This is a genomic window from beta proteobacterium MWH-UniP1 (genome assembly GCA_036362785.1).
GTDB lineage: Bacteria > Pseudomonadota > Gammaproteobacteria > Burkholderiales > Burkholderiaceae_A > Lacustribacter.
On the sequence record CP143625.1, the window covers coordinates 1,089,058 to 1,319,743 of the forward strand.

The 230,686-nt window shown below is 55.7% G+C and carries 203 protein-coding genes, 7 tRNA genes, 2 pseudogenes and 1 riboswitch (2 of these 213 running past the window's edge); of the genes and pseudogenes, 74 read left to right on the forward strand and 138 right to left on the reverse strand.

Translation table 11 applies throughout. The annotated features are described in order from the left end of the window. Window positions 1-335 carry the 3' portion of a L,D-transpeptidase gene (locus AOB54_05315; protein ID WVN40936.1) on the forward strand. 199 nt of this gene lie to the left of the window's left edge, so 335 of the gene's 534 nt are visible here — the last part of the coding sequence; its start codon lies beyond the left edge, outside the window; the stop codon is at window positions 333-335. Here the strand turns inward: AOB54_05315 and AOB54_05320 are convergent. From AOB54_05320 to AOB54_05340, 5 genes are read right to left on the reverse strand one after another with little or no spacing between them, the layout of a single operon-like run. After that, on the reverse strand, window positions 328-1,107 hold the full coding sequence (locus tag AOB54_05320; protein WVN40937.1) for a peptidylprolyl isomerase: 780 nt from the start codon (window positions 1,105-1,107) through the stop codon (window positions 328-330). The genes AOB54_05315 and AOB54_05320 overlap by 8 nt on opposite strands. Next, entirely contained in the window at window positions 1,104-1,385 is a 282-nt protein-coding gene (locus tag AOB54_05325; protein WVN40938.1) for a BolA family protein, read from the reverse strand. Before AOB54_05325 ends, AOB54_05320 begins: the two co-directional genes overlap by 4 nt. Continuing rightward, a complete protein-coding gene (locus AOB54_05330; GenBank protein WVN40939.1) occupies window positions 1,382-1,942 on the reverse strand; it encodes a septation protein A in 561 nt (186 codons plus the stop codon). The genes AOB54_05325 and AOB54_05330 overlap by 4 nt, the downstream gene beginning before the upstream one ends. A gap of 30 nt (window positions 1,943-1,972) precedes the next feature. Then, a complete protein-coding gene (gene msrB, locus AOB54_05335) occupies window positions 1,973-2,356 on the reverse strand; it encodes a peptide-methionine (R)-S-oxide reductase MsrB (protein WVN40940.1) in 384 nt (127 codons plus the stop codon). After that, complete coding sequence (locus AOB54_05340; GenBank protein WVN40941.1) at window positions 2,353-3,975, reverse strand: YdiU family protein; 1,623 nt, start codon at window positions 3,973-3,975, stop codon at window positions 2,353-2,355. The genes msrB and AOB54_05340 overlap by 4 nt, the downstream gene beginning before the upstream one ends. Window positions 3,976-3,983: 8 nt before the next feature. Here AOB54_05340 and AOB54_05345 point away from each other — a divergent pair, with 8 nt between their 5' ends. Next, entirely contained in the window at window positions 3,984-4,433 is a 450-nt protein-coding gene (locus tag AOB54_05345; GenBank protein WVN40942.1) for a PaaI family thioesterase, read from the forward strand. On the opposite strand, the gene AOB54_05350 is transcribed toward AOB54_05345, so the two are convergent. After that, on the reverse strand, window positions 4,434-5,483 hold the full coding sequence (locus tag AOB54_05350; GenBank protein ID WVN40943.1) for a folate-binding protein: 1,050 nt from the start codon (window positions 5,481-5,483) through the stop codon (window positions 4,434-4,436). It lies immediately after the preceding gene. A 130-nt stretch (window positions 5,484-5,613) separates the two neighbouring features. Here AOB54_05350 and mltG point away from each other — a divergent pair, with 130 nt between their 5' ends. The 5 genes from mltG (at window position 5,614) to AOB54_05375 (ending at window position 9,949) form a co-directional block, all read left to right on the forward strand. Then, window positions 5,614-6,609: an endolytic transglycosylase MltG gene (gene mltG, locus AOB54_05355; protein ID WVN40944.1), complete on the forward strand. Its 996-nt coding sequence runs from the start codon at window positions 5,614-5,616 to the stop codon at window positions 6,607-6,609. Then, window positions 6,606-7,217, forward strand: a complete 612-nt coding sequence (gene tmk / locus AOB54_05360) for a dTMP kinase (protein ID WVN40945.1) — start codon at window positions 6,606-6,608, stop codon at window positions 7,215-7,217. Before mltG ends, tmk begins: the two co-directional genes overlap by 4 nt. Continuing rightward, a complete protein-coding gene (locus tag AOB54_05365; protein ID WVN40946.1) occupies window positions 7,214-8,179 on the forward strand; it encodes a hypothetical protein in 966 nt (321 codons plus the stop codon). The genes tmk and AOB54_05365 overlap by 4 nt, the downstream gene beginning before the upstream one ends. 89 nt (window positions 8,180-8,268) lie before the next feature. Beyond that, window positions 8,269-9,063 carry a TatD family hydrolase gene (locus AOB54_05370; protein ID WVN40947.1) on the forward strand — a complete coding sequence of 265 codons (795 nt, stop codon included), beginning with the start codon at window positions 8,269-8,271 and terminating at the stop codon, window positions 9,061-9,063. 16 nt (window positions 9,064-9,079) lie between these two features. Beyond that, on the forward strand, window positions 9,080-9,949 hold the full coding sequence (locus AOB54_05375) for an ankyrin repeat domain-containing protein (protein WVN40948.1): 870 nt from the start codon (window positions 9,080-9,082) through the stop codon (window positions 9,947-9,949). A gap of 24 nt (window positions 9,950-9,973) precedes the next feature. On the opposite strand, the gene AOB54_05380 is transcribed toward AOB54_05375, so the two are convergent. The 20 genes from AOB54_05380 to AOB54_05475 form a co-directional block, all read right to left on the reverse strand. Next, a complete protein-coding gene (locus tag AOB54_05380; protein ID WVN40949.1) occupies window positions 9,974-10,327 on the reverse strand; it encodes a hypothetical protein in 354 nt (117 codons plus the stop codon). 240 nt (window positions 10,328-10,567) lie between these two features. Continuing rightward, window positions 10,568-10,975, reverse strand: a complete 408-nt coding sequence (locus AOB54_05385; GenBank protein WVN40950.1) for a biopolymer transporter ExbD — start codon at window positions 10,973-10,975, stop codon at window positions 10,568-10,570. 62 nt (window positions 10,976-11,037) lie between these two features. Further along, entirely contained in the window at window positions 11,038-11,679 is a 642-nt protein-coding gene (locus tag AOB54_05390) for a MotA/TolQ/ExbB proton channel family protein (protein ID WVN40951.1), read from the reverse strand. A gap of 16 nt (window positions 11,680-11,695) precedes the next feature. After that, window positions 11,696-12,433, reverse strand: a complete 738-nt coding sequence (locus tag AOB54_05395) for an energy transducer TonB (protein ID WVN40952.1) — start codon at window positions 12,431-12,433, stop codon at window positions 11,696-11,698. A 37-nt stretch (window positions 12,434-12,470) separates the two neighbouring features. After that, complete coding sequence (locus AOB54_05400; GenBank protein ID WVN40953.1) at window positions 12,471-13,388, reverse strand: SapC family protein; 918 nt, start codon at window positions 13,386-13,388, stop codon at window positions 12,471-12,473. Window positions 13,389-13,410: 22 nt separating this feature from the next. Further along, window positions 13,411-15,084, reverse strand: a complete 1,674-nt coding sequence (locus AOB54_05405) for a ShlB/FhaC/HecB family hemolysin secretion/activation protein (GenBank protein ID WVN40954.1) — start codon at window positions 15,082-15,084, stop codon at window positions 13,411-13,413. Between the two features lie 2 nt (window positions 15,085-15,086). Continuing rightward, window positions 15,087-15,908, reverse strand: a complete 822-nt coding sequence (locus tag AOB54_05410) for a peptidylprolyl isomerase (protein WVN40955.1) — start codon at window positions 15,906-15,908, stop codon at window positions 15,087-15,089. 43 nt (window positions 15,909-15,951) lie between these two features. Beyond that, complete coding sequence (locus AOB54_05415) at window positions 15,952-21,228, reverse strand: MBG domain-containing protein (protein WVN40956.1); 5,277 nt, start codon at window positions 21,226-21,228, stop codon at window positions 15,952-15,954. Further along, the gene (locus AOB54_05420) at window positions 21,225-32,684 is read right to left on the reverse strand and encodes an MBG domain-containing protein (protein ID WVN40957.1); all 11,460 of its coding nucleotides are present in this window, start codon (window positions 32,682-32,684) and stop codon (window positions 21,225-21,227) included. The genes AOB54_05415 and AOB54_05420 overlap by 4 nt, the downstream gene beginning before the upstream one ends. An 80-nt stretch (window positions 32,685-32,764) precedes the next feature. Further along, window positions 32,765-33,457: a response regulator transcription factor gene (locus AOB54_05425; protein WVN40958.1), complete on the reverse strand. Its 693-nt coding sequence runs from the start codon at window positions 33,455-33,457 to the stop codon at window positions 32,765-32,767. Next, a complete protein-coding gene (locus tag AOB54_05430; GenBank protein ID WVN40959.1) occupies window positions 33,442-35,424 on the reverse strand; it encodes a 7TM-DISM domain-containing protein in 1,983 nt (660 codons plus the stop codon). Before AOB54_05430 ends, AOB54_05425 begins: the two co-directional genes overlap by 16 nt. Further along, the gene (locus tag AOB54_05435; GenBank protein ID WVN40960.1) at window positions 35,400-36,086 is read right to left on the reverse strand and encodes a response regulator transcription factor; all 687 of its coding nucleotides are present in this window, start codon (window positions 36,084-36,086) and stop codon (window positions 35,400-35,402) included. Before AOB54_05435 ends, AOB54_05430 begins: the two co-directional genes overlap by 25 nt. Then, window positions 36,062-37,972 (reverse strand): 7TM-DISM domain-containing protein, encoded by a 1,911-nt coding sequence (locus AOB54_05440; GenBank protein ID WVN40961.1) that lies wholly within the window; start codon window positions 37,970-37,972, stop codon window positions 36,062-36,064. The genes AOB54_05435 and AOB54_05440 overlap by 25 nt, the downstream gene beginning before the upstream one ends. Window positions 37,973-37,999: 27 nt before the next feature. Beyond that, entirely contained in the window at window positions 38,000-39,181 is a 1,182-nt protein-coding gene (locus AOB54_05445) for an acetyl-CoA C-acyltransferase family protein (GenBank protein WVN40962.1), read from the reverse strand. Next, window positions 39,178-40,536 carry a 30S ribosomal protein S12 methylthiotransferase RimO gene (gene rimO / locus AOB54_05450; GenBank protein ID WVN40963.1) on the reverse strand — a complete coding sequence of 453 codons (1,359 nt, stop codon included), beginning with the start codon at window positions 40,534-40,536 and terminating at the stop codon, window positions 39,178-39,180. Before rimO ends, AOB54_05445 begins: the two co-directional genes overlap by 4 nt. 27 nt (window positions 40,537-40,563) lie before the next feature. Further along, on the reverse strand, window positions 40,564-41,130 hold the full coding sequence (gene phaR / locus AOB54_05455) for a polyhydroxyalkanoate synthesis repressor PhaR (GenBank protein ID WVN40964.1): 567 nt from the start codon (window positions 41,128-41,130) through the stop codon (window positions 40,564-40,566). A 38-nt stretch (window positions 41,131-41,168) separates the two neighbouring features. After that, window positions 41,169-41,906, reverse strand: coding sequence for an acetoacetyl-CoA reductase (phbB, locus tag AOB54_05460; GenBank protein ID WVN40965.1), 738 nt, complete (start codon window positions 41,904-41,906; stop codon window positions 41,169-41,171). Window positions 41,907-41,928: 22 nt separating this feature from the next. Further along, the gene (gene phaC / locus AOB54_05465) at window positions 41,929-43,608 is read right to left on the reverse strand and encodes a class I poly(R)-hydroxyalkanoic acid synthase (GenBank protein ID WVN40966.1); all 1,680 of its coding nucleotides are present in this window, start codon (window positions 43,606-43,608) and stop codon (window positions 41,929-41,931) included. A 61-nt stretch (window positions 43,609-43,669) separates the two neighbouring features. Then, the gene (locus AOB54_05470) at window positions 43,670-44,584 is read right to left on the reverse strand and encodes a laccase domain-containing protein (protein WVN40967.1); all 915 of its coding nucleotides are present in this window, start codon (window positions 44,582-44,584) and stop codon (window positions 43,670-43,672) included. 29 nt (window positions 44,585-44,613) lie between these two features. After that, a complete protein-coding gene (locus tag AOB54_05475) occupies window positions 44,614-45,702 on the reverse strand; it encodes an RluA family pseudouridine synthase (protein WVN40968.1) in 1,089 nt (362 codons plus the stop codon). Here AOB54_05475 and AOB54_05480 point away from each other — a divergent pair. Beyond that, window positions 45,685-46,569: an outer membrane protein assembly factor BamD gene (locus AOB54_05480; protein ID WVN40969.1), complete on the forward strand. Its 885-nt coding sequence runs from the start codon at window positions 45,685-45,687 to the stop codon at window positions 46,567-46,569. The two genes, AOB54_05475 and AOB54_05480, sit on opposite strands and share 18 nt — an antisense overlap. A 29-nt stretch (window positions 46,570-46,598) precedes the next feature. Here AOB54_05480 and AOB54_05485 read toward each other — a convergent pair whose 3' ends face one another. From AOB54_05485 to AOB54_05495, 3 genes are read right to left on the reverse strand one after another with little or no spacing between them, the layout of a single operon-like run. After that, window positions 46,599-48,566, reverse strand: a complete 1,968-nt coding sequence (locus tag AOB54_05485) for an ATP-dependent DNA helicase (GenBank protein ID WVN40970.1) — start codon at window positions 48,564-48,566, stop codon at window positions 46,599-46,601. Then, on the reverse strand, window positions 48,553-48,765 hold the full coding sequence (locus tag AOB54_05490; protein ID WVN40971.1) for a YdcH family protein: 213 nt from the start codon (window positions 48,763-48,765) through the stop codon (window positions 48,553-48,555). The genes AOB54_05485 and AOB54_05490 overlap by 14 nt, the downstream gene beginning before the upstream one ends. Continuing rightward, a complete protein-coding gene (locus tag AOB54_05495; GenBank protein ID WVN40972.1) occupies window positions 48,765-49,127 on the reverse strand; it encodes a hypothetical protein in 363 nt (120 codons plus the stop codon). The genes AOB54_05490 and AOB54_05495 overlap by 1 nt, the downstream gene beginning before the upstream one ends. Window positions 49,128-49,185: 58 nt before the next feature. Between AOB54_05495 and AOB54_05500 the strand changes: the two genes are divergently transcribed. Continuing rightward, the gene (locus tag AOB54_05500; GenBank protein ID WVN40973.1) at window positions 49,186-49,938 is read left to right on the forward strand and encodes a 3'(2'),5'-bisphosphate nucleotidase CysQ; all 753 of its coding nucleotides are present in this window, start codon (window positions 49,186-49,188) and stop codon (window positions 49,936-49,938) included. Here the strand turns inward: AOB54_05500 and zapE are convergent. The 10 genes from zapE to sdhC all read right to left on the reverse strand — a co-directional run bounded on the left by zapE (window position 49,898) and on the right by sdhC (window position 61,984). After that, window positions 49,898-51,049, reverse strand: coding sequence for a cell division protein ZapE (zapE, locus tag AOB54_05505; GenBank protein ID WVN40974.1), 1,152 nt, complete (start codon window positions 51,047-51,049; stop codon window positions 49,898-49,900). The two genes, AOB54_05500 and zapE, sit on opposite strands and share 41 nt — an antisense overlap. Before the next feature lie 96 nt (window positions 51,050-51,145). After that, on the reverse strand, window positions 51,146-52,573 hold the full coding sequence (gene lpdA / locus AOB54_05510) for a dihydrolipoyl dehydrogenase (protein ID WVN40975.1): 1,428 nt from the start codon (window positions 52,571-52,573) through the stop codon (window positions 51,146-51,148). 18 nt (window positions 52,574-52,591) lie between these two features. Continuing rightward, on the reverse strand, window positions 52,592-53,881 hold the full coding sequence (gene odhB, locus AOB54_05515; protein ID WVN40976.1) for a 2-oxoglutarate dehydrogenase complex dihydrolipoyllysine-residue succinyltransferase: 1,290 nt from the start codon (window positions 53,879-53,881) through the stop codon (window positions 52,592-52,594). 58 nt (window positions 53,882-53,939) lie between these two features. Further along, the gene (locus AOB54_05520; protein ID WVN40977.1) at window positions 53,940-56,798 is read right to left on the reverse strand and encodes a 2-oxoglutarate dehydrogenase E1 component; all 2,859 of its coding nucleotides are present in this window, start codon (window positions 56,796-56,798) and stop codon (window positions 53,940-53,942) included. A gap of 241 nt (window positions 56,799-57,039) precedes the next feature. Continuing rightward, entirely contained in the window at window positions 57,040-58,347 is a 1,308-nt protein-coding gene (gene gltA / locus AOB54_05525) for a citrate synthase (GenBank protein ID WVN40978.1), read from the reverse strand. Window positions 58,348-58,376: 29 nt separating this feature from the next. After that, window positions 58,377-58,679 (reverse strand): succinate dehydrogenase assembly factor 2, encoded by a 303-nt coding sequence (locus AOB54_05530; GenBank protein WVN40979.1) that lies wholly within the window; start codon window positions 58,677-58,679, stop codon window positions 58,377-58,379. A gap of 17 nt (window positions 58,680-58,696) precedes the next feature. Then, a complete protein-coding gene (locus AOB54_05535) occupies window positions 58,697-59,413 on the reverse strand; it encodes a succinate dehydrogenase iron-sulfur subunit (GenBank protein WVN42772.1) in 717 nt (238 codons plus the stop codon). Then, entirely contained in the window at window positions 59,410-61,188 is a 1,779-nt protein-coding gene (sdhA, locus tag AOB54_05540) for a succinate dehydrogenase flavoprotein subunit (protein WVN42773.1), read from the reverse strand. Before sdhA ends, AOB54_05535 begins: the two co-directional genes overlap by 4 nt. Before the next feature lie 14 nt (window positions 61,189-61,202). Next, on the reverse strand, window positions 61,203-61,571 hold the full coding sequence (gene sdhD, locus AOB54_05545; protein WVN40980.1) for a succinate dehydrogenase, hydrophobic membrane anchor protein: 369 nt from the start codon (window positions 61,569-61,571) through the stop codon (window positions 61,203-61,205). A 2-nt stretch (window positions 61,572-61,573) separates the two neighbouring features. Continuing rightward, window positions 61,574-61,984 (reverse strand): succinate dehydrogenase, cytochrome b556 subunit, encoded by a 411-nt coding sequence (gene sdhC / locus AOB54_05550; protein WVN40981.1) that lies wholly within the window; start codon window positions 61,982-61,984, stop codon window positions 61,574-61,576. Between the two features lie 145 nt (window positions 61,985-62,129). On the opposite strand from sdhC, the gene AOB54_05555 reads away from it, so the two are divergent. From AOB54_05555 to AOB54_05595, 9 genes are all read left to right on the forward strand, one after another. Continuing rightward, window positions 62,130-63,104: a malate dehydrogenase gene (locus tag AOB54_05555; GenBank protein ID WVN42774.1), complete on the forward strand. Its 975-nt coding sequence runs from the start codon at window positions 62,130-62,132 to the stop codon at window positions 63,102-63,104. 13 nt (window positions 63,105-63,117) lie between these two features. Then, window positions 63,118-64,116 carry an aldolase/citrate lyase family protein gene (locus AOB54_05560; protein WVN40982.1) on the forward strand — a complete coding sequence of 333 codons (999 nt, stop codon included), beginning with the start codon at window positions 63,118-63,120 and terminating at the stop codon, window positions 64,114-64,116. Between the two features lie 51 nt (window positions 64,117-64,167). Continuing rightward, window positions 64,168-66,861, forward strand: a complete 2,694-nt coding sequence (gene acnA / locus AOB54_05565; GenBank protein ID WVN40983.1) for an aconitate hydratase AcnA — start codon at window positions 64,168-64,170, stop codon at window positions 66,859-66,861. A 14-nt stretch (window positions 66,862-66,875) separates the two neighbouring features. Then, a complete protein-coding gene (locus tag AOB54_05570; GenBank protein ID WVN40984.1) occupies window positions 66,876-67,382 on the forward strand; it encodes a hypothetical protein in 507 nt (168 codons plus the stop codon). 75 nt (window positions 67,383-67,457) lie between these two features. Beyond that, a complete protein-coding gene (locus tag AOB54_05575) occupies window positions 67,458-68,522 on the forward strand; it encodes a hypothetical protein (protein ID WVN40985.1) in 1,065 nt (354 codons plus the stop codon). Next, a complete protein-coding gene (locus AOB54_05580; protein ID WVN40986.1) occupies window positions 68,510-69,934 on the forward strand; it encodes a copper oxidase in 1,425 nt (474 codons plus the stop codon). The genes AOB54_05575 and AOB54_05580 overlap by 13 nt, the downstream gene beginning before the upstream one ends. Window positions 69,935-70,021: 87 nt before the next feature. Beyond that, window positions 70,022-70,522 (forward strand): cupredoxin family protein, encoded by a 501-nt coding sequence (locus AOB54_05585; GenBank protein ID WVN40987.1) that lies wholly within the window; start codon window positions 70,022-70,024, stop codon window positions 70,520-70,522. Between the two features lie 122 nt (window positions 70,523-70,644). Continuing rightward, on the forward strand, window positions 70,645-71,052 hold the full coding sequence (locus tag AOB54_05590) for a DUF411 domain-containing protein (protein ID WVN42775.1): 408 nt from the start codon (window positions 70,645-70,647) through the stop codon (window positions 71,050-71,052). Between the two features lie 15 nt (window positions 71,053-71,067). Continuing rightward, window positions 71,068-71,382 carry a copper-binding protein gene (locus AOB54_05595; GenBank protein WVN40988.1) on the forward strand — a complete coding sequence of 105 codons (315 nt, stop codon included), beginning with the start codon at window positions 71,068-71,070 and terminating at the stop codon, window positions 71,380-71,382. On the opposite strand, the gene AOB54_05600 is transcribed toward AOB54_05595, so the two are convergent. Continuing rightward, complete coding sequence (locus AOB54_05600) at window positions 71,379-72,302, reverse strand: DMT family transporter (GenBank protein ID WVN40989.1); 924 nt, start codon at window positions 72,300-72,302, stop codon at window positions 71,379-71,381. The two genes, AOB54_05595 and AOB54_05600, sit on opposite strands and share 4 nt — an antisense overlap. Window positions 72,303-72,479: 177 nt before the next feature. Between AOB54_05600 and AOB54_05605 the strand changes: the two genes are divergently transcribed. Further along, complete coding sequence (locus AOB54_05605) at window positions 72,480-73,649, forward strand: DUF2863 family protein (GenBank protein WVN40990.1); 1,170 nt, start codon at window positions 72,480-72,482, stop codon at window positions 73,647-73,649. 389 nt (window positions 73,650-74,038) lie between these two features. Here AOB54_05605 and AOB54_05610 read toward each other — a convergent pair whose 3' ends face one another. The 17 genes from AOB54_05610 to ppx all read right to left on the reverse strand — a co-directional run bounded on the left by AOB54_05610 (window position 74,039) and on the right by ppx (window position 90,088). Beyond that, complete coding sequence (locus AOB54_05610) at window positions 74,039-75,928, reverse strand: TonB-dependent receptor (GenBank protein ID WVN40991.1); 1,890 nt, start codon at window positions 75,926-75,928, stop codon at window positions 74,039-74,041. A 38-nt stretch (window positions 75,929-75,966) separates the two neighbouring features. Further along, a riboswitch (cobalamin riboswitch) is annotated at window positions 75,967-76,202 on the reverse strand. Between the two features lie 92 nt (window positions 76,203-76,294). Next, on the reverse strand, window positions 76,295-76,708 hold the full coding sequence (locus tag AOB54_05615) for a VOC family protein (GenBank protein WVN40992.1): 414 nt from the start codon (window positions 76,706-76,708) through the stop codon (window positions 76,295-76,297). 33 nt (window positions 76,709-76,741) lie between these two features. Continuing rightward, window positions 76,742-77,665: an alpha/beta hydrolase gene (locus tag AOB54_05620; GenBank protein ID WVN40993.1), complete on the reverse strand. Its 924-nt coding sequence runs from the start codon at window positions 77,663-77,665 to the stop codon at window positions 76,742-76,744. 118 nt (window positions 77,666-77,783) lie between these two features. Next, complete coding sequence (locus tag AOB54_05625) at window positions 77,784-78,485, reverse strand: response regulator transcription factor (protein ID WVN40994.1); 702 nt, start codon at window positions 78,483-78,485, stop codon at window positions 77,784-77,786. 53 nt (window positions 78,486-78,538) lie between these two features. Continuing rightward, window positions 78,539-80,437, reverse strand: a complete 1,899-nt coding sequence (locus AOB54_05630; GenBank protein ID WVN40995.1) for a sensor histidine kinase — start codon at window positions 80,435-80,437, stop codon at window positions 78,539-78,541. A 77-nt stretch (window positions 80,438-80,514) separates the two neighbouring features. Beyond that, the gene (locus tag AOB54_05635; protein WVN40996.1) at window positions 80,515-80,664 is read right to left on the reverse strand and encodes a hypothetical protein; all 150 of its coding nucleotides are present in this window, start codon (window positions 80,662-80,664) and stop codon (window positions 80,515-80,517) included. A 76-nt stretch (window positions 80,665-80,740) separates the two neighbouring features. Beyond that, a tRNA-Pro gene (locus tag AOB54_05640) sits at window positions 80,741-80,817 on the reverse strand. 14 nt (window positions 80,818-80,831) lie between these two features. After that, on the reverse strand, window positions 80,832-81,293 hold the full coding sequence (locus AOB54_05645; GenBank protein WVN40997.1) for a MerR family transcriptional regulator: 462 nt from the start codon (window positions 81,291-81,293) through the stop codon (window positions 80,832-80,834). A 32-nt stretch (window positions 81,294-81,325) separates the two neighbouring features. Continuing rightward, complete coding sequence (locus tag AOB54_05650) at window positions 81,326-81,685, reverse strand: integration host factor subunit alpha (protein WVN42776.1); 360 nt, start codon at window positions 81,683-81,685, stop codon at window positions 81,326-81,328. 88 nt (window positions 81,686-81,773) lie between these two features. Next, entirely contained in the window at window positions 81,774-84,200 is a 2,427-nt protein-coding gene (gene pheT, locus AOB54_05655) for a phenylalanine--tRNA ligase subunit beta (GenBank protein ID WVN40998.1), read from the reverse strand. 12 nt (window positions 84,201-84,212) lie between these two features. Beyond that, window positions 84,213-85,229 (reverse strand): phenylalanine--tRNA ligase subunit alpha, encoded by a 1,017-nt coding sequence (gene pheS / locus AOB54_05660; protein ID WVN40999.1) that lies wholly within the window; start codon window positions 85,227-85,229, stop codon window positions 84,213-84,215. Window positions 85,230-85,259: 30 nt separating this feature from the next. Next, a complete protein-coding gene (rplT, locus tag AOB54_05665) occupies window positions 85,260-85,619 on the reverse strand; it encodes a 50S ribosomal protein L20 (protein WVN41000.1) in 360 nt (119 codons plus the stop codon). Between the two features lie 13 nt (window positions 85,620-85,632). Further along, window positions 85,633-85,830 carry a 50S ribosomal protein L35 gene (rpmI, locus tag AOB54_05670; protein WVN41001.1) on the reverse strand — a complete coding sequence of 66 codons (198 nt, stop codon included), beginning with the start codon at window positions 85,828-85,830 and terminating at the stop codon, window positions 85,633-85,635. 156 nt (window positions 85,831-85,986) lie between these two features. Next, window positions 85,987-86,523, reverse strand: coding sequence for a translation initiation factor IF-3 (gene infC, locus AOB54_05675; protein ID WVN42777.1), 537 nt, complete (start codon window positions 86,521-86,523; stop codon window positions 85,987-85,989). A gap of 25 nt (window positions 86,524-86,548) precedes the next feature. Next, a complete protein-coding gene (gene thrS, locus AOB54_05680; protein ID WVN41002.1) occupies window positions 86,549-88,456 on the reverse strand; it encodes a threonine--tRNA ligase in 1,908 nt (635 codons plus the stop codon). Between the two features lie 23 nt (window positions 88,457-88,479). After that, window positions 88,480-88,556 (reverse strand) — tRNA-Val (locus AOB54_05685). Next, on the reverse strand, window positions 88,547-90,088 hold the full coding sequence (gene ppx / locus AOB54_05690) for an exopolyphosphatase (protein WVN41003.1): 1,542 nt from the start codon (window positions 90,086-90,088) through the stop codon (window positions 88,547-88,549). Before ppx ends, AOB54_05685 begins: the two co-directional genes overlap by 10 nt. A 107-nt stretch (window positions 90,089-90,195) precedes the next feature. Here ppx and ppk1 point away from each other — a divergent pair, with 107 nt between their 5' ends. Further along, a complete protein-coding gene (gene ppk1, locus AOB54_05695; protein WVN41004.1) occupies window positions 90,196-92,259 on the forward strand; it encodes a polyphosphate kinase 1 in 2,064 nt (687 codons plus the stop codon). Here the strand turns inward: ppk1 and AOB54_05700 are convergent. Then, window positions 92,239-93,849: an iron ABC transporter permease gene (locus tag AOB54_05700; protein WVN41005.1), complete on the reverse strand. Its 1,611-nt coding sequence runs from the start codon at window positions 93,847-93,849 to the stop codon at window positions 92,239-92,241. The two genes, ppk1 and AOB54_05700, sit on opposite strands and share 21 nt — an antisense overlap. A gap of 51 nt (window positions 93,850-93,900) precedes the next feature. Between AOB54_05700 and AOB54_05705 the strand changes: the two genes are divergently transcribed. The 3 genes from AOB54_05705 to AOB54_05715 all read left to right on the forward strand — a co-directional run bounded on the left by AOB54_05705 (window position 93,901) and on the right by AOB54_05715 (window position 98,539). Further along, on the forward strand, window positions 93,901-94,995 hold the full coding sequence (locus AOB54_05705) for an ABC transporter ATP-binding protein (protein ID WVN41006.1): 1,095 nt from the start codon (window positions 93,901-93,903) through the stop codon (window positions 94,993-94,995). A gap of 119 nt (window positions 94,996-95,114) precedes the next feature. Further along, window positions 95,115-97,688, forward strand: a complete 2,574-nt coding sequence (locus AOB54_05710) for a GNAT family N-acetyltransferase (GenBank protein ID WVN41007.1) — start codon at window positions 95,115-95,117, stop codon at window positions 97,686-97,688. Beyond that, on the forward strand, window positions 97,688-98,539 hold the full coding sequence (locus tag AOB54_05715; GenBank protein WVN41008.1) for an alpha/beta hydrolase: 852 nt from the start codon (window positions 97,688-97,690) through the stop codon (window positions 98,537-98,539). Before AOB54_05710 ends, AOB54_05715 begins: the two co-directional genes overlap by 1 nt. Before the next feature lie 92 nt (window positions 98,540-98,631). Here AOB54_05715 and AOB54_05720 read toward each other — a convergent pair whose 3' ends face one another. Next, window positions 98,632-99,177: a phasin family protein gene (locus tag AOB54_05720; GenBank protein ID WVN41009.1), complete on the reverse strand. Its 546-nt coding sequence runs from the start codon at window positions 99,175-99,177 to the stop codon at window positions 98,632-98,634. A 191-nt stretch (window positions 99,178-99,368) separates the two neighbouring features. After that, on the reverse strand, window positions 99,369-99,872 hold the full coding sequence (locus AOB54_05725) for a phage holin family protein (protein ID WVN41010.1): 504 nt from the start codon (window positions 99,870-99,872) through the stop codon (window positions 99,369-99,371). A gap of 264 nt (window positions 99,873-100,136) precedes the next feature. On the opposite strand from AOB54_05725, the gene AOB54_05730 reads away from it, so the two are divergent. Further along, window positions 100,137-101,687, forward strand: coding sequence for a DEAD/DEAH box helicase (locus AOB54_05730; GenBank protein WVN41011.1), 1,551 nt, complete (start codon window positions 100,137-100,139; stop codon window positions 101,685-101,687). 97 nt (window positions 101,688-101,784) lie between these two features. Here AOB54_05730 and AOB54_05735 read toward each other — a convergent pair whose 3' ends face one another. Beyond that, window positions 101,785-102,897 (reverse strand): invasion associated locus B family protein, encoded by a 1,113-nt coding sequence (locus tag AOB54_05735; GenBank protein WVN41012.1) that lies wholly within the window; start codon window positions 102,895-102,897, stop codon window positions 101,785-101,787. Window positions 102,898-102,951: 54 nt separating this feature from the next. Then, on the reverse strand, window positions 102,952-103,422 hold the full coding sequence (pal, locus tag AOB54_05740; protein WVN41013.1) for a peptidoglycan-associated lipoprotein Pal: 471 nt from the start codon (window positions 103,420-103,422) through the stop codon (window positions 102,952-102,954). A 188-nt stretch (window positions 103,423-103,610) separates the two neighbouring features. On the opposite strand from pal, the gene AOB54_05745 reads away from it, so the two are divergent. Next, window positions 103,611-103,826 carry a DUF1289 domain-containing protein gene (locus AOB54_05745; GenBank protein ID WVN41014.1) on the forward strand — a complete coding sequence of 72 codons (216 nt, stop codon included), beginning with the start codon at window positions 103,611-103,613 and terminating at the stop codon, window positions 103,824-103,826. A 171-nt stretch (window positions 103,827-103,997) separates the two neighbouring features. Here AOB54_05745 and AOB54_05750 read toward each other — a convergent pair whose 3' ends face one another. After that, window positions 103,998-104,153: a HepT-like ribonuclease domain-containing protein gene (locus tag AOB54_05750; GenBank protein WVN41015.1), complete on the reverse strand. Its 156-nt coding sequence runs from the start codon at window positions 104,151-104,153 to the stop codon at window positions 103,998-104,000. A 392-nt stretch (window positions 104,154-104,545) separates the two neighbouring features. On the opposite strand from AOB54_05750, the gene AOB54_05755 reads away from it, so the two are divergent. Together AOB54_05755 and AOB54_05760 are read left to right on the forward strand one after the other, a co-directional pair. Further along, complete coding sequence (locus AOB54_05755) at window positions 104,546-104,806, forward strand: type II toxin-antitoxin system HicA family toxin (protein ID WVN41016.1); 261 nt, start codon at window positions 104,546-104,548, stop codon at window positions 104,804-104,806. Then, the gene (locus AOB54_05760) at window positions 104,803-105,138 is read left to right on the forward strand and encodes a type II toxin-antitoxin system HicB family antitoxin (GenBank protein ID WVN41017.1); all 336 of its coding nucleotides are present in this window, start codon (window positions 104,803-104,805) and stop codon (window positions 105,136-105,138) included. The genes AOB54_05755 and AOB54_05760 overlap by 4 nt, the downstream gene beginning before the upstream one ends. A gap of 21 nt (window positions 105,139-105,159) precedes the next feature. Here the strand turns inward: AOB54_05760 and AOB54_05765 are convergent. Together AOB54_05765 and AOB54_05770 are read right to left on the reverse strand one after the other, a co-directional pair. Beyond that, window positions 105,160-105,249 (reverse strand) — tRNA-Ser (locus tag AOB54_05765). 58 nt (window positions 105,250-105,307) lie between these two features. Beyond that, a complete protein-coding gene (locus tag AOB54_05770; GenBank protein WVN41018.1) occupies window positions 105,308-106,243 on the reverse strand; it encodes a LysR family transcriptional regulator in 936 nt (311 codons plus the stop codon). A gap of 200 nt (window positions 106,244-106,443) precedes the next feature. On the opposite strand from AOB54_05770, the gene AOB54_05775 reads away from it, so the two are divergent. From AOB54_05775 to AOB54_05785, 3 genes are all read left to right on the forward strand, one after another. Next, window positions 106,444-107,382, forward strand: a complete 939-nt coding sequence (locus tag AOB54_05775; protein ID WVN42778.1) for a tripartite tricarboxylate transporter substrate binding protein — start codon at window positions 106,444-106,446, stop codon at window positions 107,380-107,382. Window positions 107,383-107,471: 89 nt separating this feature from the next. Next, entirely contained in the window at window positions 107,472-109,214 is a 1,743-nt protein-coding gene (locus tag AOB54_05780) for an IlvD/Edd family dehydratase (protein WVN41019.1), read from the forward strand. A 41-nt stretch (window positions 109,215-109,255) separates the two neighbouring features. After that, window positions 109,256-110,176: a dihydrodipicolinate synthase family protein gene (locus AOB54_05785; GenBank protein ID WVN41020.1), complete on the forward strand. Its 921-nt coding sequence runs from the start codon at window positions 109,256-109,258 to the stop codon at window positions 110,174-110,176. A 10-nt stretch (window positions 110,177-110,186) separates the two neighbouring features. Here AOB54_05785 and AOB54_05790 read toward each other — a convergent pair whose 3' ends face one another. Continuing rightward, window positions 110,187-111,113 carry a 3-hydroxyacyl-CoA dehydrogenase NAD-binding domain-containing protein gene (locus AOB54_05790; GenBank protein ID WVN41021.1) on the reverse strand — a complete coding sequence of 309 codons (927 nt, stop codon included), beginning with the start codon at window positions 111,111-111,113 and terminating at the stop codon, window positions 110,187-110,189. Between the two features lie 240 nt (window positions 111,114-111,353). Between AOB54_05790 and AOB54_05795 the strand changes: the two genes are divergently transcribed. Together AOB54_05795 and AOB54_05800 are read left to right on the forward strand one after the other, a co-directional pair. Further along, window positions 111,354-112,304 carry a TAXI family TRAP transporter solute-binding subunit gene (locus AOB54_05795; GenBank protein WVN41022.1) on the forward strand — a complete coding sequence of 317 codons (951 nt, stop codon included), beginning with the start codon at window positions 111,354-111,356 and terminating at the stop codon, window positions 112,302-112,304. Window positions 112,305-112,409: 105 nt separating this feature from the next. Continuing rightward, the gene (locus AOB54_05800; GenBank protein WVN41023.1) at window positions 112,410-114,452 is read left to right on the forward strand and encodes a TRAP transporter fused permease subunit; all 2,043 of its coding nucleotides are present in this window, start codon (window positions 112,410-112,412) and stop codon (window positions 114,450-114,452) included. Here AOB54_05800 and AOB54_05805 read toward each other — a convergent pair. The 29 genes from AOB54_05805 to AOB54_05945 all read right to left on the reverse strand — a co-directional run bounded on the left by AOB54_05805 (window position 114,421) and on the right by AOB54_05945 (window position 143,003). Then, the gene (locus AOB54_05805; protein ID WVN41024.1) at window positions 114,421-115,545 is read right to left on the reverse strand and encodes an NAD(P)/FAD-dependent oxidoreductase; all 1,125 of its coding nucleotides are present in this window, start codon (window positions 115,543-115,545) and stop codon (window positions 114,421-114,423) included. The two genes, AOB54_05800 and AOB54_05805, sit on opposite strands and share 32 nt — an antisense overlap. Before the next feature lie 106 nt (window positions 115,546-115,651). Further along, on the reverse strand, window positions 115,652-116,836 hold the full coding sequence (locus AOB54_05810) for an acyl-CoA dehydrogenase (GenBank protein ID WVN41025.1): 1,185 nt from the start codon (window positions 116,834-116,836) through the stop codon (window positions 115,652-115,654). 51 nt (window positions 116,837-116,887) lie between these two features. Next, window positions 116,888-117,505: an NUDIX hydrolase gene (locus AOB54_05815; protein WVN41026.1), complete on the reverse strand. Its 618-nt coding sequence runs from the start codon at window positions 117,503-117,505 to the stop codon at window positions 116,888-116,890. Continuing rightward, window positions 117,502-117,816 carry a DUF2818 family protein gene (locus tag AOB54_05820; GenBank protein ID WVN41027.1) on the reverse strand — a complete coding sequence of 105 codons (315 nt, stop codon included), beginning with the start codon at window positions 117,814-117,816 and terminating at the stop codon, window positions 117,502-117,504. The genes AOB54_05815 and AOB54_05820 overlap by 4 nt, the downstream gene beginning before the upstream one ends. Then, window positions 117,813-119,291, reverse strand: a complete 1,479-nt coding sequence (gene nuoN, locus AOB54_05825; protein ID WVN41028.1) for an NADH-quinone oxidoreductase subunit NuoN — start codon at window positions 119,289-119,291, stop codon at window positions 117,813-117,815. Before nuoN ends, AOB54_05820 begins: the two co-directional genes overlap by 4 nt. 41 nt (window positions 119,292-119,332) lie before the next feature. Further along, window positions 119,333-120,853 carry an NADH-quinone oxidoreductase subunit M gene (locus AOB54_05830; GenBank protein WVN41029.1) on the reverse strand — a complete coding sequence of 507 codons (1,521 nt, stop codon included), beginning with the start codon at window positions 120,851-120,853 and terminating at the stop codon, window positions 119,333-119,335. Next, on the reverse strand, window positions 120,853-122,883 hold the full coding sequence (gene nuoL, locus AOB54_05835) for an NADH-quinone oxidoreductase subunit L (protein ID WVN41030.1): 2,031 nt from the start codon (window positions 122,881-122,883) through the stop codon (window positions 120,853-120,855). Before nuoL ends, AOB54_05830 begins: the two co-directional genes overlap by 1 nt. A gap of 6 nt (window positions 122,884-122,889) precedes the next feature. Further along, window positions 122,890-123,195 carry an NADH-quinone oxidoreductase subunit NuoK gene (nuoK, locus tag AOB54_05840; protein ID WVN41031.1) on the reverse strand — a complete coding sequence of 102 codons (306 nt, stop codon included), beginning with the start codon at window positions 123,193-123,195 and terminating at the stop codon, window positions 122,890-122,892. Window positions 123,196-123,200: 5 nt separating this feature from the next. Then, entirely contained in the window at window positions 123,201-123,839 is a 639-nt protein-coding gene (locus tag AOB54_05845; protein ID WVN41032.1) for an NADH-quinone oxidoreductase subunit J, read from the reverse strand. A gap of 15 nt (window positions 123,840-123,854) precedes the next feature. Further along, a complete protein-coding gene (nuoI, locus tag AOB54_05850; protein ID WVN41033.1) occupies window positions 123,855-124,343 on the reverse strand; it encodes an NADH-quinone oxidoreductase subunit NuoI in 489 nt (162 codons plus the stop codon). A gap of 10 nt (window positions 124,344-124,353) precedes the next feature. Then, window positions 124,354-125,421, reverse strand: a complete 1,068-nt coding sequence (gene nuoH / locus AOB54_05855) for an NADH-quinone oxidoreductase subunit NuoH (protein WVN41034.1) — start codon at window positions 125,419-125,421, stop codon at window positions 124,354-124,356. Window position 125,422: 1 nt separating this feature from the next. Continuing rightward, the gene (gene nuoG, locus AOB54_05860; GenBank protein ID WVN41035.1) at window positions 125,423-127,786 is read right to left on the reverse strand and encodes an NADH-quinone oxidoreductase subunit NuoG; all 2,364 of its coding nucleotides are present in this window, start codon (window positions 127,784-127,786) and stop codon (window positions 125,423-125,425) included. Between the two features lie 29 nt (window positions 127,787-127,815). After that, window positions 127,816-129,138: an NADH-quinone oxidoreductase subunit NuoF gene (gene nuoF / locus AOB54_05865; protein ID WVN41036.1), complete on the reverse strand. Its 1,323-nt coding sequence runs from the start codon at window positions 129,136-129,138 to the stop codon at window positions 127,816-127,818. Further along, window positions 129,138-129,647 (reverse strand): NADH-quinone oxidoreductase subunit NuoE, encoded by a 510-nt coding sequence (gene nuoE / locus AOB54_05870; protein ID WVN42779.1) that lies wholly within the window; start codon window positions 129,645-129,647, stop codon window positions 129,138-129,140. The genes nuoF and nuoE overlap by 1 nt, the downstream gene beginning before the upstream one ends. A gap of 38 nt (window positions 129,648-129,685) precedes the next feature. Continuing rightward, window positions 129,686-130,939, reverse strand: a complete 1,254-nt coding sequence (locus tag AOB54_05875) for an NADH-quinone oxidoreductase subunit D (protein WVN41037.1) — start codon at window positions 130,937-130,939, stop codon at window positions 129,686-129,688. Between the two features lie 27 nt (window positions 130,940-130,966). Next, the gene (locus AOB54_05880; protein ID WVN41038.1) at window positions 130,967-131,560 is read right to left on the reverse strand and encodes an NADH-quinone oxidoreductase subunit C; all 594 of its coding nucleotides are present in this window, start codon (window positions 131,558-131,560) and stop codon (window positions 130,967-130,969) included. Window positions 131,561-131,565: 5 nt separating this feature from the next. Beyond that, complete coding sequence (locus AOB54_05885; GenBank protein WVN41039.1) at window positions 131,566-132,045, reverse strand: NADH-quinone oxidoreductase subunit B family protein; 480 nt, start codon at window positions 132,043-132,045, stop codon at window positions 131,566-131,568. A gap of 21 nt (window positions 132,046-132,066) precedes the next feature. Further along, window positions 132,067-132,426, reverse strand: a complete 360-nt coding sequence (locus tag AOB54_05890) for an NADH-quinone oxidoreductase subunit A (GenBank protein ID WVN41040.1) — start codon at window positions 132,424-132,426, stop codon at window positions 132,067-132,069. Window positions 132,427-132,453: 27 nt separating this feature from the next. Next, window positions 132,454-132,538 (reverse strand) — tRNA-Leu (locus AOB54_05895). A gap of 79 nt (window positions 132,539-132,617) precedes the next feature. After that, entirely contained in the window at window positions 132,618-133,001 is a 384-nt protein-coding gene (secG, locus tag AOB54_05900; protein ID WVN41041.1) for a preprotein translocase subunit SecG, read from the reverse strand. Between the two features lie 25 nt (window positions 133,002-133,026). After that, window positions 133,027-133,818: a triose-phosphate isomerase gene (gene tpiA / locus AOB54_05905; protein ID WVN41042.1), complete on the reverse strand. Its 792-nt coding sequence runs from the start codon at window positions 133,816-133,818 to the stop codon at window positions 133,027-133,029. Beyond that, window positions 133,818-135,953: a polyribonucleotide nucleotidyltransferase gene (gene pnp / locus AOB54_05910; protein ID WVN41043.1), complete on the reverse strand. Its 2,136-nt coding sequence runs from the start codon at window positions 135,951-135,953 to the stop codon at window positions 133,818-133,820. Before pnp ends, tpiA begins: the two co-directional genes overlap by 1 nt. Before the next feature lie 141 nt (window positions 135,954-136,094). After that, window positions 136,095-136,364: a 30S ribosomal protein S15 gene (rpsO, locus tag AOB54_05915; protein WVN41044.1), complete on the reverse strand. Its 270-nt coding sequence runs from the start codon at window positions 136,362-136,364 to the stop codon at window positions 136,095-136,097. A gap of 109 nt (window positions 136,365-136,473) precedes the next feature. Further along, window positions 136,474-138,012, reverse strand: coding sequence for a 2-isopropylmalate synthase (locus AOB54_05920; protein ID WVN41045.1), 1,539 nt, complete (start codon window positions 138,010-138,012; stop codon window positions 136,474-136,476). A 228-nt stretch (window positions 138,013-138,240) separates the two neighbouring features. Continuing rightward, entirely contained in the window at window positions 138,241-139,020 is a 780-nt protein-coding gene (gene pssA / locus AOB54_05925) for a CDP-diacylglycerol--serine O-phosphatidyltransferase (protein ID WVN41046.1), read from the reverse strand. A 46-nt stretch (window positions 139,021-139,066) separates the two neighbouring features. After that, complete coding sequence (locus AOB54_05930) at window positions 139,067-139,723, reverse strand: phosphatidylserine decarboxylase (protein ID WVN41047.1); 657 nt, start codon at window positions 139,721-139,723, stop codon at window positions 139,067-139,069. Window positions 139,724-139,738: 15 nt separating this feature from the next. Then, the gene (ilvC, locus tag AOB54_05935) at window positions 139,739-140,755 is read right to left on the reverse strand and encodes a ketol-acid reductoisomerase (protein ID WVN41048.1); all 1,017 of its coding nucleotides are present in this window, start codon (window positions 140,753-140,755) and stop codon (window positions 139,739-139,741) included. Window positions 140,756-140,780: 25 nt separating this feature from the next. Then, window positions 140,781-141,272: an acetolactate synthase small subunit gene (ilvN, locus tag AOB54_05940; GenBank protein WVN41049.1), complete on the reverse strand. Its 492-nt coding sequence runs from the start codon at window positions 141,270-141,272 to the stop codon at window positions 140,781-140,783. Window positions 141,273-141,284: 12 nt separating this feature from the next. Then, window positions 141,285-143,003, reverse strand: coding sequence for an acetolactate synthase 3 catalytic subunit (locus AOB54_05945; protein WVN41050.1), 1,719 nt, complete (start codon window positions 143,001-143,003; stop codon window positions 141,285-141,287). A 172-nt stretch (window positions 143,004-143,175) separates the two neighbouring features. Here AOB54_05945 and AOB54_05950 point away from each other — a divergent pair, with 172 nt between their 5' ends. The 3 genes from AOB54_05950 (at window position 143,176) to AOB54_05960 (ending at window position 145,207) form a co-directional block, all read left to right on the forward strand. Further along, window positions 143,176-143,739, forward strand: a complete 564-nt coding sequence (locus tag AOB54_05950) for an RNA polymerase sigma factor (protein WVN41051.1) — start codon at window positions 143,176-143,178, stop codon at window positions 143,737-143,739. Between the two features lie 13 nt (window positions 143,740-143,752). Further along, window positions 143,753-144,712 carry a DUF3619 family protein gene (locus AOB54_05955; GenBank protein ID WVN41052.1) on the forward strand — a complete coding sequence of 320 codons (960 nt, stop codon included), beginning with the start codon at window positions 143,753-143,755 and terminating at the stop codon, window positions 144,710-144,712. Window positions 144,713-144,784: 72 nt separating this feature from the next. Beyond that, window positions 144,785-145,207 (forward strand): RDD family protein, encoded by a 423-nt coding sequence (locus AOB54_05960; protein WVN42780.1) that lies wholly within the window; start codon window positions 144,785-144,787, stop codon window positions 145,205-145,207. Between the two features lie 96 nt (window positions 145,208-145,303). On the opposite strand, the gene clpB is transcribed toward AOB54_05960, so the two are convergent. The 9 genes from clpB to alaC all read right to left on the reverse strand — a co-directional run bounded on the left by clpB (window position 145,304) and on the right by alaC (window position 155,523). Continuing rightward, window positions 145,304-147,907 carry an ATP-dependent chaperone ClpB gene (gene clpB / locus AOB54_05965; GenBank protein ID WVN41053.1) on the reverse strand — a complete coding sequence of 868 codons (2,604 nt, stop codon included), beginning with the start codon at window positions 147,905-147,907 and terminating at the stop codon, window positions 145,304-145,306. A 73-nt stretch (window positions 147,908-147,980) separates the two neighbouring features. Further along, window positions 147,981-148,139: a hypothetical protein gene (locus AOB54_05970; GenBank protein ID WVN41054.1), complete on the reverse strand. Its 159-nt coding sequence runs from the start codon at window positions 148,137-148,139 to the stop codon at window positions 147,981-147,983. Between the two features lie 172 nt (window positions 148,140-148,311). Next, window positions 148,312-149,508 (reverse strand): GNAT family N-acetyltransferase, encoded by a 1,197-nt coding sequence (locus AOB54_05975; GenBank protein WVN41055.1) that lies wholly within the window; start codon window positions 149,506-149,508, stop codon window positions 148,312-148,314. Between the two features lie 64 nt (window positions 149,509-149,572). After that, complete coding sequence (moaE, locus tag AOB54_05980; GenBank protein WVN41056.1) at window positions 149,573-150,037, reverse strand: molybdopterin synthase catalytic subunit MoaE; 465 nt, start codon at window positions 150,035-150,037, stop codon at window positions 149,573-149,575. A 1-nt stretch (window position 150,038) separates the two neighbouring features. Further along, window positions 150,039-150,296 carry a molybdopterin converting factor subunit 1 gene (moaD, locus tag AOB54_05985; GenBank protein ID WVN41057.1) on the reverse strand — a complete coding sequence of 86 codons (258 nt, stop codon included), beginning with the start codon at window positions 150,294-150,296 and terminating at the stop codon, window positions 150,039-150,041. Between the two features lie 45 nt (window positions 150,297-150,341). Continuing rightward, window positions 150,342-151,538 carry a gephyrin-like molybdotransferase Glp gene (glp, locus tag AOB54_05990; protein ID WVN41058.1) on the reverse strand — a complete coding sequence of 399 codons (1,197 nt, stop codon included), beginning with the start codon at window positions 151,536-151,538 and terminating at the stop codon, window positions 150,342-150,344. A gap of 3 nt (window positions 151,539-151,541) precedes the next feature. Further along, complete coding sequence (thrC, locus tag AOB54_05995; protein WVN42781.1) at window positions 151,542-152,987, reverse strand: threonine synthase; 1,446 nt, start codon at window positions 152,985-152,987, stop codon at window positions 151,542-151,544. Window positions 152,988-152,989: 2 nt separating this feature from the next. Next, on the reverse strand, window positions 152,990-154,306 hold the full coding sequence (locus AOB54_06000) for a homoserine dehydrogenase (GenBank protein ID WVN41059.1): 1,317 nt from the start codon (window positions 154,304-154,306) through the stop codon (window positions 152,990-152,992). After that, the gene (alaC, locus tag AOB54_06005) at window positions 154,303-155,523 is read right to left on the reverse strand and encodes an alanine transaminase (protein WVN42782.1); all 1,221 of its coding nucleotides are present in this window, start codon (window positions 155,521-155,523) and stop codon (window positions 154,303-154,305) included. The genes AOB54_06000 and alaC overlap by 4 nt, the downstream gene beginning before the upstream one ends. A gap of 140 nt (window positions 155,524-155,663) precedes the next feature. Here alaC and AOB54_06010 point away from each other — a divergent pair, with 140 nt between their 5' ends. The 7 genes from AOB54_06010 to AOB54_06040 all read left to right on the forward strand — a co-directional run bounded on the left by AOB54_06010 (window position 155,664) and on the right by AOB54_06040 (window position 163,605). Then, a complete protein-coding gene (locus tag AOB54_06010) occupies window positions 155,664-156,068 on the forward strand; it encodes an MTH938/NDUFAF3 family protein (protein WVN41060.1) in 405 nt (134 codons plus the stop codon). A 37-nt stretch (window positions 156,069-156,105) separates the two neighbouring features. Continuing rightward, window positions 156,106-157,824: a PhoH family protein gene (locus AOB54_06015; protein WVN41061.1), complete on the forward strand. Its 1,719-nt coding sequence runs from the start codon at window positions 156,106-156,108 to the stop codon at window positions 157,822-157,824. A 46-nt stretch (window positions 157,825-157,870) separates the two neighbouring features. Continuing rightward, the gene (locus tag AOB54_06020) at window positions 157,871-158,872 is read left to right on the forward strand and encodes a lipid A deacylase LpxR family protein (GenBank protein ID WVN41062.1); all 1,002 of its coding nucleotides are present in this window, start codon (window positions 157,871-157,873) and stop codon (window positions 158,870-158,872) included. Window positions 158,873-158,899: 27 nt separating this feature from the next. Further along, a complete protein-coding gene (locus AOB54_06025; GenBank protein ID WVN41063.1) occupies window positions 158,900-159,844 on the forward strand; it encodes a LysR substrate-binding domain-containing protein in 945 nt (314 codons plus the stop codon). 138 nt (window positions 159,845-159,982) lie between these two features. Further along, a complete protein-coding gene (gene tcuA / locus AOB54_06030) occupies window positions 159,983-161,398 on the forward strand; it encodes an FAD-dependent tricarballylate dehydrogenase TcuA (protein WVN41064.1) in 1,416 nt (471 codons plus the stop codon). Then, window positions 161,385-162,578: a tricarballylate utilization 4Fe-4S protein TcuB gene (gene tcuB / locus AOB54_06035; protein ID WVN41065.1), complete on the forward strand. Its 1,194-nt coding sequence runs from the start codon at window positions 161,385-161,387 to the stop codon at window positions 162,576-162,578. Before tcuA ends, tcuB begins: the two co-directional genes overlap by 14 nt. Window positions 162,579-162,627: 49 nt before the next feature. Further along, window positions 162,628-163,605 (forward strand): tripartite tricarboxylate transporter substrate binding protein, encoded by a 978-nt coding sequence (locus AOB54_06040; GenBank protein ID WVN41066.1) that lies wholly within the window; start codon window positions 162,628-162,630, stop codon window positions 163,603-163,605. Window positions 163,606-163,688: 83 nt separating this feature from the next. On the opposite strand, the gene AOB54_06045 is transcribed toward AOB54_06040, so the two are convergent. From AOB54_06045 to AOB54_06055, 3 genes are all read right to left on the reverse strand, one after another. Continuing rightward, entirely contained in the window at window positions 163,689-164,015 is a 327-nt protein-coding gene (locus tag AOB54_06045; GenBank protein ID WVN42783.1) for an XRE family transcriptional regulator, read from the reverse strand. A 396-nt stretch (window positions 164,016-164,411) separates the two neighbouring features. Then, on the reverse strand, window positions 164,412-164,681 hold the full coding sequence (locus AOB54_06050) for a BrnA antitoxin family protein (protein WVN41067.1): 270 nt from the start codon (window positions 164,679-164,681) through the stop codon (window positions 164,412-164,414). Further along, on the reverse strand, window positions 164,647-164,985 hold the full coding sequence (locus AOB54_06055; GenBank protein WVN41068.1) for a BrnT family toxin: 339 nt from the start codon (window positions 164,983-164,985) through the stop codon (window positions 164,647-164,649). The genes AOB54_06050 and AOB54_06055 overlap by 35 nt, the downstream gene beginning before the upstream one ends. Before the next feature lie 89 nt (window positions 164,986-165,074). On the opposite strand from AOB54_06055, the pseudogene AOB54_06060 reads away from it, so the two are divergent. Further along, window positions 165,075-165,236, forward strand: a pseudogene (locus AOB54_06060) (VapC toxin family PIN domain ribonuclease). A gap of 40 nt (window positions 165,237-165,276) precedes the next feature. On the opposite strand, the gene AOB54_06065 reads toward AOB54_06060, so the two are convergent. The 3 genes from AOB54_06065 to AOB54_06075 form a co-directional block, all read right to left on the reverse strand. Continuing rightward, window positions 165,277-165,825, reverse strand: a complete 549-nt coding sequence (locus AOB54_06065) for a nucleotidyltransferase domain-containing protein (protein WVN41069.1) — start codon at window positions 165,823-165,825, stop codon at window positions 165,277-165,279. A gap of 285 nt (window positions 165,826-166,110) precedes the next feature. Beyond that, window positions 166,111-166,186, reverse strand: a tRNA-Glu gene (locus AOB54_06070). Window positions 166,187-166,251: 65 nt separating this feature from the next. Beyond that, window positions 166,252-166,327 (reverse strand) — tRNA-Ala (locus tag AOB54_06075). A 145-nt stretch (window positions 166,328-166,472) separates the two neighbouring features. Here AOB54_06075 and folD point away from each other — a divergent pair. The 13 genes from folD (at window position 166,473) to AOB54_06140 (ending at window position 179,513) form a co-directional block, all read left to right on the forward strand. Beyond that, complete coding sequence (gene folD, locus AOB54_06080; protein ID WVN41070.1) at window positions 166,473-167,330, forward strand: bifunctional methylenetetrahydrofolate dehydrogenase/methenyltetrahydrofolate cyclohydrolase FolD; 858 nt, start codon at window positions 166,473-166,475, stop codon at window positions 167,328-167,330. A gap of 1 nt (window position 167,331) precedes the next feature. Then, the gene (locus AOB54_06085; protein ID WVN41071.1) at window positions 167,332-169,422 is read left to right on the forward strand and encodes a M3 family metallopeptidase; all 2,091 of its coding nucleotides are present in this window, start codon (window positions 167,332-167,334) and stop codon (window positions 169,420-169,422) included. Between the two features lie 14 nt (window positions 169,423-169,436). Further along, window positions 169,437-170,252 (forward strand): exodeoxyribonuclease III, encoded by an 816-nt coding sequence (gene xth, locus AOB54_06090; protein ID WVN42784.1) that lies wholly within the window; start codon window positions 169,437-169,439, stop codon window positions 170,250-170,252. A 26-nt stretch (window positions 170,253-170,278) separates the two neighbouring features. Further along, window positions 170,279-171,031, forward strand: coding sequence for a sulfite exporter TauE/SafE family protein (locus AOB54_06095; GenBank protein ID WVN41072.1), 753 nt, complete (start codon window positions 170,279-170,281; stop codon window positions 171,029-171,031). Between the two features lie 12 nt (window positions 171,032-171,043). Next, entirely contained in the window at window positions 171,044-173,497 is a 2,454-nt protein-coding gene (locus AOB54_06100; protein ID WVN41073.1) for a heavy metal translocating P-type ATPase, read from the forward strand. A 10-nt stretch (window positions 173,498-173,507) separates the two neighbouring features. After that, a complete protein-coding gene (ccoS, locus tag AOB54_06105) occupies window positions 173,508-173,699 on the forward strand; it encodes a cbb3-type cytochrome oxidase assembly protein CcoS (GenBank protein ID WVN41074.1) in 192 nt (63 codons plus the stop codon). A gap of 254 nt (window positions 173,700-173,953) precedes the next feature. Continuing rightward, on the forward strand, window positions 173,954-175,381 hold the full coding sequence (gene ccoN, locus AOB54_06110; GenBank protein WVN41075.1) for a cytochrome-c oxidase, cbb3-type subunit I: 1,428 nt from the start codon (window positions 173,954-173,956) through the stop codon (window positions 175,379-175,381). Window positions 175,382-175,409: 28 nt separating this feature from the next. Further along, complete coding sequence (gene ccoO / locus AOB54_06115; protein ID WVN41076.1) at window positions 175,410-176,021, forward strand: cytochrome-c oxidase, cbb3-type subunit II; 612 nt, start codon at window positions 175,410-175,412, stop codon at window positions 176,019-176,021. Window positions 176,022-176,061: 40 nt separating this feature from the next. Next, complete coding sequence (locus AOB54_06120; protein ID WVN41077.1) at window positions 176,062-176,223, forward strand: CcoQ/FixQ family Cbb3-type cytochrome c oxidase assembly chaperone; 162 nt, start codon at window positions 176,062-176,064, stop codon at window positions 176,221-176,223. 28 nt (window positions 176,224-176,251) lie between these two features. After that, entirely contained in the window at window positions 176,252-177,157 is a 906-nt protein-coding gene (gene ccoP, locus AOB54_06125) for a cytochrome-c oxidase, cbb3-type subunit III (protein ID WVN41078.1), read from the forward strand. 39 nt (window positions 177,158-177,196) lie between these two features. After that, the gene (gene ccoG / locus AOB54_06130) at window positions 177,197-178,618 is read left to right on the forward strand and encodes a cytochrome c oxidase accessory protein CcoG (protein ID WVN41079.1); all 1,422 of its coding nucleotides are present in this window, start codon (window positions 177,197-177,199) and stop codon (window positions 178,616-178,618) included. Window positions 178,619-178,664: 46 nt separating this feature from the next. Further along, window positions 178,665-179,183 carry a FixH family protein gene (locus AOB54_06135; GenBank protein ID WVN41080.1) on the forward strand — a complete coding sequence of 173 codons (519 nt, stop codon included), beginning with the start codon at window positions 178,665-178,667 and terminating at the stop codon, window positions 179,181-179,183. 21 nt (window positions 179,184-179,204) lie between these two features. Then, window positions 179,205-179,513 (forward strand): hypothetical protein, encoded by a 309-nt coding sequence (locus AOB54_06140; GenBank protein ID WVN41081.1) that lies wholly within the window; start codon window positions 179,205-179,207, stop codon window positions 179,511-179,513. A gap of 1 nt (window position 179,514) precedes the next feature. Here AOB54_06140 and fnr read toward each other — a convergent pair whose 3' ends face one another. From fnr to rph, 7 genes are all read right to left on the reverse strand, one after another. Then, the gene (gene fnr, locus AOB54_06145; GenBank protein WVN41082.1) at window positions 179,515-180,261 is read right to left on the reverse strand and encodes a fumarate/nitrate reduction transcriptional regulator Fnr; all 747 of its coding nucleotides are present in this window, start codon (window positions 180,259-180,261) and stop codon (window positions 179,515-179,517) included. Window positions 180,262-180,319: 58 nt separating this feature from the next. Further along, window positions 180,320-181,819: a nitrogen regulation protein NR(I) gene (ntrC, locus tag AOB54_06150; GenBank protein ID WVN41083.1), complete on the reverse strand. Its 1,500-nt coding sequence runs from the start codon at window positions 181,817-181,819 to the stop codon at window positions 180,320-180,322. Next, window positions 181,816-182,880 (reverse strand): nitrogen regulation protein NR(II), encoded by a 1,065-nt coding sequence (gene glnL, locus AOB54_06155; GenBank protein WVN41084.1) that lies wholly within the window; start codon window positions 182,878-182,880, stop codon window positions 181,816-181,818. The genes ntrC and glnL overlap by 4 nt, the downstream gene beginning before the upstream one ends. A gap of 35 nt (window positions 182,881-182,915) precedes the next feature. Next, complete coding sequence (glnA, locus tag AOB54_06160) at window positions 182,916-184,328, reverse strand: type I glutamate--ammonia ligase (GenBank protein WVN41085.1); 1,413 nt, start codon at window positions 184,326-184,328, stop codon at window positions 182,916-182,918. Window positions 184,329-184,585: 257 nt separating this feature from the next. Beyond that, complete coding sequence (gene hemW, locus AOB54_06165; protein ID WVN41086.1) at window positions 184,586-185,797, reverse strand: radical SAM family heme chaperone HemW; 1,212 nt, start codon at window positions 185,795-185,797, stop codon at window positions 184,586-184,588. Window positions 185,798-185,810: 13 nt separating this feature from the next. Beyond that, window positions 185,811-186,497 (reverse strand): RdgB/HAM1 family non-canonical purine NTP pyrophosphatase, encoded by a 687-nt coding sequence (rdgB, locus tag AOB54_06170; protein WVN41087.1) that lies wholly within the window; start codon window positions 186,495-186,497, stop codon window positions 185,811-185,813. A 5-nt stretch (window positions 186,498-186,502) separates the two neighbouring features. Then, on the reverse strand, window positions 186,503-187,285 hold the full coding sequence (gene rph / locus AOB54_06175; protein WVN41088.1) for a ribonuclease PH: 783 nt from the start codon (window positions 187,283-187,285) through the stop codon (window positions 186,503-186,505). A gap of 66 nt (window positions 187,286-187,351) precedes the next feature. On the opposite strand from rph, the gene AOB54_06180 reads away from it, so the two are divergent. The 4 genes from AOB54_06180 to AOB54_06195 are packed head-to-tail and all read left to right on the forward strand — an operon-like array spanning window position 187,352 to window position 191,334. Then, window positions 187,352-188,329 (forward strand): DUF1732 domain-containing protein, encoded by a 978-nt coding sequence (locus AOB54_06180; protein ID WVN41089.1) that lies wholly within the window; start codon window positions 187,352-187,354, stop codon window positions 188,327-188,329. Next, a complete protein-coding gene (gene gmk / locus AOB54_06185) occupies window positions 188,322-188,891 on the forward strand; it encodes a guanylate kinase (GenBank protein ID WVN41090.1) in 570 nt (189 codons plus the stop codon). Before AOB54_06180 ends, gmk begins: the two co-directional genes overlap by 8 nt. Window positions 188,892-188,913: 22 nt before the next feature. Beyond that, window positions 188,914-189,117 carry a DNA-directed RNA polymerase subunit omega gene (gene rpoZ / locus AOB54_06190; GenBank protein WVN41091.1) on the forward strand — a complete coding sequence of 68 codons (204 nt, stop codon included), beginning with the start codon at window positions 188,914-188,916 and terminating at the stop codon, window positions 189,115-189,117. Beyond that, window positions 189,118-191,334, forward strand: coding sequence for a bifunctional (p)ppGpp synthetase/guanosine-3',5'-bis(diphosphate) 3'-pyrophosphohydrolase (locus AOB54_06195; GenBank protein ID WVN41092.1), 2,217 nt, complete (start codon window positions 189,118-189,120; stop codon window positions 191,332-191,334). Here AOB54_06195 and pmbA read toward each other — a convergent pair. Next, entirely contained in the window at window positions 191,331-192,701 is a 1,371-nt protein-coding gene (gene pmbA / locus AOB54_06200) for a metalloprotease PmbA (protein ID WVN41093.1), read from the reverse strand. The genes AOB54_06195 and pmbA overlap by 4 nt on opposite strands. A gap of 73 nt (window positions 192,702-192,774) precedes the next feature. On the opposite strand from pmbA, the gene mog reads away from it, so the two are divergent. From mog to AOB54_06220, 4 genes are all read left to right on the forward strand, one after another. Next, the gene (gene mog / locus AOB54_06205) at window positions 192,775-193,365 is read left to right on the forward strand and encodes a molybdopterin adenylyltransferase (GenBank protein ID WVN41094.1); all 591 of its coding nucleotides are present in this window, start codon (window positions 192,775-192,777) and stop codon (window positions 193,363-193,365) included. After that, the gene (locus tag AOB54_06210; GenBank protein ID WVN41095.1) at window positions 193,365-194,144 is read left to right on the forward strand and encodes a DNA/RNA non-specific endonuclease; all 780 of its coding nucleotides are present in this window, start codon (window positions 193,365-193,367) and stop codon (window positions 194,142-194,144) included. The genes mog and AOB54_06210 overlap by 1 nt, the downstream gene beginning before the upstream one ends. 86 nt (window positions 194,145-194,230) lie before the next feature. Next, window positions 194,231-194,902, forward strand: a complete 672-nt coding sequence (locus AOB54_06215) for a site-2 protease family protein (GenBank protein ID WVN41096.1) — start codon at window positions 194,231-194,233, stop codon at window positions 194,900-194,902. A gap of 34 nt (window positions 194,903-194,936) precedes the next feature. Next, window positions 194,937-195,359, forward strand: coding sequence for a thioesterase family protein (locus tag AOB54_06220; protein WVN41097.1), 423 nt, complete (start codon window positions 194,937-194,939; stop codon window positions 195,357-195,359). A 13-nt stretch (window positions 195,360-195,372) separates the two neighbouring features. Here the strand turns inward: AOB54_06220 and AOB54_06225 are convergent, their stop codons facing one another. Continuing rightward, entirely contained in the window at window positions 195,373-195,981 is a 609-nt protein-coding gene (locus AOB54_06225; GenBank protein ID WVN41098.1) for a hypothetical protein, read from the reverse strand. A 132-nt stretch (window positions 195,982-196,113) separates the two neighbouring features. On the opposite strand from AOB54_06225, the gene AOB54_06230 reads away from it, so the two are divergent. Together AOB54_06230 and AOB54_06235 are read left to right on the forward strand one after the other, a co-directional pair. Next, window positions 196,114-197,370 (forward strand): nitronate monooxygenase family protein, encoded by a 1,257-nt coding sequence (locus AOB54_06230; protein ID WVN41099.1) that lies wholly within the window; start codon window positions 196,114-196,116, stop codon window positions 197,368-197,370. 28 nt (window positions 197,371-197,398) lie between these two features. Further along, a complete protein-coding gene (locus tag AOB54_06235) occupies window positions 197,399-199,840 on the forward strand; it encodes an adenosylcobalamin-dependent ribonucleoside-diphosphate reductase (protein ID WVN41100.1) in 2,442 nt (813 codons plus the stop codon). Here the strand turns inward: AOB54_06235 and AOB54_06240 are convergent. The 12 genes and pseudogenes from AOB54_06240 to acs all read right to left on the reverse strand — a co-directional run bounded on the left by AOB54_06240 (window position 199,837) and on the right by acs (window position 214,851). After that, complete coding sequence (locus AOB54_06240) at window positions 199,837-201,879, reverse strand: HD domain-containing protein (protein WVN41101.1); 2,043 nt, start codon at window positions 201,877-201,879, stop codon at window positions 199,837-199,839. The genes AOB54_06235 and AOB54_06240 overlap by 4 nt on opposite strands. Further along, window positions 201,846-202,421 carry a D-sedoheptulose 7-phosphate isomerase gene (locus AOB54_06245; GenBank protein ID WVN41102.1) on the reverse strand — a complete coding sequence of 192 codons (576 nt, stop codon included), beginning with the start codon at window positions 202,419-202,421 and terminating at the stop codon, window positions 201,846-201,848. Before AOB54_06245 ends, AOB54_06240 begins: the two co-directional genes overlap by 34 nt. Continuing rightward, the gene (gene typA / locus AOB54_06250; protein WVN41103.1) at window positions 202,421-204,241 is read right to left on the reverse strand and encodes a translational GTPase TypA; all 1,821 of its coding nucleotides are present in this window, start codon (window positions 204,239-204,241) and stop codon (window positions 202,421-202,423) included. The genes AOB54_06245 and typA overlap by 1 nt, the downstream gene beginning before the upstream one ends. Before the next feature lie 9 nt (window positions 204,242-204,250). Further along, on the reverse strand, window positions 204,251-205,204 hold the full coding sequence (truB, locus tag AOB54_06255) for a tRNA pseudouridine(55) synthase TruB (GenBank protein ID WVN41104.1): 954 nt from the start codon (window positions 205,202-205,204) through the stop codon (window positions 204,251-204,253). Window positions 205,205-205,223: 19 nt separating this feature from the next. Beyond that, window positions 205,224-205,604, reverse strand: a complete 381-nt coding sequence (gene rbfA / locus AOB54_06260) for a 30S ribosome-binding factor RbfA (protein ID WVN41105.1) — start codon at window positions 205,602-205,604, stop codon at window positions 205,224-205,226. Further along, window positions 205,585-208,365: a translation initiation factor IF-2 gene (gene infB, locus AOB54_06265; GenBank protein ID WVN41106.1), complete on the reverse strand. Its 2,781-nt coding sequence runs from the start codon at window positions 208,363-208,365 to the stop codon at window positions 205,585-205,587. The genes rbfA and infB overlap by 20 nt, the downstream gene beginning before the upstream one ends. Continuing rightward, window positions 208,355-209,866, reverse strand: coding sequence for a transcription termination factor NusA (gene nusA, locus AOB54_06270; protein ID WVN41107.1), 1,512 nt, complete (start codon window positions 209,864-209,866; stop codon window positions 208,355-208,357). The genes infB and nusA overlap by 11 nt, the downstream gene beginning before the upstream one ends. Window positions 209,867-209,877: 11 nt before the next feature. After that, window positions 209,878-210,336: a ribosome maturation factor RimP gene (rimP, locus tag AOB54_06275; protein ID WVN41108.1), complete on the reverse strand. Its 459-nt coding sequence runs from the start codon at window positions 210,334-210,336 to the stop codon at window positions 209,878-209,880. A 140-nt stretch (window positions 210,337-210,476) separates the two neighbouring features. Next, on the reverse strand, window positions 210,477-211,916 hold the full coding sequence (locus AOB54_06280; GenBank protein WVN42785.1) for a pseudouridine synthase: 1,440 nt from the start codon (window positions 211,914-211,916) through the stop codon (window positions 210,477-210,479). A 182-nt stretch (window positions 211,917-212,098) separates the two neighbouring features. Then, a pseudogene (gene scpB / locus AOB54_06285) lies at window positions 212,099-212,602 on the reverse strand (SMC-Scp complex subunit ScpB). Between the two features lie 13 nt (window positions 212,603-212,615). Next, a tRNA-Ser gene (locus tag AOB54_06290) sits at window positions 212,616-212,706 on the reverse strand. A gap of 165 nt (window positions 212,707-212,871) precedes the next feature. After that, window positions 212,872-214,851 carry an acetate--CoA ligase gene (gene acs, locus AOB54_06295; GenBank protein ID WVN41109.1) on the reverse strand — a complete coding sequence of 660 codons (1,980 nt, stop codon included), beginning with the start codon at window positions 214,849-214,851 and terminating at the stop codon, window positions 212,872-212,874. A 172-nt stretch (window positions 214,852-215,023) separates the two neighbouring features. Between acs and AOB54_06300 the strand changes: the two genes are divergently transcribed. Then, window positions 215,024-216,538 carry a fumarate hydratase gene (locus AOB54_06300; GenBank protein WVN41110.1) on the forward strand — a complete coding sequence of 505 codons (1,515 nt, stop codon included), beginning with the start codon at window positions 215,024-215,026 and terminating at the stop codon, window positions 216,536-216,538. A gap of 8 nt (window positions 216,539-216,546) precedes the next feature. Here AOB54_06300 and AOB54_06305 read toward each other — a convergent pair whose 3' ends face one another. Further along, entirely contained in the window at window positions 216,547-217,095 is a 549-nt protein-coding gene (locus AOB54_06305; GenBank protein WVN41111.1) for a C40 family peptidase, read from the reverse strand. A gap of 59 nt (window positions 217,096-217,154) precedes the next feature. Here AOB54_06305 and AOB54_06310 point away from each other — a divergent pair, with 59 nt between their 5' ends. After that, window positions 217,155-217,556 carry a heme-binding protein gene (locus tag AOB54_06310; protein WVN41112.1) on the forward strand — a complete coding sequence of 134 codons (402 nt, stop codon included), beginning with the start codon at window positions 217,155-217,157 and terminating at the stop codon, window positions 217,554-217,556. Between the two features lie 54 nt (window positions 217,557-217,610). Here AOB54_06310 and AOB54_06315 read toward each other — a convergent pair whose 3' ends face one another. Together AOB54_06315 and AOB54_06320 are read right to left on the reverse strand one after the other, a co-directional pair. Continuing rightward, entirely contained in the window at window positions 217,611-218,468 is an 858-nt protein-coding gene (locus tag AOB54_06315) for a patatin-like phospholipase family protein (protein ID WVN41113.1), read from the reverse strand. A gap of 127 nt (window positions 218,469-218,595) precedes the next feature. Continuing rightward, window positions 218,596-219,489: an alpha/beta hydrolase gene (locus tag AOB54_06320; GenBank protein ID WVN41114.1), complete on the reverse strand. Its 894-nt coding sequence runs from the start codon at window positions 219,487-219,489 to the stop codon at window positions 218,596-218,598. A 72-nt stretch (window positions 219,490-219,561) separates the two neighbouring features. Here AOB54_06320 and AOB54_06325 point away from each other — a divergent pair, with 72 nt between their 5' ends. Both AOB54_06325 and AOB54_06330 read left to right on the forward strand, forming a co-directional pair. After that, window positions 219,562-220,344, forward strand: coding sequence for a 3-hydroxybutyrate dehydrogenase (locus AOB54_06325; protein WVN42786.1), 783 nt, complete (start codon window positions 219,562-219,564; stop codon window positions 220,342-220,344). 66 nt (window positions 220,345-220,410) lie between these two features. Next, entirely contained in the window at window positions 220,411-220,827 is a 417-nt protein-coding gene (locus AOB54_06330) for a phosphoribosyltransferase family protein (GenBank protein WVN41115.1), read from the forward strand. Here the strand turns inward: AOB54_06330 and AOB54_06335 are convergent. Continuing rightward, on the reverse strand, window positions 220,824-223,331 hold the full coding sequence (locus AOB54_06335; protein WVN41116.1) for a DNA internalization-related competence protein ComEC/Rec2: 2,508 nt from the start codon (window positions 223,329-223,331) through the stop codon (window positions 220,824-220,826). The two genes, AOB54_06330 and AOB54_06335, sit on opposite strands and share 4 nt — an antisense overlap. Window positions 223,332-223,349: 18 nt before the next feature. Further along, on the reverse strand, window positions 223,350-224,144 hold the full coding sequence (locus tag AOB54_06340; GenBank protein ID WVN41117.1) for a TatD family hydrolase: 795 nt from the start codon (window positions 224,142-224,144) through the stop codon (window positions 223,350-223,352). Between the two features lie 17 nt (window positions 224,145-224,161). Between AOB54_06340 and AOB54_06345 the strand changes: the two genes are divergently transcribed. Then, window positions 224,162-224,755, forward strand: a complete 594-nt coding sequence (locus AOB54_06345) for a DUF2062 domain-containing protein (GenBank protein ID WVN41118.1) — start codon at window positions 224,162-224,164, stop codon at window positions 224,753-224,755. Here AOB54_06345 and AOB54_06350 read toward each other — a convergent pair. Together AOB54_06350 and AOB54_06355 are read right to left on the reverse strand one after the other, a co-directional pair. Continuing rightward, window positions 224,747-225,370, reverse strand: coding sequence for an ATP-binding cassette domain-containing protein (locus AOB54_06350; GenBank protein WVN42787.1), 624 nt, complete (start codon window positions 225,368-225,370; stop codon window positions 224,747-224,749). The genes AOB54_06345 and AOB54_06350 overlap by 9 nt on opposite strands. A gap of 62 nt (window positions 225,371-225,432) precedes the next feature. Then, the gene (locus AOB54_06355) at window positions 225,433-226,731 is read right to left on the reverse strand and encodes a lipoprotein-releasing ABC transporter permease subunit (protein ID WVN41119.1); all 1,299 of its coding nucleotides are present in this window, start codon (window positions 226,729-226,731) and stop codon (window positions 225,433-225,435) included. 57 nt (window positions 226,732-226,788) lie between these two features. Here AOB54_06355 and recJ point away from each other — a divergent pair, with 57 nt between their 5' ends. From recJ to lysS, 3 genes are all read left to right on the forward strand, one after another. Continuing rightward, complete coding sequence (recJ, locus tag AOB54_06360) at window positions 226,789-228,537, forward strand: single-stranded-DNA-specific exonuclease RecJ (GenBank protein ID WVN41120.1); 1,749 nt, start codon at window positions 226,789-226,791, stop codon at window positions 228,535-228,537. 27 nt (window positions 228,538-228,564) lie between these two features. Next, a protein-coding gene (gene prfB / locus AOB54_06365; GenBank protein WVN41121.1) for a peptide chain release factor 2 occupies window positions 228,565-229,669 on the forward strand; the annotation gives its coding sequence in 2 pieces (ribosomal slippage) (window positions 228,565-228,636 and window positions 228,638-229,669; 1,104 coding nt in all). A 79-nt stretch (window positions 229,670-229,748) separates the two neighbouring features. After that, window positions 229,749-230,686: the 5' portion of a lysine--tRNA ligase gene (lysS, locus tag AOB54_06370; protein ID WVN42788.1), read on the forward strand. 538 nt of this gene lie beyond the right edge of the window; the window shows 938 of its 1,476 coding nt (coding positions 1-938); it begins with the start codon at window positions 229,749-229,751; the stop codon falls past the right edge of the window.

Genomic DNA, 230,686 nt, shown 5'->3' on the forward strand with positions numbered 1-230,686 from the left:
ATCAAATCCGGGCCAAGATTGGCGCTGGCGCTGCTTGGAACACGGTCTTTGTTGGCCGCAGGCCAACTGGCGAGATCTGGTCACCCGAGCTCGCAGAAAAGTTTCCCAATCGTGACTGGATCTTGACGCGAATTCTCTGGCTCTCAGGATTAGAGCCCGGCAAGAATCGTTTTGGCGATGTCGACACCATGCGCCGCTATGTCTACCTGCATGGCAGCCCCGACACGGTGCCCATGGGCGAGCCGGGTTCGATTGGCTGCGTCAGAATGAAAAACAGCGACATTGTGTCGCTGTTTGATTTGGTGTCGGCAGGAACGACCGTCGATATTACTTAATCTTGGCCTTTGCCTTGAGTGCCTGCTGGAAGTCTTGCAGCTTGCGGCGGCGCATAGATTCAGCCAACTGATCTTTCACTTCTTCAAAGGCGGGCGGTTTCGATTGACGGGTGTCGTCAAGGCGAATCACGTGCCATCCGAACTGGGTCTGCACCGGTGTCTCGGTAAATTTTCCTTTTTGCAGCGCGACCATGGCTTTGGAGAAGGGCTCAACGAAGGAGTTGGCACCTGCCCAATCCAGGTCACCACCATTAGCAGCGGAGCCTGGGTCTTTGGATTGTTTGGCGAGTTGCTCAAACTTGGTGCCCTTTTTCAACTGCTCGATGATGGCTTTGGCTTCTTCTTCTTTTTCCACCAGGATATGGCGGGCCCGGTATTCTTTACCGGCATCGCCTGCGGTGAGGCGGTCGTACTCGGCTTTTAAGTCTGCATCCGTGATGGCGGATTTTTTAAGTTCGTCTTGCACCAAGGCGTTGATCAGCACCTGCTGGCGGGTGTTATCGAGCTGGAACTTCACATCGGCTTTGGCGGGTAGCCCGCGACGCTCGGCTTCTTGCACCAGAATCTCACGATCCACCAATTCCTGGCGCACCATGGCCTGCAACTGCGGCGTGTCTTGCTGGCCCTGTTTAATAAGTTCTTGAACAAACGCATCGGCCCTGGCACGGCTAATGGGTTTGCCGTTGACCACGGCAATGTTCTGCGCAGCAGCGATTCCGCCTGCGGCGATCAACGCCGAGGCAACAAGGGTTTTGGCAACCAATACTTTCATGAAGACTCCGAGGGGTCACGCGCGTCAATTGATAGGGCGTGGATACGCGCGGGGATCCAGTCGCTCAAGGGATCATACACAAGCCGGTGGCGGGCCACCCGGTTTTTACCTGCAAACACCGAGGAAACAAGCGTGACGTGGAAATGGCCCCCACCAGCCACCGCGCCCGCATGGCCATGATGTTTGGCACTGTCATCCCGAACCGAGACGTAATCCAGGGGCAGGGCGGCCTTGAGCCGTTCCTCGATTTCTTGGGCACTTGGGGCGAGAAAGCTCATTGGTCTTTGTCCTTTAACACGTCTGGCAACTCAGCCGTGGCAAACCGGTTCATCCACAGGGCCTGGCCAATCACAAAGGCAATCGTGAGACCAATGGAACCAAACAACTTGAAATTGACCCAGGTGTCGGTGGAAAAGTTATTGGCCACCCAAGTGTTCAGTAGCGCCATCATCACAAAAAACACGCCCCAGGCGGCATTGAGTTTTGCCCAGGCATGCCGGGGCATGTCAATTTTTGAGCCCATGAGCTTTTGAATGACCAGCGTTTTGGACACCAGTTGTGGCGCCAGCAAGGCAATGGCAAATAGGCCATAGAGCAGGGTGGGTTTCAGTTTGATGAAGCGCTCATCATGCAACAGGATGGTCGCACCACCGAAGACCACGATCAGCGCCAGGCTTACCCACTGCATGGTGTCGATCTTGTGGCCGGATAACCGCATCCAGGCCATCAGCACCAGGGTGGCGATAATCGCAACCCCAGTGGCCCAATACAAATCCACAGTCTTATAGACCACAAAAAACAAGACAATTGGCAGCCAGTCGGCGAGTAGTTTCATGACACCGGATTTTACGGGGAATGCGCTGGCCTAGCTTTTGTTGAACTTCACCGATGCCGAATTCACGCAATACCGCAGGCCCGTGGGCTGGGGCCCATCATCAAAGACATGGCCTAAGTGGGCATCGCAGTTGTCACACAGAATTTCCGTGCGAATCATGCCATGTGTCGTATCGCGTTCCTCGCGAATCACATCTGGGGCAATCGCCTGCCAATAGCTGGGCCAGCCACAGCCGGCATCGAACTTGGTTGCCGAATCAAAAAGCGGCGTGCCACAGCACACACAGTGATACACACCCTTTTCAAAGTGATCCCAATACCGGCCGGTAAAGGGTGGCTCGGTCGCCTTTTGGCGGGTGACCTGATATTCCATGGGGCTGAGTTCTTGCTTGTACTCGTCGTCGGTTTTTTTCATGAGGAGCAGCTTACCGATAAATGTTGGGCCCAGTCGGGCGGTGGGCCAGCATAACGCTCGCAGTCGGGGTGTTCGTCAAAGGGCGACTGCAGTGCGCGAAAGACCTGTTCAAAGGCGGTGGTGTCGCCTTCGTCGCGCACACCACGGATCACCTCTTCGGCGACCCAGTTGCGCAGAACAAACTTGGGGTTGACTTCGCGCATCTGTGCATTGCGCCGCTCTGGATCAAGGCCTGTCACCGCTAAACTCTGCTGGGCAGCTTCCCGATAACGGGCAAGCCAGGGCCGTACCGCATCCCGATCCAACACCACATTCAGGAATGCATCGTCGTTGGATTCGGACAGCGCACGAAAGGCCTGGGTGTAATCGATTCGGTGGGCCTGCATGAGTTGATAAAACTCAGACAGCAATGGGTCCCACGTGCTTTGCGCAATGCCTTGCAGGCCGAACTTTTCCCTCAGGATCTGCTGCATGGCCTGGGCATAGGTGGCCTTAAAGGTTTCGAGTGCTGGTGCCAGGCGGTCGGCGTTGCCAACAAGGGGATAGAGCGCACTGGCCAGTCGGCCAATATTCCACAAGCCCACCTGGGGCTGAGCCTGGTAGCGATAACGGCCACTGTGGTCTGAGTGATTGCAGATGTGGTCCGCATCAAAGGCATCCATAAAGCCAAATGGGCCGTAATCAATAGTTAAGCCCAGAATTGAAAAATTGTCGGTATTCATTACGCCGTGCATGAAGCCCACGCCCATCCACTGGGCCATGAGTCGCGCGGTTTTTTCTGAAACGCAGTTCAGAAGTTCAATGCTCAGTTGATCAATGGGCAGTGTCTGTGCCTGGTGGCGCGCCTCTGACAACGCGTGTGGATCAAAAGCACTGCCACGAAAAGCCGGAGTAAAAAATTCTGGCCAGACATGGCGCACCAGCCGCTCAAGTAAATCCACACGGCCACGGCTGGTGAAGTACTCAAAATTTCCAAACCGCACAAAGCTCGGCGCCAATCGACAGACCACCGCAGCGGTCTCCATCGTCTCGCGCACGACCGGTTCACTTGAGATGGTGAGTGATAGTGCCCGCGTGGTGGGGATGCCCAGACCATGCATCGCTTCAGAGCAGAGAAATTCACGAATCGAGGAACGCAATACTGCACGGCCATCTGCGAAACGGGCGTACGGCGTTGGGCCGGCCCCTTTTAACTGCAATTCCCAGCCATGAATGGCACCAAGGTTGAGCGCACGGCCATCACCGAGCCTTGGGGCAAAGCCGCCAAACTGATGGCCCGCGTAGACCGCGGCATAGGGCTGAAGATGGTCCGGTGCCGCGCAGCCTGACAAGACTTTTAGCCAGGCGTCACTCTGCGTCAGGCCAGCTGGCTCCTGGCCAATCAGGCGGGCAGCCTGAGTGGATACCGCAAGCCACTGGGCATCCGACGTGGGGCTTGGGTCACAGTGCCGCACAAAGGGCTCATCCGGGTCCGATTCGATCTGCGCAAACCCCTTGGTCCAGGCCTGCTCGGGCAAGGACTCGGCAAGCGAGACCCGCGGGGCTGTGCCCGGTGCCGCATGGGAAGACAGCGGTGGCAGCAGGGGGGCAGTCGAAAACGGGGGGTGAGGCGCGTTCATGGGCAGTAATGGTAAGTCTTGCTATCGTTACGGTCATGGATAACCCGCTAAAACCTAGTTTTACTCCCTTTGTGGCCCATCTCGGTGCGGAGATGGTGAGCATGAGCAAGGGGCAGGCTGAAATCAAACTTCAACTCCAACCCCACATGGAAAATGGCCTTGGTGTCGCCCACGGCGGCCTGGTCATGACCATGCTGGATGTGGTGATGGCGCTAGCGGCCAAATCCTCCGACCCTGACGGTCTGGGGGTGGTCACGATCGAGATGAAGACCAGCTTTCTGCGGCCCGCCCGTGGCGAGATTCATGGCTTTGGCTGGTGTGACCATTACTCCAGCACCATGGCCTTTTGTCGCGGCGAATTGCGCGACACTCAGGGCCGTCTGCTGGCCCAAGCCATGGGCACCTTTAAGCGCATGGCCAGTCTGGGTGGCCGAAAAAAGCACGTTGGGTCAGATTAATTAGGCGGCGGCCGGAAAACTGTACGGCAGTGGCTTTTGCTCGAGATTCGGGCCAACGAGTGTCTCAAGGTGTAAATCTCCCGCCTCCCAGGCCTCTAGCGTGCACTCGACCAACAGGCTTGCACCAGCAACCGGATCGCCGGCCGCATTAAAGCGCTGCGCACAATCAACCACCTGGCCGCATGGCTCGTGCGGGATCTTGGCCGACCAGACGTCTGCGCCCACCAGGCCAGCGCAATCCTGCGGCGTCTCTTGTAAGTCGACACGAAAACTGCGCCGCTTTAATTTGCCCAAATATTGGCTTCTGGCCACCACTTCCTGGCCGGGGTAGCAGCCCTTGGTAAAGCTCACGCCGTTGGTGAGTTCGAAGTTGATCATCTGTGGCACAAAGGCCTCTTTGGTCCTTTCCCATACCCAAGCCTTGGCATTCTGAATTTCAGAGTAACGCCATGCAGTCTCGGGCAATTCCTTGGCTTGATTCAATGTTTCTTGTGCGGCTGCGATTTGTGCAGTAGACCCCACCAGCCATGCTCGCTGACCCAGGGTGGGGCAGGCCGACTCGGCAATCAGCCAGGGGCCGGTGGGCACGTTTTCAGCACCGTTAGCGCCAGTCTGCGATGTGCTTCCAAGATCAATCACTGCCATTGGGGCACGATCACCATTTTTGGCGAGCTCTACCTGGCCTGCAGCGGTCCATGCCCCCCAAAGCCCAAGCACCTGCAGATGTGAATCGGTCGATGAAAACGTTGCCTTTGCCCGAAGAACAAACATGCGAAGCCGTTTGATAGTGGATTCGGCCAGCTCAGCCGGCATCACGTGGCCCAGGGTGTCGGCATTGATTCGCCACTGCAAAAACGTGGCCATCAGGCGGCCCTTGGGCGTGCAATAGCCGGTTCGCTGGCTCGCCAATTGCGCAAGCCCCACCACATCGTTGGTGAGTTGCCCCTGCAAAAAGCTATTGGCATCGCTACCCGTTACGGTAAAGCCCGTAAAGCCGGCCAGCGCACAGAATTTGTCAGCGTTAAACAGTGAAGAAACCGGGATTGTCATAAGCGAAGAGCAGCGATCTAAATGGGCAAAGAAGGTCTGCCCTTAATATAGCGGGATGCCTGGGCGAAAACGATATACCCCCTCACGGCGGGGCAACATTTCCATTTTTCAGCGAGCCATCCGTTGGCTGGTGGTCAGTCTGGTTGCGGCCTTTGTTTTCCTTGGCGCGGGTCTGTTCTGGCTTGACCAGCAGACCAGCCGGCCTGTGCATCAGGGCGCCAAGGCCATTGAATTAATCGTGCCTTATGGCACATCTGCCCGGGGCGTGGCGGGCCTGCTGCGCGACGCTGGCGTACAGATCGACGAAGGGCTATTTCTGATTCAGGCCCGCTGGATTGGGGTACACCGGCAATTGCAGGCGGGTGTCTACCAAGTTGAACCGGGCTTAAGCAAAAAACAACTCATTCTTCGGCTGGCTGGCTTAGATGAGAGCGTCACCACTTTGCGCATCGTCGAGGGCTGGACGGTTCGCCAGGTGATCGAGGCCGCCGAAAAAAACCCAGATCTTCGTGTTGATTTGCCTGCCTATCGGCAGCCCAGGGAACTCGCCAAGATCATCGGAGCGCCCGCAGAACACCCCGAGGGCTGGCTCTATCCCGATCTTTACGTGGTGCAAAAGGGAAGTTCGCTCACCGAGCTGTTGCGCCGATCCGTTCGCACCCAGGCCCAGATTCTGGATCGGGAATGGAATAAACGGGCCGCTGGCCTGCCGTATGCATCAATGCAAGAAGCGCTGATTGTGGCCTCGATTGTGGAAAAAGAAACCCAGTTTCCAGGGGATCGCGAGCGGGTTGCTGCAGTGTTTGCCAATCGATTGCGCCAGGGCATGCCACTTCAGGCCGACCCCACGGTGATCTATGGCTTGGGCGATCGGTTTAAGGGCGACATCACCAAGGCCCACCTGCGTAAAGATACGCCTTACAACACCTACACCCGCAAACGGCTGCCCCCCACACCCATATCCAACCCAGGCCTTCGGGCCGTGAGGGCGGTGATGAACCCCGCCCAATCCAAGGCGCTTTATTTCGTGGCTCGGGGGGATGGAAGCTCAGAATTTTCCGAGACCCTGGAGCAGCATAATTCAGCGGTAGATCGATTCATTCGGCGGATCAAGGGTCAGATATGAGGGGCAAGTTCGTTGTTTTAGAGGGCATTGATGGGGCCGGCAAGAGCACCCATCTGGACTTCATTTGCGATCAGATTCGGATGCAAAAGGGGGTGGAAGTGGTGCTCACTCGGGAGCCGGGCGGCACGCCCCTGGCCGAAAAGATCCGCGAACTTGTCTTGCATGAGCCCATGGATGTTGAGACGGAAGTCCTGATGGTGGCGGCTGCCCGGCGCGACCATGTGGCCAAGGTCATTGCACCTGCCTTGGCGGCGGGCAGCTGGGTGGTCTGTGACCGTTATGTGGATTCCACCCGGGCCTATCAGGGTGGGGGCGGGCAAGTGAGCCTTGCCTGGATCGATGGCCTGATGGCGTCTGCCACCATGGGGGTCTGGCCTGATCGGGTCTATCTGTTTGATGCACCCGCCCAGCTTGCGGCAGCACGGCGGAACTCCCGAGGAAATGCCACCGATCGTTTCGAGGCCCAAGACCTGGCCTACTTTGAGCGGGTGCGGGATGTCTACCTGAATCAACCTCGAGTCAATTCTCCGCAGGCAGTCGTGATCGACTCTTCGCAAGATGTTTCACGGATTCAATCCATACTTAAGGATAGTATTTCATCCTTATGATTAATAAAGACTTTTCTTGGTTTAATTTCTGGTGGGAACGGGTTGCTAGCGGCATGGATCGGCGGCCCAGTGCCTTGCTGTTGTTGGGCCCAAAGGGAATTGGAAAGACCAAGTTTGCCCTGGAGTTGGCGGCATCTTGGCTCTGCGAATCTCCACTAAAAGACCGCTCTGCCTGCGGCAACTGCCAATCTTGTCACTGGATGACGGCCACACAGCACCCCGACTTTCGCTGGATTCGGCCCGATGCGGATGCCGAAGAAGACGCCGCTGATGATCCCGAAGCGGCCAGTGAACCGGGCGGCAGCACGCCTGAAGCCACTGCCGATGGAAAGAAAAAATCACAAGAAATCCGGATCGAGCAGATTAGGAACCTGGCGGGCTTTTCAAATGTGGGCTCGCACCGCGGCGGCCTGCGGGTCGCGGTAATTAGCCCAGCCAACCGCATGAATTACGCGGCGGCCAATGCGCTTTTAAAGACCCTGGAGGAGCCGCCACCGTCTTTGGCTTTTATCTTGGTGGCTGACAGCCTGCGCGGCATGCCCGCCACGATTTTGTCGCGCTGTCGCCGAATTGATTTATCGGTGGACGCTGTCACCCTGGCCCGGCTTCAAAACGAATCCAGCCAGGCCGTGGAGTGGCTCTTGCCGCTTTTGGTGTCGGGCCAGGTGGACCCCATCAAGTGGGCGGAAAAAGCTGGGAAGTCGCCGCCAGCAGATGCCCTGGACCTGCTCATGCGTTGGATGAACGATGCCGCTCTGGTGCGCAATGGCATCGCGGCACGCTCGTTTCCAGAGCAGGGCGCAGCGCTTCGCGACCAGGCCTTGCGCATCCGCTCTCCACAGAACTGGGCCCAGACCATGGCCGAGATCCAGAGAATTCGGGGGGTTGCGGAACACCCACTAAACCCCAAACTCTTTTACGAATCGGTCTTTGACCGGTATCGGCGTGCCTTGGTGGGGTAGTCGCCCTGTAAAAAGTCGTTAAAAAGTGTAGTCCACTAACAGATTAAACGAGTTTTCTGGGCTGTCGAAGCCTTTTCGGTAAACAAAAAATGACAACATTGATCGATTCCCACTGCCACCTCAACTATCCCGGCTTAATTGAAAACACTGCAGGTGTGCTGGAGCGGATGCGCGCCGCTGGCGTTGCCCGCGCACTGAACATCTGCACCACGCTGGAAGAGGCTGACCAGGTGGTTGGTCTGGCCCGCCAGTATGATTTTCTGCAGGCCTCGGTTGGCGTGCACCCCGACAACCTTGGCATCGAAGAGCCCACGGTTGATCGCTTGGTGGCACTGGCCCAAGACCCCAAAGTGATCGCCATTGGCGAAACAGGGTTGGATTATTACCGCCGAGAAGGCGATGGCAAGACCGGCGATTTGGAGTGGCAGCGCGAGCGGTTTCGCACCCATATCCGTGCCGCCTTGATGGTGAAAAAGCCCCTGATCATTCATACCCGCGAGGCCGCTGAAGACACCTTGCGGATTTTGAAAGAAGAGGGCGCCGAGCAAGTCGGTGGGGTGATGCACTGTTTTACCGAGTCACCAGATGTGGCCCGTGCTGCTATCAAGATGAACTTCTTAATTTCTTTGTCGGGCATTGTGACCTTTAAAAATGCCAAACAGGTCCACGATGTTGCCAGAGAGATTCCGCTTGAACACTTAATGGTTGAAACCGATGCGCCTTTTTTGGCACCAGCGCCGCACCGTGGCCAAGTCAACGAGCCGTCTTATGTGGTCTTTGTTGCCCAGAAAATTGCTGAGTTAAAGGGCATCTCGGTAGAGCAGGTTGCTGCTGCCACCACCGCGAATTTCCACCGCTTCGCTGCTGGGCAGCTAGCGGCCTGATCACAGGGGAAAGCCCATGCACATTCGCCGTCATCTGCAAGAACTCTTGGTCAGCGCAGTGTTGCTGGCGTTATGCATCGCGCCGGCCAGTGCACGCGACCTGTTGCAATCGTTTTTATTGGCCGCGCGGGCAGGGGACACGAACTTTATTCTTCAGATGCAAGACCTGGGGCTGAATGAGCAGACCCGCGACGATCTTCGAAACAATCTTCTAATGCTCGCCATTCGTGAAGATGGCGACACCATGGCCCTTGCTTTACTGGATCAACCGGCATGGAAGGCCCAGGATGTTCTGAATTACCGCAATCAGCTTGGTGAGACGGCGTTAATGTTGGCCGCGCTAAAGGGCAATACCGCGATTGTGAGCAAACTGCTGACACTCGGTGCGCAGCCCAATCAAGAAGGCTGGACCGCACTTCACTATGCCGCCACAACCGGCCAGGCCGACGTCATTCGACTGCTGATCGAAAAAAATTCCTATATCGATGCGGAAAGCCCCAACAAAACCACGCCCCTGATGATTGCGGCGCGGTTTAATCATCAGCCCGCAGCCAAGGCCTTATTAGAAGGTGGTGCAGACCCCACCAAGACCAACGAGGCCGGATTGACCGCGCGTGATTACGCCACTGAAAACAACAATCGCGATCTGGCGTTCTGGCTAGAAATGGAAGAGATCGCGTTTACGCAACGTTATCTAAAGCGCCTGCCAAATCCTCCGGCTGATGCCAGTCTGGAATCCGTTGTGATTGACTCCGGCGGCTCGGTCGTCAAAACGGTGGAGCCGGGCACTGACAATGGGCTGACTGGGAATGGGGCCACAGCAGAACCAGTTCCGGCAGAGGTGCGTCCAGCGCCGGGGGTCGAGGTCTTCCCGTTACCCCAATAGCGCTTGTTAAGCAGCGGGTTTGGTCTAACGGTTCTTTTTGGCCCAGTCGCTGGCCAGTCGGCTGAGCTCACGCAGCTGTGCGATCGCTTTGTCGGTCACCAATATGCGTTTACGCCTGGCATCGGCTAGGTCGGTCGTCACCGTGATGAGTTTCTTTTCTGCCAGTAGATTAATGAGTTTGAAGATCGTGGCGGGCGATGCGATGTCGGATCGCATGACCACAGTCTGGATATAGATCGCATCGGCAGGGGCGCTTTCTTGACGCTTTAAGAGCCATTCCAGAAGACGCTGGGCGGACTGATCCAGCTGGTCATAGCCAGTCTTCGCGGTGGCTTGCTCAATAAATTGTCGAAGACTAATCCATATGTATTTGGGCATTACCGTTGCGGTCCGTTTCAATCTTCAATTCAAAGTTTAAGGGCCAACGTGTTCCGGGAATTATCGTTTCCGAAGATCGACAGAACATTACACCTGCCGTGTGGAAAATATCACCAATGGTGAACAGCGATTGCTGTTTTATCGATTATCGGGACAGATAGGGCTTGGTCAGCTGATGACCCCCGGCCCCCTGGGTGCCCATCCTTAATGTGTCGCATAATGTGTATTATGTAAATTAGGTTATCTTGGTAAGGTCACAAATGACAGGCGTGTCACGCCATTGCCCTGGGCCACGGCCATGACCTGTGCCACACGGCCATAGGGCACTTTTTCGTCTGCCTGCACTTGCAGTTGAAACTTGGGCTCGCTGGCACGGGCCTTGAGTGTCGCGCCAAGTTCCGCTTCATCCACCACCCTGCCGTCTAAACGCATCTCGCCCTGGGCGTTGATCACCAGGGAAACATTTTTGGCCATATCTTGCTGGGCCACCGCCTGGGTCTTCGGCAGCACAATCTTCATGCTCTGGGGCACGATCAGCGGTGCCGTGATGATAAAGATCACCAGTAGCACCAGCATCACGTCGACCAGTGGGGTCACGTTCATTTCTGCCATGACATCATCGTCGTCACTGGCTGTGGGTATGGCCATTGTTCTGAACTCCGGTTTGTGTTGCGGTTTGCATGTCGCGGATGACTTGCTTCACAGCGAATTTATTGGGCTGCGTGTTTGGACATCACACGCAGGAAGTCTTCAATAAAGCTCTCCAGTTCGGTGCGGCGAACCTTGAGCGTGCGAAGAAAAAAGTTGTAAAGCATGACCGCGGGAATGGCCGCCAAAATACCCACGGCGGTGGCAATCAATGCCTCGCCAATGGGGCCAGCCACAATATCAATACTGGCCTGGCCGCTTGCACCAATGGCCTGCAGGGCATTCATAATGCCCCACACGGTGCCAAACAGACCAATAAAGGGTGCAGTCGACCCGATCGATGCCAAGACGGTTAACCCCTTTTCATGCTGCCGCTGTATCGACGCTAAGGCCTGACGCATGGGCCGCTCAAGCACGTCTTGCAGGTCGCCAAAAAACTTCAGGCTGCCGGGGTGTTGTTGAAATTCTTGATACGCCGCATAGCCTGTCTGCGCGAGTAGCGCAAAGTCCCCCGCCGCGGCCTTTGCCACTGACTCGCCATCTTGAAGAGTCTTCGACTGCCAGAACTTGGCCTGAAACTCAGCGCCCTGCTGGGCCAGTTTTCGGTTGTGGCGAAATTTAGAAATACCAATTGCCCAGGTCACCACGGACATGGCAATTAACACCGCCAGGGTGGCCTCGACGGGCAGGTTGGCTAGACTCATCTGCAGTTCCTTTTTTCTAGTAGTTCTTTAATTGAAAATCGATTGGTATACGAACAGCTTGCGACACAATCACGCCATCTTTTCTGGCGGGCGTGAATTGCCAACCCCTCACGGTCTTTAGCGCACTGTCATCCAGTACTGAATAACCACTGGATTTTTCAATGCGCACTTCCCCGGCGCGGCCATCTGGCAACACCTGGGCAATCAGAATCACCCTGCCCTCGGCCCGCATGCGAACGGCAATGCTTGGGTATGGCGGCTTGGGGTTTTTTAAGTAAGCGGCTTTGTAATCAGCGTCTTGGGTTTGTGCCGTGGCGCTACTGCCCGCACTTGCCGCGGCAGTCGCGCTGCTGGTGGATTTACTTGCAGCACTTGGCTGGACTGTGGCCAACGGGGCAGTAACCGTGGGTGCATCTGGCTCCGGTGTGCTTGGTTTGATGGGCGGAATTTCAGCTTGTTTTACGGGCGTTGGTGGTGGTGTTTGCTCTGGCGGCTTGGTGGCTTTTACCGGGGGCGCTGTGGCAGCCGTGTTGGATGCATTCGCCCGCTGCGTGGGGGGCGGCGCATAGAACTCAATGGTGACATCCGGCTGCTTTTTAAAAGCACGATCGGGCAAGCCAAAGATACTCAGCAACACCACCAGCAGATGAATCGCGCCCACCGCCACAATGGCGTTGCGCAGCTCCCGTGATGGAAGCGACAGGCCCGGCCGCTGTGATGCGTAGATCAGTGACAAACGACTCAGCGCGGCCATACCGTGTTCTTATGTGTTACCGGGGCCGGAAAAAATCTCAGCGGCCTTTTTTCGCAGTAGGTTTGGCCGCCCTGCTGCTCTTGGTAAGTGTCGTTTTTTTCTTAGCGGGGGGCGGTGTTTTCTTCGAACTTGCAGCCGTTCGTGCTGGCAGTGCCGTTTTCTTTGCCAGGGACTTGTTGGCGCCAGTTTTGCCTGCGGATTTACCGGGGTTGGTCGCAACCGTACTGGCCATGTCCATCAGGTTTGACAGATTGCGCAGCGACAACAAATGCGCGTAAATAAACCCAAGTTCGCCCGACTTGGTCAGGCTTAATAAAAGATCATCGGCAGCGGCCAGTAACTTTTGCTCGTTGACCATCCAGATTTTGCCAATCGGCTGGGGGTCAGCATTGGGCAATTGCAGGTTCACGCTGGTCTCTTCCAGCAGCTGCGCTTCCACCAAGCGAGAGATCAATTGCGATGTAACTTCCGCCTGTGCCTGAAAGTCTTGCAGCAGCGGCAGCACATTTTTCATCAGCTCACTTGGGCTCCCATCACTATTGAAAATCGCCTCACCACTTTTCTGAAAATGCGGCGCATCTAAATCTGCAGCAACCGAATAATCCTCACCGCCGGTTTTAGCCAGCACAAAGGGGTACCGGCGAATCGATGCCGGCACATAACGCCCAGTCCATTGGCCCTGGCTATTCACAAAGGCATTACGCCCAGGCTGCAGGCCGGTAATGGCCAGCGCAATCCACTGTGTTTCTGAATCATCGGAAGCATCGGCTTTTGCAAAAACAATTGGGTATTCCATGCAGGCCAGGCTAAATTCCGCCAAGACAATTGGGGCCACCGTTTGTTGGGCAGCAAAACCTGCCGTGCCAACTGGGTTAAACCGAAGTTTTTGATGCTTTGAGAATTGAAGCACCTCGGGGTTGGTGTAGAAAAAAGCAACTGGCATTGTTGTGGTCACAATAATTCCTTATTCAGAAGTATCAAAACGCGTAACTGGCCGTGAGCCAATAACGGTTTTTCTTCAGGCTTCCGTCTTGATCGTTACCAGCTGGCGTTGGGTTGGGGTTATCGCCGTCTCGACGGGCCCAGACGGCTTTCAGATTTAATCCGGTGTTCGGGACTGCCCAGGCCAGGCCAAGGCCCCCACCCTTCAGTGTTACGCGATCTTTTAGGGTCGGGTCATCACGATTCTTTACCTTGCCCCAATCGTAAAACACGCTGGCAGTGACACTGGGTACTACCTTCCAGCGCACATCCAGATTCACCATCTGCGCGATTGTCCCAGACGCCTCACCCGAAGGATAAGCACGCACACCACTGGAGCCGCCCAGGGAAAACTTTTCTGATGAATCCAGCCCCTTGTTACTGTGCTGGCCATTGAGTGCCAGGCTCACGGACAAGGCTTCTGTAATCACCTGTTGTCGGCTTAGGCTGTATTTGTACTTGGTGAAGTCATCTTTTTTTACTTCGGCACCAACCGACACGCTGGGGTTTCCACGATTCACCCCCAGGCTAAAGGAGTTACTTCCCCCGCCCCCTAAAGAATCAAATAGGTTGCCGTAAAACGTAAGGCCTGCAACATCGGTCTCGTAATCGCTTGAAATAGCACCCGACTGTTCGTTTTCGAACATTTTTCGGTCAAGCGTTCCCTGCAAGTACAAGTTAGTCAAGCGGCTGCGCAACACTGGGTAACTTATTTCAAATCCAGCCGTTTGAGAGTCACCCTTGAGCCCAGCGGCTTTTGATTCGTCGGTGATAACTTTGTACTTTAAATAAGATCCGTTCACGCCCACTCGAATACCGTCTCGCCCTAGCGGAGCGCTATAGGCCAGGCGAACATAGTCACTGCCCTCGGTATGCAATGCGATTGCAGAAATGGAATCCCCATAGCCAAAGGGGCTGGCAAAAACTGCGTTTGCGGTGGCCCGCTCTGCGCCAGTTGCGCGAGACGCGGTGTTATCGGCACTTAAGTCCACCTGTGCAAAGGGCTCGTCTACGGTTCGGATAGCCAGGTCTGTCTGTCCATCGGCGGTACCTGCCACCAGACTGCCCGACACCATCACTCCCGGCAGATCGTCAGCCAGTAGCAGTCCACGATCAATTTTGTCGTTATGCAACAGGCTACCAATGGGCTGTTGAGCCTCAATCAGGCTTTGAATACGTGCTTTGGACAATCGCTTGGGTGGGTCGCCCTCGAATACGGCGCCACCAAATACCGCTTCAACAATTTGAATGGTGATCACGCCCTGGGTAATGTCTTGCTTGGGCAGATAAACGCGTACCACCCACCCTGCTTTGCGGTAATGCTCGGCGATAGTGTCCGCCGCCCGCATTAAGTCAGAAAAACCAATCGGCCGGTTTAGAAACTCAACCAGGAGTGGCGCGAGCTCTTCGCTACTAAAGATTGTGTTGCCATTGAACAGAAACGATTTGGCGGTGACCGTGAGACCGGGAATTTCTTTTAAGTCTTGTGGAAGTGGCTCTTTGCGGGGCTCTACCCGCTTGGGCAGTATCAATTCACGCTCACGCTCGATTTGCTGAAGTAGAGATCCGGCGTCTGGCTGGGTTTGAGCAAGCACTGCCCCACCCAAACCCAAAAAGCCTAGTGCTAGTGCAACCCGGCCAAGGCGATGGTGTTGGATAGTTGGGCGCATGATTAGCGTGTAATTTTTGCCGCTTTGCGCAGGTCATTGATATACGCCACCCGGCGCTGCTGAATCAGGCTAGCGCGCAGCTGCTCCACCGACTCTTCATATTTCGGCAATTTAAATGGCCGTGTGTCTTCCACACGGACCACGTTCCAGCCATTGTTTGTCTGTATGGGGGCCGCAGTCACGCCACCCTTAGACAAATTCACAATCACATTTGATACGGCCGGCAGCAGCTGATTCGGTAGCAACCAATCCAAAAGACCTCCATTGGATCGGCTGGCATCGCTAGATTCTTTGCGGGCGATCTCTTCAAAAGATTTGCCGTCGCGGATTCGCTTGATGGCATCACGGGCCTTGGCTTCAGTCTCGAACACCGCCAGGCGAAGCTGGTATTGCAGCAGTGGCCCCATCGACCCCATCGCTTCGGTCTGTCGCTTGTATTCGTCTTTAAGTGCAGCTTCGGTGATTGGGTTTTTCTCGAAATAGTCGGCTAGCGCCAAATCAACAAGTAGCGACTGACGTAATTGTTCTAAACGCAGCGTGGCTTCTTTTGACTGATCAAGTTTTTTGCGTTGTGCATCTTGAGCCAGCACCTCGCGATTGATCATCTCTTCCAGAATGATTTGTCGAAGTTCTGGGCTGTCTGTTTGGCCCTGGGCAACGTTTGCCGCAATGGTTTGATTCAGTAAGTCAGCAGAAAGGCGTTTGCCATTGACTGTTGGCATGGTCTGGGCCATTGCTGCTGATGTCATCAGCGCTAGCGTAAATGCAACAAACCCAGTGGTTAATTTTGATAACGACAGCTTATAAATACGATCCAATTTCACGACAACCTTCCCCAGTTTTTATTAAGCGCACCCCCCCGCCTGATTAACGGCAGATCTCGACGTTATTGAGCGCAAATACTTGGTCGCTACAATCGAGCGGCTTATTCTCACTCGAATCCGCCTTTTGCCTGTCAGTTTCCGAAAGGATGCCCCCATCAACGGCGCTAACGCGGACCATTGTACCGCTAGCGTCTTCCAGTTTACCGATCTCCACGCTGGCCGACACGGTCTCTAGACCCTGTTCCAGCCGCTCGACTTCCCGGCGGCGAACAAAGCGGTCTTTTTGCTGGTGCAGGTCCCCGGCATCGGCCGTTGGGATCAGGTCCACATCGAATTCAATGCCTAGCTGGCCCAGGAGCGCGGCTAGATTAGAACCTGCCCCAAGGCCACGGAAGGAGCGCTGGAACACTGTTTTTCCTATATTTATGTTGCCATTGTTGGGTGCGTTCAACCCCCAGACCATCTCAATGCTGCCGTCTTTGCTGCGCAGGATTGGCGCGGTGCCATTGAAATTAAGCTTCTGGCCTGCATAGATCTGGTCTCCAATGGTGGATACCGAGCCATCAATGTCAATCTGCCCAATAAACGCCTTGCGGGAAGCATCTGAATAGGCGCGGCCTGCAGCATCGGTGGTGGGAGCGATATCGGCCACGCTGCTCTGGTCCTCGTCCCACTGCACACCTACCCGTGCATCAAAGCCGGCCAGCGCAAGTGTCTTACCGATATCTTGGGTTTGGATTACAGGAACCTGCCCATTGCCTGCGTTCAGAGAGATCGCGCGCAAAATCAGGGTGTGCTGGCCTTCCACGGTGTCATTGATGGCACCCAAGAACGTGATGGAGGGATCAAGCGAAGCCAATAGCCGTGTCGTGCCGTTAGTCCCATTATTGCCAATGCTCACCGGCCCAACATAGCGCTGCGTTTCAAAGCTGGTGATGTCGGCATTAAGGCGAATGCTGCCCGCATTAATGTCAACTGCGTAGGGGTTCACGCCCGTTGTGCCGCTATACGAATTCCAGGCAATCGTCTGATAGTTCGGCTGGGATCGGTCCACCAGCGACACACCGATCTGATCATTCACGGTTACGGTGCCGTTGGCGGCGCTCACCACTAGCGAGCGCTTTGCCGCCTTGGAACCTGCTCCTGCGCTTACCGTGCCATTAAACGTAATGTTGCCTTGTGCAGATGAAAAGTTCGCTATGGCTGCAGCCGCTGGGTCGGAAGCATTGGCTTCAGCTACGGGCGTACCGGAGCTCAAGAAAGTCAACGCCCCGTTGTAGATCTGATTGCCCGTGGTCTTCACGGCAGAAAGCACGGTTGCTGTACCGTTAATGGTGAGCGATGGAAGCTCCAACCCCTTGGTGATGTTTAAGCGGCCGCCAGCGGATGTGACACGGGGGCTTACGCCCAGGGCGTTCGCGTTACCAATCACCACCTCCCCTACCCCAATGTCCAAACTGCCGGCAAAGCCCGTATTGGTGCCTGACACCGTGAGCGTTCCCAGCCCGGCTTGCGCAAAGACACCCGAGCCTGTGAGCAGATTGGCTAATGTGAAGTTCGTACTTGGCGTAAGCGTTACCGTGCCGGCGTTATTGATCACCGCCTGAGTTGCGCCGAAGCGATCACTGTCATAAACCGTGGACACTCCCTGGGGAATCACGATACGGCCCACGTTGTTGCCATCGGGAATCGCGCCGCCTGCCCAATTTTGAGCGCTTGACCAATCGCCACCATCGGTGCCCTCATAACTGACTTCCGCACGCTGAGTGATTGTTCCGATATTGTCCGTCAATTTTGGCTCTGGCAAAGCGTAGTTTTTTGAGTCATCACCGACTTTAGTACCGCGCAACGCCATGCTTAGCGTAACTTGCTTACCCACGCCCACATGTCGGTCATTAAAATAGCCAACACCCTGAACTGTCACTTGGTCGTTTGCCAACACTCCCGCAGTTTTCGGATCGAAATTTAAGTTTGCCCCGACAATACTTGCGTTGCCGTCATACTCTTTTTCAAATGATGTAATACCAAGATATTTTGGGTTGTCGTTAGTGACGTTGTTCAAAATTTTCGGTGTTACCTGAAGCGCACCCACCAACACCATCTTCTCGAAATTGGGTTTAACGGATGCGCTCTTCACAGCCACATCTGACGCATCAAGGTTGTAGCCCCCCACAATCACATGACCGGCGCGGCTTAGCGTTGTGCCAACCGGAGCCACCTTGAAACTGGCCACACTACCCGCACCGTCATCAATCGTGTACACCCCAGCACTAAGCGTTGGCGCAATGGGGCTGATCAACGTGTTATCGGACTTCAGGTACTGACCCGTTACGGTATAGGAAGGCGCCGCTGAATACTCAGCAGTGGCTTGGGCCACGCGCACAAGAAGCGTGTCGGCCGGCACAATGGTGTAGCTGCCATTTACCGGGGTGATGGCGTAGTTGGTTGCACCAAAGCCTGTCGGCACTAAGACTCCCGAATAAGTCTTGGCAGCAGTATCGCTTTTATCGGGTCTGGTGACCGTACCGATTGTAAATTTTTGGTTCGAAACCAAGTTGGCAGCCGTTTCTCCGGCAACAAAACCGGTATAGACGACCCCTGCGTAGTTGGGTCTTGAATCCGCCTTTGTGACGAAGTCTGCATCATCCACGGCGCGAACCGTAAGCGGGGCTGGGGTAATGGTGCCCGTGCTTGGTGCGTAGCCAACGTTGTAATTTAAGCCAGCGTTTCCGTCGTCAATATTGACATTACTCAGCGTGACCGAAATCCCGGTGGTATTGGCATCTTTACTTGCAAATAAAATGTCCGCAGCGCTCACGGTGTCACTGCCCATCAGTTTGCCGGAAAGAGCCTTCAGATCGGCGTCTTTTGTCTCATAGACATCACTTCCGTCGTAAACTTTGCTGACAGACGGTGCCGAGAGTGTGACGCTTTTGCGCGTGACCGACACGGTGGTGTCTTCCACCGTGAGAGCGAAATAGTTCGAAAGCTCGGCCCCAGCCCTGCCACTTAGGACCAGGCCCGCCACGCTACTCAGCTTTTCATTGGTTTGTACGTTACGGCTTGACAGTAAGCCAAAGCCGCTTGCAGTAAAGACTTCATTGTTAACCCCCGCAACCGTCAACTCTGAACCTGCAAAGCTTGTGCTGCCGTCGTAGACTTTTGTGCCGGTTGCGCTAAGCGTGGCTGGGGTGATGGCGGCCGCCACCGTTTTGCTGGTGGCATCCAGTACGTAGTCTGTGGCCTGTGAGCTATTGGTACCCGTGATGCTGCCGATAGCCAAGCCCGACACCGTGATCTGGTTGGCACCAGCCACCGTGGCACTGTTGTAAGCGGCCCCGGTGTTGGTCAGCACCGCCGCCGTGTCATCGGTAATCAAGCCGCTAAAGGTATAGGTCGGTGTAAACCCACCCGGCGCAGTGGTTGTACCGTCATAGACCTTGGTCACCCCAGTGTTACTCACCGTGGGAGTGAGTGTCTTAGCCGTAATTGTTACCGGCGCGTTGGTCGCATTGAGTGTGGGCAGCTGGTAGTTGCCTGCCAAGCCACCGTTACTGCCGTCGGCAAGCGTGATCGCAGCAATAAAGTTATCGGCCGTGGTGGTGTTACCGTCGGCACCCGCAACGTGTTTGCTGTTGGCAGAGGCGTTGGTATACGTTAGCGTCTCACTGCCCACCCCTGTGCCAATCGTCACCTGGCTACCCGTAAGTGATGTAGAGCCGTCGTAAACCTTTGTGGCAGTTAACGTGACTGTTCGGGGGCGTATCGTCAAATCACCGGGCACATATGAGATTTGGTAGTTGCTCGCGTTAAACCCACCGGTGCCCGTGGCACCCGCAATTTGAATCTCGTTTGCATAGGCCCCCACCCCTCGGGTGGTCGAGGCGTCATATCCGTTTGCTGAACTAAGCGTAGCAGCCGTGGCTGACTCCCCAGTTGCAAAGCTGCCCGACGTTAGCCTGAAGGCTGACGTGCCCAAGACCAAGCCATCGCCATAGGTCTTGCTCTGGTTAGTGGCCGTAAGGGTGATCGGGCGCTGGTTTACTGTGAGCGCGCCATCAGCGGCGGTGAAGCTGTAGTTAGCTGCAGCCAGATTGCCCGTGCTGCCCGTAATCGTGTAGCTGCCAACATTAGACGTGGCTGTAGCGGCACTGCTGCCCGTTGCTGAACCGGTCACATTGGCAGAGGTGGCGTTCTCACCATTAACATAGCCCGTGATCGTCTGGCTAAAGGTGGGGTTCGCATCCCCGTACACCCTGCTCTTGTTATCGGCTGTTACGGTCAGACTAGCCCGGCTAATGGTAGCCGCCACCGTTTTGCTGGTGGCATCCAGTACGTAGTCTGTGGCCTGTGAGCTATTGGTGCCCGTGATGCTGCCGATAGCCAAGCCCGACACCGTGATCTGGTTGGCACCAGCCACCGTGGCACTGTTGTAAGCGGCCCCGGTGTTGGTCAGCACCGCCGCCGTGTCATCGGTAATCAAGCCGCTAAAGGTATAGGTCGGTGTAAACCCACCCGGCGCAGTGGTCGTACCGTCATAGACCTTAGTCACACCGGTGTTGCTAATCGTGGGCGTGAGTGTCTTGGCCGTAATCGTCACCGGTGCGTTCGCAACGCTTAAGGTGGGCAGCTGATAGTTCGATTCAAGACCACCACTTCCATCCGTAGCATCGACCAGGGTGATCGCGTCGATGTACTTCCCGGCCGTAGCCACATGCTTACTCGATGAGGTTGCCCCAGTGTAGGTCAGCTTCTCAGAGCCCACCAAGTTGCCAATCGTCACCTGGTTACCGGTCAGGCTAGTCGATCCATCGTAGGTCTTTTCAGCAGACAAAGTAACGGTACGGCGGGTGATCGTGAAGGCATTGTTATCGGCTGCAAAGGTGATGTCGTAGTTGGCAGCCTTGGATCCACTACCTAAGGCAATGTCGTAACTACCTACGTTACTTCCGGCCTGGCGGCTAAGCGTACCGGTAATATCAGCCAGCGTGTCGTTGACCGTATTGCCGTTTGCCGTTGTGGCAATCCCCACCCCTGCCCCAGTGGCAGACGCTGTTACTGATAGAGCTGCATCAGCATCGCCATAAATCTTGGTTGCTGCGTTGGCGGTCAGCGTGATCGGTCGACGCGTTACCGTCAGGCTATCGGCTACATACGTAATAGCATAGTTACTGTTGTTGCTATTGGTTAATGTGCCCTGGCCTATTGCATAGTTGCCTACGTTTTCACCAGCCGAGCGGGCCAACGCGCCGGTTAAGGTTTCACCATTGGCCAAGCCACGGCTCGTGCCAACCCCGTCAGCCGCAACGCTATAGGTCAAAGACGGGTCAGTCTCACCATAAACCTTGGTTTTGGCGACTGCTGTGACCGTGACCGGGCGGGCATTAATGGTTTACCCGGCGTATAAGTAATGCTGTAGTTGCTCGCGTTAAACCCACCGGTGCCAGTAGCGCCCGCAATTTGGATCTCGTTTGCATAGGTGCCCACCCCTTGCGTGGTGGAAGCGGCATAGCCATTCGCTGCGCTCAGCGTGGCACTAGTTGCCAACTCGCCCGTTGCATAGCTGCCCGACGTTAGACTGAAGGCAGTCGTGCCTAAGACCAAGCCATCGCCATAGGTCTTGCTCTGGTTGCTTGCCTTTAGGGTAATTGGGCGGGCAGTAACGCTCAGGTTATCGCCAACATAGGTAATCGCGTAGTTGCTGTTGTTGCTATTGGTTAATGTGCCCTGGCCTATTGCATAGTTGCCTACGTTTTCACCAGCCGAGCGGGATAATGCACCGGTTAAGGTTTCACCATTGGCCAAGCCACGGCTCGTGCCAACCCCATCGGCTGAAACGCTGTAGGTTAACGACGGATCCGTCTCACCATAAACCTTGGTTTTGGCGACTGCTGTGACCGTGACCGGGCGGGCATTAATGGTCAGGTTACCCGGCGTATAAGTAATGCTGTAGTTGCTCGCGTTAAACCCACCGGTGCCAGTAGCGCCCGCAATTTGGATCTCGTTTGCATAGGTGCCCACCCCTTGCGTGGTGGAAGCGGCATAGCCATTGGCTGCGCTCAGCGTGGCACTGGTTGCCAACTCGCCCGTTGCATAGCTGCCCGACGTTAGACTGAAGGCTGACGTACCAAGGACTAACGCATCACCATACGTCTTGCTCTGGTTGCTGGCGGTCAAGGTAATTGGGCGGGCAGTAACGCTCAGGTTATCGGCCACATACGTGATGGCGTAGTTACTATTAGCCACCGTACCCTGACCGATCGCGTAGCTACCAACATTCTCTCCTGCCGCACGGGCAAGGCTTCCGGTGAAGGTGTCACCATTCACAAGACCACGGCTCGTGCCAGCAGCCTCGAGTGTGTAGGTCAGCAACGGATCCGTTTCACCATAAACCTTGGTTTTGGCGACTGCTGTGACAGTGATCGGGCGGGCAGTAACGCTCAGGTTATCGCCAACATAGGTAATCGCGTAGTTGCTGTTGTTGCTATTGGTTAATGTGCCCTGGCCTATTGCATAGTTGCCTACGTTTTCACCAGCCGAGCGGGCCAACGCGCCGGTTAAGGTTTCACCATTGGCCAAGCCACGACTCGTGCCAACCCCATCGGCTGCAACGCTGTAGGTTAACGACGGATCCGTCTCACCATAGATCTTGGTTTTGGCGGCTGCCGTGACTGTAATCGGGCGCTGGTTTACTGTGAGCGCGCCATCAGCGGCGGTGAAGCTGTAGTTAGCTGCAGCCAGATTGCCCGTGCTGCCCGTAATCGTGTAGCTGCCAACATTAGACGTGGCTGTAGCGGCACTGCTGCCCGTTGCTGAACCGGTCACATTGGCAGAGGTGGCGTTCTCACCATTAACATAGCCCGTGATCGTCTGGCTAAAGGTGGGGTTCGCATCCCCGTACACCCTGCTCTTGTTATCGGCTGTTACGGTCAGACTAGCCCGGCTAATGGTAGCCGCCACCGTTTTGCTGGTGGCATCCAGTACGTAGTCTGTGGCCTGTGAGCTATTGGTACCCGTGATGCTGCCGATAGCCAAGCCCGACACCGTGATCTGGTTGGCACCAGCCACCGTGGCACTGTTGTAAGCGGCCCCGGTGTTGGTCAGCACCGCCGCCGTGTCATCGGTAATCAAGCCGCTAAAGGTATAGGTCGGTGTAAACCCTGTTGGTGCTGCCGTGGTGCCATCATAGACCTTGGTCACCCCAGTGTTACTCACCGTGGGCGTGAGTGTCTTGGCCGTAATCGTCACCGGTGCGTTGGTCGCATTGAGTGTGGGCAGCTGGTAGTTGCCTGCCAAGCCACCGTTACTGCCGTTGGCAAGCGTGATCGCAGCAATAAAGTTATCGGCCGTGGTGGTGTTACCGTCGGCACCCGCAACGTGTTTGCTGTTAGCAGAGGCGTTGGTATACGTTAGCGTCTCACTGCCCACCCCTGTGCCAATCGTCACCTGGCTACCCGTAAGTGATGTAGAGCCGTCGTAAGTCTTCGTGGCTGACAAAGTCACCGTACGCGGGGTGATCGTCAGGGCATTGCCAACATAGGTAATGGCGTAGTTACTGTTGTTGCTATTGATTAATGTGCCCTGGCCTATTGCATAGTTGCCTACGTTTTCACCAGCCGAGCGGGCCAACGCGCCGGTTAAGGTTTCACTATTGGCCAAGCCACGGCTCGTGCCAACCCCGTCAGCCGCAACGCTATAGGTCAAAGACGGGTCAGTCTCACCATAAACCTTGGTTTTGGCGACTGCTGTGACCGTGACCGGGCGGGCATTGATGGTCAGGCTACCCGGCGTATACGTAATGCTGTAGTTGCTAGCGTTAAATCCACCGGTGCCAGTCGCGCCCGCAATTTGGATTTCGTTTGCATAGGTGCCAACCCCTTGCGTGGTGGAAGCGGCATATCCATTGGCTGCGCTCAGCGTAGCACTGGTTGCCAACTCGCCCGTTGCAAAGCTGCCCGACGTAAGACTGAAGGCTGACGTACCAAGGACTAACGCATCACCATAGGTCTTGCTCTGGTTGCTTGCCTTTAGGGTAATTGGGCGGGCGGTAACGCTCAGGTTATCGGCCACATACGAAATGGCGTAGTTACTGTTGTTGCTATTGATTAATGTGCCCTGACCAATTGCATAGGAACCGACGTTTTCGCCAGCCGAGCGAGCTAATGCACCGGTTAAGGTTTCACTATTGGCCAAGCCACGGCTCGTGCCAACCCCGTCAGCCGCAACGTTGTAGGTCAAAGACGGGTCAGTCTCACCATAAACCTTGGTTTTGGCGACTGCTGTGACCGTGACCGGGCGGGCATTGATAGTCAAGCTACCCGGCGTATACGTAATGCTGTAGTTGCTCGCGTTAAACCCACCGGTGCCAGTAGCGCCCGCAATTTGGATCTCGTTTGCATAGGTGCCCACCCCTTGCGTGGTGGAAGCGGCATAGCCATTGGCTGCGCTCAGCGTGGCACTGGTTGCCAACTCGCCCGTTGCAAAGCTGCCCGACGTTAGACTGAAAGCTGACGTACCAAGCACTAACGCATCACCATAGGTCTTACTCTGGTTGCTTGCGGTTAGTGTGATTGCACGTTGCCCAATGCTAAGGGTGCCATCAGCGGTGCTGAAGCTGTAGTTGGCTGCAGCCAGGTTACCCGTGCTACCGGTGATCGTGTAGCTGCCAACATCAGAAGTTGATGTAGCGACGGTACTGCCCGTTGCAGAGCCCGTGACCCCAGCGGAAGTTTTATTCTCGCCATTGACATAGCCCGTAATCGTCTGGCTAAAAATCGGGTTTGCATCCCCGTATACCCTGCTCTTGTTATCTGCTGTTACGGTGAGTGTGGCCCGGCTGATCGTAGCGGCTACCGTTTTGCTGGTGGCATCCAGTACGTAGTCTGTGGCCTGTGAGCTATTGGTGCCCGTGATGCTGCCGATAGCCAAGCCCGACACCGTGATCTGGTTGGCACCAGCCACCGTGGCACTGTTGTAAGCGGCCCCGGTGTTGGTCAGCACCGCCGCCGTGTCATCGGTAATCAAGCCGCTAAAGGTATAGGTCGGTGTAAACCCATCAGGTGCGGCGGTTGTACCGTCATAGACCTTGGTCACACCGGTGTTGCTAATCGTGGGCGTGAGTGTCTTGGCCGTAATCGTCACCGGTGCGTTAGCAACGTTTAAGGTGGGCAGCTGATAGTTCGATTCCAGACCACCACTTCCATCCGTAGCATCGCCCAGGGTGATCGCGTCGATGTACTTTCCGGCCGCAGCCACGTGCTTACTCGATGACGTCGCCCCCGTGTAGGTCAGCTTCTCAGAGCCCACCAAGTTGCCAATCGTCACCTGGCTACCCGTCAGGCTGTTCGATCCGTCATAGGTCTTAACTGCCGACAGCGAAACGACACGCTTGGTAATGTTGGCCATAACACTAGGCTGATCCGTAACCGTGTAGTTGCCAAGATCTGCGCCACCGTAGCTAAAGTTTGTTAGCGAAACGGTTTTGTTCTCGCCCGCGTTCTTGTTGTCAAATTTACCCGAACCTGCAGTAATAGTCAGCAGGTCGCCGGCAATTGAGTTGCCAAAGCTTAAGTTTGCGTAGCTTAGCGTCGCGCTATCTGATCCATCATAGGGCTTGTCAGCGGCAGACACACCACTAACTGAGACCGCCCGTTTGCCAACGGTGAGTGTGCCGGGGGTATAGCTCAGACTGTAGCCAAGCTTGTCTACTGCACTCGCAACGCCTATTGAGTGCGTTCCGTAATTGAAGTTCCCGGATGTCGATGTGCCGGCAACACCTGCGGTGACAGACAGGGTGCTGTCGCCTATCATGTTCTCTGCCTTGTCACCATTTTGCAGCGTGCTGACCGTGGACGTAAGAGTGGGCAGGCTATCTCCGTACGTCATGCTCTTGCCAGCAACCGTAATTGTTGCTGTGGGCTGCTCGCGATACAGCGCGTTAACCTGATTAGTAGCGAGCGCAGTTGAGTAACCCGCCGTAACCGTGCCCGAAGAGTTAATGCTGGTGTTGTAACGGAAGTTCCCGCTAGCCGACCCAATAAGCGCGGTAAGCCCAGTGCTGTCGCTAATGCTGCCGGTGTACAGACCAATCGTTCCGCCGGTTCCAGCGGAAAGCACAGGGCTACCGTTCACAATGATATTGCCAGATGCTGGTGTACCTGTGCCACCACGTGCTGCGCTTGTTCCCGCTGCTACACGAATAGCAGTCGACGTGGTGCTGGTGGTGTTGATGTTTTCTGCGATCGTCAGATTACCGCTGAGTGTCTGAATAAACACATCACCAGACGAGTAAATACCCGTTGGGTTGACCGTGCCAATTGTTAAACCACCACTGGCATCAGCAAACGACAGCGCACCAATACGGGCGGTACTGCTTCCAGCCGCAATCGTGGCGACATTGTTCGAACTGTTGGTCAGGGTGAAGCTACCCGAACCCTGAAGCCCAAGACCAGAGGCAGTAATTGCCGCTGTCTGCGTTACCGAACCTGTGGCATGCAGATTAAGATTACCTGTCGTTGACGTTAGGGCGGCATTAACTGCAATATCACCGCCATACACAGTAACCGACCCGGCAATTAATATTGCAGATGCAATAGTTACTTTCTTGTCAGATGTGCCATTTGCACTAGTGGCTTTACCGATGGTAAGCCCACCGAGAGTAGCCCCAAAGACCCACCCGCTGTTTGAGAAGTCACTCGTAAAGTCTCCATCTGTCGGCTCTATGCGCAGTGTGCCAGCACCGGAAAAACCCGAAGTATTGGATGCGGGGGCATTGTTAGATAAAACCAAAACGCCAGCGTTTATAGATGTAGCACCGCTGTAGGTCTGGTTAGCCGTCAAAGTAAATGTCCCGCTGCCTTCCTTGGTCAGCGCACCGATGCCACTGATAACGTTTGCGATAGAAACACTATCCGACCGGTTAAATATCAAGGTTCCATTGTTTGTTACAGCACCTTTACCGAGAGTACCGGTACTGCCACCGTTACCGATTTGCAGGGCACCTGCAGAAATTGTTGTTGTGCCACCATAAGCATTGGTTTTCGTAAGGGTGATTTTTCCGCTACCGCGCTGCTCAAGGCTTCCTCCCTCAGTGCCGTTGATGGTATTGGCGATCACGAGATCATCGCTACGATTGAATACAAGCTTTGACGAAACCGTCTTGTCGAACGGCGAAAGCCTTACACTTCCAGACCCCAGAGTGCCCGCGGTTTTTCCGTCACCAACAATCAACTCACCTTTATAAACATCTGTAAGTCCTGCATAGCTGTTGTTGCCAGTTAGAGTTAATGAGCCTGAGCCGTACTTTGTGAACCCACCGCTTCCGCTGATGTTATTGGCAATCGTTATGTTGTCAGCACGATTGACCTGAAGTAAGCCATTGTTAATCACATCACCAATGCCGAGCGTACCAGCCTTATAATCAGACGAATTAGTTCCTAGGTGTAACTCACCTGCGACGATCACTGTACCGCCGCTGTAAGTATTGTTTTCACCGAAGTAAAGCCTGCCAGCACCGACTTTCGTAAGCGCGTACCCTCCGCCGATCGCTCTATTAATCTCTATATGCCCTGCGCCGCCGATATAGGTATTGCTTCCAAGAGTGACTAAACCATCTACCTTATAGCCGTTACCAACATAGGCCGTATTACTATTGGTCAATGCCCCGACACCTCCACCCTGACCGCCCGTGCCGTATCCATATAGAGTTATGGATACATTCTGACTCCCCGTGTTGTAGTTGTTTAAATCCAATGATGCTGTACTGGTATCCGATGTGCCAACCGTAACGGCCGAGACGCCGAGCGCTGACCCACTTCCGAGCTTTAGCGTACCCGCTTTTACTTGGGTCTTCCCGTAATGACCAGGACTGTTCCCACTTAAGATCAGGGTTCCGCTTCCCTCTTTGACTAGTGACCCCTTCTCACCACTCGCAACCGAAGAAATAACATTCGAGACCGTAAACTCATCTAATCGGTTAAATACAAGCGACGCACCATCTGCAATAGAAACCGAGCCCGCACCGAGTGCCCCCGATGTTCCGCCATCACCTACTTGCAATGCGCCAGCGTTAACATAAGTTGCGCCCGCGTTAGTACTTGCGCCAGTGAGTAACCAAGTACCGGCGTCGACCTTGGTGACTGTGCCGGTGCCCGTGCCAATAATGCTTGCGATAGACCCGCCTTGCGAGCCGCCCAGCGTTAGGCCAAACCCTGAGCCGGTGATGGTTCCAACGTTTGTCAGATTGATGGCGCCAGTACCACCAACGATTGAGCTTGTAGCGCTCAGGGTTAGAAGACCTGCATAAGATGCAGGCGTAGCACTGCTATTAATTAACGCACCACCGCTATTAACACCCGTACCTCTGATTGTTAGCGGGTTAGTGTTAGCGACAGTCTGTCCGTTTAGATCTAAAACCGCTCCATTATTCACGGTTACCGCGCCAGCTGCACCACCTAGTGCCGTGGCTGAACCGAGTTTCAATGTTCCAGCGCTGACGGTTGTTCCACCGGTGTAGGTGTTAGTACCCGAGACCAATAAAGTTCCGGTGCCAGATTTGATCAGCCCACCCGCCAAACCAACAATGTTCCCGCTTAGGGTGATCGCTTGATCGGTATTGACAGTTAAAAGGTGGGAGCCATTTGTAATTCCCCCGCTGAACGTCACTCCCCCTGTGTTTGTGCTTTCAATTGTTGCAGCAGCAGAGAGGGCAATAGCGTTTGTCAGGTCGAAGGCGCTAGAACCGGTTGCCACTAAACCACCACCGTTAAACGTTATCGATCCCGTGCCAAGTGTGCCGGCATCAGCCACCGAAACCTTACCTGCACTAATAGTAGTTCCACCCGAGTATGTATTGCCCAGATTACTCAAACCAAGGGAACCGGCACCGGCTTTAACGACCGAGGCGTTCGTACCGCTAATAAGACCACTGTAAGTTGAATTGCCGGACTGAGTGACCGTAAAACTACGGCCATTTGCCAAGGTGATACCGCCACTACCAGTCAACCCAGAGGTAAAGATGGAAATATCTCCCGTGGAGGTATTTGTTGTGGTGATCGCCGCGCTTAGCTCAACATTCCCACCATAAATATTCACTAATCCATTTACGGTCTGGGAAGATCCCAGCGTGATATTCGCCGTGTTCGTTGACTTACCAATCTTCAAGCCACTCAATGTGCTGCCAAAATTTAGATTGCTGAGCGGCCAGGTCAAGGCGGCAGCAAAACTATTACTGACCGACTCTACCGTCAGCGTTCCGGTGGTGTTGACTTTGGTTTTGTAGCTGCCATTTGCCTCAAATGTGAGTTTGTCCGCCTGGATCTTAATATTCGAGGAACTAGACGTAAATGAACCCAACAAGGGTGTGGTGCCGTCAGAACCCAAAAAGATGTCAGCCGAAACGCTGGGTTTTAAGTAAAACCCGTTATAAATGCCTGTCGACCCGGCTGCTTGCTTATCCGTTAAGGTGATTGCACCCGATGCAGATAAGACTTTGACGCTATGACCGTCTACTACGACACCCCTTGCATTAGTCGAGACTTTGCCACCCGTTCCAGTAATCGAAATTGCGCCGGTCTCTGTTCGAACTAAAGTGCCCCCACCGAGATTGACACCATACACAGATGCTGTGCTTGTTGTGTTCGCCGCATCACCTGTAATGCTGATGTTACCCACGCCGCTAGTCTTGAGATCTGTACCAAACAGCCAAAGTGCAAAATCGTTTGTACCCGTACCTGGATCACCGCTACTACCGAAGGCACCACTTAATGTAATGTTTCCACCACCGGCATCAATAACCGCCCGGCTACCAGAAAGTGCCCCAACTTTTATTGCGTTATCTACGCCTGTAGTGAATGCACCTCCAGCAGCAGAATATTCGATATTTCCGCCGCTGGTAGTTACGCTCACACCAGCGGCTTGGGTAATCTTTTGCCCGACGATGGAAATGCTGGTTCCGCTACTTGCTGTACTTGTTAGATTGGCGCTGAGACTAGCGTTTCCGCCGTAAATACTGATTGGGCCAGCGATGCTGATCGCATTCTCAATTATGATTTCGCTAGAGTTACCGCTTTTCCCGATGGTCACACTACCCAAGCCCGAATCAAAACTCCAGCCGCTATTTGTGAACGTACTGGAAAAGCTGGCTGACGACGGCTCAATGACTAAACGCCCTGTCCCAGTAAATGTCTTGCTGCTGGGATTGGGTGCGTCGTTTCTTAGCACGAGCGCCCCATCGTTGATCGTGGTGGTTCCGGTATAGGTATTGTTAGCCGTCAGCGCAAAGGTGCCCGTGCCTGCTTTGGTCAAGGTCGTGCCCGAACCGGAAATAGTCCCAGACAGTGAACTGCTGCCATTACTCGTTGTAACGCTTAATGCGGAAATACCAGAAATAGATTTCGACCCTGTAATTTGCCCCGAGGTGGTCGTGAGCGATAGGGATCTCCCTCCGTTGGTATATCCAGTTGAAGATGTATAGGTCTCTCTGACACGATGGAGCTCAAGGCTCTCATCATTGATGTCTTGATTTGTATTGGTCCAGGTAGTGAGCGTTCCGTTATGCTGTGCCAAAAAAGTGACATCGACATAGACATCATTCCAGCTAGAGCGCCCAAGGGCACTTGGTCCTGTTATCTGATACTGGGTGCCGTAGTTCGCGACTATGTTTGATAACTCGTTGCCTCCGCCGCCGTGCGTTCGGTGGGCAGTAAAGTAGTAGTACCAAGAAGCCCCGTCAACGACAACCAATTCTCCCCGTTCATTATCCCAGCTGTCCCAAAAATATAGCCGTGTGGAGTATTCGCGTCCCGAAACAACATTGATGCCGTACGTCTTCGAGCCGTTGGTGTGCGCCCCACCCCAACCGCTAAGGAGAAAACTCGTATGGATATCATGAAATGTAGTCGTGTATCCCAAAGAACCGGTACCCAAGGTTAAAGCCCCCGAGCCGGTGTTGAGCGCAACCGAACCATTACCTGATTGCCTCAAAAGCTGAATATTCGAGCTGCCGAAATCAAGACTGCCGCCACCAGTGGTGACAGATTGGGTGCCACTGGTTTTTTGGAGATGTACTGTCCCAGTGTTGAAAGTAATTGCACCCCCCTTCGTCGTTATGTCCCCGTTCAGAAGAACTCGATCGCCGCTCGCGTTAAACGTTAGACCTAACGAACCGGATCCATCTGCTGTGATGTTCCCTTTAATCCAAATATCCTTGTCAGCGGTCAGCGTGAGCGTTCGGGCATTACTACCCGTGTAACTAAAGTTGTCGAAAAATACAATATGACCAGCTATCGAGGTTCCCGCTAAGACTCCGTCTGATCCACCACCACTTGAACTTGCGGTTGAGATCGTGACGTTATTGCTCAACAAGCTACTATTAAGCGTGGACAGCTCACTAGAACCCAGAAAAAAGTTGTAGGGATCTAGTAGCCAGTTACCTGCGGTGCCGTCGGCGGCAAGGGTGCTCACTGATATACCGTCGTAGTGAAGTTGACGCCCAGACGTCTCAATCTGCCCCCCATCACCACCGTTCACGCCACCCTTGGCGAAGATGGATCCATGTGCTGCAGTAATGGAATTCGGGTTGCGCACATCAGACCACAACACCACCGTGCCGCCACTGCCGGTATCAAGGGCCGATGCATCGATGGTGGCGCCCTCGGCCATGGCGACAGTTGTGGCTTGGTGCATGTCACCTTTACCCTGCCACCCACCGCCCACGAGTACTTCACCACCACCGGTAGCACCCTTGGCTTCAATCTTTGATGTCGCCGTTAAGGTGATGTCATCACCTTCCAGCAGAATTCTTCCGCCACGTTCGGTAATGCTGGATGCAATCAGTTCACCGGATTGCTTCACCACACCACCCAGAATTTCACTCTGGGCGCGGGAAGACAGAATGATTAATCCGCCGGGTGCATGCACCGCGTGTTTGTTTTCCACCAGCGTTTTAATGGTGGCGGGCTCAACGCGAATGCCAGCCAGGCTTTTATCGTTAATGTTGAGCTCAAACGCTTCGCCAGCCGCCAAAGCAACTGTGCCCATCTGCGCCACGATCACGCCTTCGTTTCTGACTTCTGGCGCAAGTAGCGCAATGTAGCCATTTAACGCGGCTTTGATCTGGCCTTCGTTCACCACACTGCCGGTGGCGCCATCACGGGTGAAGCGCAATTTGCCCGCCATGAAGTCTTCGTTGCCAATACTGTGAGTGGTGGCCACCAAGCCGCCCACATCCACGCTCGCCGTTCTGCCAAACAAAATGCCGCTGGGGTTGGTGAGAAACAGCTGACCATTACTGGTCAGTCTTCCAAAGATCTGCGTGGGGTTACCGCTGGTCACGCGGCTTAGTGTTGCACTACTGGCGCTGGGCACCACGTAGTTCACCTGGGCATTGGCGCCAATGTCATGCCCACTCCAATTAATCACTGCACGGTTGGTGCTTTGATTAATCGTCATCACCGGTGCATTTACAGCACCACCAGAATTAATACTGGCCTGGCCCGCCACCACCTGACCATTGGTGGGCAGTTGGTTTACATCAGGCGCAGCATGTGCAATAAACGGTAAGAACGACAGCAGTCCAGAGGCCGCCATCAGCCGCGCAAAGACTTTTAAGTTTGGCGGCGCATTAATCTGTTGTTGCGCATCTTCGCTATCAACAACAACACTGCGCGACACCAGCCGAACCGAAGACTTCTCCTTGCCGTGGGCGCGCACGGTCTCGGCCACCACGACAATGCAATGGTGGACCCTGCTCCAGATGCAGCGGAAAGATCGGTTCATACCCCAACATGATAAAAATCAATGGGTTACGAACATTAACGAAGGTAAATGGGATGGGGGTGGTACTGAACTTGTCCGGATTAAGATTTCAGGACAATTGGAGTCGCCAGGCGGTAGCCTACCCCACGAATTGGTCGAATGGTTTCTGTGCAGCCCGCCTGCTCTAACTTTTTGCGGATCTTACTCACCCGCACTTCCATCGTCGCGCTGTCCTCCAGCCGATCCAGCCCTATATTTAAGTGCTCGGCCACCTGAAATCGCTCCAAGGTGAAGTTGGGCGCCCGAGCAAAGGCTGCCAGCAGCTGAGTCTCGCCGGGGGTCAGGCTGACCCGAATATCCCCGTGCAGTAACTGCATGGCCTGGGTGTCTAAACTGAGTTGACGCTCTTCTTGTCCGGTACCTCTTAGCCTGCGGCCCAGCGAACTTACCGCCGCTAGCAGTTCTTCGGGGGCGACAGGTTTTGAAAGGTAAATGTCCGCCCCGCTTTCATAGCCTTGGGCACGCTGATCACTATGGGTTCTGGCAGTGGTCATGATGATCCCCACACGGGGACTGGCCGCCCGAAGCCGCTTGGCCAGACTGATGCCATCTTCACCGGGCAGGTTCAAATCCAGCACAAAGATATCGGCGTTGTGCGTCTGGGGGCTGTCTTCTAGTTCTTCAGCCGCGATCAAGCCAACCACATGGTGGCCAGCACTGGCCAGTGCCGCCACGGTTGCCTCTCGCAGCAGATCGTGGTCTTCCACCACGACAATATTCAAAGGGGATGCCATAAAACAAATCGTACCTTCTCAGGCGTGGGGCTGTATTCAATAGTGCCGCCGAGTCTGTGGATTAAGCCTTTGATCAGATAAGAACCCAAGCCCGAGCCCGACTGGCGGTGGGCCATGGGGCTTCGATAATATTTTGTGAAAAGTTTTTCTGGGTCAGGAAAACCCGCCGGGCCTGGCACATTTTCCACCACCAGCGTAAAGCCGGGTTGCTGTAAGCCTGAAGCATTGGTTCGCGAAGCTTTTTCTAAAAACACCAATACGGTACTGCCATGGGCCCGGTACTTGCAGGCGTTATCCAACAGGTTCGACACAATCACCCGGAAAAACTCATAGTCAGTGGGCACACTGCCAACCGGATTCAGTTCCGATTGCACCGCAGCCGGTTCGCGACACTCGGCAATTAAATGCGCGATCTCTTTGCAGACATCCACCGCCGTGACTTGAAGATTTGTGGCATCGAACTCCACCCGGCCCGACTGCACACTACGCTCAATCACCGAATCCATCTCACTAATCGCTTTAAGGATGCGTTCCACCGTGTCGCTGGTTGGGGGGCTGTTGCCCAACATCATGCGCATGGCCGATAGCGGTGTTTTTAGTTCGTGGCCCAGCATGGCCAGCAGGCGATCCCGCTCTTCACGGTTTTCACGTTCTTGGCTGGCGGTTTTTTGGCTCACCGCCAGTTCGGTCAGAAGTAGATTTTGATATTTCTGGCTTAAATTCACCCGGTACTGCAGCACGGCCACCGCCAGCGCCCCCGCCACAATGCCATTCACCAGTGGGGCATACACCGTAAAGGCGCTCGACTGGGCAAGAAAGCCAATGCCGGCACTTCCGGCGATCAGCATGATCAGCAAGAGCACCCCAAAATACCCAAGCAGGATCGATCTTGGCAAAAGCCGCACCTTGGTCTCCTGCCAGCCCCGCCCAAGGAATGCTGCGATCAAATTGATCACGGGAAATAACATGGCCGCTGTCCAGTTAATCGTGAGTGCGATATGGGGTTTGCCCGACACAAACAATAAAAATGCCGTAAGCACCGCTGCGATATGCAGGCGATACACCCAGACCATGGCCAGCGGTGGCTTGAATTCCGAAATCAACCGGAAATAAAACCAACTTGCCGCCAGCACCGCACTGATCACCGAAAAGCTGAGCATTTCATTAACAACCGCTGGCCCCCAGCTATCTGATAGCCAGAGTCTTACGTAGCCAAACATCGTAAACCCGATCCACACGGCGCAGGCCTGGGAAAAAATAAAGGCAAACACAATGCGATCCTTGGTCACAAACCAGGTGAACACGGCCCACAGAAAAAATATCGCGCTAATCCCAAGATACAGACCAGAAAAGATCAGCAAGCCCTGGTCTTCGCGCTGAAGCTCTGCCAGCGTAAAGGCCTGAGCCTCGATCATCCGGGTGCTGGTGCTCTCCACGCGTAAATAAATGTCGCGCGCCCGGTCGCCCTTTGGAAGCACGAAATTAAAATTGAGCGACTGAAATTCATCTTGGGACACTGGGGTCAGGTCGCCACTTTTTTTCGGCTGTGCAAGGTCCTGAGCGGGGTCATACAAAACAATGCTGTCTAAATACGTGGGCCGCACACGCAAGACAGCACGGTCCGCCACCAGCGATGTTTCTGTTGATTTGACCGTTGGGTCAAAGGTAAGCCGCAGCCAAATCACCCCTTTGCCAATGCCGCGACTCAGCACCCCGGTATAGGGCGTAAATTCTTGGGTTTTGGCCTGCTCAAAGGACAGCGAGGCACTTTTATCTTCAAACCAGGCCCGGGCCGTGATGAGATCAGCCGCCATGCTTGGCCGCATGCCCGCCAAAACGACAGCAAGCAGAAAGACGACAAAAGCAATCCTATGACGCACTGCCTGCCTTGTGTTGTTGGGAATCTTGATAGACCAAGGACTGCCGTCGATCAATCGCCACGCTAACTGATCGCCACCGAGATACACAGCTTATAGCCAAGACCACGGATGGCTTTGATGGTGGGCTCATCGGCGCCCACTTGATTGAGTTTTTTTCTCAGCCGGCTTAGCCGCACTTCCAGGCTTGTGGCATTTAACACTTCACCATTCACACACAGACTATTGGCCACCTGGTAGCGCTCTAACTGTTCACCCTTTGCACGAACGAATGCACTGATCAAATTGGATTCCGACTGGGTGACGCCCGCCTCGCCGGCTGGGCCGCGTATTTTTAACTTGAGTGCATCAAGCGTTAAGGTGCATTCATTGGGAACGGGTCTGACCCTGTGGGCAACGGCCTGGATGGCCGCCAACAATTCCTCTGGGTCGACCGGCTTGGGCAGATAAATATCCGCGCCGCTCTCATACCCACTGATGCGATCTTTAATCTCTGATCGTGCGGTGACCATGACAATCCCCACACGCGGGTGAGACTCTCGGAGACGCTTTGAAAGACTCAGGCCATCTTCACCCGGTAGATTCAGATCAATGACATACAAGTCAGGCGGCTGCAAGCTTGTTGTGTCGTCAACATCTTCGGCACTAAAGACACCCTTGGCGCTATGGCCGGCATTGTTCAATGCCGACACCATGGCATTACGCAGCATGTCGTGATCTTCAACCACTAAGACAGAGAGTTGGGCAGCCATACAAAAAACCTCACTTTATCCGCTGTAGGGCGGTAATCGATTTTACCTTTTAGCACTGCCAAAAGGCCCTTGACCAGATACATGCCCAGGCCAGAGCCGGTCTGCCGGTAGGCCATGGGGCTTCGGTAATACTTGTTGTAGACCTGGGCGGGGTCGGGAAAGCCCGCGGGCCCAGGCGTATTTTCAACCACCAGCTCAATTGCATGTTGATCATCCCGTGGGGTGACGGTAATGCCCACCCCAGTGCCCTCTTCCCGATACTTCAGGGCGTTGTCGATCAAGTTGGAGATCACCATGCGGAAAAATTGTGCGTCTGTTCGGATGCGCAGCGATGCCGGGGCGTTGAGATCAATGGCCGACCAATTCTCAATCGTGCCGCTGACAATGTCGGAGATTTCACCGACCGCATCAATCTCCGATATATCAGGCGTCAGCTTTGACTCATCGAGCTGATTCACCTGAACGCTACGCTCAATCACCAGGCTCATTTCCGCTACCGATCGCTTGATTTGACGAATGCTCTCTTCGTTTAGTTGCTGCTCACCCACCAATAGCCGCACAGTTGCTAGCGGCGTGCGAAGCTCATGGGCCAGCATCGCCAACAATCGTTCACGCTCTTCTCGAAACGCCCGCTCTTGCTGGACCTCCTGCTGGGCCATGGTGAGCTCCATGGCCAGGGCGGCTCTTTTTTGCGACAGCAAGTAACTGCGGTATTGCAGAATGCCAACCGCAAAGGCGCCATTGATAATGCCGTGGGCCAGGCCAACATAAATGGAATACGCACCACCGGACGCCAGCCCAAGCCCAGGCAGTGCACCAGCCAGTAGCACCAACAAGTTTGCGGCAAAGTACATGAAGACTAGCCATCTGGGCACCAGTGGTGGCTGATCTGGCTGGCGCAAACGCCAGCCTTTGGCAGTAAAGACCATGGCAAAGGTGACAAACGGCACCACCAACACCAGAGTCATGTTGATCTGCAAGGCCAACCGAATCTGCCCAAAAAGCAGCAGCACAAAGTTCACCAGCCCAATAACGAAAAACACCCCCAATGCCTTGAGTAATACATTGGCGGGTTTGTACTCTTGCCAGAACCGGTAATAGAAAAAAATGGCGGATGTGACGATCAGCACGCTGGAATAGCTGGTGATTTGGTTAATCACGCTCGGGGGCCATACGCTGCCAAAAAAATCGCGGACATAACCGAAAATGGACAACCCAAGGCAGAGCGAAAAAAACTGTGTTACCAAAAAAGCAGAGATCACCGGGTCGCGAGTGCTCAGCCAGGTGATTGCGGCCCAGCCCAGAAACAGGCTTACTAGCGACAAATACAAACCAAACAACAACTGCTGTGATCGGTCTTCACGCTGCAGATCCGTCAGGTGATACGCCTGCACATACAGCAGTCGTGTGCTGGTGGAACGAACACGCAGATAAATGTCTCGTTCGGTCTCTCCCCGCGGAATCACAAAGTTAAAGTTCAGGGATTGGTATTCCGCAGCGCGGGCCGGAAACTGGTCCCCGGTAATACGGCGAAGGCCACTCGGATCGGCCGGATCAAATAACTCTATTTCGTCGATATAGAGCGGCCGAATTTTTAGAATCAACGACCGTGCCGCTGGCCCCACCACTGTTTTGTCACTGTGCGGGTCAATGGTAAGCCGCACCCAAATGGTGGAGTCACCAAACCCTTTGGATAAAAACCATTGGTACGGCGTGAACGGCTTTTCTTGAATCTCGGCAAAAGTTAACTTATTGCTGGGGTCTTCGAACCAGGCTTGCGCCACAACATGGTTGGTGTCATCCGCCAGGGCCGCCCGTGGCCACACCACCGTGACACAGAAAAAACAAAGAGCTGCGATGGCAGCTCTTTGTAGCAAGGTCAGCAACACCTGCGCCCGACCAGATCGATCGCTTTAGATGCGCTCGAAAATCACGGCAATGCCCTGGCCGCCACCGATACACATGGTGGCCAAGCCATAGCGGGCGTTTGCGCGGTGCAGTTCGTGAATACACTTGGTGGCAATTACTGCACCCGTGGCGCCAACCGGGTGGCCCAGTGCAATCGCGCCACCATTGACGTTGACCTTGGCCGGATCAAAGCCGCAGACTTTGGAAACCGTCAAGGACTGCACGGCAAAGGCCTCGTTGGATTCGATCACATCGATCTTATCGAGCGTCAGACCGGCGCGCTTTAATGCCATCTGGGTTGCGGGGATTGGGCCTTCACCCATGACATCGTTGGGCACACCGGCCACGGCATAGCTCACCACACGGGCCAATGGTTTTTGACCGGCCTTGGCAGCCGCGCCCGCTTCGGCCAAGACCAAAAAGGCGGCCGCATCGTTGATGCCGGATGCGTTACCGGCCGTGACTGTGCCGTCTTTTTTAAAGGCAGGCTTCATGGCGCCAAGCTTTTCCATGGTGGTGGCGCGGGGGTGTTCATCGGTGTCAAACACGATGTCACCTTTTTTACCGGTGATCGTGATGGGCACGATCTGGCCCTTGAATCGGCCTTCCGCAATGGCTTTGGCGGCGCGATTCTGGGATTCCAGCGCAAAGGCATCTTGTTGTTCGCGGGTAATGCCGTGTTTGGCAGCAAGATTTTCAGCCGTGATGCCCATGTGGCCCACGCCAAATGGGTCGGTCAGTGTGGCCACCATCATGTCAATCAGCTTGGTGTCCCCCATGCGGGCACCGTTGCGCATCGCGGGACTTAGGTAGCCGCCACGGCTCATCACTTCCACGCCGCCACCAATGCCGTAATCCGAGTCCCCCAGCATGATGTTCTGGGCGCTCGACACCACAGCCTGCAATGCGGAACCGCAAAGGCGGTTAATGGTGAGTGCCACTGAACTCATGGGCAACCCCGCTTGAATCGATGCCACGCGGGAAACATACGGTGAGCGGACTTCCGTGGGAATACAGTTGCCCACCACCACATAGTTAATGGCGTTTGGGTCTGCCTTGGCCCGCGCAATGGCCTCTTTCATGACCAGGCCACCAAGCTCTGCGGGCTCAAAACCGGCCAGGCTGCCGTTAAATGCACCAACGGCAGAACGCACTGCACTTAATACAACGACTTCCCTCATGTTCATGTCTCCCTTATAAAAATTGCATCCAAATCATGTTCATCTGAACCAACAATATCCACTGTAGCAAACTCACCAATGGCAATTGGAATGGGGTGGCGCGAATTTGGGTCTGGCGAAATCCGCACGATTCCGTCGATCTCGGGCGCATCGGCTGCTGTGCGGCCAATCAACACCCCCTCTTCAGCGTCAACATCGTCAATCAACACTCGAATTCGTTTTCCAATAAAGCGCTTTAAGCGCTGTGCAGAGATCTCTGCTTGAACTTCCATAAATCGGGCGAGCCGCTCTTCTTTGATCTCTTCGGGTACAGGGTTGGCCAATTCATTGGCACTCGCCCCTTCAACGGGCGAATACATAAAGCAGCCGACTCGGTCCAGCTGTGCCTCTTTTAAAAATTGCAGCAGGTGTTCGAACTCTTCTTCGGTCTCGCCAGGAAAGCCCACAATAAAGGTACTGCGAATGGTCAGATCTGGGCAGATCTTGCGCCAGGCCTGAACCCGCTCTAGATTCTTTTCGCCACTGGCCGGCCGCTTCATGCGCTTTAAGACATCGGGGTGGGAGTGCTGAAACGGCACATCTAAATAAGGCAAGATTTTGCCTTCCGCCATCAGTGGCAGCACTTCATCCACATGGGGGTACGGATACACATAGTGCAGCCGAACCCACACGCCAAGCTTGCCAAGCTCTTCGGCAAGTTCCGTCATGCGGGTGCGCACGGGCCGGCCTTCCACAAAGTCAGTGCGGTATTTCACATCCACGCCATAGGCGCTGGTGTCTTGTGAAATGACCAACAATTCTTTCACGCCGGCTTTCACCAGGCTTTGCGCCTCGCGCATCACTTCACCAATGGGCCGCGAGACCAGATCCCCCCGCATGCTGGGAATAATGCAAAAACTGCAGCGGTGGTTGCAGCCCTCGGATATTTTCAAATACGCATAGTGCCGTGGCGTCAAGCGAATGCCCTGCTCTGGCACCAAGTCGGTAAACGGGTCGTGCGGCTTGGGCAGATGGGTGTGAATCGCCTGCATCACTTCGGCGGTGGCATGCGGGCCAGTCACGGCCAACACCTTTGGGTGAATCTCTTTCACCAGATTGCCACCCCCCTGGGATGCTTTCGCGCCAAGGCAGCCGGTGACAATCACCTTGCCGTTTTCAGCCAAGGCTTCGCCAATAGCATCTAAGCTTTCTTGCACGGCATCATCAATAAAGCCACAGGTGTTGACCACCACCAGATCGGCATCGGAATATTCCGGCGCAATCTCGTAGCCTTCGGCCCGCAGTTGGGTCAGGATGTGCTCAGAGTCGACCAACGCCTTTGGGCAGCCCAGGGAAACAAAACCAACACGGCCAACTGTCATGAACTAATCCTTGCGCTGATTGATGAATCAGCTGTCTTTTTTGGTCGTGTCGCTGCCAGTTCCGGGAAACGGAAAGCCCTGAAACATGCTGGTGGCATTTTTCTGCATCTGCTCTTGCATCTGCATGAAAATGTTTTTGCTCTGCTCAATGTAATTGCCCATCAGGTTCTGCATCATGGGGGCCTGGCCTTGCATGAACTGGGCCCAGGCCTCTGGGTTGGGAAACCCACTCTTGCCGTCTACCAGCTTTTTAGACTGCTCTTGCATCGAGTTCTGGATCTCGGTAAAGGCCTTGATGTTTTTTTCCAGATAGTCCCCCATCATGCCCTGCATGGCGTTGCCATAAAAACGAATGACTTGCGAGAGCATATCGGCCGAAAACATGGGCGCACCAGCGGACTCTTCGTCCAGAATAATCTGCAACAAAATGCTGCGGGTTAAGTCATCCGATGTTTTGGCATCCACCACCGTGAACGGCTCACCCGCCAAGACCAATTGCTTCACATCGGCCAGCGTAATGTAGGTGCTGGTCTGGGTGTCGTACAGGCGGCGGTTGGGATACTTCTTAATCAGGCGGGGAGTTTTCTCAGTCATGTCTTTGTTCAGACCTTTTTAAAAGTTGTTATAAAACATCAGCCCATGTGCAGACCACCGTTTAACGAGAAGTCTGCACCGGTTGCAAAACCACCATCGTCGGACGCAATCCAGCGCACAATCGATCCGATCTCATCAGGCGTGCCCAGCCGTTTTACCGGAATGGTGCTCACAATCTTTTCCAAAACCTCTGGCTTAATCGCCCGAACCATCTCGGTGCCGATATAACCCGGTGACACCGTGTTCACCGTCACGCCTTTGGCGGCCATTTCTTGGGCCAAGGCCATGGTAAAGCCATGAATACCGGCTTTTGCCGTGGAATAGTTGGTCTGGCCGAACTGGCCCTTTTGGCCGTTCACGGAAGAGATGTTGATGATGCGGCCCCAGCCCTTGGCCACCATGCCTTCGACCACCTGCTTGGTCACATTGAACAGGCTATTTAAGTTGGTGTCGATCACTTCGTCCCAGGCCTGGCGGGTCATTTTTAAAAACATGCCGTCACGCGTAATGCCCGCGTTATTCACCAAAATATCGGGGTTGCCGTGCTCGGCTTTGACTTTATTAAAGGCCTCCACCGTGGAATCCCAATTGCCCACATTGCCCACCGAAGCGTAAAAGGTGTAGCCGTCTTTCTTTTGCTCGTCTAACCATTTCTGTGCGTCGCGGGTTGGGCCGCAGCCCGCAATCACCTTGTGGCCAGCATCGTGCAGCTGTCGACAAATGGAAGTTCCAATACCACCCATACCACCGGTTACATACGCAATTCTTTGTGTCATTTTGTCTTCCTCCGGGTTGTAGTTATTCGCTTGCACTTCTTACCTTGACATAGCGCCCTGGTGCCGGCTCGATCGGCGGATAGTCTGCGCTGCCCGCCTGCTTGGGGGGCTCGACCTGGTTGCCCGCATAGCCCTTGATCCACTGGGCCCAGTCATTCCACCAGCTGCCTGGCACTTCTGTTGCCGAATCAAGCCACTGCTGAGCCGACTCACCAAGGGTTTCATTGACCCAGTAGCTGCGCTTATTTTTGGACGCTGGATTAATCGAGCCCGCAATATGGCCACTTGCGCCCAGCACAAATCGCTTAGGCCCGCCCAGCGCGGTCACCGATTTCCAGGCCGAATCCCAGGGCACGATATGGTCTTCCCGCGCGCCCATGGCATAGGTGGGCACTGTGATGCTGGATAGGTCCATCTTCTCGCCGCAGACCGTAAGTTTGTTTTTCTTCACCAGATTGTTCTCGTGATACATGTTGCGCAGGTACCAAGAGAAAAATGGGCCAGGAAGATTGGTGCTGTCAGAGTTCCAATACAGCAAATCAAAGGGCGTTGGTTTTTCACCCTTCAGATAATTGCTCACCACATAGTTCCAGACCAAGTCGTTGGGCCGCAGAAATGAAAATGTGGTGGCGAGTTCACTGCCCTTGAGTATGCCGCCCTTGGCCAGCTGTTGCTCACGCAGCCGCACATGCTGCTCATCAATAAAGACTTCCAACACACCCGGCTCTGCAAAATCTAGAAGCGTGGTCATCAAGGTAAACGAGTTGACCTTGTCGATCTTGCGGGCAGCCAGCGTGGCCAGTGCCGTGGCGCTCATGGTGCCGCCCACACAAAAGCCCAGCAGGTTGGCCTTGGGCTGCTGGCTAATGGCCAAGACCACATCCAGTGCCTTCAGAACGCCATCTTCAACGTAGTTGTCCCAGGTGAGCTTGCTCTGCTGGTCCTGCACATTGGCCCACGAGACCAGAAAGACCGTGTTGCCATGGTCCACCGCAAACTTCACCAGCGAGCTGTGCGGCTGCAAGTCCATGATGTAAAACTTGTTGATGTTTGGCGGCACCATCAGCAGTGGCACTGTCCCAACCTGTTCAGTGGTGGGCTTGTATTGAATCAGTTGAAAGAGTTCGTTTTCAAACACCACATCGCCTGTGGTGACGGCAACATTCTTGCCAATCTCAAAGGCCTGCTCATCGGTCTGCGAGATGCGGCCCTTGCGCATATCGGTCATGAGATTTTCAATGCCAGCGCGCAGGCTTTCCCCCTGCGACTCCACCATCTTTTGCTGAGCCTCGGGGTTGGTGGCGAAGTAATTGGTGGGGGAAGCCGCATCGATCCATTGCTGCACCATAAACTTCAGGCGGGCGTGGGTCTTGGGGTCGGTTTGTACAGCATCAGTCATGGCCTGCAGTGTTTTGGAATTCAACACATACAGCGCAGCAAGCCCCGAGTAGTAAGAATCTAACCAGGCCGGGTTATTAAAGCGCCGGTCTTGCGCGGCCATCTTGATCATCTCGGGCTGAGACGTGAAGACCTTGCTTAAGCTTTCAAGGTATTGCTTCTGAATTTCCTGCAGCTTCTCTGGCACGAGTTGCATGGCAGGAATCGATGGCATGGTGGGGGTTAATGCTGCAGCAGCACTGGTGTCGGGCTTACTGCTGGCCCCCGGCTTTGCTGCTTTTTTGACAGATTCCTCCCGAGCCATCCCTGAATCTCCCAGATTTAATCGTTGTTTAGGCCATTCTGCATAGGCTTGGTGCAGAGTGTCAAATAAGGCTGATCAGGCTTGCCATGCGGCCGGTCACACGGTCACGCCGATAAGAAAAATAACGCTCGGGCTGGGAATACACGCAGTCATTTTGTTGCGCAACATGAACCACCACTTCTGCGGCGCTTTGGCCCCGCAAGGCTCGATCGGCCCGTAAGCGATCAAACCAATGCTGCAGGCGAAGCCGGGCCAGACACCCCAGATCGGCAAGCCACTTGTCTTGGCCTGTGGGGCTTGGCCGAAACCCATTGGCGGCCAGTGGATCCTGGGCCAGAAAGGCCAATCGCACTTCTGGGCCCACCTCAAAAGCGCCGGGGCCAATGGCAGGCCCAAGCCAGACCCACCAATGATCGGGTTCTGTGGTCTCAGATGCGGTCTCAGGTGCGGTTTCTGATGTGTTTTGTGTGCCGCCCACAAGCCGGTCTAAGGTGGACTCAATCACCCCATCACACAGGCCGCGCCAGCCCGCATGGATGGCGGCCACCTGTTGATGAGCCGGCCTTGCCACCAATAGCGGCAGGCAGTCTGCTGTCATGACCAGACAGGCCCGGCCGGGTGCGCTTGCCACAATCGCGTCAGCGCAGGCACCACCTGGGGGCTGGCATGCTGGGCCGTGCTCGGCCACTTGCGCGCCATGAACTTGGTTAAGCCAAACAAGGTCTGCCTGGCAGGCCTGCGCCAGCCGATCCCGATTCTGCAAGACCGCCTGTGGATCATCGCCAACATGGTTTCCCAAGTTGAACTGATCAAATGGGGGCTGAGAGATGCCCCCCAGCCGGGTGGTCTGGATGGCGCAGATGTTCGGCGGAAAAAAGCCCTCGATCTGATGGATGCCGGGTGCGATTTCACGCATGGCGCAATCGCGGGGGCGGGCCAGATCTGGGTCTTGAAAACCAGGGGGGTGTTTCGCCATGGGCGGTGTGTCTATATTGGCCAAAATCCTTACTCTGCAGAGTTAAAGTAAATGTCTGCCAGTTCAATCAGTTTCTTGTAGTTGGCGGGTAACTCACTGATAAAGCTAGATTTTTTATTGGTCTTGGGATGCAGAAAGCTTAAGCGCTGGGCATGCAGGGCCTGGCCTGACATCAGGTCAGAAATCGTTTTGTGGTGCGCGCCCAGGCGCGAAGCGTGGGGGGCATGGCGGGTGTAGGTTCGGTCGCCCACAATCGGGTGGCGGATGTGTTCCAAGTGCACCCGAATCTGGTGCGTGCGCCCCGTTTCAAGCCTGCAGCGCACAAGGGTTACGGCAAGCCCGCCAATGCTGCCTTCATCAATGGCCTGGATATGCGTGATGGCCTGCTTGCCCTTACCCGCTGCCAAGACCGCCATGCGCTGCCGGTCTTTCGCATCCCGCCCCATTGGGGTGTCCAGAGTCTGATCGGTCACCCTGCCCCAGGCCAGGGCCAGGTATTGGCGCGACACCGTTCTGGCCGCCAGCTGGCTCACCAGATTTAACTGGGCGGCAACCGTCTTGGCGGCCACCATCAGCCCACTGGTGTCGCGGTCCAGCCGATGGACAATGCCACAGCGGGCCACCGTGCCCATGCTGGGGCAATGCGCCAGCAAGCCATTGACCAAGGTGCCACTGGGGTGTCCTGCAGCCGGATGCACCACCAGGCCTGCGGGCTTATTAATCACAATGATCTCGTCGTCTTCAAAAACAATATTAAGCGTCATGGGTTCAGCCACCCAGTCATTCACAGGCTGTGCTGGCGGCGGCGTGATCTGCACCGACTGGCCTGGCCGAAGACTTAAGGATGGCTTCACACTGCGGGCATCGACCAGAACCTGGCCATCTTGCACCCAGCGCTGTAACTGACTTCGCGACACACCGGGCAGGTGCTCTGAGAGAAACACATCAAGCCTGCGGCCCGCCTGTTCCGGCGTGACTTCCAGCTGACTTGGCTCCAGATCGCCGACGGTATGGCCTTGTGGTTCCAACTGCGATGCGCTTGGCAACAACCCCTCGCCGCTATAATCGTCAGACCAATCCTCTAGGTCTTCGGGAGTTTCATGATCGTTGCCATTCATCGGTTTTTCCTGCGTCTTCCTCTTGCGCTGCTTTTGGTGATGGGCGCCACTGCGCCGCTCGTGCTGACCGGCTGCGCTGCCGATTCTCTAGCCCGCGACCAGACATTATCTTGGAGTGCAGACCGATTGTACGCAGAGGCCAAGGATGAGTTCAGCGCAGGCAACTGGGCCGCCGGCATCAAGCTTTTAGAAAAGCTGGAGTCACGCTACCCCTTTGGCCGCTATGCCCAGCAGGCCCAGATTGACACGGCTTACGCCCACTGGAAAGAAAACGAAAATGTGTTGGCACTCGCGGCCATTGATCGGTTTATTAAGCTCTACCCCAATCACGACAACATTGATTACGTGCTGTATCTCAAGGGCCTGATCAACTTTAACGACCGCTCTAGCCTGTTTACATCGGTGACCGGTGAAGACCTGGCCGAGCGCGACCCCAAGGCCGCCCGCGAAGCCTTTGATAGCTTCAAAGAATTGGTCACCCGTTTCCCGAAAAGCCAGTACGCCGAAGATGCTGCGGCCCGCATGAGTTTTCTGGTCAATATGCTGGCCTCCAACGATGTCCACGTGGCCCGCTACTACATGCGCCGTGGTGCGAACTTGGCTGCGGTGAACCGGGCCCAGGCCGTGGTGAAACAATACCAAGAGGCCCCCGCGATTGAAGAGGCCCTGGCCATCATGATGGTGGGCTATCAGCAGCTCAATATTCCCGATCTCAGCAACGACGCCCGCCGAGTGTTAGAGAAAAACTTTCCCGACAGTGTCTATCTGAAAAAAGGCTACGACCCGAAGATCCGTGGTGGGGCTGAAAATGCACGGCCCACCATCTGGTCCAAAATGAAGTTCTGGGAATTTAACGCTACAAAATAAGCCCCAAGTCTGGGCCGCGCAGTCTTTCGCTACTTGACTTGCGCGGCGTGCTTGACCCACTGCCGGGCAACGCCATAGTCCCGGCTTCTTGAAAATGCAGGAAGGCTTCTTAAGATTCGCCTGCCATAGGCGGTATCAGCCAGCCGTTTATCCCCAATTATCACCAGGCCACGATCGGTCTCGGTGCGAATCAATCGGCCAACCCCCTGCTTGAGCAAAATAGCGGCCTCTGGAATTTGAATAGTGCTAAAGGGGTCACGGCCCTGTTCAGTCAGCCAACGCGAGCGGGCTTCTAAAATCGGATCATCGGGCGGCGCAAACGGCAGCTTATCAATCAGCACCATGGAGAGCGCCCTGCCCGGCACATCCACGCCCTCCCAGAAACTATGGCTGCCAATCAATAGCGCGCGGCCATGCTCACGAAAGCGATCAATCATCTGGTGCCGTGGGCCATCACCCTGCACCACCACCAATCGATCGGGATGCTCTCTTGCCCAAGACTCAAACCAATTCTTGGCCAGGCCCACTGCTCGGTGCGACGTACACAACACAAACACACCGCCGGGGGCCTCTTCAATCAGTGATTGAAGATCGGGGGTGTCGAGCAATTGCACAATCAGATCACTGGCCTTTGGGTCCGGCCCATGGTCGGGCACCAACAAGAGCCCCTGGCTTTGGAAATCAAAGGGGCTCTCGGCAATGAGTGTGGTGGCGCTTTCCAGCCCAAGCCGATCGACAAAATAATGAAACGATCGGGCATCGGCCGTGTTGCCCAAGGCCAGTGTGGCTGACACCATGACCCAGGCCCGCTGATGCTTGGCCAACTCTTGCTGGAATTTTTCCCGAATGTCATACGGTGTGACATGCAGCGTGATGGCGTATTTGGAACTCTCCATCCAACGCACCACGGGCGCATCATCACTCGGCTTACAAAAGACGGTCAGTCGATCAATCAAATCTTGCGCCCGTGCCTGACACTGGGCAAGATCAATATGGCGCGGTGCATTGAGCTCTAACACTTTCAGTAGATCACTCACCGCATCAATGGCTGCCTGAATTTTTTCAATCCAGTGGGCCTGCTGGTCTTTGCCAAGCGACTGCCAGCCAAGCCGGCGATTGAGATCAGCGGGCATTAACAGTCGTAATTCAGAAGCGGCACGCTCCACCTGGCCACAGACATCGGGCCACGAGGCGCCATCGCGCGCGTGTTGTAAACCACTGGCCATGGCATCACGGGCCAACAAGCCCAGCAGCTGGGTTGAGATGGATTGACTAAAAAATGTGGTGGCGATTTCCGGTAGCGCATGGGCCTCGTCGATCACCACATAGTCCACCGTGGGCAAGAGTTCACCAAAGCCCTCGTCTCTTAATGCCATGTCGGCGCACAACAGGTGATGGTTCACCACCACCAGATCCGCTTCCACTGCTTTTTTTCGGGCCGCCATGACATGGCAGTCATTGAGTCGTGGGCAATTCTGGCCCAGACAGTTTTCACGGGTGGATGTGGCATACGACCAGACCGGGGCGCTTTCTGGCACGGCCGCACACTCGGCAATGTCACCGGTTTGGGTGGTCTGGGCAAAACGCGCAATCTCTTGAAAGGCCAGCACATCTTCACGGCGATAAAAGCGGCCGCTGTCTTGGTGCATCTCCATGCGATAGAGACAAAGATAGTTGGATCGGCCCTTTAAGACCGCAACCTGCGCCGAGATCCCCAGGGCCGACTTAATCCGTGGAATATCCCGCTGATACAACTGATCTTGTAAGTGCCGCGTGGCGGTAGACACCAGGCATTTGCCCTGGCTTTGCAACATGGGCACCAGATACGCAAAGGTCTTGCCCACGCCGGTGCCGGCTTCCGCCACCAACACAGTGCGGGCTTCCAGCGTTTCTTGAATGGCGCTGGCCAGTCGCACCTGGCCTGGCCGATAGCGATAACCGGGGGCTGCCCGCGACAGCGGCCCCTGCTCTGCAAACAACTGCTCAAGCGGGGACATCGGGCGAGAGCTGCATCTGCAATTGTGTGATCTGGTCCTTGATTTGAAGCTTGCGTTTTTTTAGCCGACGAATCTGGAGTTCATCGCGAACGCCTGCGGTCTGCTGCATCTGCCCAATCAAATGATCCAGTTCACGATGCTCGGACTCCAGTTCCAGCAGGCGAAGCTCAAGCGTGCGAATGTCGGGCAAGAATTGCATTACTTGGTGTTTCCTGTGGCGCGGCGCTCGCGTGAGCGTTTGCGAATTTCAGCATCAATATCACGCAGGGCCTGCAATTCGGTTTCCCGCCGAATATCAAACTCACGCATGGCCTTCAGGTGCTCGGTCCGAATGTCCTCAATACAGCCTGCCGAATAAAACCGCTTTAAGCAGACTTCTTCGCGCTTGGCCAGATCACGCTGAAAAGCACGGCGCTCGAATTCGATCCGATCAATCTGCTGCTCATGGGGAGGCTTTTTGGCCTTGAGCTCAGCATCGGGGTCTGGCGGGGCTGGGGGTTCTGCCGCCAAGGCGGCCCCGGCAAACAGCACTGAAAGTGGGAAAATTAAGGTTTTCAACATATCCTGCGATTATCCCTTGATGCCGCCAAAACAGCCATCACCCAAAGACCTGATCAGCATGGCAGATGCCCTAGAGCCTGCCCTGCGGGCTGCGGGCGACATCATTTTGCAGCTCTATGCCAAGCCCGAGCACTCGGTGTCCACCAAATCGGATCTATCCCCGGTGACCGATGCAGACCTGGCCAGTCATGACCTGCTCTTATCAATCCTGGCCCAAGTCACGCCCGATTGGCCAGTCATTTCTGAAGAAGACCAGACGTTCACCCCCGCAGAGACAGGGCCGTATTGGCTTTTAGACCCTCTGGATGGCACCAAGGAATTCATCGCCCGCACCGGCGAATTCAGCATTAATTTGGGCTTGGTCGTAAACCATCAGGCGGTCTTTGGTCTGCTGTATGGCCCCGTGGATCAACTGCTCTTTCGGGGTGGCCAGGGGGTGCCCGCGCAGATGCGTGACGCCAATGGCCCTTGGCAGCCCATTTCCTGCCGGCCCCGGCCAACCGATGGTGGCGTGTTGATTACAAGCCGCCGCTCGACCACGACCCCGCAAGGCGAATCGTTTGGGAGCCGAGAGTATCTGGGTTCAGCACTGAAATTTGCCCGTATCGCTCAGGGCCTGGCCGATACGTATTTTCGGCGCGGGCCCACCATGGAGTGGGACACATGTGCGGGCCAGGCGATTTTGGAATCTGCTGGCGGCAGCGTGGTGGCCTTGGATGCCCATCATGCCCCGAGTGGCGCACCACTGCGCTACGGAAAACCGGGCTATCTCAACCCCGGATTTGTTGCCCGGGGTGGTGAAAGTCGGTAACGGCCTCTCGCCTTTGGGCCTGCAGATAATCTTCCGATTGCATTTCAACCAGGCGGCTCACCGTGCGGTGAAATTCATTGGCCAACACGCCAGCGGTATAGAGCTCTTCCGGCGGTGCAGCAGCCGAGATCACCAGTTTGACCTTGTGGTCATACAGCACATCGACTAGCCAAGTGAAACGTCTGGCTTCAGAGAACATGCCCGCAGACATCTTGGGCACTTGGGACAAAAACACACAATCGAATTGATTGGCCAATTCCAGATAATCGTTTTGCGAGCGTGGGCCACCACAGAGTGTTTGAAAATCAAACCAGATGGCACGGCCGGATCGCTTGAGTGCCGCAATCTCACGCGCCTCGATCTGAAGCACAGGGTTTTGCAGGCTGCCATCGCCTGACTCACGCGACATGGCGTCAAACGACTGGGCAATCTCGCGATCGGTCTCTGGCCCAAGCGGTGTTAAATACGCCCGCACATGGCCACGGGCAAACTGCCGGTAATCCTGGCCGCCATCAACTTCCACAATATCCAAGTGTTGTTTGATCAACTCGATCGCGGGCAACACTCGGTCGCGATGCAATCCATCCGGGTAGAGCCCATCGGGGTGATAGTTCGATGTCATGATGAAGCCCACGCGGCTATCAAAGAGCGCATTCAGTAGCCGCTCCAGAATCATGGCGTCCGCAATGTCCGACACATGAAACTCATCAAAACAGATCAGCCGATACCGCCGGGCCACCCGCTGGGCCACTTCGTCTAGTGGGTTTTCAGTGCCGCGCAGATCATGCAGTTCACGGTGGGTGGCCCGCATGAATTCATGAAAATGCAGCCGCACCTTTCGCTCAAGTGGCACATGCTTAAAAAAGCAGTCCATCAGCAGGCTCTTGCCACGGCCCACACCACCCCACAGGTACACCCCCCGTGGCAGTGGCGGTTTGGAAATCATCTTTTTGAGCGTACCACCGCGCCTGGCCTTGTAGTCGGCCCACTCCTGAGCACAGGCCTCTAGCCTGGCCGCAGCGGCTAACTGAATCGGGTCTGCACGATGCCCCTGCTCTGCAAGCTGGGCTTCGAAAGCTTTGACAACAGAGACCCTTGGCGGCAAAGACATTACAAAGAGGTGTCAGACACCAAGCACGGTGTCAGACACCATGCCTGCGGTGTCTGACACCGTGCCTGAATGCGTTGCGAATGCATCGCGCCGAAGTTACATGTTAAGGGCGCGTTTATAAATCGCCAGCGATGCCTCACGCACGGCCTCGGACAACGAGGGGTGTGGGTGGCAGATGCGGCCAATGTCTTCCGCAGATGCCTTGAACTCCATGGCCACGGCGGCCTCGGCGATCATGTCAGAAGCCGCAACGCCAATGATGTGAACGCCCAGAATCTGCTCGGTCTCGGCATCGGCCAAGACTTTTACAAAGCCCTCGGGGGCATCCATGCCAAGCGCACGGCCATTGGCGGCAAAGGGAAACTGCCCACTCTTATAGGCGCGGCCCTCGGCCTTTAACTGCTGCTCGGTGCGGCCCACCCAGGCGATCTCGGGCGATGTGTAAATAACCCAGGGAATGCAGTCGTAATCGATATGCGGCTTTTGGCCTGCAATCAATTCCGCCACCATCACGCCTTCGTCTTCACCCTTGTGCGCCAGCATGGGGCCACGGACCACGTCGCCCACGGCATAAATACCAGGCACGCTGGTGGCGCAGTGGTCATCCACCGGAATAAAGCCACGCTCATCCACACCAAGCCCCACTTGATCCAGCTGCAGGTTATCGGTGTTGGGCGTGCGGCCAATCGACACAATGAGCCGATCTACATCTAATGTTTTGGCCTTGCCGTCACTGTCTTCATAGGCAATTTTCACGCCCTTGGCCGATGTTTTGATCTCGCCAATCTTCACACCAAGATTGATCTTTAAGCCCTGCTCGGTAAAGAGTTTGAAGGCTTCTTTGGAAACGGCATCATCACAGGCGCCCAAAAAGGTGGGCAGTGCTTCTAACACGGTGACATCTGACCCCAGGCGGCGCCATACCGAACCAAGTTCTAAGCCGATCACACCCGCGCCAATCACGCCGAGTTTTCCCGGCACCGACTCAAAAGCCAATGCGCCTTCGTTGTCGCACACCACTTTGTTGTCGACCTTGACACCAGGCAGGTGACGGGCCTTGGAGCCTGTGGCAATGATCACGTTTTTGGCAACAACGGTGTCAGACTCTTCGCCATCTACCGCAACTAAAAACCCAGTCTCGTTGCGGCCAGCAAACTTGCCGTGGCCCTTCAACCAAGTGATCTTGTTTTTACGAAACAAGAACTCAATGCCCTTGCTCATCTTGCTCACAATGGTTTCTTTGCGCTTGAGCATCTTGGCAATGTCCATCGTGGCACCCTTGACCGTAATGCCATGGGTGCTTAAATGCGACGAGACTTTTTCGTATTCTTCGCTGGAAGCCAACAAGGCCTTGGACGGAATACAACCCACGTTTAAGCAGGTGCCGCCAAGCGCCATCTCGCCATTGGGATTGCGCCATTTTTCAACGCAGGCTGTCTTTAGCCCCAGCTGTGCTGCACGAACCGCAGCGATATAGCCCGCAGGGCCAGAACCAATTACCACCACATCATAGAGTTGAGCCATATTCGTTAACCTGTTTAATTAGACTTCAAGGAGCAGACGGGCAGGATCTTCCAATGCCTCTTTCATGGTGACCAAACCCAGCACAGCCTCGCGGCCGTCGATGATGCGGTGGTCATACGACATGGCCAGATAATTCATTGGGCGCACCACCACCTGGCCGTTTTCCACCACGGCACGGTCTTTGGTGGCGTGAACGCCAAGAATGGCCGACTGCGGTGGGTTGATGATTGGCGTCGACAGCATGGAGCCAAACACACCGCCGTTCGAGATCGAGAAGGTACCGCCGGTTAACTCTTCGATCGAGATTTTCCCATCACGCGCTTTGGCGCCGTATTCGGCAATCTTCTTTTCAATATCGGCAAAGGTCATCTGGTCGGCGTTGCGCAAAATAGGCACCACCAGGCCGCGGGGTGAGCCCACAGCAATACCGATATCAAAGTAGCCGTGATACACAATGTCATTGCCATCGACCGAAGCGTTCAGCACCGGATATTTTTTCAGAGCGGCAACCGCGGCCTTCACGAAGAACGACATAAAGCCAAGCTTCACGCCATGTTCTTTTTCGAAGCGCTCGCCGTATTGCTTGCGCAGGGCCATCAGTGGCGCCATGTTGACTTCGTTAAACGTGGTCAAAATGGCATTGGTCGCCTGCGACTGCAGCAGGCGCTCGGCCACACGGGCACGCAGGCGGCTCATGGGCACGCGTTGCTCAGGCCGGCCTTCTAACTGCGCCTCGGGGCCAAACTTCACGGCAGGCTGCGGCAGACCCGCAGACACTGCCACCGAAGGCAAGGCCGCACCCAGAGGCGCAGCCTGAGCTGCTGCTGGCCCGGCTTTCTGTGCCGCAATGACATCAGCCTTGGTGATGCGGCCATCTTTGCCGGTGCCCTGGGCGGGCATCACACCGGTTTCAGCAATCATCTTGGCAGCCGATGGCATGGCAATCGCCGCGCCCGCACGTGCCACCACCGCAGGTGTGGTGGGCAGCGGTGCAGCCGCAGCAGGCATCACCGCGGGCTCATGTTTGGTGGGTGGCGCAGCTGCTGCAGCACCAGCGCCAGCCTTGGCTTCGGAATCGATCTTGGCGATGACTTCGCCTGAGACCACCGTGCCGCCATCGCCTTTGACGATTTCGGTCAGCACACCGGCCGATGGGGCTGGCACTTCCAGCACCACCTTGTCAGTTTCAATTTCAATCAGGATCTCATCAACTGCTACTGCATCACCCGGCTTCTTTTTCCATTGCAACAAGGTGGCCTCGGCCACAGATTCAGAGAGCTGGGGAACTTTTACGTCGTGAATAGCCATTTTCGTCTCGTAATTTTCTAAAGTGTTGGGTCGCGTTTAACGTTGGATTAGCGCTGTCTTATTTGGTGTGCACAAAGCCTTTGACTTTGCCGAAGGCGGCATCGACCAGGTCTTTGAGCTGGGCCAAGTGTTTCTCCAGGTAGCCAACGGCGGGCGATGCTGACGCTGGACGGCCTGCGTAAGCAAGCTTTTGCCCAGGCAGCATGTTTTCCAAAATGTTGTGCTGGATCTGGAACCAGTAGCCCTGGTTTTGCGGCTCGTCTTGCACCCAAATCACTTCGGTCGCATTGGCAAATTTCTTCATCTCTGCGGCAAAAGCCTTGTGGGGGAACGGATAGAGCTGCTCCACACGAATAATCGCGACATCGGTCGCCTTGCGCTCACGCCGGGCGTTAACCAACTCGTAGTAGACCTTGCCGGAACACGCCAACACACGGGTGACCTTCTTGGCCTCAATCGCTTTATCAACTTCGCCAATCACCGTCTGGAAGCTTCCCTTGGTCAGTTGCTCCAGCGGCGAGCCGGCATCTTTGTTACGCAGCAGCGACTTGGGCGAGAGCACCACCAAAGGCTTGCGGAAAGAGCGGATCATCTGACGGCGCAGCACATGGAAGATCTGTGCGGCGGTGGTGGGTTGCACCACTTGCATGTTCATGTCCGCACACAGCTGCAAGAAACGCTCAGGGCGCGCCGATGAGTGCTCTGGGCCCTGACCCTCGTAGCCATGGGGCAGCAACATCACCAGACCAGACTGGCGGCCCCACTTCACTTCACCCGATGAAATGAATTGGTCAATCACCACCTGGGCGCCGTTCACAAAGTCACCGAACTGGCCTTCCCAGATCACCAAGGAATTGGGCTCGGCAGTGGAGTAGCCGTATTCAAAGCCAAGCACGGCCTCTTCCGAGAGCACAGAGTCAATCACCACAAAGGGTGCCTGGGCAGGTGCCACGTTTTGCAGCGGAATATAGGTGCCCGAATCCCACTTCTCACGGTTTTGGTCATGCAACACGGCATGGCGGTGGGTAAAGGTGCCACGGCCAGCATCCTGGCCGGTAATGCGAACCGCATAACCACTGGCCACCAATGAGGCATAGGCCAAGTGCTCGCCCATACCCCAGTCCAGATTCATCTCACCGCGGCCCATGGCGCGGCGATCAGCAATAACTTTTTCAACCAGTGGGTGGACCTTGAAGTTCGGGGGCACCGTGGTGATCCGCTCAGCAAGGCGCTTGAGTTCCGTGGCGGGAACCGATGTGTCGGCATCGTCAGTCCACTTCTTGCCCAGAAATGGGGACCAGTCCACCGCGAACTTGCTCTTGTAGTTGGACAGCACCGGCGACGATTTATTGGTGCCCTGCTCCATCTCGGCGCGGAAACTCTTCACGTATTCATCGCCCTCGCCAATCCGAATCACACCAATGGTTTCAAGCCGGTCAGCGTAGAGCTTGCGTGTGCCGGGGTGTTGGGCAATCACTTTGTACATCAAGGGCTGAGTCAGTGACGGCGTGTCTTGCTCGTTGTGGCCCAGTTTGCGGAAGCAGACAATATCCACCACCACGTCTTTACCAAATTCCATGCGGTAATCGACAGCGATTTGTGTCGCCAGAACCACGGCCTCGGGGTCATCACCATTGACGTGAAGCACTGGGGCTTCAATCATCTTCACCACATCCGAGCAGTAGCTAGTGGAACGCGTGTCGCGTGGGTCGGATGTTGTAAAGCCAATCTGGTTATTGATCACGATGTGCACCGTGCCGCCCGTGCCGTAGCCACGGGTCATGGCCAGATTGAGCGTTTCCATCACGACGCCCTGGCCTGCAAAGGCAGCATCGCCATGAACCAAGATGGGCAGCACCTGTTCACCTTTCGTATCACCGCGACGGTCTTGCCGCGCACGGACCGACCCTTCCACCACGGGGTTCACAATTTCCAAGTGGGACGGGTTAAATGCCAAAGACAGGTGGACTGGGCCGCCAGGTGTGCTGACATCGCTTGAAAAGCCCTGGTGGTATTTCACATCCCCTGCGGGCAGATCGTCAGCGTGGTGGCCTTCGAATTCTGAGAATAATTCCTTGGGTACTTTACCCAGGGTGTTGACCAACACGTTGAGTCGGCCACGGTGGGCCATACCAATCACGATTTCTTGCACACCGCGCTCACCACTGCGCTGGATGATTTCATCCATCGACACGATGAAGGATTCACCGCCCTCGAGCGAGAAGCGCTTTTGGCCCACGTATTTGGTGTGCAGATAACGCTCAAGGCCTTCGGCGGCCGTGAGTTTGGAAAGAATGCGTTTTTTCTTTTCGGGTGAAAACTGTGGGGTCGAGCGAATCGACTCAAGACGCTGTTGGAACCAGCGCTTTTCAGCGGGGTCCGAAATGTACATGTACTCCGCACCAATCGTGCCGCAGTAAGTGTCGCGCAGACCCTTGATGATCTCGCGCAGTGTCATCTGCTCTTGGCCGAAATACAGGTTGTCGGCGCGGAAGCTGGTGTCTAAATCGGCCTCGGTCAGGTCATAAAAGCCTGGCTCAAGTTCAGGAATGGATGGCCGCTCTTGGCGCTTGAGTGGGTCCAGGTCTGCCCACTGGGCACCCAGGAAGCGGTAGGCCGCAATAATCGACTGAACATGGACTTGCTTGCGCGCAATCGACAGATCACGCTCGGCAACCCTGGGCAAAAAGGCATTAGCCTTGGCACGCTGGGCAAAGGATTCCACGATTGGCGCATGGGCGACGTCTTTGCTGGTGTCGGAGCCATCGGTTGCCGGAAGAATCTGGAGTTGATCAAAGTAGGCACGCCAGTTGTCAGGGACGCTGCCGGGGTTGTCGAGATAGGACTCGTAGAGTTCCTCGACATAAGGCGCGTTGGCGCCAAATAGATACGAGTTGAGCTGATAGCTCTTCATCATGATGCTTCACCCTTCTAGGCCTTTGGCCTGAATCGATGCAGGTTTAACCTTCCGCGACACGGCCTCACCGATTAGCGGATTGCTACTTACCAGAACCACTGGTAAGCCTTCGCAGGTTACCACTGCCTCCCAAAAAGACGCAAATTTTTATTATTTGCCGGACTGCGTCACCCCGACGTTACTGCTAATTTCCAAAAACCACCAAACAAAAAGGGGCCATTAGGCCCCTTTCTTACTTCAATTACCGCTGATTCAGCGGTTTCACTGCTCTTGTCTGCGGACCCACAAACAACTGACGTGGGCGGCCAATCTTGTATTCCGTGTCGGTAATCATTTCCTTCCACTGGCTGATCCAGCCGATGCTTCGGGCCAGTGCAAACACACAGGTAAAGGCATCGGTTGGAATGCCCAAGGCGCGCTGCACAATGCCGGAATAGAAGTCCACGTTCGGGTAGAGCTTGCGGCTAACGAAGTAATCGTCTTCCAGAGCGATCCGCTCTAATTCCATGGCAAGTTTGAAAATGGGGTCGTTTTGCAGGCCCAACTCATCCAAGACTTCTTTACAGGTCTCTTGCATGAGTTTGGCGCGCGGGTCGAAGTTCTTATAAACACGGTGACCAAAGCCCATCAAGCGCACACCAGAGTTTTTATCTTTCACTTTTTCCATGAACTCGCCCACTTTGGCGACACCGCCGTTGGCGTTGAGTTCTTCCAGCATGGTCAGACAGGCCTCATTGGCACCGCCGTGGGCTGGGCCCCACAAGCAGGCAATGCCCGATGCAATGGCGGCAAAGGGGCTAGTGCCCGACGAGCCGCACAGCCGCACCGTAGAGGTTGAAGCGTTTTGCTCGTGATCGGCGTGCAGAATAAAGATGCGGTCCATGGCGCGGACCAGCACGTCGTTGAGTTTGTATGGGGCGCAAGGCGTGGCAAACATCATGCGCATGAAGTTGCCGGTGTACGACAAATCGTTTTGCGGGTAGATGATGGGTTCGCCAATGCTGTACTTATAAGACAGCGATACCAGTGTCGGCATCTTGGCGATCAAGCGGATGGCGGAGATGTCTTGCTGCTCGGCCGAATTGATGTCCATGCTCTCGGGGTAGAAGGCCGACATGGCGCCAATCAAGCCCGTCAAAATGCCCATCGGGTGGGCGTCACGCCGGAAACCACGCAAGAAGAACTGCATCTGCTCGTGGACCATGGTGTGGGACATGACCAGCTCAACGAATTCCGCTTTCTCTTGCGCGTTGGGCAGCTCACCAAAGTAAAGCAAGTAACAGACTTCTAAAAAGTCGCAATGCACGGCCAGCTGTTCGATGGGGTAACCGCGATAGAGCAGCTCACCTTTGTCGCCGTCGATATACGTTATGGTCGATGCGCAGGATGCGGTCGACAGAAAGCCCGGGTCGTAGGTGAACTTGCCGGTGGCGCCGTAGAGTTTGCGAATATCAATGACATCGGGGCCAACACTACCCTTCAGAATGGGCAGATCGAGCGATGGCGTGCCGTCACTAAATGAAATGGTTGCTTTGTTCTGCGTCGACATGAGGGTTCCTTTCCGGAATAAATAGTGTTCTAGTTGGCCCGAATCTTTTCGAGCACGGCATGCACTTGCGGCAGATCCAGATCGCCCTGTGGTGACTGCCTGCCTACTAACAAATCAAGAAGGTCGTTGTCGGTAAGATCGAGTAGCCTGCCAAGGCCATTGTGATCGTCGACCGTGAGCTGGCCTTCCCACTTCTCAAAAAAACGTTGCAGCAGTAAATCGTTTTCCAAAAGACCCCGCCGCGCACGCCAGCGCAGCCGGCGAATAAGATCCTCGGGCGCCAGCGCACCGGAGTGGGCCAACGCAAAAGGATCTGGGGTCATGACAGACATGCGCGATCGATCGGCTATTAAACGGTTCGCCGCACCATAAGCTCTTTGATCTTGCCAATCGCCTTTGTGGGGTTTAAGCCTTTGGGGCAGACATCCACGCAGTTCATGATGGTGTGGCAGCGGAACAGGCGATACGGGTCTTCCAAGTTATCGAGCCGCTCACTGGTAGCCTGGTCGCGGCTATCGGCAATAAAGCGATAGGCCTGCAACAAGCCTGCGGGACCAACGAATTTGTCTGGGTTCCACCAAAACGACGGACAGCTGGTCGAGCAGCAGGCACACAGGATGCACTCATAGAGACCATCTAGCTCTTCGCGCTCTTCTGGCGACTGCAGGCGCTCTTTTTCAGGCGGCGGCGTGTCGTTGATCAAGAATGGTTTGATCGAGTGGTACTGCTTAAAGAAGTGCGTCATGTCCACGATCAGGTCGCGCACCACAGGTAGACCTGGCAAAGGCCGCAGCACAATGGGTTCCTTGAGATCACGCAGGTTGGTGATACAGGCCAGACCATTTTTGCCGTTGATGTTCATGGCGTCCGATCCGCAAACCCCCTCGCGGCAAGACCGACGATACGAGAGCGAATCGTCGAAATCGCTCTTGATGCGCATCAGCGCATCGAGCAGCATCTTGTCGGTGTCTTGCAGCTCGACCGTTAGGTCTTGCATGTAGGGCTTGGCGTCCTTGTCCGGATCGTAGCGATAGATCGAGAAACGTACGGTGCGGGCCATGATCAGAATGTCCTCTTTTTCGGTGCAAACGATTCAACGGTAAGCGGCTTGAGATTCACCGGCTTGTAATCCAGTCGGTTTTTATCGGAATACCACAGGGTGTGTTTCATCCAGTTAGCGTCATCGCGCTCGGTGAAGTCACGGTGGGCGTGGGCCCCACGGCTTTCTTTGCGGGCCTCGGCCGAGACAATCGTGGCTTTCGCGGTCTCAATCAGGTTGTCGAGCTCTAACGCTTCAACGCGTGCGGTGTTAAACACCTGCGACTTGTCTTTCACATGAACATTCTTGGCACGAACATCGAGTTCCATGATCTTCTGAACGCCCTCTTTCAACAGGTCGGAAGTGCGGAACACGCCACAGTAATGCTGCATGGTGTTACGAATGTCTTGCGCCACGTCTTGCACACGCTCGCCGGATGACGAGCCATTGATCTTCGCCAGGCGCGACAGCGACACATCTGCGGCGTTTTGCGGCAGCTCTTGGTGCGACTGGGCCTTGAAGTTTTGCGCCACGATATGGTTGCCCGCAGCACGGCCAAAGACCAGCAGGTCGAGCAGTGAGTTGGTGCCCAGGCGGTTTGCACCGTGGACCGATACGCAGGCGCATTCGCCAATGGCGTACAGGCCATTCACGATCGCATTGGGGTTGCCGTTTTTGGGCACCACCACCTGACCATGCACATTGGTGGGAATACCCCCCATCTGGTAATGGATGGTGGGCACCACAGGGATCGGCTCCTTGATCGGGTCCACGTTGGCAAACTTGATCGCGATCTCGCGGATCGAGGGCAGTTTTTTAAGAATCTTGTCTGCACCCAGGTGATCCAGCTTAAGCAACACATGGTCTTTATTCGGGCCACAGCCGCGGCCTTCTTTGATTTCCTGGTCCATCGAGCGGGACACAAAGTCACGCGGTGCCAGATCTTTCAGCGTGGGGGCGTAACGCTCCATAAAGCGCTCGCCGTTAGAGTTCAGCAAAATGCCGCCTTCGCCCCGCACGCCTTCAGTAATCAGCACGCCAGCACCCGCCACACCGGTGGGGTGGAACTGCCAGAACTCCATGTCTTCCAGCGGAATGCCCGCACGTGCGGCCATGCCCATGCCGTCACCGGTATTGATAAAGGCATTGGTCGATGCTGCCCAGATACGGCCAGCACCACCGGTGGCAAAGACCGTGACCTTGGATTCCAGAATCATGACTTCGCCGGTTTCCATTTCCAGCGCAACCACACCCACGCAATCACCTTCGGCGTTGCGAATGATGTCAAGTGCCATCCACTCCACAAAGAACTGGGTACGGGCACGCACGTTACGCTGATACAGCGTGTGCAAGAGCGCATGGCCAGTACGGTCTGCCGCGGCACAGGCGCGCTGAACAGGCTTTTCACCCAAATTGGCCGTGTGACCACCGAAAGGCCGCTGATAAATCGTGCCATCGGGGTTACGGTCAAACGGCATGCCAAAGTGTTCTAACTCGTAGACCACTTTCGGTGCCTCGCGGCACATGAATTCAATCGCGTCTTGGTCACCCAAGTAGTCTGACCCCTTTACGGTGTCAAACATATGCCAGTACCAGTTGTCATCGCTCATATTGCCCAGCGATGCACCAATCCCCCCTTGGGCTGCAACGGTGTGCGAGCGGGTCGGGAAGACTTTTGAAAGAACCGCCACATTGAGCCCTGCTTCTGCCAGTTGCAGAGAGCAACGCATTCCGGAACCACCCGCTCCGACAATCACCGCATCAAATTTGCGGCGTGGGAGACTGTTCGTTTGATTGGACAGCACTTCGGCCACGTTTACACCCTCCAGAGAATTTCAATTGCCCAGACACCACAGCCCACCAACCACAAGATGGTGAAGATCTGCAGGGCTAAACGCACACCAACGGGTTTGACGTAGTCCATCCAAATGTCACGAATGCCAACCCAGGCGTGATAAATAAAGGCAAGCAACGTGACCAGGGTAAAGACCTTCATCCAGGTGGCTGCAAAGAGGCCAGCCCAGCCGCCATAGCCGGGCTCAGAAGTGGCCAATGCCGAGATCACCAAAACAATCGCGTAGACACCGATGACAACCGCAGTCACCCGCTGTGCCAGCCAATCACGCAGGCCATAGTGGGCACCAACGACAAGCCGTTTGGGGCCAATGTTATTCGTTGCACTCATGATTAAAAGACTCCAAAAATTTTCAACCAGGCCACAATCGAGATCAGCACTGCGCCGATCATCACGCCCGAACTCCACCGAGCGCTTTGCTCTTTGGTCAGCCCAATGTGCAGATCACTCACCAGGTGGCGAATCCCGGCCAACAGGTGGTGAATAAAGGCCCAGGCCAGCCCGCACAACACAATCTTCACCAGCGGTGAGGCGGTGATTTCCATGAGTTGGGCGTAGCTAAGTTCGGATGTCAGGCTGAGATCGAAAATCCAGATGATGAGTGGCAGCAGCAAAAACATGGCGGCGCCGCTGACTCGGTGCAGGATCGACATGATGCCTGCCGCTGGAAGACGGTACTGACGTAAGTCAGAGATGTTGATGTTACGAAACTGCGGACGAGACTTTTTTGTGAGCTCGTTCATTCTTCCCCCTGAAGGTTTTTTTTGCTTTGCGCAATTATAAGATCCCTTTTTGACATGGACTAGGGTCAACCCTAAACTCTCGAAGTTTTCCCAATTACAACTACATCGATATCCCAATCAGGAAGGAGCTCTCGTGAAATCCCCCATGCGTGTTGCAGTGACCGGCGCGGCCGGCCAAATCGGTTATAGCCTTTTGTTTCGTATCGCCAACGGCGATCTGCTTGGCAAAGACCAGCCCGTAATCCTGCAGCTGCTTGAAATTCCCGACGAAAAAGCTCAGAAAGCGCTCAAGGGCGTGATGATGGAAATCGACGACTGCGCCTTTCCCCTGTTGGCCGGCATGTCCGCCCACAGCGACCCCATGACCGCATTCAAAGACATTGATGTGGCCCTGCTGGTGGGTGCACGGCCCCGTGGCCCCGGCATGGAGCGCAAAGATCTGCTGTCGGCCAATGCCCAGATCTTCACCGCCCAGGGCAAAGCGCTTAACGCCGTGGCCAAGCGCACGGTCAAGGTATTGGTTGTGGGCAACCCCGCCAACACCAACGCTTATATCGCCATGAAGTCGGCGCCTGACCTGCCCAAAAAGAATTTCACCGCCATGCTGCGCCTGGACCACAACCGTGCACTGTCCCAGATTGCCGCCAAGACCGGCAAGGCCGTGGGCGACATTGAGAAATTGGTGGTCTGGGGCAATCACAGCCCCACCATGTACCCCGACTATCGTTTCGCAACGATTGGTGGCCAGAGCGTGAAAGCCATGATCAATGACGATGTCTGGAACAAAGACGTCTTCCTGCCCACCGTGGGCAAGCGTGGCGCGGCCATTATTGATGCGCGCGGCCTATCCTCGGCAGCATCGGCTGCCAATGCCGCGATCGACCACATCCGTGACTGGGTGCTGGGCACCAATGGCAAATGGGTGACCATGGGTATTCCGTCTGATGGCTCTTATGACATTCCCGAAGACATCATCTATGGCTTCCCCGTCACTTGCGCCAATGGCGAATATCAGATGGTCAAGGGCCTGGAAATCGATGGATTCTCCCGTGAGCGCATGACCCACACGCTCAACGAGCTGCTCGAGGAACGCGACGGCGTAAAACACCTGCTCGGCTAAGTTTTTCCGAGCCATGGCGAAGTTGCTCCACCCCGATAGCGTTCTCCACGAGAACGCGGGGGGAGCCTTTCACACCGGAAGCGCCCCGGCCTGCGAACACTACGCAGGCGACGAAAAAAAACTGAGAAAGGCCCTGGCCCTGCAGGACGAACTGCAGGGGGCCTTTGATGTGACTGCCGATCTGGAAGACGGCGCTGCCTCGGGCCAAGAAGCCCAAATGGCCATGCTTTTGGCGGGCATTCTGGCCGAACCCCGCCCAACCACCTACCGCGTGGGCTGCCGGGTTCACCCGGCCGACCATGTGGCCTTTGAGCATGATGTCCGCACCCTGCTCTCGCTTAAGCCCGCTGGGCTTGCCTACCTGACTATCCCCAAGGTGACTGGCCCCGAGCAGCTGGATTCGGCCGCCGAATTCATACGGGGCGAGGCCCTTTTGGAGGGCTGGCCAAGGCCGCCGGACCTTCAAGTATTACTTGAAGACGAGGCCGGCATTCACCATGCACACGCCATTGCGGGCCACTCGATGGTCCGTTTTATTGCCTTTGGCCAGATGGATTTCACCAGCAGTCACCATGGCGCCATTCCCGCCTCGGCCATGAAAAGCCCAGGCCAGTTTGACCACCCCTTGATGCGCCGGGCCAAGCTAGAAATCTCGGCAGCCTGCCACGCCTTTGGCAAGGTGCCCACCCATAACCCAACCACCGACTATGGCTCGGCCACCCAGGCCTTTGAGGATGCCAGTCGGGCGAAAAACGAGTTCGGTTTTTTACGGATGTGGAGCATTCACCCCAACCAGGTTCGGCAGATTCTGTCGGCCTTTGCGCCAAGCCAGGCCGAAATTGACGATGCGACCCGAATTTTGTTGGCGGCCCAGGCGGCCGATTGGGGGCCGATTGCCGATCAAGGATTACTACACGACCGGGCCAGTTACCGGTATTTTTGGACTTTATTGAAACGAGCCCGTGCGGCTGGCGGGGCCATTCCCGCAGCAGCCATGCAGGCTTTTTTCTAAAATGAGCAACTCGCGACATCACTACTAATAAAACCTAGGGAGCCCACAGCAATGCCGCACAACCTTCACAACACCCTGCAAGAGTTCAAAACCGCCTCTGGCAAAACAGGCAAGTTCTATAGCCTGCCCGCCCTGGAAAAGGCCGGCGTTGCAAATGTCTCGAAACTTCCTGTTTCGATTCGGATTGTTTTAGAAGCCGTGCTGCGCAACTGCGACGGCAAAAAAGTTACCGAAGAGCACGTGAAGCAGTTGGCCAACTGGGGCCCCACCGCACAGCGCGTGGATGAAATTCCATTTGTGGTGGCACGCGTTGTCTTGCAAGACTTTACTGGTGTGCCGCTCTTGGCCGACTTAGCGGCCATGCGTAACGTGGCCGATGCCATGGGCAAGAACCCCAAAGTAATTGAGCCGCTCGTGCCTGTTGATCTGGTGGTGGACCACTCGGTCATGATCGATCACTTCGGCTCAAAAGACGCGCTTGATCTGAACATGAAACTGGAATTCCAGCGCAACGAAGAGCGCTATCAGTTTATGAAGTGGGGCATGCAGGCCTTTGACACATTCAAAGTCGTGCCCCCGGGAATCGGTATCGTTCACCAGGTCAACCTAGAGTACTTGGCACGCGGCGTGCACAACAAAGACGGCGTTTACTACCCCGACACACTCGTTGGTACCGACAGCCACACCACCATGATTAACGGCATTGGTGTGGTGGGCTGGGGCGTGGGCGGTATTGAGGCCGAAGCCGGCATGCTGGGCCAGCCCGTGTATTTCTTAACACCCGATGTGGTGGGTGTGAACTTAACGGGCAAGTTGCCCGAGGGCTGCACGGCAACGGATTTGGTGTTGACCATCACCGAGATGCTGCGCAAAGAAAAAGTGGTGGGCAAGTTTGTTGAGTTTTATGGTGAAGGCACCGCATCTCTTTCGCTGCCTGACCGTGCCACGATTGCCAACATGGCCCCCGAATACGGCGCCACCATGGGCTTTTTCCCGGTGGATGATGTCACCGTTGACTTCATGCGCGCGACCGGCCGCACCAACGACGAAGTGGAAGCGTTTGAGGCCTATTTCAAAGCACAGAATCTTTTCGGCATTCCCAAAGCAGGCGACATTCAGTACACCAAGTCAGTGTCGTTAGATCTCGGCACCATTAAGCCTTCCTTGGCTGGCCCCAAGCGCCCGCAAGACCGCATTGAGCTGACCAGCATGAAGAAGTCGTTTACCGAACTCTTCAGTAAGCCCGTTGCTGAAAACGGCTTCGCTCAGCCCGCCGCTTCGCTGAATAAGCGTGTCAAGGCCGGTGATGCAGAAATTGGTAACGGCGATGTGCTGATTGCCGCGATCACGTCTTGCACCAACACATCGAACCCAGGCGTCTTGCTTGCTGCTGGTTTGTTGGCCAAGAAAGCCGTTGAAAAAGGCTTAACCGTTGCGCCACATATCAAGACATCGCTAGCCCCCGGTAGCCGCGTGGTGACCGAGTATCTGACCAAGGCAGGCCTGCTGCCCTATTTGGAGAAACTCGGCTTTGCTGTTGCCGCGTATGGCTGCACCACCTGTATTGGTAACGCCGGTGATCTGCGCCCAGAGTTCAATGATGCGATTGTGAAAGAAGACTTGGTCTGCGCCGCCGTGCTGTCGGGCAACCGTAACTTCGAAGCCCGTATTCACCCGAACCTGCGCGCAAACTTCTTGGCCTCCCCACCGCTGGTGGTGGCTTACGCCATTGCGGGTTCAGTGTTGAAAGACCTGGGCACCGAACCGGTTGGCCAGGGCAAAGACGGCCCCGTGTTCTTGAAAGACATCTGGCCCACCAGCCAAGAGATCGCAGCGGTGATGGGCTATGCACGTGACCCACAGACTTTCCGCACGCTTTATGGTGATCTGACCAAAGATCACCACCTGTGGAACAACATCAAGGGCACACAAGGTCAGGTCTATGACTGGCCCAAGTCGACTTATATTGCACGCCCGCCCTTCTTTGATGGCTTCTCCATGACACCCAAGGCCACGGGCTCGATTAGTGGTGCACGCCCATTGGCAATCCTTGGTGATTCGGTCACGACTGACCACATCTCGCCTGCTGGTTCCATTAAAGAGGCCTCCCCTGGTGGCAAGTACCTGATGGACAACAAAGTCAGCAAGGCCGACTTCAATAGCTACGGCTCACGCCGTGGTAACCATGAAGTCATGATGCGCGGCACCTTTGCCAACGTGCGGATCAAGAACCTGATGATTCCGCCAAAAGCCGATGGCAGCCGTGAAGAAGGTGGTGTCACCGTGTATCAGCCCAGCGGCGAAAAGATGTTCATCTATGACGCTGCCATGGCTTATCAGAAAGCCAATGTGCCCACCATCGTGATTGGTGGCGAAGAGTACGGCACGGGTTCATCCCGTGACTGGGCTGCCAAGGGCACGCAGCTGTTGGGCGTGAAAGTCGTGGTGGCCCGCAGCTACGAGCGGATCCACCGCTCCAACTTGGTCGGCATGGGTGTGCTGCCCCTGCAGTTCAAGGGAACTGACAGCGCCCAGAGCCTAAAGCTGGATGGCTCTGAGACCTTTGATGTGGCGATTCCTGACAATCTGCATCCCCAGCAGGACTTAACGCTGGTGATCACCCGCAAAGACGGCAGCAAGCAAAACGTGACGGTGCTGTGCCGAATCGATACCCCAATCGAAGTCGACTATTACCGCCACGGTGGCATCCTGCCCTATGTGTTGCGGGAACTCATGGCGGCTTGAGGCGACTAACCGGCATGACTTGGACCACCACCTGGAAACGACTGCACCGCTTTTTTGCGGTGCTGGTCGTCCTGGCGCTGCCGCTGCAGGGCCAGGCGGTGGCGTCTATGTCGTGCCACACCATGCCGGCGGGGCTTGCAGCTACCCAGGCCATGTCGGCAGCAGACATGGGTCATTCGCATCAGCAAACCGTGGTTCATCAGCATGACCATGTGGCGGGCCATCATCAGGTCAGCACGCCAGCATCAAATCCGCTCACACACGACTCGCATGTGACTACTTCGGCCCACTCACAGATCGTGGCCTTTGCCGCACCAACGGATCTCCCCAGCTCCCCAAGCGACATGATGAACGCTGAAAGCTGCGCACTTTGCGCGGCTGGATGCTCGGTTGCCGCACCCCTGCCCACCGTTTACAAATCCGTTTCCCCTTCCCCATCTGATCGCCAACAGCCGGCATTACTGATCACATCGGCCTACACCGGTGTGGTGCTTGACGGCCTGCTTCGCCCGCCCCGATAACCAACCCTGAAGTTTGAGTTCGTTCACCGTCTTATGCGGTGAACGTAGTTGTTCGTCTCATTCTTGGAGTTTGTTATGAAAAACATTTTTGCTGGGCTTTTAGCGATTGCACTCGCCCTGCCATTGGCTGCCGGCGCTCTGCCCGGCTACGATCAAAACGCAGACACCAAGCTCAACGATTGGTCTGCGGCTAATGAGCAAGTGCAAAAGGCTGGTGGGTGGAAGGCCTACGCAAAAGAAATAGCTGATGACCAAAAGGCAAAGCGTGGTGAAAGCAAACTGGGCAGCGCACCCACACTCACGCTGCAAGCAGCCATGGATCGGGCCATGGCACTTAACCCCGCACTCACCCAGACCCTGGCAACGATAAACGGCAAAGAGAGCAACTATCTGGCACTAAGCCCGCATCAGCGCGAGGCACTCTCACAGCGGGATCGGCTGTTGGCCAATGTGAAGCTGCGCTATTTCGCTGCGGTGGCCGCCCAAGAGCAGGCGAACTACAAAGAAACGATTAACGAGACGGCCGCAGTCGCTGCTGAACTCGCTCTAAGAATGCGAAAAGTGGGTAACCTGAATTTTGCCCATCAGGCCGAAGAGCAGCTCTCACACGCAAAGACTGCTGTTGCCTTCAACAATGCCAGACTAAAGGCGAGCGCGGCAAAAGACCAACTCGCGCAACACCTGGGGTTTGCGGGCCGGCAAGCTGAGTTCACACTGCCATCACGGCTTCCCGATCTGCCACAGCATTTTCCCGCGCCGTCTGACTTAACCCAGATCTTGTTATCAGAAGTTCACCCGACCGCGGGCGAAGCGTCTTCTTCGCCCGCCAGTCTGCGGGCACGCGGAGAAGCACGGCAGGCGCTGGCTTCTGCTGAAAACGCCTATCGCATTGCCAAGCATTATCGAGACGAGGTGTTGCCGCTACGCAAGAAACTATCCGAAGAAACTCTGCTGCGCTACAACGGCATGTTGATTGGTGTGTTCGATCTCTTATCAGATGCAACACATCAAATCGAGGCCGTGGAGTCCTATCTAGAAGCGTTACATAGCTACTGGGTGGCGGATGCCAAATTAACTGTTGCGCTTGCCGAACTTAAAGAAGACGGCGCCCAATTCCGGAGATCTGCATGGACACGATAAATCGCCGACGTTTTCTAACCGGTACCGCAGCTGTCTCGGCCACGGTTGCCGCCACTGCGGTGAGCAAGGTGGCCATGGCCGCACTGCCCGAACCCGTGATTCAAACCAGCGCTGCAACCCAGCCACCGCTTACGCCAGAAACCGGCCGGCCCTATAACCCAGTGGTCACACTCAACGGTTGGACCCTGCCCTGGCGGATGAATAACGGCGTCAAAGAATTTCATCTCATCGCCGAGCCGGTGGTGCGTGAAATGGCGCCTGGGTTTAAGGCGCACTTGTGGGGCTACAACGGTCAGTCCCCTGGCCCGACAATTGAAGTGGTGGAAGGCGACAAGGTGCGCATCTTTGTGACCAATCGATTGCCAGAACACACATCGATTCATTGGCATGGTCAGCGTCTGCCCAATGGGATGGATGGCGTAACCGGCTTAAACCAGCCCGGAATTCCCGCGGGCAAGACCTTTGTCTATGAATTCACCGCCCGCAGGCCGGGCACCTTTATGTATCACCCCCATGCGGATGAAATGACCCAGATGGCCATGGGCATGATGGGATTTTGGGTCACCCACCCCAAAGGCAAACACCCGCTGATTGATCCAGTGGATCGAGATTTCTGCTTTTTGTTAAACGCCTATGATGTGGACCCTGGCAGCTACACACCCAAGACCATGACCATGTTGGATTTCAACATCTGGTCTTGGAATAGCCGTGTATTCCCAGGCATTGATTCGCTCAATGTCCGGCTCAATGACCGGGTGCGAATTCGAGTGGGCAATCTCACCATGACCAATCACCCCATTCATATCCACGGCCACGAATTCGTGGTGTCAGGCACCGATGGTGGACCAACGCCAAAAGCAAGCCGCTGGCCAGAAGTCACCACCGATATCGCCGTGGGCCAGATGCGTCAGCTGGAATTTGTTGCCGACGAAGAAGGCGATTGGGCCTTTCATTGCCACAAATCGCACCACACCATGAATGCCATGGGCCACGATGTGCCCAATCTTATCGGTGTGGACCACACGGGGCTTGCCAAACGTATTGGCCGGCTTATCCCCGACTACATGGTGATGGGCGAGCGCGGCATGGCCGATATGGCCGAGATGGAAATGCCACTGCCAGAAAACACTGTGCCCATGATGACAGGCGAAGGCCCCTATGGCTCGGTGGAAATGGGCGGCATGTTTAGCGTGTTAAAGGTTCGCAAAGATCAGCCCAAGGGGGACTACCGTAACCCTGGCTGGTTTAAGCAGCCGCCCAACACACAGGCTTATGAATGGAAAGGCGCCCCTCTGCCCGCGACCCGATCCAATGCTGCAGGCAATAGTGCCATGCCAAGAGAGTCATCAAAAGAGGTTGAGGTGAAGATTCAAAAACCAAACCAAGGCAACAGCCAGGGGCACAACCACTGATGCCACAGCCATTGCTCACCAACTGGTGCCCAAACAACCTATCCATCACAGCACGACAGGAACACTATCTTGATTAAGGATCTAACAATGCAACAAATCGCGATTGCAATCGCTTTTTCACTCGGATCATTGGCATCTGCCTATGCACATGGCCCAAGCGAGCACAGCGCAAAAGGCCCAATGCAGGCGCATGCCCCGGTGGTCAAAGAGCAAAAAGACTGGGGCATTGCCGGTGATGCCAAATCGGTAAACCGAACCATACGCATCGACATGACCGACGACATGAAATTTACGCCCAATCGTTTGTCCATAAAACTTAACGAAACGGTTCGTTTTCAAGTCGTGAACAAAGGCGGCAAGCTTCACGAGATGGTGATTGGCACCAAAAAAGAACTTGATGACCATGCGGAAATGATGAAGAAGTTTCCCAATATGCAGCATGATGAGCCCTATATGGCCCACGTGGACCCGGGCAAACGCGCGGATCTGGTCTGGCTTTTTAATCGCGAAGGAAACTTCGATTTTGCCTGCCTGATCCCTGGCCACTATCAGGCCGGCATGACTGGAATCATCACTGTTACCCAATGAACCCAACAGGAACCGCTATGAAACAAATCAACACCACGCTTGAGTCACGCCGGCAGATCTTGCGCGGCATCTCTGCCCTTGCCGCCACACTTAGCCTTGCGCCCGCTGTATCACTGGCCCAGATGAGTAAGCCCATGGTTGAGGTCTGGAAATCCCCCACCTGCGGCTGCTGCAAAGACTGGATCAAACATTTGGAGGCCAACGGCTTTCAGGTCAAGGCTTATGATAAGGGCAACATCGCCATGCGGCGTGAACTCGGCATGCCAGAAAAATTTGGCTCCTGCCACACGGCAAAGGTCAACGGCTACGTGATCGAGGGCCACGTGCCCGCCAAAGAGATTCATCGCTTGATTAAGGAAAAACCAAAAGCGCTTGGCCTATCGGTTCCCGAGATGCCTATTGGTACCCCCGGCATGGACGGGCCGGAATACGGCGGCCAGGTCGACCCGTATGAGGTGCTTTTGGTTCAGCGCAACGGCACGGCAACGGTCTACCAGGCGTACACCACGCAACGCGCCGGTAAGCGCTAAATGGGAGTTTGGAAAATGTCTCACCACCAAAATCTTTTGCGCGGAAAATTCTTGCCCGTGATGCTCACCGGCCTGCTGACCATGGCCACGGCTTCTCAGGCTTATGCTCAGTGGGCCAGCGGTGAGATTCGCCGGGTCGACCCCGACAATCTTCGGCTCACCATCAAGCACGGTGAAATCAAATCGCTCGACATGCCGCCCATGACCATGGTCTTTCATGTCAAAAATCGTGCCGTGCTAGGGGACTTCAAAGCCCAGGACAAAATCGAGTTTCAAGCCACGGCCGAGGGAACAAAATATTTTGTAACCGAGATCCGCAGAGCCCCCTAGTCCGCTTCCACCAGTTCTGGTCGGCCTGGCGATTTGTTAATGGTTAAAAGAATCGCCATGCTGACCAACACAATGGCCATACCCACCAGCTGAATCAGACCAATTTGCTCGTTTAAGAAATACCAGCCCAAAAATACGGTAGCTATTGGCCCCGCCACACTGGCCTGCGCGGTTAGGCCTGAGCCCACTCGGTTCACGGCCACCATGATCATCAGCATGGGAACAAAGGTACACAGGCTGCCATTGAGTAGGCTGTAAAAATACACCTGTCCCGGCTGAACAAAAATCCCATGTGGGTTCGTGATCAGCACTTGAATCACCGCAAAGACAGTTGACGAGCCGCTGGCCAAGGCCACCAGCCGAATACTGCCGATCCGCTTGACCAGCTCCCCGGCGTAAATCAGGTAAATGGCGTAGCTCACTGCGCCAAGTAAGACCAAGGTACTGCCCAAGATGACTTGCTGCCCTTCCAGCTGAACATCATGGGCGAATACCAAAATCACCCCGACATAGGCCACCAGCATGGCAATCCATTGCCGACCATAGATTTTCTTTTTCAAAATAATGGCCGAGATCACCAACACAAAGGCTGGGGTGAGATACAAAATAATTCGCTCTAAGCCAACCGAGATGTACTGCAGGCCAAGAAAGTCCAGGTAGCTGGACACGTAGTAGCCAATGAAGCCCAACATCACGGCTTGTGCAATATCTTTGCGACTCATGGGCTGCGGATTCTTGGTCCGCTTATTCCACCAGACGGCGACCCAGAAAAACGGCAGAGAAAAAAGCATGCGCAAGGCCAGAACGGTCTCAGTGTCCGCCTGGTACTGATAACTTAGCTTAATCAGAATCGCCTTGGCGGAAAAGAGAATCGCACCAAGAGCGGCAAAAAGGATTGCGCCGGTAAAGCCCTGAGTCATAAACACACTAAAAAGGGATAAGTCGACATCATACCGGCTCGGTTCTCGGCTGCTTTGGACCCCACACCCCATATCTTGTGGAGCGGCAGGCGGGTGTAACCGCAAAGATGTATCGAACTAGCCGGGCCGCCTAGACGGTAAAATGGCAGCCAAAGATTGTTTACCCAAAGGTTTCCCATGAAAAAGTCACCCTCTTCCCGCCGTGGCCGCGCCTCCCGCGAGGCAAACGCACTTGTCGAGTTCGCCGAGGGTCTAGCCCAGTCCGGAAGCCGCGCCGAAGACCACTTCTGGGAGTTTCGGCTGGAAAAGGAAATCGAGGGCCTGCTCAAAGATGGCGACGAAGGGTCGCTTAATGCGGGTTTAGATCGCTTGGCCGACCGGGAGTCGCGAGCCTATGAAGAGCTGGCCGATGCGATCGAGGGCCGCGTTGAACACGAAGTCACTCCAACGTCAGACGGTGACCGGGATGTGCTGTTGTTTGCCGCACCCGTGCTGGCCTGGTCCCGCATGCCCCTGCCGACCCGCCCAATTCCAGCGGCAACGGTGAAGGCTTTCACCCAGGCGCTGTCCGATGTGGTGTTCGTACCCGATGCCGATCTGGCGATTGCGAATTATTTTTACTCGCCAGATCAACTACCCGAGACATTTTGTGACACCGCTGAATTCCGGCAGACCCTCACCAAAAGCTTAAAAGACGGTGTACTGAAAATCGACCCAAGCACATTAAAAGAAACAGCCCAGTTTCTGGCGGATCAGCGCTATGTGATTGGGGTGGTCTCGGTACCACGGGGTGAACCCATTTTTCGCTGGCAGTCTGGGGATGCACCCCGCGAACAGGTGCTAAAGACCTGGATCGAAAAGAGCCAAGATACGCTCACACCACTCATGCCCGCCTGCGCCTTTGAGCCCATGCTTCCCCGCGCCTATTACGTGGCTTGCCGTGATGCAGACCGCTCAGCACGGCCATTTTCCATTCGCGCATCGGTTGCCTTCTTGGCCACATCACTCAGCATCGCGCCAAATGCTCTGACCGCAATTGTTGGCGGCTGCTATAACCGTCAGCTAGAAGAGTTTCGGATTGGTTTTGCGGTGGGCGAAGAAGAGGAAGTCATTCATGGCGTGGTCTGGCCGCTACTTGGCGCCGAAGACGAAATGAGCGATGTTGCGGAAGACATTGAAGCTACGTTAAAAGAGGCAGGTATTCAGCGCATTGTCATGCTGCGCCAGCGGCTTCCCATGGAATACTGTGACGACTGTGGCGCCCCACTCTATCCGAACAGTGACGGAGAGATGGTACATGCTGAGCTACCCGATATCGCCGAGCAGCCCAGCCAGCATTTGCATTGATCCCATTCGTTCCGAAGTGCGCTGATTTCGCTATAGGCCTTTACAACCTAGTTCCACTGCCAGTCTGTCTCATCATCAAGCCTCAGCCTATCCCACTCCCGGGCTTCTGACTCAGAGGAAGCTGACCCAGCAGGAGCATTCTTAAACCAATCTTTTCGCAGCTCCTTCGCGGCTTCCAGGATGATCTGGCGCCCACTAACTCGAATCTCAAGTTCAGTGTGAGCGCCAATCGCCTTCAACACGCTTTCCGGGAGGAGGATTCCCTTTGAATTTCCGATCTGACAAATTGTCGTTTTCATGCGCATCGTTGCTTAGTCCGTGTACTTGGTAGACGACTGGTAAGGATACTGAAAAGAGCTAGCTACGTCAGCCCAAACTATCAAGTGAATTTAGTTTTTCGGTTGGTACTGCACCGTTAAAAACACACCCCGTGGCACGGAGTTATACCCCCCTGCGATTTCATATTGCTTGTCAAATACGTTTTCAAACCTTAACCTAGCAACCAAATTGGTCGCTAGGCTTCGATCCGCGTACAGAGAGAAGACACCGTATCCACCCAAACGAGTCGTATTCCACTCGGAATCGTCGCGACTACCCGACGCATACAACCGCCCCCCGACTTCGTAACCTAACAATCGACGAGATATATCAAAGGTGCCATAGTATTTTGCACGCCGAGAGAGCTGCTCTCCTGTCGCTACATTTTTGGGGTCTTGGGAAACAGCAGACAATCTTATGTTGTTACCTTGCCACACAGACTTAAGTGTGAACTCAAATCCTTTGTTTTCTGTTTTGAGAATATTAATCGCAGGTGATGGCCATTGATTCCAGTCATAGTCGATTGCATTGTCGGTCGAGGTATCAAAATATACGACCCTTGCATAGTTGTCTTTGTTTGAAAATACAAACCCAATCTCTGCAGACTTGTATTTTTCAGACTTAATGTCTTTGTTTGTTGATACATCGTATGCGCTTGGTGCTCGAAACCCAGATGACCAAGTACTCGTTAGTTTTGAAGTATCTGTCAACTGATAGCCCACACCAAACAGCTTTGAGGTGTTGTTTTGTTCAGACTCTGACCTGGAAGACGCATCATTTCGTTTTATGTCAATAAAATCGCGCCGAACGTTGCCCTGTACTGTCAACGGGCCACGCTTCACCGTCAGACCGGCGAATAACGCTGAAGTATCTTTGTCTACATCATACGGATCTTCGTACGGATCATAGTATTGGTGATGACGCTCTTGAGCCAAATCCACCCCGAAGCTCAAAACAGATGATCCGCTAACCTCATACCCGTTAGACCATCTCACCCCACTATTTATTGATTTATATCTACCATTATCTGCGCTATTTTTGAAATTTTTTGATTCAACTTCCGAGTTATAAAAATCGATAGAGCTGTCCAAACTATCTGTAATTGACATTTTCGAATAAACAGAAAAAATATCTGTGTCTTTTTTTTCATAATGCTCGGTTGAAGCAGTGTCATCTTTGCTGTCGTAGTCCGCATTTGTTTTTGTACTATGTGCGCGCAATCCGACAGTGACCGATGGCGTCAATTGTTTTTCAAAACTTAAAGAAGCGTAGTCTTTTTTGTATCCGTCTTTATCTGGATTGACCTTACTATTTGACGAATTCATTGCAGAGAATCCAGCAGTGTCGTAAGAACCAACAGTCACATTGAATTTATAACTCCCGGTCATACCACCGAAGCCGGCTGTTACTTCATGTGTGTCACGTGACCCGTACATTGCAGATCCATAAGCCGATGGTGCTCCATTGCTTGCCCGGGTAAAAATACTTATCACCCCGCCTACGGCTGCTTCCCCGTATAACGCTCCGGAATTTCCTCTTAAAATTTCCACTCGGTCGATTTGCGAAAGAGGAAAATCAGTGATCCGTAACGCGCCGATACCATCGACTGGAGCACGTGCACCATCGATGAGAACAACTACCCCCTTGCTGTCCTGACCCCGTAGAAAAAAAGATGTTATTGATCCAAGCCCCCCGTTTCTACCAAACTCAAAACCTGCCTCACCCTGAAGCAAATCGGCAAGCGTCGGAGCCTGTGACTTCTCAATTTCATCGCGCGTAATTACCGAAACCGAGGGAAGCACCGCTGAAAGTGGTTGCTCATATCGCGCCGCACTCACCACCACAGGGTCTAGCGACGCCAGTTGATATAGGGGATTGTTTGAACCAGTTGCGCTCTGCGCAAAAGCAGACGACACCGCGAGTGCGAGCGCACTTGCGACCAAGGGAGACTTCTTCGACATGAATAGACCTTTCAGGCCGCCCACACCCCGTGACGACAAAAAACATTTGCGTCAACGGCCGGTATCCAGGCTGGGGGTGGCGCATGCCAGAAAGCACGCCTTGATCGATTGCCTTCCCAAGATCAGCGATCTCAGTGGCTGGGCCTGCGCCTGTTCAAAAGGGTCAGACCGTAACCGATCAATTCACCCGTTACTGTTTCGGGGGAAGCGCCGGATTCTCACCAGCTTCCCGTTTAACCCGCGTTAAGCAGGCACCAGATGACGGTGTTTGAAGGATCTCAAACAGGCATCAGTGTAACGCCAACTTGACGGGGTAAGAGACCGGTCAAGTTGACGAAAATCAAGCCTGCCTGATTTGAATCGCCTTTATTTGGCGAACAGATAGTCCGGGTTGGCCATGGCCTTGAATTCGATGGCGTTGCCCGATGGGTCCAGAAAGAACATGGTGGCCTGCTCGCCCACTTCACCCTTAAAGCGGACATAGGGCTCAATCACAAACTGAATCCCGGCGGCCTTGAGCCGATCTGCCATGGCGTGAAACTCTGGCATGGACAGCACGATGCCAAAGTGGCGGACCGGCACCTGTTTGCCATCCACATCATTGTGGGCGTCATTCTTGGCTTCGCCCTTGGCCAGATGGGCAACGATCTGATGGCCAAACAGATTGAAATCAATCCACTCGTCGGAGCTGCGACCCTCGGGGCAGCCCAGAATACCGCCATAAAAAGCGCGTGCCTTTGCCAGATCGTCTACGGGAAATGCCAAATGAAATGGGTGCATGGTCAACTCCAACAATAGTGAATGGCCAAGACTTTACCGCACTACCCGCTCGATAAATTCCCTAGACTTTTCAAGGGTTGGCGCCAGAAAGGAAAAAGTTGGCGACAAGGTGGCCACCAGATTGGCGTGGTTGATCAGACCCAGGGGCCCGGGATAGGTCTCGACCCAGACCGGCACACCAACCTCGGTTAAACGCTTGGCCATCGCCCTGGAGTTGATATCGGGATCAACCAGTGGGTCTTCTGCCGCTGTAATCAGCAACATGGGCGGCACATCTTTAGAGACATGCTCAATCGGCTGAGTGTCTTTCGGCGTATTGGGCCAGCTGAAAGCCCGCCGCGCCTCGGGCATTTGAATCGGCAGGAAATTCACAGGAGACGCCAAACCAATAAAGCCCCGAATTCGTTTGCGATCTTGCACAGGCAACCAACGGGAATCCATCGCGAGCATGGCGGCGTTATAAGCGCCAGCCGAGTGGCCCGCCAGAATAATTCTGTCTGGGTCGCCGCCAAGCTGCTTGGCATTGGCAACCACTGCCTGAAACGCAGCCGCACTATCGCGAAGAAACTCGGGGTAGACCACTTCCGGCGTGAGCCGATAGTCCGGAATAGCCACCACATAGCCCATGTCGGTAAACGACTTCGCCACAAACCGATAGTCCTGCCGCGACCCCGTGTGCCAAGCACCACCATAAAAAAACATCACGATTGGCCGAAGCGAGTTCATATTGGTTGGCGCGGCCTTTGCCTGGGCACCGCTGATCGGGCCGCTCCCCACCAATGGGGCATCAACAGCCGCCGGATAAAGATCCACCTTCTGGCGATCAGACTGGCCGTAGCTCACCGTAACCACCGGCACAGCGGGCGCTGGCGTCATGGAGTTCAACACACCCAACCCCGAGCAGCCTGTCAGCAGCAAAGGAATGAACAGCAGCAAAGAAAGTCTGATTCGGTTCACGGTTCCGCTTTATTAAATGGTCAGGCTGACAAACAACCCGACCGACAAGCGTGAATTAAACCAGAATTAGCAGCGCGCCTAATGAATTCCACATAGCGCTCACTGAAGTAATGAAACGCTAAAGCAGACGACTATGGCCACCAAAGACATAGCCCTCGCCATAGTTGGAGATCAGCGGAAAGGCTTGACCGGTGCGGTCCAAGACCTTTTTTCTGAGCCGACTCACCATGACTTCCAGGCTTGGTCCAGTCATGGGCGAACCGGCAAGCTCAAAGACTTTGAAAATCGCCTCGCGGGTGGCCAGCTGCTGGGGACTTCGAAAGAGTTCTGCCAATAGCATCGCCTCGCGGCGACTCACATGCAAGTCCGGCTGGCCACTCACCGATAAGACTTGTCGGGCCGTATCCAATGCCCAGACCACCATCAGCGACGAACTCACCATGGGCGACGATACCGGCATTGAAAGTCGGCGCAGCAGACTAGTTATTGTGGCCTGTATTTCATCGGGTTCCACTGGCTTGACCAGATAGGCGTCAGCACCTTCGTTTAAACCCTGTATGCGTAGCTCTCGTTCACTTCGGCCAGTGCAAACCACAATGCCAGCAGCAAGATATGGCCGAACACGCTTACAGAACTCAAGCCCGCTGCCATCCGGCAGATTGATGTCGAGAAACAGAATATCGAATTGCTGCGAGAGTGCCGCGTCCGCTTCCTTCATGGTGGCCACTGATTTCACCAGATAACCACATGTCTGCAGATATTCCTCTAGCTCGCCACGGAAAACCGGATCGTCTTCGACGATCAAGATCGAATGTCTCATATAAAAACGAATTCTCCACCCGGCAAAAAATGCCTGCAAACACCTACAAAGCCTTACAGCGGGATCTCCAATCGAAACTCACTTAGGCTGCGGCCTTCATGCACCGTCCGGTGATAGCTTGCTCTTCCCTGGTGCAACTCTGCAATTCGGCGAACCGTGGCCAGCCCGATGCCAAACCCCTCTTTCCCGGCCTGCTCCGCCCCACCAGAGGGGGAACGCCAGTAGATTTTAAATAGCCGGTCGACCTCGTTATCGGGAACTCCGGAACCGTAATCAATGACCGAAAAGCAAAGCTGCTCATCCGTCATCTGCACCAACAACTGAACTGGGGATTGTTCAGGCGAATACTTCGCCGCGTTGGTCAGCAGATTCACCAAAGCCAGTTCGATCAACTCACCATCGAGTGAGACCAAGCTTGGAATAGCTGGATCGAATCTGTTTTCAAAGCGCCGCAGAGGCCAGGCATCTTCCACAACTGCCAGGGCCCCCAAGGCAATCTCACGTGGATTGACGGGCTGGCGATTCAGCTGGAAATCGGCATGCGTTAAGCGCTGCAATTGCAGGTGGCGCTCAATCATGTCGGCCATGCGTTTGCTGGTCATACGCAGGCGATCAATACGCTCTTGGGACTGCGGGTTCACAGCCCCGATATCTTTGATTAAGTTGGTCAGCCCCATGCTGATGGCCGCAAGCGGTGTGCGCAAATCATGGGCCACGCCGGCGAAAAACAACGTCTGCTCTTTACGCAACGCCTGCTCCTGGTTGGCCAGTTGCATCGCGCTCTGGGCCAGGGTTTCAGAGCGGCGGCGCTCCACAATGGCACGACGTACTTCTGAAATGGCGCCTTGATAGGCAAGAAACAAAAACCCAACCGTTCCGGCGATCCAGACATATTCGTAAAACGGAATTGGCGCAATCCACCCCAACGCAATCATGGGCGCAATAAAGTAGCTCACGGAGAAGATTAAAAACCCCACAAGAAAATAATTCGCGCCTTCCATACCAACACGGAAATTACGAAACGCGATCCAACCAATGATCGACACGCCCGTAATCAACGACATCATGATGAATGGCCCGCCCACAGTGGCGTAAACACCAAAATAGCGGGTCAATGGTGCCAGCAATGCCACTGCCGCAATGCCGCGCAACAGCCGATCAATAATTGGGTAGTGCTGATTGATAGCAAGTGGCCCGCGAAATACCCAAAGCACAGAAGCCACAAAGACACCAACTGTCCAGGGCACCAAGTTATCGCCAACCCAAGGTGTGTTTTGAAAGACGATCTGGCTCCACAGACCAAGCTGTGCCATCGACCCCGAAATCAGCAAGACCCCCAGCGCCGATAGGCCAAGAAACTGCCGATTACGGCTCCAGAAAAAACTGTTCAAGTTCACCAGCGTGGTGATCAACGCCATCGCTAACAGCGCACCGATCAACAAATTTTCTTTTTGAATGCCTTGCAAAAACGCCTCTGGTGTGTAGAGCAAGAGCGAACCGGTTAGGGTCGAATCACCTTGTAACCGAATATAAAAAACATTGTGCTGCTCATCTTTAAGCGACACGGGAAAGACCGGGGTGCGATGCGGGTAGTTGCGGATCAGATATGGAAATTTATCGCCCGCCTGCATCTCCCGAAACCCATCCGCGGTTGGAAGATAAAACCGAAAATCATCAATGTAAGACGTGTTGTATCGAATGAGCCAGTCTGCATAAGCAAACCGCTCTCGTGAGAGCGCGACACGAACCCATAGTGCGTCGTTGGTATAGCCAAAATTCAAGCCATTAATGGCGGGCTGAAATTTGGGCGCATAGGCTGCCGATGCGATGGTCTCTATCGTGAGAGATCGACTTGGGTCACGTAGCACCGAGAGCTCGGCAGGCCCGAGTGTGTGCGTGGTCTCACCTGCACGCAGGGGGCCATCGGCCTGCGCAAATGGCGCCGCACTCATGACAACAACTAAAAAGATGGCGTTAAAGAGGCGCTTGAGATGCCCGATGCATGTCCCTGGCCACCGAATCATGGCGCTTACTTCAAGTCTTTCCAGGAATCGTCTTCGCGAAGCTGGGCTTCAATGGCTTCGCGCTCACGGCGGACCTGCTCTTCTTTTCGTTTGCCCACGAAATACAGATAGACCATGCCAGCGGCCACCAAGAGGATTACAAACACTTCTAACATTTGTTGGTGCCCCCCGCGTTAAAAAAAGGGTTTAGCAAGACATGTCTGCCAAACCCTTGTTTTTTTAATTTGATATTGGTCGGGGCGAGATGATTCGAACATCCGACCCCTTGCACCCCATGCAAGTGCGCTACCAGGCTGCGCTACGCCCCGACCGAAGCCCTAGATTATAGCCGAGGCGACCCACCCTTTAGTACGGCGAGCACTTCCTGGAGCGCAGACCGAAGCGTGCCCTGCGAAGTGCCGTCAACACGGGGCAACGCGGACGGGCTTGATTCCGCAGAACCCGCAGAACCCGCCGATGCCGCCGCCGAGGAAGAGGATGCTGGCGCCATTGCCGCGCTGAACTTGGCCTCCATCAGTTGGTTACGCGCGCCATTGATGGTGAAGCCCTGGTCATAGAGCAATTCACGAATCTTACGAATGAGCAAGACCTCGTGGTGTTGGTAGTAGCGGCGGTTGCCACGGCGTTTCATGGGCCGCAGCTGCGTGAATTCTTGTTCCCAGTAGCGCAACACGTGGGGTTTGACGGCGCACAGGTCGCTGACTTCGCCAATCGTGAAATAGCGCTTTGCCGGAATGGGCGGCAAAACGACTTGGGCGGTACGCGATTCCACGGTGCTCGTCACTCGGTCAGATAGGTGCGGGGCGCTGGGCCGGCTTAGGTGCCCGCAATATCATCCACATACGCATCCAGCGGCTTTTTGGCTGGATCCTGAACATACGACTTTAGCTTCTGACTGGCATGAAAAGTCACCACCCGACGCGCCGCAATTGGGATCTCTTCCCCAGTTTTTGGGTTGCGGCCAGGCCGCTGTGGTTTGTCACGCAGCTGAAAGTTGCCAAAGCCCGAGAGCTTCACACTGCGGCCGGCGACCAAGGTCTCGCGAATTTCTTCAAAAAAGATATCCACGACCTCCTTCGCCTCGCGTTTATTGAGCCCAACGACCTCGAAAAGAAGATCGGCCAACTCGGCCTTGGTCAGCGTGTCATCGACCGATTCGAGCCCGGCGAAGTCCAGCAGATTGATCACCGGCTCAACGCTGGGGTTGGTGGCATAGGCCAGAGATGCGTCGAGTGACTTTGGATTGGTTTGCACGATCTTGGCGTTAACTTCTCAGGCGAGCAGCAAAGTCAGATTGAAGAACCTTCAGAATTTCAGCCATCAGCGCATCGACCTCGGGGTCTTGCAGGGTGGCATCAGAGCTCTGGAGTATAAACCTGAAAGCCAGGCTTTTTTCCTTTTCAGACAAACCCTTACCCCGATATTCGTCAAAACACTTGATATTTGTTAGCCAAGACCCTTGTTTTAATTGGTTTTTTAGCTTTTGCAGGCGCATCATGATGGCCCCAGCGGGGGTGGCGGTGTCCACCACAACCGCAAGATCACGGGTCACCGGCGGGAACTTGGAGACCTCGGATACGCGTGGCAGATCAAGGGCCAAAATGGGGGCCAATAAGAGCTCAAAGACCACCGGGGCACTTGGCAATTCCATCTCTTGGACCAGCCGGGGATGCAGCTCACCCAGCACACCGATCACATCCTGACCAAGCAGGACCTGGGCACTGCGCCCCGGGTGAAGTGCGATATGCGCGGTGTCAGACACCTGGGTCGACAGCCTCAACGGTGCGACCAACGCTTCCAAATCGGCTTTGACATCAAAGAAATCCACCAGGCGCGACGGCTGGCCCCACTGATCATCCGCGGCAGGGCCAAAGGCCAGACCCGCAAGCTTGAGTGGCTGATCAATCCCTTTTACGGTCCAGTCCCCTGCCCCAATCGACGGCGCATCGTGAAAGCTTCGGCCAATTTCAAACAGGCGAACACGCGATTGCTTGCGGGCCACATTGGTGGCCAGACTATCCAACAGGCCAGGCAGCAGGCTGGTGCGCATCACCGACTGGTGCGAGGCCATTGGGTTTAACAGTGCCAGGGGCGCTTCACGACTGAAATCGGCGGCTGCCTTTTCAGAAATGAAGCTGTAGGTAATGGCCTCGAAATAATCTTGATCGACCAGACGGTCACGCAGTTGCATGGCCGAACGGCTGGCCTCTGCCGGGGCCGACATGACAATGGGTGCCACCGGTGGCCGAGCGGTGATGCGCTCAAAGCCATAGACCCGGGCCACTTCTTCGATCAGGTCCTCCTCAATCTCGATATCAAAACGAAAGCTAGGCGGCACCACCGTAAAGACTTCACTGCCCGCGGCGCCTGACATTTCAACGTTAAACCCAAGACGCTGGAAAATTGCCAGACACTCCGCTGCTACGATCTGAAGGCCAAGAATCTTGTTGCAGCGGGCAAGACGCATCTGCACCGGTGGGCGTGCTGGGACATTACCCTGTTGATCATCGAGTGGGCCCGCCTGACCACCACAAATCGTTTGAATTAAATGGGTGATGTAATCCACATGATCGGTGGTGGTGGCCCAATCCACACCACGCTCAAAGCGGTGCCCCGCTTCGGTGGTGAAGTTGTACTTGCGCGCACGGCCACGGATCGCATCAGGCCACCAGAAGGCCGCTTCGATATAAATGTTTTGCGTGTCAAGCGAGACCGATGTGCGCTCACCACCCATGATGCCGGCCATAGCCTCTGGCCCATAGGCATCGGCAATCACCCCCACCGATGAATCAAGCGACACGGTCTGACCGTTTAACAACAGCAGAGATTCGCCTGCATTGGCCCAACGCACGGTGAGATCGCCTGAGACCTTATCCAAATCAAAGATGTGGCTTGGGCGGCCCAACTCCAGCATGACGTAGTTTGAAATATCTACTAGCGCCGAGATTGAGCGCTGACCGGCCTGCTCCAAACGCTCACGCATCCAATCGGGTGTGGGCGCTTTGGCATTCACACCCTTCATCACTCGGCCACTGAATCGGCCACACAGATCAGGGGCCTGAATCTTTACCGCCAGCCGATCTGAAATGGAAGAAGCAATTTTTGGCCACGTGGTGGCGCACATGGCCACACCAGTCAGCGCAGCCACCTCTCGGGCCACGCCCGCAATGGATAAACAATCGGCACGGTTTGGTGTGAGTTTGAGGGTGAGCACCTGTGCATCAAGCGATAAGGCTTCACGCACATTTTTTCCAAGCTGGCTGCCAAGTGACTCCGGCAAGGCCATCAGGCCCTCGGCATCTTCGGCAATACCCAACTCTTTGGCAGAACACAGCATTCCCTGCGATTCCACACCGCGCATCTTGGCCCGCTTGATCTTAAAGCCACCAGGAAGCACGGCCCCTTCGGTGGCGCAGGCCACCACCATATTGGGCACCACATTGGGCGCACCACAGACAATCTGCAAAGGCTCACCGCCTGCGCCAGTATCCACACGGCAGACACGCAGCCGATCGGCATCAGGGTGTTTTTCGGTGGACAACACTCGGGCCACGACCACACCAGAAAACTCTGGCGCCAAGGCTTCCACTTCTTCAACTTCCAGGCCTGCCATGGTGAGCGTGTCAGCCAGGGCCTGTGTGGCCATGGGCGGATTCACCATACTGCGAAGCCAATTCTCGGGGACTCTCATGGAATCAAGCGCCTATACAAACTGCTTTAGAAAACGAAGATCGTTTTCATAGAAAAGTCGAAGATCACCAATGCCATAGCGCAGCATGGTCATGCGCTCTAAGCCGCTACCAAAGGCAAAACCAATATATTTTTCAGGATCAAGCCCAAAGTTTTGAATCACCTTTGGGTGGACCTGACCCGAACCCGAGATTTCAAGCCAACGGCCCTTGAGCGGCCCCGACTCAAACTTCATATCAATTTCGGCAGAAGGCTCGGTGAACGGAAAAAACGATGGGCGAAACCGCACCTGCAGATCTTCGGTTTCAAAAAACTGCTGTAAGAAATTCGTGTACACGCCCTTCAGGTCAGAAAACGATACGTCTTGCGCAATCCACAGACCCTCAACCTGATGGAACATGGGCGAATGGGTGGCGTCACTGTCCACACGGTACGTGCGGCCAGGCGCAATCACCTTAATCGGCGGCTTGTGCGTTTTGGCGTAGCGCACCTGCATGGGGCTGGTGTGGGTGCGCAAGAGCAGCGGCAGACCGTGCTCGTCTTGCTTCTGGAGATAGAACGTGTCCTGCATAGAACGCGCAGGATGGTTTTCGGGATTGTTCAGCGACGTGAAGTTCATCCAGTCGGTTTCAATCTCAGGGCCATCGGCCACATCAAAACCAATGGATCGGAAGATTTCTTCTACACGGCGCCAGGAGCGAATCACGGGGTGAATGGCCCCCACGCCACGACCACGGCCAGGAAGCGATACATCAATGGATTCCGCCGCAAGACGCTGGGCAAGCTCGGCATCGGCAATGGCCTGACGGCGCTGTTGCAGCAGGCCTTCTATTTGATTTTTGGCGGCATTGATCTGCGCGCCAAGGGTTTTTTTGGTGTCAGGATCAGCCTGACCGAGTGCTTTGAGGCTCTCGGTCAGTTGACCATTTTTCCCAAGGAATCGCGCCTTGGCGTTTTCCAGGGCGGCTGAATCAGCCGCCTGGGCAAACGCTTCTTCGGCTTCGCGAACGAGCCGAACCAAATCTGTCATGAACTACTCCGCTAGGTGCGGGACCCGGTCTTACTGACCGAGTGCCGATTTGACAGTGGCAACGATTGCGGCAAATGCAAGCTTGTCCATCACGGCCAAGTCGGCCAAGACCTTGCGGTCAAGATCGATGTTGGCTTTTTTCAGGCCTGCAATGAACCGGCTGTAATTGATGTCGTGTGAACGGCATGCTGCATTGATACGCGTGATCCACAAGGCACGGAAGACGCGCTTGCGATTACGACGGTCACGATAGGCATACTGGCCAGCACGCATCACTGCCTGCTTGGCCACACGGAATACGTTGTTGCGGCGACCACGGAAGCCTTTGGCCAGGGCCAAAATCTTCTTGTGACGGGCTCTTGCGGTTACTCCACGTTTTACGCGAGGCATATTTCAGTCCCCCTTATGCGTAAGGCATCATGTCGCGAACGTGTTGAACGTCCGAGGCATGTACCGTGAGTGTGCCGCGCAGCTGACGCTTGTTCTTGGTCGTGCGCTTGGTCAGGATGTGGCGCTTGGTTGCATGAGCGCGTTTGATCGACCCACTACCGCGGGCCTGAAAGCGCTTTGCAGCAGCCTTCTTGGTCTTCATTTTGGGCATGATTGCTCCGATTTAAACACTTGCTCAGGTGGTTGGCCTTGGTGACCAACACTTTGACTACCCGGCGAAGCTTTTTCTAACAACTTCAACTGCTGGGTACGACTTAATACAACAACTTCAAACTTTGGTGCGCCGCTTGTTACGGCTGCAGCACTCTTACTTCTTTTTCTTCGGCGAGATAACCATCACCATCTGCCGACCCTCGAGCTTGGGCATCTGTTCGACCTGGGCCATTTCTTCCACATCGGCCTTGATCCGCTCTAACTGCCGCACACCATATTCCTGGTGGGCCATTTCACGGCCCCGAAAGCGCAGCGTCACTTTGACTTTGTCGCCCTCTTCCAGAAAACGGGTCAAGTTACGCAACTTAACCTGGTAATCATTTTCATCAGTGCCAGGCCGGAATTTCACTTCCTTTACCTGAATCACTTTCTGCTTTAACCGCGCATCATGGGCACGCTTTTGTTCCTGGTACTTGAACTTGCCGTAATCCATCAGCTTGCAGACTGGTGGGTCGGCCTGGGGAGCAATCTCCACCAGATCTACTTCGGCTTGCTCGGCCATTTCAATGGCCTGACTAACGCGAACAATTCCCAGGGCTTCGTTATCCACGCCAACCAAACGAATTTCAGGCGCGGTGATTTCCCCATTAATGCGATGCGAACGATCTGTAGCGATATTCTTTTCCTTTATAAAACCTTAAAAAATTCGGACGCCCTTACTGGCGTGATCGAACCTCTTGTTCGAGTCGACCGCCAAAGGCGTCCGTTGCCATTGCGCCCAGGTCAACACCACCCCTGGCCCGCACTGTTACCTGCCCCGATGCCTTTTCCTTATCGCCAACGACCAGGATGTAAGGCACCTTTTGCAGGCTTAACTCTCTGATTTTAAGGGAGATTTTCTCGCTTCGCAAATCTGATTCAACCCGGAAGCCCTGATTTTGCAGGCTTTTCGCGACACTTTCGGCGTAATCGGCCTGTGCGTCGGTGATCGAGGCCACCACCGCCTGGACTGGCGCCAGCCAGACGGGCATGGCGCCGGCATGGTTTTCAATCAAAATGCCGATAAAACGCTCTAGCGAGCCCACAATCGCCCGGTGCAGCATGACCGGGGCCTTGCGGGTGTTGTCGGCATCGACATATTCCGCCCCCAGCCGCACAGGCATGTTGAAATCGACCTGGATGGTGCCGCACTGCCAGATCCGGCCCAGGGAGTCTTTCAGGGAATATTCAATCTTGGGGCCATAAAAGGCGCCCTCACCTTTGAGCTCTTCCCACTGCACGCCCACGTTATCCAAGGCCCTGGCCAGGGCCTGCTCGGCCTTGTCCCAGCTTTCATCCGAGCCCACCCGGTTGGCAGGGCGAGTCGAGAGCCGATAAATCACATTGTCAAAGCCGAAATCTTTGTAAACCGCCAAGAGCTTGCGGGTAAAGGCATCCACTTCCGACTGAACCTGGTCTTCAGTACAGAAAATGTGGCCGTCGTCTTGGGTAAAACCGCGAACCCGCAGCAGGCCATGCAGGCTGCCGGAAGATTCATTGCGGTGGCAAGAGCCAAACTCGCCATAGCGCAGTGGCAGATCACGATAGCTACGCAGCCCCGAGTTAAAAACCTGGACATGGCCCGGGCAGTTCATGGGTTTCACGGCGTAGTCCCGGTTTTCCGAGGCCGTGGTGAACATGTTGTCTTTGTAGTGCTCCCAGTGTCCCGAAGCCTCCCAAAGGGAGCGGTCCAGAATCATGGGGCACTTCACCTCTTGGTAGCCGGACTCGACATAGACTCGGCGCAAGTATTGCTCGACTTGCTGCCAAATCGACCAGCCCTTGGGGTGCCAAAACACCATGCCAGGCGCGTTGTCTTGCATGTGAAAAAGATCGAGTGCCTTGCCCAGTTTGCGGTGGTCCCGCTTTTCGGCTTCTTCCAACTGATGCAGATACGCGTCTAACTCATCTTTTTTCGCAAAAGCGGTGCCATAGACCCGCTGCAGCATTTCGTTGCGGTGATCCCCACGCCAATAGGCGCCGGCCACTTTCATGAGCTTGAAGACCTTGAGCTTGCCGGTGGATGGCACATGGGGGCCACGGCACAAATCGACAAAGCCACCCTCGCGGTAAAGCGAGATTTCTTGGTCTTGCGGAATCGAGGAGATGATCTCGGCCTTGTACTTTTCGCCCATCTCTAAAAAGAGCTTGATGGCGTCGTCACGCTTCCAGACCTCACGCACCACCGGCTCATCTTTGGCGGCCAATTCGCGCATGCGCGCCTCAATCGCTTCGAGGTCTTCGGGCGTGAGTGGCCGTGAGTAAGAGAAGTCGTAGTAAAAGCCGTTATCAATCACCGGGCCAATCGTGACCTGTAGGCCGGGGAACAATTGCTGCGCAGCATACGCCAACAGGTGGGCCGTGGAGTGCCGAATGATTTCCAGGCCCTCGGGGTCTTTGTCGGTCACAATCGCCAGCTTGGCGTCTTGGGTGATGGTGAAACTGGTGTCGACCAAGTCTCCGTTGACCTTGCCTGCGATGGCTGCCTTGGCAAGACCAGCACCGATGCTGGCGGCAACTTCAGCAACTTTGACCGGCTGTGGAAACGATTTCACCGCACCGTCGGGTAACGTGACATTGACCATGTTGACTCGGAAGAGAATTTGGTTGGTAGGCGCGATTGGACTCGAACCAACGACCCCCACCATGTCAAGGTGGTGCTCTAACCAGCTGAGCTACGCGCCTGCCGAAGACTGACGAAGCACGGCTGCGTCGTCTTGAACAGCCCTTAAGTATAGATCAATTCCAAGTTTCGACCATTCATTGACCTCTTGCTGCAGGGCATATTCGGTCAGGGGATGGTCGGCAAGCCATTGGGCGCTGATGCCAAGCTTGTAGCCCTTGCCGGAAGCGGCCAGGTGTATGGCCGGCAATACCACGTCCTGCCGGCGCCGATACATGAGCGCTGCCAAACGAAAACACAAGAGCGCGGCCCACTGGACGGGCCGCTCAAAATGCTCAGAGACCTTGCTTAACTTGCCCTGCAGGCCAAGCACCAAGGCAGCCAGTGCCTGCTGCTCTTGGCGTGAAAAGCCAGGCATATCGGCATAGGCCAGGATATAAGCCGAGTGTTTATGAAAACTGTTGTGCGAAATCGAGTGGCCAATCTCGTGCAGGCAGGCTGCCCAGATCAGCTGCTGCTGCACCTCGGCGCGCTCTTCATCAGCACCAAGGGCCAGGTCGTTCCATAGATCCAAAGCAAGATCGCCAATGCGTTTGGCCTGGGCCACATCCACGCCATAGCGGCGCATCACCTGCTCCACACTAATGCGCCGCATGTCTTCGGACTGGGTCCGGCCCACCAAGTCATAGAGCACGCCAAGACGAAGCGCGCCCTCGCCGTATTTCATTTCTTTGATATCTAACTCATCAAAGATGGCCGACATAATGGCCACCCCGCCGGCAAATACCGGCACACGGTCCTGCTTTAACCCAATTAAGCCCGAGTCCTCGGCGCGGCCGGCACGAATTAATTGATTGCGTAACTTTTCCAGGCCTGCGGCTGTAATCGTCGAGCCACCATAGCTGTTATTCACAATGGCCTCTAAGATGGCCTTGGCCGTGCCGCTTGAGCCCACCGCCTCTTCCCAGCCTTGGGCCAGAAACGATTCGCGAATCACCTGCACCTCTTCGCGGGCAGCCAACACGGCGGCCTTCATCGCGCCACGGGTAATCTCACCCCCCGGGAAAAATTCGCGGCTAAACCGAACACAGCCCACATAAACGCTTTCCATTAACTTCGGTTCGTAATTGGTGCCGATAATGAATTCGGTGGAGCCGCCACCAATATCAATCACCAATCGGCGCCGCCCATCCCGCGGCAGGCTATGGGAGACCCCCGTGTAGATCAGTCGGGCCTCTTCCTGGCCGGCAATGACTTCAATGGGAAAGCCAAGGGCAGCTTCCGCAGTACGAAGAAAGTCTTGGCCATTTTTGGCCACGCGCAGCGTGTTGGTCGCCACGGCCCGAACACGGTCGGGGGAAAAAGAGCGCAGCCGCTCACCAAAACGCTGCAAGACCAAAATGGCCCGGGTCTGCGAGGCCGCATCCAGGCGTTTGTCTGGCCCAAGACCGGCCGCCAGGCGGACCACCTCTTTCAAGCTATCCAGGGGGTAAATCTGATGGCCCAAGGAAGATTCCACCACCCGGCCAATCAACAAATGAAAACTGTTGGACCCCAGGTCCACTGCAGCCACAAGCTTTAAAGGATTCGACATCGGCATAACCCGCTTATTGTCGCTCAGTTTTTGTGGCGCTGTAGGGGTTGGTCAGCATTTTCTGACTGTCACGGAACCGTCATAGTTGGCCGACACACTAAAACCCCATGACATTCCCCATTCCTGTGACCCACGAGCGATTTTTAAACCGCGAGCTCAGCCTGCTGGCCTTTAACGAACGGGTGCTGGCCATGTCAGAAGACCCCAGCGTGCCGGCGCTTGAAAAGCTGAAGTACATCTGCATTGTGTCGAGCAATCTCGACGAACTCTTTGAGATTCGGGTTGCCGGCCTAAAGGCCCAGATGCGCAGCAACCCCGATCAGATCCACGACGACGGTTACTCGGCGGCCACCACCTATCGTGCGGTCTGCGAGCGCGCCCATGCCTTGGTCGAGCGGCAGTATCGAATTTTGAACAACCAAATTCTGCCGCTGCTGGAACAGTACGGCATTCATTTTCATTTCGCGGCTGATCTTGATGACGCGCAGCGCCAGCGGGCCCACAAATACTTCACACAAGAAGTTCTGCCGGTGCTCACGCCAATTGGCTTATCGCCCACCCACCCCTTTCCGCGCGTACTCAATAAGAGCTTGAATTTCATTGTCGAGCTTGATGGCCAGGATTCCTACGGCCGTGAAAGCGGTGTGGCCGTGGTGCAAGCACCGCGCGCCCTGCCCCGGCTGGTGGCCATGCCGAAAAAAATATCGGGCTACCCCTATGGTTTCATCATGCTGTCGTCGTTCATGCAGGGGTTTGTGGAAGAGCTCTTCCCCGGCATGACGGTAAAAGGTGTGTACCAATTTCGTGTCACCCGAAATAGCGATCTGTATGTTGACGATGAAGAAGTGACCGATCTGCGCGAAGCACTGCAGGGCGAACTCTCTCAACGCCAATTTGGCGATGCCGTGCGGCTCGAAGTGTCTGAGGGGATTTCCACACCCATGTTACAGCTGCTTCGCGATGAGTTTGGCCTTAACGAATCGGACTGCTACCGAGTGCATGGGCCAGTGAATCTGGTGCGGCTGATGCAGCTGCCCGACTTGGTGGACCAGCCGAATCTGAAGTTTCCAGGCTTTACGCCCCGTTATCCCGCAGCCTTTGAAGGCAAAAATTTCTTTGAAGTCATTCGCAAGCAAGACGTACTCGTGCACCACCCGTATGAGTCGTTTGCTTCAGTCTCTGACTTTATTCGGGCCGCGGCGCAAGACCCACAAGTGGTGGCCATTAAACAGACCATCTACCGCACGGGACAGACATCGGAATTAATGGAGTCTTTGCTTACCGCCACACGTGCCGGCAAAGAAGTCACGGTGGTGGTGGAACTGATGGCGCGATTCGATGAAGAAACCAATATCAACTGGGCATCGCGGCTAGAAGATGCTGGTGCCCACGTGGTCTTTGGTGTGGTGGGCAATAAAACCCACGCCAAGATGTGTCTGGTAGTGCGCCGTGAAAGCGGTGGCATGACCCGGTATGTGCATCTGGGCACTGGTAACTACCACCCGCGCACCGCAAAGCTTTACACCGATTTTGGATTGTTCACATCCCACACCGACATTTGCAAAGACGTGCACGAAGTCTTTCAGCAGCTCACCGGCCTGGGCCATGCGAAATCACTGCGCATGCTCTGGCAGTCGCCCTTTACGCTGCACGAGCGATCGATACAGGCAATACAAAAAGAAGCGGCGCACGCCAAAGCTGGCCGGCCGGCACGCATCATCGCCAAAATGAACTCGCTGGTTGAGCGGGAAGTGATTGATGCGCTTTACAAAGCAAGCCAAGCCGGCGTGAAGATCGATCTGATCGTGCGTGGTGTGTGTGTGCTGCGGCCCAAAGTACCCGGGCTATCGGACAACATCACGGTGCGCTCCACCGTGGGCCGCTTTTTGGAACACAGCCGAATCTTTTATTTCAGAAACGATGGCAAAGACGATGTCTATTGTTCTTCTGCCGACTGGATGGACCGAAACTTTTTCCGCCGTGTGGAGTTGGCGTTTCCAATTTTGGATAAAAAACTCAAACAGCGTGTGATCCGCGAGGGCTTGATGGTGCATCTTCGTGACAACGCACTGGCCTGGACCATGAAGCCCGATGGTACTTACACGATTAAGCGTGTGACCGGGGAAAAGCGCCGTGCATCACAAGAGGTCTTATTGGGGCTTGCCCCGTAACATCGGCCCTAAGACCACAAGCGGCAATAGGCCCACAATCGCAATCATGATGGCCGGCCAGGCGGCCTCTGATAAGAGTTCGTCGGCCGCCAAATGATGTGCGGCCACAGCCAGTGTCTCGACATTAAATGGCCGAAGCACCAAGGTTGCGGGCAACTCTTTCATCACATCTACAAACACCAACAAGGCGGCCACACCTGTGGCACCGCGCATGAGCGGAAAATGCACACGTGTGAACACCTGCCAGCGCGTTAGCCCAAGGCTTGTGGCGGACCACTCTAAATTGCGTGTGATGCGGCCAAGCCCGCTTTCAATGGCCCCCAGGCCCACAGCGAAAAATCGCGTGAGATAGGCACCAATGAGCAATAAGCCTGTTCCCACCAGCGCAACGCGCCAGCCAAACCAGCGGTCTGCCAATTCGGTAAATAGCCCTGACCAGGCCAATAGGCCCACGGCCACCACCAGGCCCGGCATGGCATAGCCCGCTGCCGCCACTCGGACGGCCTTGGTCGACCACACATCATTGCTGCGCAAGGCATACCCACACACCCACGCCGCGGGCAGAATCACCACCACCGCGCTGACGCCCAACACCACCGTTGACATCGCTTGGCTAGCCAGCTGCTGCCACTGCGGCACGGTCTGTGCCGTAAGCGCGGCGTACAACAGCAGCAACACAGGAAACACAAAACCAATCAGCCCAGGAATGGCACAAAAGATCGCCATACCGATGGCTTTTTTTCCGCCCACCATCACCGGCTTTGCGCGTGATCCGATCCGCGTGGTGGCCCAGGCCGCCCGGCCACGGGCGCGGTATTCCACCCACAATAAGACGGCGACCGTCGCCATCATGAGTAAGGCCAACAACGCTGCCGATGATCGGTCCCCATAGCTAAACCAGGCTTTGAACAGACCCGTTGATAAGGTCGGCACCGAGAAAAAAGCCACCGTGCCGTAGTCGGCAAAACACTCCATCACGACCAAGGCCAGGCCAGCAATCCAGGCGGGCCGCGCCATGGGCAAGGCCAATCTAAAAAACACCTGGGATGCCGACAGACCCATGGCACGTGCTGCATCAAAGGCAGCGCCCTGCCGCTCTTCAAATGCGTTTTTTGCAAGCAGTGCCACATAGGGGCTCAGGGCCACCCCCAGAACCAATCCAGCACCCCAGACTGACCGGACATCGATACGCGGAAGTTGAAGGCCCAGCAACAGCAGCCCACTTTGAATATCCCGGTACAGCCAGCCCGAAGGATCGAGCGCATCGGTATAGGCATAGGCCAGCACATAGGCCGGCATGGCCATGGGAATCACCAGTGACCACTCCAACACCCGCTGCCCACGAAACCGATAGGCTGCCACCATCCATGCACTGGGCAGGCCCAGCCCCAGGGCCACCAGGCCTGCAATCAAAGACAGCAGTAAGGTGTTGCCGACATAGCCTGCCAAGACCGATTCGGCCATGGCAGCAAGCGTGGCGGTGTTCGCCAAGGCCTGCAGACCAAACACCGTCACCGCAGCCAGGGGCAGCAGAATCGCCAGCACCAGAACAAAGGTCGACAGGGTTAAGAGCCTTGGGGCAGGCGACATAAAAAGGCAGTGGGCTTGAATTGGTCTAAATGAGAATTATAATCATTTGGTATGAAAGCCCTTGAATTAAAAGACATTTCGATTCGTTACGACGACCCCAAGGCCAAGGGGGGCCAGGTCGAGGCAGTCCACAACGTGAGCTTTTCCCTGGAAAAAGGAAAAATCGGCTGCCTGCTAGGCCCTTCGGGCTGTGGCAAGACCAGCATCCTGCGGGCTGTGGCGGGCTTTGTTGGGGTGAGTTCGGGCGAGATTTGGCTCAACGGCGAGCTGATTGCGTCGCCAGGCTATTCACAATCGCCCGACAAGCGAAGTGTGGGCGTGGTCTTTCAGGATTACGCACTCTTTCCCCACCTCACCGTTGCCCAAAACATTGCCTTTGGACTGACCAAAGGCCGCAGGCTTGCCAATGACCAGTTACCCGCCCAGGCCAAAGAGATGCTGCAGCTGGTGGGGCTTCGTGAATTTGCCGACCGCTACCCCCATGAACTCTCGGGTGGCCAGCAGCAGCGGGTTGCCCTGGCCCGGGCACTGGCCCCACGGCCTGGCCTGGTCTTGCTGGATGAGCCCTTTTCCAACCTGGACATCTCGCTTCGTGAGCGGCTTGCCCGCGAGGTTCGCGATATTTTGGAAGAGACCGGCACCACGGCAATCCTGGTGACCCACGATCAGCACGAGGCCTTTGCTGTTGCCGACGAAGTGGGCGTTTTGATGGATGGGGAATTGGTGCAGTGGGGCGACCCGTACATCCTGTACCACGAGCCCAATTCGGCTGCCGTTGCCCGCTTTGTGGGGGAAGGCGCCTTTATCAGCGGCTCGCAGTTTGGCCACCATGTCAAAACCCCACTAGGTGAGCTGGCCTTAAAAGAATGCTGCTGCAACGACTGTGAGCATATTGGCGATGTCCGTGTGTTGCTGCGGCCTGATGATGTGGTGCATGACGACAGTTCCCCGCTCAAGGCCAAAGTCGTGAGAAAGGCCTTTCGTGGCGCCGATTTTCTCTATACCCTTGAGCTCGCTAACGGGGAAAAGATCCTGTCCTTGGTGCCCAGCCATCACGACCACGCCATTGATGAACCAATTGGCATTCGTCTGGAAGCCGACCACGTGGTGACTTTCGCCGAGTCAGAGCCTGTCGCCCACTTCTAGGCCCCAAGGCCTGGCGATGGCCGCTTGGCAACAATTACGGGTTATTTGTTGACCGGGGGTTCAATTAACTTCTGAATAGGGGTAAGATTCATTGTGCGCCGCATCATTTAAGCGAGACTATGGATAACCAACCTTTATCCCCCCTGCTCGACCCAGGCACCATCGGCGTCTGGTTTGACGACACCACGGCTGATCCCGTCCGGGTCGCCCTGTCCACCCAACTGGCCAACGCCAAGGCCGAGACCATTTATTGGCCCGACATCGGTGACACCCGAATCGACTTGGCACTGATCGCCACCAAGCCCGAACAGCTGCTGCAAAGCCTGCGCGAAGCAGCAACAAAACGCGCCAAGGCCGCAATCGTGTTCACCGCCAATGTGTCGCAGGAACTGCAGACACAGCTGCGAGAAGAAGCACTGCGGCTACGCGTGGCGCTCGTTGGCCCAGCCTCTTTTGGTATTCAGCGGCCAAGCCGAAATTTAAACGCGAGCGTCTGCGCCACTACGGCAGTCCCAGGCCGAGTGGCCCTGCTGTCGCAATCTGGTGCATTGGCATCGGCCATTTTGGATTGGGCCCGTGAGTACAGCATTGGGTTTTCTTCCATCATCACCCTGGGCAACGAGGCCGATGTCGACATGGCCCGGGCCCTAGATTTTCTTGCCGCCGACCACGAGACCCATGCGATTGTGTTGTACTTAGAGTGTGTCTCTAACCCGCGTGCATTTTTAAGTGCCCTGCGGGCTGCAGCCAGCATCAAGCCGGTCATCTTGTTAAAAGCCGGTGCAACAACGCATTCCCCCACCGATCCACTCACCCACACCCGCGCCCTGGTCGGCAGCGACGAGGTCTTTGATGCTGCCATTCGCCGATCAGGCGCAGTGCGTGTGCATTACTTTATTCAACTCTTTGCCGCAGTCCGCATGCTGACGTCCAAACGTCAGGCCACTGGCAAACAGTTGGCCGTGATTAGTAATGGCCGCGGACCCGCGCTCTTGGTGCAGGATTTGGCCCGTGTCTCGAACATCAAGCTTGCTGAACTCGAGGAACACAACCCCATCATTATTCGCACCGACGCACACGACGAGCTGTATCGGCAGAAAATCAAAGAGTTAAGCGAAGCAAAAAATGTCGACGCCATTTTGGTGATGCACTCCCCGCACATCGGTGCCGACACCCAACAGATCACCAAGGCCGTTGCGGAAGCGGCCGGCAGTATCGACAAGTTGGTCATGGGCTGCTGGCTTGGCGACCACAGCACCCGCGAGGCAAGAAATTGGCTCTCGACCCAGGGGGTGCCTTCGTTCAGAACACCGGAAGCTGCAGTCGATGCGTTTCACTCGTTAACGTCATTTCGTGACAACCAAGAGCTACTGCAACAAGTGCCGCCCGCACTATCGGCCGATGTAGAACCCGATCTCGATGGTGCCCGCATGATCATCGAAGGTGCCCTGGCTGATCGGCGTCGCTCGCTGACCGAGATGGAGTCGAAGTCTTTGCTGTCGGCCTTTGGTGTGCCGGTATCCACCACTGTTGTTGCCCGCAATGCCAACGAGGCCGCACTGATTGCCCATCAGATTGGTTTTCCAGTGGTGCTCAAAATCAACTCCCCCGATATTGCCCACAAAGCCGAAGTGGGTGGTGTACGGCTCAATCTGAAAAACGCCCACGAGGTGCGCGAGGCATTTGCAGAGCTCACAGACCGGGTGCATGAACTCGCTCCCAAGGCCCGCATTGAAGGCGTGGCCGTGCAGCGTTTTGTGGATCGCCACCGCACCACGGAAGCGTATATCGGCATGACCACCGACCCGCTCTTTGGCCCCATCATTTCTTTTGGTGCCGGTGGTGAGCGCGTGCGCTGGGTCAGAGATCGCGCCCTGGAGCTGCCGCCCTTTAACGCACTGATTGCGCAGCGCTTAATCGAAAGAACCCAGTTGGGCCAAAAACTTCTGGAAGAAACACCGGACGGAACACAGTCCGGAGTGATTCAGCAGTTGGAAAAAATTCTGCTGCAAGTCTCTGATCTGATCTGCGAAATGCCAGCGGTGACTGAAATCGACATCAACCCCATCATGATTTCTGATCAGGGTGCGGTCGTGGTGGATGCCCGCATGGTGATTGAAAAGGCCAAAGGCGTGAGCAAGCCGCGCTACGGCCACCTGTCGATCATGCCGTACCCGGCCTATCTCACGGCCCAGTACCCCATGTCCGATGGCAATACCTATGAAATTCGGCCCATTCGCTGGAGCGATGGCAGCAATCTGCAACGCCTGATTTCCAACCTGTCGGAAGAGTCGCGGTTTATGCGCTTTCTGGCGAACCTAAAAGAGATCACGCCAAAGCAGCTGGCCCGCCTGACGCAGATTGACTATCACCGCGATATGGCCCTGGCGGCCGTGGTGGAGCATGCCGACCATGAAGACATTATTGGTGTGGCCCGCTACATGTTGCTGCCCAATGGCTACAGCGCAGAGTTTGCCTTGGTGGTGCAAGACAGCTATCAGGGCCAAGGTATTGGCGCCAAACTCATGACCTCGTTGTTTGAAGTTGCTCGTGATCAGCAGCTCAGAGAGCTCGAAGGCATTGTCTTGGGTAAAAACGCCAATATGCTTGGGTTAATGACCGCCCTTGGTTTTACAATCGAGCCCGATCCCGACGACTATGCCATGCGTCGTGTCGTGAAACGATTGGATTGATGAGCCTTCGCCGAAAACGATTTGATTTAATGGTCTTTGAGCCCGACCGGCATCGCCTGCTGGTCGGTGAAGACATTGGCAATGAAAGCGCCAATGATCTGTTTCTCTGCCTGCCTGGCCTATTAGAAACACGCAAGAGTTTTGATGAGTTTGTCTCGCACATGGCCCCGCATGCACGGATCATGACGCTGGACTGGTGTGGCCGTGGTGATTCGCAAAAACTCAATGCCACCCACGACTACCGCATGAGTGTTTACCTAAGCGACTTGTCGCTTTTTTATTCGCATGCCACCGGCGCAATTGCCTCAAGCTCGCAGCGAACATCCCGCATTCACCTGGTGGGCACCAGCATGGGTGGGCTGTTGGCCATGTTCTTGGCCAGCCACAAGCCCCGCCACCTTGGCAGTGTCATTCTTAACGATGTCGGTCCATTCCTGCCCTGGGGCGGTGTGTTTTCATTGATGGCGGGATTAAGCTCCGCAAAATCGGGCGATATTTCTGCAGATTTATCGGTGCTCAGCGGACTGACCGACGCCATGAGCCCAGACTTGGCCCAGCGACTGAATGTCGACCCCCAGCTACTGCGGGCCGTGCGTCACCCATCCCATTTGGATTTGCCACACGAAAACAGATTATCCGGCGTGGACTTTAGCCAGGTCTTTGCATCAGTCACCGCCCCTTTGATGCTTCTTCGCGGCATGAAGTCCGACATCATCAACGACAGCGTGGTGAAGCGCATTTTCGAGCTCCACCCCCTGACACAGATTCACGACTGCGCCGAGTGCGGCCACCCCGTGCGCTACAGCAAAGATGTGTGTGAGGCGATTTTAAAATTCGTGGCCCGGCATTAGCGGTGTCAGGCACGGTGCCTGACACCAACACCACCCATAAAAAAAGGACTCATTGCTGAGTCCTTTTTTGTGAAGCGTTTTGCTACCGAGACTTAGGCAGCTTTCAGGGCGGTAGAAGCAGCCTTGATGCTGGCCTTGGTGGCGGACTGCACGTTTTGCTCAACAGCAGCAACAGCTTGTTTAGCAGCTTTGCTGGCGGTTTCGTAAGCAGCGTTAGCAGCAGTCAGAGCCGACTTCACCAGAGCAACACCGCTCTCGGAACCAGCAGGAGCCGACTTCGAGAATTCTTCCACTGCAGTGGTGATCTTTTCGTTGCTGGCGTAGATCTGGCTTTCGGCCATCTTTGCAAATGCATTAGCAGTTTCCGAAGCGATGCCGTACACGGCGTTTGCGTAAGAAACAGCGCTCTCAATCGAGGGCATGGCGAAAGAAGCCTGCAGCTTGATCATGTCTTGCACGTCTTTTGCGCTGGCCAAAGCCTTCATGGAATCAGCGCTCTGAGCCATTGCGTTTTTGGTGGCTTGCAGTTGCAGGGCCACCAGCTTCTCAACGCCGTTCATGGCGGTGTCGGACAGCTCAACAGCGGTGTCTACGTTGTTCTTTGCAACTTCAGCAAACTGCTCGTTTAGGTTTTTCATTCTTAATCTCCGAATTGGTTGGTTGTTTTTACGTTTCGCCCTGCGATCACCCTACTTGTTCCACCTTTGATGCAGCGCACAAAGCAAATTAAACCCAAGCTTGGAAGCCTGTGCAAGCTTTTAATTGAAATATTTGGTGCGTTGCCGCATATTTTTATAATGCGAAATATGGGGCCTGATCAGGCCCAGACTTATCTGGGCAAGTCTTTGTTTTTATTGGGTTTTTCAGTGGCCTGAACATCGATCGTGTTGGGGTCTTCCGGTTCCTGGAACCCCGGCCCACGGCCAGAGCCAGCCGAAAACCCACCCGCTGACCGGCCCAGGTGCACCTGGCCCCGCACATTGGATGCGCCGGTGGCCACATTAATCAGCAGACTCACCACGGAAATGGCCAGGGCACAGACTACCCCCATCCAAAAGCCAGAAATCTCAAAGCCTGGCACCAGGGCCGCCACGCCCAGCAGCACCAGCCCATTGACGAGTGGCAGGGCCAGCCCAAAGGACAGCACGGTGAGTGGCAGCGTGACCAGCAGCAAGATGGGCTTAATGGTGAGATTGACGAGCGCAAGAATCAAACCACTCAGAATCAGCGTTTGTGGCTGATTAAAGTGCAGGGAATCAAAGATCCCATCAACAATCCACAGCGCCAAGGTGGTGCTGATCCAAAAGAGTAGAAATCGTTTTAGTGTGAGCATTTGGGAATTATTGTTGAAATTTTGGTTGCGGTGCACATAAATCGCGTACACTTGGGGTCTTGCGTTTAGCCTCACCCTGCTCTGAAACCTTTTTTTCAGGCTTCTGTTTTACCTGGCCGACCGCAACCGCTGCGGTTTTTTGCGCCTTCTCTTCCGTTCCAGCACCAATCGTGTGTGCTGCCGGGCTTTCGGCTCCCCCGCTTACTTATAAAACTTAACCGGCATCAATACGGTGAGTATTGCGCTGGTACTCGAAAGACTCAATTGAAAAAAACGTTTCAAGATCTCGGCCTGGCCGAACCCCTTCTTCGCGCCGTTGAAGCCGAAGGCTATACCCACCCCACCCCCATTCAGGCCGAAGTGATTCCTGAAATGATTCAGGGCCACGATGTGATTGGTATCGCACAGACCGGCACGGGTAAAACCGCGTCTTTTGTGCTGCCAATTCTTCACGTGCTGGCACAAAAACGGCTGGATGCCCAGAAATGGTCCGGCCCCGGTGCCCGCAACTTCACTACTTTAATTTTGGCGCCCACACGCGAGCTGGCTAATCAGATCTGCGAAAGCATTCGCACCTATGGCAAGTTCATGCGCCCATCCGTTGCACTGGTGGTTGGTGGCGCAAGCCCCGTGCCGCAGATCAAAGCCCTTTCCACTGGACTAGATATTGTCGTGGCCACGCCGGGCCGACTGCTCGATCACATGCGCTCGGGCAAGGCCCGCTTGGATAAGACAACGGTTGTTGTTTTAGACGAGGCCGACCAGATGTTAGATCTGGGCTTTATGCCCGCTATTGAAGAGATCATGCGCAAGGTCGCCCAAGAGCGCCAGGTGTTGCTGCTGTCTGCCACCATGCCCAAGCCCATTCGTGCTCTGGCCCAAGAGTTCATGCGCACACCAAAAGAAATCGCAGTTGCTGCGGTGTCGAAACCCGCTGAAAAGATTCAGCAGGAAGTGATCATGGTGCCCCAGTCCGATAAAAGCGATCTGCTGGTGGATATTCTGGCTGCGCGTGATGTTGACCGTGCCATTGTGTTTACCCGCACCAAGCGTGGCACCGACAAGGTCGAGCGCATGCTTAATGATGCCGGTTTGAAATGCATTGGCATTCATGGGGACAAGACCCAGGGCCAGCGCAACAAAGCCCTGGCCCAGTTTAAGACGGGTGCCAAGCGAATTCTGGTGGCAACCGATGTGGCCGCCCGTGGTTTAGATGTGGATGATGTCTCGCATGTGGTGAACTTTGATATGCCCACCATGCCAGAAGCGTATGTGCACCGCATTGGCCGAACTGGCCGTGCTGGCCGCAGCGGCATTGCTATTTCGCTGTGCGACAAGGCAGAGCGTAATCTGCTGCGCGACATTGAGCGGCTGACCAACACGGCGCTTGAGCCACAGAAAGATCTGCCCGAACACCTGCAAAACAATACGCGTTTCGTGTTAAACGCCCTGCCCGCTGGTTTCGTGCGCAAAGAAGAGCCACGCGGCCGACCCTTTGGTGCGCGGCCCGGCGGCGGTGCAAAGCCAGGCGCAAAGAAGCCCTTTGGCAAAAAGCCCAGCCGCCCGTTTGGCGATAAACCCGCACGTGCTTTCGGTGATAAGCCTGCGCGTGCAGCTGGTGACAAACCCGCGCGATCGTTTGGTGACAAGCCCGCACGTGCATTTGGTGACCAACCTGCTCGCTCATTTGCTGATAAGCCCGCACGATCGTTTGGTGATCGGCCACCGGTGAAATCGGCCTCTGGCAAGCCGACCGGCAAACCCGCGGCAGCCCGCTCACGCCGACCATCGGAACATCGATCAACGTCGCGTTAATTATCTAGCATCGAAAAACAAGAAATAGGGCCCAGAAATATTAGGCCCTTTTTCTTTCTCTGTGCGGCTTCAGGCAAAAACAAAAAGTACTTTTCGATCAAGGCGTTTCAATGGCCCGAAAGAAGTCCACAAAGGGCACGGCAAACTGGGTTGGCTTGTTTTTCTCAGCTTCATAGCCCACGTGAAGACGCAGGCCCTCTTCCGACCGGCTGAAATCCCGCTGGTCTAAAACATAATTCACTTCGCAGTGTTCTCGGCGGCAGATTTCAAAGGCAATCCGCTCTTTAGAGTTATTCCCAGCCGCAATCGTCAGGCCAGGCCGAAGTGCGATTTCGGTGGGCGTAAAGAACTGCGCAGCAATCTTTCCAGAATCGTGGGCCCGCGCACGCATCAATAAAAACCGGCTCTTGTTTTCTTGGTCATACAAAAGCGCTTCGAGATAACAGCCAGCGCCGCTGGGCGTTTCTTCGCAAATACGCAGCCACTCCCCAAACCGCACTGCCCCCAGCGTGCCCGAAATACTCACACGGTAAGGAATCTTTGGAAGTGGCCCAACAATTGGTTTGACATCCACATCAGACTCATAGACCTTGCCGTCGTTATAAGGCAAGGCTGGTTCGGCCAACTTCAAGTCAGACGTTACCTTTGAAGCCACGGGATTTGTGGGTGTACCCACGTTTGCAGGTGTGTCGGGCTTTGTAGATGTGTCGGGCTTTGTGGGTGCATTGGCCACAAGAGGAGCAGCCGCTTGTGATGCGCCAATTGCCGACACCACAGGCTTAATCCCTTTTGGAAGCGACAGATCACCACCCGGAATACGCAGATAGAGCTTGCCCTGGTGATCCGAAGCCTCCAGCCGCCAATTCGACTTCCCTGGGCGAGCACCACCCCAGGAGCGCTCAACGGTGATGAGTTGGCGTTGACCATTAATGCTTTTGATGTCTTTGACCCGGATGGTGGCGTTTCCCGCTGTCGAAGCACGCGGCATGGCATCGACAAAAGCACGGCCATTATCACGATCAGCGGGATGAATCACCTGCAACAGAGACTCGGCCTGAGCCGCATTTCTGGCCTTATTCCAAGCAGTGGCCAAACGCAGAGCGTCTGCTTCAAGGGCCGCTTTATCGGCGGGGGCAGACGATTGCGCATAAGCACTAGAGAGCCCCGCAGCCAATACAGCCGCCACCAAGGCAACACGGAAAGAACTCATCCTGCGTTGTTCAAAGCTAGATCCGTGTTGCCCGATTGGATATGCAAAAAACGCTTATTTAACGAGCAGATCTGCGCGACGGTTTTTTGCCCAAGCAGCTTCGTTGGAGCCCTTGGCCAGGGGTTTTTCTTCCCCGTTACTGATTGCCTCGACACGAGTGGCTGTCACACCACGCTGAATTAACTCTTGGCGCACGGCCTCTGCACGCTTTTGACCAAGGGCCAGGTTGTATTCCACCGTACCACGCTCGTCGGCATTGCCTTCGATCATGACTTTTGATTTGGTGTCAGATTTCAGGAAGTCTGCATAAGCCGACACCACACCCTTGCCCTCAGGCTTGACGTCAAACCGGTCAAAATCAAAGTACACGCTGGATTGTGATTTGGCGGGTGCCGAGGCGGCCTTGGCGGCACCGTCTGCACCGGCGCTGCCTTCGGGCTGAGTAGCGCAGCCAACAAAGGTGGCTGACACCAGTAATGCCGGGATCAATTTGAGGGCTTTTTGATAAGGCTTGTTGGTTAACATCGAGAACTCCCTTTTTATGTTTTTTAAAAATAGCTCTGCGGTTCGATTTTACTCCTAATCTTTTTGTCTAAAGATTGAACTGAAAAACAAGATCGAATTGCAGCCCCGGATTGAACCACAGGCCAGGATTGAGCTGAATCCCCGGATTGAACTGAAGTCCCCGCACGAAAGCATTGGAAAGTTTTTTGATGAAACAGGAAGAGTTTGACGGCGTGGCGAAGAACTTAAGCCCATGTCAAAACGTGTGCACACTTGATGCAAGCGGCAGCTTTTGCACGGCCTGTAAACGGAGTATTCAAGAGATCGCCGAGTGGAGTTCTTATTCCCCCGCGCAACGACTTCAGATCATGAATAGCCTGCCGTTAAGAACCATTGGGCAGGCGAAACAGAAACCGGTTAAGTAGCAAAGTTAACCCGCTTTCGCGCCGAGCCTAGCCGAAACTTTATTTTTAAGATCCGGCAGATCATCTTGAATAACCCCCCAAACGACCGCGTGATCCACGGCAGCATAACCATGCACCAATCGATTTCTGAAAGCGACAATTACTGAGACATCGCCTAACTTTGCAGCCTCTTCAGGGAAAAGTTTTGCGAGCCTTGACCGCCTCCCCTATGATCATCAGCTGCCGTTCGACAGCGGATTGAAGAAGGACACTTTCTTTATATGACCCGAAGTCAAAATCCTTAACAAACCCTTCAATCAAAGCAACACTTGTTTGAATGTCCTTCAAGTAGCCGTTTACGCGACTATCGGACGTAAATATCTTCCCTGGACCGTTGAATACACGCCAATGGATCTAACTTCTGAAATCACCACAGCTCGCGACGCGAACCTTCAAGCAAATCCCTCATAGCAAGCTCCAACTGAAGTTTGTTGAGAGGCTCTTGAACCGCCTGACCTTCCAGCGCCATTGAGTGCGATCGCGGTGTGCGGGGCGGCGCCTTAAGTGTCGGGTTTTAATTGGCGTTGGGTAGTCTAAGGTCGGGTAGGCCAAATGGCTGAGAGGTTTGACGGGGTAAAATTTACTGTATAAATTAACAGTAATATCCTTTTAAAACACCCCAAAAGCAAAGGCAACCTCATGCGGTTTGATCTAGTCTTGATATCACTTTTTGATATCATATGGGCGTAAGTGCTAAACACCGCAAAACGCTCGCGGCGATCTTCGCTCGACCGACTTCAGCGTCGATCGTGTTTGCCGACATCGAGGCGCTCATCAAAGCTCTCGGCGGTTCTGTATCCGAGCGCGAAGGATCGCGTGTCAGGATCGAACTGAACGGTGAGCAGTGGCGCTGTCACCGGCCTCACCCGGGTAAAGAGGCCAAGCGTTATCAGGTTGAAGAAGCACGCGAACTATTGGAACGAGCAGGAGTGCAGCCATGAACACCATGACCTTCAAAGGCTATACCGCGCGAGTCGAATACGACGAGCGTGACAACCTTTTTGTTGGCCGAATTCTTGGCATTCGCAACATCATCAGTTTTCACGGCGAAACGGTTGCACAGTTGCGTGCCGAGTTTGAGCTTGCGGTAAAAGACTATCTGGCCGATTGCAAAGAGCAAGGCATTCACCCAGAAAAACCTGCCTCCGGTAAGTTGCTGTTGCGAATGCCGCCTGAAGTGCATGGCCGCGCAATTGTTGCTGCACAGGCCGCAGGCAAAAGCCTGAATCAATGGGCGACTGAAGTTCTGGAAGATGCGGCGCAGCCAGGATAGTGACACCCCGGTAATCCGGGATGGCGGAAGCGGTGAGATTCGAACTCACGGAGGACTTGCGCCCTCGCCGGTTTTCAAGACCGGTGCATTCAACCGCTCTGCCACGCTTCCGTTGTTGCGCGAGATGGCCCGCCAAAAACTAAGCCATTTCAACGAAGTCCGTAGTTTATCAGCCCTTGGCGGGGCCACCCGCCTCGGCAAGTAGCGCGAATGGTCCGCGGGCCAAGTGCTCGCGAAAAAATTCCACACACACCCGAATCTTGGCCGACTGGGCGAGTCGGGCCGTCGTCACTGCCCAGACATCGGCGGGCTGGCGGTATTGGGGCAAAACATGCACCAATTCGCCCGCCGCGATACTCGGTGCAATGTCATATTCAGTACGCAGCATGATCCCCAGGCCGTCTAAGCCCCAACGACGAACAGCATCACTATCGTTGGACGACAATCGCCCCGTGACCTTAACGCTTTCCTCGCCATTGGGACCCTCGAGCCGCCAAATACCAAACACCTGATCACGTTCCCGCTGGGCCAGGCATCGATGCTGGGTCAACTCGGCCAGAGATTTCGGGGTGCCGTAAGTCGCCAAGTAACTGGGCGCAGCGCATAACACCCGGGAACTCTCGGCCACACGATGGCCAATCAAATAGGGCTCGGGAACCTTACCAATTCGGATATCAACATCAAACGACTCACTATATAAATCAACGGGTCGATCGACGAGTTCCAACCAGATCTCAAGCTCCGGATAGGCGATCGCCATCTTCGAGACGATGGGCGCGACGTGATTTCGACCAAGCCGAAAGTTGGCGCTAATTCTGAGCTTGCCGGTCGGTGCCCGCTGTCGATCGGCAGCTAATTCTTGGATCTCATCGGCCTCTTCCAAGAGGCGCTGGGCCTTATCAAAAATCTGCTCGCCCAGATCCGTAATAGCCACCCGCCGGGTTGTTCGGTGAAAGAGCTTGGCCCCCAACTGGCCCTCGAGAATCGCCACCCGTTTGCTCACCTGGGCAGCGGAAACCGATAGATCGGCGGCCGCCTGGGCAAAGCTAGACCGCCTGGCCACGGCGCAAAAGAGTCGAAGATCCTCTAGGGTCAGATTATTCACGTTTTGTTAATACTAAATTTATTTCAGCGAATTTTACATACCATCTGGAATGAGTACTCTCAGGCTTGTATTTGCCCACTCTAGGGAGGGACTTCCGTCCGGATAGGCAGATCCACATCGCAGAACATAGGAGAACAACGATGAAACGTAGACCCCTTGTCAAAAGCTTAGTCGCCGCCCTTGGTCTTGGCGCCGCCGTCATGGCCACTGGATTGCCAATCGCCCAGGCCCAAAGCTACCCCACCAAACCAGTCCGCCTGGTCGTCCCCTTCCCGCCCGGTGGCGCCACTGACGTCATCGGCCGAATCATGGCAGTTGAGCTCTCCACGGCACTTGGCCAGCAGGTGATCGTTGATAACCGTGCAGGTGCGAGCGGCAACATTGGTGCCGACCAGGTCGCCAAGGCGCCAAAGGACGGCTACACACTGCTGATGGGCGCACTGACGTCCCACTCAATCAACGCGACACTGGAAAAATCGAAGCTTCAGTACAACCTGGAAAAAGATTTGACGGCCGTATCGATCGTCGGCGTCGTGCCCCTGGTCTTCGTGGTGAACCCATCGGTTCCCGCAAAAAACCTGAAGGAATTTATTGCCTACGCGAAGGCGAACCCACAGAAACTAACCTATGCGTCCTCCGGTGCTGGCGCGCCGCAGCGCATGGCGATGGAAATGTTTAAACGTGCCAACGGCATTGAGGTCTTGCACGTTCCGTACAAAGGCAGCGGCCCCGCGATGACCGACCTGGTCGGTGGTCAGGTGCTGAGCATGGCCGAAACCGTGCCAGCCGCCCTGCCCTTTATTCAGCAGGGCAAACTACGCCCGTTGGCCGTCAGCACAGCGAAGCGTGTTGAGCAACTCGGCGATATCCCCACAGTGATGGAAGTCACCGGCCTGAAAGACTTTGATGTCGTGTCGATGTTTGGCATTGTGGCGCCCACGGGCACACCGAAACCTGTCATTGATCGTCTGAACGTTGAAATCGAAAAGATTCTGAAGCGTCAAGACGTGAAAGACAAAATGCTAGCCGCAGGCGTATATGTGAACTACCTGAATGCAGCCGATGCACAAAAGAAGATCAGCCGTGAAATTTCGATGTGGGCCAAGGTCATCACCGAAGGCAACATCAAGACGGACTAATCCGGTTACGCAAGCATTTGTTTTAGCTTGATCAGAAGTGATTTAGCGCCCTCCTCGGAGGGCGCATTTATGAGACGAAGACACAATTCATGAGCAACTCAAACAACTCCGCAAAGCCAAAGGGCCTTCGCAAGGGCCTGGTCAACTACGGCGACACCGATTTTTCGCTGTTTCTACGTAAGGCCTTTATCAAGGGCGCAGGCTTTACCGACGATGCACTTAATCGACCGATCATTGGTATTGCGAATACGGGCAGTGGGTTTAATCCATGCCATGGCAATGCCCCACAACTGATCGAGGCCGTACGTCGCGGAGTAATGCTTGCAGGTGGCCTGCCAGTGGAATTCCCCACGATCTCCATTCACGAGAGTTTTGCGCACCCCACCAGCATGTTTCTACGCAACCTCATGTCGATGGAAACCGAAGAAATGATTCGGGCCCAGCCCATGGATGCGGTGGTATTAATTGGCGGCTGTGACAAGACCGTTCCTGCGCAATTGATGGCGGCAGCATCGGCGGGTGTGCCAGCAATTCAGTTGATTACAGGCTCCATGCTGACAGGCTCTCACCAAGGGACCCGTGTGGGCGCCTGCACGGACTGCCGACGCTATTGGGGCCACTTCCGCGCTGAAGAAATCGACCAGCAAGAAATTGATCTGGTGAACAATCAGTTGGTTGCTAGCGTTGGCACCTGCTCAGTCATGGGTACCGCGAGCACCATGGCCTGCATCGCCGAGGCACTTGGCATGACGGTTTCTGGCGGCGCATCGCCACCGGCAGTCACCGCCGATCGTATGCGGGTTGCCGAGCTCACCGGCAAAACCGCCGTCACGATGATCGAAAAGGGACTCACGCCCGACAAGATACTGACGGCGAAAGCCTTTGAAAACGCCCTACGTGTCTTACTCGCGATTGGTGGCTCGACCAACGGTCTTGTCCATCTCACCGCCATGGCAGGCCGCATGGGCATCAAGATTGATCTCAAACAACTTGATCAATTCGCCAAAGAAACACCCGTGTTGGTGAACCTGAAACCATCGGGCCAGCACTACATGGAAGACTTCCACGATGCAGGTGGCATGCACACCCTGCTGCGCGAACTTCGGCCCCTGCTGCACTTAGACACCATGACGGTATCTGGCCGCACCTTGGGTGAGCAGATGGATGCCGCGCCCGCTGCGTTTAAACAGCAGGTCATTCGTGATCGCAGTAATCCGATCTACCCCGAAGGCGGCATCGCGGTCTTGTATGGCAACCTCGCCCCGCAGGGCGCGATCATCAAACAATCGGCAGCCCATCCTGAGCTCATGGAGCACGAGGGCCGGGCCGTCGTATTTGAGAACCTGGAAGACATGGCAAATCGTATTGACCGTGATGATTTAGATGTCAACGCCAACGACGTGATTGTGCTCAAAAACATCGGCCCCAAGGGTGCACCTGGCATGCCGGAAGCTGGCTATATCCCAATCCCTAAAAAACTCGCACGCCAAGGGGTCAAGGACATTGTCCGAATCTCGGATGGCCGCATGAGCGGCACGGCAGCTGGCACAATCGTCTTACACGTCACACCAGAGTCAGCGATCGGCGGTCCGCTAGGCCTTGTCCAAAGTGGTGATCGAATTCGCCTAAGCACCAAAGCCCGCAGCATTGAATTGCTGGTCAGCGATGCTGAACTGGCCAAACGCCGCGAGCACATGTCCGAAACAACTCCAACGGCAACCCGCGGCTATCGCAAACTCTTTTTAGAATCCGTGCTTCAAGCCGATCAAGGCGTAGACTTCAGCTTTTTACAAGCCGAAGAGGTTCGCGACACAATTCCGAAAAAACGCTAGACCACAGACTCAATCACCTTAACCAACAAAGACAAAACACGATGGCACTTCACCCTTCATCACTTCCCATGGTGCTCTCCCCCGTGGTGACACCCTTTGATCGCAACGGCAACCCCGATGCCGCCAAGCTGGCCAAGCAATGCCAGTGGCTTGGTAAAAACGGGGTTGGCATGGCGCTCTTTGGCACCAACTCAGAAGCCAATTCCATGTCGGTGTCTGAACGCATCAATGCCTTGGAATACGTGGTGAAAGCTGGTCTGCCCGCTGGCCACATGATGCCGGGTGCGGGCGCTTGCGCCGTGCCCGATGCAGTAGCGCTCTCGAAAGCTGCCGTGGATCTGGGCTGCGCTGGCACACTCACCCTGCCCCCGTTTTATTACAAAGACGTGCCCGATGACGGCCTGTTTGCCTACTTTGCCCAGATCATTGAAAAAGTGGGCGACGCACGGTTACAGGTTTATCTGTACAACATCCCGCCGGTCTCGAAAGTGGGTTTCTCATTGCCGCTGATTGAGCGGCTGATCAAGGCCTATCCCAAGACCGTGGTTGGCATGAAAGACAGCTCGGGCGACTGGGGCTACACCGAGTCGGTGATCCAGGCCTTTGCATCGACTGGTTTTCGCATGTATGCAGGCAGTGAATCGTTCTTACTGCGCACACTGCGCGCAGGCGGTGCGGGCTGTATTTCGGCCACCACCAATGTCAACCCTGGCCCGATCGCAACGCTTGCTGCCAATTGGCAGGCCGCTGATGCCGATGCAAAGCAAGCGGCCCTGGATGTGGTTCGTGGCATTTTCCAAAGCCGGCCCATGATTCCCGCCATGAAAGCCGCCATTGCGCATTTCTCGGGCGATGCCCAATGGGCCGAAGTTCGCCCACCCTTGGTCAAGCTTGATGCAGCCAAGACTGCTGATCTCATTTCGGCAATGAAGGCGGCGAACTTTGAGATTACAGGTCTCTAAGAGCGCAGCCTTACTTCTTCGCAGCGATCTCCGAGGCCAACAATTCGCTTGCTGCCGTTAGCAGATCTTCATAACGCTTGCGCTCGGCGGCCATGGTCTCAGGGGTCCACTCATAAAAACCGCGGCCTGCCTTCATGCCCACCGCGCCCTGGGCCACAAGATTGGTCAGAATCTCGCTTGGCACAGCGTCGTTGCACAGATCTGGATAGATCGATACGCCCGCGGCCAAGTGAATGTCCAAACCGGCGTGGTCCCGTTGCATACAGGGGCCAGCAGCAAGATAGCGAAAACCAAAGCCAAACCGCACTGCCGCATCAATGTCTTCTGCAGTGGCGATGCCGCGGTCAATCAGCTTCATGGCCTCGCGCGACACAGCATGCTGCAATCGATTCACCAAAAACCCCGGCAAATCTTTTTTCACCCGAATGGGCACCTTGCCCACCGAACGCATATAAGCGGCCACTTGATCGGCAACGGCCACATCGGTCTTTTCCGAACAGACCACTTCCACCCCCGGCACCAGATGGGCCGGCATGAAGTAATGGGTGCCCACCATACGGGGCTCGGTTTTTAAGCCCTGTGCAATCGCGCTGATGGGCAGCGCCGAAGAATTGCTGCAAAGCGGAATATTTGCCGGGGCCAGCCGATCCAACTCAGCAAAAATTTGGCGTTTCAGGTCGAGCTTTTCAGGCACCGCCTCGATCACCAGATCCACGCTTGACCAAGGCACATCGGCCATACTTTGCACTACAGAAAGTGGCACATCGGCGGTCTTCTTTAGCCTTGTGAGTGCTGCATTAAATCGCTCGGAAATCGTCTTGCCACGCTCGTCTGGCGGATTCACCACAATCGTTTTCCAGCCATACACCGCAAACGATGCCGCAATATCCACGCCCATCGTCCCACCGCCAAGCACCACCAACACCTTGTGCGACATACACAGATTCCTTAACTAAAAAGAGAAAGGTGTAATGGTACCGAGATGGCCATAACCCGACCGCCAACCAAGCTGGGACAAGCACTTTTAAAGCGCCAAATCTGCGCAAATTCCAAATGAATGGGTTGCACCTTACTAGTACTTTTCCTAGGTCGAAAGCGCGCTTTTTATCTTGAAAAAAACGCCTTGTCCTGACACCCTTATGGACTTACATCTATTCAAAATCAAGGAGACCTTCTCATGCGCTTTCCCAAGTTTCTCGCGGCAGTCGCGCTGGCGGCAACCAGCACCGCGTTTGCCCAAAATATCTCTGTCGCCACCGGTGGCACTGGCGGTGTGTATTACCCCATGGGCGGCGGCTTGGCGGCAGTGCTCTCGAAACACGTGCCCGGCATGCAGGCCACCGCAGAAGTCACCGGCGGCTCGGTTGATAACCTGAACCTGATCGCCAGCGGCAAGCCCTATGTTGGTTTTTCCATGGTGGACGCTGCCCTGGATGCGCAAAACGGTGCTGGCAAGTTCAGCGGCCGCAAAGTGCCCATGAAAACCCTGCTAGTGCTCTACCCCAACCGTATGCATGTGGTCTCCACCGCCTCCACGGGTGTGAAGTCCATCAAAGACCTGAAAGGCAAGCGTGTTGCCACAGGCAGCCCCGGTAGCGCCACCGAAGTGATGGCCCTGCGCCTGATCGAAGCCGCTGGCCTGGACCCCAACAAAGACATGACCCGTGAGCGCCTAAGTGTTGCCGAATCGGTCAACGCATTAAAAGACAAAAAGATCGAAGCCTTTTTCTGGGTGGGCGGCCTCCCCACTGCTGGTGTGACCGACCTGGCCAGCACACCTGGTGTCAAGATTCAAATGATTGATCACGCAGACGCCGTCACCGCCATGAACAAAAAGCATGGCAACCTGTATTACGCCGACGTGATCCCCAAGTCGACCTATGCCGGCATGACTGCTGACAACAAAATCGCTTCTGTTGCCAACGTGCTGTTGGTCAATGCCAACATGCCCGATGACCAGGCCTACAAAATTGTGAAGGCTGTCTTCGATCACCAGAAGGAGCTGATCGCTGTTCACAAAGAATACGCCAGCGTCACCATCGCAGCACAGAAACAAGCATCCACACCCATTGCCTTCCACCCGGGTGCCGTGAAGTACATCCGTGAAAAAGGCGGAAAGATCGAGTAATCGGCAGTTGCCGGATGACTCCGAGAAGCAAGAAAGCCCGCCAAACGCGGGCTTTCGCTTTTCATACCGTAGTGCCTATACGTTTTAATGATTTAAGGAATAAGCATGAGTGATACCCTGCAGAAAATGGGCCTTCCAGAAGAAGACCTTGATGAAGAGACCCGGCAACGGATTGAAAATCTCATCAAGGAAGAAGAAGGCGATGCCAATAGCTATCGGGGGTTTCTCGGCGTCTTTCTCACGCTGACGGCCGTGGGCATGTCACTGTTCCACCTGTACGCCGCGTATTCCATTGTGCCTACCCAGGTCCTGCGCATGACGCACGTGGCCCTGGTGCTGGCCTTTATCTTCATCACCTTTCCCATCGCCGCACGCTATAAAAACCGCCTGATGTGGTGGGATGTTCTGTTTGCGGGCGTTGCTGTTGCCGCACTGGGTTACGCCCTGATCGGTGGCGACGATTTCATGGACCGCAACACCTTCCCCCTGACCATGGATGTGGTGATGGGTACCGGGCTGGTGCTGCTCATTCTTGAAGCGGTTCGCCGTACCAACGGCCTGGTGCTATTAAGCGTAACGCTGGCGTTTTTGGCCTACGCGCTTTTTGGTAACTACCTGCCCGAACCCTGGACCCACAAGGGCTACGACCTGCCCCGCCTGATTGGCTTTATGTACATGACCCTGGAAGGCGTCTTCGGTACTGCGGTGGATGTGTCCTCGACCCTGATCATTTTGTTCACCATTTTCGGCGCCTTCTTACAGTTCAGTGGCGCGGGAAAATTCTTCATCGATTTCTCGTTTTCTGCCATGGGCGGAAAAACATCGAGCGTTGGCCGCACCGTGGTGCTGTCTTCCTTTTTGCTCGGTGGCCCTTCGGGCTCGGGCGTGGCCACTACCGTCACCGTGGGTTCGGTGGCCCACCGCATGCTGACCTCGGCAGGCTACGATAAAAATGCGGCCGGTGGTCTGCTGGCCGCAGGCGGTCTTGGCGCCATCATCTCGCCGCCGGTGCTGGGCGCAGCCGCATTCTTGATTGCTGAGTTTCTGAAAATTTCTTATCTGGATGTGTTGCTGATGGCAACCATTCCAACCTTCCTGTTTTATCTGGGGCTATTTGTGATGGTCGAAATCGACTCGCGCAAATACGGCATGAGCGGCACCCGGATGACCGGCCTTGAGGGCGTATGGTCGCTCACGAAAAAGTATTGGTTCCACTTTTTCTCGCTCGTTTCGATCGTGATCTTCATGATGCTGGGTTTTTCACCCATCATGTCGGTGTTCTGGGCAACGGTGCTTTCATTTATCACCAGCCTGTTGCGTAGCGACTCTGCCATGCTGCCCTATGAGATGTTCACCAGAAAGGCACCGTTTTGGAAAAGCCTCTACAACTCGAAACTGGTAGAGGCTCTTGCCGACGGCTTTACCCAAGTACTCAGCATTGCGGCCACTTGCGCGGGCGCTGGCCTGATTGTGGGTGTGGTGGTGCTTACGGGCCTGGGCTTGAAATTTAGCTCGATCGTGATTGACCTTGCGGGCGGCTCACTCTTTCTAACGGCGGTCTACACCGGCTTAGTCGTCTGGATCGTGGGCCTTGCAGTTCCGGTAACGGCGTCTTACATCATCTGCGCGGTGATCGCAGCGCCAGCCTTGATCAAGCTTGGTGTGCCGGATTTCGCAGCCCACATGTTTATCTTTTATTACGCGGTGCTATCTGAAGTGTCTCCCCCAACGGCCTTGTCGCCCTTTGCAGCGGCAGCCATCTGTAAGGGCGACCCATACAAAACCACCTTCCAGAGCTGGAAGTATGTGGCGCCAGCCATCTTGGTGCCGTTTATCTTTGTTCTGGATCCCGCAGGCGCTGCGTTACTCTTGATGGGTAGCACAAAGGCCCTGGCTACCGCCAACTGGGTCGATATTGGATGGATCACCTTTACGGCAACCGTTGGCATTATTTCTCTGGCCGGTGGCCTTCAGAAATGGTTTGTGGTGAAAACCAATTTTGTCGAGCGCTGGGTATTAATTGCGTCAGGCCTTGCCCTGACCTACCCGTCAAACCTTGGCGATATCGGAGGGTTTATCGGCTTTGGATTGGTGATTGCAAGCCAGCTGATTCGATCTAAACGAGACCGCGCACAGCCTGCGCAATAGCCAGGCAGCTCGTTAACGCTGGGGATTCCATTCCCATCAAATTCACAAAGCCCGAAAGACCGTGGTCTTTCGGGCCGTGAACGATGTAATCGGCAGCGGGCTCACCCGGGCCCACCACCTTGGGCCGAATGCCGGCATAGCCGACCGTGACCGAATTCGTGGGCATGCTTGGCCACCAGGTTCGCACGTCTTCTTCAAAGCGCGTTAACCGCGCTGCATCCACCTGATACGAAAAACTTTGAATCAAGCCCGCCTGGATCTGCTCATGCGTTGGCTGCGGCAGCCATTCCACATCGGGACCAAACTGGGCCTGACCACCCAAGTCCAACGTTAAGTGCGTGCCAAGCCCACCAGGAAAAGGAATGGGATAAATCAGGCGCGCAAAGGGACAACGGCCATTTAAGCGTGCATAGTTGCCCTTAGCGAAATACATGGGGGGAATATGGGTTTCAGGAATTCCCTTGATCTTTCTGGCCACGGGGATCGCATCCAGCCCAGCCGCGTTGATCAAAATATCCGACACAATGGTTTCGCCCAGAATCTGCGAATGCCACTGACCATTGATCTGCTCTGCCCCATCAAATCGGCTTTCCACCGCGAGCATGGCCCCATGGGTTTCGGCATCCCCCAAAAGCGCATGCATTAAGTCGTGGGCATCAATAATGCCGGTGGATGGCGAATGAATTGCCAAATCACAGCCAATCGCAGGCTCCAGTTCTTTTGCTTGTGCGCCAGTGATCAGCTCTAAATCGTCAACACCGTTAGCCCGGCCCGTAGCAAAGAGCTGCTCAAGCCGGCCCGCCTCGTTTTTTCCAGCCACAATTAATTTGCCCAACTGCTTATGGCCGACATGGTGGGACTGCACGTATTCATACAGCAGTGCCTTGCCACGAACACACCACTCTGCTTTTTTGGTGCCGGTGGGGTAGTAGATGCCGGCATGAATCACCCCAGAATTTCGGGCGCTGGTGCCGGTGCCGTAGTTGGACTGGCTCTCGGCAATCACCACCTCTTTCCCCGCCATCGCAAACTCGCGGGCGATTGCCAGACCCACCACGCCCGCCCCCACCACTAGCACGTCAACTTTATTCATCACTTAGCAATCAAAAATTTTTGCCATAAAAAATGCCCGGCGCTTGGCCAAGACCTGTTGAATTAACAGCCCCGGCCCAATGTCGGGCACGATTGAAACGCCTTAATTAATAAAACGCCTGCAGGCCAGTCTGCGCACGGCCCAGAATCAAGGCGTGAACATCGTGTGTGCCTTCATAGGTGTTCACCACTTCCAGGTTCACCATGTGGCGCATCACGCCGTATTCATCGTTAATGCCATTGCCACCCAGCATGTCACGGGCCATGCGGGCCACTTCCAGTGCCTTACCGCAGTTATTGCGTTTTACAATCGATGTGATTTCAACTGCTGCATTGTGTTCGTCTTTCATGCGGCCCAAGCGCAGCACAGCCAGAAGGCCCAGAGAAATTTCAGTCTGCATGTCGGCAAGCTTGCGTTGAATCAGCTGGGTTGCGGCCAATGGGCGGCCAAACTGTTGGCGATCCAGCGTGTATTGGCGGGCGGTATGCCAGCAGGCTTCCGCGGCACCTAGCACTCCCCAGGCAATACCAAAACGGGCAGAGTTCAGGCAGGTAAACGGCCCCTTGAGACCACGAATTTCAGGGAAGGCGTTTTCTTCGGGAACAAACACGTTGTCCATCATGATCATGCCGGTGATCGATGCCCGCAGACCAATCTTCCCGTGGATGGCCGGCGCACTCAAACCCTTCATGCCCTTTTCCAGAACAAAACCACGGATCTTATCTTCGTCGTCTTTGGCCCACACCACGAACACATCCGCAATTGGACTGTTGGAAATCCAGGTCTTCGAGCCCGACAGGGAATAACCTCCCGCGACCTTCTTGGCCCGGGTCTTCATGCCGGCAGGATCGGATCCAGCATCGGGTTCGGTCAGACCAAAGCAGCCAATGTATTCACCCGAGGCCAGCTTGGGCAGATACTTCTGGCGCTGCTCTTCGGTACCAAACTCATAAATCGGCAACATCACCAGCGAGCTCTGCACACTCATCATGGAGCGATAGCCGCTATCGACGCGCTCAATTTCGCGGGCAATCAATCCATAGGCCACGTAGTTGGCCCCTGCGCCGCCGTATTCCGCTGGAATGTAGGCGCCCAGCAAGCCCATCTCGCCCATCTCGCGAAAAATCGTTGGGTCAGACTGTTCATGACGAAACGCTTCTAAGACACGGGGCTGGAGTTTTTCTTGGGCATAGCTGCGGGCAGCATCCATGATCATGGTCTCTTCGTCAGAGAGCTGCTGGGCCACCAGAAAAGGGTCTTCCCAGGAAAACTTCACAGGGGCTTTTAACATGATGTTCGTCCTTTAGAGCCAATCAAATACATAAGTGGAATTAAACCACTATCAAAGAGTGCCGGCCACCCAATCCACCTGCCACTCGCCACGCTGCACACGGTCAAGCCAGAGTGCGCAAGACAGGGTCTTGCTGTCGGTGACCTGGCCCTGATAAATGGCCTGGAAAAATTGCTCGGGCGTGATGGTAATGAGTTCCATGCACTCGCCCTGCTCGCGGGCGGAATCCCCCGCCACCAGGCCCTTGGCCATGAATAAATGAATCGCCTCGGTGGAGTAGCCAATCACGGGGTGCATCACACCAAGCCTGGCCCACTGCTTGGCGCGGTAGCCGGTTTCTTCGGCAAGCTCACGCTGGGCCGCAATAAAGGGGTCTTCTGCGGCATTGAGTTTGCCCGCTGGGAATTCCAGAAAACTACGATTCAAGGCATAGCGCCACTGCCGCTCCATGACCAGGCGGCCATCATCTAGCATGGGAATGACCGCGGCAGCGCCGGGGTGAAGCGTGTACTCAAAGGTCTGCTCATGACCATCTGGGCCACGGACCCAATCACGGTGAACATGCAGCAACACGCCCTGATAAACAGACTCACCGCTTAAGCGAATTTCTTCGAGATCGGGAGCCGGCTCTAAAGCAGATCGCTTTGGCCGTGGGTCAACATCACTCATTGGTCAGGCTCTTTGGATCTTCCGCGGCGCAGATAACGCCAGACAAAACCCGGATAAGCAAGGATCAAGAACATCAAACCGGTGATCGCGTAGAACTGCCACATCTGGCTTTGCGAGCGGCCGACATAAGATTCCAGACCAAAACCAATCAGCAGAAAAACACCATAAAAGACAATCAGCTCAAGCAGGCGCCACCAGATGGTTTTTTCTGGCTTTCGAAAGACACCAAAAAACCGTTCCGTAAAAAACGGCAGGTTGGCCAGCACCGTGGCGATCACCAGCAGCAATACCGCTGCAGCACCGGTATTCATGCGGCCAAGGAAATACGAACGGTGTAAATGCAAAGTGCCATGAGCGCCCCAGGGAAGATGCCCAACAACAACACGGCCAGACCGTTTAGCGTGAGCAGCGACGAAGAGGCCTTTCCGCAATCCAGCGATGTTTCAATCTTGGCGTCGTCGAAATACATGACTTTCACCAGGCGCAGGTAATAAAACGCGCCCACCAGTGATGCCATCACGGCCAACACGGCCAGCCAAATGTGGCCTGCCTGAACTACGGCTTCCAGCACGGCCAGCTTGGCGTAAAAGCCAACGGTCGGCGGAATGCCCGCCAGTGAAAACACCAGAATTAAAAAGATGCCACCCAACCACGGGTGTCGTTTGGCCAGGCCCTTGATGTCATCCAGGGTCTCGCACTCGAACCCCTTGGAAGAAGCCAACATCAACACACCGAAACTGCCCAGGGTGGTGATGGCGTACGTGACAACGTAAAAGAGTGATGCCGCATAGGCATCGACGGCACCCACCATATCGGAGCCCACTACCCCCGATGCAAAACCCAGCAGCATGAAGCCCATGTGGGCGATGGTCGAATAAGCCAGCAGCCGTTTGACATTGGTCTGCATGATGGCAATCAGATTGCCCACAATCAGCGACAGCACCGCCAGGATCATGACCATCTGCTGCCAATCGGCTGCCACCCCAATCAGACCGGACACCAAGAGCCGCACCACAATGGCAAAGGCGGCAAACTTTGGTGCAGCACCGATCATAAGCGTCATGGCCGTGGGCGCGCCCTGATAGACATCGGGCACCCACATGTGAAACGGCACAGCGCCCAATTTAAAGGCAAGGCCGGCCACCACAAACACAGTGCCAAAGACCATGATCAGGCGATCGGCCTGGTTTGAGGCCAATTTGTCGGCAATCAGCGGCAGATCCAGCGACCCGGTTGCGCCATAAATCATGGACATGCCGTAGAGCAAAAAGCCCGAGGCCAGCGCGCCCAACACAAAGTACTTCATGGCAGCTTCGGTCGAGACCGCGTGATTGCGGCGCAGTGCCACCATGGAATACAGCGCGAGGGATAACAGCTCAATGCCCAGATACACCGTGAGCAGATTGTTGGCCGAAATCATGACGAACTGGCCCAGCATGGCAAAGAGCGCCAAGATGTGGAATTCACCGTTGGGAATATCACGATCGACAATGTAGTGCCGCGAGTAGATAAACGTAATCGCGCCGGCCACCGCCACACAGCCTTTTAAAAACGCTGACAGTGAATCAGACACCACCAAGCCGTTCATGGCGTAGATGGTCTGGTTGTCGTCCACAAAGGTGAACTGCCAGGCCGCAATGGCCAAGAGACCAAGAATCGACACTGCGTGAACCAGAACTGCTGCCGATTTCTTTGCAAACAATTCAATCAGCACCACAAGCGCCAAGAGCCCGAACAATGCAATCTCGGGTGCAGCGGCATGAAGATTTAGGGCATTTAGAGTCATAGCGCTTTCAAATTCTTTTTGTGCGTTAGATCAAAGGTTGATCATTGGGCAGGCATGGCTGGAATTGCGCCTGCAGCACCCGGCAGCTTCGAGACTGCCACATGCTTAAGCAGCTCATCTACCGAGACCTGCATCACATCAATAAACGGTGCCGGCCACAGGCCCATCAGCAACACGAAAAACGCCAAGCCCATGAGCATCCAAAACTCACGGGCGTTCACGTCTTTCAGGCTGGCCACATGATCATTGGCCACTTCACCAAAGACCACACGCTTGACCATCCACAGCGAATAGGCTGCGCCCAGAATCAGCGTGGTGGCGGCCAAAAGACCAATCCAGAAGTTGTAATCCACGGCACCCAGAATCACCATGAACTCACCCACGAAGCCGCTGGTCGCAGGCAGGCCGCTATTGGCCATGGCGAAAAACACAAAGAGTGCACCAAACTTCGGCATACGATTGACCACCCCGCCGTAATCGGCGATTTGGCGGGAATGCATGCGGTCATACAACACACCAATACACAGGAACATGGCGCCCGAGATAAAGCCGTGGGAGATCATCTGCACAATACCGCCCTGCATGCCCAGCGCGTTGAACATAAAAAAGCCAAGCGTGACAAAGCCCATGTGGGCGATGGATGAATACGCCACCAGCTTTTTCATGTCGGCCTGCACCAGCGCCACAAAGCCGATATAGACCACCGCAATCAACGATAACGAGATCATCAGGGTGTCGAGTTCACGGGCCGCATCGGGGGCGATCGGCAGCGAGAACCGCAGAAAACCGTAGGCACCCAGCTTCAACATAATCGCGGCCAGCACCACCGATCCGCCCGTTGGCGCCTCCACGTGGGCATCAGGCAACCAGGTGTGGACCGGCCACATGGGCACCTTCACGGCAAAGGCCACCAAAAACGCAAGGAAGATCAGGATCTGGGCTTCGAGCGGAAGCGGCAGTTTGTGCCACGCCAAAATATCAAAGCTTCCCGACTTCATGTACAGATAAATCAGCGCCACCAGGGTCAAGAGTGACCCCAGCAGGGTGTACAAGAAAAACTTAAACGCCGCATAGACACGATTCGGCCCGCCCCAGATACCAATGATCAGATACATGGGGATCAGCGTGGCTTCAAAAAAGACGTAGAACAGCAGACCATCCAGGGCACTGAACACGCCAATCATCAGGCCAGACAAAATCAGAAACGCGCCCATGTACTGGGCCACGCGATCTTCAATGACTTCCCAACCCGCAATCACAACAAACACTGTGATCAGCGCGGTCAGGGGCACAAACCACATGGAAAGACCATCAACCCCCAAGGCGTAATAGATGTTGAAGGTGTCAATCCAGGGGGCCTTTTCAGCAAACTGAATCGCCCCAGTGGTGAGATCAAAGTCGGTGAAGAGCGGCACGGTAACCGCAAAGCCCGCAATAGCCGCCAACAAGGCAGACCAACGAATGGCGGCGTTTGACAGTGTTCGGCCAAACAGGATCACGGCGATGCCCGCAAAAATGGGCAGCCAGATAGAGACCGAGAGAACAGGAAAGGCGCTTGTCATTATTTCACCGCAGGAACTGAATTCAACACAGGCGCAAACCACCAGAGCATCAGGGCCACACCCAGAATCATGGCGATTGCGTAGTGATAGAGATAGCCGGTCTGACCCAGCCGCATGATCGAGGCCACAGCAGCCACCACTCGAGAACTACCGTTGACCAAGAGACCATCAATTAAGCCCTGATCCGCCCGCTTCCACAGCTGGCCACCCAGCTGCCGGGCACCGCCTGCAAAGACGAACTCATTGATTCGGTCCATGAAGTATTTCTGCTCCAGCACATGATGCAGGCCGCTGAATTTCTCTTTCAGCGCCGCAGGAATGGATGGCTTGACCAGATAGAAGTACCAAGACACCACCACGCCCGCCAAGGCCAGCCAGAACGGCCAGGTCTGCACGCTGTGAAGCCCCAGGGCCACCCAGCCGTGGAAATGGCTGGCCAACTCCTGCATGGCCGGATGCGATGGATCGACAAAAATCACATTTTTAAAATAATCACCAAACAGCATTGGGCCGATGGCAATCGCGCCCAACACCACCGAGGGAATGGCCAGCGCAATCAGCGGCAATGTGACCACCCAGGGCGACTCATGCGGCTCATGGCCGTGACCATGGTCGTCATGACCGTGGTGGCCATCGCTGTGATCATCTTTGTGTCCATGATCATGGCCCTGCCCCCACCGCGGCTTGCCGTGGAAGACCAGAAAGAACATGCGGAAGGAATAAAACGCGGTCACAAACACGCCGATCAACAGCATGATGTACACCACTGGTGCCGCGATCAGGTTCGAGGCATGGACCGCCTCGATGATCATGTCTTTGGAGTAAAAGCCTGAGAAGAACGGTGCACCGATCAAGGCCAAGGAGCCCAAGAGCGATACCAACCAGGTGACGGGCATTTTCTTCCACAGGCCACCCATGTGGCGAATATCTTGCTGATGGTGCATGCCGATGATGACCGAGCCTGCCGCCAAAAAGAGTAGCGCCTTAAAGAAGGCGTGGGTCATCAGATGGAAAAACGCCACCGAATAGGCCGATGCACCCAGGGCGACTGTCATATAGCCCAGCTGCGAGAGCGTGGAATACGCGACCACCCGCTTGATGTCGTTTTGAATAATGCCCAAAAAGCCCATAAACAAAGCGGTGATCGCGCCGATGATCAACACAAACGACAAGGCAATGTCGCTGAGTTCAAATAGGGGCGACATGCGGGCCACCATAAAGATGCCCGCCGTCACCATGGTGGCCGCGTGAATCAGGGCCGAGATGGGCGTTGGGCCTTCCATGGAGTCGGGCAGCCAGACGTGCAGTGGGAACTGGGCCGATTTGCCCATAGCACCAATAAACAAACAGATGCAGGCCACGGCCAGAAGCGGCCACTCGGTTCCTGGAATTAACGAAATCGATTGGGTGGCCAGCGTGGGGGCGGCCTTAAATGTCTCGGCGTAATCCAGCGATCCGCCATAGGCCAGCACCAGGCCAATGCCCAGAATAAATCCAAAGTCGCCCACACGGTTGACCAAAAAGGCCTTTAGGTTGGCGTAGATCGCTGTTGGCCGTGTATACCAAAAGCCGATCAGCAGATACGACACCAGGCCCACGGCTTCCCAGCCAAAAAAGAGCTGCAAGAAGTTGTTACTCATGACCAGCATGAGCATGGAAAACGTAAAGAGCGAGATGTAGCTAAAAAAGCGCTGATACCCCGGGTCGTCATGCATGTAGCCAATGGTGTAGATGTGCACCATGAGCGAGACCGATGTCACGACCACCATCATGGTGGCCGACAGCGTGTCGATCAGGAAACCGACCTCCAGCTTTAGGCCAGCAATCTGGGCCCAGGTATAGACCGTGCCATTAAAGGTGTTGCCCGATAAGACATCGGCCAGCACCATCAACGACGCCACCAATGAGACCGCCACACCAGCAATCGTGATGGTGTGGGCGCCGGCCCGGCCAATCGTCTTTCCAAAAAACCCCGCCACAATCGCGCCGACCAGTGGCGCGATGGGTACCAGTAAATAAAGATTGGTCATCTCGGGTTAGCCCTTCAGTTCGTCGAGTTGCTCGACTTCCACAGTATTCAAATTACGGAACAGCACCACCAAGATGGCAAGGCCAATGGCCGACTCGGCTGCGGCAACCGTCAGAATGAAAAACACAAAGATCTGGCCAGCGGCATCACCCAGGTAATGCGAAAAGGCGATGAAGTTCATGTTCACGGCCAAGAGCATCAGCTCGATGGCCATCAAGAGCACGATCAGGTTCTTTCGATTCATGAAAATACCGATCACACTTAAGGCAAACAAAATGGCGCCAAGGGTGAGGAAATGGGCAAGTGTCAGCATCTGAATTACTCCCCTTTTTCCGAGCTGTCAGGCGCTGAGGCAGCCGGCTTTTTCACGGCGGGCATGGAAACCAGCCGCATGCGGTCTTTGGCACGGACCCGAACCTGATCGGCTGGGTTTTGATACTTGCTGTCTTTGCGCCGCCGCAGCGTCAGTGCAATGGCCGCCACAATGGCCAGCAACAAAATGACCGCCGCAATTTCAAAGGCGTAGACATAGTCGGTGTAGATCAGCCGGCCCAGGGCCTTGGTGTTGTCGTAGTTCGCCGGCAATGGGGCCACGGCCGACTCGGGCACATTAAAGCTGCGAATCAACACGGCGGACATTTCAAAAATAATCAGTCCACCCACCGGCGCGGCAACCCGCAGATTGGCCCAAAACCCCTGGCGCATTTTTTCCAAATCGAAGTCAATCATCATGACCACGAAGAGAAAGAGCACCATCACCGCACCGACATAGACCAAGACCAGCGTAATCGCCAAGAACTCTGCCTGAAGCAAGAGCCAGATGGCCGCAGCGCTAAAAAAGCTCAGCACCAGATACAGCGCTGCATGGACCGGATTTCGGGCCGTAATCACCCGCACTGCCGCGAAAACCAGAATCGCGGCAAATGCATAAAACAGCGTTAAGGTGACATCAAACATGAGCAGGAATTCCTATCATCGATATTTCGCATCGGCCGCCCGGGCCTCGGCAATGTCTTTTTCGTAACGGTCGCCAACGGCCAACAACATTTCCTTGGTGAAATAGAGATCACCGCGCTTTTCGCCGTGGTATTCGTGGATGTGGGTCTCCACGATCGAATCCACTGGGCAGCTTTCTTCACAAAAGCCGCAGAAGATGCATTTGGTTAAGTCAATGTCATAACGGGTGGTGCGACGGGTGCCGTCGGCGCGTACATCGGATTCGATGGTGATGGCCTGCGCGGGGCAGACCGCCTCGCAGAGTTTGCAGGCGATGCAACGCTCTTCCCCATTGGGGTAACGGCGCAGTGCGTGCAGGCCACGAAAGCGCGGCGAATACGGCGTTTTCTCTTCGGGATATTGGACCGTGATCTTGCGCTTAAACAGATAGCTGCCGGTGAGCGCCATGCCCCGCAGCAGTTCCAACAACAAGAATGAACGGAAAAAATTCACGATAGCAGTCATGGCCGGCTCCTTACCAGATCGTCCATGGCGTCTGCATCCAGATGCCAATCAACACCAGCCAGATCAAGGTGACCGGAATAAAGATCTTCCAGCCCAGCCGCATGATCTGGTCGTAGCGATACCGCGGAAACGAGGCCCGCATCCAAATAAAGGTGCTGACCACCAAGAAGGTCTTCACACCCAGCCAGATCCAACCGGGAATGAAGGCCAGCGCGTCGACCGGCGCATCCCAGCCGCCCAAGAACAAAATCGAGGCGACCATGGAAATCAGGATCATGTTGGCGTATTCGGCCAGAAAGAAGATGGCAAAGGCCATGCCGGAATACTCCACCATGTGGCCAGCCACGATCTCGGATTCACCCTCGACCACATCAAAGGGGTGGCGGTTGGTCTCGGCCACGCCCGACACAAAATACACAACAAATACAGGCAGAAGTGGCAGCCAGTTCCAAGATAAGAAATTTAAGCCCATCTCTTCGGTGAACCAGCCCTTTTGTTGGCCCAGCACGATTTCGGTCATGTTCAGGCTGCCGGTCACCATCAGCACGCAGACCAGCGCAAAACCAATAGCAAGTTCATACGACACCATCTGGGCTGTTGCCCGCATGGCAGCGATAAAAGCGTATTTCGAGTTGGATGCCCAGCCGGCCAGAATCACGCCATAAACTTCGAGCGATGTGATCGCCAGTAAGAGCAGTAGGCCTGCATTGACATTGGCCAAGACCACATCGGGGCCAAACGGCACCACTGCCCATGCGGCCATGGCCGGCATGATGGTCATGATGGGGCCCAAGATATACAGACCACGGCTTGCCTGCGACGGCATGATGATCTCTTTGGTCATCAGCTTGAGTGCATCCGCAATCGGCTGTAAAAGCCCCAGCGGGCCAACACGGTTGGGACCAAGGCGGATGTGCATCCAGCCAATCAGCTTGCGCTCCCAGAGTGTCAGATAGGCCACGCAGCCCAGCACGGGCAGCACCACCACAATGATCTTGATCAGAGTCCAGGCCACTGGCCAGGCCCCGCCCAGCAGCGATGCGCCAAAGCTATTGATGTTGAGCAATAGATCTTGCATATCAGGCAACCTCCAGCTCAATGGGGCCAATCATCTCGCCCAGGCTTGCACAGGCACGATGGGCCGCTGAGATCTGAACCACTCCAGGGGCCACACGATCATCGATTGCGACTTCAAATATCTCACCATGGCGAGCGGTCTGGGCGCACTTCACACGCACACCCGCTGCAAGCCCCAGGCGCTGCGCATCCGCTGGATTCAAAATGGCCTTGGGTGCTGCACTGGCCCGCGTTTCTTGCAAGGCAGGTGCGTGCCGTGAAATGGCATCACTGCGATAGATGGGTACATCGGCAATGCGCACCAGCTGTGATTTTTCTGACGTTGTGATGGCCGGTAGCGATTGAATCGGATGGGCGCGGGCCGACAGGCCCACAATAATCTTTCCGCTCTCGCGGTCTCCAAGAACCGACTGACGAATGTCTTCCGAAGATTCAAATTCAAAATCGGGGGCACGGACCAAATTGCCCAGCACGCGCAAGACCTTCCACGCCGGGCGGCACTGGCCCAGGGGCCGCACCACCGCCTGGGTGGTCTGCAGCCGGCCCTCGCAATTGACGTAAGAACCCGATGTCTCGGTGTAAGGGGCAATCGGCAAGACCACATCAGCGACGTCCATCACGCCGTCTTTAAAAACCGACAATGCCACAACGGTCTTGGCAGACTTCAGTGTGTGCATGGCCTGCTGGGGGTTGCCACAGTCCAGGGCAGGATCAATGTTGATCAACAAGAAAGCCTCGGCGCCAGTTGCAAACATGGCCGCCGCATCAACACCACCCTTCATGGGGGCGGCCTTGGCAATATAGCCGCCCACGCCGTTGGCACCCTCAACAGTAAACCCAAGGCGACAGCCAATGGCTTCGGCAAGTAACTGCGCAGCCGACCAGATGTTTGATGCCTGTGGGTGTGCCAATACATTGTTGCCCAAGAGAATTGCGGCCTGTTTACTGGGGTCGGCCGACTGGGCGAGCAGATTGGCAACAGCCACTGCCTGATCCGAGGGCTGGCGGCCTGAAAGCTCGGCGGGCATGGCTTGGCCCTTGAGTTGATAGGCGGCTGCCGCGATGTCTAGAACGGATGCCACCCACTGTGCGGGGCTGCAAACCATCTGCTGCGACACAGGCATGAGCAGGTCCTGCGCCACCGCATGCAGGGTGGCGAGCTTTGCACCATGACGCACGGCTTGGCGCAGACGCTGGGCGAGAAGCGGATGGTCTTGGCGCAGGAAAGACCCAATCACCAAGGCACGATCAAGATGACTGACTTCAGACAGGGTTAGCCCAAGTGTTGGCGTGCCGATGAACTGCTGATCAAAGCCAGCCTGACCGAGACGAGGACGAAAATCCACCGAGTCACTCTTGAGTGCACGGGTCAGCGATGCTGCAAGCGTGAGCTCTTCCAGTGTGCAATTTGGGGACGCTAGGGTACGGACCTGATTGGGGCCCACTTCCCCAGCTAATTTGAGTGCATCAGCGGCCTTGGCCAGAGCCTCTTCCCAACTGGCCTCACGCCATGTGCCGTCTGACTGCTTGATCATGGGCACCGTGAGTCGATCGGTGCTGTTTAGGCCCTCGTAGCTGAAACGATCGCGATCGGAGATCCAGCACTCATTGACCTCTTCGTTTTCCAAGGGGACCACGCGCTTGACTTGGTTGGCCTTGGACTGAACCACAATGTTGGCACCGATGCTGTCATGGGGGCTCACCGAGCGCTTGCGCGACAACTCCCAGGTGCGAGCGGAGTAACGGAATGGCTTGCTGGTCAATGCGCCAACCGGGCAGATGTCAATCATGTTGCCCGACAGTTCACTTTCCACCGCATTGCCCACAAAGGACATGATCTCAGAGTGCTCACCGCGGCCAGCCATGCCAAGCTCCATCACGCCGGCAATCTCTTGGCCAAAGCGCACACACCGGGTGCAGTGAATACAGCGGCTCATTTCTTCTGCAGAAATCAGTGGCCCCATCGACTTATGAAAGACCACCCGTTTTTCTTCTGTGTAACGTGAGGCCGATGGACCATAGCCCACCGCGAGATCTTGCAGCTGACACTCGCCGCCCTGGTCGCAGATGGGGCAATCCAGTGGGTGATTGATCAGCAAAAATTCCATCACGCTCTTTTGGGCCTGCTTGGCTTTTTCAGAGCGGGTGAAGACTTTCATTCCAGCCGTGACCGGTGTGGCGCAGGCGGGTAATGGCTTGGGCGCTTTTTCAACTTCCACCAAGCACATGCGGCAGTTGGCCGCAATCGACAACTTCTTGTGATAACAAAAGTGCGGCACAAATACGCCAAGCTTGGTCGCGGCGTCCATGACCATGCTGCCTTCGGCGACTTCTACCTTTTTGCCATCTATCTCAAGTTCAACCATTGCTGTTCTCGCGGCCCTGTGTTCGTGCCTTAAACATAATCCGACACCGCACAGCGTTTGTGCTCGATGTGATGCACAAACTCTGAACGGAAGTGTTTTAAAAATGCGCGCACTGGCATTGCAGCTGCATCGCCAAGCGCACAGATGGTGCGGCCCTGGATATTGCTGGCCACTTCATCTAAGCGGGCCAGGTCTTCCATGGTGCCCTGGCCTTTTTCAATGCGATCGACCATGCGCCACAGCCAGCCCGTGCCCTCGCGGCAAGGCGTGCACTGGCCACACGACTCTTCGTAATAAAAGTACGACAGGCGCAACAGACTGCGGACCATGCAGCGGGTCTCGTCCATCACGATCACGGCACCAGAGCCCAGCATGGAGCCGGCTTTGGCGATTGAGTCGTAATCCATGTCACAGGCCATCATGATGTCGGCGGGCAACACCGGCATGGAAGAACCACCCGGGATCACGGCTTTGAGTTTCTTGCCGTCGCGCACGCCGCCAGCCAATTCCAATAGTTTGGCAAAGGGTGTGCCCAGCGGAATTTCATAGTTGCCGGGCCGCTCAACGTCGCCGGAAATCGAAAACACCTTGGTGCCACCGTTATTCGGCTTGCCCACTTCTAAGTACGCCTGGCCACCGTTGCGAATAATCCAAGGCACTGCCGCAAAGGTTTCGGTGTTGTTGATCGTGGTGGGCTTGCCATACAGGCCATAGCTTGCTGGGAATGGCGGCTTAAACCGTGGCTGGCCTTTTTTGCCTTCGAGTGACTCTAAAAGCGCAGTTTCTTCACCGCAGATATAGGCGCCGTAACCATGATGGGCATGCAGCTGAAACGAGAAGTTCGAGCCCATGATGTTGTTACCCAGAAAACCGGCAGCACGGGCCTCTTCCAAGGCCGCTTCAAACCGCTCATAGGTTTCCCAGATTTCACCGTGAATGTAGTTATAGCCCACCGTAATGCCCATGGCATAGGCCGCAATGGCCATGCCCTCGATCACGATATGCGGGTTGTAACGCAGGATGTCGCGGTCTTTAAATGTGCCCGGCTCGCCTTCGTCGGAGTTGCAGACCAGATACTTTTGAATGGGCAGCTTGGCGGGCATGAAGCTCCACTTCAGGCCGGTGGGAAAGCCCGCACCGCCACGGCCACGCAGGCCCGACGCCTTGACCTCTGCAATCACTTGCTCAGGTGTCATGCCGGTGGTGAGAATTTTTCTTAAGGCCTCGTAGCCACCGCGTGACTGATAGTCTTTTAAATGCCAGCCATCGGGCGTGAGCCCCGCCAGAATCTGCGGCGAGATGTGCCGCGCGTGAAAGCAGGTGTCAATCACTGGAATCTCGGGTGCGCCCATCAGTTGCCCCCTTTCGCAGCACCAGACTTGGCCTGCTCAGTTAGTTCAGCAATCAAGGCATCAATCCGGTCGTTGGACATCCAGCTGCACATGCGGTGGTTATTGACCAACATCACGGGCGCATCGCCACAGGCCCCCATGCACTCGCCCTCTTTCAGGGTAAATAGACCATCAGCGGTGGTTTCGTTAAAGCCAATTCCAAGCTTTGCCTTGATGTATTCGGCAGCGTGATTGCCACTGCGCAAGGCACAGGGCAGATTGGTGCAGACGGTGAGCTTGTACTGGCCCACGGGCTTTAGGTTGTACATCGTGTAAAAGGTGGCCACTTCATGCACGGCGATTGCAGGCATGCCCAAATACTTGGCAATATCGGCTTCTACTTCCGGCGAAATCCAACCCTTTTCGGTCTGGGCAATGGCGAGTGCCGCCATGACCGCAGACTGCTTCTGGTCGGCGGGATATTTCGCAATCTCGCGATCAATCTTTTGATAGGCCTGGGCCGACAACACGGGGCCCTTGGGCGCTTCGGCAAGCGATAACTGAACACTCATCGATCAATCTCTCCGAACACGATGTCTTGGGTGCCGATGATGGTGACCACGTCTGCGATCATGTGGCCGCGCGACATCTCATCAAGCCCCTGCAAGTGGGCATAGCCCGGCGCGCGAATCTTCAGGCGATAAGGTTTGTTGGCACCGTCGGACACGAGATAAATACCAAACTCGCCCTTAGGGTGTTCCACTGCGGCATAGCACTCGCCTTCGGGCACATGGAAGCCTTCGGTGAAGAGTTTGAAATGGTGAATCAACTCTTCCATGTTGGACTTCATGTCAAGTCGTGCGGGTGGAGCCACCTTGTGGTTGTCCGACATCACCGGCCCCGGGTTGTTGCGCAGCCAATCCACGCACTGGGCAATGATGCGATTACTCTGGCGCATTTCGGCAACGCGGCACAGGTAACGGTCATAAGAATCGCCACCCTTGCCCACCGGAATATCGAAATCAAGCCGATCATAAACTTCATAAGGCTGGTGCTTACGCAGATCCCAGACCACGCCCGATCCGCGCAGCATTGGGCCAGTAAACCCCATGGCCTTGGCCCGCTCAGGCGAGACCACGCCAATGCCCACCAAGCGTTGCTTCCAAATGCGGTTGTCGGTCAGCAGGGTTTCATACTCGTCGACATAGCCGGGGAAACGTTTGGTGAAGTCTTCAATGAAATCTAGCAGGCTGCCCTGGCGGTTTTCGTTCAGCTTGCGGGCTGAGCTCTCGGAACGCTTGCGATTGGCAATGTATTGGGGCATCTGCTGCGGCAGATCACGGTAAACGCCACCTGGCCGGTAGTACGCCGCGTGCATGCGGGCACCCGAGACGGCTTCGTAGCAATCCAGCAGGTCTTCGCGCTCGCGGAAGGCATAAAGAAATACCGCCATGGCGCCCACATCAAGGCCATGGGCACCGATCCACAGCAGGTGATTCAGTAACCGTGTGATTTCGTCGTACATGACGCGGATGTACTGGGCACGAATGGGGACCTCCACGCCCATCAGCCGCTCAATAGCCATGCAATACGCATGCTCATTGACCATCATGGACATGTAATCGAGCCGGTCCATATACGGCACCGACTGAATAAAGGTCTTGGTCTCGGCAAGCTTTTCCGTGCCACGATGCAGCAGGCCAATATGGGGGTCAGCACGCTGCACCACTTCACCATCAAGCTCTAACACCAGGCGCAACACCCCGTGGGCCGCCGGATGCTGGGGACCAAAGTTCAGGGTGTAATTTTTAATGTCTGCCACGCCGCAGTTTCTCCCGTACGCTCGTTCTTATTGCGGAATAAATCCGCCGTAGTTTTCTTCACGAATCACCCGTGGGGTCTGATCGCGGGGCTCAATGGTCACCGGCTGATAGATCACACGCTTTTGCTCTGGGTCGTAACGCATTTCCACGTAACCTGAGATGGGGAAATCTTTACGAAACGGATGGCCCACAAAGCCATAGTCGGTCAGAATGCGCCGCAGGTCGTCATGACCCTGGAACACAATGCCAAACATGTCAAAGGCCTCGCGCTCGTACCAATTTGCTGACGACCATAGGCTGGTGATGGAAGCCACTTCCGGTAGATCATCATTTGGACAGAAGACACGGACACGCAAGCGCTGGTTCAATTCCACCGACAGCAGATGCACCACCACCGCAAACCGCGGGCCCTCGTGCGTGCCTTCTTTGTAGTCTTGATAGTCCACACCACAAAGATCAATCATGGTGTCAAACCGTAGTCCCGGTGTGTCACGCAGCAGCTTGCATGACTCGAAATACCGGTCGGCACGCACCACCGCCGTGGTCTCATCGCAGCTATGTGCAATGCCCACCAGAGCATCTCCACAGGTTGCTTGAACGAGTTCAGCAAGAGTTGTCATGTGATTTAACTCCGCGCAATGGTGTTGGTACGGCGAATCTTGTTTTGCAGCTGGATAATGCCGTAGATCAGGGCCTCCGCCGTGGGCGGACAGCCCGGCACATAAATGTCCACGGGCACGATGCGGTCACAGCCACGCACCACGGAATAGCTGTAGTGGTAGTAACCACCGCCGTTGGCGCACGACCCCATGGAAATCACCCAACGGGGTTCCGGCATCTGGTCATAGACCTTGCGCATGGCGGGTGCCATTTTGTTGCACAGTGTTCCCGCAACAATCATGAGATCGGACTGGCGTGGGCTGGGGCGAAAGACCACACCGAAGCGGTCTAAGTCGTAACGAGACGCGCCTGCATGCATCATCTCCACGGCGCAACAGGCCAGACCGAACGTCATGGGCCAGAGCGACCCCGTGCGCGTCCAGTTGATGATTTGGTCTGCCGACGTGGTGAGAAAGCCCTGCTTGAAAACGCCGTCAATCGCCATGACCCAACTCCCCTGCCTTTCTTATTCCCAATCCAGGGCGCCCTTCATCCACTCGTAGATGAAGCCAAGCACCAGGATTGCTAGAAACACCATCATGGACATGAAGCCAAAAAAGCCGATGTCTTTAAGAGAGACTGCCCATGGAAATAGGAACGCGATCTCGAGATCGAACAAAATAAACAGGATCGCCACCAGGTAATAACGCACATCGAACTGAAGTCGGGCGTCTTCAAAGGCTTCAAAGCCGCACTCATAAGGAGAGAGCTTTTCGCTGTCGGGCCGGCTGGGGCCCAGAATCTTGCCGATCACCATAGGGCCAACGCCCACCGCGATGCCGACGAGAATAAACAGTAAAACCGGAAGGTATTGCTCTAAGTTCACTACTCAATCCCCGGAATTTATTTTTATTGGTGCCGACGGCGAGACTCGAACTCGCACAGCTTGCGCCACTACCCCCTCAAGATAGCGTGTCTACCAATTTCACCACGTCGGCTTAAAAATACCCCCACTACCGGAACAACACTGCAGCAAGTGCCTTTTTTCGGCTTATTGTTTTTGCTGCAGCGCGTATTTTACTTCTTTGCGCCCTTTTCGGCAGGCGCAGCCGGCACCGAAGACCCTGCAGGCTGCGCAGGCAATGTCGACGAAGGGACAGGCACCGACGACGGGACTTCCGGCGAAGTCTGCATCACGCTGCCAGCGCCCTGTGGCTTGCGGTTTTGAGTCGCGATAAACGACAAAGCCAGCGTGGCGACAAAAAAGATCACGGCGAAAACTGCGGTCATGCGGCTTAAGAAATTCGCTGAGCCACTGGAACCAAAAACGCTTCCGGCCGAGCCTGAGCCAAAGGCTGCGCCCATGTCGGCGCCTTTGCCCTGCTGCAGCAAGACCAAGACAATGATGGCGATCGCGCAGACCACCTGAACCGTGAGAACCAAATTACCAAGCCAACTCATATTGCATTCCTTTTACAACAAGTGGTTATACCGTCTGTACCGAACAGGCGATGTCAAAAAACTCTTGTGCGTGTAAGGCCGCACCACCCACCAGGGCACCATCAATGTCGGGCTGGGCAAATAACTCTGCCGCTGTCGCCGCCTTGACGCTGCCACCGTATAACAACTGAATTTGCGCCGCCAGACCCGCATCAATACTGGCCAGCGTGCCGCGGACTGCGGCATGGACTTCCTGGGCCTGCTCAGGGCTTGCGCTTCTGCCTGTGCCGATCGCCCAAATGGGCTCATAGGCAAAAACCGCCCGGCCCAACAGCTTTGCATCGGACAGGGCCTGGGCGACTGCACGGACTTGTCCACAGACCACTTCCAATGCGCGGCCCTGGTCACGCGCCTGCAGGGACTCGCCCACACAGACCAGCGGCGTTAGGCCAGCTTTCGCCAAACGCAGGGCCTTTGCCGCAACCGCCTGGTCGGTCTCGCCGTGACGGGCACGACGCTCGGAGTGACCCGCCAAGGCAAATTCGGCCTCAAAGTCTTGCAGCATGGCCACCGATACCTCACCGGTAAAGGCGCCCTTTTCCTCGGTGGAGACATCCTGCGCCCCCCAAGTGATGGGCTGACCCTTTAGGCGAACAGCGGCCTGAAAGAGATAAGGCGACGGCACAGCAACGCTCAGCTTGGCCATGGGCTGATCAGCGTGACGCTCAATCAGCCCCAGCAGGCTGGACAGCAGGGCCTCGTTATCCGACAGGCTGCCATTCATCTTCCAGTTGCCAACCACCCAGGGCTGGCGAGAGGTGACGACCGCTTTTGTCATTACGCTTCTGGTGCGGCAGGTGCTGCGGGAGCATCGCTGCTCTCGAGCAGGGCCTTCATGGACAGACGCAGACGGCCTTTGTCATCTGCCTCCAGGACTTTCACGCGGATGGACTGGCCTTCTTTCAGATAGTCGCTGACCGCATTGACGCGCTCATTGGCGATCTGAGAGATGTGCAGCAGGCCATCTTTGCCGGGAAGAATCGAGACAATGGCACCGAATTCCAACAGGCGCAGGACAGTGCCGTCATAGGTCTTGCCCACTTCAACTTCTGCCGTGAGCTCTTCGATCTTTTTGATGGCGGCACGGGCGGCATCACCGGTGGTTGCGGCCACGGTAATGGAGCCGTCTTCCGAAATATCAATCTGCGTGCCAGTTTCTTCAGTAATGGCACGAATGGTGGCACCACCCTTGCCGATCACGTCACGAATGCGCTCGGGGTTGATCTTCATGGTGTAGAGGCGCGGCGCGAATTCCGACAACTCTTCACGGGCATGGTCGAGCGTGGCCTTCATCTTGCCCAGAATATGCAGTCGGCCCTCTTGGGCTTGCGCCAGTGCAACCTGCATGATTTCTTTGGTGATGCCCTGGATTTTGATGTCCATCTGAAGCGCAGTAATACCGTTTTCGGTACCGGCAACTTTGAAGTCCATATCGCCCAGGTGATCCTCATCACCCAGGATGTCGGTCAACACCGCAAAACGGCCACCGTCTTTGATCAGGCCCATGGCAATACCGGCCACGTGTGCTTTGAGTGGAACACCTGCGTCCATCAGGGCCAGACAGCCGCCGCAGACGGATGCCATTGAAGACGAACCATTGGACTCGGTAATTTCCGACACCAGACGCATGGAGTAAGCGAAGTCTTCGGGCTTTGGCAGCACGGCCACCAAGGCACGCTTGGCAAGACGGCCATGGCCGATTTCACGGCGCTTGGGTGTGCCAACGCGGCCCGTTTCGCCAGTGGCGTATGGGGGCATGTTGTAGTGAAGCATGAAGCGGTCACGGTATTCGCCACCCAGCGCATCGATGATCTGTTCATCGCGGGTGGTGCCCAACGTGGCCACAACCAAGGCCTGGGTCTCGCCGCGAGTAAACAACGCAGAACCGTGGGTGCGTGGCAATACGCCAGTGCGAATCGAGATCGGACGCACCGTGCGGGTGTCACGGCCATCGATACGGGGTTCGCCATTCAGAATCTGTGAGCGCACCACGTTGGCTTCTAAGGAGAACAAGGTCTCTGCCACGAGATTGCCATCGACTGTTGCGCCCGAGGCCGCAACCGATTCAGCGATCCTGGTTTCCACTTCCGCATAGACCGTTTTCAGTTTCTGCGAACGCTCTTGCTTGTTGCGAATGCCATAGGCTTCTTTCAACGGGCCCTCGGCAAGGGCTTTGATCTGCGCAATCAGTGCCTCGTCTTTGGCGGCAGGCTGCCAGTCCCACTCGGGCTTGCCGGCTTTTTCTACGAGGCGGTTAATCGCATCAATCGCAATGCGGCCCTGCTCGTGGCCAAACACAACACCACCCAGCATGACTTCTTCAGAGAGCTGATCGGCTTCCGATTCCACCATCAGCACGGCCGACTCAGTACCGGCAACCACCAAGTCCATGCGGGAGTCTTTGAGCTGCGTGGCGGTGGGGTTGAGCACGTACTGGCCATTGATGTAACCCACGCGGGCAGCAGCAATTGGGCCATTAAAGGGAACGCCTGAGATGGCCATTGCGGCAGACGCGCCAATCATGGCGGGAATGTCTGGATCGATCTCGGGGTTTAACGAGATCACGGTGCAGACCACCTGAACTTCGTTATAAAAACCATCAGGAAAGAGCGGACGCAGCGGACGATCGATCAGGCGCGATGTGAGGGTTTCTTTTTCAGAAGGACGGCCTTCACGCTTGAAAAAACCGCCGGGGATTTTGCCCGCAGCATAGGTCTTTTCCATGTAATCCACGGTCAGCGGGAAAAAGTCTTGGCCCGGCTTGGCGCTTTTCGCCGCCACAACAGTGGCCAACACAATGGTGTCTTCTACATTAACCAGTACTGCACCACTGGCTTGGCGGGCGATTTCGCCGGTCTCCAGCACCACTTTGTGCTGGCCATACTGAAACTCTTCTTTAGCAATATTGAACACTGGCTTTCCTTCTCTCTCTCAATAACAACAATCACAACAATCTAGATAGCAAAAATGCCCGCACGGCAGACCGGGCAGGCATTTTGGTCATCAGCTTAACCACAACGCTCGGGACTCGATATCGGGCTCCACGCGTGTCGTTTACTTACGCAGTCCCAGACGCTCAATTAGCGTGCGGTACGACTGCACATTGGTACGCTTTAAATAGTCGAGCAACTTACGGCGACGGCTCACCATCTTCAACAGACCACGGCGGGAATGGTGATCCTTGGCGTGGACTTTGAAGTGGTCGGTCAGGTCGTTGATTCGGGCAGTCAGCAGGGCCACTTGGACCTCGGGGCTGCCGGTATCGTTTTTGGCGCGCTGGTACTGCGCCATGACTTCAGGCTTGTTTAACGTGGCGACGGGCATGGAAATCTCCTAGAAAATGCCAATGGACTTGCGGCCGGGCCCGCCAAGGCCCGCCGTGCTTTACTTAACTCTTTCGAGCAAGCCTTTGAATTGTATAGGAAAAACGGCCTTAGACCAACTGCGGATTGAGCCGCTCGACCTTGCTCTCGAGCTTATTCAATGCGTTCAGATAGGCCTTGGCCGAGGCCACGACAATATCTGGGTCTGCCCCCACGCCATTGACGATCCGGCCGGCCTTGGACAGCCGCATGGTCACCTCGCCCTGGGACTCGGTGCCCGTGGTGATGGCGTTAACCGAGAACAAGAGCAGCTCTGCCCCGCTGGCCACCTTGGACTCGATGGCATTGACCGTGGCATCCACCGGCCCATTGCCCTGGGCCTGGGTGGTGATTTCTTCCCCGTCCACGCTAAAGACCACCTTGGCCTGGGGTTTTTCGCCCGTTTCTGAGCGCTGGGACAAGGACAAGAATTTAAAGTGCTCGTCGGTCTCGCCGATGGCATCGCCCGAGACCAAGGCCTGCAAGTCCTCGTCGAAAATCTCAGACTTCCGGTCGGCCAAGTCTTTGAATCGTGCAAAGGCATCGTTTAAGGCCTGCTCGGATTCAAACTCGATGCCCAATTCAGCCAAACGCTGCTTAAAGGCATTACGGCCCGAGAGCTTGCCAAGGGAAATCTTGTTGGCCGACCAGCCCACATCTTCCGCCCGCATGATCTCGTAGGTCTCGCGGTGCTTGAGTACGCCGTCTTGGTGAATGCCAGACTCGTGGGCAAAGGCATTGGCCCCGACCACCGCCTTGTTCGGCTGGACCGGATAGCCCGTGATCTGGGAGACCAAACGGGAAGCGGTCACGATCTGGGTAGTGTCGATTCGGGTGTCGCACTTAAAGACGTCTTGGCGGACTTTGACCGCCATCACGATCTCTTCCAAGCTCGCGTTACCCGCACGCTCACCCAAGCCATTGATCGTGCACTCGACCTGGCGGGCGCCGTTTAACACCGCCGACAAAGAGTTGGCCACGGCCATGCCCAAGTCGTTATGGCAGTGGGTCGACCAGATCACCTTGTCCGCACCCGGGGTGCGCTCAATCAGATACTTAAACCGCTCGCCCAACCCACCGGGCACGCTGTAGCCCACGGTGTCAGGCACGTTGATGGTGGTGGCACCGGCCTTAATCACTTCGCCAAAAACCCGGACCAAGAAGTCGATGTCACTACGAATCGCGTCTTCTGCGGAAAACTCCACATCAGGTGTGTACTGCAAGGCCATCTTCACGCCCTTAACAGCAGCCTCAACCACCTGATCGGGATTCATACGGAGTTTCTTTTCCATGTGAATCGGACTGGTGGCGATAAACGTGTGGATTCGACCCTTGGCGGCCGGCTTGATGGCCTCGCCTGCGGCACGAATATCTTTTTCCGAGACACGGGCCAAAGAGCAGACAGTGCTGTCTTTAATGGTCTCGGCAATGGAGCGAATCGCATCAAAATCGCCAGGGCTTGCGGCCGCAAAGCCGGCCTCGATCACATCCACACGCAAACGCTCCAACTGGCGGGCGATACGAATCTTTTCGTCTTTGGTCATCGATGCGCCGGGGCTCTGCTCACCATCGCGCAAGGTGGTGTCAAAAATAATTAAACGGTCATTCATGGTGGTTTCCTTTAACGAATGTCACCTGCTCTTTTCACAATTGAGCATGTTGACGTTGCTAGTTCTATTTGTTCGGGAAAAACGGTCTGCAGATTTAGGTCTCCGGCGCAGACTGGGGGTTTCTAAAACCCTGCCGGTGGGGGTCGAGTGTTAGCGCCCGTGGCGCAGTCGACCCAGGGGAAGTAGGTGTAGAGAGGTAATGAAGGATTCAAAACTCATAGGGATCAACTATAAATCTTTTTCCTCGGGTTCGGCAAATACTTCGATGGCCTCGCCCCTGGCCTTGCGCCAGACAAACAACACCCAGCCCGACAGGCCATAGGCCAGCATGAGCAAAAAGAGCAATGTGGGCGGGTCTTGGGAGATCAGCACCAGGCCCAGGGCAATCAGGAAGATCACCACAAAGGGCACACTACGGCGCAGATTTAGATCTTTGAAGCTGTAAAAGGGCACGCTCGAGACCATGGTCAGGCCCGCGTAGACTGCCACCGACCAGCTGACCCAGCGAAGGTCTTTGGCTGACCAGTCAATCCAGCGGGTCTCGCGAAGATCGGTGGCCACCCAGACCAACCCCGCCAGCAAGGCCGCTGCCGCAGGGCTGGGCATGCCTTGAAAAAACCGCTTATCGACAATGGCGATGTTGGTGTTAAACCGCGCCAGCCGCAGGGCCGCCCCGGCAATGTAGACAAACGCAGCGAGCCAGCCAAACTTGCCCAGACTCTGTAGCGACCAGATGTAAATCACCAGGGCCGGTGCCACACCGAAGGCCACCATGTCGGCCAGGCTGTCGTACTGGGCACCAAAATCAGAAGTGGTGTTGGTCAATCTGGCCACACGGCCATCAAGACTATCCAGCACCATGGCCACGAAAATCGCGATGGCGGCCTCGGTGAAGCGGCCATTAAAGGCCTGAACAATCGAAAAAAAGCCAGAAAAGAGGCAGCCCGTCGTGAACAGATTCGGCAGCAGGTAGATGCTGGTGCGGCGACGCGGCAGTCTTTGATTCATTTAAATTCAGGGCTCAGTGGGCGCGAAACACTGGCGTGGATAGACATTACCAACGGGCCAGTGGTGTGGAATGCGCCGAAACTTTATCACCCACCGAGACTAAGGCCTGCGCGGTCAGCGGGCAATAGACATCGACCCGAGAACCAAACCGAATAAAGCCATAGCGGCTGCCGCGCATCAGGCTGTCGCCGGGCTTGACGTAGCAAAGAATGCGCCGGGCCACCAGGCCCGCGATTTGAATGCAGGTGATGCGTCTGCCCTGCGGGTCCTCAATCACAATGGCATTGCGCTCATTGTGCTCAGAGGCCTTGTCGACCGAGGCATTCAGAAACGACCCAGGGAAATACTGGACCTGGGTGACCTTGCCTTGAATGGGTGAGCGGTTGGAATGCACATTAAACACATTCATAAACACACTGATCTTCAGGCTCTCTTGATTGGTGATGGGATCCACGGCCTTGCCCACCACCACAATGCGGCCATCTGCCGGTGAGGTGATCAGGCCCTCCCCCAACGGCGGGGTACGGGCCGGATCCCGGAAAAACTGCACCACAAAGATGACGATCAGCCAGAGCAGACCCGACAGGAAATCCAAGTCCAGTACGGATGCAATTAAGGCCGACCCAACACTGATTGCGACAAAGGGCCAACCCTCGCGCGCGATGATGGGGTGCGGATAACTGCGGGTATCAACGTCTGCCATGGTGTGGGCGGCTCTTTAGTTACGGGTTTGATCGACCATCTTGTTGGCCCTGATCCAGGGCATCATGGCGCGCAGCTTCTCGCCCACTTGCTCAATGGGATGCTCAGCCGTGAGGCGACGACGTGAAATCAATGTGGGTGCACCAGCGCGGTTTTCCAAAATGAATTCTTTGGCGTATTCACCGGTTTGAATGCGGGTGAGCGCCTCTTTCATGGCTTTCTTCGTCTCAGCCGTAACCACCTTCGGGCCAGTCACATACTCACCAAACTCGGCGTTGTTCGAGATCGAGTAGTTCATGTTGGCGATGCCGCCTTCGTAGATCAGGTCAACGATCAGCTTGAGTTCGTGCAGGCACTCAAAGTAGGCCATTTCGGGGGCATAGCCAGCTTCGACCAGGGTCTCAAAGCCAGCCTTGATCAGCTCAACGGTACCGCCACAGAGCACGGCCTGCTCACCAAACAGATCGGTCTCGGTCTCCTCACGGAAGTTGGTCTGAATGATGCCGGCCTTGCCGCCACCAATGGCGCTGGCATAAGACAACGCGATTGCGCGGGCATTGCCGGTGGTGTCTTGATGAACAGCGATCAGGCAGGGAACGCCACCGCCTTGAGTGTACGTTGCACGCACCGTGTGGCCGGGTGCCTTGGGGGCAATCATGATCACGTCTAGATCAGCACGGGGCGTGACCTGGCCGTAGTGCACGTTAAAGCCGTGGGCAAAGGCCAAGGCAGCGTTTTGCTTAATCACCGGGGCGATTTCAGCGTTGTAGACCGCGGCAATGTTTTCATCAGGCATCAAGAGCATGACGACATCTGCGTCTTTCACGGCATCTTTGATTTCGGCGGCCTTTAGGCCAGCCTTTTCCACCTTGGCCCAGGAGGGGCCACCCTTGCGAACACCCACCACAACGTTACAGCCGCTGTCGTTGAGATTTTGTGCGTGGGCATGGCCCTGCGAGCCGTAACCGATGATGGCGACTTTCTTGCCTTTGATCAGGGAGAGGTCGGCGTCCTTGTCATAAAAAACGTTCATGTCTTTTCCTTTGTTTATGTAGAAATTACAACTTGAGAATTCGTTCGCCGCGCGAGATGCCAGAGCAGCCCGTACGCACGGTTTCCAAAATACTGTCGTTATCCAACGCTTCGATAAACGCATCAAGCTTTTGGGTGTCGCCCGTGAGCTCAATGGTGTATGTCTTGTCCGTCACGTCAATGATGCGGCCACGGAAGATGTCCGCCATACGCTTCATTTCGTCACGCTCTTTGCCCACAGCACGGACCTTGATCAGCATGAGCTCACGCTCGATATAAGGGTGCTCGACCAAATCGACCACCTTGACCACATCGACTAAGCGATTTAAGTGCTTGGTGATTTGTTCAATGGTGTCGTCAGACCCCTTGGTGCTAATGGTCATGCGCGACAGTGAGATGTCTTCGGTCGGCGCGACCGTTAACGTCTCAATGTTGTAGGCCCGTGCGGCAAACAGATCCACCACACGCGATAGGGCACCCGGCTCGTTTTCAACCAAGATAGAAATAATGTGTCGCATGTTCTGGGCTCCTTATAGCTCTTCCGAACCCAACAACATCTCGGTCAGGCCCTTGCCGGCCTGGACCATGGGCCACACGTTTTCTTCGCGATCGGTAATGAAGTCCATAAATACCAATCGATCTTTCATGGCAAATGCCTCGCGCAGGGCTGGCTCCACATCTGCCGGCTTGGTGATTTGCATGCCCACATGGCCATAGGCCTCGGCAAGTTTCACAAAGTCTGGCAACGAATCCATGTAGGACTCGGCGTAGCGGCTCTCGTACTCAATTTCTTGCCACTGACGCACCATGCCCAGGTAGCGGTTGTTCAGGTTGATGACTTTCACAGGCAGCCGATACTGCTGGCAGGTGGAGAGTTCCTGAATACACATCTGGATCGAGCCCTCGCCGGTGATACAGGCAACATCGGCATCGGGGTGGGCAAATTTCACGCCCATGGCATACGGCAGGCCAACACCCATGGTGCCCAGGCCACCGGAGTTGATCCAGCGGCGGGGGTGGTCGAACTTATAGAACTGGGCAGCAAACATCTGATGCTGTCCAACATCAGAAGTGATGAAGGCTTCGCCCTTGGTGACTTCCCAGAGCTTTTCCACCACGAACTGGGGCTTAATGATGTCGCTGCCCTGGTCGTAAGACAGACAGTCTTTTTTACGCCACTCGTTGATTTGATTCCACCAATTGCCCAGTGCCTTTTTGTTCGGGCCATGGCCAGCCGCGATCGCCTCTTTGATCTGCGCAATCATCTCGCGCATGACTTCGCGAACGTCACCCACAATGGGTACGTCCACCTTCACACGCTTGGAAATTGAAGATGGATCAATGTCAACATGGATGATCTTGCGCGGGTTCTGCGCGAAGTGTTTGGGATTGCCAATCACGCGGTCATCAAACCGCGCACCAATGCCCACCATGACATCGCTGTGCTGCATGGCCATGTTGCACTCGTAAGTGCCGTGCATGCCCGGCATGCCCAGGAATTTTTCGTTGGTCGCCGGGTAAGCGCCTAGGCCCATCAGCGTGTTGGTGGCCGGATAACCCAGCAGATCCACCAGTTCACGCAACTCTGCAGATGCATTGCCCAAAATAATGCCGCCACCGGTGTAGATCATGGGGCGCTCTGCGGCCAACATCAATTGAACCGCTTTTTTGATTTGGCCTGAGTGGCCCTTCACCACCGGGTTGTAAGACCGCATGCTGATTTCTTTGGGGTAATCAAACTTGCAGCGGTCGCGAGTGATGTCTTTTGGAATATCAACCAACACGGGGCCAGGGCGGCCTGTGCGCGCCAGATAAAACGCTTTTTTAATCGTGCTGGCCAGATCGCGGACGTCTTTCACCAAGAAGTTGTGTTTCACACAGGGGCGCGTGATGCCGACTGTGTCGCATTCTTGAAAGGCGTCTAAGCCAATGGCGTGCGTGGGCACCTGGCCCGAGAGCACCACCATGGGAATGGAATCCATATAAGCCGTGGCAATGCCGGTCACCGCATTGGTCACGCCGGGGCCACTGGTGACCAGGGCTACGCCGACCTTTTCGGTGGAGCGGGCATAGGCATCGGCCGCGTGCACGGCTGCCTGCTCATGCCGAACGAGCACGTGCTTGAACTTGTTTTGCTTGTATATCTCGTCGTAGATGTAGAGAACGGCACCGCCAGGGTAGCCAAAGATGTGATCCACCTGCTCTTCATGCAGGCAGCGCACGACGATTTCTGCGCCAGTAATTTCCATAGGTTTTAGGTCCTATCAAGTTCCAGTGATCCTTGCCCGCCGGCGCCACCAGAGCCTAAAGCTTCAGCGACGCAGACCTTGCGACAAGGGCTTTGAGTTGACGGATCGCCGTTGCTGGCTCTTGTGGAGACAGTACCGGCAAGGTCAAGCCCACTAATTTAACATATCGGGTATGAACCCAAAGGCTTTGGACCATTTTTTGGCTGGCGTAGAACGGCGCGCCTTCCGAATGGCCATGCTGGCCACCCGCAACGAGCCGGCTGCCTTGGATCTGGTCCAAGACGCCATGATGCGCTTGGCCGAGAAGTACGGCTCACGGCCAGAGGAAGAGTGGCCGATGCTGTTTCAGCGGATCCTGCAAAACGCGATTTTGGACTTCCATCGGCGGCAAAAAGTCCGCCGGACCTGGATAACGCTGTTTAGTGATCTGTCCCCAAAGGGCTCCGAATCCGAAGACGACCAAGCCTTTGAGCATCCGCTGGCCGATACCGCGGATGAGTCCGAACGGCAGCCAGAAGCCCTGCTTTCGCGCAAACAGACCTGGGAACAAATCACCCAAGCCATTGCCCAACTTCCCGCTCGTCAACAACAAGCCTTCCTGCTGCGTTATTGGGAGGGACTGGACATTTCAGAAACCGCCCAGGTGATGGGCTGCTCAGAGGGCAGCGTGAAGACCCACTGCTCGCGGGCAGTAGCCGCGCTGACCAAAGCGCTGCCTCACCTGCAATCGGAATAAAAGCGCCAACAACATGCAAGAGCAACACCTCTACCAAGCCCGACGGGCCCTGAAAGAAAGCGAGAACACGGTCTCTCCTGAGATCGCTTCAGCGCTGCTGAAGGCGCGCAAACGGGCAGTGGCTCGGGCGCAAGAAAAGCAGCATGGGGATCAAATCTCGCGGGGTTGGGCATGGCTGCGTTTGTGGCCAAGCCAGGCCTGGGGAATGGGGATCACCGCAGGTTCGGTGTTGGCGGTGGTGCTTGGTCTTAATTTGGCGGAGCAGGTTCGTATCGATGGCAACCTGAATCGACTCGCCAGCATTGACCAGAAAATGATCTCTGGCCCCCTGCCTGTGCAGGCCTACCTGGACCCAGGCTTTCTCATCTTCCAAGAAAGCGCCATTGAACAATCATCCTCGGCGGCCCAAGCCGGATCGGCCGGTGCATCGTTGATGCAGCGGGCCGCTGAGATGCGCAATTTCTGGTCTGCCGAGAGTCTCTTTCCAGGCCTGAACCCCAATCAGCAAGGCCCAATCTGGAGCAAACTCAGTACCGCCCAGAAAGAAGCTTTAGCGCCCTTGGAATCATTTTGGGGCGAGATGGAAGCCCATCGCAAACAAAAATGGATCCGAATCGCTGATCGCTTCCACATGCTCAGCCCCGAGCAGCAGGCCCTGGCCCAAGAGCGGATGCAGGAATGGGTGTCCATGCCTGCAAACGATCGCCGCCAGGCACGTGCCGTTTTCGATGGCTTTAAGGAAATCATTCCCCAAGAAGTTCAGGTCATGAAGTGGAACGAGTATCAAAACCTGTCAGCCAAAGAACGGGCCCAGCTCATGGCGCTTGCCCAAGAACGGGCTGCTGGTGCCGCTGGCGCTTCAGCTGGTTCGACGGGCGCCGCAAACACCAACGGGGCCTTTGCGTTAAACACCAACCCCAAGCCCCACTCCGCCTTATCGCGGCATTCGGATAAACCGTTCGCTGCCCAGTAAACTTGTGGGGTGAAATCTCAACCACCCCGCCCTCCTCTGCCAATCGATCAAACCCCCAAGCCCGCCGCTACCGTGTGGCGGCGTTTTATGGGCATGGTGTACGAATCACTATTGCTCTTTGGCCCACTGCTACTGATTGGTTTTTTATATTCCGTCGCGGTCGACTTCAGCGACAAAGCATCGCCAGAATTGAACGATCTCAAACGCCTGGGCCTGCAGGCCGTGATCGGCGCTGGACTGCTGGCCTATTTCAGCTGGGGCTGGAGTCTTGGCCGCTGCACACTCCCGATGCAGACCCTGGGCATGCGGGTTGAAACCGAAGGCGGAGACGACATCAGCGTGGGGCGTGCAGCAATTCGTGCGCTGGTGGCCCTGCCCAGCGTGATGAGTGGTGTTGGGTTTCTATGGGCAGTGGTTGATCGCGATTCGCAGGCCCTGCACGACCGCCTGTGTGGCACACGGCTGGTTCATATTCCAGTCAAAAGAATAATCTGAACAATACGTTGCGGGCCGATTGGCCTGACCGGCAAATAAGAAGATAGCGTACATGGTGCAGGCTTTCACCTGCACCACGCAAATCACAGCGGTAAGTTAGTGGACAACGCGGTCGAACTTGAATTCGCCGTTTGTGAAGTCCACCGGAATCACATCATTGGGACCGAACTTGCCTTCCAAAATCAGCTTGGCCACCGGGTTTTCAATTCGCTGTTGGATCGCACGCTTTAATGGCCGCGCGCCAAAGAGCGGATCAAACCCAACCTTGGCCACTTCATCAAGCGCGGTGTCTGACACCTCGAGCTTCATATCGTGCTCTTCGATGCGTGCCTCAAGGCGCTTCAACTGAATACGCGCAATGTCGCGGATATGCTTTTGATCCAGTGCGTGGAAGACCACCATCTCGTCGATCCGGTTGATGAACTCCGGCCGGAAATGCGATTTCACTTCCGCCATAACGGCTTCTTTGATCTCGCTTGTGGGCGACCCTGCCATCCGCTGGATCTCGTGCGAGCCCAGGTTCGAAGTCATCACCACTACCGTGTTGCGGAAATCCACCGTGCGGCCCTGGCCATCGGTCAGGCGGCCATCGTCTAGCACCTGGAGCAACACGTTAAAGACATCAGGGTGGGCCTTTTCAACTTCATCAAGCAGGATCACGCTGTAGGGCTTGCGGCGCACCGCTTCGGTGAGCGTGCCACCCTCTTCATAGCCGACATAGCCCGGGGGCGCACCGATTAAACGCGAGACCGAGTGCTTTTCCATGAACTCACTCATGTCAATGCGCACCAGATGTTCTTCGGAGTCAAACAAGAACTGGGCCAATGCCTTGCAAAGCTCAGTCTTGCCCACACCCGTAGGCCCAAGGAACAAAAAGGAACCATAGGGTTTGTTGGGGTCAGAGAGACCTGCCCGCGAGCGACGGATCGCATCGGAGACCAGGGTGACGGCCTCGTCTTGGCCCACCACGCGGCCATGCAGGTGGGCTTCCATGGTGAGCAGCTTTTCACGCTCACCCGTCATCATCTTCGATACCGGAATGCCGGTGGCCCGTGAGACGACTTCGGCGATCTCTTCCGCACCCACTTGGGTGCGAAGTAACTGCATCTTCGCCGCCTTGCCATCGCCGCTGGCGTCTGCCGCTTTTAGCCGCGCCTCGAGCTCGGGCAGCCGGCCATATTGCAACTCAGAGACTTTCTGCCAGTCGCCTTTGCGGGTGTAGCTCTCGATTTCGTGACGGACCTGATCGATCTCTTCTTTGATCGATTGCGAGCCCTGCACGGCTGCTTTTTCAGCCTTCCAGACTTCTTCTAGATCGGCTGACTCGCGCTCAAGTTTGGCAATCTCTTGCTCTAGCAACTCGAAACGTTTTTTCGATGCATCGTCCTTCTCTTTACGCACGGCCTCGCGCTCGATCTTTAACTGAATGAGTCGGCGATCGAGTTTGTCCATGGACTCGGGCTTCGAATCAATTTCCATCTTGATGCGAGATGCGGCCTCGTCGATCAGGTCAATGGCCTTATCGGGCAGGAAACGATCGGTGATGTAACGGTGGGATAACTCGGCCGCCGCAACAATGGCGGGGTCGGTAATTTCTACGCCGTGGTGGATTTCATAACGCTCTTGCAGGCCACGCAGAATGGCAATGGTGGCCTCGACCGTGGGTTCACCCACCAAGACTTTTTGGAATCGGCGCTCAAGCGCCGCATCTTTTTCAATGTACTTGCGGTATTCATCCAGGGTGGTGGCACCAATGCAGTGCAACTCACCGCGTGAGAGTGCAGGCTTTAACATGTTGCCAGCATCCATGGCGCCTTCGGCCTTACCGGCACCGACCATGGTGTGGATCTCATCAATGAAGACGATCGGGTGGCCAGACGGACTGGTTTCCGCCATCTGGGCAATGTCTTTGAGCACTGCTTTTAAGCGCTCTTCAAACTCACCACGATATTTCGCACCGGCCAAGAGCGCGGCCATATCGAGTGTGAGAACTGATTTTCCTTTTAAGCCCTCGGGCACTTCCCCATTCACAATCCGCTGGGCCAGGCCCTCGACGATGGCGGTCTTACCCACGCCAGGCTCGCCAATCAGAACAGGATTGTTTTTGGTACGACGCTGCAGAATTTGAATACAGCGGCGAATCTCGTCGTCACGGCCAATCACCGGGTCCAGCTTGCCACGGGCGGCACGCTCGGTTAGATCAATGCAATATTTTTTCAGTGATTCCCGCTGGCCTTCGGCCTCAGCAGAGTCCACCGACTGGCCGCCGCGAACGGCGTCAATGGCCAACTCTAAATTCTTGCGGGTCAGCCCGCTTTCGCGCAGCAGCTTTCCGGCAGCCCCTTTGTCGTCAGCCAGTGCCAGCAAGAACAATTCACTGGCGATGAATTGGTCGCCACGCTTTTGGGCTTCCTTGTCCGTGAGATTGAAGACTTTGACCAGCTCCGAGCCCACCGTCACATTGCCGTCGGCCTGGGCCACTTTGGGCAGATTCTCGAGCGCAGTGTTGACGGCGTTGGCCAGCCGCTGGGTGTTCACGCCCGCGCGCGCGAGCAGCGATTTGGTCGAACCCTCGTCTTGCTGCAGCAGTGCCGAGAGCACGTGCAGGGGCTCAATGGTGGGGCTGTCATAGCCCACGGCCAAGCTCTGGGCATCGGCCAGGGCCTGCTGAAAGGCGGTGGTTAGTTTGTCGGTTCTCATTCGTTCTTCTCAGGTCAAAAGGGGGTGGCTTTCGCCACGGATGAGAAGAAGATGGGGCCAACCCGCCGAAAATTCAAGGCTTGAGTCGCAAGAGACTTAATCCCTCAAATCGCTCGAAGTCTTTGTCGAAGGTGACCAAACGCAGGCCTGAGCAAACGGCAAAGGCGGCAAGGTAGGCGTCGGTCAGATACTTGGGGGGGGTAATGCAGGTGCCAGAAAGCCTGCGGCTCATCGAGACTTATTCAGGAGCTCAAAAAGAGCAGCGTTCGAAGTTAAGGCTTTGGGATATGGCTTTCCAATCGATATCGACGGGAATGCTGGCGCCCTGCGCCCCATGCTTTCTTTGGATTGCATAAACTCAAAATTACATAAAAATGCGTTTGTTAGCAATCCCCGCCAGAGACTTAAGTCCGAACCGGACTGCGAGACTCGAGCTCGTTCACATAAGCCTCCATGCCCTGTGACTCACGCGCCAGGTACCGGGCTACGGCATCTTTGAACCGCGGTTCCGCCAGCCAATGGGCCGAGTAGGTCTTCACCGGCTCAAAACCGCGGGCAAGCTTGTGCTCGCCCTGGGCGCCACCTTCAAAGCGACGAATCTTCTGGGCAATCGCCCATTCAATGGGCGAGTAATATGACACTTCGAAATGCAGGCAATCCACCCGCTCAACTGCGCCCCAATAGCGGCCATAAAGCACGGCATTGCTATGCATAAAAAAGGAAGCGGCGATCGGCCGCCCTTCCCGCTCGGCAATACAAAGCAACATGTTCTGCGGCATAGATGTGCGCAAATGCTCAAAGAAGGCAAGATTCATGTAAGCCGTTGAGCGGTGTTCAACATAAGTGCGCTCGTAACACTGATAAAAAAACGCGAGCTCATCTTCTGTGATCTCTGGGCCCTCGATCATTCGGGTCGAGACATTTGCCTCGCGCACTTTGCGCCGCTCTGCCTTAATCTTTTTTCGTTTGGGCTGCGTGAGCGCAGCAAGATAATCTTCAAACGAGGCGTAGCCAGGGTTTTGCCAATGAAACTGCACGTTTTCTCGAACCAGCCAACCCGCGGTTTTGAGTGCATCTAAATCCTGGTCATCGGGAAATAACACATGGGCCGAAGACAAACCGCTGGATTCGACTTGGGCCTGCAGCCCTGCAATTAATGTTGCTTTCACATCTTTTGGATTCCAAGCGGCCTTGCCCGCCAGTGCACCATCGGCGACGTTCTCGCGTAGCGACGATTCACGCACCAACAGCCGCGCACTGGGAATTGGTGAAAACGGAATCGCCACCAAGAGCTTGGGAAAGTAATTCAATCCCGCCCGCTGATAGGCATCGGCCCAGGCCCAATCAAAGACATATTCGCCATACGAATGGCCCTTGGCATATAGGGGTGCAGCACCGATAAGCTTGCCCGCATCGTCTCGCACCGTTAGCGGAATGGGCTGCCAGCCAGTATCGGCCGTGGTGCAGCCCGTTTGCTCTAAGCCAGATAAAAATTCCCAGCGCAGCATGGGGCATGCAGCAGAGGGCGATTCCGCCAGGTCATTCCACTCATCACAATCGATCTCGGAATACGATCCAGTCAGGGTGAGGTTCAGCGTCATTGGTCTGAGATTTCGGAAGAGAACCGAGGGCCGAAGGCTGTGAAAGCAACCCCGAGCGACGCCATCACCAGCGCTTTAGCGCTGCCTCGTCTTTTTCTCGGGCCTCGACCCAACGATCGCCTTGGGGGATTGATTCTTTTTTCCAAAATGGGGCTTTAGATTTCAGAAAGTCCATGATGAAGGCACAGGCTTCAAGCGCGGCCTCGCGGTGGGCGCTGGTCACGCCAACCCAAACGATTTCATCGGCAGGCTGTAGCCGACCAATTCGGTGGATGACTCGAGCGTTAAATAAAGGCCAACGGCCCATGGCCTGATCAATAATTTCCTGAATACTGGATTCGGTCATGCCGGGGTAGTGCTCCAAGACCAGGGTCTTGACCGTATCGCCTTCGTTCATATCGCGGACCGTGCCCACGAAACTGGCCACCGCACCCACACGGGTGTCCCACTGGCCATCAGCGGTCTGACGCAAGGCACGCAACTCTGCGCCCACATCAAAGGCCTGCTGCTGAACACGGACCGCTGTCATATCAGCCGCCCGTGACTGGCGGAAAGAAGGCGATTTCGTCGCCCTCATGCAGGGCATCGGATTCCTGGGCCATGCGCTGATTGATCGCGCCCCGAATGGCCCGTTTCGCATCAAGCGCCTGCGACCAAGACTCTCCCCGGCTGCGCAAGTGGTCACGCAATTCGCCAAGCGTGGAGATGTGCTCTGGAATGTCCAGGGTTTCATCTTCCACTCCGGTGAGTTCACGCAAAGAAGCAAAGAGCTTGAGTCGAACCTTCATAAGATTGGGCGTCGAGCAACCGAGTTTTTATTAGCGAGTCGAGTGTTAATTAACGAGTGCAGTGTAAGGAATAAACCGCACAAATTCACCAGCCACAACCGGGGTTGATGCAGGGATTTCGACCAGCCCCGTGCACTGGGTGACCGATGAGAGCACCCCGGAATTCTGTCGGCCATGAATCTGGGCCTGCCCCTGCGGATTGATCCAGGCCCGCAAGAACTCCTGACGGCTATCGGGCTTGGGCAAATCAAAGGCCGCTGGCACACGAAAGCCCATTGGTGCTTCGGCCTGGCTCCCCATCATGCCCAGCAGGTACGGGCGCACCAGCAGCGCAAAGGTGACCCAGGCTGCTACCGGGTTGCCGGGCATCCCCATAAAGACCGACTGACCCACGCGGCCAAAGGCAAATGGCTTTCCGGGCTTTACCGAAATCTTCCAAAGATCTAGCGACCCGAGCGCCGAGATAGCCGCCTTGATGTGATCTTCTTCCCCCACGGACACACCGCCACAGGTCAGAATCACATCGCTTTGCTTTGCCGCCTGCGACAGACGACTTTTCGTTTCAGAGAAATCGTCGGGCAGGCAGCCCATATCCAAAACTTCTGCGCCAAGGCCCTGGGCCAGGGCCATGATCATGGGCCGGTTGCTGTCATAGATCTGGCCAAGGCCAAGTGGTTGGCCAGGCTGTTGCAACTCATCTCCCGATGAAAACACCGCCACTTTGAGCCTTCGGTAGACCGTGAGTTGCGCCTGACCCACCGAGGCACACAGGGCAATGTCGGCGGCAGAGAGTCGACGGCCTTTGTCTAATATCACCGCACCGCAGGCTATGTCACCGGCACACGGACGAATGTTTTGACCAGGCGACACTGACTCTAAACATCTCACCCGCCCATCATCTTGCACCTGAACCTGCTCTTGCATGATGACCGCATTGGCACCGGCAGGAATCGGCGCACCCGTAAAAATCCGGGCGACGGTGCCTGACACCAAGGGGGTGCCCGGGTGGCCCGCAGGGATACGCTGACTGACCACCAAAGGTTCCATGGCGTTGTTCATCTCGACTGCCACACCCGCGTAGCCATCCATCTGGCTATTGTCATAGGCTGGAACATCAATCGGTGAGGTCACTGACGCTGCCAAGACACGGCCAAGGGCCTGCTGCAAGTCCACCGACTCGGTCTGACCAACCGGCGATAGCGTTGCCGATAAAACTTCAAGCGCCTGATCGAGCGACTTCATGGGTCAGGACAACGCGCGTTCCGAAATAATGCGCTTTAGGTTTGCCACATCCTGGTCAATGTTTTCCACGCGCTGTGGCAAAGACTCCAGGTGTTCAAGCCCCTTGGGTCTTGGCGCTGGCCGATTGAGCGCCTCTTCAATCGTTTCAGCAAACTTGGCTGGAAGTGCGGTCTCCAAACAAATCATCGGCACACCAGACTCCAAGTACTGGCGGCCAACAAACACGCCGTCTGCCGTGTGCGGATCAATCACGCGTTGATACTTTTGATCAATCTCACGAATGGTGGCCAGACGATTGGCATGGGTACTTTTTCCTGAATGAAGGTTCGATTGTTGGACGGCCTGCCATGCAGGCGTGCCGGCAAGACTAAACTGACCGGTCTTTCCCAGCTGCTGCCAGAGCGCCGCGCAGGCCGCACCGTCTTGGCCAAGAACCACATAGACATAGCGCTCAAAGTTTGATGCTTTGGAAATATCCATCGATGGGCTAGACGTCTGAAAGGTTTCTTTCGAGCCCCGCACGCGATAAACGCCCGTGCGAAAGAATTCATCCAACACATCGTTTTCGTTGGTGGCCACAATCAGCTTGTGAATGGGCAGCCCCATGGACTTGGCCATAAAGCCAGAAAACACATTGCCAAAGTTGCCTGACGGCACCGAGAACGACACGCGATCACCGATCCTTAGCCCATAGGCTTTCACCGCCGAGAGATAACCCCAGAAGTAATACACCACCTGGGACATGATGCGGGCCCAGTTGATCGAGTTCACTGTGCCAATGCGCCACTTCGCCTTGAATTCCAAATCGGCCGACACGGCCTTCACCATGTCTTGGCAATCATCAAACACACCAGACACCGCGAGATTATGAATATTGGGCTCTTGCAGGGAATACATCTGTGCCCGCTGAAAATCACTCATTCGGCCCTGGGGCGAGAGCATAAAAACCGACACCGCATGCTTATCGCGCATGGCGTATTCGGCGGCACTGCCCGTATCACCAGATGTGGCGCCCAGAATATTGAGCTTCTCGCCGCGTTGCGTGAGCACGTATTCAAACAACTGGCCCAGCATCTGCATGGCCATGTCTTTAAAGGCCAGCGTGGGCCCGTTGGAGAGTTCCAAAATGGCCAGCGGTGCACCCTGCTCCACACCCAGTGGGGTGAGCGGCGCAATATCCGCATGGCCAAACTTCTGAACCGTGTAGGCCCTGGCACAGAGCTGATCGATCACAGCACGATCAATGTCGTCGGCAAACCGGGAAATGATCTCTGCCGCAAGCTTTGGATAACTCAAGCCAGCAAAGCCTTGTAAGTCGGCTGCGGTAACCTGTGGAATCGACTTGGGCATGGCCAAGCCGCCGTCTTGGGCAAGGCCCTCTAACAGGATGTCTTGAAACGATCCCATGTCCGCGGACGCGCCAGTGCCGCGCGTCGATACATAGTGCAGGCTCAAGCGAAGGCCTCCATGCGCAGCACCACGGCCTCGGACAGCACGGTGGGCAGCTTCTCAATCTTTTGAATGGCTTCGCGCATTTTCTTTTCAACACACAAATGCGTGATCAGCACCACATCGGTCTGATCCGACCCTTCGTCTGGTTCACGCTGAAAAAATGCATCAATCGAAATCTGGCCATCGGCCAGGGCGCGGGTGATGTCGGCCAGCACGCCCGGCTGATCTTTGACACGTAGCCGCAGGTAGTAGCTGGATTCAATCTGATCAATCGGCACCACCGACAGTGCGTTCATCTGATCGGGCTGGAAGGCCAGGTAGGGCACACGATTGGCTGGATCTGCAGTGAGTGTTCGGGCCACATCGACCAGATCTGCAATCACCGCACTGGCGGTGGGCTCAGCGCCTGCGCCCTTGCCGTAATACATGGTGTGGCCCACGGCATCGCCCTTCACCCAGACGGCGTTCATGGCGCCTTCCACATTGGCGATCAATTTCTTGGCAGAAATCAATGTTGGATGCACACGCAACTCCACGCCATTGGCGTGGCGCTTGGTAATGCCCAAAAGCTTAATGCGATAGCCCAGCTGCTCGGCGTATTGAATGTCTTTGGCCTGAAGCTTCGAGATGCCCTCGATGTGGGCGCGGTCAAACTGCATGGGAATGCCGAAGGCGATTGCCGACATGATGGTGGCCTTGTGTGCCGCATCCACGCCCTCGATATCAAAGGTGGGGTCCGCTTCGGCATAACCAAGCCGTTGGGCTTCTTTGAGCACATCAGCAAACGGCAGGCCCTTGTCCCGCATCTCGGACAAAATGAAGTTGGTGGTGCCATTGATAATGCCGGCAATCCACTCGATACGGTTGGCGGTTAAGCCCTCGCGCAGGGCTTTGATAATGGGTATACCGCCAGCAACGGCTGCCTCAAAGGCCACAATCACGCCCTTTTTCTGGGCTGCTGCAAAAATCTCATTGCCGTGAACAGCCAATAAGGCCTTGTTCGCCGTGACCACATGCTTGCCATTTTCAATGGCTGCCATCACAAAGTTTTTGGCAAAACCGTAGCCGCCAATTAATTCCACCACCACGTCGATCTCGGGTGATTTCGCCATCTCCATGGCGTCGGCATAAAACTTGGCCTTGCCACCTGTGAGCGCGCTGACCTTGGCCGCGTCCAGGTCGGAAACACCAGTAATGGCAATCGGGCGGCCCGCACGACGGGCAATTTCATCGGCATTTCTTGTGAGCACCGACCAGGTGCCACCACCCACGGTGCCTGCACCGGCAAGGCCCACGCGCAAGACTGCTTGACTCATGCGGACTCTCCCTGGGCAGCCCCTGCGGCTGGCTGAATCAAACCGTCTTTACGAAACATCTCTTTAATTCCCCGCACCGCCTGACGCGTGCGTTGTTCGTTTTCAATCAGCGCAAATCGCACGTGATCATCTCCGTATTCGCCAAAGCCAATGCCAGGTGACACTGCGACCTTGGCCTCGATCAGTAATTTCTTTGCAAACTCCAAAGACCCCATGTGTTTGTAAGCGGGCGGGATTTCCGCCCAGACATACATCGAGGCCTTTGGCACTTCCACATTCCAGCCCGCTTCAATCAATCCCTTGGTCAGCACATCACGGCGCGACTGATATTGCTGACGCACCTCTTCCACGCAATCCTGGGGCCCTTCCAGCGCAATGACCGAGGCCACTTGAATGGGGGTAAAGGTGCCGTAATCGTGATAGCTCTTGATTCTGGCCAGCGCACTGACCAGCTCTTTATTGCCCACCATAAAGCCCACACGCCAGCCAGCCATGTTGTAGCTCTTACTCATGGTGAAGAACTCAACCGCTACATCGCGGGCGCCCGGCACCTGCATGATGGATGGCGGCTTAAAGCCATCAAAGGCAATATCCGCGTAGGCCAGGTCGTGGACCACCAGAATGTCATGTTGCTTAGCAAGCGCCACGATCCGCTCAAAGAAATCCAACTCAACGCATTGGGCCGTGGGGTTACTCGGAAAACCCAGAATGATCATCTTGGGCTTTGGGATCGATTCGCGGATATTGCGCTCAAGCTCTTCAAAAAAATCAATGCCACTGCCCATGCGGAATGACTGGATGCTCGCGCCGGCAATGATCGCGCCGTAGATATGAATCGGATAGCTGGGATTGGGCACCAAGACCGTATCGCCGTGATCGAGTGTGGCCAGCATCAAATGGGCCAGGCCCTCTTTGGAACCAATCGTGACAATGGCTTCGGACTCTGGGTCCAGGTCCACGTCATAGCGTGTTTTGTACCAGTTGGCGATCGCCTTTCTTAGCCGGGGGATCCCTTTGGACACCGAGTAACCATGGGTGTGTTCTTTGGTGGCCGTCTCCACCAGCTTGTCCACGATGTGCTTGGGCGTTGGGCCGTCGGGGTTGCCCATACTCATATCGATAATGTCTTCGCCGCGGCGGCGGGCCGCCATCTTCAATTCCCCAGTAATGTTGAACACATAGGGCGGCAGGCGCTGGATTCGTGGAAATGGCTTCATGGTCATATTGGTCTGCCCGCAGCTCGGCCGGGCCTTCGTTTGCCCCGAAATGGGGAAAAACCTTAACTTTAACTTAGCCTGGCAGTTGCAAAAAACCGAAAAAAACCTGCTAGTCTTTGCGCCACATGGCTTTGTCTCCGATGACTACGACATTCACGCCCCAGCCCAACGGCGGCGTGTTCGCAATTAACGCCTACGGCCCCGACTACCTGGAGGTCAACGGCGTCAGGCACGACTCCCCCTTAATTCTGGACCCTAACCTTGGGCCAAGCCCCCTGGCCGCCGGAATTGGCCCGCTGGAATTGACCATAGACCTCTTCGAAACGCTTGCTGCCAAGGCCCCCGAGGTGGTGCTGATTGGTACCGGTACTCGACAACTTTTCTTGCCGCCAAGCCACCTTTTGCCGCTGACCAGCCGCCGGATTGGCGTGGAATCGATGACCCTGGGCGCGGCCTGCCGAACCTTTAATCTATTGGCCGCCGAGGGCAGAAAAACCTTGGCCATTTTGCTTTTTGACCGCCAGGCACCATTGTCCAACCCCTAACCCGCTCAGAACTACTCCAAAGAGGCTTGCAACACCCATGCCACTACCCAAGGCCCCAACCAAACCCGCCACCCTTGTCCAGCCCACCGGCGACTTGATTGCCAAGCCATCGAAAAGCAAAAAAACTGCCGCCGTGGCGCCAACGGGGGGCCGCGAGGCCGCCACAGAACCCGCCGCCCCCAGGGCTACTGCCGCAAAGCAGATGCCAACACGGGCGGCCAGCCCCGGTGGGGCGCAGGCCGAACTGATGCCAACCAACTTTGGCAGCGCTGCGACCACGCCAACCAGAAGTAAGACAAGCACCCCCGTTAACGTGCTGCGGGAACCCCGCCGCCGCACCGATCCTGATGTAGCCAAGACTTTTGTTCTGGATACCAATGTCTTGATGCATGACCCCAGCAGCCTTTTTCGGTTTGAAGAGCACGACGTGTTCTTGCCGATGATGACGCTGGAAGAATTGGATAACCACAAAAAGGGCATGTCCGAAGTCGCCCGAAACGTTCGTCAAGTCACCCGCTCGCTAGACGCGTTGATTGATGCCATCTCAGGCGAAGTTGGGGACAAGGCCAAGATCGGCGCAGGCATTCCCTTGTCGGCACTTGGCAATAAAGACGCGACTGGTCGACTCTTTTTCCAAACCGAACCGATTTCGATTGAACCCATCAAGGGCATCGAGGGTTTTGAGACCGGCAAGGCGGACAACCAGATTCTTGCGGTGGTCAAGGCGTTGCAGGCCAAACAAAAAGACCGGGTGGTGGTGCTGGTGTCCAAGGACATCAATATCCGAATCAAGGCCCATGCACTTGGGCTGCCTGCAGAAGACTATTTCAACGATCAGGTCATTGATGACGCCGATCTTTTGTATTCCGGTGCCCTGCGATTGCCCGAGGGCTTTTGGGACACTCACGGCAAAAAACTCGAGTCTTGGCAACAAAGCGGCTATACCTTTTATCGCGTGAGCGGCCCACTGTGCGCTGCCTTTCATGTCAATCAATTTGTCTTTGAAGAGGGCCAACATCCGCTTTACGCCATTGTTCAAGAAGTCCAGGGCAAGACGGCTGTGCTGCGTACCCTGCGCGACTATGGCCACCCGAAAAACACGGTCTGGGGCATCGGCGCCCGCAATCGCGAACAAAACTTTGCCTTGAATCTGCTCATGAACCCCGAGGTCGACTTTGTGACCCTGCTGGGTCAGGCTGGTACGGGTAAGACGCTGCTGGCCCTGGCCTCGGGCCTTGCCCAGATTCTTGAGACCAAGATTTATAACGAGATCATTGTGACGCGTGCCACCGTTCCGCTGGGCGATGACATCGGATTTTTACCGGGCACCGAAGAAGAAAAAATGCAGCCTTGGATGGGCGCACTTGAAGATAACTTAGAAGTGCTCAATCGCGGGGTCGATGGTGGGGGTGACTGGGGCCGATCGGCCGCCGCCGATTTAATTCGCACACGTATCAAGGTGAAGTCGTTGAACTTCATGCGTGGCCGAACCTTTATCAATAAGTTTTTGATTATTGATGAAGCACAGAACTTAACGCCCAAGCAGATGAAAGCCCTGATTACACGCGCGGGTCCCGGCACCAAGGTGGTCTGCATGGGCAACATTGCCCAGATTGATTCACCCTACCTGACCGAGGGCTCTTCTGGCCTGACTTATGTGGTGGATCGGTTTAAGGGCTGGGCCCATGGCGGCCACGTGACCCTGCAGCGCGGTGAGCGTTCCCGATTGGCAGATTTTGCTACCGAGGTGTTGTAAGCAGCAGGCCAAGGAACACTCACGATCTCTGCAAAAGTCTCTAAGCGTGCGGCTTCTTCAATCGGCATTGTGGGCAGTCCTGTGCTGCTGTCTGTTGACATTACCCAATCACGCCAAAGCAAATGAGACCAACCAGAATGGAACGCTTATTTTCATTCTGGAAAACGACTTGTTCTATGGCAAAGATCAGCACTACACCAATGGTGCGCGATTCGCATGGACAGCCTCGCCCAATAAACCGCCCCCGGAGTGGGCCGTTCAGGCGTCCCAACTCCTGCCCTTTTTCCCCACCAGCGGCAAAATTCGGCATAGCTATGCCTTTGGCCAAAGCATGTTCGTGCCCAGCGACATCAAGCTCGCCGATCCCCCGGCAGGCGAGCGCCCCTACGCGGGTTGGCTCTACGGATCAGTGGGGCTGGGGGTGGAAACCAACAACCGACTTGATCAGTTCTGGCTAAGCCTTGGCGTGGTGGGCCCGTCATCGCTGGCCAAACAAACGCAAAAATTTGTTCATAAGGTAGTGGGCGCCGATGACCCCAAAGGCTGGGACACCCAGCTTGGTGATGAGCTGGGTTTAAACATTGCGTATCAACGCAGCTGGCGAACGTTTGCCACCACCACTTGGCTTGGCAACCGGTTTGACACCACGCCGCACATTGGCCTGGCACTCGGCAATGTATTTACGTACGCCAACACAGGAATCACCTTTCGCTATGGACCGACGTTGCCACGCGACTACGGGCCGCCAAGAATCCAGCCCAGCCTGCCTGGCTCGTCTGACTTCAGCCCCGCGTCAGGGTTTAATTGGTATTTGTTTGTCGGCTTGGACACCCGGGCAGTCGGAAGAAATATCTTTCTGGACGGCAACACGTTTAAGGACAGCCGTAGCGTCGACAAAAACACCTTCGTGGGCGATTTGCAATTTGGATTCGTCTTCGATTGGCCCGACTTCAGAATCAGCTACACCCATGTACTGAGAACACGAGAATTTGAGAGCCAGAAAGATCCCGACAATTTCGGGGCGCTGAGTGTGTCGCTGAAGTTTTAAGATGTGGCTCATGGAGATCAGGCTTTAATGGAACTACGCCAACTTAGATATTTTGTGCGGGTCGTTGAACTGGGGTCGATGAGCCGGGCCGCCCTGGATCTTGATCTCGTGCAGTCGGCGCTCAGCCAGCAGATCACTCGCCTAGAGAGCGAGCTCTCCACACGCCTGCTCAACCGAACCCCTCAAGGCGTATCCCCCACACAGGCCGGTCTGGCCTTTTTTCGCGAAGCACAACTTACCCTGAGGCACGCAGAGCAGGCAGCACGCGCGGCAAAGTCCGCACGGCTGTCTGGGTCGGTATCGATTGGATTGGCCCCCACCACGTCGGCGCTCCTTGGGCTGCCATTAATGCAGGCCATGCGGCAACGTTATCCAGACGTGCGGCTTCACATGGTGGAGAGCATGTCTGGCTATTTATCCAATATGCTGAATGCTCGACAGTTAGATTTGGCAATACTTTTCGACACCCGGCTACATCAGACACCACAGAGCACCGGACAAAGGCGCTTAACGGTGCAGCCGCTCTTAGAGGAAGAACTCTTTCTGATGTGCCGGGCAGACGCTCCAAATCTCCCCGAGGCAGTCGCAATTACTGATTTGGCCAATATGCCTTTGATTCTGCCCACCGGCCCACACGGATTACGCAGCACCCTGGACACCGCCTTTGCTGGCGCTGGAATTTCGCCCAACATTGTTCTTGAAGTCGATTCACTGGCCATGGTGATGGCGGCCGTTGATGCCGGCATGGGCGTCACACTTCAGCCGTGGGCGGCCCTGGGCCGATATCCGGATGCGTCACAGCGATTTCAATGGGCCCGCCTGACCGATGTGCCAGCACGTCGCATCAATTTGCTCTGCAGCCTTTCAGAAGAAGAGCTCTCCCCCGCCGCCCTGGCCGCAAGGGTCGTCATCAGTGACTGCGCCAAGTCCCTGGTTGATCGTGGGCAGTGGCCGGGGACTCGAAGCCTGTAAGGCACGGGGATATCACAAATCGTGATACCCCTATAACCAGACACGGGTACATCTTGTACCAGCGATCTCATACATTTCCGGCATCTCAGGCACTTTCGTAAATCGCTTGGGGCGTCCACATGGGGGAGATGGGTGTCGATGACCACCGACGTTTTGGTAATAGGTGGCGGTAATGCCGCACTATGCGCCGCTTTAATGGCACGCGAGGCCGGCGCCAGCGTGATGCTGCTAGAAGCCGCCCCACGCGAATGGCGCGGCGGTAATTCTGCCCACACCCGCAACCTGCGATGCATGCACGACGCACCACAAGATGTATTGGTCGATGCCTATCCCGAAGAGGAATTCTGGCAAGACTTGCTGAAAGTCACCGGCGGGCAAACCAACGAGGCCCTGGCACGGCTGGTCATTCGGGCCTCTGCCACCTGCAGGCCTTGGATGGTTCGCCACGGCGTGCGCTTTCAACCCTCGCTATCGGGCGCGCTCCACACAGCGCGTACCAATGCCTTTTTTATGGGCGGCGGCAAAGCACTGGTCAATGCCTATTACCGAAGCGCAGAGCAGCTCGGCGTCACCATCCGATACAACGCACCTGTCGATCGCATCGAGCTAGACGGCACGAAATTCAAAGCCGCCTTCGTCAACGGAGAGCGAATCGAGGCAAAGGCCTGTGTTCTGGCTGCCGGTGGATTTGAATCTAATCGCGACTGGCTGCGCCAGGCCTGGGGGCAAAACGCCCAGGGTGAGTGGCCGGTCGACAACTTCCTGATCAGAGGAACACGATTTAACCAAGGGGTGTTACTGCGTGAATTATTAGACCTTGGGGCAGATGCCATTGGCGATCCAACCCAGGCCCACATGGTGGCCATCGACGCACGCGCACCGCTATACGACGGCGGTATTTGCACACGTATCGACTGTGTTTCTCTTGGTGTTGTGGTGAACCGTGAGGCAAAACGGTTTTACGACGAAGGAGAAGACTTCTGGCCAAAGCGTTATGCGATTTGGGGCCGGCTGGTCGCCCAGCAGCCGGGCCAGGTCGGCTATTCGATCATTGATGCAAAAGCAATCGGCAGATTTATGCCCCCGGTATTTGATGGCGTTACCGCCAACACCCTGCCCGAGCTTGCTCGAAAGCTTGGACTCGATGAAACCGTGTTCATGCAAACGTTAAATGACTACAACGCTGCCTGCCGTGTTGGCACCTTTGACCACACCACACTCGATGACTGTCATACCCAGGGCGTGACCCCACCCAAGACCCACTGGGCAAGACCCATCGACACCCCACCCTATTACGGCTACATGCTAAAACCGGGTGTGACGTTTACTTATCTTGGTCTAAAAACAGATGAGACAGCCGCCGTTCACTTTGCAGGTCAACCAAGTCACAATCTTTTCGTTGCCGGTGAAATGATGGCAGGCAATGTTCTAGGCAAGGGCTACACCGCAGGGGTGGGCATGTCGATTGGCACGGCCTTTGGGCGAATCGCTGGAACGCAGGCAGCCCGCTCAGCACTCGCTTCAAAGAAGGAATCTGAACATGTCATCGCTTGATACTCTGGTGCGTGATGCCCGTGCACTCGCCAGCGGAGAATCTGTGTTGGCTTCTGACCTGACCAAGGCAGAAACAGAAGTGACGCGACAAATGCGGATCTGTAATGCCTGCCGCTACTGCGAGGGATTTTGCGCTGTGTTTCCCGCAATGACGCGCCGCCTGAATTTCGCAAAGGCAGATGTGCATTATCTTGCCAACCTGTGCCACAACTGCGGGGCATGCCTGCACGCTTGCCAATATGCACCCCCCCATGAATTCGCAGTCAACGTGCCGCAATCCATGGCGCAAGTGCGTGGACATACCTATCAGGATTACGCCTGGCCACCCGCGTTGGGCCAGTTATATCAACGCCAAGGGGCAACTCTGGCCCTTACCCTGGTGGCAGGCTTTACTTTATTTCTTGTACTGGCCGTCACGCTCAAAGGACAAGGACTACAGGCGCTTTGGAATAACGCCAGCGGCAACTTTTACGATATTTTTCCGCACAACTTGCTGGTGGGACTTTTCGCCCCAGTCTTTCTCTTTGCCACCGTTGCGCTGACACTCGGGATCACCCGTTTTTTAAAAAACATCACACCGGCCACCAGTCGCGCAGCAGTCTCTGCGCCCACTCTGATGGAGACCGGCAATGCGGTGCTGACACTGAAATACTTAGACGGCGGACATGGCGACGGCTGCCACAATGAAGACGATGCCCATACCTTGTCTCGCCGCCGCTACCACCATTTCACGTTCTACGGCTTTTTATTATGTTTTGCTGCAACCAGCCTGGGCACGCTCTACCACTATCTGTTGAACCTGCCCGCGCCTTACGATCTACCAAGCATCCCCAAGGTACTTGGCGCGCTGGGCGGGATCAGCATGACGATTGGGACCGTGGGACTATGGCGGCTGAATTTAAAGCGGCATCCCATGCATGGGGACCAGTCACAAAAAACCATGGATCGTGGTTTTATTGCGCTGCTTTTTCTAACGGCAACAAGCGGCTTGGTGCTATGGGCTGCCCGGGGCACCCCCGCCCTTGGCCTGACCCTGTGCCTGCACTTAGGTGCCGTGATGGCACTGTTTTTGATGCTGCCCTATGGCAAGTTCGCCCATGGAATTTTTCGAACCGCAGCGCTTGCCAGATACTTTGTTGAAAAACGACAGCCCAACCCAATCGGCCTTGGCAGCGACTAGGCCCTCTTTTAAAACTTACTGAAACGACAACCACCCAGGAGACCACCCCATGAAGAAAAGACAACTGCTACAGATGGCCTTGCTGCTCAGTGCCAGCTTGGCCCTGCCCGGACTTTCCCAGGCACAAGAGTTCCCACCGAAAAAGACCGTCACTCTCGTCGTTGGATTCGCCGCGGGCGGCGCTGCGGACTCTGCGGCCCGCCTGATCGCCAATAAGCTCAGCCAAAACATCGGCCAGTCCGTTGTGGTGGAAAACAAAGGTGGTGCCGGCGGCAACATCGCCCACCAACAAGTGGCCAAGGCCGCGGCCGATGGTTCCGTACTGCTTTTTGGCTCGGTGGGGCCACTCACCATTGCCCCCCACTTAATGAAGGTGGGCTACAACCCATTTGTTGATTTGGCACCCATTTCGGGTGGCGTGAACTTTCCGAATGTCTTGGTTGTGCACAAGGGTGTGGGTGTCAAAACCCTGGCCGAGTTCGTACAGCTGGAAAAGAAAAAAGCAGGTAGCGTGGACTTTGCCTCTACAGGGCCAGGGTCGGCCTCCCACCTTGCCGGTGAATTGCTCAACCAACGAGCAAGCATTGACATGGTTCATGTGCCCTACAAAGGCGGTGCGCCCGCCCTGCAGGATTTGCTGGGTGAGCGTGTTGCATCTTATTTCGCCGCCCCGCCCACCGCACTTCCGCACATCCAAAGCGGCAGACTCATTCCAATTGCCACAACCGGCTTGAAGCGCCCCGATTACCTGCCGAACATTCCAACAGTAGCGGAATCTGGCTACCCAGGATTTGAAGCCTTGAACTGGTACGCCTTTGTTGCCCCAGGCAAAACACCGGTGGCGATTCTGGACAGATGGAACCAGGAGATCGTCAAGGCACTTAACGACCCCAGCGTTAAAGAAGCATTACTGAAGCATGGCCTGACCCCGCAGCCCACCACCCGCGCAGAGTTTGCGGCGTTCATGAAAAAGGAATCGGAACAGTGGGCGACGATCATCAAAACCAGAAAGATTTCGATTGATTAATTAAGTAGGCTTGCGTATCTGACGAAACCCGCCTGGAGCGCTTGGCGCGCAGGCGGGAAACAACCACCGAAACGGGCTTATCACTACATCGCTACTACCAGCGGTTTCTTTGCCGGACGGGGCTGTGGCGCCTTTGGCTTGGATATTTTGAGTACCGGAGACATTCCCGCTGCACTCGCCATATTCAAGAGCATATCCAGCGAAAAAAGATTAATCTTCCCGCGCATAAGATCTGAAATTCTCGGTTGAGTAACGCCAAGCACATCGGCGGCCTGCGCTTGAGTGAAGCCCTGTGTCTCGATAAATTTGCTTAATTCAATCATTAGCGCGGACCTGGCTTTCATGCTTGCCGCAACCTGCGGGGAGTCTTCAATCGCATCCCATACGCTAGCAAACCCTTTAGTTTTCATCACGGAGCTCTCTAATTAATTCGGCGTAACGGCTCTTTGCAAGGTCAATATCTTTTTTCGATGAACCTCGAAAGTTAACTTTCTTGGTTGTCATTTTATATAAGTTTTTGTATATTCATCAAGGCGCTATGAAAAGGCCAAGTTTGGAGGTTTACCCCCCGCATCTTTACGAGAACCGACTCGCCTGAAAATCAGCCATGCGGCCTATCGACACGCTTTACCTGTCTGCGATTAGCGTGCTTGAACTTGAACGCGGGGTGCTCATGGTGGAAAGACGCGACACGGCGCCATTCCAACGATGCGGCGTAAGCGTGATTAATCCGTGGGAAGGTTGATGATCCTAATGCTGCGACAGCAGCCCAAGATTTTTCCGAAAGAATCCTGAAGATTTCTTGACTAAGGTTTCGCTGGAGAGTGGCGCTTCAGCCACTCGCGCAGCGCATTGTTCATGCGCGTCTGCCAGCCTGAGCCAGTTTCTTTGAATTGCTCGACGATTTCCTTGTCAAGCCGAATTGTTACCGGTGTTTTATTGCCAGACCCAACCGGCCGACCACGTCGCACAAGCTTATTGGCCTGATAAAGGTCAGCCGAGTTAAACCAATCCTGATCGAGGGTACGCGCTTCGCCAGATTTACTGATGTATGACTTGATAGGCTTTCTGCTCACGTCTGTTTGCTCTCCGCATTGAAATTACATGTAACGATGGGAAGCGATCCGTCCAGACCAAAATGACAAATAGGCCCTCGATTGTTCCAAAAGTCACAAATCGTTTTTCCCCATAATCCCAGCGTGTGTCTTCTCGCGTTAGATGCAGCCCCGCAAAGACCCTGTCGGCGTGTGCAAAATCAATGGCCCGAGCAAGGAGTGTTCCCTCACGCTTTCTTGAGTCACAAGTGATCTGGGTAAAGTCCCGATTAAATATACGTACATTAATTGGGAATCTCAATAGCTCTGGGGCGATCTTCTTCATAAAAAGATCATCGAGGGGCCCCTGAGCTGCAGCAATCCGACCTTCGGACGAGCCGAACGCCGGACGACGTATTGACGTCTCACAAGTCGATTGCCCGGCGGTGTGCCGCGCTTCAAGTGCCCGATCCAATCCCTGAACGGGATTGCTTGATCGCTGCTTCTGCCCTAAACCGTCAGATGACGGTCGTGACACGCGACACGGCGCCATTCCTACGATGCGGCGTAAGCGTGATTAATCCGTGGGAAGGTTGATCACCTCGACCTCTTCACAGTTTAATCAAGTCAAGCTTGTTCAAAGAGAGCTAAATCCCGAGGAAATTTTCATTAGTTTTTCCTCATCACCAATTAGAAAGATTTTGGGTCTTGCAAGAACATTCACTACAAAAGAGTCCTTGACCTTCAGTTTTTCATGCCACTCTTCGAGACTAAAAATCGTTGGATTGATTTCCCGACCAAGAGCCGCCTCGGCGCTGGACAAGGCATGAATCACCTGCTCAAAGCTTACCGCGCCTAAGAACATGACATCTACATCACTTATGGTCGATGCCTCTCCGCTGGCCATCGATCCATAAATGAATACGGCGTGACATTTCTCTACATAAGGCTCAAGGGCTCTCATCAAGACATCGCCCAAACCGAAGGTCTTTCTGGCGATTCCAGAGAGCTCTTCGAAAACCGGGCATTTCGGATTGGCCTGGAAAACCAATTGATTACCTACTTTCTCGCGGGTCAAGACTCCGAAATCTGCCAATTTATTGAGTTCCCGGCCCACGGGCGGGGCGGCCAGGCCCGTCAGGCGGGCGACCTCGCGCAAGTGATAACGCCGCTCAGGATGAAGCAAGAGCAAGCCAATTACCTGTTGGCGGTATTGCGAAAAAAGCAGGGCTGGGAGAGGCATTGGGTTAGCTCTTTATTGTAACTAAATTAGTTACAACTGTAACCTTAAAAGTTACAAAAATCAACCCCCATTGCCTCTCCTCTGACCACCGGGACTTCTCAAGTGATCTCAGGGTGAGGGAGCGGCCAGTTTCTAGGAAATTAGTGGCGATTCAACCGCATTTTTTGAGGGCCCGAATCTGCTAACTTATTGAAAACAAACGATAAATTTAGAAAGAAAACGCTGTGATGGCGTCCCCTAGGGGATTCGAACCCCTGTACTCACCGTGAAAGGGTGATGTCCTAGGCCTCTAGACGAAGGGGACCTGTTGAACAACTTGAAACAGATCGCTGGGTACTGCTGTTGCCAAAAAACCAGGAAGACAGATTCTGGTGGAGCTAAGCGGGATCGAACCGCTGACCTCTTGCATGCCATGCAAGCGCTCTCCCAGCTGAGCTATAGCCCCGTATTCCGGCAAGCCCACGACTATAGGGTATTCGCCAAAAAATGTCCAATTCTTCCACCCCAACTTGGTATACCGGCCGATCACAGCGGCCAGCGCCACAACCTGCGAAAATCTGGCCTTTCTTGCCAACCGCTTACTTCCCGCCATGACCGCCACCCTGATTGATGGCCTTGCCCTGTCTAAAGTAATCCGCCAAGAGGCCGCAGCCCGCGCCGCTGTCTGCGCCCAGAAAAAGCGGCCACCTGGACTGACCGTGGTGCTAGTGGGAGATAACCCCGCAAGCCAGGTCTATGTCCGCAACAAGGTCAAGGCCTGCGAAGAAGCCGGCATTCGGTCCGAGCTCATTCGTCAGCCCGCAGATTTAAGCGAGGCGGACCTGCTAGCCTGCATTAATCGGCTGAATGCCGATCCCAAGGTGGATGGCATTTTGGTCCAACTTCCCCTGCCCGCCCATATCGACGCCCACAAGGTGATCGAGGCCATTGCGGCCGATAAAGATGTGGACGGATTCCACATCAGCAATGCCGGCGCACTCATGACCGGCAAGCCGCTCTTTCAGCCCTGCACGCCTTACGGTGTCATGAAAATGTTGGCCTCGATTAACGCCCCCATTCGGGGCGCCAATGCAGTAATCGTGGGAGCCAGCAATATCGTTGGCAAGCCCATGGCCATGATGCTTTTGGCGGCTGGTGCCACGGTGACTATCTGCAACAGCAAAACCAAAAATCTGGAAGAGCACACCCGCCGGGCCGACATTTTGGTGGCGGCCGTGGGCCGGCAAAAAATGATCACCGCCGATATGGTCAAGCCCGGTGCCATCGTGATTGATGTGGGAATTAACCGCACTGCTGATGGCAAACTGGTGGGCGACGTGGACTTTGAGCCCGTGCGTGCGATTGCGTCAGCCATCACCCCGGTGCCGGGTGGCGTGGGCCCCATGACCATTGCCATGCTATTGATCAACACCCTTGAATCTGCCGAGCGCCGTCTCCAAATTAGCTGATATGCACAACACTTTTCTGAACGAACTGCTTGATCGCCAAGCCCTGCCCCGATACGACCTGATTTCACCCGATCAAGTCGCCCCTGCAGTGGATCAACTGCTTGCTAATGCACGAGAAACGCTCCTGCGGGTTACGTCCGAACAGACGCCCAACACCTGGGAAGATGTGATCGAACCCTTAACGGATTCGACCGAGCGGCTCGGCCGCGCCTGGAGCGCTGTGCACCACATGTCAGGCGTGATGGACTCGCCAGAGTGGCGAGACGCCCTGAATAGCCGGCTTGCCGAGATCACTGCGTTTTGGACAGACCTGGCCCAGAACCCCGCGCTCTATGCCAAGACCAAGGCAATTGCTGCCAACACACCATCACACCAAAACCCTGCCCGTGCTCGCGCGCTCGAAAACTCACTCCGGTCATTCCGACTTGGTGGCGCAGAACTTGGCGATGCCGAGAAAAAAGAATTTGCTGAACTGCAGGCCCAGTTAGCCCAGCTGCAACAAAAGTTTTCAGAGCAACTGCTGGACAGCACCAACGCGACCATCATTCATGTAGAAGAAGAGTCTCGATTGGCAGGCATTCCCGAGCACGCGATTGCATCGGCCAAGGCTGAAGCCGACAAGCGCAATCTTGCGGGCTGGGTCTTCACCCTGCAGCACCCAAGCTTTGGCCCCGTGATGCAGTTTGCGAAAGACCGTGCACTGCGTGAAGAGGTCTACCGTAAGCAGGCGGTGCGTGCTTCTGAAATCGCCACCGAAGGGCCAGACCATGACAACGGCCCAGTGATGGGCGAGATACTTCGGCTTCGGCAAAAGCAGGCCGCACTCTTGGGCTATGCCAATGCCGCAGAGGTGTCCCTGGCCCCCAAGATGGCCGACACACCACAGCAGGTGATCGACTTTTTGATGGAGTTGGCGCAAAAGGCGCGGCCTGCGGCCGAGAAAGATTTGGCCGAGTTACGGGCCTATGCTGCCCAATCACTGGGGCTACCTGAATTGCAGGCCTGGGATGTGGCCTATGCCAGCGAACAGCTACGCCAATCGCGCTATGCCTTTTCAGAAGACGAGGTGCGACAGTATTTCCAACTACCCCGCGTGCTGCAGGGACTATTTCGGGTGATCAACAACCTGTTCTCGGTTGAGATCAAGCCGGTCATTGGCTTGGCACCTCTGCCGGTCTGGCACCAAGATGTGCAGCTCTTCGAAGTCAACCGTGGTCAGCAAACGATTGGCCACTTTTACCTGGATCTGTATGCCCGCAGCACCAAGCGCGGCGGCGCCTGGATGGACGATTCACGTGGCCGTCGAGTGCTACACACCGCATCGAACCAAACACTGGTGCAGACACCTGTGGCTTTACTCACCTGTAACTTTGCGCCGCCTGTGGGCGACAAACCCACCACGCTGACCCACGACGATGTGATCACGCTCTTTCATGAGTTTGGCCACGGCCTGCATCACCTGCTCACGCAAGTTGGTGAATTAGAAGTCTCGGGCATCAATGGCGTGGAGTGGGACGCTGTGGAATTACCCAGCCAATTCATGGAGAACTTCTGCTGGGAATGGGAAAACCTGTCGCACATGACCAACCATGTCGAGACCGGTTTGCCGCTACCGCGCGAGCTCTTTGACAAGATGACGGCGGCCAAGAACTTCCAAAGCGGCATGTTTATGCTGCGACAGATTGAATTTTCAGTCTTCGATATGAAAATTCACATGGCGCTCACACCAAGTTCCAGTGCGACTGCAGCGGAAATCGGTAAATCAATTGAACAGATGCTCTGGGATATTCGCAAAGAGATTGCGGTCTTGATTCCGCCGCAATTTAATCGCTTCGCCCAGAGCTTTTCCCACATCTTTGCTGGCGGCTATGCCGCAGGCTATTACAGCTACAAGTGGGCCGAGGTTCTCTCTGCAGATGCCTATGCCGCTTTTGAAGAGGCAGGCCTGGATCACTATGCGCAAGTGGGCGAAAAGTTCTGGCGCGAAGTCTTGTCCGTTGGTGGCTCTCGGCCGGCCATGGCATCGTTTAAGGCCTTCCGCGGGCGTGAACCGAAAGTCGAGCCACTACTACGCCACAACGGTTTGATGTGAATTCAAACCCCAAGATGCGCATTGCCACCTGGAATGTAAATTCCCTGCGGGTTCGGCTGCCCCACGTGTTGGAGTGGTTGGCCGAGACCCAGGTCGACTGCCTAGGGCTACAAGAAACAAAACTTGTTGACGAGAAGTTTCCCAAGTCCGAGATCGAAGCCGCCGGCTATCACGTGGTTTTTGCGGGGCAGCCGACTTATAACGGCGTAGCGATTCTGGTGCGACAAGATCGTTATCAGCCGCCTGAACAAGTTCAAATCAACAACCCGCTCTTTCCCGATGAGCAGGTGCGCATGATTGCGGCCACGATACGGCCGATTGCAGCCGGATCAACGGACAGCGATCAGGCGCTGCGATTCATCAGTGTCTATGTGCCCAACGGCTCTGAAGTGGGCAGCGACAAATACGCGTACAAATTGCGCTGGTTAACGTCGATTCAACAATATCTTCAGACTGAGCTGTCTGGCCACCCGATGCTGGCCGTGGTGGGGGATTACAACATCGCACCAGAAGACCGCGATGTTCACGACCCGGCTGCCTGGCATGAACAGGTCTTGTGTTCCACGCCTGAGCGTGAACACTTCCAAGGCCTATTGGCCCTTGGCCTAAAAGATGCCTTTCGATTAAAAGAGCAAGATGCCAATCTTTTTTCATGGTGGGATTACCGCCAGGCCGCCTTTCGTCGCAACCGTGGCCTGCGCATTGACCACCTGCTCATTACAGATGGCTTAGCCAAGCGCTGCACTGACAGCGGCATTGATACCGCGCCACGAAAAAAAGAACAGCCGTCTGACCACGCCCCGGCCTGGGCTGACATCTCCTGGCCCTAAATCGTTAAGGCCGCATAATTGCAGCAATGAGCCTGCCATTAAGTGCCTTTTTAATCGGGATCTGGTCAACCGGCCACTGCCTGGCCATGTGCGGTGGCTTAGCGATTGCAGCTGGCCAGACCAACCGACAAAACCTGAACAACACAGCGCTGCAGCGTGGCGTAGAACTTGGTGCCTGGCAGTTGGGCCGAGCGTTCTCCTATGCGTTCATGGGCCTGCTTGCTGGTGCATTCGGAAGTTTTTTTCTGGCCAACACGCCCGTTGTGTTGATCCGGGAGGCGGCCTTTGTGATGGCCAATCTGATCTTGATCGCACTTGGGCTTCATGTGGCCCAGGTCTGGAGCGGCATTGTTCAGATCGAGCGCATTGGTCAGGTGGTCTGGAAATTCATGGCACCGCTTGCGAGCGCCACACTTGTGCCGCAGACCCCCAAACGTCGCCACCCGATAAAACAAATCACCAATGCCCTTCGGGCAGGCGCCATCTGGGGCTGGCTGCCTTGTGGCCTGGTCTACAGCATGTTGGTCACCGCATCGGTATCGGGTTCGGCCGCAAACGGGGCGAGTTGGATGCTGGCCTTTGGCCTGGGCACGCTACCTGCGCTGTGGCTCACGTCCATGGCATCGGATCGGGCGACAGGCTACTTTCAAAGGCCCACAGTTCGCAAAACAGCTGGCCTGCTGATCATCGGCTTTGGACTCTGGGGTCTGTTGCGGGCCACGGGTGTGATTACCGTGGATTGGCTTGATGCCTTTTGTATTGGTGGCACGCATTTTTAACGGATCACAAAGATGCAAGATCCCACCGGACTAAAAAAAACTCAGCCTTGCTTTCATTGTGGCGAACCAGTTCCCCCCAACACCAACTGGCAGGTCACGATCGCAGGAACGGCGCAGCCCATGTGTTGCGTTGGCTGCCAGGCCATCGCAACTGCAATCGTCAATGCAGGGGCAGAAAATTATTATCAACAACGCACCTCTGCCGGCCTTGATGTCACCACATTAGAAGCCCTGGCACCATGGGCTTCGCTGCTTGAAGACCCTGAGTGGGCCGCACAGCATGTTCAAGAAAACACCGACTCTGATCAGACCCAACACAGTGCCCAGACCACACTGGCCATTGAGGGCCTGCGTTGTGGGGCCTGCGCATGGCTCATTGAAAAGATTCTGGCCCAAACACCCGGCGTGCTTGCCGCACGGGCCAATGCCAGCACCGCACGCCTGTTCATTAAATGGCAGCCCGCGGTCATTTCACTGCCAGCGATTGCCAAACGCGTTGCGGCCATTGGCTACGCCCTGCTGCCAATTGGATCTGCACCATTAGAGACATCGCGCCGAAGCGGTGAGCGCACTGCGATTCGTCGGTTATTTGTGGCCGGACTGTCTTCTGCACAAATCATGATGTATGCCTACCCAGAGTATCTGGAGGGCGCGGCACTGGATGACGATATTCGTTCACTCATGCGAACCGCCAGCATGCTGATCACGGTGCCCGTCATGGTCTACAGCGCCACGCCATTTTTCAGTGCGGCCTGGCGCATGCTCCAACAGCGCCGACTGGGCATGGATGTGCCTGTCAGCCTGGGGCTAATCATTGCGTTTACCGCCAGCATGTGGGCCTGGTGGACCAACACGGGCGAAGTCTATTTCGACTCGGTCTCGATGTTTGTGTTTTTGTTGTTGGGCGCCCGATGGGTGGAGTCGAAGATACGGGCGCGAACTTCTATTCAGCGAGAAAAATTAGCTACCGCGATTCCCACCCTTGCCCATCGAATCTCGCCAAACCCAGGCAGTGTTGCGGCGTGGAATTTGCAACCCGGTGACCTTGTACGCGTCCAATCGGGCGACCGCATTCCCGCCGATGGTCTGCTGCAATCCGCAAGCACCGATTTGGATAACGCTTGGCTTACCGGTGAATCTTTACCTGTCAGTGTTCATCAGGGCGAACGTGTCACCGAGGGCGCGATCAATCTTGGCCCCACCATCGAAGTGGCGATTGACACGCGTGTCTCCGATGGCACGCTGTCGCGCCTGTCGCGTCTTGCTGAAGAGGCTGCATCCGATCGGCCCAAATGGGTGGCCTGGGCCGATCGCATCGGAAGCCACTTCACTGCCGGCATTCTGTTGGTAACGCTTGCCTTGGTTGGATGGTCAGTCGCCATGCATCAGCCCACAGAAGTCTGGCTGGCCTCGGTGATCGCGGTCTTGGTGGTGACCTGCCCCTGCGCACTGTCCATGGCGGGTCCAGCGGCCTATGCGGCTGCCTTGGCGCGGTTATTAGAACTGGGGGTGGCAGTCTCAAGCTCACAAACACTTGAGCGCGTGACGTCGGTCACCGATGTGGTGTTCGATAAAACCGGCACTTTGACCGATCCTTCGCAATCAGAAGTCCACATGGTGTTTGGTGATCCTGACCGCTGGCCTGCGGTCCATGCCATCGCCCATCAAAGCCAACACCCCTTGGCTGTGGCCATCGCCCAAACAGCCGCAAAAGAAATCGCCGCCAGGGGGCTTACCCAACCCCTGGCTGTCGCCGAGCAGGCACAACTCCATGCCGGCCTGGGGGTTGCCGCCCATTGGCAGGGGCAGCAGCTCAGACTGGGGTCACGTCGGTTTACCGACCCGCTCAATCAACGGCACGATCTGCCTGAGCAATGCACGGTCTTTTTGTCGATCGATGAACAAATTGTTGCTGGCTTTTCAATTGAAGACACGCCTCGGCCAGAGTCACACACACTGATGACCCGTTTGCGTCAGTTGAAAAAAACCATCTGGTGCCTCAGCGGTGATCAGGCGCCCCGCGTGACACAGCTCGCACAACAGCTGGCCATCGACAGCAATCACGCCCTGGCCCAACTCACACCTGATGCGAAGCAGAAAAAAGTCCAAGAGATTCAGGCCAATGGCGCGGTAGTGCTAATGGTGGGAGATGGCCATAACGATGCGCCGGTGCTTGCCCAGGCCGACGTCTCCATTGCCGTGCACAGTGCCGCACCACTTGCAAAACAAAAGGCCGACATCTACCTGCTTCGCTCCGACCTGATGGGCGTGGTGCAGACCTTGGCCATGGCCAATCGTGCCAAACGCATCCTGAACCAGAATCTGGCCTGGGCGCTGGCCTACAACATCATTGCAATTCCATTTGCTGCAGCAGGCATGATCAGCCCCCTGGTGGCATCCATCGGAATGGCTTGCAGCTCACTTCTGGTCGTCTTGAATTCGGCACGGCTTTTAAAACTCAGTTAGTCTTCCACGCATGGAAGTCTTGCCGTTTCTCATTGTGATTAGCCTGGCCGTGCTGGGTCTGGCCGTGTGGCTTTTTTTTCGCATGTCTGACTCTGGCCAGTTCGATGATGTCGAGGGGCCAGCGCGCCGCATCTTGCTCGACGATGACCGGCCAAAAAGCGGGCGTGACTCACCAGAATCCCGGCCCGAAAAAACTGACTAAACCGCTGCACTAGATTCGCGAGAGAAACCACGTCTAGCTGTTGTACTAGACAAGTAACCACCCAAAAAACTCTTCTGTCCCCAGATCGTCTGCAAACGCTTTATTTAAGGCGATGGACAGAAAAAAATGAATTTCCCCGATAACCAACCGCGCTAGTCAAGGACTCACAGCCGATTGACGTAAATCAAGCACTATATGCATCTCGAGGCATACACTTACGCCCGCATTCATACCATTCTCAGGGGGAATTTCCTATGTCTGTCACCACATCCGGTGAATATAACTACAAGGTCGTTAAGCAGTTTGCGGTAATGACCGTAATCTGGGGCGTGGTTGGTATGCTGGTTGGCGTCATCATCGCCGCCCAGTTGGCCTTCCCAGAAATCCTGCCATCGTGGTCCTTCTTGTCTTACGGAAGACTCCGACCACTGCACACCAATGCGGTGATTTTTGCGTTCGGTGGCTGTGCGCTCTTTGCGACCTCTTACTATGTGGTGCAGCGGACATGCCACGCGCGGCTCTTTAGCGACGGCCTGGCTGCCTTTACCTTCTGGGGCTGGCAGATTGTGATCGTGTTGGCCGCGGTGTCTCTCCCACTGGGATTTACCAGCGGTAAAGAATACGCCGAGCTGGAGTGGCCCATTGACCTGCTGATCACCGCAGTCTGGGTCTCTTATGCGGTCGTGTTTTTCGGCACCCTGTGGAAACGTAAGATTCAGCACATCTATGTGGCGAACTGGTTCTTCGGCGCCTTTATTCTGACCGTGGCACTGCTGCACTTGGTCAATAGCGCCGCCCTGCCCGTCAGCCTGACTAAGTCTTATTCCGCATATGCGGGTGTGCAAGACGCCATGGTGCAGTGGTGGTATGGCCACAATGCCGTGGGCTTTTTCCTGACCGCAGGCTTTCTGGGCATGATGTATTACTTCATGCCCAAGCAGGCAGAGCGTCCGGTGTATTCGTATCGCCTGTCGATCGTGCACTTCTGGGCACTGATCTTCACCTATATGTGGGCCGGCCCGCACCATCTGCACTTCACCGCCCTGCCTGACTGGACTCAGTCGCTGGGTATGGTCTTCTCACTCATCTTGTTGGCACCGTCTTGGGGCGGCATGATCAACGGCGTGATGACCCTTTCGGGCGCCTGGCACAAGCTGCGTAGCGACCCAATCCTGAAGTTCCTGATCACCTCCATCTCGTTTTACGGTATGTCGACCTTTGAAGGTCCGATGATGTCGATCAAGACCGTCAACGCACTGTCTCACTACACCGACTGGACTGTTGGCCACGTGCACTCGGGTGCCTTGGGCTGGGTGGGCATGATCTCGATGGGCGCGATGTACTACCTGTTGCCACGCCTGGCAGGAAAACGCGAGATGTTCAGCGTCAAGGCCATCGAAGTCCACTTCTGGGTCGCCACACTGGGCATCGTGTTCTATATCGCTGCAATGTGGATCGCCGGTGTGATGCAGGGCCTGATGTGGCGCTCGGTCAACCCCGACGGTTCGCTCACCTACTCCTTTGTGGAGAGTGTGAAAGCGACCTATCCGTACTATGTGATCCGTCTGCTGGGTGGCCTGCTCTACCTAAGCGGCATGATCATCATGGCCTGGAACATGTTCATGACGATTCGTCAGCCCAAACCCGTGGATGCCCGCATCCCCGAAGTGGCTCACGCCTAATCTGTCGAATCGAATAGGGAGAAACAACATGCGTCATGAAGTCATTGAAAAAAGCCCAGGGCTACTGATCGCGCTGGTGCTGCTGACGGTTGCCGTCGGCGGCCTGGTGGAAATCGTGCCCCTCTTTTTCCAAAAGTCCACTACCGAGCCCGTCAAGGGATTGCAGCCCTACACGGCCTTGCAACTTGCAGGCCGCGACATCTATGTCCGCGAAGGCTGCTACAACTGCCACTCACAGATGATTCGCCCGTTCCGCGCTGAAACCGAGCGTTATGGCCACTACTCCGTGGCTGGCGAATTCGTCTACGACCGCCCCTTCCAGTGGGGCTCGAAGCGTACCGGTCCTGACCTGCACCGCGTGGGCGGCCGCTATAGCGATGCGTGGCACGTTGAGCACCTGACCAACCCACGCTCGGTCGTGCCTGAGTCCAACATGCCGGCCTATCCATGGCTCAACACCAATGTGCTGGATGGCGCCGATATGGCAAAAAAACTCACGGTGTTGCGTAGCCTCGGCCACCCCTACACCGACGAGCAGATCAAAACCGCACAAGACGATGTCAAAGGCAAAACCGAAATGGAAGCCCTGATCGCCTACCTGCAGTCACTCGGTCTGGCACTCAAAGACAAACGTTCGTAATTAAGAGTTTTCGATAGAACCAATCCAGGGAGACACCCAGATGACCATCGCAAGTTTTCATTCTGTCCTTACGCTTGTTGGCGTGGTGGCATTCATTGTTATGGTGATTTGGGTGTTTGGAAAAAAACAGAAGGCGTCGATGGACCGTCACGCAATGATTCCGTTGCAAGACGACGAGCCAATCAAACACGACACTCACTAATCAGCGATAGAACTTAAGCGAGAACGCCATGGCTGACTTTACAAGCGAATTTTGGAACCTCTACGTCATCATACTGACGGGCCTATCAATCATCTTCTGCGCGGCATTGCTGTATTTCTTGTCCCGCCACAAGGTAAAACCGGGCCAAGATGTCGGCACCACCGGCCACGTGTGGGATGAAAACCTGCAGGAGTACAACAACCCCCTGCCCCGTTGGTGGATGATGCTGTTTTACATCACCATTGTTTTTTCAATCGCCTATCTGGTGCTCTACCCAGGCATGGGCCGCACCACGGGGGTCTTGGGCTGGTCCTCAACAGGCCAACACGCCAAGGAAATTGAGAAAGCCAACAAAGAATTTGGCCCCATCTACACCAAGCTGGCAGCACTGAGCTTGGAAGACGCCGCCAAAGACCCCGCCGCATTGGCCATTGGCCAACGGCTTTTCTTGAACAACTGTGCTCAGTGTCACGGGTCTGACGGCCGCGGTGGCAAAGGCTTTCCCAACCTGACCGACGGCGACTGGCAATGGGGTGGTACACCTGATGCCATCAAGACCGCAGTCTTGGCCGGCCGCCAGGCCGCCATGCCCCCGATGGGCGCTGCCTTGGGTAGCCCCGAGATGGTGGAGAACATGGCCAACTATGTGCTGAGCCTGTCAGGTAGCACGCACGATGCTGGCAAAGCAGCGGCCGCCAAGCCCATGTTTGCGGTCTGTGCCGCCTGCCACGGTGCAGATGGCAAAGGCAACATTGCCCTTGGCGCACCAAATCTGACTGACAAAGTCTGGCTCTACAGCGGTACCGTGGCCGGCATCACCGAGACCATCAACAAAGGTAGAAACGGTGTCATGCCCGCATGGAAAGAATTCTTGGGCGAAGAAAAATCACACCTGGTTTCCGCCTACGCTTACAGCCTCTCACAGAAAAAATAAACACACGAGCAATATGCAAGATTTCCGGTTTGAGACCCTATGAGCAATCAGGGTCAGACTTCGCCCGAAGTAAAAGAACAAACCATACTGCTCTACGCCCCGGGCAAAAAGATTTACGCCCGGGAGATCAAAGGAACATTTAACCGACTGCGCTGGGTGATGGTGGCCATCACCCAGTTGCTCTACTACGGCCTGCCCTGGCTCACCTGGGATCAACGGCCTGCCGTGCTGCTCAATCTGGTGGAGCGGAAGTTTTACATCTTTGGCCTGGTGCTTTGGCCGCAAGACTTTATCTATCTAACGGCGCTGCTGATTCTGTCGGCCTTTAGTCTGTTTTTGTTCACCGCGATTGCGGGCCGACTCTTTTGCGGCTATGCCTGCCCACAGACGGTCTACACATCGATCTTTATGCAGATCGAGCGCTGGATCGAGGGCGACCGCATCAAACGGATGCGCTTAGACAGCAAGCCCAGCACCGAGCGCACTGTCAAACGCCTGCTGAAATACGCCGCCTGGCTCGTGGTGGCCTTGTGGACCGGTTTTACTTTTGCCGGGTATTTCACCCCAATTCGTGAATTAGGCCAGCTGCTCTTTGCCTGGGATCTTGGCCCATGGCAGACCTTCTGGATTCTGTTTTACTCGGGCTTTACCATCTTGCAGGCAGGCTTTATGCGTGAGCAGGTCTGCAAATACATGTGCCCCTATGCACGCTTTCAAAGCGTGATGTTCGACCGTGACACCCTGGTGGTGAGCTATGACGAATCGCGTGGTGAACCACGTGGCTCACGATCGAAAAAAATCGATCACCGGGCCGCAGGCAAGGGGGACTGTGTGGACTGCGGCGTCTGTGTCGAGGTCTGCCCCACCGGGATTGATATCCGCATGGGTCTGCAATACGAATGCATTGGCTGCGGGCTCTGCGTTGATGCTTGTAACAGCATCATGGACAAAATGTCCTACCCAAGGGGCCTGATTCGCTACTCCACCCCCAATGCGGTGGCCCAACACTACACGCCCAAACAACTGCGGGCCCATATTTTCCGGCCACGTGTGCTGATCTACACCGCAATTCTGTCGGTGATTTCCTTTGTTGTGCTCGGCACACTCTTTATGCGTGAACCACTCAAAGTCGACATCATGCGCGACCGCGGTGCCCTGGCCCGCGAAGTGGAAGGCACCTTGATTGAAAACACTTACCAGTTTCAGTTTATTAACGTGGACGAAAAAGCCCACACCTATAAAGTCACGGCGACCGGTGTCCCAGGCCTGACCGTGGTGGGTGGCGATACCTTCGAAGTGCCCGCCACATCGACCAAGCTGTATGTGGTGCGGATGCAGTCCCCGATTGCAGAGCTAGAAAAACTCGACAAGGGTTCGCACAAGATTCAAATTCGGGTGGACTCGCTCACAACACCAGGCGTTGGTGTCGACGAAAAAGCGGCGTTTTTCGTTCCGCGTTAACCCTCAACCCCGCCCGCCTATCTGCCGGCTCTGATTGGAGATAATCATGCGCATGTCGACCCAGCCCAATCAACCTGCCCGCCCCGCCAATGTGGATACCAAGCCCTGGTACCGCCATGGCTGGGTCTGGTTTCTGATTGGGATTCCAGCCACATCGGTGGTGCTCGGCTCGATTTTTATCTGGATTTCCTTCACACAGGCCGACAGCCTGGTGGCCGACGATTACTACAAGCAAGGCCGAGGCATTAACCAGCGGTTGGAAAAAGATCAGGCGGCGGTTGATCGCGGTGTCCAACTCAGTTCGAGTGTTCTGGCCCAGCCCAATGGCGATCAACGCATTGAGATCCGCTTTACTGCCAAACCCGGGGTAGAGGCGCCAGAGATGCTCAGAATTCGGCTGTCTCACCCCACGATTGACCAAAGAGATATCTTGGCAACCCTTGTAAAATCCGGCCCGGGCGTCTACCGGACCGATGTTCCGGGGATTAGCTCGGGCCGCTGGTATGTGCAGGTCGAAGACGACCGAGGCGACTGGCGGGTCCGTTCAGTCTGGAAAATCGACTAAAAAAACGAGCAGGAGTGAGACATGCCAAGAATTCCTTATGCCCCGCCACCGCCGACCCATATTCCATCTTCCCGGGCCAAAGTGGCCATGGTGATTTTATGGCCTGCCTTCCTGGCGGCTGCGTCGCTCAACGCCCTGTTCTTCTCATTATTTGACCCCACAGACCTGATGGTCCACGGCGTGCCACTCGATATAGACCGGCTAGCGGCCTACGCGATCGGCTTTGTGGTCTGTTTTCTGTTTGCGGCAGTCTCAAGCTTCATGACGTGGTCGCTCATGAAGCCGGCGGAATCGCAGCCCATCGAGCGGCGATCCCCCTACTCTTTGTAAATCACGACACGCAGAGCTCTTCGAGCGCTTTGCGATCCAAAAGCCGCACGTCCCGGGGCGAGCCCTCAATCCAATCGTTTTTCTTAAAGCGGCTAAACACTCGGCTGACGCTCTCGATCGTGAGCCCCAAATAGTTACCGATGTCTTCACGTGTCATACGCAGCACAAAGTGGTTGGGCGACAGCCCGCGGGTCTCGTAGCGGCGGGACAAATTCAGCAAGAAAGCCGCTACCCGTTGGTCGGCGCTCATCGACCCCAACAGCAACATGACCTGATGCTCGCGATTGATTTCGCGGCTCATCATCCGATGAAAGTGGGCCTGAAGACTGGGCAACTCGGCCAGCAGGCTCTCCAGGCGGGAATACGGGATTTCACAGACTTCGCTGTCTTCCAATGCGATCGCACTGCACTTATGACGCGAACCGCCAATGCCCTCCATGCCCAGAATTTCGCCAGACATCTGAAAACCAATGATTTGCTTGGTCGCTGGGCCCTCGGAGTAGACGGTCTTAAAGTGGCCAAGCTTGACTGCATAAAGACTGGTGAAGACATCGCCGGCCCGGTATAGGGATTCCCCACGCTCCACCCGCAGGCGCTTGGACATGATGGTCTCAAGCCGATCCAGGTCCTGATTGTTGATCACAGCGGGAAGACAGAGCTCATGCATGGAGCAGTCTGCGCAGCTAGATGAGATCGAACCAATGGTAATGGGCGCCCCGCCACTCACTCCCTGAAATGAGTTGTGCATCTGTTTTTTCCTTCAATATGCGGTGATCCGAATATTGATAATAATCAAAAAAACCAAATCAGTCATCCTCAAGGTGAAGGTCCGCGATCTTGCGGGTCATGGTGTTTCGGCCAATCCCCAGGAGCTGGGCGGCTTCGATCCGCCGGCCCCGCGTGTGCTTTAAGGCCACGCCGATCACCGCGGCCTCGAATTCCCGCGCCCATTGGTTCATTCGGCCCTGGTCTGGCCCCTCTGTCTCAGTTGCAAGGGAGCGTGAGACCTCCTGACGAAGCAGCTCCTGCCAAGAGATGGGTGCCATCTGGGCTGCAGAACCAACCGCTGAGATGGCCACAGTCTGCACGCCAGTGGGCTCGACTGTGCCCGTGGCTGGGTGTTGGCTGGCCCCTTGCGCAGTGCCTGGCACGTACGCCCGGACCTCGGGTGGAAGATCTTCCACCTGGACCAGCTGCGTTGGGGCCATCACCGTGATCCAGTGGCAGAGATTTTCAAGCTGGCGAACGTTGCCTGGAAACGGCAGTTTGGTCAGCATATCGATTGCGGCAGGCGCCAGTTGTTTGGGTTCAACCTTGAGCTCTGTGGCACTCTTTTGCAAAAAGTGTCGGATGAGCAGCGGGATATCCTCTTGGCGCTCACGAAGCGGCGGCAACCTTAGCCGGATCACATTCAAGCGATGAAACAAATCCTCGCGAAACTGGCCTGATCGAACCCGGGACTCCAGGTCTTGGTGAGTAGCAGCGATCACCCGGACATTGGCTTTGATCGGTTGATGGCCGCCAACACGGTAGTAGTGACCGTCGGACAGCACGCGCAGCAGGCGTGTTTGCAGGTCTAACGGCATGTCGCCAATTTCATCCAGAAACAAGGTGCCGCCTTCGGCCTGCTCAAAGCGGCCACGGCGCGTGGCTTGGGCGCCAGTAAAGGAGCCACGTTCGTGGCCAAACAACTCCGACTCCAATAAATCACGGGGAATCGCCGCTGTATTCAAGGCCACAAACGGCATGCGGGAACGCGGGCTGTGCCGATGCAAGGCACTGGCCACCAATTCTTTCCCGGTGCCCGACTCGCCGGTGATCAGCACTGTCGCACTCGATTGGCTCAGACGCCCAATCGCGCGAAACACATCTTGCATGACCGGTGCCTGGCCGAGTAACTCGGGCAAGGCCTCTATCGTCGGATTGGCCGGCGAGGTGTTTGCTGCACTTTCTTGAACCGCACGCCGAATCAGGGCAACGGCGGCATCCACATCGAACGGTTTGGGCAGGTACTCAAAGGCACCCCCTTGAAAGGCCGATACTGCACTGTCCAAATCGGAAAAGGCCGTCATCACAATAACGGGCACCTGCGGACAACGATGTTTGACCCGCTCAAGTAATTCCAGTCCGCTATCGCCTGGCATCCGAATATCGGACACCAAGACCTGCGGTGTCTCGTGATCAAGCGCGTCCATGACTGCGCCAGCATCTTCAAAGACCCGACAGGGGATCTGATGCTTGCTCAATGCTTTTTCAAGCACCCAGCGAATCGACTGATCGTCATCAACAATCCAAACGGGTTTCATGATGAACTCCATTTCAAATCAATCGGCAGACGGATCAAAAAGTCGGTGCAACCGGGTCTGCTCTCAACATCCATCACGCCGCCATGCTGCTGCACATACGACTGGGCCAACGTTAGACCCAGGCCGTGGCCCTGCGCATGGCCCGAGACCAAGGGATAAAACACCCGGTCTCGAATTGCCTCAGGGATCCCCGGACCGTTATCAATGACATGCAAATCTAATGCCAACTTATGACGACGTTTGGCAATCGTGACCTGACGGGCCACCCGCGTTCGCAAAATAATCTGACCCTGCCCTTTGAGGGCCTGGGCCGCATTGCGCACCACATTCAGAACCACCTGAATCAATTGTTCCCGATCGCCCTCTATCGGCGGAAGGCTGGTGTCGTAATCGCGCTGAATGACCAGACCGGCAGTGAATTCGGCCGTCATCAGGCTGCGCACACGTTCGCAGACTTCGTGGATATTCACGTGCTCTACGGCACGGGCCTTGCGATGGGGGGCAAGCATCTGATCGACCAAATCCTGAAGACGGTCCGCCTCTTTGATGATGACTTGGGTGTACTCGCGAAGATCGTCACTGGGCAACTCACGATCGAGCAGCTGGGCTGCGCCACGCACACCGCCCAGCGGGTTTTTTATCTCATGGGCAAGATTACGCATCAGCTCTTTATTGGCCTGCGTGAGATTGGCATGACGCTCTTCGCGATCAAGACGCCTTTGCTGATCGATTTCTCGCAACTCCAGACACAGCAGCGATTGACCGGACTCGGTATGGGCGGCTACGGTCGTATCAAGCTCGGCTGTGCCACGCATGGGGAAGTGCCACGCGAGATGTTGCCGTTTGACATCGAACTGATGGGCCAGGGCCTGCGCAAGCATCTGCTCAATCTCGGCGGCTTCGGTTACAAAATCAGCCAGGCCGTGGCCCTCCATCTGCCGGCCCGACAGGCCAAACAAGAGTTCGGCGGCCTGATTGCAAAAGACAATCCGCAGTCTTTGGTCTAACAACACCACCGCGGTGGCGAGTAGATCAAAGCTGCGGAAGTCTTTATTGGTCACACGAAATACGGGTTATCGAAATGCCGTGAACCGTCTTACAGCGAGTAGTACATATCAAACTCAATCGGGTGGGTAGTCATCCGGAAACGGGTGACCTCCTCCATCTTGAGCTCGATATAAGCATCGATCATGCCGTCGCTAAAGACACCGCCACGGGTCAAGAACTCGCGATCTTTGTCCAGAGCTTCGAGTGCCTGATCCAAAGACGAGCAGACCGTTGGGATCTTCTTATCTTCTTCGGGCGGCAGGTCATACAGATTCTTATCCGCAGCCTCACCCGGGTGGATCTTATTCATCACGCCATCAAGGCCTGCCATCATCAATGCGGCAAACGACATGTAGGGGTTTGCCGATGGGTCTGGGAAGCGGACTTCGATACGACGGCCCTTTGGGTTGCTCACGTGGGGAATGCGAATCGATGCAGAGCGATTCTTGGCGGAATAGGCCAGCTTCACCGGTGCCTCAAAGCCAGGAACCAGGCGCTTGTAGCTATTGGTGCCAGGGTTGGTGATCGCATTCAAGGCGCGGGCATGCTTAATCACCCCACCGATGTAGTACAAGGCGAAATCAGACAGGCCTGAGTAACCATTGCCTGCGAAAAGATTCTGTCCGTCTTTCCAAATCGACTGGTGCACGTGCATGCCCGAGCCGTTATCGCCCACCAATGGTTTGGGCATAAACGTTGCGGTCTTGCCGTAGCTATGGGCAACGTTGTGGATCACGTATTTCATGATCTGTGTCCAGTCGGCACGCTGGGTGAGTGTGGAGAACTTCGTGCCAATTTCGCACTGACCCGCACCCGCCACTTCGTGGTGGTGGACCTCAACCGGCACACCCATCTGCTCCATGATCAGACACATTTCAGAGCGGATATCTTGGAAAGAATCGACGGGGGGCACTGGGAAGTAGCCGCCCTTCACTACCGGGCGATGGCCCAGGTTGCCGCCTTCGTAGTCGATACCGGTCGACCAGCTGGCTTCTTCCGATTTGATCTTGACACTGCAACCCGACATATCCACGGTCCAGGTCACACCATCGAAAATAAAGAACTCGGGTTCTGGGCCAAAGTAGGCGGTGTCGCCAATGCCGGTGGACTTCAAATACGCCTCGGCCCGTTTGGCAATCGAACGTGGGTCACGGTCATAGCCTTTGCCATCCGAGGGCTCGACCACATCACACGTTAAATTCAGCGTGGACTCTTCACGGAAAGGATCCAACACTGCGGTGTTGGGGTCTGGCATCAACAACATGTCGGACGCCTCGATGCCCTTCCAACCAGCAATCGACGAACCATCAAAGGCATGGCCCGATTCGAATTTGTCTTCGTCGAAGTGGCTGATTGGCACACTGACGTGATGCTCCTTGCCGCGAGTATCGGTGAAGCGGAAATCAACGAACTTCACTTCGTTGTCCGCAACCATCTTCATGACGTCTTGGGGGGTGGCCATCCGTGCTTCTCCTTAAAAAATAAATTTGAACGACTCTACTAAAGCGAAAACCGTGCCTGAATTACGCAACCCGGCAAATCAAGGACTTGCGATATTTTCGTGCATTCAATGCTGACCGTATGCACAATTTTGGTGCTTTTATTGCATTAACGCGGTGCTTTCTTTGAAGGGCAACGCCTATTGCACCATAAAAGTGCGTTTTTTGATCTGGCGATCCAGCCCGAATCGCCCCAACCCAGGCCATGGGGGCTATGCCACTAGGCCAGAAAAACAGACTGCAAATCGTTGAGCAACTCAATCCCACGGGGGGTGGCCCGAAACACACCCGGCTCAGCGGACAAAAGCCCCAAAGACTGGGCCTGCCCAAGCCGCTCTAGCAAAAATGGGTGGGCCCCAACCGACATGCCAGTGGTCTGTTCCCAACGGCCAACGGGCACGCCATGCATCAGGCGCAGGGCGTTGAGCATGAACTCAAAGGGCAAGGCCTCGACCGGCACCTCCTCGGTGCTCGGCGCGTCCGTGCCGAAGACCCTCAGGGGCATCTTTGCACCCGCCAGCGGTGCCCCGAACCTTTGGCAATACAACTCTGGGTGCCGTGGCTTCACGGTTCGAGTGATGTTGTGCGCAAACGAGAGTTTGCCGTGGGCCCCCGCCCCAATCCCAAGGTAGTCCCCAAAGGTCCAGTAGTTCAGGTTGTGGTCACTGGCCTGGCCTGGCGCGGCATAGGCAGAAATTTCATAGCGGGCTAATCCGGCCTGCCCCAACTGATCCACCACAAAAGCCTGCATATCCGCCAGCGTGTCGTCATCGGGCAGGCCCGCGGGCGGCTGTGCGGCAAAGCGTGTATTGGGCTCAAGCGTTAACTGATAGCAAGACACATGCTTGGCACCAAGGCTAAGTGCCTGCTGCAGGTCCGCCTGCAGTCCCCGCTGATCTTGGCCAGGAAGGCCGAACATCAGATCTAGATTCACTTTTTCAAAAAGCTTTACGGCAAGCGCCGCTGCTGCAATCGCCTGCTGCGAATCGTGGACACGGCCCAAGGCCGCGAGATGGGTGTTATTAAAACTCTGCACACCGATCGATAAGCGATTCACACCCGCATCACGAAAGCCCGCGAAGCGATCCGCTTCAAATGTGCCAGGATTAGCCTCCAGCGTAATCTCAGCGTCGGGCAACACTTTCACACGGGCACGAATCGCCATCAGCAATTCACCAATGGACTCCGGTGAAAATAAACTCGGCGTACCACCACCGATAAAAATACTCACGACCGGCCTGCCCCAAATCAGCGGCAGGTTTGACTCTAGATCTGCCACCAGCGCTGCCAGATAGGCTTTTTCAGGAATGGTGTTACGGGCCTCGTGGGAGTTGAAATCACAATAGGGACACTTGCGCACACACCAGGGCATGTGCACGTAAAGCGATAACTCCGGTAATTGTTTGAATTGAATTTTGGGCAACGGCGTCACAGACACGTCTGACTCACAAAGATGCGATTGCTAGCGCCTTCAGTAATTCGGCAAGCGCCCGGCCACGATGACTCACGGCCTGCTTTTCTTCAATCGTGAGCTGGGCCGCGGTCCGCCCATAGTCCCGATCAAAAAATATCGGGTCATAGCCAAAGCCCCCATCACCCTGCGGCTCCATCACAATCCGCCCATCCCAGCGGCCTGTGACCACAATCGGATGCCGATCATCAGGTCCGGTGACAAAAGCAATCGAGGCGACATAGGCCGCATTCCAAAAAGACTCTGGCGGTACCGACTGCCGATAGCGCGATTGCTTCACGGTATTGATCTCGTGCAATAGCCATGAGAGATTGGCCTGATCCGTGGATTGCTTTGAGAGTTCCTGCGCAATTTTTGCTGGGGCGTGGTTCACATGGTCTGCCCAATAACGGGCGGAACGCACGCCAGGCCTGCCATCAAGTGCGGCAACACAAATGCCTGAATCATCGGCCAGCGCAGGCAGGCCGGTATGCGCACTGGCATGACGGGCCTTGGCAAGCGCATTGTCTTCAAAGGTATCAAACGGCTCTTCAGCACTCGAGACCCCCAGATCTGATTGGGCGAGCAGTTCAATCTGATGGGCCTGCAAAACGGGAGACAAGGCGTGTGTAAATTCACGCAGCTTGCCTGCATTCGATGTGGCCAACACCCAGCGTGACACTGACCCTACTCCACCACCACCGTGCGCCGCTCTGGGTCCTGGATCAAGCACTGCTGAAACTCATGCAGCTGACCAATGCCACGGGCAGCCAAGGCCAACAACTCATCTAATTCCTGCCGGGAAAATGGTGTGCCCTCGGCCGTTCCTTGGACCTCGACCATGCCACCAGAATCGGTCATCACCACATTCATATCCGTATCGCAGCCCGAGTCTTCTAGATAATCCAAATCCAAGACCGGCACGCCTTTCCAAATCCCCACCGAGATGGCCGCCACCGATTCGCGTAATGGATTGCCGTGAATCAAGCCGCCTCGACGCAGTCCATCCAGCGCGTCCGACAAGGCGACACAGGCGCCGGTAATGCTTGCCGTCCGCGTACCCCCATCGGCCTGCAAAACATCACAATCAATCGTGATCGTGCGTTCACCCAGCAGACTCAGATCCATCACCGCCCGCAATGATCGGCCAATCAATCGTTGAATTTCTAAGGTGCGCCCACTCTGCTTTCCCTTGGCGGCCTCGCGATCACTTCGGGTGTGGGTGGATCGCGGCAGCATGCCGTACTCGGCAGTGACCCATCCGGTGCCTTGGCCCTTTAAAAACCCTGGTACACGCTCCTCGACCGATGCGGTGCACAGCACCTTGGTGTCGCCGAAACAGACCAAGACCGAACCCTCGGCATGCTTGGTGTAACGACGCTCTAAGCTCACGGGCCGCAATTGCGTGGGCAGCCGACCGCTTGGACGTGCAGCCGGTTGAATCGATTCGGTTGGTGATGCGACAGTCATGGGGAATTCCTTGTATTGAAGGCCCTTACAATAACGCGAGTCTCTTGATTTCGCCCGAAAGCACTTATGGCACACCCCAGCATGACCGGCTTTGGCAGCGCCCAAGCGGATTGCCCCGCCGGACGCCTGTCGATTGAAATAAAAAGCGTGAACAGCCGCTTTTTTGAGTTTTTGCCCAGAATGCCTGACGACTTTCGCTGGGCCGAAAGCCTATGCCGGGACAAGACCCAGTCCGCCGTGGCGCGTGGCAAGGTCGAACTTCGACTCGGCCTGACCAGAACCGAGGCAAGCCTGGCCACCACCCAAATCAACCCGGCCGGCCTTGCCTCTGCCCTTCGCCTGGCCCATGAAATCCGGCACAACCACCCAGAAATTCTTCCGTTTTCCGTGACCGATTTGCTCAAACTGCCCGGGGTCACGATCGAGTCTCAGCTTAGCCAAGACGAGTGGCAAAGCCTGATTCAGCGGGTCTTGGATCAGGCCCTGGCCCAGTTTCGCCAGAGTCGATTGGCCGAAGGCGAGCGGCTCATTCAGACGATTTTCGATCGACTCGACCAAATTGAACGTCGCTGCACCCAGGCCGCTGAACACGTGCCACAGGCGATTGCCCTGCAGCAACAAAAACTCGCAGACAAGTTGCGAGACGCCCTGGCCTTGGTCCAACAAACGCCTGCGGCCGCGGCAGCAAACACCGCACCGGATGCCGTTGGCACAATCGCCAAACTATCGGCTGATCAGCTCACCCAGCTTGAGGAGCGCATTCGGCAGGAAACCGCCGTGTTTGGTCTGCGGATTGATATCGCCGAAGAGCTGGATCGACTCCGCTCACACCTGGCCTCTGCCCGCGGAATCCTTTCTGCCAAGGCCCAGTCGACAAGCAGTAAAAATGGCATTGGCAAACGGCTGGATTTTCTAACCCAAGAGATGAATCGCGAGGCCAACACGATTGGCTCAAAGGCCGCATCGTCGGAATTAAGCACAGTCTCCATCGAGATGAAACTCTTGATTGAGCAAATCCGCGAACAGGTACAGAACCTTGAATAGTGGCCGTCTACTGATGATCGCAGCGCCATCAGGCGCGGGTAAATCAAGCCTGGTCAGTGCCTTTTTGGCTCGCCACCCAGACTGGGAACTATCGATCTCCACCACCACGCGGCCGCCACGGCCCGGCGAAGTCCATGGCCGGGAATATTTCTTCACCACCAAAGACGCCTTTATTGCCCAACGGGACCAGGGTGCCTTCTTGGAATGGGCCCAGGTCTACGACAATTTTTACGGGACATCCCGGGCATGGATCGAAGAAAAACTCGCCCAATCCAAAAACATTCTCTTAGAGATCGACTGGCAGGGGGCGCAGCAGATTCGGCGACTTTTTGATCGGCCAGCAAGTGTCTTTATCCTGCCGCCATCGATTGAGGAACTCGGCGCCCGGCTCCGGGCACGCGGGCAGGATTCAGAAGAGGTCATTGCGCGACGGGTAGCGGCCGCCGAAAGCGAGATTCAACACGCCAATGAATTCGATTATGTTATTATAAATCAAGACTTTAGCGCCGCTTTGCGTGATCTTGAGCAGTTTGCTCTTCGGGTCACCCAGGCGGACCATTGAACCCCTCTCCTCAGGAAACACCATGGCCCGAATCACAGTTGAAGACTGCTTGGAATTTATTCCAAATCGTTTCGAGTTAACCCTGGCCGCGGCCTACCGTGCCCGTCAGCTTGCACAGGGCGCCTCGCCCAAGCTCGAATCTCGTGACAAACCCACGGTGACTGCGCTTCGCGAAATCGCAGCCCAGCAAGTTGGCCGTGAAATGTTGAAAAAAGTCCCGATCTAAGTGAACGGTCCCGCTCCGCGGGTTGTTTCCGTAAGCCCGCTTATCGAACGCGCGAACGCTTACCTATCACCGGAAGATTGCGAGCGGCTCAAGGCAGCCTATCGCTTCAGTGACGAGGCCCACCTGGGCCAGTTCCGCCAAAGTGGCGAACCTTATGTCTCCCACCCATTGGCTGTCGCAGAGATCTGCACCCAATGGCGCTTAGACGTGCAGGCCTTAATGGCCGCCCTGCTTCACGACACCGTTGAAGATACGTCTGCCACCAGCCAAGAAATCACCGAGCGATTCGGATCTGAAGTTGCCGAGCTGGTCGATGGGCTATCAAAACTCGAGGCGGTGGAATTCCGTAATCGTGAAGAAGCGCAGGCGGAAAACTTCCGAAAGATGTTGCTGGCCATGGCGCGAGATGTTCGCGTCATTCTGATCAAGATCGCCGACCGGCTGCACAACATGCGCACCCTGGGCTGCGTCTCAGCGGAAAAGAAAAGACGTGTTGCCAAAGAAACGATTGATATCTATGCGCCGATTGCGCATCGACTCGGGCTCAACACGGTCTTTCGTGAGCTTGAGGACTTAAGCTTCTCGGGCCTGTATCCCCTTCGCTATGCCACCTTATCGAAAGCCCTGCTTGCGGCTCGCGGCAACCGACGAGAAGTGGTCAACAAGCTTCAGCACGCGCTAGAGGCCCAACTGCCGAAGTTTGGTATTCAAGCCACGATCGAGGGCCGCGAGAAAAGCCTGTGGTCCACCTACCAAAAAATGATCGAGAAGCGGCTGACTTTCGCTGAAGTGCTCGATGTCTACGGCTTTCGAATTTTCGTCAAAGATATTCCTGATTGTTATCTGGCCCTGGGTGCCCTGCATGCCATCTACAAACCCATGCCGGGCAAATTCAAAGACTACATTGCCATTCCAAAGTCCAACGGCTATCAGTCGCTGCACACCACCGTGATTGGTCCCTACGGCACGCCCGTTGAATTCCAAATTCGTACACGGGAAATGCACCAGGTATCCGAATCTGGCGTTGCAGCGCACTGGATGTACAAGGAAGAGCCAAGCCAGGAAATTTCACCCTTGCAGGCCCGCGCCCACGAATGGATGCAATCCCTGGTGCAGGTCCAGTCGCAGACGCGAGACCCCTCTGAGTTTTTAGATAGCGTCAAGATCGATCTCTTCCCCGACGTGGTCTATGTCTTTACTCCCAAAGGGGCGATCAAAGAATTGCCGCGCGGATCAACGCCCGTTGATTTTGCATACAACGTTCACACTGACATTGGGAATCGCTGTGTGTCAGCAGAGATCAACCATCAACCTGCAGGCTTAGACACACCGCTTCGCAACGGCGATGTGGTTCACGTACAGACAAGCGAAGAAGCCAATCCTCATCCCTCTTGGCTGAGTTTTGTGCGCACGGCCAAGGCACGGGCCGAGATACGTCACCGACTCAAGACCACCACCCGCACCGAGGCCATTGAGTTTGGCCATCGGCTCTTGGAACAGGCCTTAAAGGCGCTCGGCGTGGAAAGTCTTGATGACCCACGGCTCGACTGGCATCAGTTCTTGGCCGAAAATTCTGCACAAGACCGAGATGATCTTTTTGAAAACATTGGTCTGGGCCTCACGCTTGCCAACGTCGCGGCCAGAAGACTCCTGCCCCAGATGGCCAACCCTGCGCTATCCAATCTGCCGGAGCATGCCCGCCATGCGCTGGCCATTTCGCAGACCCACTTTGCATCCGGCAGCGATGCCATCACGATTGATGGCAGCGAAGGCTCCACGGTGCAATACGCCACCTGTTGCAACCCAATTGGCGGTGATGCGGCCATTGGTTTAATGCGCGGCGGTGCGGGATTGGTCGTACATCGCACCACTTGTGGTCTTGGCCGGCGTCAACGCGCAAAAGACCCATCACGCTGGGCCGATATTTTTTGGGCAGAAGATTTAAAGCGGCTTTTCCAGACTCAATTGATTATTGAGACCCAGGATGTTCGCGGTATTTTGGCCAGAGTGGCTTCCGCGATTTCGGGTGCTGATGCCAATATTGTTGGAGCGAACACTGCGCCAAAAGATCAGACGCTGGCCATCATGCATCTCACGGTAGAAGTACGAGAGCGGCAGCACCTGGCCAATGTGCTGCGCCGCGTTCGCCGCGTGCCCGGGGTGATTCGCGCAAGCCGGGTCGGGCCACAGCGGCTCGACCAAAACAACGACGTCTAACTGCCCGCAATCGTCATCTCGTCCACCAAGATCGACCCCACTGTTTTGGTACCACGGCACAAGGTGTCTGCACCGATGGCCACAATGCCCTTCAACATGTCTTTCATGTTGGCGGCAATCGTGATCTCTTCAACAGGATAAGCAATCTCACCGTTTTCAATCCAATAGCCAAAGGCACCGCGTGAGTAATCACCGGTAACGTAATTCACGCCCTGGCCCATCACCTCGGTCACCAGCAGGCCGCGATGCATCTTACGAATCATGGCGTTTAGGTCATCACCGGCCGAGGTGAGATCACTGCGCATGAACAGATTATGCGAACCCCCAGCATTGCCAGTGGAGACCATGCCCAATTTTCTTGCTGAGTAACAAGACAAGAAATAACCCTCGACCCGTCCTGCTGTCACAACATTTCGGGCAGCCACACGCACGCCCTCATCATCAAAAGGGGCACTGCCCATTGCGCCATGAATCAGTGGATCTTCGGTGATGTGAATGTGTTTTGGGAAAACAGTCTTGCCAAGGCTGTCTAACAAAAAGCTGCTCTTGCGATAGAGTGCGCCGCCACTCACGGCCTGCACAAAGGCCCCCAGCAATCCGCTGGCCAACGGCGCTTCAAATAACACTGGCACGCGTTGGGTTGAAATTTTTCTGGCGTTCAGCCGGGCGAGCGCACGTTGGGCCGCATAGCGCCCCACCGCTTCAGGGTCGGCGAGTTTTCGGGGGTCACGATCCGATGTGTACCAGTCATCACGCTGCATGGCCTCACCCCGCTGGGCAATGGGTGCCACCGACAACCAGTGACGAGAATACGGGTAGCCACCAAGAAAACCACGGGTATTGGCGGCAAAGAATTGGCCATGATTGGCTGCAACAGACGCTCCTTCGGTGTTCTTGATCGCTGAACTGACCGACAGCGCCGCCTTTTCTGCTGACATGGCCAGGCCCACGGCCGACTCAGCCGAGACCTCCCAGGGAAAGTAGAGATCCAACGCCGGAATGGTTTTGGCAATCACCTGGTCTTCGGGCAGTCCCGCGCAGGGATCCTCGGCGGTGTAGCGGGCAATATCCAAGGCCTTGGCCACTGCATCTTTGAGCGCCTGGTCAGAAAAGTCAGAAGTCGTGGCATGGCCGCGCTTTAGGCCGCTATAGACCGTGACCGAGGCGGCCCGGTCTCGTGTGCGCTCCAGGGTTTCAATGGCCTGCCGGCGCACAGACACCGACAGCCCACTACTCTCCGACACCTCAGACGCGGCGTCGGTGGCGCCAAGATCCTTGGCCATCTGAATAATTTTTAGGGATAGATCCCGCAAGGCATCGGGCGAATAAAACAGCGGGGACGACGAGGGTTGTTGTGGTGTGCTCATGGGGACAATAATACCGGCTCAGAATTGCGAGATTCCCCAATAAATCCCCAAATACACGTCACAACAACAGCCCATGAACGACACAGCAACCACCAGCAGACCTGCCAAGATTGGTCTGGTCTCCATCAGCGACCGCGCCAGCCAGGGCGTCTACCAGGACTTGGGCCTGCCTGGCCTGCGCAGCTGGCTTGAAAGTGCCATACAAAGCCCATGGCAGCCTGTCGAGCGGCTGATCCCAGACGAGCAGGCCGTGATCTCAAAAACCTTGATTGAACTGGTGGACCAAGAAGGCTGCGATCTGGTCTTCACGACTGGGGGGACTGGGCCGGCACCGCGCGATGTCACGCCCGAGGCCACGCTCGCGATCGCCGACAAGGAACTTCCCGGATTCGGCGAACAAATGCGCCAGATCAGCCTGCACTATGTGCCGACTGCAATCCTGTCACGCCAAGTCGGTGTGGTCCGGGGCAAGGCCATGATTGTGAATCTTCCTGGCCAGCCCAAAGCCATTGCAGAAACCTTGGGCGGTGTTCGTAACGCCGCGGGAGAGACCATCGTCCATGGCATCTTCGCTGCGATTCCTTACGGGCTTGAGTTAGTTGGTGGACCAAGCATCTACACCCACGAAAACGTCTGCAAGGCCTTTCGGCCAAAGAAAAAATAATGTCAATGCGCCGGGCCCTAGTCCTTTTAGGACTTGCACTCCATCTTGGCATCGCAGCAGCCCAGCCCGTTTCTGCGCCGCCGGAGCGATGCAAAGAATTCTTAGCCTATGGCCTGCCCAATGAGCAGGGCCGATTGCTCTGCCGAACCGGCTTTGCGCTCTCCCACGACGACACCAAAAAATCACCCACCTGGGTCGCGCAACGCATGACAGCAGAGCGTCTTGTGCCAAAAGTTGCCCGCAGTGATCGATTCATTCCCGACCCCGATCTACCCAAAGGCCAACGGGCCGAATTAGACGACTATCGCGGCAGTGGCTATGACCGTGGCCACATGGCGCCTGCCGCCGATATGCGCTGGAGCAAAGAGGCCATGCAGGAAAGCTTTTACCTGTCGAATATGGCGCCACAAATCGGCCCTGGCATGAACCGTGGCATCTGGAGCGACATTGAGTCCGCCATTCGCCGCTGGGTCGCCAGCCGCGGAGAACTCTTTATCTACACTGGCCCCATCTTCGAAAAAGAGACATCCAACAAAACCATTGGCCCCAACCAAGTCGCAGTACCAACCCATTTTTACAAAGTCGTCTTCGACCCAATTCGAGTGGAAACAATCGCGTTTGTGGTGCCCAATGCGCCCCACGCCAGCCGACGCATTGAGGAATTTATTACTTCGGTTCGTGATATTGAGATGCGCTCTGGTTTGAATTTTCTTAATCGAATTCAACCCGCCGTCCAGAGCCTGATTGAAGAGCCCGTGGCACCCGCGCTTTGGCAATAGCGCACCAATCCCTGGTCATCGGCGCAGTCCCTTTGAAGCGGGGACACAGACTGCCCCCACTACAGATCTGAGACAATCAAAAGCTTATGGATATCGGCCACCTGATTCAGACCATCGCCATCTACGCGATTCCCGTAATCTTCGCGATTACGGTCCACGAGGCCGCCCATGGCTACGCGGCCCGCCACTTCGGTGACAACACCGCCTATCAACTGGGCCGCATCACGCTGAATCCGGTCAAGCACATTGATCCGATTGGCACGATTGTCATTCCCCTGATGTTGTATTTCGCAACCTCAGGTGCCTTCTTGTTTGGCTATGCCAAGCCTGTACCCGTAAATTTTGGCAACCTGCGTCACCCCAAAAAAGACATGGTCTGGGTGGCCTTGGCCGGCCCCGCGGTCAATTTGTTCCAAGCGATTCTCTGGGCGCTGACACTTTATGTGTTGATCGCCCTTCAAGTGGAGGAACGGTTTTGGGTGGCCATGTGCCATGCAGGCATCTTGGTCAATACCGTGATGTTTGTGTTTAATTTATTTCCATTGCCACCCATGGATGGCGGCAGAATCTTGGTGGGCTTACTGCCCTGGCGATCTGCCATGGCCGTCTCGCGCATTGAGCCCTATGGTTTCTTTATCGTACTGGCCTTGCTGGTTGCCGGCGTTATTTCAAATCTCTGGATGAGGCCACTCATGGCGCTGACCGAAGCATTTATTTCTATCGTCTTGATGCCGGTGCAATTGCTGCTTGGCATCTAGCTTTCACCCAAGACATTTATCACGGTACAACAACATGGCCCGCGTCAAAATTGATCTTCCCGACAACTTTGCATTTTCCACAGAGATCCCGGTCTACATTGGCCACATTAATTACGGCAATCACTTGGATAACGCGGCCATGTTGAGCCTGGTGTCCGAGGCACGCATGCGCTTTTTTGCCTCGATGGGTTATTCCGAAAGTAATGTGGATGGTGTTGGGATCATCGTTGCCGATGCCGCCATTCAATACAAGGCCGAAGTTTTTTACGGCGACCTCCTGCGTTTTGAAATGACCGCGACCGACTTCTCTCGGCTTGGCTGTGACTTACTCTACCGCGTGACACGCGTCTCTGACAGCACTGAAGTGGCGCGTGGCAAAACCGGTATTGTGTTTTTCGATTATCAGGAACGCGCAAAGGCCAATGTGCCGCAGGCCTTTGCTGCCCGCTTCATTTAATACGGCGCACCCACTAATAGCGGTCCGCCGCCTGGCAAGTGCCCTTGGTCATCACGGCCTGCGGCAGCGTCATCACGGTGAGCAGGTTCGGGGCGACATAAATACCGTCTGGGTCCAAGATCGGGTCTAGGTTTTTGCATCGAAGATGGGTGGGCTGCGTCAGCAAGGCGCTCACGCGACAGGCGAGAAGCTGGGGTAGACGGCCCCGGTCGTTGTAGACCCGTTTCATACAGACAATCGATCCGTCCTCAAGATAACGGGTGCGCTGGACATCGTCGTATTCCAGCCCCTGGGCCTGGGCCTCGCAGACCTGCTGCTCTTGGGGCGACAGCTGGTTAATCATCACAATCCTGACCCGAAAATCATCTTCAGCCTCGACTTCAAAAGGCCCTGCCCGCCACTTGCTCTCCCCATCGGGTCTGACCACCCCTGCAGCGACTTCTGCCTTGCAACGGGACTCCAAGGGAAGCCGCTTTAAGAATTCCTGCTTCTTCACATCCCGCTTATCCGCCTGCTCCCTGGCCCCCTGGGCCAGTGCAGACGACACGCCGCCCAGAATCACTGCGGATACAAGGAGGAAGAAGCTTAGTTTTTGATAAAAGCCTGGGCTGATTGGTCGCATTTTTTTCGAAGATCTTGAGAGAATCACAAGCATTACTTCGCCTGAAAAATTGACTTAAATCAACCAGGTTTTTGGCCTCCTTTGCTAGGGTAAGCCCTTACGCTAACCCCATGTTTTTTAAAGAAAAAACGCATGAACGCACCGGAATTGCTGCACCGCCAAACGCTTGATCTCACCCAATCTTCTCAACTCGCCCACGATCTGATCGAACTCGCTCAGGCCTCTGGCCTTCGGCCACTGTCCATCAAAGGCAAGACCCTGGTCCCTGTTGTCCAGGGCGGGATGGGCGTGGGCGTCTCGGCCGGTGGCCTGGCCGGCTCGGTGGCCCGGCTTGGTGGGATTGGCACCATCTCTTCGGTCGACCTGCGGCGACTGCACCCCGACCTGATGGCGGCAACCGCCGACGCCCCGGACCATGAGCACCCCCGTGAGATTTTCGATCAAGCAAACCTGGTGGCGCTAGACCGGGAGATTGCGCGTGCGCGTCAGCTGGCCCAGGGCCAAGGGCTGATTGCCCTGAACATCATGAAGGCGCTGAGCGCCTACGAGCTTTATGTCAAACACGCACTCGAGGCAGGTATCGACGCGTTGGTGGTTGGCGCAGGCCTGCCATTGGATCTGCCCGACCTGGCAAGAGACTTCCCCGACACCGCCTTGATCCCAATCTTGTCCGATGCGCGGGGGGTTCAGCTGGTGGTCAAGAAGTGGGAGAAAAAAGGCCGACTGCCAGACGCCATCGTGATTGAACACCCACGGCTTGCTGGCGGCCATCTGGGCGCCGCAAAAGTTGCCGACCTCAACGACACACGGTTTGATTTCGACCAAGTCATTGGCCCAGTGCTCGAATTCTTTGAAAGCTCTGGCTTTAGCAAGGAAATTCCGCTGATTGCAGCAGGCGGCATCTCTTCACTAGAAGATATTCAACGGCTGCAATCACTTGGCTATGCTGCCGTGCAACTTGGCACCGCCTTTGCCGTCACCCAAGAAAGCGATGCAGCACCCGCCTTTAAAACCACCCTGGCCAACGCCAAGCCTGAAGACATTGTGGAGTTTGTCAGTGTGGCCGGTCTTCCTGCCCGGGCTGTGAAAACGCCTTGGCTTGAAAAGTATCTTCGTATCGAAGACAAGCTCAAATCGGTTGCCCACGTGAAGACAAAAGGCTGTAATCTGGCACTCGACTGCCTGGCCCATTGCGGCCTGCGCGATGGTGTCTCGGCCATGGGGCAGTTCTGTATCGACCGCCAGCTTGGTCATGCCCTGGAAGGCGACACCGATCGCGGCCTTTATTTCCGTGGCGCAGGAAAGCTGCCCTTTGGCGATCAGATTCGCAGTGTTGAAGAATTATTGAAATGCCTGCTTGGTGGGCTTCGCCCCGCGGGCTCCGTTTAAACAGCTTTACCCTTAAATCAGAAGAAAAATGAAACGCGAAGAACTCAATACCGCCAGCCTTACCCAAGAACCCCAGACCATCAGCCTAGATGTGCTGCGGGAAAAGTATCTAAAGTCTGGCGAACTCAACGCCGACCAGCTCTATGCCCGTGTCGCCAAGGCCTTGGCCTCTGTTGAAAAAGAAGACTTGCGCGCCAAATACGAGGCACTTTTTTTAGACAACATGAAGGCCGGCGCTATTGGTGCGGGCCGCATCATGAGTGCTGCCGGCACCAACATCAAAGCCACCCTGATCAACTGCTTTGTGCAGCCGGTGGGCGACTGCATTCAAGGCGTGGATGACGAAGGCTTTCCCGGCATCTATGAAGCCCTGCGCGAAGCAGCAGAGACGATGCGCCGCGGTGGCGGCGTGGGATACGACTTTTCCCGCATTCGGCCCCGTGGTGCCGAAGTCAAAGGCACGGCTTCTATGGCTTCTGGGCCCTGCAGTTACATCAACGTGTTTGATCAGTCCTGCAGCACCGTTGAAAGCGCGGGCGCACGTCGCGGTGCCCAGATGGGGGTGTTACGCATTGACCACCCCGATGTTCATGAATTCATTACTGCTAAACGCACACCCGGCCGTTGGAATAATTTCAACGTATCGGTGGGTGTGCCCGATGCATTCATTCAAGCCGTTCAGGCCGATCAGGAATGGCAACTCGTTCACCGCGCCAAGCCCGCGGAAAAGCTAATTCGTGAAGGGGCTCATCAGCGCTCATCCGATGGACTCTGGGTCTACCAGACCATTCCTGCCCGTGAACTCTGGGACACCGTGATGCGCTCGGCCTATGACTTTGCAGAACCAGGCATTTTATTTCTGGATCACATCAACGAAGACAACAACCTGCGGTATTGCGAAGCGATTAACGCCACCAATCCTTGCGGTGAACAGCCACTGCCGTCTTATGGCTGCTGCGATCTCGGCCCAATTATTCTTCCGCGATTTGTTCGCCACCCGTTCGGTTTTCAGGGCACGGCATCCTTTGATTTCGATGCCTTCACTAATGCGGTGAAATTACAAGTCCGTGCACTCGATAACGTGCTGGATGTCACCTGGTGGCCCCTGCCCCAACAGCGCGAAGAGGCTGCCGCCAAACGCCGTATTGGCGTTGGTTTTACTGGCTTGGGTAACACACTCACCATGCTTGGCCTGCGCTATGACCGGGAAGAAGGCCGACAAGTCGCCGCCGAGATTGCCAAATGCATGCGCGACGCGGCCTACACCGCATCGATCGAACTCGCCAAAGAAAAAGGGGCCTTCCCTGCCTTTGATGCAGCAGGCTATCTGGCAGAGGGCACGTTTGCCAGCCGACTGCCGACAACGATCAAAGACGAGATTCGCAAGCACGGCATTCGCAATAGCCATCTCTTGTCGATCGCACCAACTGGCACCGTAAGCCTTGCCTTTGCCGACAATGCCTCGAACGGGATTGAGCCTGCTTTTTCGTGGACGTATCGCCGCAAGAAGCGCGAGGCCGATGGCTCTACGCGTGAATACACGGTTGAAGATCATGCATGGCGTGTCTATCACCTGCTTGGTGGTCATGCCGATCAGCTACCCGAGAGTTTTGTCTCTGCTCTCGAGATGAGTGCTGCTGACCACATCGCCATGATGAAGGCCGTGCAGCCCTATGTGGATACCGCCATTTCCAAAACGGTGAATGTCCCGGCCGACTACCCTTACGAAGACTTCAAAAACCTGTATCTACAGGCCTGGGAATTTAATCTCAAAGGCCTAGCAACCTACCGGCCCAATAGCATTCTGGGTGCCGTGCTCGAGACCACGCCCGCACCAAGCGCAAATGCTGAAGAATCGGCAGCCGCTGCACCCGCTGACCCCATGCGCACCGTGATTGAAAAGCGGCCCAAGGGCGCGCTGGACGCAGTCGCTGAAAAAATTGAGTACTGGACGCAAGAGGGCCACAAGACACTTTATTTAATCGTGTCTTTCTTGCCCCTGCCCAATACCCAAGGTGACGGCACAGTCGATCGTGCCATTGAGTTTTTCATGCCCGTGGGTCAAAGCGGAGAATCACAGCAGTGGATCACATCGACCATGCGTATGCTGTCACTCGCGGCACGCGGTGGCTTCCTGGAGCGCTCTTTAGCTGATATGCGCAAAGTTGCTTGGGATCGTGGTCCGGTAAGGCTGGGCACTTACAAAAAATCGGACGGCACAGCCGTGCCCATGTGGCATGACTCGGAAGTTGCCGCGATTGCTTACGCCATTCAAAACCTGTTGGCCCAACGTGCGCAACGCAGGCCCAATGTGATCGTGCACCACACCGAGGCACCGCCTGCCGACAGCCCGCCCCCCATGGCGAGCATGGCAGGTAAAAAATGTGGGGCCTGTGGTGCACACGCCGTGATCCGCAAAGACGGCTGTGATTTCTGCAGCCAATGCGGTGAGCTGGGCACCTGCGGTTAAACCCGTGTCGCCGACATCACACCGGTTAAATCGCGGATCATCGACAGCGCGCGTTTCAACTGCTCGCCATCGGCCACCTGCAGTGTGACGGACAAGGTTACAAGGTCTCCCTTGGGAAAGGAGTCCATCCGCGCAAGAGGAATTTTTTCTCGCGCCAAGACTTCGGCAAGATCACGAATTAACTCACTTCGTGATTTGGCGACCACCATGACATCAACAAGATAGCGCGACTCGGCGGGGTCTTTTGGCTTGCCCCATTCGGTATCAATCACGCGTTCGGGCGCATCACGGGCCATTCGCTCAAACGTTCGGCAATGTTCTCGATGCACACTCACCCCGCGACCACGCGTGACAAACCCCTTGATGGCATCCGGTGGTGCAGGCTTACAGCAGCGCGCTAAGGCCGTAAGCATTCGGTCGACGCCCACCACCAGCACCTGCCCCTTGGATGCTGTTTTGGGTTTACTAATCTTCGAAAGAATCAGCTCTTCGGCAGAAATCTCAGCACGTTTTAGACTCTCGGCTTCTGGACTGCTAGTCTCGTCTCGATCATTTGCCTTTTCCTCGACACGGCCCTCGGCCAGATCCAATGCATGAAACCAGGTTCGCACCTTTTGTCGGGCCCGCGGACTCTTCAGAAAGCCCGCATCCGGATTCATCCAATCACGGCTGGGACCGCCCTGCTTGACCGTCATCAACTCAATCGTTTCGCCCGTGTGAATCTCGGTCGTCAGCGGAACAATCTGACCATTGACCTTGGCACCTCGACACCGGTGGCCAATTTCGGTGTGCAGATGGTAGGCAAAATCTAGAGGAGTTGCCCCTTTTGGTAATTCAATAATGCGTGCCTTGGGCGTGAGCGCATAAACACGATCATCAGAGAGCCGAACCTGACCGGCTGGCCCACGGCCCCAATCCAACATCTGCCGTAGCCAAGAAATGCGTGCCGCATAGTCACCGCTGGTGGCCTGACTGCCGCCAGACTCTTTATATTTCCAGTGGGCGGCAACCCCGAGTTCGGCCCGGTGATGCATATCATGGGTGCGGATCTGGACTTCAAACGGTCGGCCATCGCTATCGAGCAGCACCGTGTGCAGAGACTGGTACCCATTGGCCTTGGGCCGAGTGATGTAGTCATCGAACTCGGAATCCATTGGCCGCCAGTGATCATGCAAAAAGCCAAGCACGGAATAGCACTGGGCTTCGGTGTCCACCAGAATCCGAAAGGCCCGGATGTCCATCAACTGATCAAAGCGCAGCCCCTTGGCCTGCAATTTGTTGTGAATGCTGAACAGATGCTTAGGCCGGCCCATGACCTGGCCATTGATCTCGGCCTTCGACAACAATCGCTTGAGCGCATCGATTGTCTTGGTGATGAAGATCTCACGTTCCTGACGTTTTTCGTCCAGCATGGTGGCGATCGCTCGATAGCCCGCCGGATCGGTCATGCGAAAGGCAAGATCTTCCATGGCCCACTTCAATTGCCAGATGCCCAAGCGATTGGCCAGCGGTGCCTGAACTCTTAGGGTCTCAACCCCCAGAGATTCACCAAGCGCCGCGGCCCCGGGGACATTGGCCTTGATGTCATCAGCAACTGTTTCAAGATAAGCAATATGGCGCGCAAGCTGGATCACCACAACACGCAGGTCGTCAGCCAATGCCAATAACATCCGGCGTAGTGTCTCGACCTGAGCCGGCGCAGACTCCTCTGAGGAAACAACAATCTGATGACCAAAGTGCGACAGCCGATACAAGGCGACCAATAGGCTCGCGATATCGTCGCCATATTGTTTGCGAATGGCCTCGGTATTTTTCGCGCCCCCATCAAAACCGGGAAGCAAAAACGCGACCGTCTTAGATGGCGTATCAAGATGCAGCTCATCAAGAATGCTGAGCGTGCGTTGCGCCTGACGAAGATCAGACGCGTTGGCTCGGCCGTCAGCGACCGCCTGTTCTAAGGCGCTACGGGCGGCGGTCAGTCGGGCAGCATCGTCTGCCGGCTGATTTATTGAAGGATTCGGTTCTCCACCAGTGCGCACAATAGATGCCCTAAGACCAAGTGACCCTCTTGAATTTGCGGTGTGTGAGAGGACGGCACCTTTAATACTACATCGGCAAGATCGCCCATATCGCGGGGATGGATACCCGTCAGCGCAATGGTGGCCACCCCCTTTGCGCGAGCCACAGTCATGGCCTGGACAATATTTTTACTGCGGCCAGATGTCGACATCACGATCAACACATCACCCGGGTTTCCCAGGGCCTCGACCTGCCGGGCAAAGACCTGCTCATAGCCATAATCATTGCCAATGGCGGTCAGTGCCGATGTGTCGGTGTTTAAAGCAATTGCTGGCAATGGCCGGCGCTCTTTCAGAAAACGGCCCACCATTTCTGCAGAAAAGTGCTGGGCCTCGGCAGCGCTGCCGCCGTTTCCTGCAAAGAGTAGTTTGCCGCCAGAGTTTAGACTTAAGACGCATCGGTCCGCAGCATGCAGAAGATTGGCCTGCAAAGCCGCATCTTCCAGCATGTCTTCCATGACCTGACGGCTTGCCATCAGGGAGATGCGAATCTCATCTTGCATTATGCGGCCTCCTCACGGGTTGCTTTTTTACGCTCATGCTCTTTTAGGTAACGTTTGCGCAGTCGAATACTCTTGGGAGTAATTTCAACCAGTTCATCATCGGCAATGAATTCCACGGCTTTTTCGAGCGTGAGCTCGATTGGCGGCGTGAGATCGATATGCTCGTCTTTGCCCGATGCGCGCACGTTGGTGAGTTTCTTTTCTTTTACTGGATTCACCACCAGATCGTTGTCACGGCTATGAATGCCAATGATCATGCCCTCGTAGAGCGCATCGCCTGGCTTAACAAACATCCGACCGCGCTCCTGGAGTTTCCAAAGCGCATAAGCCACGGCGTTGCCATCATCTTGCGAGACCAAAACACCATTGCGCCGCTCGGCCAATTCGCCTTTGTATGGACCATAGTCATCGAAAATATGGCTCATCAATCCGGTACCACGGGTAAGGGTTAAGAACTCACCCTGAAAACCGATCAGACCGCGGGCCGGAATACGGTATTCGATCCGCACACGGCCCTTTGAATCCGGCACCATATCGAGCATCTCACCCTTGCGCAGGCCAAGATTTTCCATCACTGGGCCCTGGTGATCTTGCTCCACATCCACCGTCAGCATCTCATAGGGCTCTAAACGCTCGCCACTCTCGGACTGCTTAAAGACCACACGCGGACGCGACACGGCCAACTCATAGCCCTCGCGGCGCATATTTTCAAGAAGAATTGTTAAGTGCAATTCGCCGCGGCCCGACACGATAAAGGTGTCGGAATCCGCACTGAAATCGACCCGCAACGCCACGTTGGCCTTGAGTTCACGCTCAAGGCGCTCACGAATTTGACGGCTGGTCACAAACTTACCCTCGCGGCCCGCCAATGGCGATGCGTTCACCATAAAGTTCATGGTGAGCGTGGGTTCGTCTACCGACAGCATGGGCAGTGGCTCCACATGGTCAAGTTCGCAAACCGTGGTGCCAATATTCAGATCGTCGATGCCATTGATCAATACGATGTCACCGGCCTGTGCGGTGGGTACCACTTCACGCTCCAGGCCCTTGAACATCAAGATCTGATTGACACGGGCTTTTTTAGGGGTGCCTTCGGGGCCGTCTTGAATGATCACGTCTTGCAACGATTTCAAGCGGCCACGGGTAATTCGGCCAATACCAATCTTGCCCACGTAGCTCGAGTAATCCAGCGAACAGATTTGGAGTTGTAGCGGGGCTTCGGCATCATCTTCACGCTGGGGCACATACTTCAAGATGGCGTCAAACAAAGGCCGCATGTCGCTGCTGGGCTTGGTGTGATCCATTGTGGCAAAACCGTTTAGTGCTGATGCATAGACCACTGGGAAATCCAGCTGCTCTTCCGTAGCACCCAGCTTGTCAAACAAATCAAAAGTGGCGCTCACCACCCAGTCTGGCCGCGCACCGGGCCGGTCAATTTTGTTGATGACCACAATCGGCTTTAAACCCAGCGCAAGTGCTTTTCGGGTCACAAACCGGGTCTGAGGCATCGGGCCCTCCACGGCATCGACCAGTAGCAACACGCCATCGACCATCGACAGCACACGCTCGACTTCGCCGCCGAAGTCAGCGTGCCCCGGAGTATCGACGATATTAATGTGGGTACCTTCGTAATCGACCGCACAGTTCTTGGCCAAAATAGTGATGCCCCGTTCACGCTCAATGTCGTTTGAGTCCATGACGCGTTCAGACACCTGCTCGTGCTGGGCAAAGGTGCCCGCTTGTTGCAGTAACTTGTCCACCATGGTGGTCTTACCGTGGTCAACGTGGGCGATGATGGCAATGTTGCGCAAGGCGCGCATAGAAAACTCCTAAGAAGATAAAACACGAACCCGTTCAGGGCTCAACAAATGATGCGTGTCAACACGGCCGGTGCCAATAAAGTCACCTGACTGGGTTTTCACTCGGACAACTGCCGGCAAGACACTGTCTGCGAGCATCACCGACTGGCCATGAACAAATCGCCGAACCTGGGCCGCACCCAACACCACTTGCGGCCAATCCCGAATCAACCAATCCACTGGCTTTAACAACAACAATCGCTCCTGGTCACTGGCCTGCTCAAACGCCACAAGGCTGACCATATCGTCTGCTGTAATCGACCCCACCCCCACACGACGCAGACTGTGCAGATGGGCGGGCAGACCCAAGGCGGCACCAATATCTTCTGCAAGGGTGCGCACATAAGTACCCTTGCTGCACTTCACCAGCACCTGAAGATTGGGCAGCGTCATGTCCTGCAACGACAGCTCATGAATCACAATGGATCTCGGCTCACGCTCCACACGCTCACCAGCACGGGCGTAATCGTACAAAGGCCGGCCATCTTTTTTAATCGCCGAATACAAAGGTGGCGTCTGCTTTTGCGGCCCCAAAAAACGGGCTAAGACGTCGGTCACCTGTTGCACCGACAATGTTGATGGCACAGCCGCCTGCGCAATCACATCGCCTTCACGATCGCCCGTTGTGGTCTGCGCACCGAGCGCAATCTGCGCCACATACGTTTTGTCCGCGTCCAGACCCTCAGCAGCGTACTTGGTCGCCTCGCCGAACATGATCGGCAAAAGACCGCTGGCCATTGGGTCAAGCGTGCCGCCATGACCTGCCTTTGCGGCCGACAACAAATGCTTCACATGGCCCAGCACCCGGCTTGACGATGGCCCAACCGGCTTATCTAACAATAAAACCCCGTCAACAGGCACACGTTGTTTTTTAGGGGGCCGCACCAGAACCTGCATCGCCACCGTGCGCTCAGAATCACTCATCACGACAGCTCGCCCGGACTCAATCATCGGTCGATCGGCCAGCAACCGCGCGATCGATCAGTTCGCTCATGGCAATCGCGCGTGCAGTGGAATCGTCGCGAACAAAATGCAGCTCAGGCGTGGTGTGAATCTTCAACATGCGGCCCAGCTTGCCACGCAAAAAACCCCGGCAGGCGGCTAGCCCCTCCGCGGTCTTTTTTAATTGTTCTGCGTCATCGGGCAACACGCTATAAAAGATCTTGGCGTGGGCGTAATCCGGTGTGACTTCAACATCGGTAATGGTCACAAGACCAAGCCTTGGGTCTTTGACCTCGAGCCGGATCAGTTCAGACAAATCTTTCTGAATCTGATCCGCGACCCGATGACCCCGGCCGGATGCCTTAGGAGAGTGTCCGCGCAATTTCCTGAATCTCAAAGACTTCGAGCTGATCACCCTCTTGGATGTCATCGTAGTTCTTGAGTGTTAAGCCACACTCAAAGCCTTCTTTGACTTCCTTGGCGTCATCCTTGAAGCGTTTCAAGGTGTCGAGTTCCCCCGTCCACACCACCACGTTATTACGCAGCAGACGGACCTGGGCGCCACGGCGAATCACGCCTTCTAAGACCATACAGCCAGCAATGTTGCCAATGCGGGAAACTTTGAAGACCTGACGAATTTCGACAAGACCGATCACGTTCTCTTTACGCTCGGGTGCCAACATACCCTGCATGGCGCTCTTCACATCATCGACTGCGTCATAGATGATGGTGTAGTAACGCAGGTCAATGCCATTGCCCTCGGCCAATCGCTTAGCGCTTTGGTCGGCACGCACATTAAAACCAATCACCACCGCCTTAGAGGCGATGGCCAGGTTAATGTCCGACTCGGTGATCGCACCGACTGCGGCGTGCACGATGTTGACCTTGACTTCGTCAGTCGAGAGCTTTTGCATCGAGGCGGACAAGGCTTCTTGTGAACCCTGAACGTCTGACTTGATGATGAGTGACAGCGTCTTGGCGCCCTCGCCCATGTTTTCAAAGATGTTTTCAAGCTTGGCGGCCTGCTGTTTGGCCAGACGAACATCACGGAACTTGCCCTGACGGAACAGCGCGATCTCACGTGCCTTGCGCTCGTCCCCCAGGACCATGACTTCGTCACCGGCCTGCGGCACCTCGGTCATACCCAGAATTTCGACTGGGATGGATGGGCCAGCCGTTTCTACAGGGCGCCCGTTTTCGTCCAACATAGCCCGCACGCGGCCAAAGGCTGCACCCGCCAAAATGACGTCGCCTTTTTTCAGCGTGCCCGATTGGACCAAGATACTGGCAACCGGACCGCGACCCTTGTCAATACGGGCCTCGACCACGAGTCCCTTGGCCAGGGTTTCAACCGGTGCTTTCAGTTCCAAGACTTCCGCCTGAAGCAATACGTTTTCCAACAGCTCATCAATGCCTTGGCCGGTCTTGGCCGACACAGCAATGAACGGCGAATCACCACCGTACTCTTCAGGCACCACCTCTTCAGCGACCAGTTCGGTTTTGACGCGATCTGGATTGGCTTCGGGTTTATCAATCTTGTTGATGGCCACCACGATCGGCACACCTGCTGCCTTGGCGTGGGCGATCGCCTCTTTGGTCTGGGGCATCACGCCGTCGTCAGCTGCCACCACCAGAATTACGATGTCCGTGGCATTGGCACCACGGGCCCGCATGGCGGTAAAGGCCTCGTGGCCTGGTGTGTCCAGAAAGGTAATGACACCGCGCGGTGTTTCCACATGGTAAGCACCAATATGCTGAGTAATGCCACCGGCCTCGCCTGCGGCAACCTTGGTGCGACGGATGTAATCGAGCAACGAGGTCTTACCATGGTCCACGTGACCCATGATGGTCACCACCGGCGGACGCGTTACGGCAGTTGCCTGGGCAACCTTCTCCGCTTCAGCGTCTTCCAAGAAGGCTTCAGGATCATCAAGCTTTGCCGCAAATGCCTTGTGACCCATTTCTTCGACCACAATCATGGCCGTCTCTTGGTCGAGCACTTGATTGATGGTCACCATCTGGCCCATCTGCATCAAAGTCTTCACCACTTCGGCACCCTTGACCGACATTTTGTGGGCAAGATCGGCCACGGTGATGGTCTCGGGAACATGAACATCATGAATCTGAGGCTCCGTTGGCGCAACGAAGTTGCTGGGCTCTTGCGATGCGTGCTTATTTTTGCCACGCGGACCAGCGCGCCAGCCACCGGCACCACCCGAGGTGTCTCCACGGGTTTTGATCGCCCGCTTCTTGGCAGCATCTTCTTGCCATGTCGACGAAAGCTTCGAAGACTTGAGCTGCTTTTCCGACTTCTTCTCTTTGGGTTTCTCTTCTTCAGCCTTTTCGCCAGGCTTGGCCGCAGGCTTGTGCAGTGTGGTCGAGGCGGCGTCAGCGGCTTTTTCTGGCGCTTTTTCGGCTGCTTTCGCAGTGGCCGCAAGCTTACCGGTGCGGGCAGCGTTCATGAGCCGATTGATCGCAGCGACCTCATCTTCAACGGCACGCCGTGCCTGCACCGATTTCGCTGCATCTTCAGCGGCCAGTCGCGCGCGCTCTTTGACTTCGTTTGCCGCCTGCTCTGCAGCGGCTTTGTCAGTCTCGGATGCATCCGCTACTGTCTGCTGGGCAAGGCGCTCGGCCTCTTCCGCATCTTTTAGGGCCTGGGCCTCGCGGGCACGCTCACGCTCAAGGCGCTCTTGTTTTTCTTTAAGTTCAGCTTCTTGGCGGGCCAACAACTCAGACTGTCGACGGCTCTCTGCTTCGCGCTGGGCCAGCTCTTCTTCTGACACAACCGACACCGGCGACTCAACTGCAGGTGCTGCCTCTGCCGCATCAACTTCCGTAGCATCACGCTTCACAAAGACCCGCTTTTTGCGGACTTCCACCTGAATGGTGCGGGATTTGCCAGAGCCGTCGGCCTGTTTGATTTCAGTCGTCTGACGCTTGGTCAGGGTGATTTTCTTGCGCGGAGCATCTGCGGCGCCATGGGCCTTACGCAACGACGTCAGCAACTGCTCTTTGTCTGCCTCGCTCAGCACATCCTTGGCCGACGACTTCTCTACGCCAGCAGACTTCAGCTGCTCGAGCAGAGTATCGACCGGAACCTTTAGCTCCGCTGCAAATTTTTCAACATTATCAGCGGCCATCCGTAGAACCCCCCGCTTCTGTTGTTTCGTCGGCAAACCAGTGCGCACGCGCCTTCATGATCAACTCTTTTGCGCGGCCCTCTTCCATCGAGGCGATTTCCATCAACTCATCCACGCCAAGGTCGGCAAGATCATCACGGGTATAGATTTTTGCGTCGGCAAGTTTCACCGCCAAATCACGATCCATGCCGTCGAGATCCAACAGATCCTGAGCTGTGGTTTCTAACTTCTCTTCTTGAACGATCGCTGCAGTCAGCAGCGAGTTACGCGCACGATTGCGAAGCTCATTCACGGTGTCTTCGTCAAACGCTTCGATTTCAAGCATTTCACTCACGGGCACATAGGCCACTTCCTCGAGTGTAGAGAAGCCCTCGTCGATCAGAATATCGGCGACCTCCCCATCCACATCGAGTTTTTCCATGAAGGTCTGACGCAGGGCCTGACGCTCAGTCTCAGATTTCTCAGCCGATTCATCGGCTGTCATGATGTTGATCTGCCAGCCGGTTAGGTCAGACGCAAGGCGCACGTTTTGCCCGCCGCGGCCAATCGCCACAGCAAGCTCGGCTTCGTCGACCACCACATCCATGGCATGACGCTCTTCGTCCACCACAATCGAGGACACATTTGCTGGTGCCAAGGCACCAATCACAAACTCAGCCGGATCTTCCGACCAGAGCACGATGTCCACACGCTCACCAGCCAACTCGTGGGTGACCGCCTGTACGCGAGAACCACGAACACCAACGCAAGTACCGATTGGATCAATACGACGATCCGCCGTAAAGACCGCGATCTTGGCGCGCACGCCCGGGTCACGGGCTGCGGATTTGATGATGAGCATGCCCTGCTCAATCTCGGGCACTTCCATCTCAAAGAGTTTCATGATGAATTCAGGGGCGGTGCGCGACAAAATAATCTGCGGGCCACGCTGTGTGCGCTCGACACGCTGCATATAAGCGCGCACACGATCACCAGGGCGGAGATTCTCTTTCGGAATCATCTGGTCTCGGGGCAGACGGGCTTCAATCTTGCCGGACTCCACAATGACATCACCGCGCTCAAGACGCTTGACGGTGCCGTTGATGATGACTTCGCCACGCTCTAAAAAGTCTTTCAGGATTTGCTCGCGCTCGGCCTCGCGGATGCGCTGCAAAATCACCTGCTTGGCGGCCTGGGCACCGATTCGACCGAACTCAATGGGCTCGAGCTCTTCTTCAATGAAGTCACCCACTTCGATATCCGGAATTTGTTTGCGGGCCTCGGTCAGAATGATCTGCAAATCGTGATCTTCTAACTCACCATCTGGCACGACTTGCCAACGGCGAAAGCTCTCGTACTCACCCGATGTCTGGTCAATCGAGACACGAACATCCACCTCGTCGGTGAAACGCTTCTTGGTGGCAGATGCCAAGGCGCTCTCCAGCGCTTGGAACACAATGCTTCGCTCAACGTTTTTTTCACGGGCGAGTGCATCGGCCAACATTAATAATTCACGACTCATTCGTTTCTCTCCTAAAACTTGTACTCAGGCACCAGACGGGCCCGCTCGACATCACTGATCTCAAAATTCAATTGCATCATCTCGCCACCCTTGCCTTCGTACTCCATCGAGAGTTCTCCCGAAGGCGAGACACGCAACACCCCTTCAAAATTCCGTCGGCCTTCCAGCGGCATGCGAAGCCGAAGCTTGATCGGCAGGCCAGCAAAACGCACATAGTGGGCATGCTTGGTGAGCGGCCGATCCATTCCCGGAGACGACACCTCTAGGCGCTGGAAATCAAAACCCTCGACCGGAAGCAGATGCACCAGCTGCCGAGATAGCGATTCACAATCGTCAACGGTGATGAGCTTGTCGATGTCGAGCGAATCGATATAAACGCGCATGACACCACCTGGAGTTCTCTCCAAGTCAATGAGCTCAAAGCCCAAGTCTTGCGCGGCCGTGCCGACCACCTGCCAAAGATCTGCCATCCTGCCTAACCCACCACCTAACGACTATTTCTGTTTTTGGCAAAAAAAATGGGCTCCGGTTTGAAGCCCATTTATTTTTGCTATGTCCTTGATTTTACAAGAGAGATCGGCTTTAAGCAATCTCTTTCGAGCCAATCTTTCTAGGCTGTGGGGCCCTTTTTCCCGCGAAAGCCCCCCGGACGACCACCGCCCGGCCTGGGCGGCCCTTTCCGACCCGGACCACCGCCTGGCCGGCCCTTTTTGCCGGCACCTCCAGGCCGCTGGGGCGCAGACAGAGCACCCGACATCGGTTTGGCTGCCCCCCAAGATGTTTGCAAGGGGTTGGGTTTTTTTGATCCCTGGCGGGGTTTGTGGCGACCGCCCAAGTGGGATAGGTGGGCATCTGGCCCGCTGGGCTGCCAGTCGTCGTCTGGGTGTGGCTCGTTGAGATCAACACCATCATCCAATGGCCGATCATCGTCGCGCTGCCGCGCCACGCTGCTTGGCGAGTGCCACTCCTGGTTTCGGTTGGGTCGAGGCCCACGGCCACCCTTCATGCCGCCAGCCCCCATCCCGGGTGCCTTTGGTCCACGGCCCGGGCCGGGACCATTTCGGCCAGCGCCACGACGCTTGGCCTGACCCGCCTGATCCTGACCGCCGGCGCGCAGGCCAACCGACTGACACAAGGCCTGAATGTCTGGCTCGGCAAGATCCACTGATTGGCCGCGGCGAAGATTGGACGGCAAAGCGATTTGGCCGTAACGAATGCGAATCAATCGGCTAACGGTTAAGCCCACTTTTTCAAACATGCGTCGAACTTCGCGATTACGGCCCTCGGTGATCACCACGCGAACCCAGTGGTTGGCACCCTCGCCGCCGGCGTCTTCAATGCTTTCAAACTTTGCGATGCCGTCATCGAGCTCAACGCCCTGCATTAATTCTTCGCGGGCTTCTGGCGTGAGTTCACCAAGCAGCCTGACCGCATATTCGCGCTCAACTTGAGAACGGGGATGCATGAGCCGATTGGCCAAATCACCCGATGTTGTGAAGAGCAATAAGCCTTCGGTGTTCAAGTCCAGACGGCCAACGGCAATCCAGCGGCCAAACTTTGCAGGTGGGAGTTTTTTAAAGACTGTGACCCGATGTTGGGGATCGTCACGCGTGACAATTTCACCAGCTGGCTTGTGATAAGCCAACACGCGCACGGGCGGTGGCGCGACACGAATTCGAATTGGTTTGCCGTTGACCTTGACTTGATCGGTATGCAGGATGCGCTGGCCAATATGGGCAGGCGTGCCATTGACCGATACACGGCCAGCCAGGATCAGCTCTTCCATCTCACGCCGTGAACCCACACCGGCATCGGCCAAGACCTTGTGAAGTTTTGGCGGGTCATAATCCAGACCAGCCCGCGAAGGCCCGCCCACTCTGGGACTGGTACCTTTAGCGGCATAAAACGGAATTGGATCAGCCTCTGGCTCTGCGGCCGCGGCAGCAGCACTCAATGGATCGACTGCAGTGTCTTTCGACTCGGCCTGATCTGATGGCTCCTGAGTGCCTTGCATCTCGTCTTCCGATTCAAGGCCGTCTTGGGGTTTCATACTCACGGTGTGGTTTGATCTTTCTCGGAATTCTCCGAAACGTCTTGCGATTCTGGTTTTTCATCTTGCGATGGAAGTTCATCAACAACCGGGGCATCTGCAGGCGCAGCATCCGTACCGGTTTCCGATGCAACCTCGGTCATGCCCGGCAACAAGGCCTCTGCGGTGTCGCTCCAATTTGCGTCTAACGTGGGCAACTCTTCCAAAGAACGCAGGCCAAGATCATCAAGAAAATGTCGTGTAGTGGCGTAGAGCGCTGGCCGGCCAGGTGCATCCCGATGGCCAATGGCCTCGATCCAGCCGCGGTCTTCGAGCGACTTGATCACCTGGGTGGCCACAGCAACGCCGCGAATGTCTTCGATATCACCGCGCGTCACAGGCTGGCGATAAGCAATGATGGCCAAGGTTTCCATTGTGGCGCGTGAATAGCGCGGTGGTTTTTCATTTTTAAGTCGATCCAGATACTCGCGCATCTCAGGCCGAGTCTGAAACCGCCAGCCCGACGCCAGGGGCACCAACTCGACCCCATGACCGACCCACTCCCGCTGAAGGTCTTCGAGCAATAGCCGGACGGTGTCGGCATCGAGTTCGTCATCAAATAGGCGCCGCAACTCAGACACAGGCATGGGCTCTGTGTGTGCGAGCAGGGCAGCCTCAAGAACTTGTTTGGCTAGGGCCGTATTCATAGTCAATGTGTGTTGGCGGAGAGAGGGGGATTCGAACCCCCGATGGGCTATTAACCCATACACGCTTTCCAGGCGTGCGACTTAAACCACTCATCCATCTCTCCGCGAGAGGAAGACAAAGCCGCTGCCTGAACTCTATTCAGGCGGGGCCGCTTAAGCGCCGCAAGTGTAGCAGACCCCACGAATTTAAAGGAAAGGGCCTGCCGTGCGGGGACTTCCTAAACCCCCGCACAGCCAAGCCCACAGCCGAACCACCTGAACCTGAAGTGCTAGGTGGACTGTTTCAATTGATCCAGGATGGCTGGATTTTCCAGCGTCGAGGTGTCTTGAGTGATTTCCTCGCCCTTGGCCAAGGTGCGCAGAAGACGACGCATGATCTTGCCCGAACGGGTCTTCGGAAGGTTGTCCCCAAACCGAATTTCTTTTGGCTTGGCAATCGGACCGATTTCCTTACCCACCCAGTTGCGCAGATCGGTGGCCACCTTCTTGGCATCCTCGCCAGAGGGACGGGCACCCTTGAGCACCACAAAGGCCACAATCGCCTCACCCGTGGTGTCATCGGGGCGGCCCACCACCGCGGCCTCGGCCACCAGGGGATTGGCCACCAGGGCGGATTCAATTTCCATGGTGCCCATACGATGCCCCGACACGTTCAACACATCATCAATACGGCCCATGATGGTGAAGTAACCGGTGTCTTTGTCACGAATCGCACCGTCGCCCGCCAGATAAAGCCGACCACCCAGCTCTTCGGGGTAGTAGCTCTTCACGAAACGATCCGGGTCACCCCAAATTGTGCGAATCATCGAAGGCCACGGCTTTTTCACCACCAAAATGCCGCCCTGTCCGTTGGGCACATCATGGCCTGCTTCGTCAACGATCGCTGCCTGAATACCGGGGAACGGAAGCGTGCAAGAACCTGGCACTAAGGGCGTGGCACCCGGCATGGGCGTGATCATGTGACCACCCGTTTCGGTCTGCCAGAAAGTATCGACAATTGGGCAGCGGCCACCACCAACATTGTTGTAGTACCACATCCATGCCTCTGGGTTGATCGGTTCACCCACGGAACCCAAAAGACGCAGCGACGACAAGTCGTAATTCTTCGGTGCGGTGGTGGGCGTTGCCTCGGAAGCCTTGATCAAAGAACGAATCGCAGTGGGCGCTGTATAAAAGATCGAGACCTTGTGGTCTTGAATCATTTTCCAAAAGCGGCCTGCATCGGGATACGTTGGCACACCCTCAAACACAATCTCTGTGCCACCACAGGCCAGCGGGCCATAGGTGATGTAAGTGTGGCCAGTCACCCAACCGATATCGGCGGTACACCAGAAGACATCATTGGCCTGCAGGTCAAAGGTGTACTTCATGGTCATGATGGCGTGAAGCAAATAGCCACCTGATGAATGCTGAACGCCTTTGGGCTTACCGGTGGATCCTGATGTGTAGAGGATGAAGAGCGGATGCTCTGCCTCGACCCACTCCGGCTCACAGGACTCCGGCTGGCCTTTCATGATGTCGTCCATGTAGACATCACGGCCTGCGGTCATCGACACATTGCCGCCCGTGCGCCGATACACAATGACGTGTTTCACTGCCTCACAGCCACCGAGAGAGAAGGCTTCGTCAACAGCAGGCTTTAGGGGAATTGCCTTGCCGCCCCGGCACTGCTCATCAGCAGCAATGATGAGCGTGGCACCCGCATCGACCACACGCTCTTGCAGGCTTTTTGCAGAAAAGCCCCCGAACACCACCGAGTGAATCACGCCCAAACGTGCACAGGCCTGCATCGCCACCACGCCCTCAACAGACATGGGCATGTAAATCAGTGCACGGTCACCCTTTTTGTAGCCCATCGCTTTGATGGCGTTGGCCAATCGACAGACACGGTGATACAAATCTTTGTAGGTGACACGAGAGACTTCGCCGCCATCGGCTTCAAAAATTAACGCGACCTTATCGCCATTGCCGGCCTCGACATGGCGATCTAGACAGTTATAAGAAACATTTAACAGGCCATCATCGAACCATTTGTAAAACGGCGCCTTGCTGTCATCGAGTGTTTTGGTAAACGGTTTTTTCCACAGCACTTCAGCACGTGCGTGCTTGGCCCAAAAGCCCGCGTAATCGGCCTCGGCCTCTTTGCACATGGCGTTGTAGGCCTCCATGCTGCCCAGTCGTGCTTTCGATGCGAACTCTGCCGGCGGAGGGAAAATCCGGCTTTCCTGCATTACCGATTGAATTGCCATAGTCGTGCTCCCCTTTGGATTTTTATTGGCGAGTTAGAATTCTTATGTTGCGGCGCCGCAAATCGTTTCTTGCCCAGCCAGCCTGTGTGCTTCGCGTTTCACGCGAAGTCCTACCGGTCAGACCCCGATTTCGGAACCGCTTAAAATCTACCGCAAAAAGGGGAGTTGCGCCATGGCTTGTATCAAACAGCAGGATTTCATTCAAAGCATTGCTGATGCATTTCAGTACATCAGTTATTACCACCCGCTGGATTACATCAAGGCACTAGGCGCGGCCTACGAGCGTGAACAGAGTGCTGCCGCAAAAGATGCGATTGCCCAGATTTTGACCAATAGCCGAATGAGTGCAGAGGGCAAGCGGCCCATCTGCCAAGACACTGGCATTGCCACCGTATTTTTAAAAGTCGGCATGAATGTCCGCTGGGACGATGCCACCATGACCGTGACCGACATGGTGAATGAAGGCGTTCGCCAGGCCTACAACAACAAAGACAATCTGCTGCGTGCATCGGTCTTGGCCGATCCTGCCGGCACCCGTAAAAACACCAAGGACAACACCCCTGCTGTCATCCACTACGAGATCGTGGCCGGTGATGGCATCGAAGTCATCTGCGCTGCCAAAGGCGGTGGCTCTGAGGCAAAAAGCAAATTGGTCATGCTCAACCCCAGTGATTCCATTGTGGACTGGGTGGTGAAAACCGTGCCCACCATGGGCGCAGGCTGGTGTCCTCCTGGCATTCTGGGTATCGGCATTGGCGGCACACCTGAAAAGGCGGCGCTGCTGGCCAAAGAGTCACTGATGGATGCCATCGACATGCCAGAACTTCTGGCCCGTGGGCCCAAGAACAAAGTCGAAGAACTGCGTGTCGAGATCTACAACAAGGTCAACGCACTGGGCATTGGCGCCCAGGGCTTGGGGGGGCTGACCACCGTGGTCGACGTCAAAATTCTCGACTACCCCACCCATGCTGCGAACTTGCCAGTGGCCATGATCCCGAACTGCGCCGCAACCCGCCACGTGCACTTTCACCTTGATGGCTCAGGACCAGCCCACCTCACGCCACCATCGCTGAACGATTGGCCCAAAATTTCCTGGTCAGCCGATGTCGAAAAATCAAAACGAATTGACCTCGACCAGCTCACCCCAGAGGAAGTCGCCTCTTGGAAACCGGGCCAGACATTGCTGCTGAATGGAAAAATTCTGACGGGCCGCGATGCCGCCCACAAACGCATCTCCGACATGTTGTCCAAAGGCGAAAAGCTTCCCGTCGACTTTAAAAACCGCGTGATTTACTACGTTGGTCCAGTCGACCCCGTGCGAGACGAAGTCGTGGGCCCAGCCGGTCCGACCACCGCCACCCGTATGGACAAATTCACCGAAACCATGCTGGCCCAGACCGGCCTGATTGCCATGATTGGCAAGGCCGAACGCGGCCCCGCTGCTATCGAGGCCATCAAGAAACACAAATCGGCCTACCTGATGGCCGTGGGTGGTGCCGCCTATCTGGTGAGTAAGGCCATTCGCAGCTCACGCGTGGTGGGCTTTGCAGATCTTGGCATGGAAGCAATCTACGAATTTGAAGTCAAAGACATGCCCGTGACCGTTGCCGTGAACGCTGAAGGCATCTCCGTGCACGACACTGGTCCGAAAGAGTGGAAGATCAAGATCGAGCAGATGGCGCATTAGAAGTATGTTTAGTTGCGAGCGATCAGGCGCCTTGCCTGATCGAATCGCGATGACCAATAAGACTGATCAATGGATTCAATACGCACCACTCCCCTTGCCGTGGGTGCGTGAACAAAGCGTCGATCCCCCAGATAGACCCCAACATGGGAGTTCGGCCGGCCAAGGGTGTTGAAGAACACGAGGTCACCCGGCTCAATGGCGTGCCGGGCCACCTGCATACCAACAATAGATTGTTCCTCTGTGGTTCTGGGAAATCGCAGGCGAAAGGCATCTTGCACCACATGCGCGATCAAGCCAGAGCAGTCCAGACCCTCGGCCGGATTCATGCCGCCGAGTCGATAAGGCGTGCCCAATAACAGCACAGACCGGGAGGTGATTTCAGAAATTGCCTGCTGCGCCGACATGCCGGCCGGGAGCTGAATCAACCCACCAATTGGAATATCGGCCTTCCAGACCAAAGGCCGTGAGGGCGATGCGTCTGGCCGAAAACTGCTACAGCCAACAAGGGCCACGACCGATAGCAGCGCCGCGAAGCGAAAAAACCGGTCGAGTATCATTGCGCCAATTCAAAAGACCTTTGAATGAAAATTCACGCTATTAGACACAAGGAGACCAAATGATTCAACGCCCCGCCCTAACCGCCGACGACGTGCAGCGTATCGGTGAAGCAGCACTTGCTGAAGCCAAGAAAAACAACTGGAACGTATCGATTGCCATTTGTGACGAAGGTGGCCACCCCTTGTGGCTCAAACGGATGGACGGCGCTGCCGCCATTTCAGCCTATATCGCTCCACAAAAGGCCCGCACTGCGGCGCTTGGCCGTCGTGAATCCAAAATTTACGAAGATGTCATCAATCAGGGCCGGACATCCTTTCTGTCCGCCCCAGAGCTCCAGGGCATGTTGGAAGGTGGAGTGCCAATCATTGTGGATGGCCACTGCATCGGTGCCGTCGGTGTGTCGAACGTGAAGTCATCAGAAGATGCACAAATCGCCAAGGCTGGCATCGCCGCGCTGTAAAGAAGCTAGCAACCGTTACAGAGACAAGAGCCCTGCAATACGCCGGGCTCTTTTCTACCGCGACGCCAGTTGTAGCCGATTTTTTAAATCTCCCATCGCTTCCAGCGCAGCACGCTCGCCCTCGAGGATTGCCAAATTGCGGGCACCAAAATCCGTTCCCTTAATGCCTGCGATGGCTGGGCGCAATACAATATCGGCCTGAGTCAGTTCGTAATGGCTGACCCGATTGCCCATGATGGTAAATGTCTGAAGCAGCACTTCCAGGGTGCTGCCCACTGGCTGATTGGCCGGCTTGGCTGAGATGTCAACCGCCAGCACCACATCAGCCCCCAAAGAACGGGCAATACCCGCCGGCACGGGATGCGTGAGTCCACCGTCGACGTAATCACGATCACCAATACGCACTGGCGTAAACACACCCGGCACGGCACTAGATGCTCGAATGGCCATGCCCGTGTCGCCACGCTGAAACACGATCGGCTGACCGCTACGCAGATCAGTGGCCACGACGGCAAGGGGCCGCTTCAGTTTCTCGATCGTGACATTTTTCACTTGGGCATTCACGAAATTGGCGATCGCCTCGCCCTTGATAATGCCCCGATTGCCAATCGTCCAATCTGAAAACGTACTCTCGTCTAGCGACAACGCAATGCGCTGCAAATCAAACCCGGTTAACCCCGAAGCGTAAAGCGCGCCCACCAGACTGCCGGCACTTGTTCCCACAATGAGATCCGGCTCAATACCATTGGCCTCTAAGACCTTGATCACCCCGATGTGGGCAAAACCCCGGGCCGCGCCCCCGCCCAGCACAAGTGCAAATTTCTTGCGAGACGCCACAGGCTTCGGGCCAGACGCACAGGCCGACAAGAGGGCCGCCGAGGCGGTCGAAATCAGAAAAGATCTTCTCAGCACAATCAACAACACCTTTTTAAAAAACGTTTAACTGCTTCAATGACCAACACCTTTTATAAAAAAACTTTAACTGCTGATCTGAGCGGTCTTCTTGGTGAAGCAAGTCACGAGACATGACTCGGCAGAATTAAACCGAGTTCAGAAAATCGGCAACCACCTGAACCTGATCCTGATGCATCAGGGTTGGGGCGTGACCAATGCCAGCAAAGGCCACCGCCTGGGCCCGTGGCCCGCGACGGGTCATCTCAGCCAGTACATCGGCGGTCAACAAATCACTCTCGGCGCCACGAATGACCAGTGTTGGACAAGCTATGGCATCAAAGAGATGCCAGAGTTCCAAATCCGCTGGGGGCTGCCCGGGGTGAGACGCCTGCCCGTAATGATGCCGAAATGGCGCCGCAATCGCTGGGTCGTAGTGCACCCGGACACAGTCAGAGCCAGGCACCTCGACTAGGCCTGCGTTAATCAGGCTATCCCACTGGGCTTCGGAGTGCGGGCCAAAGCCCCGATACAAGACCCGAAGCCGGGCATGGGCAGCCGCCCTGCTGGGGTATTCGGTTTCCCGACCCACATACGCCGCAATTCGCCCCAAGGCCTCGCCGCTTAACTTCGCCCCCACATCATTGAGCACCAATCGTCGAATCGGCGATTGCGGCAAAGCCGCCAGAGTCATGCCAATCAGGCCGCCCATCGAGGTGCCCACCCAATCCACTTGGGCCACATTGAGCCGGGCCAAAAGCGTGACCATATCGTTCACGTACTGCGGCACGCCATAGGCCATTGGGTCTTTCAACCAGCCCGAGCGGCCCCGGCCAACAATATCGGGGGCCACCACTCGATAGTCCTTGTGCAAGGCAAGCGCCAGATCACGAAAATCATCACTCAGCCGAGTCAGTCCGTGGACACAGACCAGAACCCGGGGATTGTCGGGATCGCCCCATTCCTGGTAGGCGACCCGGTGCAGGCCGGCGGGGCTGGCACACAAGACAGATGACACGCGGGGTAGCGCCGACAGCGGCATAGTGAACCCTTTATCATTAAGGACACAAAATCCTAACACCCGCAGGGAGACTCCCCCATGGCAACACCCCGTATGCTCCAAGGCAAAGTCGCACTCGTTACCGGATCCACCAGCGGCATTGGCCTTGGCATGGCCAACGCAATGGCTGCCCAAGGCGCTGACGTCATGCTCAATGGTTTTGGCGACGCCAAGACCATCGCCGACTTACAAAAAAACCTTGCGCAAGAGCACGGGGTACGGGTGCTCTATCACGGCGCCGACATGAGCAAACCCAGCGAGATCGAAGACATGATGCGCGCCACCGAATCCAAACTGGGCCGAATCGATATCTTGATCAATAACGCGGGCATCCAGCATGTCGCCCCCATCGAGAGTTTTCCTGTCGAACGCTGGGATGCCGTGATCGCCATTAACTTGTCTTCTGCATTTCACACCATGCGCTGCGCAATTCCCGGCATGAAAAAACGGGGCTTTGGCCGCATTATTAACGTGGCTTCTGTGCATGGCTTGGTGGGTTCGGCAGAGAAATCCGCCTATGTTGCTGCCAAGCACGGCATTGTTGGTCTCACCAAGGTCGCCGCACTCGAGCTGGCCCAGACCCCCATTACCTGCAATGCCATCTGCCCTGGCTGGGTGCTCACACCTTTGGTTCAAAAGCAAGTCGATGCCCGTGCGGCAAGTCAAAAACTGTCAGCAGAAGAGGCCAAGCATCGTCTGTTAATTGAAAAGCAGCCATCGGGCGAATTTGTCACACCCGATCAACTCGCTGCACTTGCCGTTTTCTTGTGCTCTGATGCAGCGACACAAATTCGGGGCGCCGCTTGGAATATGGATGGTGGTTGGGCAGCCCAATAACTGCTGATTCGACAGCCAAGCCCCCCCACGCTGCACGCCCACTCTCACCGACAAAAGACCGGAGTGTTGACCCACAACGCACGTCTTGCAATTGGCTGGCAAGAGATTCAAGAAGATGCCAAAAGACTGGCCGATCAGCTGTCTGCCATCGGCCAGTGGCGGCGCATTCTGGCCATCCCGCGTGGTGGACTCATACCCGCCACACTACTTGCCCACCACCTGAATATCCAAGAAATAGACTTACTCAAATGGCCAGACCGCACGCATCGGCCAGAGCCAATTGGTTTGACCGAAGACGGACTGTTGATCGTTGATGAACTCGTTGATACTGGCAAAACCATCAAGATGATTAAGCCGTATTACTCCCGCGCCCATGTGGCCACCCTGTACGCCAAGCCGATCGGCAGGCCCATGGCCGACAGTTTTGTAAAAGAGTTTCCCCAAGACGTCTGGCTAGACTTTCCCTGGGAGCGTTCGCCCTAATCTGAGTCCTCGCCCTGCAGCGGCGTGCGACGACTATGCCAGTAACGCTGGTGGTCGGCCCAATAATCCCGAATGACAGGCTGCCGATTAGACCAAGACAACTGCAGGGCCCCAGACAAATCGGTGCGCACGACTTGCCTTATGCCAAGTGCGGCGAGCCGATCCAACACCATTTCATTGGGGTGACCAAACCGGTTTCGATAACCCGCCTGAATCACTACCAGGCTGGGGTTTACCGCCTCTAAGAATTCACGGCTGCTTGAGCTCTTACTGCCATGGTGGGGCAAGAGCAGCACCTGGGCAGCAAGTCCTGAACTGCCAACCGACTTTGATCGGCCGCCCTTGAGATGTGCATTCCAAAGATTCTGGGCAACGATCATCTGTTCGGTTTTTTCTGGGATATCTCCTGCTAACAACAGACTGCCGCCGTGGGCGTCTTGAATCCGCAACACGCAAGACTCCGCATTACGATCTTTGTGTTCTGGCTCAGTTGGGTGCAACACATCAAAACGAACCCCGTCCCACTGCCAGAAATCCCCTGCAACACAAGACCGTGCCCCGGGATAGTCTTGTGGTGCAGAAGAATAGCTTGCGCTAACCGGCATCACTGCCGTGATTGATGTGTAGCCGCCATCGTGGTCCTGGTCTCCGTGAGAAATCATCAATCGATCAATTCGATTCACCCCAAAACGCCGCAGTGTGGGCAAGACCATGCGCTGGCCAGCGTCAGATGACCCAAAGCTGGGACCCGTGTCATAGAGCAACACATGACCATGTGTGCGAATCAACACACTTGATCCCTGGCCAACGTCGATAAAGGTCACCTCCATCTGGCCCCAGACCGGTGGGCTTGGCGCTGCACCATACAAAGCCAACAAACCCAGCCAGCCGAGATGCCGATAGCCATGCCAGCGCACAGGAAGCACACGGCCAAGGGCGACCAACATTCCTGCTGATGCAATCGTGGTTCGCACAATTCCGGGAGACGGCCAATCCACCAGGGCAAACGACAAACCAGCACACCAAGTCAGTAAACCCGTCAAACCCTGTTGAATCCATGCGGCAAGCGCAAACCCGTATCCCGTGCCCAAAAGCCCCGTCTCGATGGCGCCCAACATGGCCAGTGGTGTCACCAGAAAACTCACCGTTGGAATTGCAACCGCATTGGCCAGCGGTCCCACCAAGACAATCTGCTGAAAGAGCAACACCGTCACAGGCAGCAAACCAAAGGTAATGGCCATCTGCGCGTGTGCGGCCTGTTTAACTTGGCCGACGAGTTTGTTTCCAACCTGCCGATAACGTGAGGGAGTTGCTGCCGCAGCCATTGCCGAGTCACTGCGAACTGCTGGCGTGTCTGCCAATGTAAAAAGCAGCCCCACCGCCATAAACGACAGCCAAAAACCCGGCGCCAATACCGCAATCGGATCTAAGGCCAGCACCACCAAGAGCGCCGCAGACAAGACTGCCCAGGGGCTTGCGCGAATGCCGAGAAGCACCGCAACGGACACCACCATGACCATCCATGCAGTACGCTGCGCCGGCACCGCAAAGCCGGCCAACAGGGCATAGCCCAGCGCACCTGCCACCGCAAAGACCGCACGGACCGACTGGACAGGACACCAAAGGCCCGATGCAATCGGCCAAACACAAAGGACACGCCACAGCATGCCGCCGATCCAGGCCGCCAACCCTGCAAACATCGTGACATGCAGCCCGGAAATGCTCATGAGATGAGAGACACCCGTTCGCTGAAACACCGCCCACTCCTCTACGGAGATCGCCCGCTGATCGCCGACCAACAATGCGGCGATCACGCCACGGGCAGGTGAATCCGGAATCTGTGATTCCACCTGTCCGCGAATCCAGTCCCGTGCCTGATCCACCGCAAGCTGAAGGCTGCGCTCTTGGCCCACCAAGATTGGCGCTGGATACTTTTTGCCGTCTTGAACGGATGCCGTGAAATACAACTGCTTTTCAAACATCCAGGCCTCGTAATCAAAGCCGCCGGGGTTCAAGGTGCCCACTGGCTGGCGGACCCGCGCCTGCATGGCCCAGCGCTGACCAGGAGATAAGACTGCGGGCAGACCTTGTTTGCCGTTGTCGTACCACTGCATCACACCACGATTGGGAAATGCCTTTAACGGCTGGACATCGTCTGGATGTAAACGTGCCGACCTGACGGAGACTTCAAACCGCCAGCCACGTTCGTGCCGCGTGGGCAGATCCTCGATCACCACCTCTAACCAAAGCGAAGCTCGGTCAAGGCCATCTGGCAAACGATGATCCAACTGATGCTGCGCCACCATGCTGGTGATCAAGGCGGCCAAAACGGCGACCAGCAAAGGCCACACCCAGGGCATGACATCACGACGCAAACACGCAATGGCCAGCAGGCCGAAAACCGTCAGCCCCGGAACAATGAAGTCTGAGGGCGCAGGAAGCACACGCTGCAGTTGGACCCAGCAAATACCAAGCAGCACGCCGATGGCGAGCCGAAAAATCATCGGAACACGAAAGCGCGGTTAAGGCAGCGACAGACGCGGCAGAGCCCGCATTAGATTGGCCTGCGATTGACGACTCACCTCTTCTAGCGAAACGCCACGCAAGTCAGCAAGGCATTGTGCGATCGGCAGAACTTCAGCCGGTTCGTTGGCCTCGCCTTTGGACTTCCAAGACGGAGAGATATCTGGCGAATCCGTTTCCAACACGATCGATTCGATCGGCAACGCCATTGCCAGCCGTCGAATCTGTGCTGCTCTGGTGAAGGTCATTGCTCCACCAAAGCCCAAGACCAGCCCCTGCTGAATAAATGCATCGGCCTGAGTGCGACTGCCATTAAATGCATGGGCAATCCCGTGATGAATCTTGAACTGACGCAAAAACTTCAAGACCCGATCCTGCGCCTTGCGAACATGCAGAATCACCGGCAGATCATAATCGCGCGCCAGTCGACACTGGGCCGCATAAAAACGTTCCATTTTTTCTCGATCCAAACCCGGCACATAGTGGTCAAGACCAATCTCCCCGACCGCGACAAGTTTGGGGTCGTGCCGGCAGCGGTCCAGGGCATTGTCGAGTGCAACGATCGCCTCGTCGCCTAGATCATCGACATACATCGGATGGATCCCCAGGGCGTAAAACACCTCCGTCTGAGCATGGGCCAAGTCTTGGACCCGCTGAAAATTGGCAGGGTAAACCGATGGCACCACGATGGCGCGCACCCCGGCGGCCCGGCTTCGTGCCAATGCCCCTTCCAGGCCGCCTAGCACCTGCGGCATATCCAGATAATCCAAGTGGCAATGGCTATCGATCAGCATGGCTAGAATGGTCGGCTATGGCAAGAAAGTATCTCAAACGCATTCTGCCCGACCAGACCGCGTTGGAACAAAACAAGCTGCTGCGCCGGTTCGGGCCGTGGCTATTGCATCCGGCCGTTTGGACCCTGCATCGCCGCAGTGTGGCGGGCGGTGTGGCCGCAGGACTCTTCTGCGGGCTTTTTCCGGCGCCCTTTCAAATGGCAGGCGCTGCGTTTGCCTCTTTTCTATTCCACTGGAACCTGCCGGTCGCGGTCTTTGTCACGCTTTACACCAACCCAATCACCTTCATCCCGCTCTATGTGCTGGCGCTAAAGATTGGCCTGATCATTCTGAATGCCATCTTGCCGGCCGAGGCTAACGCCGGCGGAACGGCAGGGGCAGCCTTTCCTGCCCCGCCAGACTTCAATTGGTCCGCACCGATTGATTCCTTTATCGCACTTGGGGATTGGGCCCTGGGCATGGGCTGGCCCCTGGTGGTGGGCGTCTTCACCTTGGCCACATCACTGGCCGTAGTTGGTTATCTCTTGACGCGATTGGGCTGGAATCTCTGGGTACGCTGGGAAGTTATTCAGCGCAAAAAACGCGGTAGATCAAACCACCCATCACGATAGCGACAGGGTCCGATCACAACGGGCGGCCAGTTCTGGGTCATGGGTGACCACAATTAAGCCAGACTGTTCGCCGCGAACACGCTCAATGAGTACCTCAAACACCTTTGCCGCTGTGGCCCGATCTAAGTTACCGGTGGGTTCATCGGCCAACACACAACTTGGCTGAGTCACCAAGGCCCGCGCAATCGCCACCCGCTGGCGTTCCCCGCCAGACAGCATGGCAGGCGTGTGGGTGAGGCGCTCAGCTAAGCCGACTCGCGTTAGCATGGCCCTGGCCTTTTCACGAGCAAGTTCGGGCGCTTCGCGTCGGATAAAAAGCGGCATGGCCACATTTTCTTCTGCGGTGAATTCGGGCAGAAGATGATGAAACTGATAAACGAAACCCAATGAGGCGTTACGCAGCGTGGTTCGCTGTGCATCGGTGAGTGCATAGAGCGACTGGCCCGCAAACACAACATCGCCATCTGTTGGACGATCCAGCCCCCCAAGAATATGCAACAAGGTACTTTTGCCAGCGCCCGAGGCCCCCACCACGGCAATCGTCTCCCCCTTGCGCAGGCTAAGATCAACGCCGTTGAGCGCCACCACTTGGCCAGGGCCATCCCCATAGACCATGCGCAGACCAGTTGCTTGGATCAAAACGTCAGCCACGGCGGTCCCCGCTCCAATAAAACACGTTATTCATAGCGCAGCGCCTCGGCGGGTTCTAAACGTGATGCACGCCAGCTGGGATAAATCGTGGCCAGAAGCGACAACACAAAGGCGATCACACCAATCTGCGCCACATCCGGCCAACGCAAATCCGAAGGCAGTCGATCAATGAAATAAATGCCCTTGGGCAACACCTGAAAACCAAAGAGCGCCTCGATGCCCGACATTACCGCATCGATGTTGGCCGCAATCAGCGACCCCAAGGCCACCCCAATCACGACCCCTAAAAACCCAAGCCAAGCACCCTGCACCACAAAAATGGCCATGATGCTGCGCCGTTGGGCCCCAAGGGTTCGCAGAATTGCAATATCACTACGCTTATCCGTCACGGTCATGACCAGCATCGACACCAAATTAAACGCCGCCACGGCAATGATGAGCATCAAGATAATGAACATCATGCGTTTTTCTACTTGCACGGCTGCAAACCAGTTTCGATTCTCATAAGACCAATCGCGCACCACCACACCACGGGGCAATTGCGCTGATAACTCTCGCGCCACATCCGGCGCCCGCTGCATGTCTTTGAGCATCACGCGCAGGCCCACGATGGCCTGCTCTCTGAAAAAAAGCTCTGCATCTTGGGCATGAATCAGCGCAAGATTGCTGTCATATTCAAAGTGCCCAGAGGCAAACACACCAGAGACCGTGAATTGTCGCAGCCGCGGTGTCACGCCTGTTGGGCTCACCACGCCATCGGCCGCAATCACGACGATCTGATCACCCACCCCAACGCGCAGGGTATTGGCCAACTCTTTGCCCAACACAATCTGAAACTGGCGTGGCGCCAGGCTATCCAATCGGCCGGAGACCAAACGAGAGAGTGCGCCGCTGACACTTGGCTCTTGTCGTGGATCAATGCCTCTGACCAGAACGCCCCGCATCTGACCCTCATGCGAGACCATGGCCTGAGACATCGCAAAAGGTGCCGATGCCACCACCTGGGGATGCTGGCTTACCGCTGGCTGCAGGCTCGATACATTGGCAATCGGCTGGCCCGGCAACAAGACCTCCACATGCGAGAGCACGCCGAGCATTCGATCACGGACTTCTTTCTGAAATCCGTTCATGACTGATAACACCACGATCAACGCGGCAACGCCCAAGGCAATCCCAGCCGTGGCCAAGCCAGAAATAAACGAGATGAATCGATTCCTGCTGCCTGCACTTGGTTTTTTCGGCTGGCCAGGAGTGGATGCCGGTGGTTTGGCATAACGGCCTGCTCGCGTGTAGCGCAGACCAATCAAAATCTCATAAGGAAGCATGGCCGGAGTTTGCCATACTAGCGGGCTATGAGCGGCCCACAGACCCCCACTCCATCAATGGCATCAAGCGCCCCACCACGTCTTCATCAAAGGCCCTTGGATCAGGCTGCCTTTGAGCGACTGCTGGCCAGCGGCCTGCACCCCGTGCTGGCCCGCGTGTTCGCCGCCCGCGGCGTCCAAAATGCCGCAGAGCTTGCCGATGGACTCGATGCACTCCACGCGCCATCGCACCTGCAAAACATACAGTCAGCAGCGGCCTTACTGGCAAACGCGATTGCCGAACAGAAGAAATGTCTGGTGGTGGCCGACTACGACGCCGATGGCGCTACGGCATGTGCCGTTGCAGTCCGTGGCCTGCGCCGATTGGGTGCGCGCGTGGATTATTTAGTGCCCGACCGTTTTGTGTTTGGCTATGGGCTCACCCCTGCACTGGTCGAACATGCTGCCCAGTGCCATGCCAACGACCCAATTGATCTGATCATCACAGTCGATAACGGCATCTCCAGTATCGCTGGCGTCAAGGCCGCACAGGCCAAAGGCATTGATGTACTAATCACCGACCATCATCTGCCTGGCCAGGAGCTGCCGCAGACCCTGATCGTGAATCCAAACCTGCCCGGCTGCGCATTCCCCAGCAAAAATCTCGCAGGCGTGGGAGTGATGTTTTATGTGCTCTTGGCCCTTCGGGCCCACCTGAGGCAAGCCGGCTGTTTCTCTGCGTCAGCCGAACCGCGGTTGGATGACTTGCTGCCAATTGTTGCTCTGGGCACGATTGCCGATGTGGTGAAACTTGATGCCAATAATCGCCGCCTGGTCAGCCAGGGGCTGCGTCGCCTTCGCAAAGGCGACTCTTTCCCCGGGCTTAACGCACTTTTTCAGGTAGCCAATCTCGATGTCCGGGCGGCCAACACCACACATTTTGGTTTTGCCATCGGACCAAGGCTCAATGCCGCGGGCCGGCTTAGTGACATGAGCATCGGCATTCGCTGCCTGCTTACCGATGATTTTCAAGAGGCCATGCAGCTTGCTGAAGAGCTAGATCGTTTGAATCGCGAACGGCGCGAGATTGAGGCCGATGCGCGAGAGCAGGCGGAAACCTTAGCCCGCAGCATCATGCAGTCACCCCGCATCTCAACAGGCCAGCGCTACAGCATTGTGCTACACGACAGTGCCTGGCACCCGGGCGTGGTCGGCCTGATCGCAGGCCGGCTGAAAGAATCTTTTTATCGGCCCACCATCGTCTTTGCCGATGATCATGACGGCCAACGAATCAAAGGCTCCGGAAGATCGATCCCCGGGGTCCACATTCGTGATGTCTTAGAGCGCATCGACACCCTGCACCCCGGCCTGATTCTGGCCTTTGGTGGCCATGCCATGGCGGCAGGCCTGACGCTACACAAGGATCGTCTCGACCAATTTCAAGACCTCTTTGAATCCACTGTGGCCAGCTTTGCCAACCCCGAAGATCTCCATCAACAAATTGAGACCGACGGACCACTGGATCCACAGTACCTGCGGCTAGATGTGGCCTTGATCTTGGGTCAGCAGGTCTGGGGCCAGGGCTTTCCCGGTCCAATCTTCGTGAATCGATTTCAGGTCTTGCAACAGCGTCGATTGAAGGAGCGGCACCTGAAGCTGCTGCTGGCCCATGAGGCCGAGGGCGCGGCCGCACAGGCCCGCATCGAGGCGATCTGGTTTAACGCCCCCCAAGACCTGGGTGCGGCCGCCAGCCTGGCCTATCGGCTCGCCGTCAACGACTGGCAGGGCCAGTCCTCGGTCCAGCTTGAGATCGTTGGAGTGGCGTAAAATCGGGCTTTTTAAGCGAAAAACCGAATGGAAGCTGAACGCATCAATCTAATCGAATCCTCTTTGCAGTCGCTGCGCAAACGCGTAGACGAACTCAGGAGGTTTCTTTGACTACGATGCCAAGGCCGCCCGGCTCGCAGAAGTTAATCGATTAGTCGAAGACCCAGAACTCTGGAACGACCCCAAGCGGGCCCAAGACATCGGCCGGGAAAAAAAGTCGCTTGAACTGGTCGTCGAATCGATCTCCCAACTCACCACTCACATCGCCGAATCACTCGAGTTACTCGAGATGGCCCGCGATGAAAACGACGAGGCCACCATGGTGGCCGTTGAAGACGACACCGCCGCTATTGAAAAGCAAGTCGCCGACCTGGAATTTCGCCGGATGTTTTCTAATCCTGCAGATTCACTCAACTGCTTTTTGGATATCCAGGCGGGCGCCGGCGGCACCGAGGCCTGCGACTGGGCATCCATTCTGCTGCGGCAATACCTGCGCTACGCGGAGCGCAAAGGATTCAAGGCGGAACTTCTGGAAGAGTCCGACGGCGATGTGGCCGGCATTAAATCAGCCACCATCAAGATTTCCGGTGACTATGCCTTTGGTTTTTTGCGAACTGAAACGGGTGTTCATCGACTTGTTCGCAAATCGCCCTTTGATTCTAGCGGCGGCCGGCATACCTCTTTTGCATCAGTATTTGTCTACCCTGAAGTAGACGACTCACTTGAAATCGTGATTAACCCGGCCGATGTTCGCACCGACACCTATCGGGCCTCTGGTGCGGGTGGCCAGCACATCAACAAAACAGACTCTGCCGTGCGTCTTACCCACCTCCCGACAGGCATTGTCGTGCAGTGCCAAAACGATCGTTCACAGCACAAAAATCGTGACGAAGCCTGGAAGATGCTGAAATCGCGGCTCTACGAACACGAGCTGCGCAAGCGCATGGAAGAGCAGCAAAAACTCGAAGACAGCAAGACTGATGTGGGCTGGGGCCACCAGATCCGCAGCTATGTTTTAGATCAGTCACGCATTAAAGATCTGCGCACCAACGTGGAAATCTCCAACACACAACGCGTACTTGACGGCGACCTGGATGCCTTCATCGAGGCCAGCCTGAAACAGGGAATCTAATATGAGCCAAGCCCCCACCACGCCCAGCGACACCACCAGCCACGAGCTAGACCACTCGGGCTTTGACGAAAACCAAGTCATGGCTGAACGCCGGGCCAAGCTCGATGCCCTGCGTGCTACCAACCCGGTCGCCTTCCCCAATGATGTCCACCCCACCCGTCATGCGAGCCCCCTGCACAGCCGCTACGAACAACACAGCCGCGAGCAGTTAGAAAGCGAACATGTGGAAGTCAGCATCGCCGGCCGCATGATGCTCAAGCGTGTTCAGGGCAAAGCCAGCTTTGCCACGCTACAAGACGCCACAGGCAGGCTACAGATCTACCTAAACGACGAGGGGGTTGGCATCGACTCCCACGAATCCTTCAAGCACTGGGACTTGGGCGACATCGTATTTGCACGCGGCGTATTGTTTAAAACCATGAAGGGTGAGTTGTCGGTCCGCTGCAACGCGGTTCGTTTGGTCGCCAAGTCGCTTCGGCCACTGCCTGACAAATTCCACGGCCTGAATGACACCGAGACCCGTTACCGCCAGCGTTACGTTGATCTGATTGTCAACGCCAATTCACGCGAGGTGTTCTTGGCGCGCTCAAAAACGCTCTCGGCGATTCGACACTTCATGAACGACCATGAATTTTTAGAAGTCGAAACACCGATGCTGCATCAGATTCCTGGTGGTGCCGCAGCCAAACCCTTTATCACCCACCACAACGCGCTGGATCAGCAGATGTTTTTGCGAATTGCACCAGAGCTCTTTTTGAAGCGCCTGATTGTTGGTGGGTTTGAGCGGGTCTACGAAATCAATCGCAATTTCCGCAACGAGGGCTTAAGCCCACGGCATAACCCCGAGTTCACCATGATGGAGTTCTACGCGGCCTATACCGACTACCAGTGGCTAATGGACTTCACCGAGGGCGTGCTGCGCCATGCGGCTATTGCGGCAACCGGCTCGGCCACCCTGACCTATCAGGGCCGAACCCTTGATTTGGCCAAGCCATTTGAGCGACTCACCATTGTGCA

Excerpts from the sequence above, each read along its gene's own strand:
- AOB54_05320 (WVN40937.1), bottom strand. The coding sequence starts at position 1,107 with ATGAAAGTATTGGTTGCCAAAACCCTTGTTGCCTCGGCGTTGATCGCC.
- AOB54_05325 (WVN40938.1), bottom strand. The coding sequence starts at position 1,385 with ATGAGCTTTCTCGCCCCAAGTGCCCAAGAAATCGAGGAACGGCTCAAG.
- AOB54_05330 (WVN40939.1), bottom strand. The coding sequence starts at position 1,942 with ATGAAACTACTCGCCGACTGGCTGCCAATTGTCTTGTTTTTTGTGGTC.
- msrB (WVN40940.1), bottom strand. The coding sequence starts at position 2,356 with ATGAAAAAAACCGACGACGAGTACAAGCAAGAACTCAGCCCCATGGAA.
- AOB54_05340 (WVN40941.1), bottom strand. The coding sequence starts at position 3,975 with ATGAACGCGCCTCACCCCCCGTTTTCGACTGCCCCCCTGCTGCCACCG.
- AOB54_05345 (WVN40942.1), top strand. The coding sequence starts at position 3,984 with ATGGTAAGTCTTGCTATCGTTACGGTCATGGATAACCCGCTAAAACCT.
- AOB54_05350 (WVN40943.1), bottom strand. The coding sequence starts at position 5,483 with ATGACAATCCCGGTTTCTTCACTGTTTAACGCTGACAAATTCTGTGCG.
- tmk (WVN40945.1), top strand. The coding sequence starts at position 6,606 with ATGAGGGGCAAGTTCGTTGTTTTAGAGGGCATTGATGGGGCCGGCAAG.
- AOB54_05365 (WVN40946.1), top strand. The coding sequence starts at position 7,214 with ATGATTAATAAAGACTTTTCTTGGTTTAATTTCTGGTGGGAACGGGTT.
- AOB54_05370 (WVN40947.1), top strand. The coding sequence starts at position 8,269 with ATGACAACATTGATCGATTCCCACTGCCACCTCAACTATCCCGGCTTA.
- AOB54_05375 (WVN40948.1), top strand. The coding sequence starts at position 9,080 with ATGCACATTCGCCGTCATCTGCAAGAACTCTTGGTCAGCGCAGTGTTG.
- AOB54_05380 (WVN40949.1), bottom strand. The coding sequence starts at position 10,327 with ATGCCCAAATACATATGGATTAGTCTTCGACAATTTATTGAGCAAGCC.
- AOB54_05385 (WVN40950.1), bottom strand. The coding sequence starts at position 10,975 with ATGGCCATACCCACAGCCAGTGACGACGATGATGTCATGGCAGAAATG.
- AOB54_05390 (WVN40951.1), bottom strand. The coding sequence starts at position 11,679 with ATGAGTCTAGCCAACCTGCCCGTCGAGGCCACCCTGGCGGTGTTAATT.
- AOB54_05395 (WVN40952.1), bottom strand. The coding sequence starts at position 12,433 with ATGGCCGCGCTGAGTCGTTTGTCACTGATCTACGCATCACAGCGGCCG.
- AOB54_05405 (WVN40954.1), bottom strand. The coding sequence starts at position 15,084 with ATGCGCCCAACTATCCAACACCATCGCCTTGGCCGGGTTGCACTAGCA.
- AOB54_05420 (WVN40957.1), bottom strand. The coding sequence starts at position 32,684 with ATGAACCGATCTTTCCGCTGCATCTGGAGCAGGGTCCACCATTGCATT.
- AOB54_05425 (WVN40958.1), bottom strand. The coding sequence starts at position 33,457 with ATGGCATCCCCTTTGAATATTGTCGTGGTGGAAGACCACGATCTGCTG.
- AOB54_05435 (WVN40960.1), bottom strand. The coding sequence starts at position 36,086 with ATGGCTGCCCAACTCTCTGTCTTAGTGGTTGAAGATCACGACATGCTG.
- AOB54_05445 (WVN40962.1), bottom strand. The coding sequence starts at position 39,181 with ATGAACATGAGGGAAGTCGTTGTATTAAGTGCAGTGCGTTCTGCCGTT.
- rimO (WVN40963.1), bottom strand. The coding sequence starts at position 40,536 with ATGACAGTTGGCCGTGTTGGTTTTGTTTCCCTGGGCTGCCCAAAGGCG.
- phaR (WVN40964.1), bottom strand. The coding sequence starts at position 41,130 with ATGACTGAGAAAACTCCCCGCCTGATTAAGAAGTATCCCAACCGCCGC.
- phbB (WVN40965.1), bottom strand. The coding sequence starts at position 41,906 with ATGACACAAAGAATTGCGTATGTAACCGGTGGTATGGGTGGTATTGGA.
- phaC (WVN40966.1), bottom strand. The coding sequence starts at position 43,608 with ATGGCTCGGGAGGAATCTGTCAAAAAAGCAGCAAAGCCGGGGGCCAGC.
- AOB54_05470 (WVN40967.1), bottom strand. The coding sequence starts at position 44,584 with ATGGCGAAACACCCCCCTGGTTTTCAAGACCCAGATCTGGCCCGCCCC.
- AOB54_05480 (WVN40969.1), top strand. The coding sequence starts at position 45,685 with ATGATCGTTGCCATTCATCGGTTTTTCCTGCGTCTTCCTCTTGCGCTG.
- AOB54_05475 (WVN40968.1), bottom strand. The coding sequence starts at position 45,702 with ATGAATGGCAACGATCATGAAACTCCCGAAGACCTAGAGGATTGGTCT.
- AOB54_05485 (WVN40970.1), bottom strand. The coding sequence starts at position 48,566 with ATGTCCCCGCTTGAGCAGTTGTTTGCAGAGCAGGGGCCGCTGTCGCGG.
- AOB54_05490 (WVN40971.1), bottom strand. The coding sequence starts at position 48,765 with ATGCAATTCTTGCCCGACATTCGCACGCTTGAGCTTCGCCTGCTGGAA.
- AOB54_05495 (WVN40972.1), bottom strand. The coding sequence starts at position 49,127 with ATGTTGAAAACCTTAATTTTCCCACTTTCAGTGCTGTTTGCCGGGGCC.
- AOB54_05500 (WVN40973.1), top strand. The coding sequence starts at position 49,186 with ATGGCAGATGCCCTAGAGCCTGCCCTGCGGGCTGCGGGCGACATCATT.
- zapE (WVN40974.1), bottom strand. The coding sequence starts at position 51,049 with ATGTCTTTGCCGCCAAGGGTCTCTGTTGTCAAAGCTTTCGAAGCCCAG.
- lpdA (WVN40975.1), bottom strand. The coding sequence starts at position 52,573 with ATGGCTCAACTCTATGATGTGGTGGTAATTGGTTCTGGCCCTGCGGGC.
- odhB (WVN40976.1), bottom strand. The coding sequence starts at position 53,881 with ATGGCTATTCACGACGTAAAAGTTCCCCAGCTCTCTGAATCTGTGGCC.
- AOB54_05520 (WVN40977.1), bottom strand. The coding sequence starts at position 56,798 with ATGATGAAGAGCTATCAGCTCAACTCGTATCTATTTGGCGCCAACGCG.
- gltA (WVN40978.1), bottom strand. The coding sequence starts at position 58,347 with ATGTCGACGCAGAACAAAGCAACCATTTCATTTAGTGACGGCACGCCA.
- AOB54_05530 (WVN40979.1), bottom strand. The coding sequence starts at position 58,679 with ATGTCTGTCATGACCCCAGATCCTTTTGCGTTGGCCCACTCCGGTGCG.
- sdhD (WVN40980.1), bottom strand. The coding sequence starts at position 61,571 with ATGAGTGCAACGAATAACATTGGCCCCAAACGGCTTGTCGTTGGTGCC.
- sdhC (WVN40981.1), bottom strand. The coding sequence starts at position 61,984 with ATGAACGAGCTCACAAAAAAGTCTCGTCCGCAGTTTCGTAACATCAAC.
- AOB54_05555 (WVN42774.1), top strand. The coding sequence starts at position 62,130 with ATGCGTGTTGCAGTGACCGGCGCGGCCGGCCAAATCGGTTATAGCCTT.
- AOB54_05560 (WVN40982.1), top strand. The coding sequence starts at position 63,118 with ATGGCGAAGTTGCTCCACCCCGATAGCGTTCTCCACGAGAACGCGGGG.
- acnA (WVN40983.1), top strand. The coding sequence starts at position 64,168 with ATGCCGCACAACCTTCACAACACCCTGCAAGAGTTCAAAACCGCCTCT.
- AOB54_05570 (WVN40984.1), top strand. The coding sequence starts at position 66,876 with ATGACTTGGACCACCACCTGGAAACGACTGCACCGCTTTTTTGCGGTG.
- AOB54_05575 (WVN40985.1), top strand. The coding sequence starts at position 67,458 with ATGAAAAACATTTTTGCTGGGCTTTTAGCGATTGCACTCGCCCTGCCA.
- AOB54_05580 (WVN40986.1), top strand. The coding sequence starts at position 68,510 with ATGGACACGATAAATCGCCGACGTTTTCTAACCGGTACCGCAGCTGTC.
- AOB54_05585 (WVN40987.1), top strand. The coding sequence starts at position 70,022 with ATGCAACAAATCGCGATTGCAATCGCTTTTTCACTCGGATCATTGGCA.
- AOB54_05590 (WVN42775.1), top strand. The coding sequence starts at position 70,645 with ATGAGTAAGCCCATGGTTGAGGTCTGGAAATCCCCCACCTGCGGCTGC.
- AOB54_05595 (WVN40988.1), top strand. The coding sequence starts at position 71,068 with ATGTCTCACCACCAAAATCTTTTGCGCGGAAAATTCTTGCCCGTGATG.
- AOB54_05600 (WVN40989.1), bottom strand. The coding sequence starts at position 72,302 with ATGACTCAGGGCTTTACCGGCGCAATCCTTTTTGCCGCTCTTGGTGCG.
- AOB54_05605 (WVN40990.1), top strand. The coding sequence starts at position 72,480 with ATGAAAAAGTCACCCTCTTCCCGCCGTGGCCGCGCCTCCCGCGAGGCA.
- AOB54_05610 (WVN40991.1), bottom strand. The coding sequence starts at position 75,928 with ATGTCGAAGAAGTCTCCCTTGGTCGCAAGTGCGCTCGCACTCGCGGTG.
- AOB54_05615 (WVN40992.1), bottom strand. The coding sequence starts at position 76,708 with ATGCACCCATTTCATTTGGCATTTCCCGTAGACGATCTGGCAAAGGCA.
- AOB54_05625 (WVN40994.1), bottom strand. The coding sequence starts at position 78,485 with ATGAGACATTCGATCTTGATCGTCGAAGACGATCCGGTTTTCCGTGGC.
- AOB54_05630 (WVN40995.1), bottom strand. The coding sequence starts at position 80,437 with ATGAGTGCGGCGCCATTTGCGCAGGCCGATGGCCCCCTGCGTGCAGGT.
- AOB54_05635 (WVN40996.1), bottom strand. The coding sequence starts at position 80,664 with ATGTTAGAAGTGTTTGTAATCCTCTTGGTGGCCGCTGGCATGGTCTAT.
- pheT (WVN40998.1), bottom strand. The coding sequence starts at position 84,200 with ATGAGAGTCCCCGAGAATTGGCTTCGCAGTATGGTGAATCCGCCCATG.
- pheS (WVN40999.1), bottom strand. The coding sequence starts at position 85,229 with ATGACAGATTTGGTTCGGCTCGTTCGCGAAGCCGAAGAAGCGTTTGCC.
- rplT (WVN41000.1), bottom strand. The coding sequence starts at position 85,619 with ATGCCTCGCGTAAAACGTGGAGTAACCGCAAGAGCCCGTCACAAGAAG.
- rpmI (WVN41001.1), bottom strand. The coding sequence starts at position 85,830 with ATGCCCAAAATGAAGACCAAGAAGGCTGCTGCAAAGCGCTTTCAGGCC.
- thrS (WVN41002.1), bottom strand. The coding sequence starts at position 88,456 with ATGGTCAATGTCACGTTACCCGACGGTGCGGTGAAATCGTTTCCACAG.
- ppx (WVN41003.1), bottom strand. The coding sequence starts at position 90,088 with ATGTCGAATCCTTTAAAGCTTGTGGCTGCAGTGGACCTGGGGTCCAAC.
- ppk1 (WVN41004.1), top strand. The coding sequence starts at position 90,196 with ATGACATTCCCCATTCCTGTGACCCACGAGCGATTTTTAAACCGCGAG.
- AOB54_05700 (WVN41005.1), bottom strand. The coding sequence starts at position 93,849 with ATGTCGCCTGCCCCAAGGCTCTTAACCCTGTCGACCTTTGTTCTGGTG.
- AOB54_05705 (WVN41006.1), top strand. The coding sequence starts at position 93,901 with ATGAAAGCCCTTGAATTAAAAGACATTTCGATTCGTTACGACGACCCC.
- AOB54_05710 (WVN41007.1), top strand. The coding sequence starts at position 95,115 with ATGGATAACCAACCTTTATCCCCCCTGCTCGACCCAGGCACCATCGGC.
- AOB54_05715 (WVN41008.1), top strand. The coding sequence starts at position 97,688 with ATGAGCCTTCGCCGAAAACGATTTGATTTAATGGTCTTTGAGCCCGAC.
- AOB54_05720 (WVN41009.1), bottom strand. The coding sequence starts at position 99,177 with ATGAAAAACCTAAACGAGCAGTTTGCTGAAGTTGCAAAGAACAACGTA.
- AOB54_05725 (WVN41010.1), bottom strand. The coding sequence starts at position 99,872 with ATGCTCACACTAAAACGATTTCTACTCTTTTGGATCAGCACCACCTTG.
- AOB54_05735 (WVN41012.1), bottom strand. The coding sequence starts at position 102,897 with ATGAGTTCTTTCCGTGTTGCCTTGGTGGCGGCTGTATTGGCTGCGGGG.
- pal (WVN41013.1), bottom strand. The coding sequence starts at position 103,422 with ATGTTAACCAACAAGCCTTATCAAAAAGCCCTCAAATTGATCCCGGCA.
- AOB54_05745 (WVN41014.1), top strand. The coding sequence starts at position 103,611 with ATGAAACAGGAAGAGTTTGACGGCGTGGCGAAGAACTTAAGCCCATGT.
- AOB54_05755 (WVN41016.1), top strand. The coding sequence starts at position 104,546 with ATGGGCGTAAGTGCTAAACACCGCAAAACGCTCGCGGCGATCTTCGCT.
- AOB54_05760 (WVN41017.1), top strand. The coding sequence starts at position 104,803 with ATGAACACCATGACCTTCAAAGGCTATACCGCGCGAGTCGAATACGAC.
- AOB54_05775 (WVN42778.1), top strand. The coding sequence starts at position 106,444 with ATGGCCACTGGATTGCCAATCGCCCAGGCCCAAAGCTACCCCACCAAA.
- AOB54_05780 (WVN41019.1), top strand. The coding sequence starts at position 107,472 with ATGAGCAACTCAAACAACTCCGCAAAGCCAAAGGGCCTTCGCAAGGGC.
- AOB54_05785 (WVN41020.1), top strand. The coding sequence starts at position 109,256 with ATGGCACTTCACCCTTCATCACTTCCCATGGTGCTCTCCCCCGTGGTG.
- AOB54_05790 (WVN41021.1), bottom strand. The coding sequence starts at position 111,113 with ATGTCGCACAAGGTGTTGGTGGTGCTTGGCGGTGGGACGATGGGCGTG.
- AOB54_05795 (WVN41022.1), top strand. The coding sequence starts at position 111,354 with ATGCGCTTTCCCAAGTTTCTCGCGGCAGTCGCGCTGGCGGCAACCAGC.
- AOB54_05800 (WVN41023.1), top strand. The coding sequence starts at position 112,410 with ATGAGTGATACCCTGCAGAAAATGGGCCTTCCAGAAGAAGACCTTGAT.
- AOB54_05805 (WVN41024.1), bottom strand. The coding sequence starts at position 115,545 with ATGAATAAAGTTGACGTGCTAGTGGTGGGGGCGGGCGTGGTGGGTCTG.
- AOB54_05810 (WVN41025.1), bottom strand. The coding sequence starts at position 116,836 with ATGTTAAAAGCCCCTGTGAAGTTTTCCTGGGAAGACCCTTTTCTGGTG.
- AOB54_05815 (WVN41026.1), bottom strand. The coding sequence starts at position 117,505 with ATGAGTGATGTTGACCCACGGCCAAAGCGATCTGCTTTAGAGCCGGCT.
- AOB54_05820 (WVN41027.1), bottom strand. The coding sequence starts at position 117,816 with ATGAATACCGGTGCTGCAGCGGTATTGCTGCTGGTGATCGCCACGGTG.
- nuoN (WVN41028.1), bottom strand. The coding sequence starts at position 119,291 with ATGACTCTAAATGCCCTAAATCTTCATGCCGCTGCACCCGAGATTGCA.
- AOB54_05830 (WVN41029.1), bottom strand. The coding sequence starts at position 120,853 with ATGACAAGCGCCTTTCCTGTTCTCTCGGTCTCTATCTGGCTGCCCATT.
- nuoL (WVN41030.1), bottom strand. The coding sequence starts at position 122,883 with ATGACCAATCTTTATTTACTGGTACCCATCGCGCCACTGGTCGGCGCG.
- nuoK (WVN41031.1), bottom strand. The coding sequence starts at position 123,195 with ATGCTGACACTTGCCCATTTCCTCACCCTTGGCGCCATTTTGTTTGCC.
- AOB54_05845 (WVN41032.1), bottom strand. The coding sequence starts at position 123,839 with ATGTTTGATGTCACCTTAACGCTGTTTTATGCATTTGCCGCGATTCTG.
- nuoI (WVN41033.1), bottom strand. The coding sequence starts at position 124,343 with ATGACTGCTATCGTGAATTTTTTCCGTTCATTCTTGTTGTTGGAACTG.
- nuoH (WVN41034.1), bottom strand. The coding sequence starts at position 125,421 with ATGCAAGATCTATTGCTCAACATCAATAGCTTTGGCGCATCGCTGCTG.
- nuoG (WVN41035.1), bottom strand. The coding sequence starts at position 127,786 with ATGGTTGAACTTGAGATAGATGGCAAAAAGGTAGAAGTCGCCGAAGGC.
- nuoF (WVN41036.1), bottom strand. The coding sequence starts at position 129,138 with ATGGGCGCACCCGAGATTCCAGTGATTGACACCTGCTTTCACGCGCGG.
- AOB54_05880 (WVN41038.1), bottom strand. The coding sequence starts at position 131,560 with ATGACAACTCTTGCTGAACTCGTTCAAGCAACCTGTGGAGATGCTCTG.
- AOB54_05885 (WVN41039.1), bottom strand. The coding sequence starts at position 132,045 with ATGGCGATTGACGGCGTTTTCAAGCAGGGCTTTCTCACCACGTCGGCA.
- secG (WVN41041.1), bottom strand. The coding sequence starts at position 133,001 with ATGAGTTGGCTTGGTAATTTGGTTCTCACGGTTCAGGTGGTCTGCGCG.
- tpiA (WVN41042.1), bottom strand. The coding sequence starts at position 133,818 with ATGACAAAAGCGGTCGTCACCTCTCGCCAGCCCTGGGTGGTTGGCAAC.
- rpsO (WVN41044.1), bottom strand. The coding sequence starts at position 136,364 with ATGCCCGTCGCCACGTTAAACAAGCCTGAAGTCATGGCGCAGTACCAG.
- AOB54_05920 (WVN41045.1), bottom strand. The coding sequence starts at position 138,012 with ATGAATGACCGTTTAATTATTTTTGACACCACCTTGCGCGATGGTGAG.
- pssA (WVN41046.1), bottom strand. The coding sequence starts at position 139,020 with ATGAATCAAAGACTGCCGCGTCGCCGCACCAGCATCTACCTGCTGCCG.
- AOB54_05930 (WVN41047.1), bottom strand. The coding sequence starts at position 139,723 with ATGGCAGACGTTGATACCCGCAGTTATCCGCACCCCATCATCGCGCGC.
- ilvC (WVN41048.1), bottom strand. The coding sequence starts at position 140,755 with ATGAACGTTTTTTATGACAAGGACGCCGACCTCTCCCTGATCAAAGGC.
- ilvN (WVN41049.1), bottom strand. The coding sequence starts at position 141,272 with ATGCGACACATTATTTCTATCTTGGTTGAAAACGAGCCGGGTGCCCTA.
- AOB54_05945 (WVN41050.1), bottom strand. The coding sequence starts at position 143,003 with ATGGAAATTACTGGCGCAGAAATCGTCGTGCGCTGCCTGCATGAAGAG.
- AOB54_05950 (WVN41051.1), top strand. The coding sequence starts at position 143,176 with ATGAACCCAAAGGCTTTGGACCATTTTTTGGCTGGCGTAGAACGGCGC.
- AOB54_05955 (WVN41052.1), top strand. The coding sequence starts at position 143,753 with ATGCAAGAGCAACACCTCTACCAAGCCCGACGGGCCCTGAAAGAAAGC.
- clpB (WVN41053.1), bottom strand. The coding sequence starts at position 147,907 with ATGAGAACCGACAAACTAACCACCGCCTTTCAGCAGGCCCTGGCCGAT.
- AOB54_05970 (WVN41054.1), bottom strand. The coding sequence starts at position 148,139 with ATGAGCCGCAGGCTTTCTGGCACCTGCATTACCCCCCCCAAGTATCTG.
- AOB54_05975 (WVN41055.1), bottom strand. The coding sequence starts at position 149,508 with ATGACGCTGAACCTCACCCTGACTGGATCGTATTCCGAGATCGATTGT.
- moaE (WVN41056.1), bottom strand. The coding sequence starts at position 150,037 with ATGACAGCGGTCCGTGTTCAGCAGCAGGCCTTTGATGTGGGCGCAGAG.
- moaD (WVN41057.1), bottom strand. The coding sequence starts at position 150,296 with ATGAAGGTTCGACTCAAGCTCTTTGCTTCTTTGCGTGAACTCACCGGA.
- glp (WVN41058.1), bottom strand. The coding sequence starts at position 151,538 with ATGAAGTCGCTCGATCAGGCGCTTGAAGTTTTATCGGCAACGCTATCG.
- AOB54_06000 (WVN41059.1), bottom strand. The coding sequence starts at position 154,306 with ATGAGTCAAGCAGTCTTGCGCGTGGGCCTTGCCGGTGCAGGCACCGTG.
- alaC (WVN42782.1), bottom strand. The coding sequence starts at position 155,523 with ATGAAGCCATTTCCACGAATCCAGCGCCTGCCGCCCTATGTGTTCAAC.
- AOB54_06010 (WVN41060.1), top strand. The coding sequence starts at position 155,664 with ATGACTACGACATTCACGCCCCAGCCCAACGGCGGCGTGTTCGCAATT.
- AOB54_06015 (WVN41061.1), top strand. The coding sequence starts at position 156,106 with ATGCCACTACCCAAGGCCCCAACCAAACCCGCCACCCTTGTCCAGCCC.
- AOB54_06025 (WVN41063.1), top strand. The coding sequence starts at position 158,900 with ATGGAACTACGCCAACTTAGATATTTTGTGCGGGTCGTTGAACTGGGG.
- tcuA (WVN41064.1), top strand. The coding sequence starts at position 159,983 with ATGACCACCGACGTTTTGGTAATAGGTGGCGGTAATGCCGCACTATGC.
- tcuB (WVN41065.1), top strand. The coding sequence starts at position 161,385 with ATGTCATCGCTTGATACTCTGGTGCGTGATGCCCGTGCACTCGCCAGC.
- AOB54_06040 (WVN41066.1), top strand. The coding sequence starts at position 162,628 with ATGAAGAAAAGACAACTGCTACAGATGGCCTTGCTGCTCAGTGCCAGC.
- AOB54_06045 (WVN42783.1), bottom strand. The coding sequence starts at position 164,015 with ATGAAAACTAAAGGGTTTGCTAGCGTATGGGATGCGATTGAAGACTCC.
- AOB54_06055 (WVN41068.1), bottom strand. The coding sequence starts at position 164,985 with ATGAAGAAGATCGCCCCAGAGCTATTGAGATTCCCAATTAATGTACGT.
- folD (WVN41070.1), top strand. The coding sequence starts at position 166,473 with ATGACCGCCACCCTGATTGATGGCCTTGCCCTGTCTAAAGTAATCCGC.
- AOB54_06085 (WVN41071.1), top strand. The coding sequence starts at position 167,332 with ATGCACAACACTTTTCTGAACGAACTGCTTGATCGCCAAGCCCTGCCC.
- xth (WVN42784.1), top strand. The coding sequence starts at position 169,437 with ATGCGCATTGCCACCTGGAATGTAAATTCCCTGCGGGTTCGGCTGCCC.
- AOB54_06095 (WVN41072.1), top strand. The coding sequence starts at position 170,279 with ATGAGCCTGCCATTAAGTGCCTTTTTAATCGGGATCTGGTCAACCGGC.
- AOB54_06100 (WVN41073.1), top strand. The coding sequence starts at position 171,044 with ATGCAAGATCCCACCGGACTAAAAAAAACTCAGCCTTGCTTTCATTGT.
- ccoS (WVN41074.1), top strand. The coding sequence starts at position 173,508 with ATGGAAGTCTTGCCGTTTCTCATTGTGATTAGCCTGGCCGTGCTGGGT.
- ccoN (WVN41075.1), top strand. The coding sequence starts at position 173,954 with ATGTCTGTCACCACATCCGGTGAATATAACTACAAGGTCGTTAAGCAG.
- ccoO (WVN41076.1), top strand. The coding sequence starts at position 175,410 with ATGCGTCATGAAGTCATTGAAAAAAGCCCAGGGCTACTGATCGCGCTG.
- AOB54_06120 (WVN41077.1), top strand. The coding sequence starts at position 176,062 with ATGACCATCGCAAGTTTTCATTCTGTCCTTACGCTTGTTGGCGTGGTG.
- ccoP (WVN41078.1), top strand. The coding sequence starts at position 176,252 with ATGGCTGACTTTACAAGCGAATTTTGGAACCTCTACGTCATCATACTG.
- ccoG (WVN41079.1), top strand. The coding sequence starts at position 177,197 with ATGAGCAATCAGGGTCAGACTTCGCCCGAAGTAAAAGAACAAACCATA.
- AOB54_06135 (WVN41080.1), top strand. The coding sequence starts at position 178,665 with ATGCGCATGTCGACCCAGCCCAATCAACCTGCCCGCCCCGCCAATGTG.
- AOB54_06140 (WVN41081.1), top strand. The coding sequence starts at position 179,205 with ATGCCAAGAATTCCTTATGCCCCGCCACCGCCGACCCATATTCCATCT.
- fnr (WVN41082.1), bottom strand. The coding sequence starts at position 180,261 with ATGCACAACTCATTTCAGGGAGTGAGTGGCGGGGCGCCCATTACCATT.
- ntrC (WVN41083.1), bottom strand. The coding sequence starts at position 181,819 with ATGAAACCCGTTTGGATTGTTGATGACGATCAGTCGATTCGCTGGGTG.
- glnA (WVN41085.1), bottom strand. The coding sequence starts at position 184,328 with ATGGCCACCCCCCAAGACGTCATGAAGATGGTTGCGGACAACGAAGTG.
- rph (WVN41088.1), bottom strand. The coding sequence starts at position 187,285 with ATGACTGTCGCATCACCAACCGAATCGATTCAACCGGCTGCACGTCCA.
- AOB54_06180 (WVN41089.1), top strand. The coding sequence starts at position 187,352 with ATGGCACACCCCAGCATGACCGGCTTTGGCAGCGCCCAAGCGGATTGC.
- rpoZ (WVN41091.1), top strand. The coding sequence starts at position 188,914 with ATGGCCCGAATCACAGTTGAAGACTGCTTGGAATTTATTCCAAATCGT.
- pmbA (WVN41093.1), bottom strand. The coding sequence starts at position 192,701 with ATGAGCACACCACAACAACCCTCGTCGTCCCCGCTGTTTTATTCGCCC.
- mog (WVN41094.1), top strand. The coding sequence starts at position 192,775 with ATGAACGACACAGCAACCACCAGCAGACCTGCCAAGATTGGTCTGGTC.
- AOB54_06210 (WVN41095.1), top strand. The coding sequence starts at position 193,365 with ATGTCAATGCGCCGGGCCCTAGTCCTTTTAGGACTTGCACTCCATCTT.
- AOB54_06215 (WVN41096.1), top strand. The coding sequence starts at position 194,231 with ATGGATATCGGCCACCTGATTCAGACCATCGCCATCTACGCGATTCCC.
- AOB54_06220 (WVN41097.1), top strand. The coding sequence starts at position 194,937 with ATGGCCCGCGTCAAAATTGATCTTCCCGACAACTTTGCATTTTCCACA.
- AOB54_06225 (WVN41098.1), bottom strand. The coding sequence starts at position 195,981 with ATGCGACCAATCAGCCCAGGCTTTTATCAAAAACTAAGCTTCTTCCTC.
- AOB54_06230 (WVN41099.1), top strand. The coding sequence starts at position 196,114 with ATGAACGCACCGGAATTGCTGCACCGCCAAACGCTTGATCTCACCCAA.
- AOB54_06235 (WVN41100.1), top strand. The coding sequence starts at position 197,399 with ATGAAACGCGAAGAACTCAATACCGCCAGCCTTACCCAAGAACCCCAG.
- AOB54_06245 (WVN41102.1), bottom strand. The coding sequence starts at position 202,421 with ATGCAAGATGAGATTCGCATCTCCCTGATGGCAAGCCGTCAGGTCATG.
- typA (WVN41103.1), bottom strand. The coding sequence starts at position 204,241 with ATGCGCGCCTTGCGCAACATTGCCATCATCGCCCACGTTGACCACGGT.
- truB (WVN41104.1), bottom strand. The coding sequence starts at position 205,204 with ATGAGTGATTCTGAGCGCACGGTGGCGATGCAGGTTCTGGTGCGGCCC.
- infB (WVN41106.1), bottom strand. The coding sequence starts at position 208,365 with ATGGCCGCTGATAATGTTGAAAAATTTGCAGCGGAGCTAAAGGTTCCG.
- nusA (WVN41107.1), bottom strand. The coding sequence starts at position 209,866 with ATGAGTCGTGAATTATTAATGTTGGCCGATGCACTCGCCCGTGAAAAA.
- rimP (WVN41108.1), bottom strand. The coding sequence starts at position 210,336 with ATGGCAGATCTTTGGCAGGTGGTCGGCACGGCCGCGCAAGACTTGGGC.
- AOB54_06280 (WVN42785.1), bottom strand. The coding sequence starts at position 211,916 with ATGAAACCCCAAGACGGCCTTGAATCGGAAGACGAGATGCAAGGCACT.
- acs (WVN41109.1), bottom strand. The coding sequence starts at position 214,851 with ATGGCAATTCAATCGGTAATGCAGGAAAGCCGGATTTTCCCTCCGCCG.
- AOB54_06300 (WVN41110.1), top strand. The coding sequence starts at position 215,024 with ATGGCTTGTATCAAACAGCAGGATTTCATTCAAAGCATTGCTGATGCA.
- AOB54_06305 (WVN41111.1), bottom strand. The coding sequence starts at position 217,095 with ATGATACTCGACCGGTTTTTTCGCTTCGCGGCGCTGCTATCGGTCGTG.
- AOB54_06310 (WVN41112.1), top strand. The coding sequence starts at position 217,155 with ATGATTCAACGCCCCGCCCTAACCGCCGACGACGTGCAGCGTATCGGT.
- AOB54_06320 (WVN41114.1), bottom strand. The coding sequence starts at position 219,489 with ATGCCGCTGTCGGCGCTACCCCGCGTGTCATCTGTCTTGTGTGCCAGC.
- AOB54_06325 (WVN42786.1), top strand. The coding sequence starts at position 219,562 with ATGCTCCAAGGCAAAGTCGCACTCGTTACCGGATCCACCAGCGGCATT.
- AOB54_06335 (WVN41116.1), bottom strand. The coding sequence starts at position 223,331 with ATGATTTTTCGGCTCGCCATCGGCGTGCTGCTTGGTATTTGCTGGGTC.
- AOB54_06340 (WVN41117.1), bottom strand. The coding sequence starts at position 224,144 with ATGCTGATCGATAGCCATTGCCACTTGGATTATCTGGATATGCCGCAG.
- AOB54_06345 (WVN41118.1), top strand. The coding sequence starts at position 224,162 with ATGGCAAGAAAGTATCTCAAACGCATTCTGCCCGACCAGACCGCGTTG.
- AOB54_06350 (WVN42787.1), bottom strand. The coding sequence starts at position 225,370 with ATGGTCTATGGGGATGGCCCTGGCCAAGTGGTGGCGCTCAACGGCGTT.
- AOB54_06355 (WVN41119.1), bottom strand. The coding sequence starts at position 226,731 with ATGCTTCCTTATGAGATTTTGATTGGTCTGCGCTACACGCGAGCAGGC.
- recJ (WVN41120.1), top strand. The coding sequence starts at position 226,789 with ATGGCATCAAGCGCCCCACCACGTCTTCATCAAAGGCCCTTGGATCAG.